General features: G+C 46.8%; 182 protein-coding genes and 1 pseudogene (1 of these 183 cut by a window edge). 107 read left to right on the forward strand and 76 right to left on the reverse strand.

Features of this window, described 5'->3' with window-relative positions:
• The 3 genes from ACO0KW_RS13300 to ACO0KW_RS13310 all read right to left on the reverse strand — a co-directional run.
• Positions 1–1,634 (reverse strand): cytochrome c3 family protein (locus ACO0KW_RS13300; protein ID WP_423053646.1); only part of this gene is annotated, 1,634 nt, incomplete at its 3' end.
• A 206-nt stretch (positions 1,635–1,840) separates the two neighbouring features.
• Positions 1,841–3,658: a cytochrome c3 family protein gene (locus ACO0KW_RS13305; protein ID WP_423053648.1), complete on the reverse strand. Its 1,818-nt coding sequence runs from the start codon at positions 3,656–3,658 to the stop codon at positions 1,841–1,843.
• On the reverse strand, positions 3,633–4,520 hold the full coding sequence (locus tag ACO0KW_RS13310) for a hypothetical protein (RefSeq protein ID WP_423053649.1): 888 nt from the start codon (positions 4,518–4,520) through the stop codon (positions 3,633–3,635). Before ACO0KW_RS13310 ends, ACO0KW_RS13305 begins: the two co-directional genes overlap by 26 nt.
• A gap of 168 nt (positions 4,521–4,688) precedes the next feature.
• Between ACO0KW_RS13310 and ACO0KW_RS13315 the strand changes: the two genes are divergently transcribed.
• The gene (locus tag ACO0KW_RS13315) at positions 4,689–6,032 is read left to right on the forward strand and encodes an NAD(P)-binding domain-containing protein (RefSeq protein WP_423053650.1); all 1,344 of its coding nucleotides are present in this window, start codon (positions 4,689–4,691) and stop codon (positions 6,030–6,032) included.
• Positions 6,033–6,072: 40 nt separating this feature from the next.
• Here ACO0KW_RS13315 and ccmI read toward each other — a convergent pair whose 3' ends face one another.
• The 9 genes from ccmI to ccmA all read right to left on the reverse strand — a co-directional run bounded on the left by ccmI (position 6,073) and on the right by ccmA (position 13,204).
• Entirely contained in the window at positions 6,073–7,362 is a 1,290-nt protein-coding gene (gene ccmI, locus ACO0KW_RS13320; protein ID WP_423053651.1) for a c-type cytochrome biogenesis protein CcmI, read from the reverse strand.
• A gap of 20 nt (positions 7,363–7,382) precedes the next feature.
• A complete protein-coding gene (locus ACO0KW_RS13325; RefSeq protein WP_423053652.1) occupies positions 7,383–7,847 on the reverse strand; it encodes a cytochrome c-type biogenesis protein in 465 nt (154 codons plus the stop codon).
• A complete protein-coding gene (locus tag ACO0KW_RS13330) occupies positions 7,840–8,367 on the reverse strand; it encodes a DsbE family thiol:disulfide interchange protein (protein WP_423053653.1) in 528 nt (175 codons plus the stop codon). Before ACO0KW_RS13330 ends, ACO0KW_RS13325 begins: the two co-directional genes overlap by 8 nt.
• A complete protein-coding gene (locus ACO0KW_RS13335; protein ID WP_423053655.1) occupies positions 8,364–10,370 on the reverse strand; it encodes a heme lyase CcmF/NrfE family subunit in 2,007 nt (668 codons plus the stop codon). The genes ACO0KW_RS13330 and ACO0KW_RS13335 overlap by 4 nt, the downstream gene beginning before the upstream one ends.
• On the reverse strand, positions 10,367–10,852 hold the full coding sequence (gene ccmE / locus ACO0KW_RS13340; RefSeq protein ID WP_423053657.1) for a cytochrome c maturation protein CcmE: 486 nt from the start codon (positions 10,850–10,852) through the stop codon (positions 10,367–10,369). The genes ACO0KW_RS13335 and ccmE overlap by 4 nt, the downstream gene beginning before the upstream one ends.
• Positions 10,849–11,046 carry a heme exporter protein CcmD gene (gene ccmD, locus ACO0KW_RS13345; protein ID WP_423053659.1) on the reverse strand — a complete coding sequence of 66 codons (198 nt, stop codon included), beginning with the start codon at positions 11,044–11,046 and terminating at the stop codon, positions 10,849–10,851. The genes ccmE and ccmD overlap by 4 nt, the downstream gene beginning before the upstream one ends.
• Complete coding sequence (locus ACO0KW_RS13350) at positions 11,043–11,828, reverse strand: heme ABC transporter permease (RefSeq protein ID WP_423053660.1); 786 nt, start codon at positions 11,826–11,828, stop codon at positions 11,043–11,045. Before ACO0KW_RS13350 ends, ccmD begins: the two co-directional genes overlap by 4 nt.
• Positions 11,829–11,906: 78 nt before the next feature.
• On the reverse strand, positions 11,907–12,575 hold the full coding sequence (gene ccmB / locus ACO0KW_RS13355) for a heme exporter protein CcmB (RefSeq protein WP_423053661.1): 669 nt from the start codon (positions 12,573–12,575) through the stop codon (positions 11,907–11,909).
• A complete protein-coding gene (gene ccmA, locus ACO0KW_RS13360) occupies positions 12,569–13,204 on the reverse strand; it encodes a cytochrome c biogenesis heme-transporting ATPase CcmA (protein ID WP_423053663.1) in 636 nt (211 codons plus the stop codon). Before ccmA ends, ccmB begins: the two co-directional genes overlap by 7 nt.
• A 392-nt stretch (positions 13,205–13,596) precedes the next feature.
• On the opposite strand from ccmA, the gene ACO0KW_RS13365 reads away from it, so the two are divergent.
• Both ACO0KW_RS13365 and ACO0KW_RS13370 read left to right on the forward strand, forming a co-directional pair.
• A complete protein-coding gene (locus tag ACO0KW_RS13365; RefSeq protein ID WP_423053665.1) occupies positions 13,597–14,286 on the forward strand; it encodes a response regulator in 690 nt (229 codons plus the stop codon).
• Positions 14,283–15,668, forward strand: coding sequence for an ATP-binding protein (locus ACO0KW_RS13370; protein WP_423053667.1), 1,386 nt, complete (start codon positions 14,283–14,285; stop codon positions 15,666–15,668). The genes ACO0KW_RS13365 and ACO0KW_RS13370 overlap by 4 nt, the downstream gene beginning before the upstream one ends.
• An 81-nt stretch (positions 15,669–15,749) precedes the next feature.
• On the opposite strand, the gene ACO0KW_RS13375 is transcribed toward ACO0KW_RS13370, so the two are convergent.
• Positions 15,750–16,127 (reverse strand): DUF779 domain-containing protein, encoded by a 378-nt coding sequence (locus ACO0KW_RS13375; RefSeq protein ID WP_423053668.1) that lies wholly within the window; start codon positions 16,125–16,127, stop codon positions 15,750–15,752.
• 103 nt (positions 16,128–16,230) lie between these two features.
• Positions 16,231–17,751 (reverse strand): aldehyde dehydrogenase family protein, encoded by a 1,521-nt coding sequence (locus tag ACO0KW_RS13380; RefSeq protein ID WP_423054667.1) that lies wholly within the window; start codon positions 17,749–17,751, stop codon positions 16,231–16,233.
• Between the two features lie 455 nt (positions 17,752–18,206).
• Here ACO0KW_RS13380 and ACO0KW_RS13385 point away from each other — a divergent pair, with 455 nt between their 5' ends.
• Positions 18,207–20,210, forward strand: a complete 2,004-nt coding sequence (locus ACO0KW_RS13385) for a sigma-54-dependent Fis family transcriptional regulator (RefSeq protein ID WP_423053670.1) — start codon at positions 18,207–18,209, stop codon at positions 20,208–20,210.
• 154 nt (positions 20,211–20,364) lie between these two features.
• Here ACO0KW_RS13385 and ACO0KW_RS13390 read toward each other — a convergent pair whose 3' ends face one another.
• The 5 genes from ACO0KW_RS13390 to ACO0KW_RS13410 all read right to left on the reverse strand — a co-directional run bounded on the left by ACO0KW_RS13390 (position 20,365) and on the right by ACO0KW_RS13410 (position 25,074).
• Complete coding sequence (locus tag ACO0KW_RS13390; protein ID WP_423053671.1) at positions 20,365–20,646, reverse strand: hypothetical protein; 282 nt, start codon at positions 20,644–20,646, stop codon at positions 20,365–20,367.
• A 496-nt stretch (positions 20,647–21,142) separates the two neighbouring features.
• On the reverse strand, positions 21,143–21,985 hold the full coding sequence (locus ACO0KW_RS13395) for an SDR family NAD(P)-dependent oxidoreductase (RefSeq protein WP_423053672.1): 843 nt from the start codon (positions 21,983–21,985) through the stop codon (positions 21,143–21,145).
• A gap of 37 nt (positions 21,986–22,022) precedes the next feature.
• Entirely contained in the window at positions 22,023–22,733 is a 711-nt protein-coding gene (locus tag ACO0KW_RS13400; RefSeq protein WP_423053673.1) for a histidine phosphatase family protein, read from the reverse strand.
• 11 nt (positions 22,734–22,744) lie between these two features.
• Positions 22,745–23,815, reverse strand: a complete 1,071-nt coding sequence (locus ACO0KW_RS13405; protein WP_423053674.1) for a phosphotransferase family protein — start codon at positions 23,813–23,815, stop codon at positions 22,745–22,747.
• A 32-nt stretch (positions 23,816–23,847) separates the two neighbouring features.
• Positions 23,848–25,074, reverse strand: a complete 1,227-nt coding sequence (locus ACO0KW_RS13410) for an acyl-CoA dehydrogenase family protein (RefSeq protein ID WP_423053675.1) — start codon at positions 25,072–25,074, stop codon at positions 23,848–23,850.
• A 108-nt stretch (positions 25,075–25,182) separates the two neighbouring features.
• Between ACO0KW_RS13410 and ACO0KW_RS13415 the strand changes: the two genes are divergently transcribed.
• The 4 genes from ACO0KW_RS13415 to fdhF all read left to right on the forward strand — a co-directional run bounded on the left by ACO0KW_RS13415 (position 25,183) and on the right by fdhF (position 32,643).
• Entirely contained in the window at positions 25,183–26,100 is a 918-nt protein-coding gene (locus ACO0KW_RS13415; protein WP_423053676.1) for a LysR substrate-binding domain-containing protein, read from the forward strand.
• 195 nt (positions 26,101–26,295) lie between these two features.
• The gene (locus ACO0KW_RS13420; RefSeq protein ID WP_423053677.1) at positions 26,296–27,933 is read left to right on the forward strand and encodes an OFA family MFS transporter; all 1,638 of its coding nucleotides are present in this window, start codon (positions 26,296–26,298) and stop codon (positions 27,931–27,933) included.
• A 114-nt stretch (positions 27,934–28,047) separates the two neighbouring features.
• Entirely contained in the window at positions 28,048–29,787 is a 1,740-nt protein-coding gene (locus tag ACO0KW_RS13425) for an NADH-ubiquinone oxidoreductase-F iron-sulfur binding region domain-containing protein (protein ID WP_423053679.1), read from the forward strand.
• Positions 29,788–29,808: 21 nt separating this feature from the next.
• Positions 29,809–32,643 (forward strand): formate dehydrogenase subunit alpha, encoded by a 2,835-nt coding sequence (gene fdhF / locus ACO0KW_RS13430; RefSeq protein WP_423053681.1) that lies wholly within the window; start codon positions 29,809–29,811, stop codon positions 32,641–32,643.
• A 208-nt stretch (positions 32,644–32,851) separates the two neighbouring features.
• On the opposite strand, the gene ACO0KW_RS13435 is transcribed toward fdhF, so the two are convergent.
• Positions 32,852–33,478 carry a hypothetical protein gene (locus ACO0KW_RS13435; protein ID WP_423053683.1) on the reverse strand — a complete coding sequence of 209 codons (627 nt, stop codon included), beginning with the start codon at positions 33,476–33,478 and terminating at the stop codon, positions 32,852–32,854.
• A gap of 195 nt (positions 33,479–33,673) precedes the next feature.
• Here ACO0KW_RS13435 and ACO0KW_RS13440 point away from each other — a divergent pair, with 195 nt between their 5' ends.
• From ACO0KW_RS13440 to katG, 4 genes are all read left to right on the forward strand, one after another.
• Positions 33,674–34,066, forward strand: coding sequence for a type II toxin-antitoxin system RelE/ParE family toxin (locus ACO0KW_RS13440; protein ID WP_423053684.1), 393 nt, complete (start codon positions 33,674–33,676; stop codon positions 34,064–34,066).
• Positions 34,050–34,361, forward strand: a complete 312-nt coding sequence (locus tag ACO0KW_RS13445) for a helix-turn-helix domain-containing protein (RefSeq protein WP_423053686.1) — start codon at positions 34,050–34,052, stop codon at positions 34,359–34,361. The genes ACO0KW_RS13440 and ACO0KW_RS13445 overlap by 17 nt, the downstream gene beginning before the upstream one ends.
• Before the next feature lie 17 nt (positions 34,362–34,378).
• The gene (locus tag ACO0KW_RS13450) at positions 34,379–35,230 is read left to right on the forward strand and encodes a formate dehydrogenase accessory sulfurtransferase FdhD (protein WP_423053688.1); all 852 of its coding nucleotides are present in this window, start codon (positions 34,379–34,381) and stop codon (positions 35,228–35,230) included.
• 233 nt (positions 35,231–35,463) lie between these two features.
• Positions 35,464–37,686, forward strand: coding sequence for a catalase/peroxidase HPI (gene katG, locus ACO0KW_RS13455; protein WP_423053689.1), 2,223 nt, complete (start codon positions 35,464–35,466; stop codon positions 37,684–37,686).
• Positions 37,687–37,874: 188 nt separating this feature from the next.
• Here katG and ACO0KW_RS13460 read toward each other — a convergent pair whose 3' ends face one another.
• On the reverse strand, positions 37,875–38,861 hold the full coding sequence (locus ACO0KW_RS13460; RefSeq protein WP_423053691.1) for a Stealth CR1 domain-containing protein: 987 nt from the start codon (positions 38,859–38,861) through the stop codon (positions 37,875–37,877).
• A 282-nt stretch (positions 38,862–39,143) separates the two neighbouring features.
• Here ACO0KW_RS13460 and ACO0KW_RS13465 point away from each other — a divergent pair, with 282 nt between their 5' ends.
• The 5 genes from ACO0KW_RS13465 to ACO0KW_RS13485 all read left to right on the forward strand — a co-directional run bounded on the left by ACO0KW_RS13465 (position 39,144) and on the right by ACO0KW_RS13485 (position 45,705).
• Positions 39,144–40,448 (forward strand): dipeptidase, encoded by a 1,305-nt coding sequence (locus tag ACO0KW_RS13465; RefSeq protein WP_423053693.1) that lies wholly within the window; start codon positions 39,144–39,146, stop codon positions 40,446–40,448.
• A gap of 247 nt (positions 40,449–40,695) precedes the next feature.
• Positions 40,696–43,620, forward strand: a complete 2,925-nt coding sequence (locus tag ACO0KW_RS13470) for a bifunctional diguanylate cyclase/phosphodiesterase (protein WP_423053695.1) — start codon at positions 40,696–40,698, stop codon at positions 43,618–43,620.
• Between the two features lie 80 nt (positions 43,621–43,700).
• Positions 43,701–44,213 (forward strand): hypothetical protein, encoded by a 513-nt coding sequence (locus ACO0KW_RS13475; RefSeq protein ID WP_423053697.1) that lies wholly within the window; start codon positions 43,701–43,703, stop codon positions 44,211–44,213.
• Positions 44,214–44,335: 122 nt separating this feature from the next.
• Positions 44,336–45,037, forward strand: coding sequence for a pirin family protein (locus ACO0KW_RS13480; protein WP_423053699.1), 702 nt, complete (start codon positions 44,336–44,338; stop codon positions 45,035–45,037).
• Between the two features lie 257 nt (positions 45,038–45,294).
• Positions 45,295–45,705, forward strand: coding sequence for a DoxX family protein (locus ACO0KW_RS13485; protein ID WP_423053701.1), 411 nt, complete (start codon positions 45,295–45,297; stop codon positions 45,703–45,705).
• 200 nt (positions 45,706–45,905) lie between these two features.
• On the opposite strand, the gene ACO0KW_RS13490 is transcribed toward ACO0KW_RS13485, so the two are convergent.
• The 5 genes from ACO0KW_RS13490 to ACO0KW_RS13510 all read right to left on the reverse strand — a co-directional run bounded on the left by ACO0KW_RS13490 (position 45,906) and on the right by ACO0KW_RS13510 (position 47,955).
• Positions 45,906–46,187, reverse strand: a complete 282-nt coding sequence (locus ACO0KW_RS13490) for a hypothetical protein (RefSeq protein WP_423053703.1) — start codon at positions 46,185–46,187, stop codon at positions 45,906–45,908.
• A gap of 124 nt (positions 46,188–46,311) precedes the next feature.
• Positions 46,312–46,734, reverse strand: a complete 423-nt coding sequence (locus ACO0KW_RS13495) for an SRPBCC family protein (protein ID WP_423053705.1) — start codon at positions 46,732–46,734, stop codon at positions 46,312–46,314.
• Between the two features lie 60 nt (positions 46,735–46,794).
• Entirely contained in the window at positions 46,795–47,094 is a 300-nt protein-coding gene (locus ACO0KW_RS13500; protein ID WP_423053707.1) for a hypothetical protein, read from the reverse strand.
• 134 nt (positions 47,095–47,228) lie between these two features.
• Positions 47,229–47,519, reverse strand: a complete 291-nt coding sequence (locus ACO0KW_RS13505) for a hypothetical protein (protein ID WP_423053709.1) — start codon at positions 47,517–47,519, stop codon at positions 47,229–47,231.
• Between the two features lie 46 nt (positions 47,520–47,565).
• Positions 47,566–47,955, reverse strand: a complete 390-nt coding sequence (locus tag ACO0KW_RS13510) for a hypothetical protein (protein ID WP_423053711.1) — start codon at positions 47,953–47,955, stop codon at positions 47,566–47,568.
• A gap of 429 nt (positions 47,956–48,384) precedes the next feature.
• Here ACO0KW_RS13510 and ACO0KW_RS13515 point away from each other — a divergent pair, with 429 nt between their 5' ends.
• A complete protein-coding gene (locus ACO0KW_RS13515; protein ID WP_423053713.1) occupies positions 48,385–49,341 on the forward strand; it encodes a LysR family transcriptional regulator in 957 nt (318 codons plus the stop codon).
• Here the strand turns inward: ACO0KW_RS13515 and ctlX are convergent.
• Positions 49,338–50,333, reverse strand: a complete 996-nt coding sequence (gene ctlX / locus ACO0KW_RS13520; protein ID WP_423053715.1) for a citrulline utilization hydrolase CtlX — start codon at positions 50,331–50,333, stop codon at positions 49,338–49,340. The two genes, ACO0KW_RS13515 and ctlX, sit on opposite strands and share 4 nt — an antisense overlap.
• Before the next feature lie 249 nt (positions 50,334–50,582).
• Here ctlX and ACO0KW_RS13525 point away from each other — a divergent pair, with 249 nt between their 5' ends.
• The 5 genes from ACO0KW_RS13525 (at position 50,583) to ACO0KW_RS13545 (ending at position 55,035) form a co-directional block, all read left to right on the forward strand.
• Positions 50,583–51,005 (forward strand): Lrp/AsnC family transcriptional regulator, encoded by a 423-nt coding sequence (locus ACO0KW_RS13525; protein ID WP_423053717.1) that lies wholly within the window; start codon positions 50,583–50,585, stop codon positions 51,003–51,005.
• A gap of 170 nt (positions 51,006–51,175) precedes the next feature.
• On the forward strand, positions 51,176–52,789 hold the full coding sequence (locus ACO0KW_RS13530) for a M20/M25/M40 family metallo-hydrolase (RefSeq protein WP_423053718.1): 1,614 nt from the start codon (positions 51,176–51,178) through the stop codon (positions 52,787–52,789).
• Positions 52,790–53,067: 278 nt separating this feature from the next.
• Positions 53,068–53,763: a substrate-binding periplasmic protein gene (locus ACO0KW_RS13535; protein WP_423053720.1), complete on the forward strand. Its 696-nt coding sequence runs from the start codon at positions 53,068–53,070 to the stop codon at positions 53,761–53,763.
• Between the two features lie 53 nt (positions 53,764–53,816).
• Entirely contained in the window at positions 53,817–54,290 is a 474-nt protein-coding gene (locus ACO0KW_RS13540; protein WP_423053722.1) for a CidA/LrgA family protein, read from the forward strand.
• A gap of 1 nt (position 54,291) precedes the next feature.
• A complete protein-coding gene (locus ACO0KW_RS13545) occupies positions 54,292–55,035 on the forward strand; it encodes an LrgB family protein (RefSeq protein ID WP_423053724.1) in 744 nt (247 codons plus the stop codon).
• 149 nt (positions 55,036–55,184) lie between these two features.
• Here ACO0KW_RS13545 and ACO0KW_RS13550 read toward each other — a convergent pair whose 3' ends face one another.
• Complete coding sequence (locus ACO0KW_RS13550) at positions 55,185–55,388, reverse strand: heavy-metal-associated domain-containing protein (RefSeq protein ID WP_423053726.1); 204 nt, start codon at positions 55,386–55,388, stop codon at positions 55,185–55,187.
• A gap of 195 nt (positions 55,389–55,583) precedes the next feature.
• On the opposite strand from ACO0KW_RS13550, the gene ACO0KW_RS13555 reads away from it, so the two are divergent.
• Positions 55,584–58,043: a heavy metal translocating P-type ATPase gene (locus ACO0KW_RS13555; protein WP_423053728.1), complete on the forward strand. Its 2,460-nt coding sequence runs from the start codon at positions 55,584–55,586 to the stop codon at positions 58,041–58,043.
• Between the two features lie 3 nt (positions 58,044–58,046).
• The gene (gene cueR / locus ACO0KW_RS13560; RefSeq protein ID WP_423053730.1) at positions 58,047–58,445 is read left to right on the forward strand and encodes a Cu(I)-responsive transcriptional regulator; all 399 of its coding nucleotides are present in this window, start codon (positions 58,047–58,049) and stop codon (positions 58,443–58,445) included.
• Positions 58,446–58,501: 56 nt separating this feature from the next.
• Here cueR and rocF read toward each other — a convergent pair whose 3' ends face one another.
• Positions 58,502–59,446 (reverse strand): arginase, encoded by a 945-nt coding sequence (rocF, locus tag ACO0KW_RS13565; RefSeq protein WP_423053732.1) that lies wholly within the window; start codon positions 59,444–59,446, stop codon positions 58,502–58,504.
• A gap of 324 nt (positions 59,447–59,770) precedes the next feature.
• Here rocF and ACO0KW_RS13570 point away from each other — a divergent pair, with 324 nt between their 5' ends.
• Positions 59,771–60,226 (forward strand): Lrp/AsnC family transcriptional regulator, encoded by a 456-nt coding sequence (locus tag ACO0KW_RS13570; protein ID WP_423053734.1) that lies wholly within the window; start codon positions 59,771–59,773, stop codon positions 60,224–60,226.
• Between the two features lie 198 nt (positions 60,227–60,424).
• On the forward strand, positions 60,425–60,997 hold the full coding sequence (locus ACO0KW_RS13575) for an outer membrane beta-barrel protein (RefSeq protein ID WP_423053736.1): 573 nt from the start codon (positions 60,425–60,427) through the stop codon (positions 60,995–60,997).
• 114 nt (positions 60,998–61,111) lie between these two features.
• Here the strand turns inward: ACO0KW_RS13575 and ACO0KW_RS13580 are convergent, their stop codons facing one another.
• Both ACO0KW_RS13580 and ACO0KW_RS13585 read right to left on the reverse strand, forming a co-directional pair.
• On the reverse strand, positions 61,112–61,882 hold the full coding sequence (locus tag ACO0KW_RS13580; protein ID WP_423053737.1) for a substrate-binding periplasmic protein: 771 nt from the start codon (positions 61,880–61,882) through the stop codon (positions 61,112–61,114).
• A 121-nt stretch (positions 61,883–62,003) separates the two neighbouring features.
• Positions 62,004–62,411, reverse strand: a complete 408-nt coding sequence (locus tag ACO0KW_RS13585; RefSeq protein WP_423053739.1) for an acyl-CoA thioesterase — start codon at positions 62,409–62,411, stop codon at positions 62,004–62,006.
• 230 nt (positions 62,412–62,641) lie between these two features.
• On the opposite strand from ACO0KW_RS13585, the gene ACO0KW_RS13590 reads away from it, so the two are divergent.
• From ACO0KW_RS13590 to ACO0KW_RS13625, 8 genes are all read left to right on the forward strand, one after another.
• Positions 62,642–64,492 (forward strand): ABCB family ABC transporter ATP-binding protein/permease, encoded by a 1,851-nt coding sequence (locus tag ACO0KW_RS13590; protein WP_423053741.1) that lies wholly within the window; start codon positions 62,642–62,644, stop codon positions 64,490–64,492.
• Positions 64,493–64,534: 42 nt separating this feature from the next.
• Complete coding sequence (locus ACO0KW_RS13595; protein ID WP_423053743.1) at positions 64,535–65,494, forward strand: LysR family transcriptional regulator; 960 nt, start codon at positions 64,535–64,537, stop codon at positions 65,492–65,494.
• A 164-nt stretch (positions 65,495–65,658) separates the two neighbouring features.
• Positions 65,659–66,366 (forward strand): ABC transporter permease, encoded by a 708-nt coding sequence (locus ACO0KW_RS13600; protein ID WP_423053746.1) that lies wholly within the window; start codon positions 65,659–65,661, stop codon positions 66,364–66,366.
• Complete coding sequence (locus ACO0KW_RS13605) at positions 66,363–67,070, forward strand: ATP-binding cassette domain-containing protein (RefSeq protein WP_423053748.1); 708 nt, start codon at positions 66,363–66,365, stop codon at positions 67,068–67,070. Before ACO0KW_RS13600 ends, ACO0KW_RS13605 begins: the two co-directional genes overlap by 4 nt.
• 22 nt (positions 67,071–67,092) lie before the next feature.
• The gene (locus ACO0KW_RS13610; RefSeq protein WP_423053750.1) at positions 67,093–67,911 is read left to right on the forward strand and encodes a substrate-binding domain-containing protein; all 819 of its coding nucleotides are present in this window, start codon (positions 67,093–67,095) and stop codon (positions 67,909–67,911) included.
• A 50-nt stretch (positions 67,912–67,961) separates the two neighbouring features.
• Entirely contained in the window at positions 67,962–68,594 is a 633-nt protein-coding gene (locus ACO0KW_RS13615; RefSeq protein WP_423053752.1) for a 3'-5' exonuclease, read from the forward strand.
• Between the two features lie 62 nt (positions 68,595–68,656).
• The gene (locus ACO0KW_RS13620) at positions 68,657–69,430 is read left to right on the forward strand and encodes a hypothetical protein (protein ID WP_423053754.1); all 774 of its coding nucleotides are present in this window, start codon (positions 68,657–68,659) and stop codon (positions 69,428–69,430) included.
• A gap of 83 nt (positions 69,431–69,513) precedes the next feature.
• Positions 69,514–72,657, forward strand: coding sequence for a prolyl oligopeptidase family serine peptidase (locus ACO0KW_RS13625; RefSeq protein ID WP_423053756.1), 3,144 nt, complete (start codon positions 69,514–69,516; stop codon positions 72,655–72,657).
• Positions 72,658–72,764: 107 nt separating this feature from the next.
• On the opposite strand, the gene ACO0KW_RS13630 is transcribed toward ACO0KW_RS13625, so the two are convergent.
• The 4 genes from ACO0KW_RS13630 to recG all read right to left on the reverse strand — a co-directional run bounded on the left by ACO0KW_RS13630 (position 72,765) and on the right by recG (position 78,143).
• A complete protein-coding gene (locus ACO0KW_RS13630) occupies positions 72,765–73,301 on the reverse strand; it encodes a DUF6265 family protein (RefSeq protein ID WP_423053758.1) in 537 nt (178 codons plus the stop codon).
• 60 nt (positions 73,302–73,361) lie between these two features.
• Positions 73,362–74,522: a site-2 protease family protein gene (locus ACO0KW_RS13635; RefSeq protein ID WP_423053760.1), complete on the reverse strand. Its 1,161-nt coding sequence runs from the start codon at positions 74,520–74,522 to the stop codon at positions 73,362–73,364.
• A gap of 367 nt (positions 74,523–74,889) precedes the next feature.
• Positions 74,890–75,801: an SDR family NAD(P)-dependent oxidoreductase gene (locus ACO0KW_RS13640; protein ID WP_423053762.1), complete on the reverse strand. Its 912-nt coding sequence runs from the start codon at positions 75,799–75,801 to the stop codon at positions 74,890–74,892.
• A gap of 263 nt (positions 75,802–76,064) precedes the next feature.
• Entirely contained in the window at positions 76,065–78,143 is a 2,079-nt protein-coding gene (recG, locus tag ACO0KW_RS13645) for an ATP-dependent DNA helicase RecG (protein WP_423053764.1), read from the reverse strand.
• A 127-nt stretch (positions 78,144–78,270) separates the two neighbouring features.
• Here recG and queA point away from each other — a divergent pair, with 127 nt between their 5' ends.
• The 15 genes and pseudogenes from queA to ACO0KW_RS13720 all read left to right on the forward strand — a co-directional run bounded on the left by queA (position 78,271) and on the right by ACO0KW_RS13720 (position 95,426).
• Positions 78,271–79,302, forward strand: a complete 1,032-nt coding sequence (gene queA / locus ACO0KW_RS13650; protein WP_423053766.1) for a tRNA preQ1(34) S-adenosylmethionine ribosyltransferase-isomerase QueA — start codon at positions 78,271–78,273, stop codon at positions 79,300–79,302.
• Positions 79,303–79,581: 279 nt separating this feature from the next.
• Complete coding sequence (gene tgt, locus ACO0KW_RS13655; protein ID WP_423053768.1) at positions 79,582–80,715, forward strand: tRNA guanosine(34) transglycosylase Tgt; 1,134 nt, start codon at positions 79,582–79,584, stop codon at positions 80,713–80,715.
• Positions 80,716–80,986: 271 nt separating this feature from the next.
• The gene (gene yajC / locus ACO0KW_RS13660; RefSeq protein WP_423054668.1) at positions 80,987–81,310 is read left to right on the forward strand and encodes a preprotein translocase subunit YajC; all 324 of its coding nucleotides are present in this window, start codon (positions 80,987–80,989) and stop codon (positions 81,308–81,310) included.
• 106 nt (positions 81,311–81,416) lie between these two features.
• The gene (gene secD, locus ACO0KW_RS13665) at positions 81,417–83,285 is read left to right on the forward strand and encodes a protein translocase subunit SecD (protein WP_423053770.1); all 1,869 of its coding nucleotides are present in this window, start codon (positions 81,417–81,419) and stop codon (positions 83,283–83,285) included.
• Between the two features lie 53 nt (positions 83,286–83,338).
• Positions 83,339–84,316, forward strand: a complete 978-nt coding sequence (secF, locus tag ACO0KW_RS13670; RefSeq protein ID WP_423053771.1) for a protein translocase subunit SecF — start codon at positions 83,339–83,341, stop codon at positions 84,314–84,316.
• A 249-nt stretch (positions 84,317–84,565) separates the two neighbouring features.
• A complete protein-coding gene (locus tag ACO0KW_RS13675; RefSeq protein WP_423053772.1) occupies positions 84,566–85,843 on the forward strand; it encodes an efflux RND transporter periplasmic adaptor subunit in 1,278 nt (425 codons plus the stop codon).
• The gene (locus tag ACO0KW_RS13680; RefSeq protein ID WP_423053773.1) at positions 85,840–88,926 is read left to right on the forward strand and encodes an efflux RND transporter permease subunit; all 3,087 of its coding nucleotides are present in this window, start codon (positions 85,840–85,842) and stop codon (positions 88,924–88,926) included. The genes ACO0KW_RS13675 and ACO0KW_RS13680 overlap by 4 nt, the downstream gene beginning before the upstream one ends.
• Positions 88,927–89,076: 150 nt before the next feature.
• Positions 89,077–89,448 (forward strand): annotated as a pseudogene (locus tag ACO0KW_RS13685) (IS91 family transposase); the annotation flags it as partial.
• Between the two features lie 722 nt (positions 89,449–90,170).
• A complete protein-coding gene (locus ACO0KW_RS13690) occupies positions 90,171–90,671 on the forward strand; it encodes a DUF2199 domain-containing protein (RefSeq protein ID WP_423053774.1) in 501 nt (166 codons plus the stop codon).
• A gap of 640 nt (positions 90,672–91,311) precedes the next feature.
• Complete coding sequence (locus ACO0KW_RS13695; protein WP_423053775.1) at positions 91,312–91,611, forward strand: hypothetical protein; 300 nt, start codon at positions 91,312–91,314, stop codon at positions 91,609–91,611.
• A gap of 174 nt (positions 91,612–91,785) precedes the next feature.
• Positions 91,786–92,283, forward strand: a complete 498-nt coding sequence (locus ACO0KW_RS13700; RefSeq protein ID WP_423053776.1) for a DUF4240 domain-containing protein — start codon at positions 91,786–91,788, stop codon at positions 92,281–92,283.
• A 170-nt stretch (positions 92,284–92,453) separates the two neighbouring features.
• A complete protein-coding gene (locus ACO0KW_RS13705) occupies positions 92,454–93,098 on the forward strand; it encodes a DUF6928 family protein (RefSeq protein WP_423053777.1) in 645 nt (214 codons plus the stop codon).
• Positions 93,099–93,135: 37 nt separating this feature from the next.
• Positions 93,136–93,681 (forward strand): hypothetical protein, encoded by a 546-nt coding sequence (locus tag ACO0KW_RS13710; protein WP_423053778.1) that lies wholly within the window; start codon positions 93,136–93,138, stop codon positions 93,679–93,681.
• A gap of 273 nt (positions 93,682–93,954) precedes the next feature.
• A complete protein-coding gene (locus ACO0KW_RS13715) occupies positions 93,955–94,674 on the forward strand; it encodes a sulfotransferase family 2 domain-containing protein (RefSeq protein WP_423053779.1) in 720 nt (239 codons plus the stop codon).
• 65 nt (positions 94,675–94,739) lie between these two features.
• Positions 94,740–95,426 carry a methyltransferase domain-containing protein gene (locus tag ACO0KW_RS13720; RefSeq protein WP_423053780.1) on the forward strand — a complete coding sequence of 229 codons (687 nt, stop codon included), beginning with the start codon at positions 94,740–94,742 and terminating at the stop codon, positions 95,424–95,426.
• A gap of 271 nt (positions 95,427–95,697) precedes the next feature.
• Here the strand turns inward: ACO0KW_RS13720 and ybaL are convergent, their stop codons facing one another.
• Entirely contained in the window at positions 95,698–97,416 is a 1,719-nt protein-coding gene (gene ybaL / locus ACO0KW_RS13725; RefSeq protein WP_423053781.1) for a YbaL family putative K(+) efflux transporter, read from the reverse strand.
• An 880-nt stretch (positions 97,417–98,296) separates the two neighbouring features.
• Between ybaL and ACO0KW_RS13730 the strand changes: the two genes are divergently transcribed.
• The 5 genes from ACO0KW_RS13730 (at position 98,297) to ACO0KW_RS13750 (ending at position 102,866) form a co-directional block, all read left to right on the forward strand.
• Positions 98,297–99,289 carry a CsgG/HfaB family protein gene (locus tag ACO0KW_RS13730; protein ID WP_423053782.1) on the forward strand — a complete coding sequence of 331 codons (993 nt, stop codon included), beginning with the start codon at positions 98,297–98,299 and terminating at the stop codon, positions 99,287–99,289.
• 152 nt (positions 99,290–99,441) lie between these two features.
• Complete coding sequence (locus tag ACO0KW_RS13735) at positions 99,442–99,771, forward strand: hypothetical protein (protein ID WP_423053783.1); 330 nt, start codon at positions 99,442–99,444, stop codon at positions 99,769–99,771.
• A gap of 441 nt (positions 99,772–100,212) precedes the next feature.
• Entirely contained in the window at positions 100,213–101,451 is a 1,239-nt protein-coding gene (gene argJ, locus ACO0KW_RS13740; RefSeq protein ID WP_423053784.1) for a bifunctional glutamate N-acetyltransferase/amino-acid acetyltransferase ArgJ, read from the forward strand.
• 71 nt (positions 101,452–101,522) lie between these two features.
• Positions 101,523–102,386: an ATP-binding protein gene (locus ACO0KW_RS13745; protein WP_423053785.1), complete on the forward strand. Its 864-nt coding sequence runs from the start codon at positions 101,523–101,525 to the stop codon at positions 102,384–102,386.
• Positions 102,387–102,464: 78 nt separating this feature from the next.
• Complete coding sequence (locus ACO0KW_RS13750) at positions 102,465–102,866, forward strand: NUDIX domain-containing protein (RefSeq protein WP_423053786.1); 402 nt, start codon at positions 102,465–102,467, stop codon at positions 102,864–102,866.
• 69 nt (positions 102,867–102,935) lie between these two features.
• On the opposite strand, the gene ACO0KW_RS13755 is transcribed toward ACO0KW_RS13750, so the two are convergent.
• The 3 genes from ACO0KW_RS13755 to ACO0KW_RS13765 form a co-directional block, all read right to left on the reverse strand.
• A complete protein-coding gene (locus tag ACO0KW_RS13755; protein ID WP_423053787.1) occupies positions 102,936–105,089 on the reverse strand; it encodes an AsmA family protein in 2,154 nt (717 codons plus the stop codon).
• A 242-nt stretch (positions 105,090–105,331) separates the two neighbouring features.
• Positions 105,332–106,183: an SPFH domain-containing protein gene (locus ACO0KW_RS13760; protein ID WP_423053788.1), complete on the reverse strand. Its 852-nt coding sequence runs from the start codon at positions 106,181–106,183 to the stop codon at positions 105,332–105,334.
• A 12-nt stretch (positions 106,184–106,195) separates the two neighbouring features.
• Positions 106,196–106,387: a hypothetical protein gene (locus tag ACO0KW_RS13765; RefSeq protein ID WP_423053789.1), complete on the reverse strand. Its 192-nt coding sequence runs from the start codon at positions 106,385–106,387 to the stop codon at positions 106,196–106,198.
• Between the two features lie 222 nt (positions 106,388–106,609).
• Between ACO0KW_RS13765 and ACO0KW_RS13770 the strand changes: the two genes are divergently transcribed.
• From ACO0KW_RS13770 to ACO0KW_RS13785, 4 genes are all read left to right on the forward strand, one after another.
• Entirely contained in the window at positions 106,610–107,548 is a 939-nt protein-coding gene (locus tag ACO0KW_RS13770) for an EamA family transporter (RefSeq protein WP_423053790.1), read from the forward strand.
• 253 nt (positions 107,549–107,801) lie between these two features.
• Positions 107,802–108,194: a BlaI/MecI/CopY family transcriptional regulator gene (locus ACO0KW_RS13775; RefSeq protein ID WP_423053791.1), complete on the forward strand. Its 393-nt coding sequence runs from the start codon at positions 107,802–107,804 to the stop codon at positions 108,192–108,194.
• Positions 108,187–110,253 carry a M56 family metallopeptidase gene (locus tag ACO0KW_RS13780; protein WP_423053793.1) on the forward strand — a complete coding sequence of 689 codons (2,067 nt, stop codon included), beginning with the start codon at positions 108,187–108,189 and terminating at the stop codon, positions 110,251–110,253. The genes ACO0KW_RS13775 and ACO0KW_RS13780 overlap by 8 nt, the downstream gene beginning before the upstream one ends.
• A gap of 25 nt (positions 110,254–110,278) precedes the next feature.
• Entirely contained in the window at positions 110,279–110,674 is a 396-nt protein-coding gene (locus tag ACO0KW_RS13785) for a hypothetical protein (protein WP_423053794.1), read from the forward strand.
• 90 nt (positions 110,675–110,764) lie between these two features.
• On the opposite strand, the gene ACO0KW_RS13790 is transcribed toward ACO0KW_RS13785, so the two are convergent.
• Both ACO0KW_RS13790 and ACO0KW_RS13795 read right to left on the reverse strand, forming a co-directional pair.
• Positions 110,765–113,470 carry a hypothetical protein gene (locus ACO0KW_RS13790; protein ID WP_423053795.1) on the reverse strand — a complete coding sequence of 902 codons (2,706 nt, stop codon included), beginning with the start codon at positions 113,468–113,470 and terminating at the stop codon, positions 110,765–110,767.
• A 221-nt stretch (positions 113,471–113,691) separates the two neighbouring features.
• On the reverse strand, positions 113,692–114,528 hold the full coding sequence (locus ACO0KW_RS13795) for a transporter (RefSeq protein ID WP_423053796.1): 837 nt from the start codon (positions 114,526–114,528) through the stop codon (positions 113,692–113,694).
• Between the two features lie 284 nt (positions 114,529–114,812).
• On the opposite strand from ACO0KW_RS13795, the gene ACO0KW_RS13800 reads away from it, so the two are divergent.
• From ACO0KW_RS13800 to ACO0KW_RS13810, 3 genes are all read left to right on the forward strand, one after another.
• Positions 114,813–117,296, forward strand: a complete 2,484-nt coding sequence (locus ACO0KW_RS13800; protein WP_423053797.1) for a M1 family metallopeptidase — start codon at positions 114,813–114,815, stop codon at positions 117,294–117,296.
• A 38-nt stretch (positions 117,297–117,334) separates the two neighbouring features.
• The gene (locus tag ACO0KW_RS13805) at positions 117,335–117,832 is read left to right on the forward strand and encodes a DUF6702 family protein (protein ID WP_423053798.1); all 498 of its coding nucleotides are present in this window, start codon (positions 117,335–117,337) and stop codon (positions 117,830–117,832) included.
• A gap of 108 nt (positions 117,833–117,940) precedes the next feature.
• On the forward strand, positions 117,941–119,977 hold the full coding sequence (locus tag ACO0KW_RS13810; RefSeq protein WP_423053799.1) for a TonB-dependent receptor: 2,037 nt from the start codon (positions 117,941–117,943) through the stop codon (positions 119,975–119,977).
• A gap of 135 nt (positions 119,978–120,112) precedes the next feature.
• Here ACO0KW_RS13810 and ACO0KW_RS13815 read toward each other — a convergent pair whose 3' ends face one another.
• A complete protein-coding gene (locus ACO0KW_RS13815) occupies positions 120,113–122,011 on the reverse strand; it encodes a M20/M25/M40 family metallo-hydrolase (protein ID WP_423053800.1) in 1,899 nt (632 codons plus the stop codon).
• 585 nt (positions 122,012–122,596) lie between these two features.
• Here ACO0KW_RS13815 and ACO0KW_RS13820 point away from each other — a divergent pair.
• On the forward strand, positions 122,597–123,481 hold the full coding sequence (locus ACO0KW_RS13820; protein WP_423053801.1) for an ATP-grasp domain-containing protein: 885 nt from the start codon (positions 122,597–122,599) through the stop codon (positions 123,479–123,481).
• A gap of 18 nt (positions 123,482–123,499) precedes the next feature.
• Here the strand turns inward: ACO0KW_RS13820 and ACO0KW_RS13825 are convergent, their stop codons facing one another.
• Both ACO0KW_RS13825 and ACO0KW_RS13830 read right to left on the reverse strand, forming a co-directional pair.
• Entirely contained in the window at positions 123,500–124,018 is a 519-nt protein-coding gene (locus ACO0KW_RS13825; RefSeq protein ID WP_423053802.1) for a DUF1697 domain-containing protein, read from the reverse strand.
• Positions 124,019–124,033: 15 nt separating this feature from the next.
• Entirely contained in the window at positions 124,034–125,560 is a 1,527-nt protein-coding gene (locus ACO0KW_RS13830; protein ID WP_423053803.1) for a DUF3667 domain-containing protein, read from the reverse strand.
• Positions 125,561–125,776: 216 nt separating this feature from the next.
• On the opposite strand from ACO0KW_RS13830, the gene ACO0KW_RS13835 reads away from it, so the two are divergent.
• Positions 125,777–127,846 carry a tetratricopeptide repeat-containing diguanylate cyclase gene (locus ACO0KW_RS13835; RefSeq protein WP_423053805.1) on the forward strand — a complete coding sequence of 690 codons (2,070 nt, stop codon included), beginning with the start codon at positions 125,777–125,779 and terminating at the stop codon, positions 127,844–127,846.
• A 250-nt stretch (positions 127,847–128,096) separates the two neighbouring features.
• Here the strand turns inward: ACO0KW_RS13835 and ACO0KW_RS13840 are convergent, their stop codons facing one another.
• The 3 genes from ACO0KW_RS13840 to ACO0KW_RS13850 all read right to left on the reverse strand — a co-directional run bounded on the left by ACO0KW_RS13840 (position 128,097) and on the right by ACO0KW_RS13850 (position 133,213).
• Complete coding sequence (locus tag ACO0KW_RS13840; protein WP_423053807.1) at positions 128,097–130,925, reverse strand: ATP-binding protein; 2,829 nt, start codon at positions 130,923–130,925, stop codon at positions 128,097–128,099.
• Between the two features lie 6 nt (positions 130,926–130,931).
• Positions 130,932–131,741, reverse strand: coding sequence for a hypothetical protein (locus ACO0KW_RS13845; RefSeq protein ID WP_423053808.1), 810 nt, complete (start codon positions 131,739–131,741; stop codon positions 130,932–130,934).
• Positions 131,742–131,857: 116 nt separating this feature from the next.
• Entirely contained in the window at positions 131,858–133,213 is a 1,356-nt protein-coding gene (locus ACO0KW_RS13850) for a hypothetical protein (RefSeq protein WP_423053810.1), read from the reverse strand.
• A 429-nt stretch (positions 133,214–133,642) separates the two neighbouring features.
• Here ACO0KW_RS13850 and ACO0KW_RS13855 point away from each other — a divergent pair, with 429 nt between their 5' ends.
• Positions 133,643–133,870, forward strand: coding sequence for a hypothetical protein (locus tag ACO0KW_RS13855; RefSeq protein ID WP_423053811.1), 228 nt, complete (start codon positions 133,643–133,645; stop codon positions 133,868–133,870).
• Between the two features lie 667 nt (positions 133,871–134,537).
• On the opposite strand, the gene ACO0KW_RS13860 is transcribed toward ACO0KW_RS13855, so the two are convergent.
• A complete protein-coding gene (locus ACO0KW_RS13860; protein WP_423053812.1) occupies positions 134,538–135,656 on the reverse strand; it encodes a plasmid recombination protein in 1,119 nt (372 codons plus the stop codon).
• 356 nt (positions 135,657–136,012) lie between these two features.
• On the reverse strand, positions 136,013–137,371 hold the full coding sequence (locus ACO0KW_RS13865) for a site-specific integrase (protein WP_423053813.1): 1,359 nt from the start codon (positions 137,369–137,371) through the stop codon (positions 136,013–136,015).
• Positions 137,372–137,466: 95 nt separating this feature from the next.
• On the opposite strand from ACO0KW_RS13865, the gene msrA reads away from it, so the two are divergent.
• The 10 genes from msrA (at position 137,467) to ACO0KW_RS13915 (ending at position 147,559) form a co-directional block, all read left to right on the forward strand.
• Positions 137,467–138,015, forward strand: coding sequence for a peptide-methionine (S)-S-oxide reductase MsrA (gene msrA / locus ACO0KW_RS13870; RefSeq protein WP_423053815.1), 549 nt, complete (start codon positions 137,467–137,469; stop codon positions 138,013–138,015).
• A gap of 294 nt (positions 138,016–138,309) precedes the next feature.
• Positions 138,310–139,458 (forward strand): galactonate dehydratase, encoded by a 1,149-nt coding sequence (dgoD, locus tag ACO0KW_RS13875; RefSeq protein WP_423053817.1) that lies wholly within the window; start codon positions 138,310–138,312, stop codon positions 139,456–139,458.
• Positions 139,452–140,471, forward strand: coding sequence for a 2-dehydro-3-deoxygalactonokinase (locus ACO0KW_RS13880; protein WP_423053819.1), 1,020 nt, complete (start codon positions 139,452–139,454; stop codon positions 140,469–140,471). The genes dgoD and ACO0KW_RS13880 overlap by 7 nt, the downstream gene beginning before the upstream one ends.
• Positions 140,468–141,181 carry a 2-dehydro-3-deoxy-6-phosphogalactonate aldolase gene (locus tag ACO0KW_RS13885; RefSeq protein ID WP_423053821.1) on the forward strand — a complete coding sequence of 238 codons (714 nt, stop codon included), beginning with the start codon at positions 140,468–140,470 and terminating at the stop codon, positions 141,179–141,181. Before ACO0KW_RS13880 ends, ACO0KW_RS13885 begins: the two co-directional genes overlap by 4 nt.
• Positions 141,181–142,077 (forward strand): SMP-30/gluconolactonase/LRE family protein, encoded by an 897-nt coding sequence (locus ACO0KW_RS13890; RefSeq protein ID WP_423053823.1) that lies wholly within the window; start codon positions 141,181–141,183, stop codon positions 142,075–142,077. The genes ACO0KW_RS13885 and ACO0KW_RS13890 overlap by 1 nt, the downstream gene beginning before the upstream one ends.
• Positions 142,078–142,147: 70 nt before the next feature.
• Entirely contained in the window at positions 142,148–143,197 is a 1,050-nt protein-coding gene (locus ACO0KW_RS13895) for an arabinose ABC transporter substrate-binding protein (RefSeq protein ID WP_423053824.1), read from the forward strand.
• A gap of 13 nt (positions 143,198–143,210) precedes the next feature.
• Positions 143,211–144,728 (forward strand): L-arabinose ABC transporter ATP-binding protein AraG, encoded by a 1,518-nt coding sequence (gene araG / locus ACO0KW_RS13900; RefSeq protein WP_423053826.1) that lies wholly within the window; start codon positions 143,211–143,213, stop codon positions 144,726–144,728.
• A 118-nt stretch (positions 144,729–144,846) separates the two neighbouring features.
• The gene (araH, locus tag ACO0KW_RS13905) at positions 144,847–145,776 is read left to right on the forward strand and encodes an L-arabinose ABC transporter permease AraH (RefSeq protein WP_423053827.1); all 930 of its coding nucleotides are present in this window, start codon (positions 144,847–144,849) and stop codon (positions 145,774–145,776) included.
• Positions 145,769–146,545 carry an SDR family oxidoreductase gene (locus ACO0KW_RS13910; protein ID WP_423053828.1) on the forward strand — a complete coding sequence of 259 codons (777 nt, stop codon included), beginning with the start codon at positions 145,769–145,771 and terminating at the stop codon, positions 146,543–146,545. The genes araH and ACO0KW_RS13910 overlap by 8 nt, the downstream gene beginning before the upstream one ends.
• A gap of 69 nt (positions 146,546–146,614) precedes the next feature.
• On the forward strand, positions 146,615–147,559 hold the full coding sequence (locus ACO0KW_RS13915; protein ID WP_423053829.1) for a LysR substrate-binding domain-containing protein: 945 nt from the start codon (positions 146,615–146,617) through the stop codon (positions 147,557–147,559).
• Positions 147,560–147,721: 162 nt separating this feature from the next.
• Here the strand turns inward: ACO0KW_RS13915 and ACO0KW_RS13920 are convergent, their stop codons facing one another.
• Entirely contained in the window at positions 147,722–147,862 is a 141-nt protein-coding gene (locus ACO0KW_RS13920) for a hypothetical protein (protein WP_423053830.1), read from the reverse strand.
• Positions 147,863–147,947: 85 nt separating this feature from the next.
• Here ACO0KW_RS13920 and ACO0KW_RS13925 point away from each other — a divergent pair, with 85 nt between their 5' ends.
• Positions 147,948–148,088 (forward strand): hypothetical protein, encoded by a 141-nt coding sequence (locus ACO0KW_RS13925; protein WP_423053831.1) that lies wholly within the window; start codon positions 147,948–147,950, stop codon positions 148,086–148,088.
• A gap of 554 nt (positions 148,089–148,642) precedes the next feature.
• Here ACO0KW_RS13925 and ACO0KW_RS13930 read toward each other — a convergent pair.
• Both ACO0KW_RS13930 and ACO0KW_RS13935 read right to left on the reverse strand, forming a co-directional pair.
• Entirely contained in the window at positions 148,643–149,398 is a 756-nt protein-coding gene (locus ACO0KW_RS13930) for a substrate-binding periplasmic protein (RefSeq protein WP_423053832.1), read from the reverse strand.
• 379 nt (positions 149,399–149,777) lie between these two features.
• Positions 149,778–152,072, reverse strand: a complete 2,295-nt coding sequence (locus tag ACO0KW_RS13935; RefSeq protein WP_423053834.1) for a collagenase — start codon at positions 152,070–152,072, stop codon at positions 149,778–149,780.
• Between the two features lie 856 nt (positions 152,073–152,928).
• Here ACO0KW_RS13935 and ACO0KW_RS13940 point away from each other — a divergent pair.
• The 6 genes from ACO0KW_RS13940 (at position 152,929) to ACO0KW_RS13965 (ending at position 161,919) form a co-directional block, all read left to right on the forward strand.
• On the forward strand, positions 152,929–155,970 hold the full coding sequence (locus ACO0KW_RS13940) for a TonB-dependent receptor (protein ID WP_423053835.1): 3,042 nt from the start codon (positions 152,929–152,931) through the stop codon (positions 155,968–155,970).
• Between the two features lie 296 nt (positions 155,971–156,266).
• Positions 156,267–157,469, forward strand: coding sequence for a glycoside hydrolase family 27 protein (locus ACO0KW_RS13945; RefSeq protein WP_423053837.1), 1,203 nt, complete (start codon positions 156,267–156,269; stop codon positions 157,467–157,469).
• A 92-nt stretch (positions 157,470–157,561) separates the two neighbouring features.
• The gene (locus ACO0KW_RS13950) at positions 157,562–158,485 is read left to right on the forward strand and encodes a hypothetical protein (RefSeq protein ID WP_423053838.1); all 924 of its coding nucleotides are present in this window, start codon (positions 157,562–157,564) and stop codon (positions 158,483–158,485) included.
• A gap of 56 nt (positions 158,486–158,541) precedes the next feature.
• Complete coding sequence (locus ACO0KW_RS13955; RefSeq protein WP_423053840.1) at positions 158,542–159,621, forward strand: hypothetical protein; 1,080 nt, start codon at positions 158,542–158,544, stop codon at positions 159,619–159,621.
• Between the two features lie 302 nt (positions 159,622–159,923).
• On the forward strand, positions 159,924–161,252 hold the full coding sequence (locus tag ACO0KW_RS13960; RefSeq protein WP_423053841.1) for an amino acid permease: 1,329 nt from the start codon (positions 159,924–159,926) through the stop codon (positions 161,250–161,252).
• Between the two features lie 94 nt (positions 161,253–161,346).
• A complete protein-coding gene (locus ACO0KW_RS13965; RefSeq protein WP_423053843.1) occupies positions 161,347–161,919 on the forward strand; it encodes a hypothetical protein in 573 nt (190 codons plus the stop codon).
• A gap of 43 nt (positions 161,920–161,962) precedes the next feature.
• On the opposite strand, the gene ACO0KW_RS13970 is transcribed toward ACO0KW_RS13965, so the two are convergent.
• Both ACO0KW_RS13970 and ACO0KW_RS13975 read right to left on the reverse strand, forming a co-directional pair.
• Complete coding sequence (locus tag ACO0KW_RS13970; RefSeq protein WP_423053844.1) at positions 161,963–162,892, reverse strand: helix-turn-helix domain-containing protein; 930 nt, start codon at positions 162,890–162,892, stop codon at positions 161,963–161,965.
• Positions 162,893–163,297: 405 nt separating this feature from the next.
• Entirely contained in the window at positions 163,298–163,693 is a 396-nt protein-coding gene (locus ACO0KW_RS13975) for a VOC family protein (protein ID WP_423053845.1), read from the reverse strand.
• A gap of 512 nt (positions 163,694–164,205) precedes the next feature.
• On the opposite strand from ACO0KW_RS13975, the gene ACO0KW_RS13980 reads away from it, so the two are divergent.
• Entirely contained in the window at positions 164,206–164,955 is a 750-nt protein-coding gene (locus ACO0KW_RS13980; RefSeq protein ID WP_423053846.1) for a hypothetical protein, read from the forward strand.
• An 88-nt stretch (positions 164,956–165,043) separates the two neighbouring features.
• Here the strand turns inward: ACO0KW_RS13980 and ACO0KW_RS13985 are convergent, their stop codons facing one another.
• A complete protein-coding gene (locus ACO0KW_RS13985; protein WP_423053847.1) occupies positions 165,044–166,708 on the reverse strand; it encodes a M64 family metallopeptidase in 1,665 nt (554 codons plus the stop codon).
• A gap of 320 nt (positions 166,709–167,028) precedes the next feature.
• On the opposite strand from ACO0KW_RS13985, the gene ampC reads away from it, so the two are divergent.
• Positions 167,029–168,237: a class C beta-lactamase gene (gene ampC / locus ACO0KW_RS13990; RefSeq protein WP_423054669.1), complete on the forward strand. Its 1,209-nt coding sequence runs from the start codon at positions 167,029–167,031 to the stop codon at positions 168,235–168,237.
• Positions 168,238–168,384: 147 nt separating this feature from the next.
• Here ampC and ACO0KW_RS13995 read toward each other — a convergent pair whose 3' ends face one another.
• A complete protein-coding gene (locus ACO0KW_RS13995) occupies positions 168,385–170,496 on the reverse strand; it encodes a sulfatase-like hydrolase/transferase (protein WP_423053848.1) in 2,112 nt (703 codons plus the stop codon).
• Positions 170,497–170,922: 426 nt separating this feature from the next.
• On the opposite strand from ACO0KW_RS13995, the gene ACO0KW_RS14000 reads away from it, so the two are divergent.
• Positions 170,923–171,396 carry an FKBP-type peptidyl-prolyl cis-trans isomerase gene (locus tag ACO0KW_RS14000; protein ID WP_423053849.1) on the forward strand — a complete coding sequence of 158 codons (474 nt, stop codon included), beginning with the start codon at positions 170,923–170,925 and terminating at the stop codon, positions 171,394–171,396.
• Positions 171,397–171,515: 119 nt separating this feature from the next.
• Here the strand turns inward: ACO0KW_RS14000 and ACO0KW_RS14005 are convergent, their stop codons facing one another.
• Positions 171,516–172,331, reverse strand: a complete 816-nt coding sequence (locus ACO0KW_RS14005; RefSeq protein ID WP_423053850.1) for a substrate-binding periplasmic protein — start codon at positions 172,329–172,331, stop codon at positions 171,516–171,518.
• Between the two features lie 509 nt (positions 172,332–172,840).
• Between ACO0KW_RS14005 and ACO0KW_RS14010 the strand changes: the two genes are divergently transcribed.
• The gene (locus ACO0KW_RS14010) at positions 172,841–173,125 is read left to right on the forward strand and encodes a hypothetical protein (RefSeq protein ID WP_423053851.1); all 285 of its coding nucleotides are present in this window, start codon (positions 172,841–172,843) and stop codon (positions 173,123–173,125) included.
• A gap of 56 nt (positions 173,126–173,181) precedes the next feature.
• Here ACO0KW_RS14010 and ACO0KW_RS14015 read toward each other — a convergent pair whose 3' ends face one another.
• Complete coding sequence (locus ACO0KW_RS14015) at positions 173,182–174,315, reverse strand: acyltransferase family protein (protein WP_423053852.1); 1,134 nt, start codon at positions 174,313–174,315, stop codon at positions 173,182–173,184.
• A 432-nt stretch (positions 174,316–174,747) separates the two neighbouring features.
• Between ACO0KW_RS14015 and ACO0KW_RS14020 the strand changes: the two genes are divergently transcribed.
• Positions 174,748–175,923 carry a serine hydrolase domain-containing protein gene (locus tag ACO0KW_RS14020; RefSeq protein WP_423053853.1) on the forward strand — a complete coding sequence of 392 codons (1,176 nt, stop codon included), beginning with the start codon at positions 174,748–174,750 and terminating at the stop codon, positions 175,921–175,923.
• A 592-nt stretch (positions 175,924–176,515) separates the two neighbouring features.
• Here ACO0KW_RS14020 and ACO0KW_RS14025 read toward each other — a convergent pair.
• The gene (locus ACO0KW_RS14025; protein ID WP_423053854.1) at positions 176,516–178,039 is read right to left on the reverse strand and encodes a diguanylate cyclase domain-containing protein; all 1,524 of its coding nucleotides are present in this window, start codon (positions 178,037–178,039) and stop codon (positions 176,516–176,518) included.
• 147 nt (positions 178,040–178,186) lie between these two features.
• Positions 178,187–179,062 (reverse strand): alpha/beta fold hydrolase, encoded by an 876-nt coding sequence (locus ACO0KW_RS14030; protein WP_423053855.1) that lies wholly within the window; start codon positions 179,060–179,062, stop codon positions 178,187–178,189.
• A 157-nt stretch (positions 179,063–179,219) separates the two neighbouring features.
• Here ACO0KW_RS14030 and ACO0KW_RS14035 point away from each other — a divergent pair, with 157 nt between their 5' ends.
• Positions 179,220–182,963 (forward strand): PAS domain-containing protein, encoded by a 3,744-nt coding sequence (locus ACO0KW_RS14035; RefSeq protein WP_423053856.1) that lies wholly within the window; start codon positions 179,220–179,222, stop codon positions 182,961–182,963.
• Positions 182,964–183,342: 379 nt separating this feature from the next.
• Here the strand turns inward: ACO0KW_RS14035 and ACO0KW_RS14040 are convergent, their stop codons facing one another.
• From ACO0KW_RS14040 to ACO0KW_RS14050, 3 genes are all read right to left on the reverse strand, one after another.
• Positions 183,343–184,320: an alpha/beta fold hydrolase gene (locus tag ACO0KW_RS14040; protein ID WP_423053858.1), complete on the reverse strand. Its 978-nt coding sequence runs from the start codon at positions 184,318–184,320 to the stop codon at positions 183,343–183,345.
• 396 nt (positions 184,321–184,716) lie between these two features.
• Positions 184,717–185,733, reverse strand: a complete 1,017-nt coding sequence (locus ACO0KW_RS14045; protein ID WP_423053859.1) for a hypothetical protein — start codon at positions 185,731–185,733, stop codon at positions 184,717–184,719.
• Positions 185,734–185,789: 56 nt separating this feature from the next.
• A complete protein-coding gene (locus tag ACO0KW_RS14050; protein ID WP_423053861.1) occupies positions 185,790–186,782 on the reverse strand; it encodes a ParA family protein in 993 nt (330 codons plus the stop codon).
• A 317-nt stretch (positions 186,783–187,099) separates the two neighbouring features.
• Between ACO0KW_RS14050 and ACO0KW_RS14055 the strand changes: the two genes are divergently transcribed.
• The 3 genes from ACO0KW_RS14055 to ACO0KW_RS14065 all read left to right on the forward strand — a co-directional run bounded on the left by ACO0KW_RS14055 (position 187,100) and on the right by ACO0KW_RS14065 (position 189,038).
• On the forward strand, positions 187,100–187,681 hold the full coding sequence (locus ACO0KW_RS14055; protein WP_423053862.1) for a hypothetical protein: 582 nt from the start codon (positions 187,100–187,102) through the stop codon (positions 187,679–187,681).
• A 533-nt stretch (positions 187,682–188,214) separates the two neighbouring features.
• Complete coding sequence (locus ACO0KW_RS14060; RefSeq protein WP_423053863.1) at positions 188,215–188,619, forward strand: TspO/MBR family protein; 405 nt, start codon at positions 188,215–188,217, stop codon at positions 188,617–188,619.
• A gap of 20 nt (positions 188,620–188,639) precedes the next feature.
• Complete coding sequence (locus ACO0KW_RS14065; RefSeq protein WP_423053864.1) at positions 188,640–189,038, forward strand: DUF2177 family protein; 399 nt, start codon at positions 188,640–188,642, stop codon at positions 189,036–189,038.
• Positions 189,039–189,342: 304 nt separating this feature from the next.
• On the opposite strand, the gene ACO0KW_RS14070 is transcribed toward ACO0KW_RS14065, so the two are convergent.
• Complete coding sequence (locus ACO0KW_RS14070) at positions 189,343–192,159, reverse strand: Ig-like domain-containing protein (protein ID WP_423053865.1); 2,817 nt, start codon at positions 192,157–192,159, stop codon at positions 189,343–189,345.
• 817 nt (positions 192,160–192,976) lie between these two features.
• Here ACO0KW_RS14070 and ACO0KW_RS14075 point away from each other — a divergent pair.
• On the forward strand, positions 192,977–194,077 hold the full coding sequence (locus tag ACO0KW_RS14075) for a hypothetical protein (protein WP_423053866.1): 1,101 nt from the start codon (positions 192,977–192,979) through the stop codon (positions 194,075–194,077).
• A gap of 24 nt (positions 194,078–194,101) precedes the next feature.
• Entirely contained in the window at positions 194,102–194,467 is a 366-nt protein-coding gene (locus ACO0KW_RS14080; RefSeq protein ID WP_423053867.1) for a hypothetical protein, read from the forward strand.
• 429 nt (positions 194,468–194,896) lie between these two features.
• Here the strand turns inward: ACO0KW_RS14080 and ACO0KW_RS14085 are convergent, their stop codons facing one another.
• The 4 genes from ACO0KW_RS14085 to ACO0KW_RS14100 all read right to left on the reverse strand — a co-directional run bounded on the left by ACO0KW_RS14085 (position 194,897) and on the right by ACO0KW_RS14100 (position 199,433).
• Positions 194,897–195,628, reverse strand: coding sequence for a substrate-binding periplasmic protein (locus ACO0KW_RS14085; RefSeq protein WP_423053868.1), 732 nt, complete (start codon positions 195,626–195,628; stop codon positions 194,897–194,899).
• 439 nt (positions 195,629–196,067) lie between these two features.
• Positions 196,068–197,402, reverse strand: coding sequence for an MFS transporter (locus ACO0KW_RS14090; protein ID WP_423053870.1), 1,335 nt, complete (start codon positions 197,400–197,402; stop codon positions 196,068–196,070).
• Positions 197,403–197,498: 96 nt separating this feature from the next.
• Positions 197,499–198,590: a MerR family transcriptional regulator gene (locus tag ACO0KW_RS14095; RefSeq protein WP_423053871.1), complete on the reverse strand. Its 1,092-nt coding sequence runs from the start codon at positions 198,588–198,590 to the stop codon at positions 197,499–197,501.
• 132 nt (positions 198,591–198,722) lie between these two features.
• The gene (locus ACO0KW_RS14100) at positions 198,723–199,433 is read right to left on the reverse strand and encodes a hypothetical protein (RefSeq protein ID WP_423053872.1); all 711 of its coding nucleotides are present in this window, start codon (positions 199,431–199,433) and stop codon (positions 198,723–198,725) included.
• Positions 199,434–199,551: 118 nt separating this feature from the next.
• On the opposite strand from ACO0KW_RS14100, the gene ACO0KW_RS14105 reads away from it, so the two are divergent.
• Positions 199,552–200,757 carry a sensor histidine kinase gene (locus ACO0KW_RS14105; protein ID WP_423053873.1) on the forward strand — a complete coding sequence of 402 codons (1,206 nt, stop codon included), beginning with the start codon at positions 199,552–199,554 and terminating at the stop codon, positions 200,755–200,757.
• 6 nt (positions 200,758–200,763) lie between these two features.
• A complete protein-coding gene (locus tag ACO0KW_RS14110; protein WP_423053874.1) occupies positions 200,764–201,573 on the forward strand; it encodes a LytR/AlgR family response regulator transcription factor in 810 nt (269 codons plus the stop codon).
• A gap of 78 nt (positions 201,574–201,651) precedes the next feature.
• Here ACO0KW_RS14110 and ACO0KW_RS14115 read toward each other — a convergent pair whose 3' ends face one another.
• Positions 201,652–202,215 carry a cytochrome b gene (locus tag ACO0KW_RS14115; protein WP_423053875.1) on the reverse strand — a complete coding sequence of 188 codons (564 nt, stop codon included), beginning with the start codon at positions 202,213–202,215 and terminating at the stop codon, positions 201,652–201,654.
• A gap of 98 nt (positions 202,216–202,313) precedes the next feature.
• Positions 202,314–202,748 (reverse strand): DoxX family protein, encoded by a 435-nt coding sequence (locus tag ACO0KW_RS14120; protein ID WP_423053876.1) that lies wholly within the window; start codon positions 202,746–202,748, stop codon positions 202,314–202,316.
• Between the two features lie 458 nt (positions 202,749–203,206).
• Between ACO0KW_RS14120 and ACO0KW_RS14125 the strand changes: the two genes are divergently transcribed.
• The 4 genes from ACO0KW_RS14125 (at position 203,207) to ACO0KW_RS14140 (ending at position 207,761) form a co-directional block, all read left to right on the forward strand.
• Complete coding sequence (locus tag ACO0KW_RS14125; protein ID WP_423053877.1) at positions 203,207–204,043, forward strand: helix-turn-helix domain-containing protein; 837 nt, start codon at positions 203,207–203,209, stop codon at positions 204,041–204,043.
• Positions 204,044–204,108: 65 nt separating this feature from the next.
• The gene (locus tag ACO0KW_RS14130) at positions 204,109–205,215 is read left to right on the forward strand and encodes a serine hydrolase domain-containing protein (protein WP_423053878.1); all 1,107 of its coding nucleotides are present in this window, start codon (positions 204,109–204,111) and stop codon (positions 205,213–205,215) included.
• Positions 205,216–205,683: 468 nt separating this feature from the next.
• Positions 205,684–206,100 (forward strand): BLUF domain-containing protein, encoded by a 417-nt coding sequence (locus ACO0KW_RS14135; RefSeq protein WP_423053879.1) that lies wholly within the window; start codon positions 205,684–205,686, stop codon positions 206,098–206,100.
• Positions 206,101–206,351: 251 nt separating this feature from the next.
• Positions 206,352–207,761, forward strand: a complete 1,410-nt coding sequence (locus ACO0KW_RS14140; protein ID WP_423053880.1) for a hypothetical protein — start codon at positions 206,352–206,354, stop codon at positions 207,759–207,761.
• A gap of 90 nt (positions 207,762–207,851) precedes the next feature.
• On the opposite strand, the gene ACO0KW_RS14145 is transcribed toward ACO0KW_RS14140, so the two are convergent.
• The 3 genes from ACO0KW_RS14145 to ACO0KW_RS14155 all read right to left on the reverse strand — a co-directional run bounded on the left by ACO0KW_RS14145 (position 207,852) and on the right by ACO0KW_RS14155 (position 212,416).
• Complete coding sequence (locus ACO0KW_RS14145; protein WP_423053881.1) at positions 207,852–210,218, reverse strand: M1 family metallopeptidase; 2,367 nt, start codon at positions 210,216–210,218, stop codon at positions 207,852–207,854.
• Between the two features lie 142 nt (positions 210,219–210,360).
• Positions 210,361–210,864 carry a DNA-deoxyinosine glycosylase gene (locus tag ACO0KW_RS14150; protein ID WP_423053882.1) on the reverse strand — a complete coding sequence of 168 codons (504 nt, stop codon included), beginning with the start codon at positions 210,862–210,864 and terminating at the stop codon, positions 210,361–210,363.
• Positions 210,865–210,985: 121 nt separating this feature from the next.
• Entirely contained in the window at positions 210,986–212,416 is a 1,431-nt protein-coding gene (locus ACO0KW_RS14155) for an MFS transporter (RefSeq protein WP_423053883.1), read from the reverse strand.
• 540 nt (positions 212,417–212,956) lie between these two features.
• Here ACO0KW_RS14155 and ACO0KW_RS14160 point away from each other — a divergent pair.
• From ACO0KW_RS14160 to ACO0KW_RS14175, 4 genes are all read left to right on the forward strand, one after another.
• A complete protein-coding gene (locus ACO0KW_RS14160) occupies positions 212,957–214,348 on the forward strand; it encodes a metallophosphoesterase family protein (protein ID WP_423053884.1) in 1,392 nt (463 codons plus the stop codon).
• Between the two features lie 130 nt (positions 214,349–214,478).
• Positions 214,479–216,755: a TonB-dependent receptor gene (locus ACO0KW_RS14165; protein WP_423053886.1), complete on the forward strand. Its 2,277-nt coding sequence runs from the start codon at positions 214,479–214,481 to the stop codon at positions 216,753–216,755.
• 949 nt (positions 216,756–217,704) lie between these two features.
• The gene (locus tag ACO0KW_RS14170) at positions 217,705–218,967 is read left to right on the forward strand and encodes a hypothetical protein (protein ID WP_423053887.1); all 1,263 of its coding nucleotides are present in this window, start codon (positions 217,705–217,707) and stop codon (positions 218,965–218,967) included.
• 12 nt (positions 218,968–218,979) lie between these two features.
• Entirely contained in the window at positions 218,980–219,402 is a 423-nt protein-coding gene (locus ACO0KW_RS14175) for a hypothetical protein (RefSeq protein ID WP_423053889.1), read from the forward strand.
• A 195-nt stretch (positions 219,403–219,597) separates the two neighbouring features.
• On the opposite strand, the gene ACO0KW_RS14180 is transcribed toward ACO0KW_RS14175, so the two are convergent.
• On the reverse strand, positions 219,598–220,629 hold the full coding sequence (locus ACO0KW_RS14180) for a Glu/Leu/Phe/Val family dehydrogenase (protein ID WP_423053890.1): 1,032 nt from the start codon (positions 220,627–220,629) through the stop codon (positions 219,598–219,600).
• 588 nt (positions 220,630–221,217) lie between these two features.
• On the opposite strand from ACO0KW_RS14180, the gene ACO0KW_RS14185 reads away from it, so the two are divergent.
• The 4 genes from ACO0KW_RS14185 to ACO0KW_RS14200 all read left to right on the forward strand — a co-directional run bounded on the left by ACO0KW_RS14185 (position 221,218) and on the right by ACO0KW_RS14200 (position 228,131).
• Positions 221,218–221,673 carry a fasciclin domain-containing protein gene (locus ACO0KW_RS14185; protein ID WP_423053892.1) on the forward strand — a complete coding sequence of 152 codons (456 nt, stop codon included), beginning with the start codon at positions 221,218–221,220 and terminating at the stop codon, positions 221,671–221,673.
• A gap of 321 nt (positions 221,674–221,994) precedes the next feature.
• On the forward strand, positions 221,995–223,218 hold the full coding sequence (locus ACO0KW_RS14190; RefSeq protein ID WP_423053894.1) for an efflux RND transporter periplasmic adaptor subunit: 1,224 nt from the start codon (positions 221,995–221,997) through the stop codon (positions 223,216–223,218).
• A gap of 1 nt (position 223,219) precedes the next feature.
• A complete protein-coding gene (locus tag ACO0KW_RS14195) occupies positions 223,220–226,432 on the forward strand; it encodes an efflux RND transporter permease subunit (RefSeq protein ID WP_423053895.1) in 3,213 nt (1,070 codons plus the stop codon).
• Between the two features lie 172 nt (positions 226,433–226,604).
• The gene (locus ACO0KW_RS14200) at positions 226,605–228,131 is read left to right on the forward strand and encodes an oligopeptide:H+ symporter (protein WP_423053896.1); all 1,527 of its coding nucleotides are present in this window, start codon (positions 226,605–226,607) and stop codon (positions 228,129–228,131) included.
• Positions 228,132–228,210: 79 nt separating this feature from the next.
• Here the strand turns inward: ACO0KW_RS14200 and ACO0KW_RS14205 are convergent, their stop codons facing one another.
• Together ACO0KW_RS14205 and ACO0KW_RS14210 are read right to left on the reverse strand one after the other, a co-directional pair.
• Positions 228,211–229,917, reverse strand: a complete 1,707-nt coding sequence (locus tag ACO0KW_RS14205; RefSeq protein ID WP_423053897.1) for an alkaline phosphatase family protein — start codon at positions 229,915–229,917, stop codon at positions 228,211–228,213.
• 235 nt (positions 229,918–230,152) lie between these two features.
• Positions 230,153–230,686 carry the 3' portion of an acetamidase/formamidase family protein gene (locus ACO0KW_RS14210; RefSeq protein WP_423053898.1) on the reverse strand. The gene runs 792 nt beyond the window's last position, so only the last 534 of its 1,326 coding nucleotides appear in the window; its start codon lies beyond the right edge, outside the window; its stop codon occupies positions 230,153–230,155.

The raw sequence follows: 230,686 nt of genomic DNA on the forward strand, positions 1-230,686 counted from the left end.
GCGACAGGTGGTGAAACATTGGCATGGTTAAAGTTGACGCCAGTCCAGGTAGTGGTCGAGGTATGACAGCTATCGCATTGTGCGGTAGTTGAAATATGGGTCGCTGGTTTGGTCAAGGCGTTCTGTGCGACGTAAGCGCCGCTATGACAAGTAGAACAAGTACCAGCCATTCCCGCATGATTCATCTTCGGACTGGTCCAGGTACTAAAACCGCTGGTGTGACAACTGTCGCATTGGGCAGTGGTTGGAATATGGGTAGCCGATTTCCCCGCTGCGGTACTGCCGTTATGACAGCTCGCACAGCGTCCTGCGACAGGTGGTGAGACATTGGCATGATTAAAATTGACGCCAGTCCAAGTCGTGGTGGACGTGTGACAGCTATCGCATTGGGCGGTGGTTGTAATATGTTTAGCAGGTTTTGCCTGAGCATTTTGCGCGATAAAACTACCGCTATGACAGGTGCTACATTTACCATTAGTGTTCGCATGATTCATCGTCGATGGCGACCATGTAACGAAGCCAGTAGTGTGGCAGCTGTCGCACTGTGCCGTCGTTGGAATATGGGTATTCGATTTTGCTTGGGCATTGGCAAAATTAAATGATCCGTTGTGACAACTAGAACATTGTGCTGTAGTGCCTTGGTGATTCATTTGTGCCGGTTTGAAGCCAGAGAAATTGCTATGACAACTATCGCATTGTTTATTTGTTGGAATGTGGTTGCCGGGTTTGCCCAGCGCAGCAACGCTATTGTGACAGTCTGCGCACCGACCAAAGACCGATGGCGTGATCGCTAGGTGATCAGGCTTCACCGAAGTCGCCCACGAACTCTTCGAACTATGACAGGCATCGCATTGTGCTGAAGTAGAAATATGTGTCGCGGGCTTCGCTTGTGCATTTTGCGATACGAATCCACCGCCGTGACAGCTCGCACAATTGCCCGCCGCTGGTGGTCCACTCATTGCCGCATGCATGGCGGTGACTGTCACTGAAATTGGGGCAAATGGAACACTAGAAGAATGGCAGGCGTCACAGGAAGCGGTCGTCGGGATGTGCGAGACCGATTTTCCGGCTGCTTTCACACCATTATGACAACTCGCACATGAGCCTGGTGTCACACCTGCATGACTATAGCTGGCAGGTTGCCACGCGTTTGTCTTATGACAGGAATCACACGACGCTGTGGTTGAAATATGTGTGAGCGGTTTGCCAGGAGAAAAACTACCGTTGTGGCAACTGGCACAGCTTCCTTGCACTACGCCTTGATCGGCACGGTGTCGAAAAATGCTCGGTGACCAACTCGAATTGGCATGGCAGGTATCGCAAGCGGCGGCTGTCGGGATGTGGTTGCTCGGTTTGCCACTTGCCCTATCGCCAGAGCGATGACATGACGCACAATCACGCGGTGTTCCTCGGAATAAACCTTGGACATGGCAAGATTCACAGGCAGTTTTTCCATGCGCGCCTTCCAGAAAGAAGCCCGATAGTTTGTGGTTAAATTCAACTTTGACTTGCTGTGTCGTTTGAGCGAACGAATTGGATATGCATAGAAAAAATAGAACAAAAGCCATGCCATACACTATGTTTTTCCATAATGTATCTCGTACAAAACCATGAATCGTCGATCGACATTTCATAAAATTTTCTCGATGCAAAGACTGTTCGTGAGCGATCAACTACGATCCCAAAATTCATTTTTATAGAAATAAAATGCCCTACTATTTAATTTGAGTGTTTCATACCAAACTTAAGCCAAACTTAACAAGCGGATGATTTGCAACGTTTCTGTTGAACATGGGTAGGTGAACATCCTTAGGGCTTTGTAGGTCCGTTCATGCAGCGCTCAACGCTTAGCTTTTTTCCAATTGGTGCTGGTATGGCAGCGATCACATTGGGCACCAAAGCCACCATCGTGTGCATCGTCTTTGGCATGGCAACTGACACAGAGTTTGCCTGGCTTGGCAGGATTGGGCAGGGTTTCGCTATGACAGCCATAGCAGCTGACCTTTTGATGACCACCATCTAATTTGAATTTAGTTGTGTCGTGATCAAAATCCCAGGAACTCCACGTTCCCGTGTAGTGGCAAGATTCGCATTTCTCACCAAAGCGACGTTGATGTGGATTGTCTTTTTGATGGCAAGCCAGACATGTTTTCGGCGCATCATGAAATGCAGGTGTCAAATGACAATTCTTGCAATTGGTACGTGCATGACTTCCAGTCAAAGCGAATATCGATTTATTGTGGTCATACGGTGCGTCCTGCCAACGTTTTTCGTTATGACAGGTTTCGCATTTCTCACCTAATTGGTTTTTGTGTTGATCGTCCTTTTTGTGGCAAGACACACATGCTGCGGATAATTTGCTTGCTTGATATAGTTGACCCCGTTCCACTACATGACAAGCATCACATTTTGTCGCGAGATGCTTATCCTTCAAGATAAATTTGGTTTCGCGATTGTGATTAAAAGTCGATGCTTTCCAAGCCTTCTCGGTGTGGCAGCTTTCGCATTTGGACCCGTATCGGCCTTTGTGTCCTTTACTTTGATCATCTTTTCGATGACAGCTCACACAATCCTTTTCTAATTTTAGTTTCGCATTTTTCCCGCTCACTCCCCCGATGTGACAACTATCGCATTTAGCATCTTGGTGTTTGTCGCGTAACGGGAAATGGGTCGTATCGTGATCAAAGCTAGTGGTTTTCCAACCGCGCTCATTGTGGCAACTGTCGCATTTTTCTCCCAGTACGCCTTTATGTCCTTTGTCCTGATCATCTTTTTTATGACAATCGACACATTTGCTGGATAATTTTTGACGAAATACATTCCCTCTTTCGGGAGTGTGGCAACTATCACATTTGCTGTTCAGATGTTTGCCTTTGAGCGGATACTGGGTATCGATGTTGTGGTTAAACTTAATCGTTTTCCAGCCTTTGTCGCTATGGCATGAATCACATTTTGTGGAAAATCGACCTTTATGTCCCTTATCCTGATCATCTTGTTTGTGGCAGGAGTAGCAGTCTTTGGGCGCCGTATTATAGATGCGGTCGATATGACAACTCTGGCATTTCACCTCTTTGTGTTTGCCTCCTAGTAGTGAGAACTTAGTTTTTTCGTGATCAAATTTAGTCTCCTTCCATGTGGTCTCATTATGGCAATTCTCACATTGTTTGCCCAAGCTTCCGCGATGACCTTTGTCATGATCGATTTTCTGATGACAATCGTTGCACAGCATCGATGCTTCACGAAATTTTGCTTTGCCGATATGGCAGCTTTCACATTTTTGTATTTCTTTATGCTTACCCAATAGAGGGAAATCGGTTTTTTTATGATCGAAATGGGGCTTATCCAAGATAGTAATTTTAGTACCGCGTCCCTTGTGCTCAGTATGGCAAGACTTGCACTGGTTATCAATGATGCGGCCATGCATTCCAGTCTTGTTTTGGACATCGACAGCGATTGGCTTATGACAATCAAGGCATAACTTGGTCTGCGCATTCTTATCGAATTTCGCATGGCATTGACTGCATTCATTTTCATATTTGGCATGGGCGCGACTCAACTCGCCAGGCATTAATGCTTTTTCGATGATGTCTGCTTGTGCAAGCTTGGTCGTGCAGCTTAGCAATAGCAATAGGCTAATAAAGATGTACCGCGATAACATGAACAATTCCACTGAACAGCAGCAAATAAATAAATGGAATGTGAACGACATGCCACAGTGAAAAGAGCTTTTCCCATTGAGTAAATTGTGCTGTTTGAATGATCGCATGCAGGTAGTGATCGATCAGCTCATAGGTGATAACCAGCTGTTGGCGCAATTGGGTCAAAGTCCAATGCTGTTGTTTCGCTTTTAAGACTAAGGAAGACTTCACAATTTTCCTTAATCGTCGTGCAAGGCTTCTAGCTTCGTGCTCCAACATCAAGAATCGCCATGCACGTTGGATTTGATTTCCCTCGGTCGAAAAGGCTCTTTGATGAAATGCGTTCATGGCGTCTTTTAATTCTGGCCGCATCAGGAATACAGACTCGATATCTTCTTCGCTGGCTTCCAAGATTTTTTGCGTTTCGGCCAAGCTTAAGGCCTTGCCGTACAGACCTTTGTGAATGCGGCGATAAACAAATCGTCCGATCACTCCGCTCAACGCGACTAGCAACATGGAGTACAAAGCAACGCGTCCATTCATCGAGCCAATTCGGAATGTCGAATGAAATAGGATCAGTAGCGGCCCACCAATTCCGAGGATCATGTGCACCTTGAACCACTTTTCCATCCTTCCCAATTTGGACAGGAATCGGACACGTTTTCGCATTGGGTACAGCAGCAGGCTAAGCATCATGATGCCGCCAGTAAGGCCTAGGTTGTATCCTAAGTCTGAGCCAGGTTTGACTAAGTCATGAAACGCGATGCCCCACGAGATTGCCAGAATTCCGGAAAAAAATAGCGCCCATAATCCGCCACGTAACCATGAGCTGAGTTTGCCAGTAGACATGATGCTTGAACGAGGAGCGGTGGGGTTTTTCATGTCAAAAGTGGCGAGGGTAGGCAACGAAAAATGCGATATTTTACAAGTCCATTAGAGCAAATGAAGATTAAGGCTTCCTTAAGAACGTTCCTGTATACCAACAAATAATTTAATTTTATTGCAGTCGGCACTGGCTCAACTATTCTGCCTACAATGAAAATAGTTGCGATGAAATTGACGCTCACTTATCAAATCATTTTGAATGTACGCATCCTTATGCAAGATCTACTTTTCTATCTCTTTCCCGGTTTGCTCATCGTCGCTGCGATTGCCAATCATTTACGTTTGCATCGGCGAAGTTCTGCAAGACATGCGGAGGTTTTGAAGGAGACTATCGCCTCTGGCATGACAGAGCCGCCCTCGCTTCATCCGGTCATCGATACCTCGATTTGCATGGGATCGGGGGCTTGTGCCAATGCTTGTCCAGAAAGTGCTTTAGGTGTGATTAGTGGAAAAGGCTTACTAGTAAGTCCGACGCATTGTATCGGTCATGGCGCTTGTGCACCCGCATGCCCGGTCGGCGCCATCAAACTGGTTTTTGGCACCGCAAAACGTGGTATGGAAATTCCTAGTGTGACGCCGGAATTCGAAACCAATGTTCCGGGCATCTTTATTGCAGGCGAATTGGGCGGTATGGGTTTAATTCGTAACGCCATCAAACAAGGCACTCAGGCCATAGGAACCATTGCTGGTCGCCCACGCGGACTCGCCGATCTCGATGTTGTGATTGTCGGCGCAGGACCTGCAGGGATTTCTTCTTCCTTGGCTGCCAAGCAAAGTCACTTGCGATTTGTCACGATAGAACAAGAAGACTCTTTAGGCGGGACGACCTATCATTATCCTCGCAATAAATTGGTGATGACCGCACCCATGAATTTGCCGATTATTGGCGAGATTAAAGTGCAGGAAGTCAGTAAAGAACAATTGATGGAAATATGGAAACGCGTGTTGGAACAGGCACAGCTGGGTATTCACTTCAGTGAACGAATGGAAGAATTAAGCAAAGACGGAGACCTGTTTGTGATCCGAACGAATAAGGCGACTTATCGCGCTGCCAATGTGTTATTGGCGATCGGTCGGCGTGGCACGCCAAGGAAACTAGGCGCACCGGGTGAAGAATTATCAAAAGTCGTCTATCGTTTGATTGAAGCTGAGCAGTATAAGGCCCAGCATGTACTAGTTGTGGGCGGCGGTGATAGTGCGCTGGAAGCCGCTTTGGATATCGCAGGACAGGATCAGACCACAGTGACACTCTCTTACCGCGGCGACGCTTTTGGTCGTGTCAAACCGAAGAACCGCACACGTCTTGATATTGCGGTGGCAGAGGGGCGCTTACAAGTGATGCTGGGTTCGACGGTCGATGAGATTACTGCAGACGAAGTAGCGCTCAATTTTGCGGGAGACAATGTGAGATTGAAAAATGATGCAGTGATCATTTGCGCTGGCGGTGAATTGCCAACGCCTATGCTTAAAAAATTGGGAATTGAGGTTGAGGCGCATTACGGAACGTAGTCCGCGATTTTTCTGCAACGCGGACTAGGATTGAACAGCGTTATGGCCGTTGACTATTGATCGTGATTTTTATCCCTCGTGTACCAGGTGGCGTTGGTTCAGTGACACCTTCTAAATCGCCTTGCACCGGCATTGCGCTACCGCTTTTTGACACTCTGGCGCCGACCAAAACCATGGGGAAATCCGAGAGTTTGACATTAGGCATCATACTCATACTGTCGTCCAAAGCGAAGTTGAAGGGCAAATCCTTGACCTGTTTTTTTAAAACAGCGAGCGGGAATTTGGGACCATCTAAGGCTTTCGCAAAGATGAATACGGTGTCTGAGTCCGCTACCAGTTTGCGTAGAGCAGGATCAAGCGAAACGATGCCTTCAATACTCGATGTGCCTGCGCCAACTGCATCGCTCACCGACGACTGCGCTTCCGTTTTTTTGTCGGAAGGAACAAGTCCGTTGCTTAAGGTTTCTGCTTCTTGAATGTTAGCGATAGTGGATTGTTTCGTTTCGGGATCGGCAGAAACTAGAGGTAAGATCTGTTTCCAGTATGCCGCGGCATCGGTATATTTTTTCTGTGAAAAAGCTGCTGTTCCTGCTAAAGCTAAGGCTTTAATATTGCGCGGATCAATTTTCAATGCCCGTTGAATCAGTTTTTCAGGCTCTCCCTGCAAGTTGCGATTTTGTGACATCGCTAGCGTATCTGCATAGTCGGCCAACACCGCGGCATCTGGGGGAATTAGTGTAATCAGATGCGCATACGCGTCGGCAGCCTCAGAGTATTGCTTTACCGCGTGATATTGCTGCGCCAATTGATTCCATTTTTCTGCGTTATTCGTATTGGAAGCTAAGTCGCGTTTGAGTGCTTCTATCGATGCTTGTGAGCTTGAATTGGTGAGCTGTGCGTTTGTTGTTCCCGCGTTCTTGGTGTCACCTTGCACTGCAGTAGTAAGTTCTTCCATCGATATTTCGTCGATTGATCTAGGTGAACCAAGTAAGGCATACATGCCAAGCGATAGCACGATTAACCCTATAGCGGCGCCGATGCTGGAAGTGAGGCGGTGAGGTGATTCTTGCGCGGCCATCGCATGCTCATGTACATCTTCAAGAGTACGTTTTTCTAGATCTGCTTTGGCCTTTTGATACGCCGCTACATCGATGCTTCCCTCGTGTAGGTCAATATCCAGTTCATGTAGCTGGTCGCGCAGAACCGCTAAGTTTAAATCGGCAACGGAACTTCCTTCGCTCGTTTTCCTTGGCTTTCCTAGCAAGGTGGGTAGTAGAAAATAGAGCGCTGACGCGATCATACCGGTCAGGATTACATAGAACAGAAACATAATGTATTTCCTCTAAAAGTTTAATTGCGCAGCATTTTTTCCGCGCGTTCTGATTCATCTGCGCTCAGTAGGTCGCTTGTGTTCTGTGTTAAGTTCGCATCTTTTTGTACCTTTGCCAGACGTAAGTACAAAAAAAGAAATCCAGCGAATAAAAGAAGAAAGGGACCGAACCACAGCAAATAGGTGGTGTGTTTAACGGGCGGGCGATACAAGACGAAATCACCGTATCTCTCTACCATGTAGTTCAAGACTTCTTGGTCGCTGGCTCCAGCACTAATTTTTTCACGAACCTGATTCTTGAGATCAATCGCTAAACCAGAATGTGAATCGGCGATAGTTTGGTTTTGGCAAACCAGGCAACGCAATTCCTCCGTCAAATGACTGACACGTTTTTCGACGGCAGCTTCTGTTGCCGCGCTATTGTCCTGTGCGCTTGCCGCTGCATGGACGAATAACAAAATGAGCATAAGTAAATGTTTATGCATGATTTAATCTCTCCACGAGTGGGCGTAATTTTTTCTCCAATACTTCAGGAGTTAATGGCCCAATATGCTTCCATTGGATGACGCCTTTTTTGTCGATCAAAAAAGACTCTGGAACACCATAGACGCCGAAATCAATACCGAGACGACCATCGTAGTCAAACAGTGAGAACTGGTAAGGGTTACCAAATTGGTTCAACCATACTAAGGCTTCATCGCGGCCATCCTTGTAGTCGAGGCCAATGATAGGGAGTAATTTTGTTTTGGAAAATTCCATCAAGACAGGGTGCTCTTGGCGGCAAGATACGCACCAAGATGCCCATACGTTGAGCAACCAAACTTGACCGAGCATATCTTGTGATTTGATCTGTCGCGAAGCTTCGTGTAAAGAGCTTAGCTCGAAGTTTGGCGCTGCTTTGCCGATTAAGGGTGACGGCACTTCACGTGGATCTAAGCGCAGACCGATGCCGAGAAAAATAACTAAAATGCAGAATAGTCCGAGTGGAAGAATAAATCGTTTCATAACTGCACCTGTGACAATTTAGCTTCCGATGCTGATTCGGAAACCAACAACGCTTCGGGGACGCGTTTCTTAGATCGCAGGCGATATCGTTTGTCCGATGCCGCTAATAGTCCTCCGAGTGCGATGATCAGGCAACCGCCCCAAATCCATGCGACAAACGGCTTGTGTTGGACGCGCACCATCCAAGTATCGTTATCGATGGGTTCGCCTAAAGAAACATACAGGTCGCGGGTGAATCCGCGATTGATTGCGGCTTCTGTCATTGGCATCTGTTGCACCGTGTAGACGCGTTTTTCCGGACGCATAATGGCAATAGGTTTACCTTTATAGCTGGCTAAAAACCTCGCCTGAGTGGCGACAAAATTAGGACCATTGACTTCTTTGAGGTCAATAAATTTGAAGTCGTAGTTCCCTGCACTAGTCACTTCACCAACGCGCATTTTAACGTCGTTGGAGATCTCCAGGCCCTTCACTAGAGTGACCCCGATGACAAAGACGGCGATGCCAAGATGGGCGATGATCATGCCCCAATAAGAATTAGGTTGGCTAAGTATTCTTTTTTCCCATGGCGTATTAGCAGGCGCATGGCGTAATCTCTCGACCAGATGCACGAAAGTGATTAAGAAAATCCAGATCGCTAAAGTGACGCCTAACATTACCATTGGTGAGAATCGCATTAACAGCCAGAGCAAGCTTGCGATGAGTAAGACGCCTAAGCCATACCAACGCAGTTTGTTCCAAAGATCCTGTAAAGATGAATCCTTCCAGCGCACAAAAGGGCCTAGCGCCATCAAAAACAGAATCGGAAGCATCAAAGGGACAAATACAGCATCAAAATAGGGTGGCCCGACCGAGATTTTTCCCATACCAAGCGCATCAAGGAAAAGTGGATAAAGCGTGCCAAGCAGAACTGTGCCTGCAGCGACCAGCAGGAGTACATTATTTACCAACAACATGGTCTCGCGTGAGAACAAACTAAAGCGGCCGCCTAAGCCGACTTTTGGCGCACGCCACGCATATAAAGTCAGCGATCCACCAATCACGAGCGCCAGGAATACCAAGATAAAGCTACCCCGTCTTGGGTCGGTGGCGAACGCATGTACTGAAGTGAGCACGCCAGAACGAACCAAAAAAGTTCCTAGCAGGGATAAGGAGAAAGCAATGATCGCGAGCAAAACAGTCCAGTTCTTGAAGCTGCCGCGTTTCTCTGTCACTGCCAGGGAATGGATCAACGCCGTGCCGACTAACCAAGGCATAAATGACGCATTTTCAACGGCATCCCAAAACCACCAACCACCCCAGCCAAGCTCATAGTAGGCCCAAAAACTTCCCATGAAAATTCCAAGCGTCAAAAACATCCATGCAACGATGGTCCAAGGGCGTGACCATCTTGCCCACGCTGAATCGAGCTGACCGCCCATTAAGGCGGCGATGGCAAACGCAAAGGCAACGGAAAAGCCTACATAGCCCATGTATAACATTGGCGGATGGATGATCATGCCAAAATCTTGCAACAAAGGGTTCAAGTCGCGTCCATCGAGTGCCGCTGGAAATAAACGGTCAAATGGGTTCGAGGTAAATAACATAAACGATAGAAAACCAACGCTAATTAAACCCATCACCGCGATGACTCTAGAGACTGTCGATTCTGGTAGTTGTCGGCTAAAGCGCGATACGGCGATCGTCCATAGAACCAGCATTTCGCTCCACAAGAGCAATGAACCTTCATGTCCACCCCAAGTGCCCGCTACGCGATAATAAACGGGCAGTGTAGAGTTGGAATTAGAGGCAACATAGGTGACGGAGAAATCATTGCTAATAAAGGAAAATAGCAAACAGACGAACGCGATACTAACAAAGACGGCCTGACCTGCCGCTGCAGGTTTTGCTAAGGCAATCCAGTTCGCGTTTTGACGATAGCTGCCGATAATAGGGATGATGCTCTGCGCCAGCGCCAAACAGAGCGCCAACATTAAGGAGAAATTACCAATTTCTGGAATCATTTTGTATCCTTTTTACCTGCAATCGCATCAGGTTCTTTAAGCGTGTATTTTTGATTTGCCTCGTCCCCACGTTTTAAGGCGTAGGCTGCTTCAGGAGGCATGTAATTTTCATCATGTTTAGCTAAAACTTCGTCAGCAATCATGACCTGATCGGTGCCGAGCTTGCCTTGAACAACGACGCCTTTTCCTTGCTTAAAAAGATCAGGCAGGATTCCCTTGTATCGCACAGAAATTTTCTTGGCATTGTCGGTGACGACAAAATTGATGGTTTGTCCATCCGCTAATCGTTGCAAGCTATTAGCTTCCACCATACCGCCCATGCGAAAATTTTTACCCCTGGGGGCTTCGCCGGCTAAGACTTGGCTCGGCGTATAAAAGAACACCATGTTTTTTTTAAACGCAGACAGAATTAACCAGGCACCAATACCAAGCAGGATGAATGCAATTGCAATTAACGTAAATCGACGATGTCGAGCTTTCATGAGTTCCTCACTGTGTTGACCGTATCGCGCTGGTGTTTGCAACGCGCTAGTGCATCTTTTTTCTGCTTAGCTTGTTGCATATTGAGCGCTACTATTTCGAGTAATAGTGTGGCGATAACAATGGCGCTCGCGCTCCATACATAAATGGCATATCCACCCATTGCAAAAAAAGCTTCCCAACTTGTCCAAATCATTGCATCGTCTCCCAATGGGCTTTTACCCAATTCGATTGGCGTTCACGTTCTAGAATGATGTAACGTACCCTGAGCAAGGCCATCGCAATGGAATATGCCCAAAAGGCGAGTGCCATAATCAACATCCCGACCAGCATGGTTGCCGCCATCGAAGATCCATTCTTCATATTGATCGAGGATCCCTGATGCAAGGTATTCCACCATTGCACCGAAAAATAGATGACAGGGATATTGATGACGCCAACAATGAGCAAGACGGCGCCCGCTTTATCTGCACGGCGCGGATCGTCTATCGCTGATTGCAAGCCGATAAACCCAAAGTAAAGAAAAAGCAGAATCAATTCGGAAGTTAGTCTTGCATCCCAAACCCACCAAGTTCCCCAAGTTGGTTTGCCCCAAATCGATCCGGTGGCTAATGCGAGAAAAGTTAATATCGCGCCAGTGGGGGCGAGGGCACTGGCCATCATTGATGACAAGCGCGTGTTAAAGATCAGTCCAATCACCGCCCAAAAAGCCATCGCCAGATAAATCACCATCGACATCCAGGCCGCAGGCACGTGGAGGAAAATGATTCGATAGGCATCACCTTGTTGGAAGTCGGTAGGTGCAACAAAGAAACCAATATATAGTCCGATGAGCATCAGGATTGCGGCACAGGCAGTAAACCAAGGGATCATCTTTCCCGCGATGGGAAAGAAGTTCTGAGGAGATGCCAAGTTGAACCATGAGTTGAACCATGTTTGGCGCCGGACTCGCAAACTTTCTGATGTTTTACTACGCATTTTCTATCCCCCCTCGGTGATACTTTGATTCGCATTGCTTAAAACGGCGTCCTGCATCACTGTTAGCTTATTTTTCTTCTATTCAAAAACGATTTTCAAACTGAACGCGACGATAAAAGGCACGACAGCTAGTGCACAAAGTAGCAGCCCTGCCATCAGGAAAAAATATCCGCTGATATCGATGCCGCTAGCATGCATACTGACTGCGCCCGCCCCAAAAATGAGAATAGGGATGTAAAGTGGCAATATCAGTAACGCGACTAAGACCCCACTGCTACGTACTCCCAAAGTCAAAGCTGCGCCGATTGCACCGATTAAGCTCATGACTGGCGTGCCAAGTAATAGACTCGTGAAGAGCACAAAATTTGCATCAAACGATAATCCAAATTGAAAACCGATCAGTGGTGCAATAAAAACTAGTGGTAAGCCTGATAGCAACCAATATGCGATAATTTTTCCAGTGACGATGATCGCGAATGGGTGTGGTGATAAAACATATTGTTCGAGAACACCATCATTAAAATCAGAAACAAACAAACGATGTAAACTGAGAATGGACGACAGCAAGGCTGAGATCCAAACCACGCCTGGACCAATCAGATTTAAGGTGCTGCTTTCTGGGCCTACACCTAGCGGAAATAGACTGCTAACAACAATGAAAAATAATAAATTGACGATCACGTCTGAGCGTCGTCGATACGCTATTTTTAAATCGCGCTTGATGACACTCAGCAAAAAACTCAACATGTTGCACCGCTTTCCAGACTCAGAAATTGTGCACGGACCGGATCTAACTTCACTTCTTGGTGGGTGGTGTAAATCACGATGCCACCGCTTGCTAGAAAACGATTGACTAAGTGGCATAGCAAATTGATCGCTGCCGTATCTAGCGCAGCAAATGGTTCATCAAGCAGCCAAATTTTCTTTGATAGACTTAAATAAAGTCGAGTTAATGCAACGCGGCGACGCTGACCTTGAGACAATACGCGAATTGGCAAATTTGCTATATGAAGTAATCCCGATGCTTGGAGCGCATCAATCGCTTGCTGACGGCTGATATCAAGGCCAGAGCATTCGCACAATGTTAATAAATTTTCCCATGTTTGCAGTTCTTCGCTTAAACCATTGGCATGTCCAAGAAAAACCAAATGGTCGGAATACGTCTGATTTTCTGCATGAATATTTGCGTTATTCCAAAGCACTTGACCAGTGGCAGGTAGCATTAGCCCACATAAAGTTTTAAGAAGACTAGTTTTTCCAATACCATTCGGACCGATAACACGTACAGCATCACCACATTCGATATCGAGATTAACTTCATGAAAGAGGCTAGTTTCACCACGGACGCAGCTTAAATTGGAAATACGTAAAGTCATGATCGCGCCAATTCAATTCGAGGATATCAATTCATCTGGTGAAGAATTCTGGATATTTGTATGCACTCAATTTAGCCTCGAAACCTTAAGGAATACTTAAATTGCGAGCGCTCGAAATCATGTGTGTAAGACGACTTCGATCAACAATGCAAAATTTTGCATTATTTAACCTTTACACCAGAGCTTGCAAAGAACGACGCGGTAGAGTTGAGCGGGGGGCCATATTCACAGCGAAATTAGAACTATTTTTGTCAGCAAGAGTAGCCATATATTCATTTTTAAAATCAACGCTGGCCTTGAGATTCAGGATGTCAGCGGGAGATTGATCCACATCCTTAAGGATCTCTTAATTTTTGCCTTTTACAATTGAGTCATCAAAATAGGAGAATCGATTGCGCCTACTACTCGTTGAAGATGATCCGCAAGTTGGACGGTCAACTCAGTTGGGCTTAATACAAGCGGGATATGCAGTAGATTGGGTTAGGTCGGCGGAGCTGGCTTTTACTTCAGTCAAAATGCATAGCTACGAAAGTATTTTGTTGGACTTGGGATTGCCGCATGAGGATGGGATCAGTTTCCTGATCAGACTGCGTCGTTCGGGCTATCACGGCACCGTATTAATCGTCACAGCACGTGATCGTTTGGTGGATAAAGTCAAAGGTCTTGATATGGGGGCCGATGACTTTATTGTGAAGCCATTCGATCTCGATGAATTGACTGCACGAATCAGGTCTGCAAACAGACGCGTTGCCGGACGCTTACAAGAAAAAATTTCGCATCGAAATATTGAACTGGATTTGCCTTCGAGGTTAGTTAAACTTGATGGCCAAGTCGTCATTGTGACATCCAGAGAGTTCAATATTCTTCATCTGCTATTTGAACGGATCGGACAGATTCTTACTAGAGATCAACTGGAAGAAGCGCTATATAGCTGGGGCGATGAAATCGAAAGTAATACCATTCAAGTGCACATTCATCACTTGCGGAAAAAGTTGGGAAGAAATTTAATTCGGACAGTGCGTTCTATTGGATATGTGGTGGATAATGAAGATCCTCAATCATTTATCTATGAGCAGAAATGATGGAACATCCGGATATGCAAAAAGTACATGCCTGGTCACTACGCAAGGCACTACTCACAACGGTTCTGATTATTACCGCTTCTATTTGGGTATGTAGCGGCATCATTGTTCACTTTGAAGCGCAAAACGAGAGTCAAGAATTATTTGATCAGTCGCTGGCAGAAACAGCGACTTTATTGTTAACCCTTGCCAATCATGAAGTGGAAGAACGGCTAGCGATGTTGCATGACGAATCTGTCGAATCAGATATAGCATCGACAAATCAATACTTGTTATTTCAGGTGTGGAGTGAAAATAATAAGTTGATTTACAAAAACAAAGGCGCGCCGGACCAGGCATTTAGTCGCGATGGTGCTGAAGGCTTTCATTGGATTAAATTAAATGGTCAGACCTGGCGTACTTATGTGCTGTCAAATAAGAACCGGCATCTGCAAATTCAAGTAGGTGAGTCGATTGATCATCGGCAGGAAATAAGTTCTCGATTTACGTATAAATTGGTGATTTTTGCGATGCTTATTTTGCCATTGATGGGTGGTGTTATTTGGTGGTCGATTAACCGACTTTTTACTTCGTTGCAGCGTTATGCTGACGAGATGTCCAGACGTACACCGAATGACTTGCGTATGGTGTCATTAGTTGATGCACCTGCTGAACTACAGTCTTTGCTGGTCGCGATCAATCAACTGTTCGCGCGGGTTGGAAATGCGATGGAGCAAGAGCGCAGATTTTCCGCAAATGCCTCACATGAGTTACGTACACCTTTGACGGCAATTAAGACAAATTTGCAGGTCATCCAGCGCGCACGTAATCAAGTCGAACAAGATGAAGCAGTGGCTGGCTTAATTATCAGTGTGGATCGAACTACCCACATGCTTGAACAACTCTTGGCGTTGTCTCGGGCAGATCCTGATGCGGCTGAAGATCCTCAGATGAATACTGTGGATTTGCAAGTATTTGTGCGTAAACAAACGCGGGAATTGTTTGAGTCAGCAGCGCAATATCAAATGAAACTCGACCTTCGTTTAGAAACTGCAGTTTGCAAAGTTAACTTGGGGAGCCTAAGAATCGCATTCCGAAATATCCTCGATAATGCATTCCGATATGCCAAGAGTGGCGGCGAGCTTGTAATTTGTACAGGTGTGTCGTCGCAGGGGGCGTATTTGTCCATTATGGATAAAGGCCCTGGTATTGCTTTGGAGTTGCGTGAGAAGGTGTTAGAACGATTTTTTAGACTATCAGATTCCATTACTTCTGGAAGTGGACTGGGTTTGTCTATTGTGCAAAGTGTGGTGGCAAGTCAACACGGTAGATTGTCATTGGGTGAGGGAATAGATGGGCGAGGCCTGTCGGTCACCATCTATTTTGATGCGATTACTGATTGATTCTAAGACTTTCATTTCGAGGTGGAAAAATGTTATCGCAACTATTCATCTTGAACCGAAAATTTTTTTTAGGACGGCGATTCATCCTAAGTCTGTATTAACTAGCGCTTCAATTTGCGCCCATTCTTCCTCGGTAAATAGACGCGAACGTGTATGAAAGGCTTTGCCACTCGCTCCTTCTAGAGAAAAGGTGCCGCCGTGGCCGTCGATGACGTCGAGGATTAATTGTGTGTGCTTCCAATAATCGTATTGCAGCTTGCCGATGTAAAACGGTACCCCATCTAAATCACCTAATTTGACATCGTAAGTGCCTATGGTCAGATCTGTCGGCAAGTAACAGTTGGCGGCGCTATTGTCGCAACAACCGCCGGATTGATGAAACAGGATTTCGCCATGTTCGGTTTTGAGCTGCGCTATGAGTGCATAGGCTGCCGGGGTGGCAATGACACGGTCTACCATAATTCCTCGCACAAAATGGACAGTTGGTTGGAACAAGAGTAGCGTAATTCCCAGATGCCGCAGTAGGCAAATACGAACAGCGCTACTCTTCCTTAAAATTACATCAGAAGAAACCTAATTTGTTTTCACTATAGCTGACCAACAGATTTTTGGTTTGCTGATAATGATTCAACATCATCTTGTGATTTTCACGACCAATGCCAGATTCTTTGTAACCACCGAAAGCAGCATGCGCTGGGTAGGCATGGTAGCAGTTGGTCCAGACACGTCCAGCTTTGATTGCACGTCCCATACGGTAGGCAACGTTGCCATTACGGCTCCACACGCCAGCACCTAAACCATACAGCGTGTCATTCGCAATCGCGAGTGCCTCCGCTTCATCCTTAAAGGTTGTGACTGCTAATACCGGTCCAAAAATTTCTTCTTGGAAGATGCGCATTTTATTGTGACCTTTGAAGAGAGTCGGTTGTACGTAGTAGCCTCCTTCCAGATCGCCACCCAGATGCGCTTGCGCACCACCAGCCAACAGTTCGGCACCTTCCTCTTTACCCAAATCGAGATACGATAGAATCTTTGTCAATTGCTCTTTTGAAGCTTGAGCGCCCATCATGCTATCGGTGTCTAATGGGTTCGCATGTTTAATTGCCGCTACCCGTTTTAAGACACGTTCCATGAATTTGTCGTAAATGCTTTCTTGAATCAAAGCACGTGATGGGCAAGTGCAGACTTCACCTTGATTGAAAGCGAATAAGACTAGACCTTCGATCGCTTTGTCCAAGAAGGCATCATCGGCATCCATCACATCTGCGAAGAAAATATTCGGCGATTTTCCACCCAGTTCGAGTGTAGCAGGGATCAGATTGTTCGCCGCTGCCTGCGCAATCACGCGACCGGTAGAAGTCGAGCCGGTGAAAGCAATTTTGGCGATGCGTTTGCTACTTGCAAGCGGCATACCCGCTTCGCGACCATAGCCGTTGACGATATTTAAGACACCTGGCGGCAATAAATCTGCAATCAGTTCAGTCAAAATCAATAAGGAAATCGGTGTTGATTCTGCTGGTTTTAGGACCACGCAATTACCCGCTCCTAAGGCAGGAGCCAACTTCCATGCGGCCATCAGAATCGGGAAATTCCATGGAATGATTTGACCCACGACGCCCAGAGGTTCATGGTAATGATAGGCGACTGTTGTCTCGTCGAGTTCTGATAAGGAACCTTCTTGCGCCCGTACACAGCCTGCAAAATAGCGGAAGTGATCGACTGTTAAGGGGATGTCGGCATTCAGGGTTTCGCGTATCGCCTTGCCATTGTCGACGGATTCCGCATAGGCTAAAAGTTCCAAATTGGCTTCTATCTTGTCCGCGATTTTATTGAGGATATTCGCGCGTTCTGTCGGTGATGTTTTGCCCCAGGCATCGGCCGCTGCATGGGCAGCATCAAGTGCGAGTTCGATATCTTCTGCACTAGAGCGCGCCGCTTGCGTGTAGACCTTGCCGCTGATAGGCGTGATCACGTCAAAGTAGTTGCCTTTGACCGGCGCTGTCCATTTGCCGCCAATGAAATTGTCGTAACGAGATTTGTATTGAATGATGGCGCCTGCGGCACCTGGTGCTTGGTAGATCAAGATCGTCTCCTGTTGTTGATTTAAGTTGAATCCCAACTGTGTCAAATCACAGGTATGAAACATGATTTGCTAGTTGTTGCATTCCTTGTTTGCAATTGCCGTGCCAAGTGAATAGGGTTGTCGGCTGCTGATTGTGTGACCTTGTATGTCTCTTTATATGTTGCGTTGTTTGCTGCAATGCAACCTCCTATGTGAATGGAAAAAGCGTGACAATATTTCACGCTTTTTTTATCGTAGCTTTGATCTAGCTTCGCGCTTCGTCACGCGTATTCCTGCTAAGATGCGTGGGAGTTGTTCACGTGTTCAAGTCTCAAAAAGTGACAGGTGTAACATTTTGAGACAGTGACAGTTTGTCGCCTATATGTTTTTTAAGATGTCGTATCAGACTCGATTTCGAAACACACATAGAGCAGATGTCAAAGAACTTCTGCCACATTGCCCCAGGAGATATTTTCATGCGTCCACACGCGATTCTCACAGCGCCTCATTTGAAGCAGGCACGTTTGCAATTTGTCGAGCGTGGCATTCGTCCAGATACCGGTATCGATTTGCGCGTCGCACAATCTTGGCAGCGCAGTATGTCCGCGGGTTTGTCGCCGCTTGGCGGTGTTGACTGTGCGGATAATCTGAGCGTACCCAATTTAGATTCTGCACGTGAATTCAATCACGAGCTGATCAGTCATTCTGAGCCCGTGATTGAATACCTGTTTGAGCAGTTGCGGCACAGTCATAGCATGGTGATACTCGCTGACGCGCAGGGTGTGTTGATGCATACGCTGGGGGATTTGGATTTTTTGAGCAAAGCTGATCGTGTGGCTCTGAAATGCGGCGCCAGTTGGGCTGAGAATCAACGCGGCACGAATGCGATTGGTACAGCGTTAGCGGAAGTGAGTGAAATTGAAATCAACGGTGCTGAACATTTTTTGGAGCCGAATGAATTTTTGACCTGTGCCGCTGCCCCTATTTTGTCGGCGCAAGGGCAATTGATGGGGATACTCGATATTTCGGGTGATCATCGCAGCCATCATCCGCATACACTGGGTCTGGTGACGACTGCGGCACAAATGATAGAGAACAGCATGGTCCTGAGTGCCTGCCAACATCAGATTCTGGTGCAGCTTCATCCGCGTGCAGAGGGAATAGGTTCAGTCGCCCAAGGCGTTTTAGCATTCTCGGAAGATGGTTGTCTGGTAGGTGCTAACCGGCGTGGGTTGGCCTTGCTGAAATTGCGTTTTACCGATGTTGCCAGCATTTCTTGGGCACATTTATTTGAACAGAATTTTGAAGCGCTATTGACCAATCAATTGCGTTTAGCGGGGCAGTCTGAACCCGTACTATGCCGCGATGGCTCTCGTTTATTCATACAAATGCACAGCCAGAGCCGGGTCCGGCATGGCATGACCTTGCGAGCGAGCAGCGTTCGAGCCGCGCATTCCGTTGACACGTCAATGCAGACGCGGACGCAAGATGTAGACAGTCGCTGGCAAACGGCGCTTGAGAAAGCGAACAAGGTGATCGATAAACGTATTCCTTTATTAGTCACCGGTGAATCTGGGGTTGGTAAAGAGGTGTTTGCGCAAACTGTACACAGAAACTCTGCACGTCGCGATCAGCGTTTTGTAGCAGTTAATTGTGCTGCGATCCCAGAGCACTTGATTGAGGCCGAATTGTTTGGCTATGTCGCCGGTGCATTTACCGGTGCCTCACGCCAGGGCGCAGCAGGACGTTTGCGCGAAGCCGATGGTGGTACTTTATTTCTGGATGAAATTGGTGATATGCCCTTGAGTTTGCAGACCAGATTGTTGCGTGTACTGCAGGAACGCCAAGTAACCCCACTGGGCAGTAGCCATGCGATTGCGGTGGACTTCAATTTGATTTGTGCGACTCATCAAAACCTCAAACACAACATTGAGCAGAGGCGTTTCCGCGAGGATTTATTTTATCGAATTAATGGTTTGAGTCTGAGTTTGCCCGCGCTGCGAGAGAGATCAGATTTTGCCGCGTTGTGTGCAAGTATTTTGCAAGATCTTGCTGCGCCAGAGGTCAGCATACAGTCCGACTTGTTGAAGGCATTGCAGAGCTATGCTTGGCCTGGTAACTTGCGTCAGCTCAGCCATGTATTGAGGACTGCAGTTGCCTTAATCGACAACGAGCGGATGAGTATCAACTGGGAGCATCTTGGGGACGAGTTGGTCTGTGACTTGCGGAACGATGGCGTTGTTGGGGATACCAAACAGGACGCAGCTGCACGACTACCGAAGTACTTTTCCGTGCCCGAATCGCAGAAACGAGAGTCACAAAATCTGGATCAAGCAAAAATGCCAGTACAGAATTTGCAGGAAAATACGCATCAACTAATACAGCAAGCTTTGGCGCAGGCGAATGGTAATGTATCAGCGGCAGCCCGTAGTCTGGGAATTAGCCGACAGACTTTGTATCGTAAATTGCAGGAGCAGTAGCGGTGGCCGTAAGTTGCGCTAGCAGCGAATTTGCTTCTTCATTCGGCTGCAAATGGGCTTGGAAATTCCATCGCTAATCTTTGCAACTAGCAGCAGCTCATCAACAAAGACGCCAGATGAACTTGCTGATCTGGCGTCACTTGTCTACGTTTCATTACATCTGATCCGGCATGCGGAATTTTTCTCTGCGGTCACCCATTAAATTGCGAATCTCACGAATGCTCAGTCCAGATTCTTCATGCATACGAATCAATAATGAAGGACCGACTGGCAAAATCTTATGACGGATTTTACTAATCACTGGTGGTGCGACTTCCAATGCACGTGACAGTGCAGCATCGTTTTTAATGCCCAGAGTTTTGATCAATGTATCGAGTAAATTGTTCGGATCGTATTGAAACTCTTCGGAATGAGGGATATCGAGGATGTTAGCCATGGAATATGATGAATCCTATTTAAATGGTTTAAACAAAAAACTTTGACTTCTGATTAGATTTTATTAGTTGAATTTATGCTTGTATATTGCACTTTAGGGCAATAAGCTTGGGCGCCCTGAAGAGCTGCTGGTGTGTCTGCGACTTGTTCTACGTCTCGTTGTATTGTTTGCTGTATTAGGTGCTGTATTAAGTACCGAACTGTTTGCTGAACTACTTGTTGAACAACGGGTGATTTTGCTTACTTCAATGTATTCAAGTAACGTCAATAATGCAAGGTAAATTATTATCTCATTTGTGTAAGTTGCCGAGCTCCTACGCAGCGTCTTCTTGTCGGCAATGAGCGGCTGTCGAGCGACTTCGATTTATGTGAGCTCTTACTGCATTGTAGGAGATTTCGGACTAAGCAAATGTGAAAAATTGTCTCATAATTTTGCTATGCGTTAAAATCAAGCCGCTTTTTCCATATTGCTTGCGCTGGGACAAATTGTTGCGCTTCTAAATCGGCAGCAGGCTAGGAGGGCGACCTTGCAAAATATCTTCTGTGCGTATGTGAACTGCTGCTTTCGATTCTGGATGCGTGAGGATGTAAAAATTATTAGCCTTAATTGCTGCAAATACAGCATCGGCAACTTGCTGGGGCGCGATGCCAGCTTCGACCGCTTTGGTAATCGCTGCACCAGTTTTCAGGCTGACTTTTTCTAATTGTTCAGGCTTACTGCGATCGTCAATATCGCGGTGACGTTCGGAATCGGTAATGCGCGTTTTGACCCAACTAGGGCAGAGCACCGAAACACCAATCTTTGATTTGCGTAAAGTCAGGTCGTGATACAAACCTTCGCTCAATGCCACCACGCCAAATTTACTCACGTTATAGGCGGCTAGTGCTGGTTCAGAAATCAGACCTGCTAACGAGGCAGTATTCACGATGTGACCCTCTTCGCCATTGGCCAGCATACGCGGGATGAAAGCACGCAATGCATGGGTCACACCATACAGGTTGATCCCCATAATCCATTCCCAATCTTTAGCAGTCGTTTCCCAAGCAGATTTGGTGAAAGCGACACCAGCGTTATTCACCAATAGATGTACGTTGCCAAATTGGGTAAACGCTTTTTCTGCCAAAGCTAGAATGGCGCTTTCTTGGGCAACATCGGTGACGACGCCAATTACTTCAGTGCCCGCATCACGAAGCTCTGCCACGGTTTTATTCAACATCTCGGTGCTGATGTCAGCCAATACCAATTTCATTCCTTCTGCGGCAGCGGCGAGCGCGATGGCTTTGCCTATTCCCTCTGCTGCGCCTGTGATGACGGCGACTTTGCCTTTCAGTTCTTGCATGCTGTTCTCCGGTTCTCTGATGGTGGTTTTTGTATAATTATCGAAAGCTGATTAATTCTGGGCGCTGATGTGTTTCTAAATGCGCTGTACTATTCAAGTACCCCAAGCCGATACGCTTGGTGCCGATTTGTAGTTTGCTGACGCCGCTGTTGAGTAAGCTGGCATTTAAATCAAAAATACGTTGATCACTGATGCCGAGCACGTCTTGCAGCAGAGCTGAGATGGTGCCGCCCGAGGTGAAAATCCACATGTTGTGCTGTTCACTTTTTGTTTCTGACAAGCGTTGTAGAGCAAGTCGGCAACGCTGTTGAAATTGCACCCAGCTTTCCTTGTAGTCGTTATATTCGCCATTGACCCAGCGATTCACCGCTGCCGCGAACATTTGCTGAAACGCGCGCCGTGGATGGGGATGATTGTTGAATGATTGTTTCAACGCACGAAAATCCGCAAATTCAGGATGGTTTCTGAGCAAAACATCTTGATGATCAAATTCATCAAAGCCAGCGTCGACGATCCACTCCGTTTCTGGAAAATCGTCTGGCGAATTTCTAAATTGCTGCAGGCATTGTTGTGCGGTTTGGCGATGGCGGCGGTTGCTGCCCATTACCACCTGGCTAAGTGTTTCCCCGTTTTGTTTAAACCAATCGCCCAAAAGACGTGACTGTTCTTCGCCAAGCGGCGACAGCTGATCATAATCGTCAGCATCAAAGCTGGCTTGACCGTGCCGGATTAAATAAATATGACTCATATTTCTTCGACTTACAAACGTGAGGCATTGATCAGGCGCAGGCAACGTTTTTCCAGATAGTTGCTGAGTTTGCCAAAGTCGGCAAAGGCAGGATTGGTGGTTTGCCTATGAAAAAAGCGGTAGTAAATTTGTTGCACAATCACCGCTAAACGGAACAGTCCGAAGATCGCATAAAAATCGAAATTGTCGACGTGATAGCCGGTTTTTTCGCCGTAATAAGCGATCACTTCTTGGCGAGTCAACATGCCGGGCAAATGGGTGGGTTGGCGGCGTACTGATTGAAATACCGCATCGTCATCGGCCTGTACCCAATACGCGAGCGTATTTCCTAAATCCATCAAAGGATCACCGAGCGTTGCCATTTCCCAATCGAGCACGCCGATGACTTCGGTCGGATGATCTGGATTTAACACCACATTATCAAAACGGAAGTCATTGTGGATTAGACAGGTAGTGAGGTCTTGCGCAGGCATTTTGTCCTGCAGCCATTGCATCACCCTTTCAAAGTCACCGACATCGTCGGTTTTTGCTTGACGATAACGTTCAGACCAACCTGAGACTTGGCGTGCCACATAACCCGCACCTTTGGCGATCGAAGCTAATCCTGCTTGCTGATAGTCGATCTGATGTAACTCTATCATTTTGTCGATGACGTTCAGGCACAAACGGCGCGTATCTTCCGCCGATAACACCAAATCCTTGGGTAGATTCTGGCGCGGAATAATGCCATGCAAGCGCTCCATGACGTAGAAGTCACAGTCCATGATCGCAGGATCATTACAAGTCGCGATCACTTCCGGTACGTAGCGATACACCGGTTTCAGTGCGCTCATGATCTTCGCTTCGCGCAGCATGTCATGCGCTGATTTGGCGCGATGTCCAAACGGTGGTCGGCGCAAGATCAAGTCGCGTTCTGGATAGCGCAATAAGTAAGTGAGATTCGATGCGCCACCGGGGAATTGTTCTATCTCTGGTTCGCCATGTAGGGCGGGTAAATGATCGCGTATAAAGGCGCTGACTTTTTCGCTGTCAAGCTCTTCTCCGGCGCGTACGGTTGATGCGGTATCTAGCAAGGTAGTCATAGTGATCGTATTCTTCGCATTCTTCGTATTTTTTATTCGGAAATGCCGAGGCGTTTAGCTTGTTTTTTTAGTTCAAGTTTCGCGATTAAGCCGCGATGTACTTCATCCGGTCCATCTGCGATGCGCAGCACGCGCGCGTAGGCGTACAAAGCGGTCAGTGGAAAATCATCGGATAAACCTGCACCGCCATGCATTTGCATAGCGGCATCGATGACCTGCGTTGCAACGTTGGGCGCGATCACTTTGATTTGCGAAATCTCGCTCATCGCCCCTTTGACGCCGACGGTATCCATCATCCACGCTGCTTTCAAAGTTAGTAGTCTTGCCTGTTCGATTGCCATGCGCGCGTTGGCAATGATGTCGCCATTACCGCCAAGCTTGGTCAAAGGTTTGCCGAAGGCGACCCGACTCATCGCACGTTCGCACAACAGTTCTAATGCAAATTCTGCAGCACCGATCGCACGCATGCAATGATGAATTCGACCTGGCCCTAAGCGTCCTTGCGCGATTTCAAATCCGCGTCCTAAGCCACCGATGATGGATGATAAAGGCAGACGCACATTGGTGAAGCTGACTTCGCCATGGCCATAGGGTTCGTCTAGTGTGTGGAATACTGGGAGCATGCGTTCTATCTTGACGCCCGGCGTGTCTAGTGGCACCAAGATCATGGAATGCTGTTGATGCTTATCCGCCAGCTCGTCGCTGAGACCCATAAAAATTAGCACTTTGCAGTTGGGATGACCAATGCCAGAACTCCACCATTTGCGACCATTTAACACGACTTCATCACCTTCCAAGATCGCTGTTGCTGCCATATTTGTTGCGTCGCTAGAAGCGACCTCAGGTTCTGTCATGCAGAAGGCGGAACGGATTTCACCCGCCATCAAAGGTTTGAGCCAGCGCTGCTTTTGTTCGTCCGAGCCGTATTTGACTAGCACTTCCATATTCCCAGTGTCGGGCGCATTGCAGTTGAAGACCTCTGGCGCGATCATGGAGCGACCCGTGATTTCCGCTAAAGGCGCATAGTCAATATTCGATAGGCGTGCACCGTCTTCAGGTAAAAACAGATTCCATAATCCTGCTGCTTTCGCCTTGGCTTTGAGTTCTTCCATGATGGACGGTTGCTGCCACTGCGTCCAGTCAGTACCACCTCGCAATTGAGCAGCGTAGATTTTTTCTGCGGGAACTACATGCTCCTGCATGAAAGACTGCATGCGAGCAATTAGATCGGCGGCAGTGTCGGAGTGGGCGAAGTTCATAGTGCGCTTTCAAATGGGTGAAGTGCTAATGCCAAGTTTGTTGTATCAGCATACGGTCTCGTACTTAATTATTCAAATGAATAATATGAATGTGACATAATTCATTTCATGCATATATCTCGTACCGATCTCAATTTATTTGTCGTCCTTGATGCCATTTATAGTCAAGGCAATATCACGCGTGCCAGCCAGACTTTACATCTTAGTCAGCCCGCGCTCAGTCATGCTCTCGCTCGTTTGCGCACCATGTTTGATGATCCCTTGTTTGTGCGGCAAGGGGCAGTCATGGTACCGACGCCATTTACTCGTAGCATCATCACGCAAGTGCGCCAGGGATTACAGTTGTTTGAAGCAAGTTTGCAAACTGAGCAAAATTTTAATCCTATGCAGACGCAACGCAATTTCAATTTGGGGTTACGTGATGTGTTTGAAGCGACAGTTTTGCCACCTTTATTACAAAGAATCATGCAACAAGCACCGGGCATTAGCATTGCCAGCGTGCGTGTGGATAGACGTGAGATCGAACCTGCACTGAGCAGCGGCAATCTTGATATGGTGCTGGAAGTGCCAATTCCACTGTCAGGCAATATCCGCCAACAGCGCGTATCGCGTGATCGCTTGATTGTGCTATCGCGTAAAGGGCACCCACAGATGCCGAAGAAAAAAAATTTGCCACTCGACCTCTCGACTTACTTGCAGCAAGGGCATGTATTGGTGTCATCGCGTCGTCAGGGTATGGGTTTAGAAGATTTCGAATTAAATCGCGAAGGTTTGCGACGCCAGATTAGTTTGCGCTGCCAACATTATTTTGCAGCCTGTCGCGTAGTAAGCGAAACCGATTTGTTGCTGACCATGCCAGAACAATACGGAAAAATTGCGAATGCACAGTTTATGAACCGAATTGACCCGTTTCCCTTAGCAACACAACCCATCGATGCACATTTATATTGGCATGTGAGTGCAGAAAACGATACTGCGAATGTTTGGTTACGCCAGCAATTGATTGTATTGATGAATGGAGAGTAAGCTCTTGTTGAATCAAGTAGTGATATTAAAAGCCTCGTAGGCTGGTTCGTCTGCGTGTCCCGCTTCATATTTTTTGATTTGTAGTTTTGAAGTATTTTCAAAAAACTTTCTTACGAACAAGTGATTTAAATTAAGAAAGTAGATAGTAAGCGTGCAAACAATAAATAAAAACATCACAAAAAAACTGGAGACATCATGGCTTTACTTGAACTGTTGGCAAAGGAAAGGACGATTGCGGGCAAAGGCTTTAATCGTTGGTTAGTACCACCCGCGGCATTGGCGATTCATCTGTGCATAGGCATGGCGTACGGATTTTCCGTATTTTGGTTACCCTTATCGAAAGCCATAGGCATCAAAGACCCAGTCGCCTGCGCCAAGGACATCGGTATTTTGGCCGAAATTTTTTCCAGCAATTGCGACTGGAAGATCTCCATGCTAGGTTGGATGTATACCTTATTCTTTGTCCTGCTTGGTTCGTCGGCGGCGATCTGGGGCGGATGGTTGGAACACGCGGGGCCGCGCAAAGCGGGCGTGGTATCTGCATTATGTTGGTGTGGTGGTTTGGTGATTTCAGCGTTCGGAATTCATACGCATCAAATCTGGCTGATGTGGATGGGTTCAGGCGTGATTGGCGGTATTGGACTTGGCCTTGGTTATATTTCTCCCGTATCGACCTTGATTAAATGGTTTCCTGACCGGCGCGGCATGGCGACTGGCATGGCGATCATGGGATTTGGTGGCGGTGCCATGATAGGTGCACCATTCGCGAATAAATTAATGACGTATTTTGCGACCCCTACATCAGTCGGCGTGATGGAAACTTTTTTGGTGATGGCAGCGATTTATTTTGTATTCATGATGGGCGGTGCTTTATCGTATCGCGTTCCGCCAACTGGCTGGAAACCAGCAGGCTGGACACCACCGCCAGCGAGCAATAACAGTATGATTACCCAAAAGCATGTGCACGTGAGCCGAGTCTGGGGTATCCCGCAATTCTGGTTGGTATGGGGCGTACTGTGCCTGAATGTGTCAGCCGGTATCGGCATTCTCGGCATGTCTTCGCCATTGTTGCAAGAAGTGTTTGCCGGACGCTTAATTGGTATCGATGTTGCGTTTAATGATTTGAATGCGGCGCAAAAAATGCAGATCGCTGCGATTGCGGCTGGATTTACCGGACTACTTTCTTTGTTCAATATTGGTGGACGTTTTGTGTGGGCGTCAATGTCCGATTACATAGGACGTAAAGCGACTTATTTTGTATTCTTCATCTTGGGATTTTGTTTGTACGCCGCCATTCCGAGTTTTGGGCAAGCAGGAAGTTTAGCCTTATTTGTTGGCGCTTTTTGTATTATTCTGTCTATGTATGGCGGCGGCTTTGCCACTGTACCCGCGTATCTGGCAGATTTGTTTGGTACCCAAATGGTTGGCGCGATTCATGGTCGCTTATTGACAGCTTGGGCAACAGCCGGTGTGCTCGGTCCGGTGCTCGTGAATTACATTCGTGAATATCAATTAGCGCACGGCGTGGCGAAGGCGGATTCTTATACCATCACCATGTATATTTTGGCCGGCATGTTGGTATTGGGATGTACTTGTAATGCCATGATACGTCCAGTCGCTGATAAATATTTTATGACGGAAGCCGAGTTGGCGGTCGAGCGTAAGCTGGCGAATGATCGTGCATTTGCGGCGGAAGTTGGTACTGTTGACATTGTTGGTGGCGATAAGTCTTCCAGCCTTGTGCTGGTGATAGTTGCATGGCTGGCGGTGGGTTTGCCCTTGGCGTGGGGTGTACTGACGACGCTAGAAAAAGCTGTGGTGTTGTTTAAATAGCGGTCGTGGCGGATCATGTGCATGATCCGCCCGCAGCAAAATTGGTGTTGAAAATAGCGATAAGAATAAAAAGTAAAATATAAAAATAGAAGCCGAGAAAAATAGGATCTGATAATGAGCAAAGTAGTGATACCCATTCATCCAACGAAGGATGCTGAAAAAGCAGGCGCTATGCAAGGTGCAAGTAAACAACGCAAACGCGAAGCGCCGAAAGGGCGCCGTGTCGATCCGCAAGCCTTAGCAGAAGTGCAGGCCTTGTTGGGAGATGCGCCGCGCACAGCAGATATGCTGATCGAACATTTACACAAAATTCAGGATCACTACAAGGCTTTATCGGCAGCCCACTTAGCGGCATTGGCGCAAGAATTACGTCTGGCGCAAACCGAAGTGTATGAAGTCGCTACCTTCTACCATCACTTCGATGTGGTGAAAGAAAATGAAGCCATGCCCGCTGGATTGACGGTGCGGGTTTGCAACGGCTTATCTTGCGAAATGGCGGGTGCTCAAAGCCTGTTAGACAGATTGCCCGCTCTACTCGGTGCAGAAGTTCGTGTTATCGCGGCACCTTGCATAGGTCGCTGCGAGCAAGCACCCGCAGTCGTAGTCGGGCAACATGGCATCGCACAGGCAGATCTTGTCAAAGTCGAAGCCGCGGTGCAAAGCGGGCAGCTGAGCGCAGAAGTTGGTCATTACATGGATTACGCCGCTTATCAGGCACAAGGTGGTTACGCACTGTTAAAGGAATGTGTCAGTGGCAATCGCGAATTAGAAAGCGTGTTACGGACCATGGAAGATTCCGGTTTGCGCGGACTCGGCGGCGCTGGTTTTCCAGCCGGACGTAAATGGCGCATCGTCGGAGCAGAAGCTGGGCCACGCTTGATGGCAGTGAATATTGATGAAGGTGAGCCCGGTACTTTTAAAGATAGATTTCATTTGGAGCGTGATCCGCATCGGTTTTTGGAAGGCATGCTGATTGCAGCTTGGGCGGTCGGCATTGCAGATATTTATATTTATCTCCGCGATGAATACCATGCTTGTCGCGCTATCTTAGAACAAGAGTTGGTGCGCTTACGTACCGAACCGCCCATCGCTAATATGCCGACGATACATTTGCGGCGCGGTGCTGGTGCCTACATTTGCGGTGAAGAATCCGCGATGATCGAATCGATAGAAGGCAAGCGCGGCATTCCCCGTTTGCGCCCACCGTATGTGGCGCAAGTCGGTTTGTTTGGACGCCCAACGCTACAACATAATTTTGAAACCTTGTTCTGGGTGCGCGATATTTTGGAAAAAGGTGGCGCTTGGTTTGGCGCGCAGGGACGCAATGGTCGTAAAGGATTGCGTTCATTCTCGGTCTCTGGACGAGTAAAAAATCCCGGTGTGAAACTGGCACCAGCGGGGATTACGATACAAGAATTGATCGATGAATACTGCGGTGGTATGGCCGACGGCGAAGTGCTTTATGCCTACCTGCCAGGCGGTGCGTCGGGTGGTATTTTGCCAGCCAGTATGAATACCATACCGCTTGATTTTGATACTCTGCAACCTCATGGATGCTTCATTGGTTCTGCCGCAGTGGTGGTTTTATCAGAACGCGACAGTGCGGTGAATGCAGCACGCAATTTGATGCATTTCTTCCAGCATGAGTCTTGTGGTCAATGTACACCGTGTCGGGCGGGCACCGCTAAAGCGTCAGCGCTGATTGCGCAAGTTCATTGGGATCTGCCTTTGTTGGCAGAGCTTTCCACGGTGATGCGCGATGCCTCAATTTGTGGTCTAGGCCAAGCCGCGCCCAATCCTGTCGATTGTGTGGTGAAGTATTTTCCGCACGAGCTCAATCCAGTGAATCAGTAATTTCGTAAGAGCGACAACACTATGAATGCAATTACCCGCAGCCAGATGGCAGAGATGAATGTTCCTACTGTAAATTTCAGCCTGAATGGTAAAGAAATCACAGCGCGCAGCAATGAATTACTGATAGAGATCGCTAAGCGTGAAGGTGTCGAGATTCCGCACCTATGTTATCGCTCCGGCATGGAAAGCGTCGGCAATTGTCGGGCTTGTATGGTCGAGATTAATGGTGAACGCGTGCTGGCACCGAGTTGCTGCCGTTATCCTTCCAATGGCATGCAAGTCGTGACTGACAGCACACGCGCAATCAACGCGCAAAAAATGGTGCTTGAATTATTGCAAGCGGATATGCCAGAAACCAGCTATACACGGCATAACGAAGTCGATCAATGGGCAGAGAAATTACAAGTCGGTAAACCCCGCTTCGCCGCATCGGCAAACCGTGTGCCAGTGCCACAAGATGCCTCGCACGCAGCGATCACCGTGAACTTGGATGCCTGCATACAATGCACGCGCTGTTTGCGCGCTTGTCGTGATGAGCAAGTGAATGATGTGATAGGTATGGCTTTCCGTGGTGATGCCTCGAAAATTGTGTTCGATATGGATGACGCGATGGGCGCATCGACCTGTGTCGCTTGCGGCGAATGTGTGCAAGCTTGCCCGACCGGTGCCTTGATGCCAGCGCGTGATGCTGCCTTGGCAGTGCCGGATAAACAAGTGGAATCGGTTTGTCCTTATTGTGGCGTCGGCTGCCAGCTCACCTATAACGTAAAAGACAATCATATTCTTTTTGTTGAAGGTCGTGATGGCCCGGCGAATCATGCACGTTTGTGCGTGAAAGGCCGTTATGGTTTCGATTACGCGCATCATCCGCATCGTTTAACGGTGCCTTTAATCCGTCGTCCAGAAGCAAAAAAAACTGGTGACTTCGTCATGGATCCTGCGCATGTGATGGAGGTATTTCGAGAAGCGAGCTGGGAAGAAGCATTGGCATTCGCGGGTGGAAAACTCAAACAAATCCGCGATACCAAAGGTAAAAAAGCACTGGCCGGATTTGGTTCTGCCAAAGGCAGTAATGAAGAAGCCTATCTGTTTCAAAAGCTGGTCAGAGTCGGCTTTGGCAGTAACAATGTTGATCACTGTACGCGCCTGTGTCACGCGTCATCGGTGACTGCTTTGTTAGAAGGTATAGGCTCCGGTGCGGTATCCAATCCGGTGATGGATGTGACGAAAGCGGAAGTCGTGATTGTGATCGGTGCGAATCCGACGGTGAATCATCCGGTCGCTGCGACTTGGATTAAGAACGCGATAGAAAATGGCACCAAGCTCGTAGTGATGGACCCACGCAAATCCGATCTGGCGCGCATGGCACATCGTTATTTACAGTTTAAGCCTGACACCGATGTCGCTTTGCTCAATGCCATGATGCACGTGATCGTGCACGAGAATTTGGTGGATAAAGAATTCATCACTAGCCGCACCATAGGCTACGCAGAATTAGAAAAAAACGTTGCTGGTTACAGTCCGGAATTGATGGCACCGATTTGCGGCATAGACGCTGACACGATCCGCGATGTCGCACGCCTATATGCGACTTCAAAAGGCTCGATGATCTTGTGGGGCATGGGTGTGTCGCAACACGTCCATGGTACTGACAATGCACGTTGCCTGATCGCGCTGGCCTTGATGACAGGGCAAATCGGAAAACCGGGCAGTGGTTTGCATCCTTTGCGCGGACAAAACAATGTGCAGGGCGCATCCGACGCCGGTTTGATTCCTATGATGTATCCCGATTATCAACGTGTCGATAATGCCGCCGCGCGTGCCCGTTTTGAGCAAGCTTGGCAGTTACCAGCAGATACTTTAGATCCGCAACCAGGTTTGACCGTCGTTGAAATCATGCATGCGATTAAGCGGGGTGAAATCAATGGCATGTACATCATGGGTGAGAATCCGGCCATGTCTGATCCTGATGCAAATCATGCGCGCGAGTCTCTAGCCGCGCTTGATCATTTGGTGGTGCAAGATATCTTTCTGACAGAGACTGCTTATTTAGCCGACGTGATTTTGCCCGCTTCCGCCTTCCCCGAAAAAACCGGCAGCTTCACGAATACGGATCGCTTGGTGCAAATGGGACGTCAAGCGATTGATCCACCCGGACAAGCGAAACAAGATTTGTGGATCATCCAGCAAATGGCGCAACAACTTGGCTTGGATTGGCAGTATCCGAATGTCGGTGCGGTGTTTGATGAAATGCGTCACACCATGCCGAATATTGCCGGCATTACTTGGGAGCGTTTAGAGCGCGAACATGCGGTTACTTATCCTTGTCGTCACGAAGGTGATGCCGGTGAATCGGTAGTGTTTACCAAAGAGTTTCCGCGTGAAACCGGACGTGCGCGTTTTGTTCCGGCTGACATTATTCCAGCCGACGAACGCCCCGATGCGGATTACCCTATGGTGCTGATCACTGGTCGTCAACTCGAACACTGGCACACTGGCAGCATGACTCGCCGCACCGCGGTACTCGATGCAATCGAACCCGATCCAGTCGCATTGGTCCATCCGCTTGATTTGGTAGACATGGGCGGACAACCCGGCGACATCGTCACGATCACGTCACGCCGTGGAGAAGTAAGCTTGTATGCCCGCGCCGACGACAGTTCACCACGCGGTGCGGTGTTTGTGCCGTTCTGCTATTACGAAGCAGCGATCAATAAACTCACCAATGCGGCGCTCGATCCTTATGGAAAAATTCCTGAATTTAAATACTGCGCAATTAAGATAGTGTTGGGTGGAACAGAACCCGTGCAGGGTAGTTATGGCGGCGGTCAGGTGTTGGCGAAGTTACAGCAATAATTTGAAACCAGTACCTCTTGAGATTAGAAGAATTTGGTATCTAGATTACTTTCTTCTGAGTATTGTCCAAAAAATCGTAATTAATATGCCAATAGGGATGAGGCAGAGCACGAAAAAAAGTTTGAATGTGCTTAAAAGCAATAAGTGTATAGACTCTTGTTGACTGATTTTTTGACGGCAGTTTAACTTTTTATACATTTTAGGCTTCTTAGGCGATAAGTTGACGTATAGCTGCGGCTTCTTCATTCAACTGAGTTTGAAATTTGCCGTAATTTGATAGGTGCAGATGCTGATATATTTTAGTTTCTTTTATTGCTGTTAGTTTGGGTAATACTTGTTTCTGTTGAGCTTTTGGGAGCCATTGAAAGAGCTCGGTTGAATGCATTAGCCGAATGACGCCAGCCGATAGGAATATATGCCTGGGTTCACCTCGTGTCACTAATGAGTTTATAAATTGGAGATGGTTGTAATCAAGATCGCTAACATCGAGTTTATTGCGACCAACAGTGGGAAGGTGAAGTAATTCTATAAATGAAACTTCGGCAGCATTTTTGGGAGAGAACCCAATTCGAGAAAAATTTATGTGGTATCGCCTACCATCGCCGCGGTAAGAGGGTAGAAGAAATGGATGGTGGACTAAATGTTTCTGCCAAAATGCAACACCGTCTAAGTGATAGTCCAGTACATCTTGAAAGCTCGAAGTATTTTCAAGATTCCCTGCGTAATTTGCGTCTAATCCAACGAAAATAAATTTTGCGTTTTCAGGAACTGCACCTTGAAATGGTCTATCTCTAAAGAGTCGCGTCAATTCATGATTCGGATGTGCTTGATACATAATCAGGTAGGCTAGTTAGTTTACGCTAGGTGAAATTAACACGCATATAACACAATGACAAGGATACTCAACAATAAAACACAAAATTCTTGCCTGGTTTTCGATAACATCAGATTTGATGGATAAAACGTTAGATGTGTTCATGTATGGCACTAAGTGCTACAATTTAAATCCTTCTAATAGGTCCATAAACGCATGCGAATTTTCAAGACAAGGTGGTTTGCTCGCTGGGCTTCGAAAGAGGGCATGTCAGATCAAGCCTTAATTGATGCGGTGGCTGAATTGGATCAGGGCTTGATTGATGCAAATCTGGGCGGTAATGTCGTTAAGAAACGTGTTGGTATTGCGGGGCGTGGGAAAAGTGCTGGCTTAAGAACTATTCTTGCTTTTAAGTTTAAAGATATGGCCTTCTTTTTATACGGTTTTGCGAAAAATCAACAAGACAATATTGACGATAAAGAATTGAAGGCCTTGAAACTCTTAGCAAGACATTTGTTAGCGTATGACGCTAATGCGCTAGAAGTCGCAAAGAGTGAGCAAGAATTGGTAGAAGTGGAAATTGGAGTGAATCATGGCAAAAAACGATAAGTTGTTGGATGTATTGCATGGGACCGCGCAGGGCTTACATGCTGCAGGTACGATGGATGCGATGACTATGCGTGAATTTGATGCGCTGTGTTTGACGCCAGTGCAAGAATACAGCGCCGAACAAATTAAGAAATTGCGTTTGCGTTTTAAAGCTAGCCAAACGGTGTTTGCGGCATATCTTAATACCAGTCCATCGACAGTGCAGAAATGGGAACAAGGTCAAAAGCACCCAAACGGTGCATCATTAAAATTATTAAATTTGATTGATCGAAAAGGTCTTGAATTGCTGGCATAGATTCATGAGATAGCCAGATGCAAAGTGTGCAACATCCCTTACTGTCTTCTGCTAGCATCCACCTCACGCAAGACGTCGAGGTGCTGGATGAACACGGGCGCAGCTCAGTGATTGCGATTCCGGCGGAAAGACCTTTAACGGTTTACATCGATAAGCGCGAATTGGTGACTTTGATGACATTAGGCGCAAATCCTGAAGCCTTAGTGCTCGGCTATTTGCGTAATCAACGCTTGGTGCGCAACTTGGATGAAATTGTCTCGGTGCAAGTAGATTGGTCGGTCGATGCCGCTGCTGTGATTACCCGTAATGGTATTGCTGATATTCAAGAGCGCACCGCTAAAAAAGTCGTGACCACAGGGTGCGGTCAAGGCTCGGTGTATGGCGGTTTGATGGATGAAGTTGATACCTTGGTATTGCCCGCAGACGCCCAATTAAAGCAATCGGTGCTGTACCGCATCGTCGATACCATACGCACTCAACAATCGGTCTACAAACGCGCTGGCTCGGTTCACGGCTGCGCTTTGTTTTCTGATAGCGGTGAGCTGCTGTACTTTATCGAAGATGTCGGTCGTCACAATGCCGTCGATGCGATTGCTGGTTTGATGTGGCTAGACGACCTTAAGGGTGGTGACAAAATTTTTTATACTACGGGGCGCCTGACCTCAGAAATGGTGATCAAAGGCGCGCAGATGGGTATTCCGTTTTTGCTCTCGCGTTCAGGCACCACGCAGATGGGGCACATGGTCGCGCAAAAGCTCGATATGGCCTTGTTGGCACGTTGCAGCGGCAAACATTTTCTGTTGTTAAGTGGCAAACATCGTTTAGTCTACGAACCTCATCTATTGGATGCGACGCTCAAGTTGGCTTGATAGGCAGCCTGCTAAGCAGAAAAATCTACCATTTAATTGATCTGTCATACCTATTGCATCTCGACTATGCAATATGCTGGCTGAATGAAGCCTAAATCGGTATTTAGTCAAAATTTATCGAAGTCATAAATTAAATTGAGTTGATCTATCGGTCTCTGCTCTCTAGAATCGAATCCATTGCAGTTCCAAACTTGTTGTTGAACTTACTTTAGAGCTTATTCCAGGAGATTGATATGACGAACGAAGCAAAATGCCCTTTCAACCATGGTGCAGCAAAACACGCAGTCGCCGCAGGCGCACCGACGAACGCGAGTTGGTGGCCGAATCAACTTAAATTAAATATTCTGCACCAGCACTCACCCAAGTCGAATCCTATGGGGGAAGATTTTGATTATGCGACAGAATTCAAGTCGCTTGATCTGAATGCGGTGGTGGACGATCTCAAGGTATTGATGACCGATTCACAAGACTGGTGGCCAGCCGATTGGGGTCACTACGGTGGTTTGATGATACGCATGGCGTGGCATGCAGCGGGTACCTATCGTGTGTCCGATGGTCGCGGCGGCGCAGGTACAGGCAACCAACGTTTCGCCCCTTTGAATAGCTGGCCAGATAACGGCAATCTCGATAAAGCACGCCGTTTGTTATGGCCTATCAAACAAAAATACGGTCGTAAAATTTCATGGGCAGATTTGTTCGTTTTAGCGGGCAACGTCGCGCTGGAATCCATGGGCTTTAAGACATTTGGTTTCGCTGGTGGACGCGAAGACATCTATCAACCAGAAGAAGATATCTACTGGGGTTCAGAAACCGAATGGCTCGCAACCAGTGATAAAGCAAATAGCCGTTATGCTGGCTCAGTCGCAGGCTCACGTGACTTAGAAAATCCTTTGGCTGCAGTACAAATGGGTTTGATTTATGTGAATCCAGAAGGCCCAGATGGTAATCCTGATCCAGTCGCTTCCGGTCGTGATGTACGTGAAACTTTTGCACGTATGGCGATGAATGATGAAGAAACAGTTGCCTTGGTGGCGGGTGGTCATACATTTGGCAAAGCGCACGGCGCTGGCGATCCGACGTTGGTTGGACCAGAACCAGAAGCGGCAGGCATAGCAGAGCAGGGCTTGGGTTGGATCAATCAATTGGGTTCGGGTAAAGGCGTACATACGACGACAAGCGGTATAGAAGGCGCATGGAAACCAAATCCTACGACTTGGGACAACGGCTATTTCGATATGCTGTTCGGTTATGAGTGGGAGCTGACCAAGAGCCCAGCTGGTGCCAAACAATGGGTGGCAAAAGACTGCAAACCTGAACACTTGATTCCTGACGCACATGACGCTAGTAAGAAACATCCTCCGATGATGACGACGGCTGACCTGTCCTTGCGACATGACCCTGCCTACGAAAAAATCGCTCGTCGTTTCCATCAAAATCCTGCGGAGTTTGCGGACGCCTTTGCACGTGCTTGGTTCAAATTGACACACCGTGATATGGGACCTGTAGCGCGATATTTAGGTGCCTTGGTACCAAGCGAAACGCTGATCTGGCAAGATCCGATTCCTGCTGTGAATCATGCTGTAGTAGATGCAAGCGATATCGCTGCATTGAAAGCGAAAGTGTTGGCATCAGGTTTAAGTATTTCTCAATTGGTTAACACGGCATGGTCATCCGCCTCGACCTTCCGTGGCAGTGATAAACGTGGCGGTGCCAATGGTGCGCGTATCCGTTTATCACCACAGCGTGATTGGGAAGCGAATCAGCCATTAGAGTTGAATAAAGTGTTGGCGAGCTTGGAAACGATACAGCAAGAATTCAATGCGGCGCAATCCAGTGGCAAGAAAATCTCTCTGGCAGATTTAATCGTATTGGCTGGTGCAGCAGCGATTGAAGCCGCGGCGAAGAAAGCGGGACAAGATGTGCAAGTTCCATTCGCACCAGGGCGTATGGATGCATCGCAAGAACAAACGGATGTTGAATCATTTGCCGTATTAGAGCCAGCTGCCGACGGTTTCCGTAACTATGTGCGTGCGGGTTTAGAAAAACATGCAGCAGAGCTACTGATTGATAGAGCGCAATTGCTGAACTTGAGTGCGCCGGAAATGACAGTGCTGATCGGAGGTTTGCGATCTTTAAATGCGAACACAAGCAAGACTCAGCACGGTGTCTTCACTCAGCGTCCAGAAACTCTGAGCAATGATTTCTTCGTCAACTTGCTGGATATGAGCACTAAGTGGCAGCCATCAAATACAGCAGGCGTGCTCGAAGGTTGCGATCGTCAAAGTGGCGCAGTGAAGTGGACAGGCACCACGGTTGATCTGGTGTTTGGTTCCAATTCACAATTACGTGCCTTGGCCGAAGTGTATGCGAGTGGTGATGCGCAGCAAAAGTTTGTGAATGATTTCATCGCGGCTTGGAATAAAGTGATGAACGCAGACCGTTTTGATTTGGTGTGAATGTATTTCGAAAACGTTTTTCTCTCTTCGGTGAGAGATGATTGAAAAGTAGGGCGGGTGCAACCCGCGCCGCCAGAACGTGGTGCAATGCTAGCCGACCTATTTGCGGCGCGGGTTGCACCCGCCCTACAAATGCCAAGCCCAACAATTTGAGACAGTTTTATCTCAAATTGTTGGCTTCGTTATGCTCAGTGCCAACCTACGGCATCTGTTTCAAACCGCGAGGGCAAAGGTAACAAACGTTCCAAGGTCTCTCGAATTCGCAACAACTGCGGATCATTCGACGCGGCATTATCGCTGGTGTCATTGATGCAGAAAAACACCAGTTCACCAAAGCGTGCGCTTAAGTCAGCAAACTGTTGTTCGGCGTCGCTATCACCACTGCAAATGTAGCGATACTCAATTTCTCGTAAATAAGCGAGGCCCCGATGCAGCATCCAGCGCGGTACCAGATCGGGCACGATAGGTGGCCGCTGCCAGTCGCGAAACACGGTTTGTCTGACTTGTTCAAATAAATCTGGTGCTTCTTTTTCTAACTCTAATAAAACGCTTTTCAGCATAGGGCGCGGTGCATGTGCAAAGATGCGATGCACGTGTTGGTAGAGCGGATAACGTTGCTGTAACCAGTGCTTGGATAAAATAGAGGCGTTGACCAAAGCGGTCTCATCTTTTTGTAGCGTGCCGTAATCGGGGACTTGTTCTTGCTCCTTAAATACGGCAACACCATGTTGTCCAAACCAACTTTCCACATTCACAGGCGCACCAAAAAAGACATCGTCGTTCAGATAAATAAATTTCTCGGACAAATGCGGAATATGATGCAAATACGATTCAATATGACCCGAATCGAAAACCGGTAACGCTGTCGCAGGAATAATACTGGTGTGATCGATCAGCGTCATCCCTGCGGTGTCTTGTAACCAATCTGGCTTCTGGCCGTCAGTGACGAGATAGACATGACCATGATTCGGGAAGAATTTTTCTAAGGCGCGCAGATTGAAACGTAGTTCTTGATTGTCGCGATAGCGTCCGGCGACATCGCCATGGCGCGCCAGTTTTTGGCGTTCGACATCGTCTGAATTCGTCAGCGCATACTGACGTTTTGCGCGCCAGATCGGATCAGCGCCATCTACCCATAAATAGACGATATCAATTTTGTCTTTGGAATGATTCACAGCAGGAAGAAGGTTAGTTGATAAAGAAACAAACAGCAGATCGTTTTTTTGCTCGATTCAGCTGTTCAGTCTGGAAGTTGTTGCTATTGCTTTGAGCCTTATTTAGGCGATGCCGTTCTACAGATCCCGCACTCTACCTGAAAAGCCCGATTAAGGTTGGAGACACGCCATCGCTGCAACAATTGAGATTGGTTACCAGCCAAAAAACTCTGCAACCATTGTGAATTTACATTAAGCGGACTATGCTTGACTCTTCTCGTCATTCAAATTTGAGAGTCCCGTATGAAACTTATTTCTTGTCAATGTCGGCTATCGATACTCTGTGCAATGTTGGTGTGCGGCGCTTTTACTTCGACAGCGTCAGCACAAACAATGCCCGTGGGTGCCGACGTTCAACTTTGGCAGAAGGCATTGAAAATTCATCGTTCTGCCATCATCGTCGATGGCCATAACGATATCCCCACGCCGCTGGTCGATGAAGATTTTAATCTCGCGGCCAATTCAGTTGGCGTCTGGCATAAAGATGGCGATCCGTTTCATACGGACTTAGCACGTATTAAAGCCAGTGGTGTTACCGCCGAATTTTTCTCTATCTATGTTTCAGGCGATACGCTTAAAACGGGTGGTGCAATGCACCGAGCGATGGATATGATCGATAGTCGTAATCGCGAAGTTGAACGTCACCCTCAGGCATTGTCAACATGCACGACGGTGGCTGAAATCCGACAAGCGAAAAAGCAGCACAAAACGTGTGCGATGATGGGAATAGAAGGTGGCTACGCTATAGAAAATTCACTTTATGCCTTGCGCAATTTTTATCGACTTGGCGTGCGCTACATGACGCTGACACACAATGTTTCGCACGCTTGGGCGGATGCACACAATGACGTTCCTAAAAATAATGGACTCAGCCCGTTTGGTAAAGATGTAGTGCGTGAAATGAACCGTTTGGGAATGCTGGTTGATATCTCGCATGTGTCTGAAAAAGTCATGAACGACGTGCTCGATATTTCGACCGCACCTTTGATCGCGTCGCACTCAGGTGCACGTGGTGTCAACGACCACACTCGTAATGTTCCCGATGCAATATTAAAGCGTCTCGTGAAAAATGGTGGCGTAGTCATGATTAATTTCTTCCCTGTTTTCTTAGATGCCAGAACCCAAGCTGAGAGCCAGCAAAGAGAGATAAAACTCAAAACAGAGTTAGATGCCTTACAAGCGCAGTACAAAGATAATCCAGAAGCCAAAGCAGTGGCTGAACGCCAATTATTGGCCGCGCATCCTATCTACATCGCTGATTACACCCGCATCGTTGATCACATCGATCACATCAAAAAAATAGCCGGGATTGAGCATATTGGTATCGGCGCCGATTACGACGGCATTCCTATGTTGCCAACGGGCATGAACGGGATGGAAGATTTGGCCTTAGTCACTTATGAAATGCTGCGTCGTGGCTACACCGAAGTTGAGATTAAACAGGTCTTGGGTGAAAACTTTTTACGTGCACTGGCAAAAGCTGAAAAGCTCGCGCATATTCAAACTCGAAAAATTAGTGGTGATGGGAGTCTAAGTAAAATGAAATAAGCTGAAATAAATCTAAGTAAGCCTGAAGTGCGAGCAATCAAATCAAACATCAGCAAATCTTTTTTAAGTCTGGATCGGTGTATGGGGCTCGCTACCGATTGGTATGCAGTAACAAATAGCTATTAGCACCAAAGTGCAATTGGAGTAGAACTGAAACTTATTTATAGTGAGCCAGATATTACCCGATCAGATTTGTTCATCTGACACTTGAGGTAAATCTGGCGCTAGGCAATTTATAGATCGAGACATGACTACAAATATTGATTTCATGCTAAAAAATTTTCTGGAGCTTAAGCTGGGGGTGCACCAATCGCATCTGCCAGGAGTAGTTAAGGCCTTGCGATGGATCGTCATATTAGGCGTCGTGCAAGTTGTTTCTTACTTTATTCCTACCCCAGAAAATTACTATGGTATGGAACACTATCTTGTGTTGCATACGACGATGGAAACCGTTTCCATTTTCATCTCGATGATGGTATTTATCGTCGCATGGAACTCACGAGCCAGTCGTTATCCACATAGCTTGATCGTGTTGTCCAGCTTGTTTTTTGTCGTTTCGTTTCTCGATTTTTCACACACACTTTCCTATCCAGGAATGTCAAATTTTTTCACTGAAAATGACACAAACAAATATTTGAATTTTTGGATGGCGGCTCGGTTTATTGCCAGTTTAGGTTTGCTTACTTTCGCTTTGCAATCATTCGAACGCATGACGAGTCGATTCAAAAAGTATGTCATGTTCCTCTCGGTGTTGACTGTTTCTTTTGTTTTCAGCTGGCTGGTAGTCGTACATGAGGACTATTTTCCAATTTGGTTTATTCCTGGATCAGGATTAACGCCAATCAAAAAAGATTTTGAATACCTGATTATTGCTCTCAATATCGTTACTGCCGTAATTCTCTGGAAAAGACTAAAGTCTTCTCAGGCTTTAGATATTAGCTTGATGTGGGGCGCGGTATGTATTATGGCCATGGGTGAATTATTTTTCACCCTATACACGACCAAGACGGGCGCTTATAACGTGCTCGGTCATCTGTATAAAGTCATCGCTTATATTTTGATTTATCGGGCGGTTGTCGTTGAGGCGATAGAGCGCCCTTACCGCGATCTCGAAGAGTCGCAGAAAAATCTTGAATTGACCGTGAATGCCTCGAATACCGGTTTGTGGGATTTAAACTGGCTTACGAAAGAAACCTCGTTTTCCTCAGTGTGGAAGCAGCAAGTTGGTTATGCCGCGCATGAATTGGCTAACCATTACGACACATGGTTGGCGCTCCTGCATCCAGAAGATCGACAACGCGCAATTGACGTGTTCCAGACTTTCTTAGATACACCATCAATGACGAAATATGAGAACGAATTTCGACTTTGTCATAAAGACGGTAGTTATCGGTGGATCTTTGCGCGTGGCGAAAAAATCAAGGCGGCAAATGGTTTGGTCGAGAGAGTGGTCGGATCGCATACCGACATTACTGTCAGAAAGGTCGAAGAAGATCGTTTCCGCAGTGCGGTGCAGGCGTCCCCGAATGCCATGATCATGGTGAACGCCAAAGGTATCATCGTCCTCACCAATTCGCAGACCGAGAGTATGTTTGAGTATCCCGATGGTGGACTGATCGGATTGCATCTGGATAATTTGATTCCTCGTTCAGTGGAATCAAGTCATCAGCGCAATGTTGAAAACTATCTGAAAAGCCCATCTGACCGACCAATGGGGCAAGGACGATTGCTATTTGCGCGACGTTGCAATGGTGAAGAGTTCCGCGTCGAGATCGGTTTGACGCCAATCACCGCGCAAGATGGAATTTATGTACTGGCATCAGTAGTTGATATCACGTCGAGAATTGAAGCGGAACGTCGTATTGAGAAATTGATTAACTATGATTTGTTGACCGAATTACCGAACCGGCAATTGATGATGGATCGCATGCAGCATGCGATGACCGCTGCCCAGCGTTCGGGTTCGCGCTTGGCGTTGTTGTACATGAATCTGGATCGTTTTAAACATATCAATGACACCTTAGGGCATAACGCAGGAGATGCTTTATTGATTGAAATTGCTAAGCGCTTATCATCAATCATTAAAAATACCGATACCGTAGCCAGAATCGCTGGTGACGAATTTGCACTCGTTTTGGAAGACGTGAACGAAGATGACGTTGCCCGTATGGCGGGTAAGGTACTGGAAGTCGTCGCAACAGGATTTCTGTTTGAAGGGCAGGAAGTGGTATTGACGCCCTCCATTGGCATCGCGATGTTTCCGCAAGATGGCCAAGATGGCGAGAGTTTGTTCCTCAGTGCTGACACAGCAATGAACAAAGTCAAAGAAGACGGGCGCAATGACTTCCGCTTTTTTGCTAAGGCCATGCAACAACGTACCGCACGCATGTTGCAGTTAGAAAGCGCCATGCACCACGCGCTGGAGCGCAATCAATTCCAACTATTGTATCAACCGCAACTGACGATGGATGGCAAAACGGTGATCGGGGTTGAAGCACTTTTACGTTGGACGCATCCTGAACTCGGTTTTATTTCGCCTGCTGAATTCATACCTTTGGCAGAAAGCAATGGTCTGATTATTCCGATTGGTACTTGGGTATTACGTACTGCGCTATTGCAGTTAAAGAGCTGGATTGATGCAGGAATGAAGCCAGTGATTATGGCGGTGAATTTATCTGCAATTCAATTTCGCCACCCTAACTTGCGAGGGATGGTGACAGGGATCTTAAATGAAGTGGCTTTGCCGCCCGAATATCTGGAACTTGAATTGACCGAGAGTGTCGCAACAGCGGATCCGGTGAATGCGATCGCGGTTATGAATGAACTCCACAATTTAGGCATACGCCTCGCGATTGATGATTTTGGCACGGGTTATTCTTCGTTGAGTTATTTGAAGAAATTCAAAGTCTATAAACTCAAAATTGACCAGTCATTTGTGCGCGATATTGCGACTGATTCAGACGATAGGGCGATTGTGACAGCGATTATTCAAATGTCAAAGGGTCTGGGGTTTAGAACCATCGCGGAGGGCGTCGAGACCCAAGCCCAATCTGATTTCTTGATGGCACAGGGATGCGATGAATTTCAAGGCTATATTTTCAGCAAGCCTCTACCGGCAGCGCAGGCGTTGGAATTAATTCATACACAGCAGCAAGCAAATTTAAAATTGTGACAAATCACAAAATAAATTTTACCATTGGCATTTCCTTTTTTCTGAAGGTAAGAGATTAATTCCGATCGCCAATAGAACCCATGAAACTCATCGCCAAAAAAAGCACGCCATCGGACAAATATGATCAGCTCAATTTTGTCAGAGACGATGGCAGTAGTAGTCAGTGCAGCATGCCACGTCAAGGTATTTTGCCGCACGATCTCATTCATTATGTCGTCGAATCTGCATTGCCCTTTGAATTCGGATTTCTGAGTTTAGTCGCACACGGTGCTGACCCGACATTTGTGATGGAAAGCGTGCATGATAAAAATAACGCGCAAGTCAGCGCCGAGGCAGTTCAGGTAGAAGCCATCGTCGAAGCCTTACAAACGCAATTGTGGGCAGGCCAGTTCGATACCGAGATGTTTATCTACGCTGCCGAGATGGCTTGCACTGCGCGTAATACGGCACCGTACTCATTTGCCGAGATCGAACCCCGCACAGCGTTGTTTGAGCCCGCACTGGCTTTGGCGCAGGAATGGGCAGCAGTTAATTTTTCTTCCACGCTAGAACGCCATTTTAAGTCAAAGACATCATTCAAAAAAATTGAATGATGTCTTCAAACTGGCTCAGCCTAGGCGGTTTTTGTTAGTCGCATAATTCTCCCATCGCATCAGTATTTGTTTGTCAGCATTGGCAAACCTAAGCAAGCTGATGCGCCTAACCGGAGAACAACATGCTTACTTTAAGAAAATCACAAGACCGCGGTCACGCAGATCATGGCTGGTTAAAAAGCCAGCACAGCTTTTCCTTTGCCAACTATTACGATCCTGAGCACACAGGCTGGGGTAACTTATTAGTCATCAACGAAGACCGTATTGCTCCCGGCACAGGTTTTGGCACGCACGGCCATCGCGATATGGAAATCATCAGCTATGTCTTGTCAGGCGAACTGGCGCACAAAGATAGCATGGGCAATGTGAAAGGTATTCCACCTGGCGACGTGCAACGCATGAGTGCAGGGACTGGCGTGCGCCACAGTGAATTTAATCATGCCGAAGGCCAGCAAACGCATTTCCTGCAAATTTGGATACGTCCAAAGTTGTTGGACATCGAACCAGGCTATGAACAAAAAACCATACCAGGCGCAAACAAACGCGGTGCTTTGTGCTTGGTCGCCTCGCCAGATGGTGCGGGACATTCGGTATCGATGAATGCCGATGCTGCGCTCTACGCAGGCTTATTTGATGGCGCGGAACAGGCAGAAATGCGTTTGAGCCCTGCTCGTAAAGCTTACGTGCATTTGATTCGCGGTGAGTTGACAGTGAATGGCCAGCAATTAAACAGCGGCGATGCTTTATTGGTCGCGGATGAAAGCAGCTTGCAGTTCAGTCAGGGTCAAGACGCCGAAGTATTAGTCTTTGATCTGGCCGCGTAGTTTTCACAATCTAGCAGGATCAAATTGCCTCTTGGCTCAAGGGTTTCGAATTGAGCTACAAACGCCGGGCCTTACTTTCCCTTTCCCGCAAGCTGGAGAGGGCTAGGGTGAAGGTGGTTTGAAATTTGCGACAATCTTAAAAAGCGCAATATAGCAAAGCGAATTCTTCCGAACAATATCCGAATTCCGTCCGGAAGAATACCCGCAAAATAGCAAACAACGTTGCATCAAAAGATAACATATTGAAAGGAAACATCATGTTTAATCAATTACAAAATCCCTTCGCCTTCGCGGCTCGTCTCTTAATCGCAGCCCTATTTTTACCGGCAGGTCTCGCCAAAATCACAGGCTTCGCTGGCACGGTAGGCTATATCGCGTCAGTCGGCTTACCTGCACCCACATTGGCCGCTGCGGCTGCAGTCATACTAGAAATCGGTGGTGGCATCGCTTTGCTCGTTGGTCTGGGCACACGCTACGCTGCGTTAGCACTTGCCTTCTTCACGCTAGTCGCTTCCTTCATTTTCCACGCCTACTGGGCTGTACCTGCGGATCAAGCTTACGTCACACAATTATTGTTTTTCAAAAACATCGCCGTCGCCGGCGGCCTGATGGCAATCGCTGCATTCGGTGCAGGTGGCTGGAGTTTGGATGCGCAGCGTGGGGATTGATTGATGTTTGCGATGTGCTTGATTAGGCACCATGGATCAAAAGCACAGAACGATTGGCTGCAAGACGTATAGACACTAAATGCCCGCCCATTTCAAGGGGCGGGTTAGGGGAATGATGGGTTTTATTTGAGCACGGCAAGTTCTATACTGTCGAATTAAATGGTGTCTGGTTTTGACAGTTGAAAGAGATCGTGTCCACACTACAGACTAGCAGCGGCCTTCTTCAATTCGTAACCAGGTAGAAATTGATCAGAAATCGTCAAAATAGAAAACAGATTTCTTTTCAAATTTTCCTCCGAGAGTTCGCCATCTCTTAATGCAGTCTGTAATAAATGAAGTGCCATATCGGCGAGAAGAATTCTCTGCTTTTCTGACCAGCCCGATTCGCCGCGTATCGATGGATCTTTTTGATATGACGATTCTGTCAAATCATGTGCCATTTTGCTTAGCGATAAAATTTCTTTTCTAGCGGCTGCGTCCATTTACTTTCTTCCTTTAAAAATCTATCGTCACCATTGAGAGTGCTTGTAATCAAAAAAACGGCTCCCGCTAAGAGGGCGATTAGGTGACGAAAGCACGTCGCACATCGCACTGTGCAATGCGCGATTATGACGCACTTGTTCCTTCTGCCAAAGCCTTCAGATTACGGAGTGTGACCGGCAGGCCTGCGTTCAACTGTTTAGACAACATCGGACCTAAAATAAAGGAAAGAAAACCTGAGAATGTCACTCTGTGAATGACTTCAGTTGCCTCTGAAATTGCTCTGAGCTCATGTTCGAATAGCATGCAAAAAAGAGGAATTTTCGATTCGACCGTGAAGCATTTTCCTGGTGCCACTTCAGTAAGAAGCATAGGAACGGCCATGCCCTTAGGTGGCGTGATTCGACCGCGGCTGCCCACGCGAAATGGCCCCTCGATAAAGGCCTGCTTGGTATCTGGATCCCAAGTGTGCCAGTTTTGGACATCCTCGTAAATCCGGAAGATCGTTTCGGCTGATGTGGCAATGGTAATTCGGTGTTCAACTTGCATTGAGAACTTTCAAAAAAGGTTATTGTATTGGCGCTTGAGTGTTCGTGGTCAGTCGGCCGTTCAATCATCTATATCTTCTACTCCATCATCCATATGTCCATCCAAGAGAGCTTCGGAAAAAACAATTGCATCGACTCTCTCAACGTCCCTCAGTTTTTTAGCGGCATGGAGACAAGCGATCGCTGCTAGTGAACCGACAACATAACAAACGCGGTTGTAGTTCCACGGCGAGTAGTAGAACGCAACCAGATAGCCTAATGCCGCCACGAGTACTAAGCCGTGTGCTGAAAAAATTCGACGCCATTTTTTTTCATAAGCGTTTAGTTCATCGATGGTGAGGATGAGAATTTTGTTGGTCATAGATGTCTGTCAGTAAGTTTAAGTTTCGCGCTATTGTTTTGGGGGAGCTTTGAAATCACACCTGCAGAATCTGGACGTGCAGAGGGAAGTACACGTTTGCACATGCCAATACTAACGAGTGCGCGCCGGGCTTGTCATGACCCTACGACATTCAGAATGAGAAACATACTAAATCCCAAATAGGTAGCAAGGGCAACAACTGCAGCCGCTATCGTTTTATCCCAACGTCGAACGGACTCAAGTGAACAATGATAGGTGCTCCAAGCAGCAAGTACGGCAGTCAGTAACGCCCCTGTAGCTAGCGGGAAGTAGCCAGTCGGTGTGTTTGATTGTGATGTCAGATAGGGGAAGATAGATCCCGTAAAGATCGCCATTGTTGCGATCACGGTGACTAATGGCATCCATGAAATGAGTCGTTGATTCATGAGTAGTAGTTGAAGTTAAATTTGACGATAGGTTTTTAAATTTTTTTCAATTACGTAGTTCGAGCCGAATATCTTTCGTGCCTGGATTACTAATTGATTCAACGACCCAATAAACTTTTTGTTCAACTGTGGTGTTTGCAGGAATAATGACATGTGTAAAATCGATGACAGCTGATGCTAATGAATCTTTATATGTTCTGGTATCTATCGTGGGCGAGACCAAGTAGAGCTCCTTATTGCTAAACGGCAGGTTATCATTCGTGGTATTTCTGATAATTAAACTGCCTTCGATCTTATATTCTTTTTCACTTACCGGTGAAAACGTGTTGTTAACCAATGCTGTGATAGTTAAGCCACCTTTTTGCGTTGCTAGACTAATTTTGTTGTCGCACGCAGCCAAAACAAAACAGATCAAAGCGATGAGGATATTTTTCATTCTCATTCCTTCAAAGTGAGTAAATTCGTAGTGTTGGTGTACAAGTTTGTGCGTTTTCCGGCGTGATCGTTTTCTTCCATTCTTCATTTTGAGTGAATGCGGGAATCGAGTAAATTAGGCAGAAAATCAAAATTAATTTGCGCATGTGGAGACTCTAGGTAAATGGCATTGTTAAATCGCGGCCTAAAGTTAGCATATTGGTAAATAATGGGCAATGGGAATTACTATCTGTCCAAACCGGAATCAATTTTGGTTTTCGTCCGTAAAATCGACAATCTTAAAAGGCTATGAAATTGACTAAAACCATGTGCACATAATTCCCCACGCTAATCATACATTCCTCGATTAACATACAATGCCACCATCCAAGCAAAATCCACGCAAAGTAAAATACCTCGACAACACACCAACCCAACCCGAAAGCCCACCATGAGTTCTGCACGTGATGTATTGACGCCTGCATCTTTAGCGATGTTAGAGGTGATCGCCGAAACCGGAAGTTTTGCGGCGGCTGCGCGGCGTTTGGATATCGTGCCGAGTGCGCTGACTTATCGCGTGCGGCAGATTGAAGATGCTTTGGATGTTTTGCTGTTTGATCGTACTTCCCGTCAGGCGAAGTTGACGGAGGCAGGGGCCGAGCTATTGCGTGAAGGGCAGAAGCTGTTAGTGGAGGTCGATGCGATAGCGAATCGGGTCAAACGGGTGGCGACAGGGTGGGAGCCGCAATTGACGATTGCTGTGGATAGCATGATCGATCGCAGTACAGTGATGGAGTTGTGTGAAAGTTTTTTTCAGTTAAATCCGCCGACACGTTTGAAGCTACGAGCGGAAACTTTGTCGGGTACGTTGGAGGCTGTGAGTTCGGGGCAGGCCGATCTCGCTTTGGGCGTGGTAATGGATGGCGTGCTCGTGAATAGTCAAAGCTCCAGCAGTTTGCAGCGTGAAAATCTGGGTACCGTATTTTTTGCCTTTGCGGTCGCACCGCATCATCCTTTGGCGCAGCATCAAGAGCCTGTGCCCGATCAGGTGATACGACAGTACAGAGCGGTGGCGATTGCCGATAGTGTGCAACGCGGCGCTTCTGTCTCTATCGGTTTGTTGAGTGGACAAGATGTATTTACAGTAGCGGATTTGCCAGCAAAGTTAGATGCGCAAGTGCGTGGTCTGGGTGTGGGATTTTTACCCACTTGTGTTGCGCAATCGTATATTGATACCGGACGTTTGGTCGAGAAAAAAGTCGAACGCGCGCAGCAGCAGGTGCAGAGTTATTACGTGTGGCGCCGTCAATCAGGGCATCATGGGCGTGCCTTGCAATGGTGGTTGGAACAATTGCAATCGACGGCGACCCGCGCTGCGTTGCTGGGAACCCGTCTTCGTTTGCCTTAGCTTGGTTGCCAAGCTGCACGGGGTTCTGTCATGGGTTGAGTATTCTGCTGTGCGGGTAAATGGATGCCCGCTAACATGCAGCGCACCGAGCCTCCGGCAGATTCTATAGTGGGCACATCTAATACCAATAAGTCGGCATATTTTTCTATCTGTGCGATTTGATTTGAATCGAGGCTGCCCAAGGCGCTGGACGAAAGCGCCAGTAATTTTCGGTTTGCCCCTTGTAACTCCAGCGTGTTGCCTGCGAATTGTCGAATTTGTGCTGGGCTCAGATTCACAATTTCTTTACCCGTACTTTGTAATTGCCGACACAGTTTCTCACGTTCATGATAATCCGGAATGCAGTCTAGACCGACCATCGCAAATCGATTTGCCACACTGAGCATGACATTGGTGTGATACACCGGTGCGCCTGCCATTTCTGCTTGAAATGGATGCGCTTGATAATCTAAGGCTGTGCACAAAGCCAGTAGTGGTTTCAATTGCGTGCGCTGTGACAAACAGGCATAAGCAAGGCGAGCCTGATGATCAAATATGACCGAGCCTGTACCTTCCAAAACATCCCCTGTATCGCCGTAATGTCGCAAGTCCGTGACGCTGTGTAGGTGATACTGCCGCGCCAGAAAGTCCAGAATATCCTGACGCACTTCGCGTTGACGATTGCGACAGCGCATAGGGTAGAGAAAAAGTCTGCCATCTTGGTGTGTGGTGAACCAATTGTTTGGAAAAACAGAATCGGGCGTATCGTGTTCTCCCGTATCTTCGAACAAATGCACCGTGACGCCAGCCGCGCCTAGTTGCATGACCATGTGGGTGACTTCCGCATAAGCACTGGATGCGATGTTCGCCGTCTGATCGTTTGCTGATTCAACTTGAAAACGATTGTCATGCATGGTTTCGCGATTTGAATAGAAGCGATGAGGGCGCACCATCACGACGGCGTTTGGCGTTTGACTAATTGCTTGCGGACGGGCTTGTAGAGTGTTTGACATAGACATTTCGTGCGGCTTGAACACACACGCTTGGATTGTTGATGCCGCCTATTGTGGCAACGAAGCGTGTCAGGCAGAAGTTGGCAATTTGCACATTCTTGTTGGATTACATGGCACTTTGCCTAGCGGTTTGTGCAGATTGTTGAAATGTGTTCGCGACGAGATTGTGACGACGAGATGTTTGCTTTAAGCTTGCTGTAGCTTCTGCTATCACTTCCACTTATAACTTCCGCTAACTGACTATAATTTATGGATGATATTGATCATCAATTGCTATCACTACTACGCAGCGATGCGCGCATTCCGGTCTTAACTCTGGCGCAAAAATTACGTCTGTCGCGTACGACGGTGCAAAAGCGCATCGATAAATTAGAAAGCAGCGGTGTAATTTTGGCCTATACCATCAAGGTGAAATCTGATGCCGAACCGCATCAGATTCGCGCGCAGATGAATATCGCGCTGGAAGGCAATAGTGCGCATGCCGTACATGCAGCGCTGCGTACTCTACCGCATGTACATAGCTTGCACACCACCAATGGCAAATGGGATGTGATCGCCGAAATTCGGGCGGATAATTTAGAAGTCTTGAATTTGGTCTTAGGAAAAATCCGTACGATTGCCGGGATTGCGACTTCCGAAACCAATATTTTGTTATCTGTGCTGAAGTTGTGAGCCGACGTTGTCGGGTAAACCTGCGCGCTGTGTTGAATACAAAACCATCCTTGCTAACTTTCTCCGTAGTGGTTTTTTTGACTGTTTCCGCAATCGCATAATGTTGTTCAACGCTTCAGAATAGTGCTACATTGTTCGCTTCCAAATGTGTACAGTGCTCAGGGATGACCATGAAAAAAATTGATCTATTGTGTGCCTTAGCAATCTCTTTAGGGTCCTCCAGTCCGGTGCTGGGGCAGGCTAAGTTAGCGCCTGTGGCGTTGCCTGCAGCAATTAACGAAGCGAGCATACGCGCAGCGGCAGTCGCTTCATTTCCTGAATATCTGGCTTTGCTGGCCTTGCCGAATGACTCGATTGTGAGTGCGCAGGATATTCAGGTGAATGCCAATCAGTTAGAAAAATTATTTCAGCAACGTGGCTTTACGACCCAGCAATTTGCGAATCAGGGTAAGCCGCTGGTACTGGCTGATTACGTCTCGAATTCTGTAAATCCTGGCAATCCTGCTAATCCACCAAAGAAGACAATTTTGTTCTATTTGCACTTTGACGGGCAACCAGTGATTCCATCTCAATGGGCGCAAGCGTCGCCGTGGCTCCCTGTGGTGAAGAAAAAAGATGCGAACGGCAAGTGGCAGATCGTCGGTGCTGACGAATTATTACGGCCCGATTTCGATCCTGAACTACGCGTGTTTGCACGCGCTGCCGCCGATGATAAAGGGCCAATCATGATGTTCTTGGCGGCACTCGATTTGATGCGTGCGCAGGGCATCACGCCCGCAATCAATATTAAAGTCATGCTAGATAGCGAAGAAGAAGTAAATTCGCCCGGTATCGTCGCGTTGGTGAAGCAAAAGAAAGATTTCTTTAAGGCTGATGCCTTAGTGATCCATGACATGGCAGCACATGCAAGTGGCCGTCCTACGGCGATCTTTGGTAATCGTGGCGTGCAGACTGTCAGTCTGACTGTGTATGGTCCAAAAGCGCCTCTGCATAGCGGGCATTACGGCAACTTTATCGCCAATCCTGCCTTTAGTTTGGCGCGCCTATTGGCGAGTATGAAAGATGAGCGTGGTCGTGTTCTGATCCCCGGTTACTATGCTACAACCAAGTTGAATAAGGAGGATTTACGAGCCCTCGACGCGGTCGCTGATGATGAGGCCGCTATGAAGAAACGGGTTGGCGTTGCGGCAACGGAGCAAGTTGCCAATAATTATCAACGTGCTTTGCAATATCCTTCGTTGAACATACGTGGTATGGCGGCGGCCAGTGTGGGCAATAGTGCGGCAAATATCATACCGAAAGAAGCGATCGCTGAAATTGATATACGTACGACGCAGGAGGCCGACGCACGATATTTAACGGATTTGCTCCAGAAGCACATCGTCCGTCAAGGTTTTCATGTCATCGACCATGCACCAGACGATGCTGAGCGCCAGCGCTACCCTAAATTATTACAGATGCAAACTGGCTTACCTGCCTCTGCCGCACGTCAGTCAATTAACGCACCTGTACGGCAGTGGGTAGAGCGGGCGCATCAATCGGCTTACGCGGACTTGACTGCTAGTGCGGGCAAGCAGGCTAATTATCAACCGATGTTGATTCGGGCATCTGGTGCAACCGTACCCACGCACGAAATTGTGAGCCCTTTAGGATTACCGTTCGTGATCGTACCGACTGTGAATGTCGATAATAATCAGCACACCTATGATGAGAATTTACGTATGGGGAATTATCTATCCGGCATGCGTATTATGTTAGGTTTGCTCAACACCTCTTATCCTTGAGGTCGGTATAGCATGTAGTAATCTTGTTGCAAACTCTGTGCTCTTCGTGGGCGGATTTGGCTTTGTGCCATAATGCAAGACAGACTAACGTTCAAGTCTTCATCTTTATTAAAACTACTGACACTCTTATCTGTATGGCTTCGTTGAAGTATATTTGTTGTACCGCATGGACACACACTTCCAAGCCCAAGCGCAGCATGCGTACGTCAACGCTAAGTTTACTATTATCAATAAAGCAGGCAATAGTATTACTAGTGGTATTCCTAGCAGTATTCTCAGTGGATACTGCCAACGCTAAGGTCATCAAAGCGTACACCGAAGAATGGCCGCCCTATAATTTTTTGCGTGATAAAGAAATTTCAGGTATCTCCACCGACATCTTGCGTGCTGCTTGTGCCATGGCGAGCATCGACTGTGATGTGCAATTAGTCCCCTGGAATCGCGCCTATAAAACAGTGCAGAATACACGCAATACTTTGATCTATACGATTGCCAGAATTCCCGCACGCGAACAACAGTTCATCTGGATAGGACCTATCTTGCCGCGCACTACTTGGATATATGCGCGGACACAAGTGGCCGATAGGATTCATACTTTTAAAGATCTTGAACAATTCAAAGTGGGTGTAATTCGTGCTGAAGCCTCACTCACCGAACTGACCGACGCTGGTGTAACGAATGTGCCGATTCGCATTTTCAATTCAAATAATGATGAAATGCGGATGTTAAAATCTGGGCAAATCGACGTTGTGGTGAACACTGAAATCGGCATGGCGATGAATCAGAAACAATACAACATACCCACTTCTGACTTAGTAAAACTGATGAAGTTGTATGACGGCGGCGATTTGTATTTTGGGATGAATTTGGAGTCGAACCCTGCCGTGGTGGAGAAGCTTCAAAGTAGTGTGGAAAAGCTGCGGCGCGATGGAAAGATTCAGGCTATCGTTCAGCAGTACACGAAGACGCGTTAAGCGAAATTCACAGCCATTTATATCATTCAGCGCGATTTGAGAAAGCCCACTGTATGTTTTATACCCTCGCAGTATTATTGCTATTCCAATGCTTAGGGGAGGCGCTGGCCTTTGTTTTGCAAGGCACGCTGCACTGGAGTATCTCAGGGCCAGTGCTCGGCATGCTTTTATTATTTTTTGCCTTACTCGCTTCACCACGATTAATGGAACGCATAGAAGAATCTAGCCATCATGTTCTGAAGCACATGTCTCTGTTTTTCATTCCTGCTGGAGCAGGAATTATGGTTTCTGCGAATGGCATTGCGCAACACTGGCTCGCACTCTCGGTGGCGATTGTGGTCAGCACGGTACTGACGCTGATCGTGACCGCGGCGAGTATGCGTTGGCTGATGCCGCCGCCTGTATCTATGTCCGAACATACGGTCGAAGAATCGACAAACGATGTAATAGGCGGTGCGACGATTCAGACAACTGAACAAAACATGGAACCTCCGCCCGACCAAATCTCCGCGAAGCCGGAGCATTAGGATGTCAGCACCAGTCGATCTCTCCACGCTTTGGAACTATCTAACGCACACGCCTTTGTTGGCGATTGCACTTACCTTATGCGCCTATTTGTGTGCGATGAAGATAGCCGAGAAACTGCATTTCTCTCCATTGGCAAATCCCGTCGTGATCGCGGTGGCGATGATTATTTTAGTATTGAGTGGTACTGGGATTTCGTATGCCGATTATTTTTCCGCAGCGCAGCCTATTCATTTGATGCTGGGGCCGGTCACCGTGGCACTGGCGATTCCCTTGGCGCGCCAATTGCCGCGTTTGCGAAAAATTGCCTTTCCTCTGGGGGTGGGTTTATTGTTGGGTTCATTGACCGCGATCATGTCGGCAGTGTTAATCATCATTTGGATGCAGGGTTCGTATCAACTCGCGCTGTCGATAGGGCCTAAGTCAGCAACCACGCCGATCGCGATGGGTATCGCAGAAAAGATCGGAGGCATTCCTTCAGTCGCGGCAGCGATCGTCATTGTGACTGGCGCGATCGGTGCTTTAGTTGCACGTTATTTGTTTAATTGGATGCGCATTAGCTCTCCAGAAATTCGTGGCTTTGCGCTAGGATTAGCGGCGCACGGTATCGGCACGGCGCGCGGATTTCAGGTCAGTAAAGAAATCGGTACTTTCGCTGGCTTAGGCATGGGTTTAAATGGCATATTGACCGCATTCTTAGCCCCAGCGTTGGTGCCAGTGATTGTCAATTATTTCTTTCGGCAATAGAATTTAGATCTCTTATGCTTAAGTGAAAGTGAAGTGACAGTTAAATGAAAGATGAAATGTGTCGTGGTGCAACATCGCCACCTATCGCTCATCCGCAAAAATCCCGCGTTTTGACTGCGCGGGTTGCATCCGCCCTACAAAGTTCTCTATCAATTTTCTATCGCCACCGGTGTAAACCCCGCATCACTGATGCTGCTTGCGAATAAGCTTACGGACTTATCTGACACGATCTCAACTTTGTGCATGTTCAGATCTATCGTGATTTTTGCCTGTGCATCGACCTCTTGTATCGCCTTGGTAATCGTCGCTTCGCAGTGCTTGCAGGTCATATCGTCGACGTGAAATTGTGGCATGAGTTTCTCCTGATTGAAGTCAATAGTGGGTCTAGAGCGTGATTGTAGACTGAGTAAGCGCGGCGGGTTTGCGTTGGCGCATGATTTGTTGGATTTCGCTTGACCTTACCACTGTGGGAAGCTATATCTTGTTGAAGACGACATCCGGTATTGACAACCGGTAAAGCTCCAAGACAGAAAATACAGGAAATGAAGATGCAAAAAATAGTGAATTTGCCGATCGTGGGAATGACTTGCGCTTCCTGTGTGCGACGGGTTGAAAAAGCCTTGCTGACAGTGCCGGGAGTGCTGCAGGCGAGTGTGAATCTGGCGACCGAAAAGGCGAATGTTAGCGTGGACGCAGATGCTGCGGTAAATGCCGCGCAAGCCTTGATCGTGGCAGTTGAAAAAGCTGGCTATGAAGTGCCAGTGCAAACGATTAACTTGACTATCCGTGATATGAGTTGTGCATCATGTGTAGGGCGCGTCGAGAAAGCATTAACAGCCGTCCCAGGTGTCATAACCGTTAGTGTGAACCTAGCGACTGAAAAGGCGCAGGTAAAAATATTGGCAGGCGTGGAATTAGCTAGTTTGTTAGCCGCTGCAAAAAAAGCTGGCTATGCGGCTAGTTTGGTACAAGAGCAAGTCGCAGCTGCGCCCGAATCTCATGGATTCCAGAGTTTACTTGATGCAGGAAGCGGTTGGCGCGTGGTGATTGCTGCTGCACTGAGTTTGCCTTTGATGTTGCCTATGTTGCTAAATTTGTTTGGACTCGATTGGAATCTGGCCGGATCTTGGCAAATAGTATTGGCTAGTCCGGTGCAGTTTTGGCTGGGTGCGCGCTTCTATCGCGCTGGTTGGAAGGCATTGCGGGCAGGTAGCGGCAATATGGATTTACTGGTTGCGATAGGTACTAGTTCGGCATATGGCTTGTCGGTGTATTTGCTGTGGGCGCATGGCTCCCATGGTATGGGTCATCTCTATTTTGAATCGGCAGCGGTGGTGATCACCTTAGTGTTGCTCGGAAAATGGTTAGAAACACGCGCCAAGCATCAGACCGTAGAAGCTTTGCGCGCCTTAGAATCCTTGCGTGCGACCACCGCATTGTTACGCCGTGATGGCGTCGATATCGAGGTGCCGGTTGCTGAAGTCAAAGTGGGCGACATACTGATTGTCCGTCCCGGTGATCGTGTGGCAGTCGATGGTGAGATTATCGAGGGTAGTAGCCATTTGGATGAATCCCTACTCACTGGTGAAAGTCTGCCCGTCAGCAAAGACTTAGGTGCTCATGTGATCGGTGGTTCTGTGAATGCGGACGGCATGTTGCTGGTGAAAGCCACTGGCGTTGGTGGTGCCACAATGTTGTCACAAATTATTCAGTTGGTGGAAGATGCGCAGGCGGTAAAAGCACCGATTCAAGCTTTAGTCGATAAAGTGAGTGCCGTTTTTGTGCCAGTGGTACTCGGAATTTCCGCGCTGACTTTTTTGGGTTGGGGCGTATTTAGTGGCGATTGGCAAATGGCCTTACTCAATGCAGTCGCCGTCCAAGTAATTGCCTGCCCATGTGCGCTTGGTTTGGCAACGCCCACGGCGATCATGGTTGGCACAGGCGTAGCAGCCAAGTATGGGATTTTGATTAAAGATGCGCAAGCCTTAGAAACTGCACATAGCCTGACCGCGATTGCTTTTGATAAAACCGGTACTTTAACGGTGGGCAAGCCCGCGCTGGTGGCGATCATTAGTCAGCAATTTGATGATGCACAAATCATAGAATGGGCGGCCGCGGTGCAGCAGTACAGCGACCATCCATTGGCGCATGCTGTCATGCAAAAGGCAGAAGCCTTAGGTCTATCTGTGCCCGCTGTCACTGAGGCTGGAGCGATGCCTGGACGTGGTGTACAGGCACGGCTGGGCGAGCAGTTCGTCTACTTAGGTAATCAACGCTGGATGCAAGAGTTAGGGGCAGATTTGAATGTCTCCGAGGGAAGCAATGTGCTGAGTTATCGTGACGCGATACATCAGCAGCAACAGGCTGGTCGTACCGTATCCTGTTTGGCAGTGCAGCGCGATGGACAAGTACAACTAGTCGGTATCGTTAGTTTTGGGGATAGTGTTAAAGCGACGGCGGCGACCGCGATAGCACGTCTGCAAGCGTTGGGAGTAAAGACCATCATGCTGAGTGGAGATAATGCGGGAAGCGCGAATGCTGTGGCAACCGCATTAGGGATTAACGAAGTTCGGGCCGAAGTCTTACCTGCTGATAAGGCGACTATTGTGCGCGAGTTTCAGCAAGCGGGCTACACGGTCGGGATGGTTGGCGATGGCATTAATGATGCCCCCGCATTGGCCGCCGCTGATGTAGGCATAGCGATGTCGACGGGTACCGACGTGGCGATGCATACGGCGGGTATTACTCTGATGCGCGGTGATCCGGTTCTGGTCGCTGATGCGATTTCGATTTCACAAAGGACTTATCGCAAAATTCGTCAAAACTTGGGCTGGGCATTTATTTACAATGTTGTTGGTATTCCGCTCGCAGCGTTTGGCTATTTGAATCCTATGATTGCTGGTGCAGCGATGGCATTCTCGAGCGTGAGTGTGGTTTCAAATGCTCTGTTGTTGCGTAGCTGGAAGCCTTGGCAAGCGCCGCTGTCAGCACTGGGCGGAAAGGAATAAGCGATGAATATAGGACAGCTCGCGCAAGCCTCGGGGGTTAGCGCAAAAATGATACGTTATTACGAAAGCCGCGGGCTCATTGATTTGGCTGGTCGAAACGTAGCAGGTTATCGGCAGTATCGAGAGAAAGATGTGCATAGCTTGCGTTTTATCCGGCGCGCGCGCGATTTGGGATTTTCTCTGGCCCGTATCCAGACTCTGTTGGAATTGTGGCAGGATCAATCCCGTCAAAGTGCCGAAGTCAAACATCTAGCGCAACAATATATCGACGAACTCGATATGCAAATGGAAAAGCTGCAGCTGATACGCCAACAGTTGCAGGCCTTGGCGCAAGCATGCCATGGTGATACCCGCCCAGATTGCCCCATCTTGCAAGAACTGGCAGAGACTGTGCCGGTATAAAAAAACTGAGTATGGTCTTGTGACGATACTCAGTTGAGATTGGGTAAGGCGAAAAATTATGCTTTGGGATTGATGCGCACTAGTGTCGATTTTCCGAATAAACTTTCAATCAAATCGACCGCTAAAATCGCCGTCTGATTACGCAAATCCAGCGCTGGATTGAGTTCAACGATGTCGACTGAACCGAGCAAGCCGGTGTCGGCGATCATTTCCATGCACAACTGCGCTTCACGATATGTTGGGCCACCCAGAACCGCAGTGCCTACACCAGGTGCGATGTCTGGATCTAAGCAATCAAGATCGAAGCTGACGTGAATGTGGGTGTTTTCATCGGCGCCTTCGAGTGCTTTCAACATGACAGCGCGCATGCCATGTTCATCGATATAACGCATATCAAATACCGGGATTCCCATGTCGTGGATGAATTGGCGTTCACCATCATCCACACTGCGGATACCGATTTGACGGATTTCGTCCGGCTGCATGGCTGGTGTGTAACCACCATAAGCAATCAATTGTTCTGGACCATGACCCATCAAGCAAGCCACTGGCATACCGTGGATATTGCCAGTCGGGCTGATGGTCGACAAATTGCTATCAGCATGTGCATCAAACCACAATACACGTAACTTTTTGCCGTTATCTTTGCAATGTTTAGCAACGGCACTGATAGAACCGATTGCCAAGCAATGATCGCCACCCAACATCATTGGCATCTGACCCGCTTTTAATGCGTTACTGACTTCATCGTATACCGCTTGGTTCCAATCTATCGCCTCATTCAAATGACGCAAACCATTCACTGGTGCTTGCCACGGATTGGCTGGTCCATGCAAGTTGCCATGATCGATTACGGCTAAATCTCTGGCTTCCAAAGCTTGAACGAGACCTGCAACGCGTAAGGCATCGGGACCCATGCCAGCACCTTTAACACTAGCTCCGACGTCGGTAGGCGCACCTATGAGTGAGATCGTTTTCATTCTTGTCTGTTCACTTTCCATAAACTGAAGATTGTTCTTTGAGACTGCTCAACGGAACTGCACTGAGACCACTCATTGAGATTGTTAAATCCAAGCACAAAATGGATTGTGCTAATGGCCGTAATGGTACTGGCTTGTTGCATGATTGTGTCGAGAAATTATAGAGTCTACAGCAAGATTTTGATTTCTTAATTATCAGCTATAATCTTATTTTAAGAAATTAAATTTCATTTAATTGGTTTAAATGGAATTTAAATGTTGATAATTTAGTTTGTGCGGAATTAGTGCAGGATTAGTGCGGGAAGTGGTACCCGCCTTGCATGAAACAAATAAGGGGACCAGAGTATGGATAACTACGATTTGAACATATTGCGCCATTTGCAGGAAGAAGGGCGCATCAGTAATTTGCAACTGGCAGAAAAGATACACTTGTCGCCACCGCAAACTCTACGACGTGTGCGGGCGCTGGAAGAGGCGAAAGTTATTCGTGGTTACACCGCGCAGGTCGCACCATCCGCGGTTGGTTTGGGAGTGATGGCGTTTGTTAGTCTGTCCTTGGATCGCGAGCAATATCGCAATGTGCGTGAGATCGAGAGGCACTTCATGGCTTTCCCTGACATCATCGAATGCCATACGATTTCAGGCGATTTTGATTATTTACTGAAGGTGGTGGCAAGTGATTTGAAAGGATTGTCCCAATTTTTGACGGATAAGCTGATGCAAGTCCCAGGCGTGGGTAATCTACGTTCTATGATCTGCATGGAAGAGATTAAGCCAGTCAGTGCCTTGCCTATACGATGAAAGAAGTCTCAAATTCGATTGACGCGACTGCTGTGTCTTCTACAACGAATTCAAAAGAAATTCTGACGATAGCGATGAGCTACGGGTAAAATGCCAATTTTGTACGATATTGCTGCTAATACCTGTGCTGCCCAGCGTGCACGATTGCGCTAAGTTGGTAGGCAGGCTTTTAAAAAACTCATCTAAAGGTGATTCTTCATGTTAAAAAACAAATTTTTGGCTGCGGCCTTACTGGTAGGCAGTGCTTTTTTGAGCGCGCATGCAGCAGCACAAGTTTCTTATTTCGGTGGCTCTGTTGGTCGTGCGAAATGGAATTTTGATTGTGCTGGTGCAACGAGTTGCCATACAGCAGCGGGCAGTTGGAAATTGTTTGGCGGTCATGATTTCTCGCCAAATTTCGGTGTCGAAGGTAGTTATATTTATCTGAATGAAGTTGGTCTGAGTGATCCTATGCTAAAAGCGACCTTCAATGGTCGTGGTGCAGATTTGGCGGGCATCGCCAAGACCACAGCAATGAATAACTTTGTTGGTTTCGCCAAATTAGGCGTGGCTTTTATGAAGGGTGAAGCGATTGTTCAAGGTAGCGGCGTATCGGGTTCAGAAACGCATTACTCTAGCCAGCCTCTGATTGGTTTGGGTGTCATGTATTACATCGATAAAAAAATGTCGATCCGTGCTGAAGTGGATCACCGCAATGTGAAGGTGACCGGTTTTAGAGACACAACTTCTGGTGTCACTAATTTCTCAATTGGTTTGCAATCTGAATTCTAAGAATTCGCAGGACTGACCATGTAGTACAAAATGACATTCATGTTTGAACATGAATGTCATTTTTTTTGAGCGCTTTGGAGCCTTTTTCATACAAGCCAATCGCTGCTGGCAGCGTTATTTATGCGTCTTTCGATTGGAATCCGGAGGCAGATATTTTTGCTGAATTCGGGCGAAAGTCTTATCACGTTTCATTTCCTCTAATGCTTGGTTCCACTTTTCTACCAGCGCGGGCGAAGTCGCCTTTGAGACTGCGATATATAATTCACTTTTAAATAATTCAAAAATTAGTTTTACGTCACTGGCCTTAAAACCCGATGCCAGTGCCAAGCTTTCAACCCCGAGTTGCGAATCGGTGTACACCGCTATTCTTCCCATCATCAATTTCTTGAAACTAGAAATATTTGAACTGGCGCGATCCAGATTGGTAAAGCCTAGTCGCGTTAAGGTTTGGTCGCGAATATCATCGCGATAAACACCAATTAGGCTGATATTTTTTGCCTGCTCAATATTGTGAACTTGCAGTGGCGAATCGGCTTTTGCGTACAGCCCATAAATATTCGCCATGATAGGGCCGATCCACTGATAGGAATTTTCACGCTCAGGAGTGCGTGCCATGCTAAATAAGAGGGTATTCGGATTGTTGTCAATTTTGTCCAGGCCGCGCGCCCACGGCACGACTTGGATAGCGTCTGTATTACCGGTTCTTTTTTGAATTTCCTGCACGATCTCTATGGTCATCCCTGTCAACTTGCCGTCACTACCATAGAATTGCAGGGGGCGGTCTTCTTCACAATAAATCGCTAAAGTCTGCGCATGACTTCCCCAACTCAGCGCGCAAAGCGCGAGACCAAACCAGACAGCGAGTGAACGAGGCAAATAGATCATGTGCAAAAGTGTACTGGCGAATCCAATGGTAAAGCCAGAAATTCTAAAAACAATAAGGACTTTAAAAAGCTAGTCTTTTTCCTTGGCTATGACGGGTCTTTTTAGTGTAAATATCAAGATATTAAATAGTTTCTAATGGCGGAATTTGTCTCGGTTTGCGTGAGCTATCGGTTGCCACATAAGTCAACGTTGCTTCAGTAACTTTCACCGTATCTGCTTGAAGTCGATTTCTTTCTGCATAGACTTCGACTGATACGGTAAGCGAAGTGTTGCCAACTTTTACCACTTCAGCATAGAAGGATAAAAGATCACCGACAAAAACTGGTTGTTTAAACAGAAAAGAATTCACCGCGATCGTCGCCACTCTACCATTTGCACGGCGTGCAGCAGGAACTGCGCCGGCAATATCGACCTGCGACATAATCCAGCCACCAAACACGTCGCCATGGATGTTGGCATCGGATGGCATCGGCATCACACGTAAAGTCGGCATACCGGCAGGGAGTGAAGTTTTTGGGCTATCTGACATGGTTTTCTCGCTTTAATCAATGGCGCGTTGTGTGAGCAACTCGACGATGCAGTGAAGAGTGACTGAACGCGCTACAATCGTGGTTTGACGTAGTACGACATCACGATCAATTTCTACACGGTGGTGTTTCTTTTTTGTATTGCCTGACGCGTATTTTCGCCTAATCGCAGAAATGCTGTAGCGCAATAAAGTTCAATCATATAGCAAATTTCTATTCTTGATCGTAAGCCATGCGCCGATATTCACAATCTTCTGCACCAGCAAGTCCTAGCGCCGTACGTGGTGATTGGTCCACCGTTAAAACTTTATTACCATATTTGTGGGCTTATAAATGGCGCGTGTTGCTGGCGCTTAGTTTTCTGGTTGGTGCTAAATTGGCCAACGTTGGTGTTCCGCTAGTTTTAAAAGAACTGGTTGATCGCTTGACAGTCAATCCTCTTAGCCCGACGAGCTTGATGGTATTGCCGCTGAGCGTCTTGATCGCCTATGGCGCGTTGCGTCTTTCCACGACTTTGTTTACTGAGCTGCGCGAATTCGTCTTTGCCAAAGTCACACAAAGAGCCGTGCGCACGATCGCCTTGAAAGTATTCCGACACTTGCATGCTTTGTCTTTGCGCTTTCATTTGAACCGACAAACCGGTGGCATGACCCGAGATATCGAACGCGGGACGCGGGCGATTTCGTCTTTGGTGTCGTTCGCGCTCTTTAGCATCGTACCAACGCTGTTAGAAATTAGCTTAGTGCTCACTTATTTATTCGTCAAATATGATCAGTGGTTTGCCATTATTACTATCGTTGCTTTGATCGCTTACATCATTTTTACGATTGCTGTGACAGAGTGGCGCACCAACTTTCGCCGCACCATGAATGAATTGGATTCGAAAGCGAGTACCAAAGCAATAGATTCTCTGCTCAATTACGAAACCGTGAAATATTTTGGGAACGAAGAATACGAAGCCCAACGTTACGATCAGGGTCTGCAAAGCTATGAAAAAGCAGCGGTCAAATCACAAACAACGCTATCTATGCTTAATGCTGGACAGTCCTTGATTATTGCTACGGCGGTCACGCTGATTTTGTGGCGCGCCGCGCAAGGCGTGATCGATCAAAGCATGACTTTGGGTGATCTGGTGCTGGTTAACGCTTTCATGATTCAGCTTTATATTCCTTTAAACTTCTTGGGCGTGTTGTACCGTGAAATCAAACAGAGCCTGGCGGATATGGAAAAACTGTTTAATTTGATGGATCAAAACAAAGAAATCGCTGATAAAGAACAAGCACCGCCACTGGCATTGGCCGAACATGCCTCGCCCGATGTGGTATTTCAGTGCGTGAATTTTAGCTATGAAGAAAAACGTCAGATTTTGTTCGACGTCGACTTCACAATTGCAGCAGGCACGACCACCGCAGTGGTCGGCCATAGTGGTTCGGGTAAATCCACTTTGTCTCGTTTGTTGTTCCGTTTCTACGATATTCAATCCGGTGCAATACAGATTGCAGGACAAAATATCATGGACATTACCCAACATTCCTTGCGTCAGGCGATCGGGATCGTGCCGCAAGACACTGTCTTGTTCAATGACACGATAGGCTACAACATAGCCTACGGCAAACCGGGTGCCACGCAAGAGGAAGTGATCGATGTTGCGAAGGCAGCTTACATACATGACTTTATACAAAGTCTGCCGGATGGTTATGACACCATGGTCGGTGAGCGCGGTTTAAAATTGTCAGGTGGTGAAAAACAACGTGTAGCGATTGCAAGAACCTTGCTAAAAAATCCTGTGATTATGATTTTCGACGAAGCGACTTCAGCACTCGATTCTAAATCCGAGCAAATGATACAAGCGCAATTGAAACAGATTGCTAAGAGCCGCACCAGTCTCGTGATAGCGCATCGACTGTCCACCATTGTCGATGCGCAGCAAATTCTGGTGATGGACAAAGGTCGTATTATTGAACGTGGTACGCATGTGGAATTGATGACCTTGGCAGGTGCTTACGCACAAATGTGGGAACGTCAACAACATAGTAGTACGGTGACGAACGAGCTTGATGTCGTTGATACTGTCGACGCTTAGGTTTGCATTCGCCCAAAATTTCGTTTTTTCTGGATAAGTAATATGGAAACAAAATGGCTGGAAGATTTTGTCTCGCTGGCAGAAACCAATAGCTTTAGTCGCTCGGCTGAATTGCGGCATGTGACGCAACCGGCGTTCTCACGTCGCATACAATCTTTAGAGGCGTGGTTGGGGACAGATTTGATTGATCGCACCTCTTACCCTACGCGTTTGACGACAGCGGGCGAGATATTTTTTGAGCAGGCAATCGCAATGCTCGGTCAGATTAATAACGCACGGGCTTTGTTACGCGGCAAACGTACTTCAATACAAACGGCCGTCGATTTTGCGGTTCCGCACACACTTTCACTGACTTTTGTACCGAAATGGCTGAGTGATTTGCAAACCAATTTTGGTGATATTAACAGCCGCTTGCTTGCGCTGAATGTACATGATGCGGTGATGAGTTTGGTCGAAGGTGGCTGCGATTTGATGCTCTGTTATCACCACCCGCAACAACCGCTTTTACTCGATCCTGCGCAATACGACATGATCAGCATGGGCAGCGAAACCTTGCGGGCGTATGCGCGCTGCGATAAAAGTGCCCAACCCGATTTTATTTTGCCTGGCACCATAGAACAACCAATACCATTTCTAGCCTACGCGAATAATGCCTATCTGGGGCGGATGGTGGACTTGATATTGACGCAAACCAAGCAAGCTCTGCACTTGGATAAATGCTACGAAACCGATATGGCAGAGGGCTTAAAGATGATGGCGTTAGAAGGTCGTGGGATCGCTTTTTTACCAGAATCAGCGGTGACGCGCGAACTCAAACAAAAACAATTGGCGCGTGCCGATGGCGGTTCGGATGCCTGGGAAGTCAGCATGGAAATCCGGCTGTATCGCGAGCGTCCATCAGAACAAAAACCTGGTAAACCAGTCGTTGCGAAGCTATGGGATTACCTGACGCAAAAATCGCAATCGGCGAATAAATCAAAAACGGTACGTTCACAGCGTTAATGCGCTAGTAGGTTTTTTTTGTTTGTACTGATCGACCAATTTATGTGTGCATTTCCGTTGCTCTCAGTAACTTCTGTCACTATGATGGCGTCTATGTATAGTAACCTATTCGCTCTCTCATTTCTTCGTCGTCCGCACAGGCCTCACTACGTAGTGGTGGTGGCATGAATTTCCTTGAACATTTGCAAGCTGCTTTGCATCTGCTATGGTCAGTTGATGCTGATTTGTGGAGAATCATTGCGGTCTCGTTGCACAGCGCCGTTTTTGCGCTCCTGCTTGCGACACCGCTAGCACTTGTGTTTGCTTATTGGCTCGCCAGTCGCCGCTTTTTTGGACGGCGTTTTTTGCTGTGGCTGATTCAAGCTAGTTTGTCATTTCCGACAGTATTGATCGGTTTGCTCTTGTATTTGCTCTTGTCGCGCCAAGGTTTTCTGGGGAGTTGGCATTGGCTGTTCACCAGCAAGGCTTTGGTATTCGGGCAGGCGTTGATTGCCTTGCCGATTTTAATTGCGTTTGCCTTTACGGCGTTGCAGGCACTTGATCCGCGCTTGGCCGAGACCGCGATTTGCCTCGGTGCTTCACGTTCGCGCGTGATGTTGACGATTTTCCGCGAAGCGCGTTTTTCCTTGATCGCCGCCATTATGCATGCGTTTGGGCGCGTGATTTCTGAAGTTGGATGTGCGATGATGGTCGGCGGCAATATCGCTGGTGAGACCCGTACCATGACCACGGCCATTGCGCTCGAAACTAGTAAAGGTGAGTTTGCGCAAGGGATTGCTTTAGGTATGGTATTGCTGTTAATCGCTTTGGTGATGAACGCTTTGCTGCTGATTTTTCAGGGCGACGCAGGACAATCAGGAGCGCGCCTATGAATTTGCGAACAGTTCCAGAAAAATCAGCTCAAGATTTGTTAGTCGTCCATCACCTAAGTAAATCTTTCGGTGGAAAAATCCTGTTGGATATTGAGAATCTGCATTTGCGCACTGCCAGTGCTTACGTTCTAACGGGTATGAATGGCGTTGGTAAAACAGTGTTGCTGAGAATCTTGGCTGGGCTGGAAAAAACGGATCATTGTAGTCTTAGTTTTTTAGGCCGAGTGCAACAGCTCTCTCCCTATCCTGCGCTCATGCGTGAGGCCATCGTCTATGTGCATCAACATCCAGTGATGTTTACGATGAGTGTGGCAGAGAATATTGCCTATGGTTTGCGGGCACGTGGCTGGGCAAAAAAGCGGATTCAAGAAACTACAGAACAAGCCTTAGAATGGGCTGGGCTCAGCGATTTGCGGGATCGACTGCCTGCTGGTTTATCGGGTGGTGAAAAACAAAAAATCGCCCTGGCAAGGGCTAAGATTTTACAGCCGCGACTATTGTTGTTGGATGAACCTACCGCCAATCTAGATGGTGCAGCTCGTGAACAAGTAATCGCGTTAATCCCGACTTTGGTGGCGCAAAATAGTTCTGTTGTGATGGTCTGCCACGACAAAGATTTAATTAATCTACCGCAGATATGTCATTACAAATTGCGTGATGGGCGGATCGAAGACCGTAATGATAGACATTGTGATGAATCTTGAAACGTGAGAGAGGAAAGTAAATATGAAGAAAACAAATACATGCATCAAGATCACACGCTACTTGCTGCTGGTGGTTTTGAGCAGTATCAGTATTTTTCCCGCGACGGCACAAGACATTCTGAAAATGTCGACGACGACGAGTACAGAAAATTCTGGCTTGTTGAAATTTATTTTGCCAGCTTTTGAGGCTGAAAGTAAAGTCAAAGTGCAAGTGATTGCGGTCGGTACGGGCAAGGCTTTGGAGTTGGCAAAAAATGGCGACGTTGACGTGGCACTTGTCCATGCGCGCGAAGCAGAAGACCAATTCATTGCTGCTGGGCATGGCGTTAACCGGCATGATGTGATGTATAACGATTTCGTCATCGTCGGCCCTGAGCAAGATCCGGCTGGCGTAAAAAAAGAAACGGACGTAATGGCGGCACTAAAACGTATCGTCACTGCGAAGGCGCGCTTCATCTCGCGTGGTGACAATTCTGGGACGGATGCGATGGAGCAAAAGTATTGGAGACTGCTTGGCGACAAACCGAAAGCTGGCGCTTATGTCTCAGCTGGATTGGGGATGGGCGAAGTGTTGACCATGGCAGCTGAGATGCAAGCTTATACCTTAAGTGATCGCGCTACTTATGCTGCCTACAAAGCAAAGACGGGTCTGCAAATCCTGTTGCAGGGCGATAAACGCATGTTGAATCCTTATGGCATTATCGCTGTTAATCCACAGAAGTACCCCGATATTCATTATGCTGCGGCGATGAAGTTTGTTAGTTGGGTCACGTCTGCGGAAGGCAAAAAGAAAATTGCCGAATTTAAAGCAAATGGCGAACAGGTTTTCTTTCCCTACTAATTTATCGTCAACACTCTTACTTCCCACATGTCATTCGATGGAGTCAATAATTGAGCAGCACTATTAAACAAGAACATTCTCATCATGCAGGAAGTGATACTGAATTGGCGGAGGATTTTCCCGCCTACCCGGGCATTGCAATGGACAGAATCGTATTGGTCAGCACACCGCAGCAATTAACGCTTGCACGTCAGCATTTGATGCAAGCCAAAACCTTAGGCTACGATACTGAATCGAAACCGGTATTTACGGTGGGACACAGTTCGGACGGCCCGCACTTAATTCAATTGGCGACCGAAACCTATGCCTTTCTTTTTCCCTTGGTGAAAGTTGAGCAAAGAGACATGTGCCACGCGGTTTTGAAAGAAGTTTTGGAATCACCTCAGATTCGCAAAGTCGGATTTGGTTTGTCGGATGACAATCAAATGCTGATGAGAAAATTGGCCATTAAAATTACGAATGTGCTCGATTTGTCACGTAGCTTGAGCGATAACCGTAAAAAACAAATGGGGGCAAAACGTGCAGTCGAAAAATATTTCTCTCAGGTGCTGCAAAAATCTAAACGGGTGTCGACATCAAATTGGGCCGCAGAGCATCTCAACGATAAACAATTGAAATATGCGGCAGATGACGCGCAATCCGCGTTGCTAGTCTACTTGACGGCCAGTCAATTAACTGAATAGACTGAACTCCCTGGTCTAATTCAGGTCAAAGTGTGCTTACGCTTTTGCAACGAAGGAGTTCCATGAATAGTTGTCATCATTTTTTATTAAGCCTCACTATCTGCGGCCTTAGCGCCGCTGTGAATTTCGCTCATGCTGATGGGCTCACTGATCTTAAAACCGCCTTGAGTCGCCTACAAGGGCAAACTCCCTTAAAAGCGATCGTTGAAGCGAAAACCTGGAATCGACAAGGTGAGGGCAAAGATCTGGAAGAAACTCATGGTCATGCCAGCGTGAGTGTGGAAGAAAATCCGCGCGGCTTGCAGGTCTTATACAGCAAAGACATGCTGGCAAAATTGGAGACTGAAGAACGTCAGCGCGAAAAAGATAGTAAAGCAAAAACGCCCACTTTATCCGCGCTGAATGAAGTCAACTCTTCGGCACTGCGGCCGATGATTTCTGCGGCTGCAAGTTTGAATCGTAGTTTGGAGAAAGCTAACTTTAAAGGCGAGAAAGTCGATGTCTTTAATGGCAAACCTGCACGCTTATTGAATTTTGAAATGTCGATGGACAAGCTCACCGAAAAAGAGCGCAAGTACATGAAAAAATTTGACGGACAGCTCGATATTTGGATCGCTGCCGATGGCACACCGCTCGCTAGCCGTAGTACACAAGCAGTTTCTGGGCGAGCCTTCATCGTCATTAGTTTTGAAATGAAAAATGAAGAAGAGTGGATTTACGGCACGGTCGGCGATCGTCTGGTGGCATTGAAGAAGGAAAGCAAAAATAGCGGCTCTGGTATGGGTGAAAAAGGCGAAGGGAAGATCAGCAAAACCTTACAAGTCCAAGCCTTGTAAACGCCCACATTTTTCCGTGGATAAACAATAGCATCAGCAATATCAGCAATATCAGCAATAACAGATCAGAAAAAGGATGAATAATGAAAAAAAACGCACATCAATCTGCTTTCGGACATACTGCCATCAATTTGATACGCCCCGTGACGGCCTTGGTCCTAGTACTCGGTTTGCATGCCGTCAGTGTGCCGCAGTCTGCCATGGCGCAAGTGAGTAATACGAAAGAAACTGCTAACTCGGAACAGACCGCAAAAAAATTAATCACCCACGATGTCTACGCCAATTGGCGAAGCATACAAAATGCGGTATTAAGCCGCGATGGTCTGTGGGCAGCCTATGCGCTGATCGGACAAGAATCGGATGGCGAAATTGTCGTTAAGAATTTACGCGATGGTCGCGAGTGGCGCGCGGCGCGTGGGAATATGCCCGTATTTAGTTTTGATGGAAAGTATTTGGCCTTCGCGATTGCACCGACACGTGCCGAATTAGAGAAAGCAAAGAAAGCGAAAGTCAAACCAGAAGACGCACCGAAGCCCGGCGTGGGTGTAATCGATCTGGCGACAGGCAAGCTGGAAAAAATCGACAGAGTAAAACGCTTTAGCTTTGCGGAAGAGGGCGGTAGCTTATTGGCGGTATTGTCTGAGCCTGTGAAAGAACTGAAAAAGGATGCTAAGAAAGATGAGCCTGCCAAAGCCGATGCAGATGCAGATGATCGGTCAGATGTAGAAGATCAACAAGCGGTTGTTGCAGGCGCTATGGGCGCAGCAGGTGCCGCCAAGAAAAAAGAGCCTGGTACGGAATTGATCATTTGGGAATTGACTAGCAATAAAAAAATCTCGATCAATGATGTGGCTGACATCCTTTGGAATAAATCTGGCAACCTGCTGGCTTATACAGTATCGGTGAAAGAAGCTAGCAAAGACGCAGCGAAAGAATCAGCGAAAGAGGCTGCAAAGGATGCACAAAAAGAAATTGTGCAAGAAGGCAAAGATGCTACCAAGGCCGAAGCGAAAGTCGCCTCGGCAGCGAGTGAAGGTGTGTATTTGTGGTCCGCGGCAAGCGCAGAATCCAAACCGGTCTTGCAAGGAGCAGGTAGTTACAAACATTTGAGTTTCGATGAGCAAGGTAATCAACTGGCGGTCTTGAGTAATCGCGATGATGTTGTGAAGAAAAAAGATAGCAAAGACGCTACCGACGCGACGATATACAGTTTGTTTTACTGGCGAGCTGGTGACGCAGCCGCACGCTTACTCGTCAATGCAGAATCAAATGGTATGACGAGAGAGTGGGCGCCAAGCGAGCATGCGGATTTAACTTTTAGTAAAGACGGTCAGCGTCTTTTTTTGAGCACTGCAGAAATTCCAAAAGCAACGCCTAAGAATGCGCCGGAACCGATGAAAGTTGATCTCTGGCATTGGAAAGACCCTGAATTGCAAGCTATGCAAAAGGTCAATGCCGAGCGTGATAAGCAAAAATCGTATCGTGCAGTCGTGCATCTAGCGGAAGGGAAATTTGTGCAGTTAGCAAATAAGCTCATACCGCAAGTGATGCTGAATGATAACGCCCAATATGCAATGGGTATCAGTAGCTTACCTTACCGTCAGGCGATGTCTTGGGATAACTTGCATTACGATGCGTATGTGATTGATCTGCAAAACGGTCAAGCGAAATTGCTGATCGAGAAAGCACGCTTTATGCCGCAGTTCTCACCCGCAGGTAAATACATCATCAATTTCGATGCTGATAAGAGCGCGTGGTCGTCTTACTCGACCGCTGATGGTAAGAAGAGTAATTTGACAGCGCAAATCAAAACCCATTTTGAAGATCAACAGCGTGATACGCCCGAACCTAAGAACGCCTTTGGTGTGGCAGGTTGGAGTGCCGATGATGCGAATGTTGTTTTGTATGATCAATTCGATTTATGGGAAATCAATCTGCAAAGTAAGGCATATCGCAATTTGACCGCTGGGTTTGGTCGTAAGAACTTATTAGAGCTGCGTTACGTGCATTTAGGAGATACGCGTCAATCACCGGTGACGAAGGCCTTGCCAGCAGACAAGCCATGGATTCTGGCTGCCACGCATGACGTGAATCAATCTACTGGCTATTACAGTCTTGACCCTCATGCACAAACGGTGAATGAGCCTAAACGTTTAATTCATGCAGACAAATTAATCTCTGGATTGATCAAAGCAAAAAATAGCGACACCACGCTATTTACGCAGCAGACTTTCACCGAATTCCCCGATTTGTGGAGCGCCGATCTGCGGCTTGCGAATGCCCAAAAAATCAGCTATGCCAATCCTCAGCAGGCGCAGTATAACTGGGGCACGCAAGAGATGATTGATTACACCAGTGCCGATGGTAAGAAGCTGAAAGCTTTGCTTGCAAAACCTGAGAATTTTGATCCAAAGAAGAAGTACCCGATGATGGTCTACATCTACGAAAAGATGACGGACAATATGCATCGTTTTGTGCCGCCGGCACCGGGGCAAAATATTAATGTGAGCCGCTATGTTAGTAATGGCTACATCGTCTTGCGCCCGGACATTGTGTACAAAACCGGCTATCCGGGACAAAGTGCATTAAATACCGTCGTCCCAGCGGTGCAGCAAGTGATCGCGAAAGGCTATGTCGATCCGCAACGAGTTGGTATTCAGGGACATAGTTGGGGTGCTTATCAGATCAGCTACATGATCACGCGTACCAATATTTTCCGTGCAGCGGAAGCGGGCGCGTCGATGGCGAATATGATCAGTGGGTACGGCGGTATTCGTTGGGGTACGGGGATGAGTCGTGCATTCCAATATGAAAAACAACAGAGTCGTATTGGTGGAACACCGTGGGATAGCACTGCAAAGTACGTAGAAAATTCACCGATATTTTCCGTCGACAAAGTCAAAACACCTTTCTTGACGGTGCATAACGACGATGATGACGCGGTGCCTTGGTATCAGGCGATTGAGTTTTTCTCGGCAATGCGTCGTTTGAATAAAGAAGCCTATTGGTTTAACTACAATGGCGAGAAGCATGGCTTACGCGATCGCGATAACATTAAGCACTTCACCGTACATATGGGTGAATTTTTCGATCACTATCTGTTGAATAAACCACGTCCAGAGTGGATGGATAAGCCTGTGCCTTATTTGGAGCGCGGTAAGCGCGATGTGATGGGGCAGTTTGTGCCAGCAAAAGCGACAGAAAAAGTAGCGGATGATAAGAAGTAAGTTAGAACACCGTCAGTGATGTAGACAAAAAAAGAGCACGGGATATTTTTATCCCGTGCTCTTTTTTGTTGATGCCTCTGTGTTTGCTTGTCTCACTTTATGGCAGGCTACTGCTGATTGATGTGTAGGAAGACATAGTCTTCCTGCCAAACGATATTCCCATCCCGCACTTTGCGTATCTGCGCTTGCATACGATCTCCACTGAGTTTGGTGTAGCTAAGTGTCGTACCGATTTCATTGCCTACTCCTTCGCAAATTAATTGCTGTGCGTCGGCGAGTATCACTTTCAGACGCAATGGTTCGTCTTTGCCACGAGTGGCTTTCTCGATGGCGGGGCCAAAAAAACGCAGGCGCACAATCAGATCTTCGCCTTGCGTTTCTATTAGTAAGAGTTCGAATGCTTTGCTGACATTGCCTTCCAGCGTACGTGAAATACCGAGCAGCGAGTTGCCTTGCAAAGACCAGTGCTCGTCGATGATTTGTTTGGCGTTAGTCGCTTGCCAGTCACCTGACATCCAACGCAGCAGTTGAAGATCAATTGTCGCCTTATTGCCATCTGTGATTGCTTGTGGAAAGCCCACAGTAGGCATCGCGCAACAGAGAAAAAACGTTAGCAGCGCACAGAGTTTTCTGAACTGATACATAGCGTTTTCCTCTGTTGACGGTTGCGAGCGGTTGCGAGTAAGGTGAAGCACAGGTGATGCTTAGCTGCGTAAAATATTCATTGGTGCCGACAAGATTGGATCCCCACTATGTGCGAAATACCACATGATGGCGACCAGCGCACCGACCGTGACTAGATACCAGATCGTTGAGAATATTTGTCCATAGCGATCGAGTGGCAATAGATGACTTTGATGCCGCATCTTCCATTCCATCACGATTTCTATACTGCCGATCAGCATAAAGAAAGCAAGAAAACTTAAGCCTAATGTCCAGCTGCCGACAATGCCAATGACGGAGCCGAGGATTAAAGCGACTAAACCAAACTTACCATTCACCGAAAAGCCGATGCTTTTCAGAATGTGCCCGCCATCTAAGGGCAAAATGGGGAGTAGGTTGATGAGATTAATTAAAGCATTAAAATTGGCTAGTGCGGCAAAAAAAACATTCCCGGTTATCCAATACGCCAACATCAGTAGTAGGGACAAGCATAGTCCGAAAATCGGCCCCATGATAGAAATCGCTTCGTCTTGCCAACGTGTGTTGATTTTATCGTCGGATAGTGCCAATCCCCCCATAAACGGAATGATGTAAATCCCTTTCGTTTTCATGCCGAAGTAGTGCATCGCACGGATATGGCCATATTCATGCACCATTAGGCAGGCAATTAAAGCGACCGCAAATTGAAATGAAAATAACCAAGAATAGGCAGCAAGGCTGGCGAGCCCGAATAGCACTTTGATGACTTTTGCACTCTTGAATAATTTGAATGCAAGTGAGCCTATCCCGATCAAATTAAATTTTTGTGGTGCTTCAGTTGGTGTGACGGGCACTTGTCGTTCTATATCCTTGGCATTTCTTTCACCTTCACTGACTAATTGATCATTCACCGTTAAGCGATAGGTCAGTGAAAAGGGTTGCCAGCGTAGATTGCTTTCGAGTCGGATCACAAAGATTTTCGCAAGTTCTTGTTCGCTGTGGATTTGTGCTGGCGTTGGTTTATCCGTATCAGTTGTAATTTGTTCAGAGGTGGGTGCCTGTTGTACTCGAATTTCAAACTCATGCGTATACATGCCTTCGTTTTCGGCACTCGCATTTTTTTGAGCAACTAAATTATTATCCCAAAATAATTGCTGCCAGCCGGCTAAAGAGCCTTCTAATCTGAGGGGTCTACCCAGACAATCGATGTTCAGTAGTTCCAATTTAATTCCATGAAAGAGCGTTCAATAAACGCGAATTCTATTAGAAAATGGATTGTTTGACGGATTTTTCTGTGGTTCCAATCCGTTTGAAAAATGCTTTTGCAATAATCTGTGAAGGCAAGAGTATGTAGGTACCGAAATTATGTCCTTGCTGTACATCCCAAATGTAGCGAATGATATTGAATAAGCATTTCACCAATCTAACCTACCACCACCTCCACCGTTTCTTGACAGCGCGAGAGCTTTTACCTCCCTCTCGATTTGTGTAGTGAGCTTAGATGTGAAAGCTAGGGGGGAGGTTAGTGAAATTTAATATCAAACAGGCATCGTCAAAGTAGACAATGCCTGCATTGCATCCATTGCAATTTTAGTCTCGATGCGCGCCCATCGCCGCCATAATTTCCTGATGACCTTGAGCCATGCCATTTTCAGGAATGCTTTGTGTCGTCGTATTTTTTACTTCCTGTAAGCGCGCCAGTAACTGCTCATCGACATCATCACCACGTCCCAAAAATAGTCCTTGCGTCAAACTGATGTGGGCGGCTTCGAAACTACCAGCGCCCGCACATAAGATAGTGCGGTTTGGTGCATCTTCTGCAGCTAACACCAACATCGCTGGAACTACATCACTGGCCTGAATAGCGTTGAGCATGGCTTCTGGATATAAACCATTCGTCATGCGCGTGGCCGCTGTCGGCGCTAAGGCATTCACGCGAATGTCGTGTTTGGCGCCTTCGATGGAAAGGGTTTGCATTAAGCCCACTAAACCAAGTTTCGCTGCACTGTAATTTGATTGTCCAAAATTGCCATACAAACCGGAAGACGAAGTCGTCATCATGATACGGCCGTAGTTTTGCGCGGTCATGATAGGCCACACCGCTTTACAGCAATTCACGCCTCCCATCAGATGTACTTCAAGCACCAAGCGAAAATCTTCAAGCTCCATTTTTCCGAAAGATTTGTCGCGCAAAATACCAGCGTTATTGATCAGAATATCGATACGACCCCATTTATCCATGGTCTCTTGCACCATCGACTGAACAGCGGCAAAGTCGGTAACCGACGCAGCGTTCGCGATTGCTTCACCACCAGCGGCGATAATTTCATCGACCACATTTTGTGCGGCTGTCGAAGATCCACCAGATCCATCGCGCGCGCCACCTAAATCATTGACGACTACTTTTGCGCCACGTTTAGCGAGTGCCAAGGCGTGTTCACGACCAAGGCCACCACCGGCACCGGTGACAATTGCAACGCGACCTGAAAAATCTAAGCTCATGCGGACTCCTGTTTAGCTAAATTAAAAATAAGGTGGAAATCAAAATTAAAGTTGAAATTCGGTTGGTACACTCGCTTCTCCCGCAAACGGCGAATTGCCGAAGTTGGGTTGGGGATGAAGGTCGCTGAGCAATCAAGAAATACTTTCAAGGTCATGACCCATCCTTAAGACGTAAACCATAAGATAACTGAAAATCCACTAAAAGCGAGTACAAATTTCCCGAGTAAATCGTCTAGCTGACTTAGATCAAGCCCTAATTCCCCTTACACACGCAAAAATTCTTCCCTATGCCCCATCCATCGCTGCAAATGTGCTTCGACCGTAGGCATATCATGATCCAGTAATTGCACTGCTAGATTGCGTGCTTTTTCAACCAGATATTGGTCTTTTTCTAAATTGGCAAATCGTAGCAAAGCTTCGCCTGATTGCCTCGCTCCTAAGAATTCACCGGGGCCGCGTAACTCTAAATCCTTCCGTGCAATTTCAAAACCGTCAGTGCTTTCGCGCATGGTCAGTAATCGTTGTTTAGCGGTGTGGCCGAGCGGGCCTTGGTACAACAGCAGGCAAACACTCGCTGCTGCGCCGCGACCCACGCGTCCGCGCAATTGATGTAGCTGCGAGAGGCCAAACCGTTCCGCATGTTCGATCACCATCAAACTCGCATTCGGTACATCGACACCGACTTCAATCACAGTTGTCGCCACCAAGACTTGCACTTCGTTGCGGGTGAAGGCATCCATCACGATTTGTTTTTCGGCGGGTTTGAGTTTGCCATGCACTAAACCTACGCGGCAGTCGGGCAAGGCTGCACTGAGCATTGCGTGGGTGTCGGTTGCGGTTTGCAGTTGTAGAGCTTCGGACTCTTCGATCAGCGGACAAACCCAATACACTTGTTTGCCTTCTTGCGCCGCGGCATGCACGCGTTCCATTACTTCATCGCGGCGATTTTGATCAACTACGCGCGTTACAATCGGTGTGCGCCCGGGAGGTAATTCATCAATCACTGATACTTCGAGATCGGCGTAGTAAGTCATCGCTAGCGTGCGTGGAATCGGGGTTGCAGACATCATCAGTTGATGCGGAATCTTGCCCGCTTCGGCTTTGTTGCGTAGCGTGAGTCTTTGCGCGACACCAAAGCGATGTTGCTCATCGACGATGACTAAACCGAGCTTGGAAAACTGCACTGCATCTTGAATTAAAGCGTGCGTCCCGATCACGAGTTGCGCTTCACCTGAGGCAATCAGGGCTTGTGCTTGTTCTTTTTCTTTCTTCTTTAAACTGCCTGTGAGCCACGCAGTTTTGATGCCTAAAGGTTCTAACCAACCCGCGACTTTACGAAAATGCTGTTCTGCCAAAATCTCCGTTGGTGCCATTAAGGCCGCTTGATAACCGCTATCGATGGCTTGGGTCGCGGCGAGCGCAGCCACGATGGTTTTTCCGCTACCGACATCACCTTGCAATAATCTTTGCATTGGGAATACTTGCTTGAGATCGGCACGGATTTCTTCTAATACGCGCTCTTGTGCTCCGGTGAGTTTGAATGGCAGTGTTGCGACAAATGCCTGCGTCAAGGCACCGACAGTCGGCAGTGCTGTAGCACCTTGCGAGCGACGTGATGCCTGCGCGCGCTTAAGTGAGAGTTGCTGCGCCAAAAGTTCATCAAACTTCATGCGCTCCCATGCCGGATGCTCGTGTTCTAACAATGCATATTGATCGACATCGGGTGGAGGGTTGTGCAGCAGCTTTACCGCCGATTCAAAGTCTTGTAGCCCAAGCTGTTGCAGTAGGCTAGGGGAGAGCGTGTCGTACCATTGCACTTTAGTGAGGGCACTAGTAATCGCTTTGCGCAGCATGGTTTGCGAGATACCATCGCCAGCGTGATACACGGGTGTCAGTGCTGTTGGCAAAGCCGCGCCTTCATTCACCATCTTATAAGTCGGGTGTACCATTTCAGCACCAAAGAAACCATGCCGAAGTTCACCGCGCGCTCTTACTCGCATGCCGACCGCCATCTGCTTGATTTGGCTGCCGTAGAAATTCAAAAAACGTAAGACCACTTGTCCGGAATTATCGCTAATCGTCACCACTAGCTGACGGCGTGGTCGATATTGAATATCACATTCCGTCACTTCTCCTTCGACTTGCACCGAACTACCACCGCGAAAACCCGCATCGCGCATGGAGACGATTTCGGTTTCGTCTTCGTAACGCATCGGTAAGTGCAGTACAAAATCCATGTCAGACCGTAGACCAAGCTTGGCAAACTTCTCTTCTAGCCGCACAGGCTTAGCAGGTGCTGCTTTCTTCTTGCTTTTGGCTGGAGTAGGAGAGCTTTCAGACATAGGGTAAAATGGCGGGTTGTTTTGAACAGCAATTCGGGCGATTCTACTGGTTTTTTGTACAGTGGTGTGATTTTTAATCGTAGAGCGGGTTCCTGCCGCAATGAAGTTTTAAATTTGGTGTAATTTTATGTACTCACTCAGTGATTTTGATTTTGAACTCCCACCCGAGCTGATCGCGCAAACCGCATTGCCTGATCGTACCGCATCACGTCTCTTGCACGTGAGCGACATAGGCATCGTTGACCGTCATTTTGCCGACATTGTAGATCAACTCGATGCAGGCGACTTATTGGTATTTAACGATACCCGCGTTTTGAAGGCACGTTTTTTTGGCGCGAAGGAAACTGGTGGTAAAGTCGAAATGCTAGTAGAGCGCGTGATCAAAAATACCCCGGACGAACACATCGTGCACGTGCAATTGCGTGCTTCCAAGTCGCCGCTTGCTGGTAGCAAAATCCGCTTGGCAGACGCGTTTGATGTGACTGTCGGCGAACGTGCGGGTGAATTTTTTACCCTGCATTTCCCCGGTGATGTGTTTGAGCTCATCGAGAAATATGGACGCCTACCATTGCCTCCTTATATCAATCATGAAGCTGATGATTTCGATGAGCACCGTTATCAAACCGTGTATTCGCGCGTGCCTGGTGCGGTCGCTGCACCCACCGCAGGTCTGCATTTTGACGAAGCACTTTTGGAAAAATGTAAAGCCAAAGGCATACAACTCGCGTTTGTTACCTTGCATGTTGGTGCTGGAACGTTTCAACCGGTACGTACCGAAGACTTAAGCAAACACGATATGCACAGCGAGTGGTACACCGTACCCGAAGAGACAGTTGCCGCAGTGCGTGCGACCAAAGCGACAGGCAACAACGTGATTTGTGTCGGCACCACAAGTATGCGGGCGATTGAGTCTGCCTCACAGACGGGTGAACTCTTAGCAGGAAGTGGCGATACCCGCTTATTTATTACGCCGGGTTATGTATTCAAAACGGTTGATCGCCTGGTAACGAATTTCCATTTGCCGAAATCAACATTAATGATGTTGGTTTCAGCGTTTGCAGGTTACGATGCGATACGAGAAGCGTATGCGCATGCAATCGCGCAGAAATATCGTTTCTTTAGTTATGGTGATGCGATGTTGCTGACTAATCGCTCATAAAAAACATTAAACGTAGAGGCGCGGAGTACGCAGAGACATTTTGTCAAGACTTCTGAAAATTCTGCAATGCCGTTCAACTAAGCTCTTGTTTAATTTGTCGTCATTCCCGCGAAGGCGGGAATCCAGCGGCGTAACAGCCGAAAGACACTGGATCCCTGCCTTCGCAGGGATGACACCAGATAGTGTTCAGCTTATCTGAATGGTGAATGTCTATCCTACGCCTCTACAGTTAAGCTTTTAATTTTCTAGTCACAACTTTTATTTAGGTCGGTAAATCCTATGCTGCAATTTCAATTACTCAAAAAAGACAAAACCACTGCCGCGCGTCGTGGTCGTATTACGGTTGATCATGGCGTGATCGAAACGCCCATTTTTATGCCGGTCGGCACTTACGGTTCGGTGAAAGCGATGTCGCCGCTCGAACTGAAAGAGATCGACGCCCACATTATTTTGGGTAATACCTTTCATTTGTGGTTGCGTCCAGGTTTGGACGTCATCAATAAATTTGGTGGCTTACATGATTTCATGGGTTGGGATAAACCTATCCTGACGGACTCCGGCGGTTTTCAAGTTTTCTCACTCGGTGCGATGCGCAAGATTACCGAAGAGGGCGTGAAATTTGCGTCACCGATTAGTGGCGAACGTTTGTTCTTGTCACCTGAAATTTCCATGCAAATTCAACGAGCCTTGAATTCCGACATCGTCATGCAATTCGATGAATGCACGCCATATGAAATCGATGGTCGTCCAGCCACCAGCGAAGAAGCCGGTAAATCCATGCGCATGTCTTTGCGCTGGGCACAACGTTCTATGAATGAATTCAAAGGCGGCGAAAATCCGAACGCCTTATTCGGCATCGTCCAAGGCGGCATGTTTGAAAATCTGCGCGATGAATCCCTGGCAGCCTTGAATGAAATGGGTTTCGACGGTATCGCTATCGGCGGCTTATCAGTTGGCGAACCAAAAGAAGACATGTTGCGTATCCTCTCGCACGTCGGTCCTAAGCTACCAGAAAATAAACCGCACTATTTGATGGGTGTGGGTACACCAGAAGACTTAGTCGCTGGTGTCGCCAACGGCATCGATATGTTCGACTGCGTGATGCCAACCCGCAATGCCCGTAACGGCTGGATTTTTACGCGCTTCGGTGATGTTAAAATCAAAAACGCCCGCTACAAAGAAGATAAAGCCCCGCTGGATGAAACCTGTACTTGCTATGCTTGCAAAAACTTCTCCCGCGCTTATCTGCACCATTTGCACCGCACTGGCGAAATCCTGGGTGCGCGTTTAAATACCATTCACAATTTGCATTACTACCTCGATCTGTTCCGTCAGATTCGATTGTCTTTGGATGAAGACCGCTTCCCTGAGTTTGTTGTGCAATTTAAGGCGGATCGGGCGCGTGGGGTGTAATTTCTACGTGGAATTGGTAATGAGTCGACAATATTTACGTCTTATCATCGCCAATTTGCTTGGAAGAATCGTTTGCACAACAAGTTTTCGGCTGTCTGGGCTGAATTGACAGAATCTGGTGATCCAGGTGCTAGAATGTTGCGCTTTGTTGCCTGGCATGAAAATGCTGATCATTTTGGCAAATGTGTTGTAGGACTTTAAATCTTCAACATCGCCCCAAGATGCGTGCAAGTGACTGATTTGTTTTAAAAAAATTATTAAATGGAGTTTTATCGTGTTTATTTCTAATGCTTATGCGCAAGCTGCTGGTGCAGCGAGTACTGAATCTTCTTTGATGAGCTTTTTGCCTATCATTTTGATGTTTGTGGTTTTGTACTTCGTCATGATCCGCCCGCAGATGAAACGTCAAAAAGAACAAAAAACGATGCTCGATGCATTGGCAAAAGGCGATGAAGTGATTACTGCCGGTGGTATCGCTGGTAAAGTCACCAAGGTCTCTGACACTTTCGTATCCGTCGAAGTGAGCAATGGCGTCGATATTCAAATCCAAAAAAGTGCAGTGACGACACTGCTACCAAAAGGCACACTGAAATAACATTCGCTTGTGCAGCAAAAGGGGCAAATTTAAAGTTTGCCCCTTCGTTATTTTAGTGTATTAGTTTTACGTCGTTTTACCATGCTGTTTAAATTAGACTCTCGCTATGAATCGTTATCCTCTCTGGAAGTACATCATCATATTGATCGCTCTGGTCTTTGGTGCTTTGTATACTGCACCGAATTTCTTCGGTGATTCGCCCGCTGTGCAAATTAATAGTGCCAAGGCCACTGTGAAAGTGGATAACAGCATGATTGCGCGGGTTGAACAAATATTAAAAGAAGCAGGCGTCAGCTCAACCGGATTTTCGTATGATTACAATGGCATACAAGGTTCTATCCGTGCGCGCTTTGTGAATACGGATGTGCAGTTCAAAGCGAAAGCCGCGTTGGAAAAAGGCTTGAACGTCGATGCTACCGATCCTGTGTATACCGTCGCGTTGAATTTATTGCCGAACACGCCTGAGTGGATGCAAAAGCTGCGCGCTTTTCCTATGTATTTAGGTTTGGACTTGCGCGGTGGTGTGCATTTCTTGATGAAGGTCGATACTTCAGCGGTATTGAATAATCGCTTGAATGCATTGCAATCGAGTATCCGCAGCACTTTAAAAGATAAAGAAGTCCGCCACGCCGGTATTTCGCGTGATGCCTCTTCGGTCACAATTAAATTCCGTGATGCAGAGACACGCAATAAAGCACGTGAAATTATCGCGCGCCAAATGAATGATGTGAGCTTGGTCGACAATGCGGTGACACCAGAGAACACTGAGTTGTCGATGAAAGTCACGATCAAGCCGGAAGCATTGACGAATCTGATGAACGAAGGCGTGAAGCAAAATATTTCTGCGTTGTCTAAACGTGTGAATGAAATTGGTGTGGCAGAGCCGATTATTCAGCAGCAAGGTGCGGATCGCATCGTGGTGCAATTGCCTGGAGTGCAGGATGTCGCGCGCGCAAAATCGATTATCGGTCGTACAGCGACGTTGGAAGTACGTCTGGTCGATGAAAGTGTGATCGGTCCAGTTGATGAAAATACCGCGGTGCCATTTGGTTCCGAAATGTTTAAAGTTGGCCGTGGTGGTCCTGCGATTTTGTATAAAGAACCTATCGTGACGGGTGACGCGATTACCGGTGCGCAGGCGAGTTTCGATCAAAATCAACAGCCTGCAGTTAGCATCGATTTGAATAGCGAAGGTGGTCGTCGCATGGGTGATGCGACCCGTTTGAATGTCGGTAAGCGCATGGCCTTCGTCTTGTTTGAAAAAGGCAAAGGCGAACTTTTGCAAGTGGCGACTATTCAAGGTCTGTTCAGTAATAAGTTTCAAACCACAGGCATGCGTTCTACTAATGATGCAAATGAACTCGCCTTGCTGTTACGCGCTGGTGCTTTAGCAGCACCGATGGAAGTGATCGAAGAACGCACGATCGGTGCGCAACTCGGTGCGGAAAATATCACTAAGGGTATTCATTCCACGATGTACGGTTTCGCCGCGATCGCTGTGTTTATGATTGTCTACTACATGATTTTCGGTTTCTTCAGCGTGTTTGCCTTGGCAGTCAATTTGTTATTGCTGGTCGGTATTTTATCGGTGATGCAAGCGACTTTGACTTTGCCGGGTATGGCTGCGATTGCTTTGGCACTCGGTATGGCGATTGACGCCAACGTCTTGATTAATGAACGTATTCGTGAGGAACTGCGAGCAGGTAATTCGCCGCAAAACGCGATCCTGCAGGGTTTCGACCGCGCCTGGGCGACGATTCTTGATTCCAACGTGACGACTTTGATCGTTGGTCTGGCCTTGTTGGTATTTGGCTCTGGGCCAATTAAAGCCTTCGCGATTGTGCATTGTCTGGGTATTTTGACCTCGATTTTCTCTGCGGTATTTGTATCTCGCGGTGTGGTCAATCTTTGGTACGGACGTAAGAAAAAATTGGCTTCTGTTTCAATTGGACAGATTTGGAAACCAGCTGAGTAATCATTCTCAATACCAGCACTTAGTCAATTACAGAAAAGATTTAGGGATTTATCATGGAATTATTCCGAATTAAACGCGACATACCTTTCATGCGCAATGCGCTGATTTTTAATGTCATCTCCGCTTTAACTTTCGTTGCGGCTGTCTATTTTCTTGTGACGAAAAGTTTGCATTTGTCCGTGGAATTTACGGGCGGTACCTCGATGGAAGTCAGCTACAGTCAAGCGGCTGATAACAACAAGATCCGCAGCACCATTCAAGCGCTCGGTTTGAATGAAGTCGTGGTGCAGGCATTTGGTAAAGCCCAAGATGTCGTGATTCGCTTGCCTTTGCCTAAAGTTGCAGAGGGCGCCGCGAAGCCAAGTGAAAAAGAACTCAATGCGATGATTACTGCGCAAAATGAGCGTGTCTTGAATGCTTTGAGAGCTGATCATCCGGACGTGAAGTTGCAACGCACAGCCTTGGTCGGCGCGCAGGTGGGTGACGAATTGGCGCATGACGGCCTGATGGCATTGTTATTCGTGATCGTTGGCGTGATGGCCTATCTGGCGATTCGTTTTGAATGGAAATATGCGGTTTCTGCGATTGTTGCGAACTTGCATGACGTTGTGATTATTCTCGGCTTCTTCGCCTTCTTTGAATGGGAATTTGATCTGGCGGTGTTAGCTGCGGTATTGGCGGTCTTGGGTTACTCAGTCAATGAATCTGTCGTTATTTTTGATCGTATTCGTGAAAATTTCTTGAAGTTACGTAAAGCGACTGTGACTGAAGTCATCGATAACGCAATCACCAGCACGATTTCCCGTACCGTGATTACCCACGGTTGTACTCAGATGATGGTGTTGTCGATGTTATTCTTCGGCGGTCCAACTTTGCACGGTTTTGCGATTGCCCTGACGATTGGTATCTTGTTCGGTATTTATTCTTCTGTATTCGTGGCGGCCGCAATCGCGATGTGGTTGGGCGTGAAACGTGAAGACTTGATCAAGCCAGTGAAAGAAAAAGATGATACAGACGGAGCTGTTGTCTAAAATAAAATATTTTGCAGCGGTTTCGTAACAAAAAGTATAAAAGAACCAAGCCAGCCTAAGTGCTGGCTTTTTCTTTGTTAAGATGCCATACGTCAATAAAACAAATAATGGCAGTTTCTAAGCGGCTAGCATGGTACTCAGCTGAATTGAACCACCATTTTCAACCGTAGAATACGAAATTTGTGTGTAGTAGCAGAACTTTCTGCCTATCAACTGTCTAAAGTGCTTCGCTCTGAAAATCAAAATAACATGAAAAACGCAAAAATACCGGTACTTGCTTTGTCTATCGCAGTCGCAGCTGGCGGCGCATATTGGATGTGGAAAAAGAGTGGTTCGGAAGGCACGGAGTTGGTGGCCGGACAAACCATTGGTGCCAAGGGTGATAAGAATCGCCCGGTCACAGTGAACACGGTCGTCGCGCAAAAGCGTAATTATGAGGTCCAATTAAAAGCGAATGGCGTAGTCTCTTCGCTCAATATTGTCGAAGTGCGTCCGCAAGTGAGTAGCGTGATTGAAAAAGTGCATATCAAAGAAGGCCAGTTTGTGAAAGCGGGCACCTTGTTGTTTACCTTAGATAATCGTGCTGACAGCGTGAATCTGGCGAAAGCCCAAGCACAGCTCGACAAAGAAGTCGCCAGTCTGGCAGAAAATAAGCGTCAGTTAGAACGTAGCAAAGAATTATTCGCCAAAAAATTTCAATCACAAAGCGTAGTGGATGCAGCACAAACCGCGGTGCAGGCGCAGCAATCAGTCGTAGATGGAGCAAAAGCTGCTGTCGCTGCGGTGAAGGTCAATTTAGCCTATAGCCGAATCGTCGCACCAGTTAGCGGACGCACTGGTCTGATCAATGTCTTCCCTGGATCTTTGGTGCAGCCAAGTACATCGGGCGCAGCCTTGGTCACGATCACGCAGATGGATCCGATCGCGATTACTTTCCCGCTTCCACAGCGCAATTTGTCCGATGCTTTAGACAGCATGAAACGGGGCGATAGCATCGCGCTCGCCAGCTTGCCAGATAACAAAGCTGTCTTCAAAGGCAAGCTACAATTTATCGATAATGTGATCGATGCCGTGTCTGGCACCGTCAAAGTGAAAGCCGTTTTCGACAACAAAGAAATGAAATTGTGGCCGGGCGCGTATGCGAATGTTGACTTGAGCGTCTTAACATTGAAAGACGTGATCGTGATTCCACGCGATGCCTTAGTCATGGGCGTGAATGCGGTGACGGTGTTTATCGCCGATAGCGAAGGCAAAGCCGAACAGAAGAAAGTGCAAGTGCTGTATAGCTTTGAAAATGATGCGATTGTCAGCGGATTGGACGCGGGCATGAAAGTCATCTTAGAAGGTAAACAAAATCTGCGTCCTGGTGTGCCTGTCAAAGAACGCGGTGAAGGCGATGCTAAGGGAGATAAATCTGGAGCTAAGAAAAATGCAGATGGATCTGCCTCCGCTTCTGCTGGTGCATCCGCCAGTTCAGCGGCATCGACGGCAACCAGCGCAGCAGCCTCAGCAGCGAGTGCATCATGAATTTATCGGAGTTATTTATTCGTCGTCCAGTGATGACGATCTTACTGAATCTTTCCGTCGTTGTTGCAGGTATTCTGGCGTATCGTATTATCCCAATTGCCGCACTGCCTAGCTATAACACGCCGGTGATTAGTGTTGGCGCGGGTTTGCCAGGTGCCAGCCCGGAAACCATGGCGACTTCGGTTGCGCTGCCACTGGAAAAACAATTTTCCACGATACCTGGCCTAGCGACGATCAGTTCGAGCAGCACCTTAGGTTCGACTTCGTTGACGCTAGAATTTGACGCTAGCCGCAATGTGGATGACGCCGCAGTCGACGTGCAGGCAGCTTTGTTGCGTGCGCAGCGTTCTTTGCCGATAGAAATGACTTCGTTGCCATCCTATCGCAAAGTCAATCCCGCAGACTCAGCCGTCTTGGTGTTGGCATTGACATCACCCTCTTTAAGTTTGGCAGAATTGACTAATTATGCTGAACATTTGATCTCGCCAAATTTGTCGACACTGGCCGGTGTGGCACAGGTGAATATTTTTGGTATCCGTCGTTATGCCGTGCGTATTCGTGTCGATCCGGGTGCATTGGCAAGTCGCAACATCGGCTTTGATGAAATCACGACCAGCATCCGTGCAGCAAATTCGATCGCCCCAGTGGGTACGCTGGACGGCGACAAACAAACGCTGACTATCGTCGCGAATAAGCAGTTACAGAATGCGGCGGAATTTGCGAATATTATCATCAGCAACAAAGGCGGGCAGGTCGTGCGTTTGCGCGATGTTGCCAGCGTAGAAGATAGTTATGAGAGCGTGAAGTCCGTTGGTAACTTCAATGGCGAGCCCGCGATCATGCTGGCAATTCAACGCCAGACAGATGCGAATACAGTAAAAGTGGTTGATGCGATTAAGGCGGCGATTCCAGGCTTTAAAGCGCAATTACCAGCTTCGGTCAATATCACCCTTGCCAATGACAGATCGGTGTCCGTGCGCGATGCTTTGCACGATGTGAACCTGACCTTGATGTTGACGATCTTCCTCGTGATCGTGGTGATCTTTTTATTTTTACGTCATCTGGTTGCAACGATTATTCCCGCTTTGTCTTTGCCTGTATCTTTGATTGGTGCGGTCAGTTTATTGTGGGGCTTTGGCTACACGCTCGACAATATTTCTCTGCTTGGGATCACGCTCGCGGTTGGCTTGGTCGTCGATGATGCGATTGTGATGTTAGAAAACATTATCCGTCACGTAGAAATGGGCGAGACACCGTTTGAAGCGGCGTTGAAAGGTTCACGCGAAGTTGGCTTTACGATTATTTCGATTTCTACGTCCTTGATCGCGGTGTTTATTCCTATTTTCTTCATGCCGGGCGTGATTGGTCAGTTATTCCACGAATTCGCGGTGGTCGTGAGCTTGGCGATTGTGGTATCGGCCTTCGTGTCCTTAACCTTGGTACCGATGCTTGCCAGCCGTTTCTTAAAAGCCGAGAGCGAACATCTGCCACCATCCAAATGGATAGGCGCACTCACGCATAGTTTTGAACGTGGCTTCACGGCTTCTTTGCATGCCTATACGCGCGGCTTAGATTTAGCACTCGCGCATCGTAAGTCAGTTCTGTTCGTCGCTTTGCTGACCTTCATTGCAACGGCATATATGTTCAATTCGATCCCTAAGGGTTTTTTCCCAGAAGAAGATATCGGGCAATTAAATGTCTCGACCGAAGCGGCTGAAGATACTTCGTTTCCTGCGATGGTGATCTTGCAGGAAAAAGTCGCCAAGATTTTGCGCGAAGATCCGAATGTGTTGACCGTTTCCTCCTTCCACGGTGGTGGCGGTTCGCAAAATACCGGACGCGGTTTTATCAATCTTAAACCACGCAATCAACGCAAACCGATGAAAGAAGTCGTTGACAGTTTGCGTAATAAATTGAAAGCCGTTCCAGGGATTACGGTGTTCTTGCGTCCTACGCAAAACTTGCAACTCGGTGGACGCCCTAGTAAGAGTCAGTATCAGTACATTATGCAGAGTGTGGATGCGAGTGAACTCAGTAGTTGGGCGTTTAAGATGCAAGATAAATTGCGCGCCGATCCTGGCTTCAAAGACGTGACAACCGATTCGCAGCTAAAGGGTTTGCAAGCATCCATAGAAATCGACCGAGATCGCGCCAACTCATTAGGTGTGGGGATTGATGCGATTCGCGCTGCCTTGTATAGCGCATTTGGTGAGCGCCAAATCGCCACCTTATTTACCAGTGTTGATAGCTACGCTGTGGTTTTAGAAGTGGGTCCGGAAGACAAAAAAGACGAAGCGGCAATCGGTGCAATTTATGTGCGGAGTAACACAGGCAGCCTAGTACCGATGTCGAGTTTTGCGACCGTCAAACGCACAGTCGGCCCAACGGCAATCAATCACGTAGGTCAATTGCAAGCGGTGACTGTGTCTTTTAATCTGGCACCAGACATGCCTTTGGGGGATGCCACCAACAAGATTGAAAAATACAAGGATGAGATCAAGCTACCTGCTTCCGTAATTACATCGTATGGCGGCGATGCAGCGGTGTTTAAAGATTCCCAATCGGGTCAGTTGATTTTGATTGTCTCAGCCTTATTGGTGATCTATGTCTTGCTCGGCGTTTTGTATGAAAGCTTCATCCATCCGATCACGATTTTGGCAGGCTTACCATCCGCCGCAGTCGGCGCACTGTTGATGTTGGAATTGTTCGGCAAAGACTTAACCCTGATCGCCACCATCGGTATTTTGCTTTTGATCGGTATCGTTAAAAAGAACGCGATCATGATGATCGACTTTGCGTTGGATGCACAACGTCATCGCGGCATGACGCCGCCAGAAGCCATTCGCGAAGCCTGTATCGAGCGTTTCCGTCCCATCATGATGACGACCTTGGCTGCGCTGGTTGGTGCATTACCGATTGCTTTAGGTTTAGGTGCCGGCGCGGAACTGCGTCAACCGTTGGGCCTGGCGGTAGTTGGTGGTCTGATTTTCTCGCAAGCGATTACGCTGTTCATCACGCCGGTAATTTATCTGGCTTTGGATAAATATAGTGGTAAGGGACCGATCGTGGGGAACGCGATTTAGCTTCTTAACGCATTTAAATAGACCGGAATTTTTCTTCAGTAGCGATGAACAATTCCGGTTTTTTTGTGTCAAAAATTCTGCTGTAACAGAAAACTTCTGATTTTTGTAAGAGCGGAATCGCCATTAATATGCTGGCGCAATCAGCAATAGGTCATTTTTACGTATATACCGCATCGTGACAGCGCTACTGCGTATCGCTCGGTGTGCGCGGCTCACACGCCAGCGGGTTTTCTGAAACTGGTTTTGCAGCACGTACCAAAACCCGGCAAACATATAGTGCATAGTGATGGTTTGTACGCACCACGTAAAACAGCGCGATTGAATTTGGCGCGCACTGTGTTCCGTCAAGCGCCCATCACCAAGATTGAACCACTGACTTGGCAAGCGTATTACGCACAACACGTCACACAACCCACTGCGCATTTTTTGTACTGTGTGTGGTGCGGCATCGGCCATGTTCGCCACATCGCTCCGCATCATGATCCACCACGACCGCGTGAATTAGGAGATCGCCATCTGTAGCACAATGTCGATTCGCACTTGTTTCAACTCATCTCGACTTCGACGTTTATTCTACTTCCATTGCCATTCGAGAATATTGTTTCAACACTGTCCAAATATGACTCACTTCGTTTTAACAATCCTTTCGATTTTGAAGATAAATCACATTGCTTCCTTTTCTGATAACTCTTAAAATCTCCATAACCAATTTATAACCATCAGTAGACGCACCGTGCAACTGAGCATTGGTAGCGGACACCGCTACGCGGTTACCCCTTCGGGCTGCCGCACAACTAAAACGTTAAACATCATGAACAAACGTCCTGCTTTAACACTGGGTATTATTCATGTTCTTGTATCGGCAATGGCAATTGCTTGGATCTATACGTCCCACAAATACGATTGTCTTAATGTTGGCCCTTGCAATGGCAACGTAAATCTTTGGATTTGGTTAGGGGATTTCGCGTGCTATTCGTTCCTTGGGACTTGGGTCGTTCTCTTGGTGCTTACATACTTAACGAATAGAAGGGGGAGCGCAATGTCCACCAAAATCATATCTTGGTTGGTAGCAGTTTTAATCCCAATTGCCAGCTTAGCTGTGGCATTCTATTTCTTTAACCATAATATTGTTGGCGCTCAGGTATGATGCCTAACTGGGCGATCGAGAAGGGCGCGCGAATTCGCGTCTTTTCAAATTTAATTTTCGAGGCGCCCGCCTCTCAACCCAATCGTTGGGCATCACCATGAGCAGTTACATCTGCAACACGTGCGGCAAACAGCACGACGAATTGCCAATGTGCTTTGGCCCGAGTGCTCCAGCCCTTTGGTATTCACTAACAGAGGCTGAGCGGGAAGAGCGAGGTGAGCTTTCATCTGATCAGTGCGTGATAGATGGAAAGCACTTCTTTGTGCTTGGTCGCATCCTAATCCCCGTAATCGACGGGCCAGGCCCATTCATTTGGTTGGCCTGGGTTTCGTTGAGTGAAACAAACTTCCTTCGTACGTGTGAGCTTTGGGAGAGTGACGGCAGGGAAATCGAACCACCATACTTTGGCTGGTTGCAAAGCGGGCTGCCGTATGAGCCGTCAACCCTCAGTCTCAAAACACAGCTTCACACTATGCCGTTGGGTGAGCGGCCAAGTATCGTGCTGGAGAGAACCAATCACCCTCTATCAGTGGAGCAACACGTAGGAATATCAATGGCTCGTGTACAGGAAATAGCTGAGGCCGCGCTACATGGCTAACGTGAAGCCCAACTGGACATTCGAGAGTGAAGCTGTGATTTTGTTTATTCTTTGTGTGAGCGGGGTTGCTCGGCTCACCTCAATTTAGCGTTAGGACGCTATATAATGAGTCTTCAGCCAGTCACACTCCGCCGATTGATCGCCGCCATCGTGGCTTCTGTAGCTGCAGCAGTTGTTTTCCTCGCTTTCTCAATTACTACTACGTTTGCTTATTGGCCTTGGACCGTTACAACGACGTATCAAACTGGAACGCCTTACGGATTTGTGGTGGGTGCGTCAATAGCCGATTCATTGGCCACAGCAATTGATCTTCAAAACGCTGGGATTTTGGGTAATTTGAGCATCTTCGAAACTGATAAAACGTACCATGAGCAGTATAATGGTGACCCTGCCACTGCAGCTGACTTACCTCGACTCTTGGGACATAATCGCTGGCACATCGGCCTCAAGAAATGCAACTGCTGGCTTCTGCTAGATTTTCACAATGGCCAGCTATACCAGGTAACTCGCAAGGTCTATCGAGGGCCCACGGAGTGAGTCACTCGCTGCCTAACAGGATGATCGATCGGATTGGCCGTGAAGCGGTTCAATATTTTATTAATTTGTGTGCGGCCATCCGCTTACCGTTACGTTAAACGTCATGAAACTACGTATTTGCTTTTGTATATTTGCGGCTATTTTTTCGCTGCAGGTTTCGGCGGCGGCGAATTTTCCTGCCGATGTGCGGAAATTTATTGACCGTCGTGAAGGCTGCGATCATTTTCGCGGTGAGGAGCCTTACGATGAAGAAAGGCGCCAATTCCTGAATAAGAATATGAAAAATCTATGTGCCGGAACCGATAAACATCTTGCACGGCTTAAAAGAAAATATAGACAGAACGTGTCGATAGCTAAAAAGCTCAACGAATATGACGAAGTGATCGAACACCATGGCAAGTAATTTATGTTTGATTTGTAGTGCGACCCCTACGCGCCAGCGCGCCGGTCAACGCTGTAGTTTGCTATCATGATTCTCACACGCCGCCGCTTCGTCAGCTTCACATCTCTTGCAATAGCTGCGATGTATTGTGACTGCAGGGTCGTTTTTGCTGCCCATCAAAGGAAGCCCCAACGAATGGATGAACAACACTTTTGGTCGATTATTCGAGCAGCCAAAGCGGGTGCGGGAAGTGATATTAATGCTCGCCCCGATTCTTTGAAACGTGCGCTTTTTTCGCTTGATCTGCTTACTATTCAGAGTTTCCAGGAACAATACGACAGTTTAATTTTTCGTGCGAACCGATGGGATCTGTGGGGTGCCGCGTATTTAATGAATGGGGGTTGTTCAGATGATGGCTTTCTTTATTTCCGTGCGTGGCTTATTTCAGAAGGGCGCGAAATATTCGAGGCTGCACTATTCAATCCAGATTCACTAGCGAGGTTGCAGCGTCAGGAGCAATTCGATCTTGAATCTTTTGGCTACGTGGCGCTCGAGGTGTTTGCTGCGAAGGGCGGCGGCGAGTTGGCTCGCGATTTTTCAAATGAATTGACGATGCCGTCAGGAAAAGAATGGTCTGAAAAGGAACTCCCAGCTCTTTTCCCTCAATTAGCTGTCAAGTATTTGGCGAAATGAGCGTTACGTTGCTCTCGGCGCTGGATTGATGATTAACATCATGCTCAACGCAGAAGCTGTGCAATGTGGCGCTTCGACGGTCGGGATTTTTTCAACAAATTGCACTTCGGTTTTTGTGCGCCGCGCGCAATTCCGGTCAGCTCAGCGTTGAACAACATAAGGAACCACTGATGGGCGCGAAAACATGGATGCTTGTATATTGCAATGAGAGTGTAAGCGAGGCACTTAGGACGAACCCTGAGTTAGATCGAGTCGCCACTGTTGAGTTTGTAAAAAAACTTTTCCCATCTGAAACGCTGAAACCTCTTTCGGATGTTGATCTATCCTATACGTGCCCACCTGATGACGAATTGATTGTTGGCTGCTTTTCTGGTTTGAATATAATCGCCGCCAAAGAATTTGCCATTGACTACCCATCCAAACTATCAGCACAATTTCTTGATCCTGCGCTAGGAAATACATTGTATTTACATGCGATGCACAGTACTGTCGATTGGTTCGCATATGCCATTTGGAGAGACGGTAAACTTCAAAGATCTCTGAGCCTATCACCAGACAGTGGCGTTCTCGAAGACATTGGTACGAAACTGACATTTGAAGAACCATATTGGAATGGACAGCATCCTGCGATTGATCCAGAAGAAGATGACTCTGCATATCCGTTTGTTTTTCATCCTTTGGAATTGGCTGAATCTGCGTTGCTTGAGTTTTTTGGCTATCAACTTGAGGGAGTGATTGATTCATCTCAGATAGAACCGGAGAGAATTCCTTTGATGCGCTTCAAACGATCAAGACCTTGGTGGAAACTATGGTAGCTTATTGTTTGACTGGTCAATCGACGTAGAATCGCCAATGAATATTTCACTCAAATTGATGACCACCATGGCGGTCTCGCCTTTTCAGCGTTGTGCGTCACATGCAAGCGCTATGGTTTTTTCTGCGAAAAAAATGAATTACCTCAATTTCCTCCTCGTACTTGGTGTACTTTTTATGTTGCCCTTCGAGGCACAAGCCCAAGAGATGCCAGCTGAGAAGAAAAACATAAGTCTATTTATTGCAATAACACCGGGAAAGTGCGAACTCTTGGAAGTTGGAATTCAAGGAAATGCGGACGCGTCAATTGATCAAACAAAGCTCCAAATAACAGGAAAAGGCACCGAGAGTGATCCGCAGGTGTATCGATGCGAAGTTGAAATCCCTGATACCAATAATTTCAATAGCACTTACAGTTATTGCGCTTTGACAGGATTCAATGCAGCGTCAACGTACTTCTTTCGTGGCGAGCCAAAAACCTTGAGCCGATCTTGCTCAACATATCGCCTAAAAAATGGAAATTTTTATTTTAGTGCGACAGGAATATCTGCTGATTTATGCTCATGGTCATGCATCGCCAAGTGAGGCTAGGCCATCTCTCCACTTGCATGCTCTCGGCTATGCTCAGCATGAGTCTGCAATAGTGCCCTAACTATTCAAAAAGTCGTTTCGATTCTTCGCCCTTTCTTTAGCCGTTAAGTTGGGTAAGCGGGATCCAATTTGATGATGGTCTCCTCATGTGCAATCGTGTGAGTGGCGATCAGCGATTTCGGCGATCAGCGTTGTTCTTACATCTTACAGTTCTATGCTTTCCTAAAAACTTCCTCAAATCCACTATTTTTAAGCTATGATTTCTAGATGATCATCAGCCACCAACACAAATTAGTCATACTCAGTCCCTGGAAAACTGCCAGTCAGACGATACGCGTGCGCCTCAAAGATATTGATCAATCACCTTATCCTAAGAGTTTTCACTTTAATCCTTATCTCAATCGCGTCGTTCATCAGCATCTTATTTTGAGCGACTTTATGTGTTTGCCAGAGGCTAGCTTGGGTTATCGCATTGCGGTGTTTGTGCGGAATCCGTATGACAGAGTCTTTTCTGGGTTTCAGCAAGTGATGCGTGATACGCAAATGCAGCCTCGGCAGAAGTTTCCTGCAGAGTGGATACACCAATTAGTGACGCAACAAATCGCCGACAATTTTGAAGACCTGTGTATGGCTGGCTATGATTTAAATCACTGGTTTGCGAAATTGCCTGCGCATAAAATCTTGGAGTGCGGCAGAAATACTAATTTGTTTTTGCACCCATGCCATTATTGGACCCATCGTCTCGATCAACAAGCCGCTGACTTTATCGGTAAAGTTGAAAATTTTGAAGAAGATTTTCAGCGGCTGTGCGACACATTTAATTTGACGCCGGTTTCCAATCAGTCTGTCAATCAGACGCATATTGAAAATTTGCCTGCCAGCCCAAATGCTTATCGTTATGCTTCCTTATTTCACAAAGATAATGTCGCAAAAATCAATGCAATCTTTCAACGTGATTTTGATTTGTTTGACTATGCAACGATGTAACTATTCAACTATGTAACAGCCTGAACAGGCCAATTACTCTTTTCCCTTTTTAGCCGATAAATTCTATGCATCCTAGCGCACGCCAAAACTGCCAACATTTTTTTAATACTTACCAGAGTGCGTTCCCCGCCGGAGGCAAAGTCGTTGAGATAGGTTCGCAGGATGTGAATGGTGGGCTGCGCGATATTTTTCCAGATAGTTTTGAGTATGTTGGAGTCGATTTCGTCGCAGGTAAAGGCGTCGATGTTGTGCTTGACGATCCTTATCAATTACCGTTCGCTACAGAATCGCTTGATGTCGTGATTTCAAGTTCCTGTTTTGAACATTCAGAAATGTTTTGGTTAACTTTTTTGGAAATATTAAGAGTTCTTAAGCCCCATGGATTGTTCTATTTGAACGTACCATCGAACGGTGTATTTCATCGTTATCCCGTTGACTGTTGGCGCTTTTATCCAGACAGTGGCAAGGCTTTGATTAGCTGGGCTAAGCGCAATAATATTCCTGCTGCATTGGTCGAATCCTATACCAGTGAACAAGCCGGTGATCAATGGAATGATTTTGTCGCTGTATTTATTAAGGATGAAGCGGCGATTGCACATTATCCCAACCGTATCGTCGATCAACTTGCGCATTACAGCAACGCGTATCGCTATGGAAGTTCGGATATTTTGAAGTACACGCAATTACCCGAAGATTTGCGGAAAGTCGTCTTAATTAATAAAGTGCTTAGCGGGAAAATCCGCAGCATCTAAGTTCGCCTTCAATTAAGACATGCGGAGTGCATCTGATAGGGGTTGTAGTTTTTTTGCTTCTTCTTTTTTGCTTGAAGACCAAACGTGATCAACGCACAGGTTTATGACGGTGGTAATTTTTCTGGGGCTAGATGAATGCAAGCGCATCACAGTCGCTACAGAAAATGAGATGTAAGACGTAAATTGGACATCCACGTAGCATAAAAAATACCTGATTTCTTAACGATAGAAATCAGGGATTCATTTTTTGCAGCACAGTGATCGAATGCGATTAGTGGGATTGAGTGGATGGCTCAGTATCCGGAGAAAAGCGCGCTAGGACATGATTTGCCATGCCTTTTGCTAGTTCATCTTCACCTAAGAACACGGGATCAGAAGTTTCCTGTTTGAGTAATTGCATTTCATCTTCGCTATCCGCACGCAAGATGATTTCTATGGTGGGATTGAGTGTGCGCGCGGTTTTGATCATTTGACGTACGTGCAGCGTGTCGGATATTGCAATCACTAACATCGCTGCATTGCGTATATGTGCTTGTACCAAGACGACGGGATCTGCTGCATTGCCGGACACGGCAACGATACCCTGTGTGCGGATTTTTTCAACCAACTCGCGATTCTGTTCCGCGACGACATAGGGAATATGCCGTGCATCAAGTGTCGCACCTATGCGCTTGCCGACGCGACCGTAGCCAACTAAGACGATTTGTCCTTGCAGGTATTTATTGTCAGTGGTGACCGGTAACTCGGCGTAGGGATCTTGTCTTTGTTCCAGCGTGCGTGCTAGTGGCGAGTGCGCTAAAGCCCAACGTCGTATTGGTTCAACAGCAGCGAAGAGTAGGGGGTTCAGCGCAATAGAGATTAAGGCGCTGGCCAGAATTAAGCTCATTCCTTCTGCTGGCATCAAGCCAAGTGCGACACCCAAACCCGCCAAAATAAATGAGAATTCACCAATCTGCGCCAGACTCGCCGCCACAGTCAGCGCGGTATTCAAGGGATAGCGGAAGGCGATCACCAACATGACGGCGGCGATCGATTTACCAAAGATAATAATCGCGACGACGCCCAAAACGTGCAGTGGCTGTTCCATCACGATCACTGGGTCAAACAACATCCCGACCGAAACAAAAAACAAAACTGAAAATGCATCACGCAAGGGCAAGGATTCTTCTGCGGCGCGATGGCTAAATTCTGATTCACGCATCACCGTGCCCGCGAAGAACGCGCCTAAGGCAAATGACACATTAAATAGAGCAGAGGCACCGTAAGCGATGCTGATCGCACAGGCAATCACTGCCAGTGTGAACAATTCGCGTGAGCCCGTACGCGACACTTGCCATAGCAGCCAAGGCAAAGCGCGCCGTCCGACTAGCAACATCAGGGCAATAAACGCCACCACTTGCAACAGCGTTTTACCCAATGCCATCCAGAGTGGCGTATCAGCGGAGCCTGGCACAGGAGTTCCGCCCAAGACGCCTGCAAATGCAGGCAACAGGACGAGAAATAAGACGGTAGCGAGATCCTCTACCACCAGCCAGCCAACGGCAATCCTGCCGTTCATAGAATCGAGTATGCCGCGCGCCTCTAATGCTTTGAGTAGCACCACCGTACTGGCACAAGAGAGTGATAAGCCAAAGACTAAGCCACTGCCTAAACTCCAGCCAAACCACCACGCCATTGCCATGCCAAGTCCGGTCGCTAGACTCATTTGCAAGATGGCACCAGGCAATGCGATGCGTTTAACCGCTAGTAAATCTTGTAATGAAAAGTGTAGACCAACGCCAAACATCAAGAGCATGACGCCAATTTCGGATAATTGCGAGGCGATATTGGCATCCGCAACAAAACCAGGGGTGGCGGGACCGATCAAGATCCCTGCGACCAGATAGCCCACTAAGGCAGGTAGTTTGATTTTTTCGGCAATGAAACCAAAGATTAAGGCGAACCCAAAACCAGCAGCCAACGTCGTGATCAAAGAAATGTTGTGGGTCATCGATGTTTTCCTTCAGTCGCTACGTGTTGCTGGAGAGGCATTTTACCATTGCATCGCGATAGCAACTCGAAGGTAGCAGTGATGGCGGTAGTGATGGTTTTTTTGGAAGACTTGACGTCGATAATCGTGCGCTGCTACGGGAATTTTTCGGCGAGAGGAAAATTTTCCTACACAAGTACGGTTTTCATGCCAGTGCACAAAAAAGAACGAATTTTTTTTGTGGCGCTTAACCAAAAATGCAATATGAAAGGCTTTTTTGAGATCTCCGATTCTTTTCTGTTGATCGTATTTTGTTGGTGGTTAGGGGGTGTTGAAAGCCAATAACTCATACAAACAGCATCAGCGTATCCACAAAAAGGTGCGCTATGGAAATTCCTAGAGTCTTGAGAACTTGAATTCTCTGAAGGCGTCCCAGCAGGAAACCTCGTCAGCTATTTGTGGAATTTGTTGATGTATTTTAGATATTTTTTCTTTCTGGAAGCCAGTGCCCACCGTTAGTCGGGAAGATCTTGCTTGCCACAATAAACGCGTATAAGATCCAAAAATCATTGGAAGCTAGGCTCAAGCGTACGCTTTAGTTTTCAAAAAGAGTGATCTTCAAAGTTTCAACCCCGTTCATCCTGATGATTTGTTGAATGGAACCTGTACATTATTTCAAATCAGCAAATAGGCAGGATTACTCATCTGCACAATACTTGGTAGTCGTTCTGTGGGAGCGAATCAAATGTGTGTCACGTTCTCAAATAAGCACTGCGTCGTCCAGCATCTGACGATTTTCCTTTTTTTTAATTTGGCTTGCGCGCCTCGATTTTGCGAACTTTGATGTTGCAATCGTTGACGAGCTGGCTGTTTCTTATGATTGGTAGTTCAGAGGCGCTCAATGAAAATACCTGCTAAGAGTGGAGCCGCAAATTTTGCATCATGTCTGATTTTTATTTGTGCAGTATCGTTTAATGCGTTGGCTATTGCAGCGACAAGTCCAGCAGAAAATCTGTCGCAAGACACTTATCTGGGCCCGAAAAAAACGGTGTTTGTGGATGTCGTTGGGGCGGTAGAAGCAATGTCCGGCAGTATGCGGGCTGTTGGTACGACGAATGAAGGGCTCAATGCCATGTTGGTTGATGCCTTAATGCGCAGCGGTGGATTTGTCGTCCTTGAACGCGTTGCTTTGGACGATATTCAGCTTGAACAAGACTTGGGCAAGAATGGTTCAACGACTGCGGCAACTGCAGCACAAACCGGACGCATGTTGGGCGCCAGTGCAGTCGTACGTGCAACAGTCACCAAATTTGAAGCTAACGCGGGTGGTAGCGATTTACAGATCGGCATTCCGTTTAGCCGCTTATTGGGAGGATCCGCTGGCCTTAGCGATCAGAAAGCCATCGTTGAATTTAATCTGCGAATTATTGATACCAGCACAGGGCAAATTATCGCCAGTTCCAAAGCCTCAGGTAGCGCCAATTCCACTAGTGCAAATGTGACTGCGACTAACAATCAAACGGGAGCGAATGTCGGCGCAAATACGTTTAAGAATACCCCCTTAGGGGCAGCGGCTGAAACAGCGATTGAAGCGGCTGTGAAGCAAATCATTGCCGGTATGGCGAAGGTAGCCTGGTCAAGTACTGTGTCTGAAGCGGATGAAGGTAAAGTGTACGTCAGTGCTGGTCGTGCGCAAAACTTGCAAGTTGGTACGGTTTTGCATGTTTATCGTAAAGGGAAAGTCCTTACTGACCCAGATACCGGTGTCGTGCTAGAAATCTTGATGGCGAATGTAGGCACGATCAAGTTAATGACGGTAAATGAAAAAATCTCTAGCGCAACGGTGTTAAGCGGCGAACTTCCAGCACGAGGCGATATAGTTAAATTTGAATAAAGAAGATCCATTGGTATGAAAATTTTTGTGCGATGGGTAATGTAGTAGTGAAGTCAGCAGCGAAGTTAGTAGCGAAGGCAGTAGCGGAAAGCGAAGTAAACAAAAAGTGCGTCGTAAAGTTTTTTAACTTTTACCAAAAGGGGTTTACCACCATGAAAAAGAATATTGCAGTAGTTTCTTGTCTCGTACTCTTACTCGGTTTTACTGGCCCTAGCTCGGCACAGGTTGGCAAATCAAGTATGGCTCCAGCGCAGGCACGCGCGGGCAACTCCGCCGTGGAAGTGAAGATTGTGGATGATAAAGGCCAGGCGATGCGTGCCGAATCGCTGCCTAAAGATGTGCAGATGAAAGTGGATCGCGCTCGCAAAGCTGCAGAGAGCATGTTAGTGCCTGTGGGCGGCGGTGCGGCGGCGGAGAGAGTAACCGTCACCGTGAGCTGCAGCTATCCACCGCTGAAGTGCACAATCACTATTGCGTGGTAAGAAAGTCGTCCATGACACACTGAAACGACTTTCAAGGATGTTAAGCCTGTGCGCGTTCGCAGCAATTGTTAGGGCGCACTGCTTCACCCTCTTGGTGATTCGACCCAGTGGTCTCAAGAAAACACCTGAATGCGCGATGTAAAGGCGTGCGTTCAGGTGATTAATATTTTGTTGTTTCAATTTTTTGATTCAATTTTTTGACTCAATACTCAGCGGTATTCTGGTCTGAATTTTAACTTCTGGATTAGCCAGTCACGGGTCATTTTTTTAAACAATCTCGCCATTCAGCGGAAAACCTTTTCTTATTGGTGGCGGAAGAGTGTCTCGTTTCTTCGTTTTTAGAGGGAAATATTGTTTCCCGAAGAAAATGACCGTCAAAATATCCTACAATATCGCCTTAGATTTCTTACCCCCCACTTTTACCTCACATGGATACGCACGATGGCCGTTAATTCCCCACTCCCTGTTGCAAGCGAATTGAAACCTGTTAAAGGTATAGAACTGGGCTTTGCTCAGGCGGGTATTCGTAAAGCAAACCGCAAAGATTTGCTGGTGATGAAGCTTGCGCCAACGGCTACCGTTGCCGGTGTGTTCACGACGAACCGTTTTTGCGCTGCGCCCGTGCAGGTTTGTAAGGCGCATTTGGAAAGCCCACACATGGCGGTTGGTCCTATCCGCGCCTTGGTCGTCAATACCGGTAATGCAAATGCGGGCACTGGCGATGCGGGTTTAGCGGCCGCAAATGCCACTTGTACGGCATTAGCAGAATACCTTGGCTGCGAACCATCACAGATCTTACCGTTTTCAACTGGTGTGATTTTGGAGCAGTTACCGGTTGATCGTTTGATTGCTGGGATGCCAGCGGCAATCGCCAGTTTAGACGAAGATAATTGGTATGCCGCTGCCGAAGCGATTATGACTACGGATACCCAACCAAAAGCAGCATCGAGTCTGGTTGTGATCAATGGCATCCCAGTGACGATGACGGGTATCAGTAAAGGCGCAGGCATGATTAAGCCCAACATGGCGACCATGCTTGGCTATTTGGCCTTAGACGCGAAAGTTTCTCAGCCAGTGCTCGATCATCTGGTGAAGCAAGCTGCGGATCAATCTTTTAATTGCATTACCATTGATGGCGATACCTCAACCAACGATTCATTTATGTTGATCGCAACCGGCACTTCTGCGCTGGAAATTAATGACATTGATACGCCAGAATTTACCGCCTTAGCGGCAGCGGTGAATGCCTTATCTCAAAAGCTAGCGCACATGATTATTCGTGATGGCGAAGGCGCAACGAAATTTATTAGCATCGCTGTAGAAGATGGCCGTGACGTCGAAGAGTGCCGCAAAATTGCGTATTCAATCGCCCATTCGCCTTTAGTCAAAACCGCGTTCTTCGCGTCAGATCCTAACCTTGGGCGCATTCTGGCGGCAATTGGTTATGCGGGCGTGAATGATTTGGAAGTGAATAAATTAAATCTGTATCTGGATGACGTCTTAGTCGCAAAAAATGGTGGACGTAATCCTGACTACCGCGAAGAAGATGGTCAACGCGTGATGAAGCAAAGTGAAATAACGATACGGGTGAAATTAGCACGAGGTAGTGCGCATACGACGGTCTGGACTTGCGATTTATCGCACGAGTATGTGTCGATCAATGCCGATTATCGTTCTTGATCTAGCGGTTCGCTGCCGTTTATTTAATCTTTTATTCAATCGTCAATTCAACATCTTCTGCAACCAACGCTATGTCTCAACTTGATCAGTTCTTAAGTCGCGCGGAATATTTACTAAACCGGTTAGAGGCGTTTTTGCCACCGGTTGTCCCCACGCCGGACTGGCGATTGGCAACGGCTTTACGTTGGCGCAAACGTGGCGGCGTGGGTTACTTACAAATCGTGAAGCACACGGCAAAACTTGGTTTTGATGATTTGCAACATATCGGCCCGCAAAAAGAATTGATTGCGCAAAATACCAAACAGTTCGTGCAAGGCAAGCCTGCTAACAATGTTTTATTGACCGGCGCGCGTGGGACGGGAAAATCTTCTCTGATCAAAGCTTGTTTGCATCACTTTGCAGATCAGGGTTTGCGTTTGATTGAAGTTGATAAAGCCGATATGGCGGACTTGCCAGACATTGTGGATTTATTGGCCGAACGTCCGGAAAAATTTATTGTGTTTTGCGATGACCTGTCATTTGAAGATGGTGAAGCTGGCTATAAGGCATTAAAGGTTGCGCTCGATGGTAGCATTTCGGCGCAGTCGGAAAATGTCTTAATTTATGCGACCTCAAACCGTCGTCATCTGATGCCCGAAAAAATGTCAGACAACGCCAGTTACACGCACGATGAAGATGGCGATTTACATCCAGGTGAAACGGTGGAAGAAAAAATTTCTTTGTCCGAGCGATTTGGATTGTGGGTGTCGTTCTACCCATTTAAACAAGACGATTATCTTGACATTGTTGCACATTGGTTGCGCAGTTTTTCATGTACGCCAGCACAAATCGAAGCGGCACGTGCAGATGCACTACGTTGGGCTCTGCAACGTGGGTCGCGCTCCGGGCGCGTGGCATGGCAATTTGCGCGAGATTATGCCGGTCGTCAAAACTAGTTAGCAATTTTCTAGTTCATTTCACACAATCGTACTTATTTCCCCACTTACTTTTCACTTATTTTTGAAGTTGACCTCATGAGCGTAAGCCCAGTAAATGTCGCAGTCGGCATACTAATGAAAGACAATGGCGACGTGTTGCTCGGGCAGCGCCCGGCCGGTAAGCCATATGCCGGTTATTGGGAATTTCCGGGCGGTAAAGTCGAGCAAGATGAAGACATACTCGACGCACTCAAGCGCGAATTTATGGAGGAATTAGGCATACAAATTATCGGTGCCGAGCCTTGGTGTGGTGTTGAGTACATTTATCCACACGCCCATGTGCGCCTACATTTTTATATTTCACGTGAATGGCGGGGCGAACCACAAAGTCTAGAAGGACAAGATTTTGCTTGGCAAGGCGCAGTCGCGGTTGAGCCTTTGTTACCGGCGACCATTCCCTTAATTGACGATTTGAATCAAGTACGCTATTCGGTTTAGCGCACGTCGTGGACCGATCGTGTGCGTCGATTTCCGGCAGTGGAAATCGACGCGGAGTCGCTGCCTAAGTCAACGTGAGAACAAGCCTTTCAACTTATCTTTGAGTTGTTCATTCACTTTCTCTTTTAATTCTTTCTTCTTCTCGTCCAAGACCGGTGCGGCTTTTGCTTTGAATGCGGACTTTAAGGCTTCACTCCCAATTTGTGCAAACTGTAATTGATAGCCAAGCTGCTCAAATGGGCCGCTGATCCTGACCGGTATCGTCAAGTCTTTGAGCTGCGACAAATCAGCGCCATCTTGCCCAACGGCGGTATTGACGATAGTGGCGCGCGCCGTGTAATCGAGAGTGCTATTCCGGAGGTTGACTTGCCCCTTTCCACCGACACGCAAGAACGGTGACTTCATATCGAGGTCATCACTATTGCCTATGCCATCGGCAAAATTAATTGAGGCCGACATCGCGGAGAAATCTGTTTTTTCGTTCTTGTTGGCGGCTTGTTGCTGGTCGCTGCGGTTTAAAATTTTTGCTTTAAATTCGCGCAATGATTTAGCGAGGTTGATACCTTTCACCGCACCATCGGTCAATTGCGTACGGATAGTGCCGTTGAGATTGTCTTTGAATTGAGATACACGTTTACCGTGAGTATTGATTTGCAAACTTAGTGTGCCGCGGCCTTCCACGATATCTTTTTTCATGAAATCGAGTAACAGCGGATTGATTTGGATATTGCTCAAGGTTTGCTGCATCTGAAAGCGATTGCCATCGACATCAAAATGCATATTCCCCGCGACACTGCCTTGATACAGTTGTGCAGCGATACCCGTCATGGCGAATTCACCTTGCGCCGCTTTAATCGGCAATCGAACTTGATTGATGTGCAGGTTCTTGACTTGGAGTGCCGCGATATTGATGGTGCCATCTAGGTTTAAGGATTTTAAACTGGCGAGGTCCAGATCTTCTTCTTTGGTCTCCGTTGTTTTCTCTGGCGTCGTTGCCTTCACATACCGATCTAGATTGAGTTTGTCGATATCGACCTTAAATCGGATCGAAGGCGCAGAAAAATTCTGCACCTGGACTGATGTGTGCAGTTGTGTTTCGTCGAATTTTGCTGCCAGTGTCGTATCGATGCTTTTCTCTTTCAAATTAATTGCGGCGCGCCCTGTGATTGGGATCGCTATATCGGTTTGCGCTAGTTTTGGATCTTTTAAGATGAGCTGAATTGCTAATTGTGGTAATTGGATAAGTTGTGTTTCCATCTCCATCGCCAAGCTCGATTTCAGATCGATGAGTTTCGATGCGCCACCCTGTTTTAATTCAGCATGTAGCTCGATTGCTCCCAAGCTTAATTTTTTGTCTGACATTGCGAACTTCTTGATAGCCAGTTTGGCATTCAAGGACTGTGCGCCGTCTGATGTTGCGGTAATGTTAATCTGATCGCTGGCACTTTGTTGCGAGCTCAAATTCATTCCCGTTGTCTCGATTTGCGCGCTGATGGTGTCAGCGCCAAGCTTGCCAGAAATCTGCGTTTTGAAATCTTGCAGGTCTAGGCTTTTTTGTACAAGGTCAAAACGTAAAGCAGTATTTAACTCTACGTGTGCCTCGGCTTTGGGTTGCTGGAAGTTGATGCTTGCGCTGAATTTGACCGGTGTTTTATTCTTGTCGCTGATTTTTCCGGTACTGAGATTCAGGTCTTTAATGCTGCCCTGTAGCTTTGCTTTTTGATCATCTATCTCAAATTGTGAACGTGCGATATCGATGCCTTCAATATCAAAACGCATCGTTTGTTTAGAGGTATTGTCGGTGCTGGGATCCGTGGCGGCATCCTTCGCGAGCAAATCATCGATATTTGATTTGCCAGCGACATCGCGTTGATAGCGTAGCTGCAATCCGTGCAATGACACTTTGTCGATCACGATTTGTTTTTGCAACAGTGGCATGAGCGCGAGTGAGACTTGTGCTTGTTCGAGTGCTGCAAATTGTGTCGGTGATTCAAATTCTGAGAGTTTGATTTTTTCTAAATTGACACCCAACTTAGGAAAGAACTTGAGTTGAATATTGCCATCGATACTGAGGGTGCGATGTTTTTTGTCTTTGACCAGTTCTACTAATTGGGATTTGAACTGATTCGGGTCAAAAATCAGGCTGAGGTAGGCGATCCCTAAACCGATGACGAGCAATACTGCCGAGACGACCAGTACTAATATTTTGAGAGGCTTATTCATAGCATTTTCCTGAAGTGAAGTTGACCGCATCAAGGTGATTACAAGAGGGTGTCATCATAGCATTGAAGGAAAAGATAATTGTTAAATTCTCCCCATTGAGAGCTGAGCCGGAAGCTGAACAAGGCACGGTATCGGTTGGTGAAACCGCCTATGTGCGACGAACCATTTAGCGCATGCTTTTATGTGCTGCCAAATGGTCCGATGTCGAATCAATTCATGTGAATTAGTGATGCTTGGTGGGTCTATTTATTCACATTGATAAGCGGTGTTGCACTTCCCAATAACACGGTATTCCCCGCTTTGGATGCAACCGCAATGGCAGCGTCACGGTGAATTTCCGCCAGACGTAACTCTTTCAGTGCGGGTGTCAAAGATTCGCTAATGATTTTATTCGCCTTTGCTTCACCTTCTGCCTGCACGATCAGACGTTCCGCCTCTGCGCGCGCCAGATCAACTTCCTTTAATTTCTTTTGGATGGCCTGATCCGTTTCCGCACGTTGGCGTATCGCCGCTTCAATCGCTGGATCGGTGAGTAGGTTGCGGACGTTCACTGCCGTGATCAGAAACGCGCCTTTATCGTTGGCATCGAGTTCCGCTTGCAGGCTGGCTCTTACCATCTCCGCTAACTCGGTACGTTTTGTATGCATCGTAGTAGCATCTAATTGGGCGATCGATTTATAGACGGATTCACGCGCTTCACGTGAGACACGGCTGTAGGCAATCACTAGATCGCTGGTGCCATCTTTCACAACTTGCTTGTGTTGCACCACATCACCTTGATACTTGGTGTAGAGACCGGGAATGGCGGCCGGCATGGTTTTGAAATAGATGTCGATGTCGACGTCTTTCATAGTTAGGTTGTCTCGACTTTTGGGAGTCATATCTTGTAATTGAAAACTCACTTCTTTGGCCGTAAATTCATCGACGGTCTTAAATACTGTGAAGTACACGCCAGGCGGTAAGGCATCTTTGCCTACTTTGCCTAATGTGCGTTCGACTCCGACATTGCCGGTATCAATTTGTGTGCAGCCAGACAAAATAGCAACGCAAGAAAATAGGGCGAGTGGCGCGAGTTTATTGAGCAATGATTTCATGACGTGTCCTGTTTAGAGTAAATGTAGTGCAGGTGTGTAATAAGCGGTAATCAAGAGGGCGAGTAAAATCAGGATGAATACGATTACACGTAGTCCATGTCTGGCGATCGTTTGCGTGGCGTTTTTTCGCAGTAGTGGTGTCGTCAGTTGCCAGATTCCATATAAAGCAAGACCGCAAATGAGCAACAACAAAAAATGTTTCATGCTGTGCCTTTCAAAAAATGACAAAAATAATTCAGCCGCCAGTGTAGATTTTTTAAAGATTAATGACTAGAAAAACAATATGGTAATTGAGCGAAAATAAAACCACTTCCATTTTTTTCTGTTTGTTAATACCAATCATGCGAGACTTTTTGAAGATGTTTGCTACACTCTGCACGCGTTTTGCTAGCACCCAATTTCAGTCTCACATTTTTCAGGGATTCTGTGGAAACCTCCGCCTTTCTTCTCGTTATTCTTGCTGGTCTGATTCACGCTCTTTGGAACATTGCGGCCAAAAAAGCAGGTGGTGATGTTCGGTTTGCTGGATTCAGCTCACTCATTATGGCGGTGATATGGGCGCCGGTAGGTCTGTATGTCGGTTGGGATGTGGTCCCGACTTGGGGCTGGCTGGAGTGGGGCTTCATTGCTGCCAGTGGCATTTTGCACGTCTTATATTTTATTACCTTGTTGCGCGGTTATCGTAAAGCGGATTTAACGGTCGTCTATCCACTCGCACGTGGCTCAGGGCCTTTGATATCTTCGACAATTGCGATACTGTTTTTGGGCGAGCATTTAACATTGATTGGTGGAGCCGGCGTGGTCGCCGTTGTGGCGGGTGTATTTTTGATCGCTGGTGGACCCAGGCTAATGCGCGTTTTGCGTCAAGCTCAGCAGTCAAATATGTCTATTGAAGTCCGAAGTGTTCCGCATGATACCGATCATCATGCGCAAGTGCAGAAGATACGTAAAGGGATTTTCTACGGCCTATCCACTGGGCTATTTATCGCTGCTTATACAGTGCTCGATGGTTATACGGTGAAAGTATTGATGTTGTCTCCTATTCTGGTGGACTATTTCGGCAATTTCATTCGGATTGGATTATTACTGCCCGCGCTGTTGCGCGACACCGCAGCGACGCGCCGCTCGTGGCAAAAAGAATGGAAGTATGCGTTCATCGTCGGTGCAATCAGTCCAATCTCTTATGTACTGGTGCTATACGCAATGCAGGCAGCGCCGCTCAGTCACGTCGCCCCAGCGCGCGAAGTGTCGATGTTGTTTGCTGCATTGATCGGTGGTCACCTGTTAGAAGAAGGAGATCGTTTGCAGCGTCTGCTTGGCGCATTGTGTATTGCTGCTGGAGTCATCGCTCTGGGTAAATTTTGACTTTGTTTTTATCAATGCGCGGACAGAATAGCCAGATTCATGACGAGCGCTAAAGTTCGAGATAGCCGATTGAAACACGTACCCACGCAGCAATCTATACAGTAATCGACGCAGTAGTTTAAGCGTCACCCAAGACAAAAAACCACAAAACCAATTCATTGAAAATTCTCATTGACATTCAAATATCCATAAACTACAGTAGTCGTACTACATGTGTAGAAATGTGAATTTCTTGTCGCCAAGGAGAAAAGCTGTGAATGAGGACAACGAAAAAATTTCACTCAGTGATTTGCAATTGAGCATAATGCGCATCCTGTGGGCGCAGCCAAATTCGAGTACGGCACAAGTGACGGAAGCCTTACGTTCCAGCCGAGATTTAGCCCACACGACGGTTGCCACACTCTTGACTCGCTTGGAAAAACGGGGCCTCTTGAGTAGTCAACGCGACAATCGGCAAATTTTCTATACTGCTTTGATGAGTGAAGCGCAGATCCAACGCTCTATGTTGTCCGATCTGTTGGCAACGGTATTCAAAGGGAATACCCGCATGCTGCTGAATCATTTGATACAAGATAATGAAATTCACGCCGCTGATTTGGATCGGGTACGCCAATTAATTGATGACCAGGGAGAAGAGAATGTTTGAACAATTTTCTTCCGACCTTATATTGTATTTTCTTACCTATGTTGTTCACAGCACGCTGTTGCTGGGAATCGCGTATGGATTAAAGCGATGTGGATGCCTCGATGTTGTGCATCGCCGACAGTTGGCTGAAAATGTGTGGCGCTTGGCTTTCTTTGCCGGATTTGTGACTGCGGCAATCCAATGTAGTTTTGTTCATCCGATGGCGCTTGAAAATGACGCGCTTGAGCCTGAAATCTCGTCAACACGAGACTTGACTGTGATTCCGCCGACTAGGGTTTTGGGCGCCAGTGAGATGCTGACAAGCTTGCCACTAACCTCTCAGTCCAATTCGCAAACGATTGCATCGCCGGACCAGGCAGACCGCAGACTTCATATCGCCTTACCGCCCGCATGGCATCGCTTCGCTCCTTATGTTGCCATCGCGTGGTTGGTTTTTGCGCTCTTTAACTGCGTACGCTTGTGGTGGCAAATCAGCGTATTAAATCGTATCAGTAATGTAAAGCAAGATGAGGTAGCTGGTCATCGACTGCATGACTTGCATCGCTTTGTCGCGCAACACTATCCGCGACTTCGCTACAAATTGGTGCTGATCATCGGTGGCGATAATCTAAGTCCTGTTGTCACGCCAAATAGTGTGATTTGTCTCCCCGATGCTATGCTGCGCCAGCTAGATGAAAAACAACAGCAAGCGGTGTTAGCCCATGAGTTATCACATGTATTACGTCGTGATCCTCTCTGGAAAATTGCCTACAACTTGGTATTACGGTTGTTTTTCTTTCAGCCATTAAATCGATTTGCCTATGCAGAGTTGGCGGTGTTAACTGAACTAGCTTGTGATGCGGCCGCGATCAAAACAACGGGGCATGTGCAAGCACTTGCGAAGGCCTTGTACCTCTGCGCAAAGCAGGTTCATGCGCATTCTTTGTTGATGGCGGCCAGCGATTCTCCGTCGATTTTGGAAATGCGCGTACGATCCTTATTCGATCCGTTACGGGTTGATGCCCAATCACGAAAGAGGGTATTGCGTTTTGTTATAGTGGGATATGGGTTCGCTACGCTTGTGATTTTAAGCGTGACCATTGTCGCTACACCGGCGTTTCAAATGTCGCCAATGCCTTTGAATCCAGTCAGTAAAAATTCGCAGTCAATTTCTGCTTTGCGAGAATTAACACTTGTGCAGGCTGGAGACGATTCTACGAATCACCAGGCTGTTATCGCGACCGAGAAAAGTGTGACCGCGGACGGTGAGAAATATTTGCGCGAGGAGCGACTCGATACGGCTCGCATCCCATCATCAATAAAAACGCTCGCGACGAATAGCCGCACGCTTCAAAATCAACAGGACGCTTCGCAGCAATCAATTCTAGTACCAGACATAGTAAAAACGGAGTCGCCAGCAAGTTTGATTCAGACACAGCTACGCCAACAACGGCTAGCGGACATTGACTATTATGTGAATGGGTTTCAAGCCAATGAATTGAAATTGAATAGGGAGAAATGTCCAGTCCCAGAAATTCCTCGCGCCAGTGTCATACGCTCCAAAAATTCAGAAACCTTGCAGCGGATTAATGCATGGGAAAATTGCTACAACCAATTCGTTGAACTGTTGCAGCAACGCTTTGAGCGCGAACCTTTGGTGCCGCTTGAACTAGCAAATTTGATGACGGACGATGAACTCAAACGAGCCAAGCAACGGCTGATCCAAACTTATCAAGCCTTGGCCGCGGACGCAAAAAGACAATTATTGCCAATACAAAGTGAGATCATTCAGTGGCAAGCCGCGCGCGAGCGCTTGGAGCAAATAGTCACAAATTCGCCAATGCCTGGCCGTCAAAATAGCATGAACGCAAAGGGAGTGATGCTGACTAGTTTGAATGATCCAAATGGAACGCTGAGCAGTGGCACAAGAAATGACAATACTCTCGGCACCTATGTTAATGGACGTCCGCTTGGTATGAGCGCTGAACCACAACGTGTGACGGATGAATTTGGCTGGCAACATCGTGGACAAACCCATGCCATTGATGAATCTACTCGTTCGAATTCTAAGGAAAAATAGAGGTTAATGTATGCACCAGCGATTGATGAAATTAATACTGATTCCTGGCTCTTTATGCTTGACAGCTTGTGCTATGGCACCGCTGTCGTATCTTGAGGCAAAGCCCCATTCTGCTTTATTGTCGACGACCCAATATCCAGTGAAAGTGGTCGCGATCGATGGTAGTTTGCAATTCTCTATGCCAGTGCAGATCGCTGCTGGCGAGCGCCATCTAGTTTTAGAGGCAATGCCATCAAGATCTGCTTATAAAACGAAGCAAAAAAATATTGTTCTACAAATTGCACCGTGTACACGTTATTTTCTATTGGCGCAACGCACTTCACCGATGCAAGCCGATTGGGATCTGGTGATCGCTTCCACTGAGCTTGTCAGCGCTTGTGATCCCGCCGAAGAACTACTGAAGGCCACGATAGAAAAATAAGACGTCAACCGCGACGAGCTGCGAGAGAGCGCAGCATCCATTTATGTTTCGCTGAACTTTGATGGCCTCTCAATAATTTTGCCGTGTACTTTAGCGCTTGATTTGCTCGTAATTCTTATCTAGTTTGGGCAGGAACAAAGGATTGTCGCTATGGTTCGCGCTGCTCACATCGCGGAGTTCAGATGTTGCGCTGGTTTTTTTATTGAGTTGTGAGTTGGTGATTTTCTTAGGCTTGAGCGCTTCTTGCGCAACTTGTTGTTGCCACCACCAATAGCCAACTGCCGCAATGATGGCGGTGAGAATGACGGCAACGGTAAATGAACTGATGCGCGGTTTGGATCGATTGACAGTTTCTAAATACAGTTCGAAATCGTCTTTGTTCTCCACGTGTGTATTGATGGGAACTAGGCTTGAACTGATTGTTGCGTCGGTATCGCTGACTTTATCTGTCGTGAGATCCGAAGCAAGACCTGAAATAAGATCGGGATCGTGAATTGATGCAGCTTGTTCTGGAGAGTCAATTTCTAATGATAGCTGTGGGTCTTGGGCTTGCTCTTGTATTTGCATTAATTGCGCAGTGCGCTCATCTGCCTCGTGGGCAATTTTTTGGCGTTGATCTGCTAACTTGTCGGCCTCTTCTTCTGCAGCTTGACGGGCCTGTTCGGCAGCAATTGCTTGGTCTTGTGCTGCGAGCCTAGCTTGTTCAGTCGCAACACTTAGCGTTTCGTGTTTGATACGTTCACGGGCTAAAGCTTCGGCTTCTTGCTCGCGTAAGATTCTTTGTTGGGCGATAACGATCGTTGCTTTTTCGGCTTGCAGTCGCGCTGTTGCTTTGGCGCTCAATTCTAATTCGTGCGCAATCTTTTGATGCGCTTGCCCCAGAAATAATCGCTCTTGGTTAATCTGTGCGTTTAATTCTTCTGCCTGTGAACTCAGTTGTGCGACTTGTGCTTCTAATTCTTGTCGCGTCAGCTGCAGCTTGTGCAGTTCTTGTTGTTGGCTATCATTTCGTAAGCTAGCATGTTGTTGTTCTGCTTGCGCTTGACGTTGCTGCATGTCGGTCTTGAGTGCTACCAGTTTTTCCAACTCCGTCGTTTGCTGTGTCAAAAGACTTTCTTGTACGAGGCGTGTTTGTAATAGCTGATCAGCATCTGCCTCTAAAGCTATCTGATCTTGAGTCGATTTAACTAATTCTGCTTCAGTCAAAATTCTCTGTTCGACCAAGCGTTGTGCATCGATTTCAGCTTGTTGACGTTGTTGCGCTTTTTGTTGTGCTTGGATAGAGATTGAGACTCGTTCTCTGGCCAGTGTTTCGGCTTCGAGCTCAGCGGCAGCCAATCGTTGCGCTGCTTCCAATAAGGATTGTTCGTGTGCCAGACGTTGTTGCTCTGCCGCTATCGCGAGTTGATCGTTGGTTTGCCTTTGGCGTGCCGCAGCCTCAGCATCACGCTCAGCTTGCAAGCGCTTTTCTGCTAATTGAGTTGCTTCCTGTGCTGCTGCTAATTGCAATGCAGAGACTTCTTGTGCGCTGCGTTCTGCGCGAGCACGCGCTTCAACTTGGGCTAATAAATCCGATTCGGCGGCTTGACGACGTTGGCTGTGTTGCAGGGCTTCATGTTCGGCAATCGCGTGTTCTTCTGCTTTTTGTGTCGCTAAAATTTCCAGTTCAAGTTTATATTTTGCTGCTTGCTCCACCTTGTCTTCATCAATCGACAGTGCGACGGAAGATTCCATTAATGCTGTTTCTGCGAGAATTTTTTCTTGAATTAAATGGGCTAATTCGGTTTCGCTGGCAATTCTTTCCTGTGCTTTTTGTTCGGCTAGACGACTGACCAACAATCGTTCTGTGCTCTTAAGTTTTGCCTCGCGCTCAACAGATATTTTGAGTTTGCTAGCTTTAAGTAATTCATTTTCTGCTTCAATTTTGGCATTGTTTGCCAGTATTTGTTGTTGTTCAAGTGCCTCGTTACGTTGCAAGGTTTCGATGGACATCTGCTCGGCAAGCAAACGTTCGCGCGCTAGACGTTCTGCTTCTTGATCAGTCTCGATACGTTGTTGGATGGTTGCCTGTAAAGCTAGTTCTTCGGCGATTCGCTGCGCGCTTAATTGAGCCAACTCTTGTTCGGCGCTAAAGCGCTGCTGGGCTTGCTCTAGTGTTGCCTGTTCTTTATTAGAATTAATTTGCAATGCCGATAATAGTTCGGCTTCAGTTTGTAATTTTTGCGCAGTAATGGCTTGTGTTTCTTGTTCGGTCGCAATGCGAACTTGTTCAGTCTCTGAAAATTGCTGCCGGGCACTTAGTTGATTGGCGGAAGCGGCCAGCGCCGCCGCTTCACTGTCACGTAGCTGTTGTGCCGTTTTGAGTGATTGTGCTTCGATTTCCAAGGTGGCCAAAGCAACTCTTTCTGCTTCTTGTTCTTTGGCGACTCTTTGTTGATGTAATTCAAGTGCCTCTTGGTCACTTTCTAAGCGTTGCTGCGCTAGTTTTTCCGCTTGCTTTTCGGCCTGCAGGCGCGTCCGGACCTTCAGTAATAATTCCTGCTCAAAATTGATACGACTATTCGCATCGATTAGCATGTCGCGTTCGACTTTGGAGCGGGCATAGGCAGCTTGCTGCAAATTCCACTCTTTGTCGATTTGATCCAAAATACTTTCGTTCGATTTTTCGCCATTGGCATTGATCACGGACTGATGATGTTGACTTAGCTCAGTATGGTCACCAGATTCAAGCTTGTCGGGGTTTCCTGTATCAGGGAATGCCCGACCTAAAAGTGAGTGCTTGAGTTGTTTAAACATGACAGAAAACCTAATTGAAAAGAAACAGCCAAAGTCTTGGCTGATAGATGTAATAAAAAGCTCCCCATTTTACCGAAAAACCCTGTGGTTTTAAGATGCTGTTGATAATCTGAGAGTGGAATTGAGGTTGATTGCGAGATAAAACCACAGATTAACCAGAGTCTGGCATAGACCATGTTTAAAAATCCGACAGGCGTATGTGTCGGGCGAGCCCAGCAATTTCAGAAGCGCAACGAAAAGCCTAACCCAGCTTGCAAGTTGGGCGCATTGCCTGACCACAATTTAGTGAGGGAGAAATCAAGTTGGACATCGCGTGTGACGATGCAACTGACGCCTGCACCATAGCTTATGATGGATCCGCCATTGTGTTTTGCCGCTAGTTGTTCGCCACTGAGTTCGAGATAGGCGTTCCAATTGTTGTTGATCGCATGGCCGATTGTGAAACCCAATATACCCTTACTATAACGATGACTGGCATCGTTTTTTTCCCAAGCGACGCCCGGCATCATCGCAAAATTGAAATCCTGCGGTAATTCCCACTCTGCTACGATACGTAGTGAAGGGCTGGGGGCTGATCCACGAAAGGCTGTTGAACCCGTGGTGAGATCGAGATGCGCTAACCAAGCGATCGCAGGTTTGCCAGTATTTTCGTCGCCGTCCTGCATATGCCATTTAATGCCAACAGCCAAATCGGAAAAACCTCGCTGGCGCAGAAGAGATTGGTTGTTTTGTCGTGTTTGAGTCTGCGTCCAGCCATCACTTTCTAAGCGTAATTCCCAGTTTTCTGCCACGCCGTAACGACTTAAATAGGGTAAGTTAGTGCTGAGTTCGCGCGCAGTGCTTTGTCGACTCCTGGTTAGACCTACACCCGATTCGAGCTGAAAACGGCCAGACTTCATCACGGTACTTGATTCGACAAAGCCAGGGCGATCGCTACTAATGATATCGTTAGACTCCGGTGCTTTTTCTGTTTGTGCAAACGCAGCACAGCTCACTAAGCATAGTGTGCCCAATGTTGTACCGAATATGTTGAAGCTTGCGAATTGACGTTGGTGCATAGGTCTTTAAAAAAAGCTAGTCTTGATTGTGTCATCAAACTAGGGGATTCGTCTTTCGTCAGATTCTCACACCAGAATTATGCTGCTTAATCTGTTTGCTAAACAGAAATCAATATAAGGCATCGTTATCTAGCATGCAAGCAAAGACGAGATTTGCTTGAAATCATCGTTTGTTTCTGGAACTTTTCTCTTTGAGTATGTTCTAAGCGTCGGGGATTTTTCTACAATCAATAAAAAATCAGCCTTTACCTCCCATTTTCTTCCACTTCACGGAGTAAAACATAATGCGTTTGCCAGTGTCATTAGTGCTCTTATGTTTGAGCATGCCCGCCTTTGCTGGCGGTCAATCTGACGATAAATTTCGTCAAATAGAAGATTTATTGCCAACGCCAACTTCGGTTCGTACGGCTTCCGGTGCCCCAGGACACGCTTATTGGCAGCAACGCGCTGATTATGTGATCCGCGCTAGCCTGGATGAATCGAAACGTGCCATTACTGGCGCGGAGACAATCACTTACCATAATAATTCACCTGATACTTTGAATTATCTGTGGGTGCAATTAGATCAAAATATTTTCCGTTCCGATTCTGATGCGAATAAAACACGCACCTTGCCGTCGCGCGATGCCTGGAAAAACCCAAATGCGGTGAGTTTCCAAGCAATGGCGATGATGAATGAGCGCGACAACTTTGATGGCGGTTTTAAAATCGGTAGCGTCAAAGGTGCAGATGGACAAGCCTTGAAATACGTGATCAATCGCACCATGATGCGGATTGATTTGCCATCAACATTGAAACCTGGCGCGAAGTTCGTGTTCAGCATCGATTGGAACTACAACATCGGTAACGGTAAGTTACTCGGTGGTCGTGATGGCTTTGAACACTTTAAAGACGATAAGAACGATATCTTCGAAATCGCGCAATGGTTCCCACGCATGGCTGCTTACTACGATGTGTACGGCTGGCAGCATAAACAGTTCTTGGGTTCTGGCGAATTTACGTTGGAATTCGGTGACTACGATGTGCAATTGACTGTGCCAAGCGATCACGTGGTTTCTGCCACGGGTGAGCTCAGCAATGCGGACAAAATTTTGACTGCAACGCAACTGGATCGTTTGAAACAAGCACGTACCGCGAAAACGCCAGTCGTGATTGTTACGCAGAAAGAAGCGGAAGAAGCTGAAAAAACTCGTGCTACTTCAAGCAAAACTTGGCACTTCAAAGCGAAAAACGTACGCGACTTCGCATGGGCATCTTCCCGTAAATACATCTGGGATGCGCAAGGCTACAAGGCTGGTACCAGCACGGGTCTAGCGATGTCTTTCTATCCGAAAGAAGCGAACCCTTTGTGGGGACAGTATTCCACACAAGCGATCATTCATACAATTGAGCAATACAATAAGTTCTCACTCGACTATCCATATCCAATTGCACAGTCTGTGAACGGTCCACAAGGCGGTATGGAATACCCTATGTTGTCTTTCAATGGCGGTCGTCCAACTAAAGACAAGAAGACGGGTGAATCTACGTATTCTAAACGCACTAAATACGGTTTGATCAGCGTGATTATTCATGAAGTTGGTCATAACTATTTCCCGATGATCGTCAACTCCGACGAACGTCAATGGACTTGGATGGATGAAGGTTTGAACTCCTTTGTACAAAGTTTGGCAGAACAAGCCTGGGAAGAAAACTATCCAGGTACACGCGGTGAGCCACGTGGCATCGTCGACTACATGAAGAGTCAAGGTCAAGTACCTATCATGACTAACTCGGAATCAATTTTGCAATTTGGACCAAATGCTTACGCCAAACCAGCGGCGGGCTTGCATATTTTGCGTGAAACGATTTTGGGTCGTGAATTGTTTGACTTTGCGTTCAAAGAGTACGCACAACGTTGGAAATTTAAACGCCCAACACCTGCAGACTTCTTCCGCACTATGGAAGATGCTTCGGGTACGGATTTAGATTGGTTCTGGCGCGGTTGGTTCTACACGACTGATCCAGTCGATATTAGTATTGACGGTATCGTTGAATACACGATGTCTACCAAAGATCCAGAGGTAGAAAAAGCATGGCGTCGTGCGCAGAAAAATGCAGAACCGATTTCTACTGCGAACCAAGCGGACAAAGGCAAATTGGAACGTCGCTTAGATTCTCATCCAGAACTCAAAGACTTCTACAATGAGCATGACGATTTTACGGTCACGAATAAAGACCGTAATAACTACAATGACATGATGAAGAGCTTGGACGAAGATGAAAAAGCCATGCTGAAATCTGGCAAGCATTTTTACTTGGTCGATTTCTCCAATGTCGGTGGTTTGGTGATGCCTTTGATTTTGGAAATTCAATTGCAAAGTGGCAAAAAAGTGGTGCAACGTATTCCAGCAGAAGTCTGGCGTTATAACTCCAAGAAATTTACTAAGCTGATCGTTACCGATGAGCCTATGGTCAGTTTGACGCAAGATCCTTATTTGGAAACAGCGGATATCGACACCAATAATAATTCTTGGCCACGTAAGATCACGCAGTCACGTTTGGAATTGTTCAAAATGAACTTCCCACCAAGCGACATGATGGCTGATTACAATACGCCTTTGAAAACAGATGCTAAGCCAGAAGCAAAAGATGCTGCAGCCGCGCCTGCCACATCCGCTGCATCAGCTACACCAGCACCAGCCGCCAAAGAAACAAAAGTGGAAACCAAAGCTCCAGCGAAGGCCGCGAAGCCTGCTGCTAAAGCGGTGGTCAAGGATGTGAAATAACGCAGTAAATTAATGTAGCAAATTAGATAGAGATGAGCATGTTGAATAGTATTAAGTTAGTTAAGGTTTCTTTGCTTGGCGCATTGATCGCGATCAGTGCGCTGGCACATGCTCATCGGTTTCATGCTGGTATTACAGATATCAGCATGAATCCTAATTCGGGAAATACTGAAATCGTACATACCTTCATGGCGCATGATGTAGAGGCGATTTTAGAAAATCTGTATCAACGTCAATTTGATTTAAGTGATCCTGAAGACATTCAGGTATTTAAAAAATATTTCGAGAAGCAATTTAAAATAACTGATCAGCAAGGGATCGTGCCGTTGAAATGGATAGGTCTTAAAGTCGATCCGACTAGTGTGATTATTTTTCAGGAATTAGAGCAGCGTGCTCTGCCTGAACAAGTGATGATACGTCAGGCAGTTCTTACCGATTTTATTAGTGATCAAGTAAATACCTTGAACATTAACAAGAATGGGGCAACGCAAACGCTCATGTTTACCCGCAGTCAGCGAGAAGTAAATTTGCCGTGAATAGACTTAGGTGACAACATTTGATTTGCTTAGCATTTCCATCGTATTACAGTTCTATAGATAGCGCCATCAGGCGCTTTTTTTTCAAGGTTTTGATTCCTCACGTTTATGAAGCCACGTTTACTTTTTTCTTTGATGCTCGCTCTGTTTCAGCAACAGGCTTATGCTGATGATTCTATTTTGCACCGGGTCGCAATTGATGGCTCGAAATCGAGTCAATTAGGACTGTTGGACGCTGCAAATGCGGGCATGGTCGGGCAAAAAAAACTCGAGGCGTTGACGACTTACCGACCTGGTGAATTATTAGAAGCGATACCAGGCCTGATTGTGAGTCAGCATAGTGGTGAAGGCAAAGCTAACCAATTTTACTTACGTGGATTTAATCTGGATCATGGTACCGATTTGCGTACGACGGTGGATGAAATGCCGGTTAATCAACGCAGTCACTCGCATGGACAGGGTTGGACTGACCTAAATTTTTTGATTCCAGAACTGACAGCGCGCATGGATTATAAGAAGGGTCCCTATTCATCGACGACTGGTGACTTTTCCGCGGCTGGTAATGCAGCATTGACTTATGCGAATCGACTTAGTCAATATATTACGAGTATGACCTTAGGGCAGAATGCTTTTCGGCGCGCCTTGATCGCAGGATCACCAGATTTTCTCGATGGCAGTTTTTTGTATGCAATGGAAGCGACAAGCAATGATGGCCCTTTTGTGCATCCCGATAATTTCAAGAAACTCAATGCAGTCTTTCGCTATAGCGAAGGCTTCGCGAATAATGGATTTAATTTGAGCGCGATGTTCTATCGTGGCAAATGGAATTCGACTGACCAGATTCCTTTGCGGGCAGTACAGCAGGGTAAGCTGGATCGCTTTGACACGATAGACAGCAGCGATGGTGGCGAGTCACATCGCTATAGCTTGTCGGGTGTCTGGCGCCGTACAACGAGCGAAGAGGCTAGTAAGTTGAGTGCTTATCTGATTCAGAATGGATTGGATTTGTATTCGAATTTTACGTATTTTATGGATGATCCTGTCAATGGTGATCAATTCAGTCAGCCCGACAAACGCGTCACTAGTGGCATGAACGCAAGTCATACCTGGCACTCACATATCAATGGCAAAAACACAGATATCACGATCGGTGCGCAGCTACAGAACGACAACATTTTTAATGGCCTGCACAGGACCAAAGTACGTCAGCAACTGTCCACAGTGCGCCAAGACCATATAGTGGAAACTAGTCTCGGTATGTATCTCGATATAAGTACCCGTTGGACTGAAAGCTTGCGTAGTAATGTCGGTGTGCGTCACGATCAATATCGCTTTCAAGTCAATAGTGATCGCCTCGAAAATTCCGGTACGGCGAATGATCAGATCACTAGCCCGGTTGCCAGTTTGGTTTTGGGCCCCTGGGCCAAGACAGAATTTTATATCAATGCGGGACGAGGATTTCATAGTAATGATGCGCGAGCGACCTTAACGACAGTAGACCCACAAAGTCTTGAGGCAACCCAAAAATCACCTGGCTTGGTAGCTGCTCGTGGATTGGAATTGGGCATGCGTTCTGAATGGATATCAGGTTTGCAATTGAGTCTCGCTGTATATCGCTTAGATTTTGATTCAGAACTAAGTTTTGTCGGCGACGCAGGTACAACGGACGCGGGGCGCCCAAGCCGACGCCATGGAGTAGAACTCTCGAACTCTTATCAAGCGACTGATTGGTTGTCGATAGACTTTGATGCCGCTTACGCCAAAGGTAGATCGCGGGGCGTTGACACTGCAAATAATCACATAGTCGGCGCAGTAGAAGGGGTGGCGCAGCTTGCCTTGAACTTTGACAAACTTGGTCCATGGTCGGGGGCACTACGCATGCGTTACTTTGGTCCACGCGCTTTAACGGACGACAATTCTATCCGTTCAAAAGGCAGTGCGACTTTGAATGGGCGTATTAGTTATAAATTTAACCCAGGCTTGAAGCTAGAATTGGAAGGCTTCAATGTAAGTAATCGACGTGATTCTGCGATTGATTATTATTATGCCTCGCAGCTTAAGGGGGAGTCTGCGTCGCGTGAGGGCGTGCATTTTCATCCGTTGGAATCGCGTTCATTCCGACTCATGTTGGTGAAGACGTTTTAGTCCCATTTGATTCGTACCTATTCGGTCTTTCCCCTTCAAATAAAAAGCCTACTAGACAATTGTCTAGCAGGCTTTTTATTTGGCATACCAATCAGGTAATGATTGGTTGCCACTTAGTAGATTGATGAAATAGTCCTATTGAACAGTCGCGAGGATGCTCGCTCCGCTCATCGCGGCATACGCCTTTACTAATAAATAGTAAGTGCCTGCTGCTGGTGCTGTGAAGGTAATAGTTTCGGTGTTGGTAGCACCGTCCGATTTCTTATCATAGACTGTCGTCGTCGGTGCCGCGCCTAACTTCGCGTAGATATCGCCATCACCAGTTCCACCTGTCACTTTAAATGTCAGAGTAGATTTGCCACTAGGTACGACAATGGTGTAAGTTTTGGTTGCATTCACTGCGAGGTTACCGATGCTGACTGATACGCCACTGGTCAATACGTTGCCAGGCACCGAAGTTTGGTAGCTCGCAACCAAAGATGCACCACTAACGGCAGATGTGGCGTTAGTCAACAGATAATATGTACCTGCTGTTGGTGCGGCAATGGTTATCGTCTCGGTGTTTGATGCGCCATCCGATTTTTGCAGGTAAGTTGTGGTGGTAGGCAAGCTACCGAGCTTGGTGTAAATGTCCAAATCACCACTGCCGCCTGAGGTTTTGAACGTCAAATTGCTAGCGCCGCTTGGTACCACGAAACTGTAATTAGCCTGTGCGTTAGCAGCGCCACTGACCGCGACCGCAACATCTTTTGTCAATGCGATCGTAGCAGGAGGTAAGGCTGGGCCATCGCTGCCCAATTCGACCGCGAAGGAAGCACCTAAGCGAGCAAATTTGAGCGCATGAGTTGCTTGACTACCCATGCTGGCATACGTATCGCCTGCGCCGTGAATTTTAGGGTTGTCTTCATTCATCGCCGTTTCAAACGGCATAGAAGTCGGATAACCTTGGGCATTCCATGAAGCATGATCAGAACAGGCGTAACCACAGCTGTCAGAGCCGATTGTTAAACTTGGCTGATAGGTTGTGATCAGATTCGAGACGAAAGTGTTTTGTGCTGCATTGGTGTAGTCTGTGAACAAGTAAATGTCTTTAGCTGAGCCTTTGTAGTTGGTCATATCCAACTGCATCACGCCGACCACATTCACGCCATCCGTTTTAAATTTTTTGGCGATTTCTGCAGAGCCTTTCAGGCCAACTTCTTCAGCTGCGTACGCAATAAATTTAATCGTACGACGTGGCTGGTAATTATTCGCAAACATCACGCGGATTGCCTCAGTCAGACTGGCGATGCCGGAAGCATCATCATCAGCGCCTGGTGCGCTCGTGGTTTCGCTGGTACCAGCAGTATTGATCGAGTCTAGATGGCCGCCGAGCACCACCACTTCAGAGGCATTGTCACTTCCACGAATGGTCATAATCACTGATTTTTGTGGCCAGCCAGCGTGCGTAAATTGTTCGACGGTGACATTCGTTTTGCCTGATGCCATTTGCGTCCATTTGTCTTTGATCCAGTTCGAGCCATTTACACCGCCCGTGGTGGTGTAGTAACGATTCACGAACGAGGACAAATCGACGATCGTTTGACCGATATTTGATGCCTGCATTTGTGACAGCATAGGTGTCACGATAGATTGATTATCGATGGTGTAGGACGGTGCCAAACTGGCTAATCCCGCACGGCTAGTTCCTGCGCTAACGCTGGTAATTGCATTGCGACCAGCCGATTCGCTATCGTGCATTGCAAAACCAGCACAGCGCTTCAGATTGTTATGGATAGCCCCGGATAAGGAATGAATCACGGATTCATCAATTTGTACTAGGTGAACTGTTTCGCTCTTCGCAAAACCAACTGTCCCAGAATTGATGAGCCGGCTTTCTTTGAGGGTATATTTTGACGATATTTGTTTCAATTGGTTGAAGGCGGAATCACCGATGGTGATCCATACTTTTTTTTCGGCGGCATTGCTCGTGACACTGCCGGAGGCGCTCAAGGCCAATCCAATGAGCAAACTCGATAGAAGTTTCTTTTGCATCTGTCTCTCCCAGACTTTATGGTTAGTTTATTTTGTTTTATATCAACTACGTTATTTCTTACAGTACCACCGATTGTTGCCGACTTTAAAGTACCTATCGGTATTCATCCATGACAATCGTGAAGCAGTAGAACAGAGAAATAGCTTGACGGAAAGTTAATAGTTGTTTTTTTAGATGCTAGAAAAATACTTACTAATACGAAAACCGAAGAAAATTTTGCTGAAATGTTTTAATCCTTTTAATTTGCCTAAACGTTTAGGTTAGCGTCGGAAAATATGCCATTTGCATATTAAAAGTTTACTCTGTTTATACTATTTGTGCTGATATAGCACTGTGCATTGATCTAGGTAATGGATTGGCTGGTAGTAATCTATATTTTTTAAATATATTTATTTGCAAGTGGTTTATTGAAAGGATTTGTGAACTGGTATGTATCTGAGCTAGGTAAATAATTTGGTTTTCACTTAAAGTAATAGTGAGTAATATGTGACCATTGCTTTGCAGTAAGTTGTAATGAGATTCGAAAAAAACTTTATAACTAGCAGAAAACCACAAACATCAGTGACGTATTCTTAAAATATCTTATGCCGAAAACACCACACCTTGCGATCGTCACCAGCGCCGATTTACCAGAGCTCTTTGGCGGTGAAAAATTGCTATTGCCAGCCTTGTTAGAGCTAGGTATCAAAACCACGATTTGTATCTGGGATGATCCCGCCGTGGTGTGGCAAGAATTTGATGCAATAATTATCCGTTGTCCGTGGGATTATCATGAAAAACTACCAGCCTTTTTGCATTGGCTAGAGCAGCTGCGTGGATTGCATGTGCGTGTGATCAATGATCTGGAAACTTTACAATGGAATTTGAATAAGAAATATCTGTTTGAACTTAGTCAACAAGATTTGCCCGTGATTCCTAGTTTTTGTCTCGCCCCTTCGGATCAACATACGTTGACCGAATTGATGCACCTACTGAAAAGTGATGAATTGGTGGTCAAACCAGTGCAATCGGCGGGAGCCTGGCGCACCCTGCGAGTTACGTCAGAAAATTTGGCGCAAGTGAATCGTGAATTTGCAGTGTGGCGACTTGAGCAGGAATTTCTGGTGCAGCCTTTTATGCCAGAGATTATGCGCGAAGGTGAATGGTCTTTTATTTTCTTTGATGGCGAATACAGTCATGCTTTGATCAAACGTGCGAAGCCTGGTGATTTTCGCGTGCAATCGGATCATGGTGGAAGTGTGGAAGTGATCGATGCTCCACCAGTGATGCGCGCTCAGGCACTGCAAATTTTGCAGGCGGTTAAGCCCATGCCCTGTTATGCGAGGGTAGATGGCGTCTTACGTGATGGCCAGTTCATGTTGATGGAGCTTGAGTTGCTAGAGCCAGAATTATTTTTGGAATTAGACCCTCGAGCGCCGCAACGATTCGCACATGCGATAGCACAACGCTTGTCATCTCCTGAAGGCTGACGCTTTCGATTTGCCAGCTCATTCTTGCATTTGAAGACCGAGCTGGCACAATTTCTGTACTGTGTTCAGATTGCGTGCAGTACCAGATTTAGCGGCAGGAATCGCTAATTTCGAATCGGCCATACCCTCTCCATAGTAGATATAAAAAGCACGATCACCACAAGCAATCAATTCCTCGCGTCTACCTTTTGCTAAATCTAACATTGCAGGTAAAGGCGTTTCATCTAGGAACAGGCAAATACTGCGGTTGCCCTCTTTTTCTGCATAGGGGTTATGCTCGATCAAATTTTGCAATTCAAGTGGTGTACGGATAAATACGCCAACTGCCTTGCCGGCATAGTCGTGTAAGGCAGCTTCTAATTTATCGCGACATTGTTGCGCAGTGTACTTACTGCTAAATAACACATTGCCACTGGCGATATAGGTTTTTACTTGTTGAAATCCTATAGCCTCACAGATATTGACCAACTCTTTCATGGGCAATTTCCCGGTTCCGCCAACATTCACGGCGCGCAGTAAGGCAATAAAAATGGTCATTGTGCTCTTCTCAGATTAGGTACTTAGCATGGTTACTACTGTTGCATAAATCAGCAAGGACAGAAAAGCAATCAGCAACAAAGCGATGGTGCGCCAGAGCGTGCCGAGTATGCCTAAGTCGTAGGCATGGCGCAATTGCATGAACATGTGCACCGGCGGCACTATCAAAAATAAGAATCCTGCTGTGCCGGTAAAATTAAACCGTGCCAAAATCGATATCAACATTAACAGCAGGCACATGAAAGATAGCGAGTACAGCGAGAATACGGCGTGATCAAACATCACATACTTGCGTTTGAAGGCGAATAGCAACCATAAGAAGGGCAGAGAAATCGGCATCAATAGGAAGGCTGAGCTGGCGGCATTTTTCTTCATCTTATACAGCGTCAGTTCGCGATTCTTGTCCGCATGCGCTAAGGCTTTTCCAACGTAAGGAATGTCCGATAAATTGTTGGACTCATCTTCGCCATCTACTTTTTCCTTAGGCGGAGTACCGGCGTCACTAGCCTCATCTGATGCTGCCGATGTGCTGTTGGCCTGCTTTTGGGACTCTATCGATTTTGTGGAATCAGATGAAACTGAAACCCCAATTTTCCCGTTATTCTCTGCCGACTTCGATTTTTCACTTCGTTTATTTGCTTTTCCTATTCGTCTCCTGTGGTGCTTGATTTCTTGCTTAGCGAAACGAATTTCTTCACGAAGTTCCGACGACTTCATTGTTGCTATTTCATTGCTGGCAGATGCATTAGTCGATGCGTTCAATTCACTGGATGCGCTGGATGCACTGGATTCAGCGGAGGAGCTGGCCACATTAGTTGCATTTTCCGATCGATGCTCCAGCTGCGCTTCTCTAGCCCGTAATTGAGCAAGATTTTTCTCTGCATCCGTTAATAGTTGTTGAGCCGCTGCGTTATCAAACTCTTTACCATCTATTGCGTCCAGGCTGTCTTGCAATTGGCGGATTTCCATTTGCGTTTCACGTATGCTCGAACGCAATTCGCGTACATCAGGGTTGTAGGCCGGCAAGGCATCCAGTTTTGCCTGCTCTTCAGCGAGGTGGGCTTTGCTATTGGCTAATTCCTTGACCACGGTGTCGCGTGACTCTGGAATGTTCAGGATCTCATTACTTGGGTCTTTCATCGTCAATGAAAAAACGAAAAACATCAAAAAGATCAAGAATAAAAATAGGGCGAGTGGCGAAACGAACGACGTGCGTTTTCCTTGGATGTAGTCTTTAGTCAATAGACCAGGGCGCTTGATTAAGGCGGGGATTGTACGCCAGGCTTTCGTATCAAAATGAAAGATACCATGCAAGACTTCCTCAAACATGTGTAGCAATGAGCGGTGTATATGCGAAGACTGTCCGCATGCATAGCAATAAGCGCCGGCTAAACTTGTGCCGCAATTGGCGCAAGTTGCTCTAGAAGCTTGATTGGCATTGGATGGCGAGTTGCCATCCCCGCCGTTTGCGTGTTTGCTGAGTTCGTTACTTACTACAATCGCGGCTAAAGTTTCGCCTGCATTTGCCAATTCAATTCCCATGAGCTACCTCGTTAACAGTTGTGCCGATTGTGCCCGATTAGCATCATAGTCTCAAGCGCTTCTGGGCGAATTTCGTAAATATTCGACATGCCACTTCATTCACAAACAACAGGCTTAGATCATTTCAAGTTGTACAGGTGAAATCGTAGCTATTTGGTATTGCCTTGCAGAAATGCTGCGCATAAACTCGGCGAAGCAAATCAAATTGATCACTACATGAAATTCATCAACGACAGACGTCAATGCGGAACAAGGCTGGTCATCATGCACAAGTTGTGTGATGTTGCCTTAGCTTGCTGTTTGTTCGCGTCTCTGTCTGTGTTGTTGATAGCGCACGCAAGGGCGGCGGAACCAACAGCCAATGCGGTGAAAGAGCAATTTTCGATTTTTGAAGTGGCAATGGAAAAAGTTGCCAACCAATATGGAAGTGATAATCGTCAAGTGCTTACGCAATTACAGACGATCGAAGCACAAGTGGGAAGTCTAAAAGATTTCGCTGCTTTAAGTGCTTACCGCTGCTATCTGACGAAGCAGTTGAAAGACATGTCTGCAACTCAGGCAGTGTTAGCTAACTTAAAAAATAAGGTGCCCGAGATCAGTGCGAAACCTGCGATTCAAGCGGCAATTGAATTGTGTCAAATGTATGCTGAAGAAGATCCGCAAAAGCGTGATCAACATCTGGCACGTGCTTTTCATTTGATTAAGACTACGCAAGCGGCAACCCTGCGTTACTGGATCAGCACCATGTACATAGAGTTGACCACAAGACAGGGGCGCGCGCGGGATGCCATTGATGCGGCAAAAATCGCTTTAGGTGTTGCGCGTGCCAATAATGACCGTTTTCGCCAAGCCGGTTCTTTACGTAGTCTGGCATTGGTGGAAGTTGATTTTGGCGATAAAGAAGATGCGTTGATCCATATCGACGAAGCGGTTGCGCTTTATCGCCAAATTAATCCCGATTCGTTCAACACGACTGGTTTGCTCAACCGTGCATATATTCTGATGTCCTTGAAAAGATATGATGATTCGCTAAAAGCCTATCGCGAAGTGGAGCAAATCGCTATTAAGCAAAAGGAAGACACCGTGCCGCCGATAGTCTGGAGTAATTACGCCGACATCGCTTATGCGCAAGGGAATTTTCAGCAAGCGCACAAAGAAATAAAGCGCTTATTAGAGTGGTCGCAGCAGCATCAGGATGTTTTTTTAAACAGCTACGCCAAAATGACCGCAGCTTTGTTAGCCGTTGAAAGTAAGAATCTTGAGCAAGCGCAGAGCTTATTTGCTGACGCGCTGCAGATTTTTCAGAAAGAAGACCATCAAGTAGAAATACGCGATTTTTACGGCAATATAGCAACAGCCTATTTCAAAAACGGATATTACAAGCAGGCCTATGCGGCGCTCGAAAAAAAGCTGGAATTAAATTCCTCGATTGAGCAACAGAGCCGCGGCCATGCCGCCAATGAATTACGTGAATTACTCAAGACTGAAGAGCGCATTAAAGAAAATCTAACACTGCAAGCCGAGGTAGAAAAGAGCCGCTTGAATATTCAACGATGGGTATTTTTGGCATTGTTATTGATGCTGGCCTTAGCCTGGTCAGCGCGTCTGTTTATGCAAACCAGAAAACGCAACACTGCCCTGTTGGTGGAGAATAAAGAACTCGACTATCAACGCTTCCAAGATCCTTTAACGCAATTATTTAATCGTCGTTATGTGATGGAAAATAGCGCAGCGATTTGGGACAAAATTCAACAACAGTCTGCAGCGATATTGATTATTGATGCTGATCACTTCAAGAAGATTAATGATAACTTCGGTCATCCAGCAGGAGATGCCGCGCTGATTGAGATTGCCCGACGGATTAAATTGACGATGCGAGATAGCGATATTGTTGTGCGATGGGGCGGTGAAGAGTTCTTGGTTTGTAGTTTTGCTTGTAATGCAGAACAAGCCCGCATCATGGTCAGTAGAGTCTTGGAAGAGTTGCGCCGATCAACTTTGGAATTCGCAGGCAAAACAATCGCTTTGAGTGCGTCTATAGGATATGTACTGGCGCCGCTGCAAGGCCAAACAAAAGGATTCATCGAGTTCGACGATAGTGTTAAGTTAGCTGATGCAGCGCTTTATCTAGCAAAAACAACAGGACGAAACCGCGCGGTCGGTGTAGAGAAGATTTTACAGCCCCAGCGCACACCTACAGAGTTATGTGAACAATTAGCGCAAGCGGCACGCGCGGGGGAAGTTCAAATGAAGGAAACACTGGGGCCAGTGGCGGACGCCAGTTAACATATCTGATAGTCGTTCGCCAGCTGAGAATCCCTGCCTTGAATCGATCAACTAACTTGAAGTGTCTGCATTCTAGTTAGGTTTTTGGAGAACTCGTCCTACATAGCCCTACATAGCTCTACATAGCGCTGCTGGTAGCTTGCTCTTTCTCCTTCATAGGGAAGGTCGGAATGGGGCAGGGTTTCAATCGAAACATGAGCAATGCTTCGACTCAAACCAAATTCATCCCCAATCTATCCGCATCGAAGATTCAAGCCCGAACGTCTTTGACTTTTTCCACCCGACGTTGCAAGACAAAAATCGGCTGCGCCCATTCGGTGTCTTTCTTCTTCTTGCTGGTAATCAGCGTTAATTCTGAAGGATCGTACACGTCAGTGTTATGCGTCAATGGTGTCGTCATCAGATACTGTGCATCGGTATTTTTCAAAAATTCACCGACTAATTGAATATTTCGAATATCTAAATGCGCAAAGGGTTCATCGATAAATACAAATCCGCCAGAGCCGTCTTCCGATTTCAATAAACCGATTAACAGAATCAAAGATTTCATCACCTGCTGACCGCCGGATGCTTCACCGTCGTTCATGCCGATAGGGCCTTTGCCGTCAAACTTAAAGCGCACATGCAATCCGGCTTGCGACAACATGACGTCATCATTTTCTAGTTTGACTGGATCTGTGTGAACTTCAATACCTGCCAGTTCACCCAGTTGTTTGATGTTCTTGCTATAGGTTTTGATGGTGTAACGCAATCTATCCATGTAAGCGGCACGCGCATTCACGGTCGCTTCCATTGCACGATTGTTCTGATAGCGACGTTCGTCAGTTTCAGCCTGACGGTTTTGCAGTAAGTTATTTAAACGCGTGTATTGATCGACGACCGTGGAATCTGTTTCCCAATCATCGCGCGCTAAGTTGTTGCCGAGGCTGCGCAAACGTAATTCGATTTGATGTACGTTCTCATGTTCTGCCACCAGCTCTTTGCGATGCGAACTACGTTTCCAATTGAGTGGTAACGTATGCCATGTATTACGCATGTTGCGTAGGGTTTCGAATTGCGCTTTGCGCTCTTCTGCGTGACGCTTTTCTGAAACACGTTGTTGGGATTCCGCATCTGATATTGCCGCTTTGGCTTGTTCCCATTTCAGGTGCGCGACGGTACGCTGTTCGGTTGCTGCTTTGAGCAAAGGTGCGATCTCACCGAGACGGGTGCCGACTTCGATACGCTGTTGTTTCAGTGGCTGCGTGTTGCGAGACGCTTCTTCAAACTCTGCATGACGCGCACTCAATTCTTTGGCCGCATCGACACCGGCTAGGCGTGCTTTGTATGAAGAAATTTCACCAGCCAGTTTGCTAATCTTGATCGTGAGTTGATCTTCTTGCGATTGCAAACGGGGCAGGGCTTTTTGTAAAGCTTCTAAACGCTGGGTACGACCTGCATTACCAAACCGGTAGCGTGATACTTCAACAAAGAGAGAGCGACCACCACGGCGTTCGAAGTGATACGCGTCCGGCGTAATCCATTCTTGCGACTTGTGCAGCTTCATACCGATATCGATACTGTCGACGGTTTCTATGCGTTCTAACTGTTCGATCAGCCATGCTGGTGCTTTGGCATTGAAACTGACAACGGACAATAAACTATCATCTTTCACCACCGGTGCATTAACGCGATCCGGCACGATAAAGTGACTATAGCGTTGCTTCTCACCGATGCGATAGGCCGCACTAGCGTCGCTGGCATTGTCGAGCAAAATCACCGAGGTGTAGCCACGCATCACGCCTTCGACCGCACCTTGCCATTTGGCGTCGGTAACTTCGACGATCTCAGGCAACATGCTGTGTGGAATATTCGCCTCATTCAAAGCACGGCGCATCTGACGTACGTTTTCAGGATCGGGCAAACTGGCTTTGCCCTGCAGTGCCGAGATCGTTTCCATATCGCCGGCAATACGTTGAGTCAAAGCGTCGCGTTCATGTTTTTGCTGCGCGAGCTCTTCTTCTTTTTTCTCTAATTCATCAGCGATGTTGGCGATGTCGGCATCGGCTTCGGCAGCGAGTTTTTGTAAGCGCGCTTTTTGTTCGAGTAAGCTTTCTTGCGGTTTTAGCTTGGCATTCACTTGCGCGAGTTTTTCACGCAAATTGGATTCTTCAGCTTCTAAGGCCGCTTCACTTTGCTGCGCTTCGCTGTGATTTTGTGCTTGTTGTGCGAGTGCTTGACGACGTTCTGATAGTGCTTCGTCTTGCGTCTTCAAATAGCGTTTGCTGGCGCGTAATGCTTGGCTGGTTGCTGAGGCACGCTCCAAGTCTTCGTGATATTGCAGAGTCGGTAAAATCTCTTCCTGCAAATCTCGCTTTTCTTTGTTCAGACTTTCCCACTGATGGAAGTTTGCGACTTTTAAACGCAGGCCTTCCAGATTGGTCTTGGCACCTTCAAGTTCGGTTTCAAAGCGCTGCAGTTCGGATTCGGTATCGCGCTGATGACGTTTCGCATCGTCGTAGGCATCCAAAACTTCTTTATCGCCGAACACTTGAAACACTAAGTCGAGTAATTGACGCGGCGCGTATTCGCACAGCTTATCGGTTTCGCCTTGTTCTAGTGCCAGCACTTTGCCCATCGCAGTGGATAGACCAGCGTGCGACAAGCGTTTGCGATAGGTTTCGACGCCCAACCAGTCGTTGGCTTCTTGTATTTCTTCAATCTCGATTTTGCCACTGCGCATCAAGTATTGACGTTTCCAGTCACCACCGTTTTTTTCGATTTTGCAGAACAGCGTGACTTCATCTTCATACAAGCCCGACATGCGGAAAGGACGGTTCGAGATCTGTGGTCCTACAGCGCTATTGTCGACTACCGCACGTATCCACGCAGTTTGTTGACCGGAGTGGCGTGCATAATGTTTGTACGAACGTCCCATAGAACATTCCAAACCAAACAGTGTGCGTAAAGCATCGAGCAACGTCGTTTTGCCTGAACCATTTTGTCCAGCAATCGTGATGATCTTGGCGTCGAGTGGGATGTTTTTAATCCGTTGCCAGTAATCCCAATGAACCAGTTCTAGTGATTTGATGTGAAACATGATGGCTTATTCTTTTTCTGTGTTGTTATCGGTGGCACTGGTGGAGTCAGCATTGGAATCAACATCGGAAACGGATTCCGCTGCGGTAACTGGATCGCTTTGATTGTTTGATTCGGTTTGTTTGTCCAACTCGATCTCTGCAGCCTCGGCTGCCGCAATTCGTTCCGCTTCGATCACCGCTGGTGTACGCGGCATAGGAATATGGAAAATATCCGAAAGTGCACCGTTGATGATGCGGTCTTTTAATGCATCCGTATCCATCAATAAATCGAGCAATGGACCTTCCATAATCAGATCCATTTTGCGTTCGATAAATCCCAGACGCGAGAGTTGGCCGAGATTCATATCCATTCGCGTTTTCTTGCCCAGCTTTTCGCCAAAATCGGCGAGCAGAGTGCGATAAGAAATGCCGATCGAAGTATCTTCCGCGCGTGGCAGTGGTTTCTCTTTGCCGAACATATCGTTCTGGTCTTCCTGTGCCATTTGATGCGCTTCTTGGCGTTCGCGCTTCGGCAAAATAATCAGTGACCACAACACTACCAATAAAGCGACGCCATCACGTGCCAGGCCAAAATTATTGTTCTGCCAGGTGTCTTTGGTACCGAATACTTTGGATTCACTGTCGCGCGTTAGTGCCAAGGTCACATGGTCGGCATATACGTTATCAACAAACTTCATGCCGCAAGCTTTTAGGCGGGTGTCGATGTCGCTACGGAAAATTTCGTCCGATAAAGCGCGTTTTACTAACTTGTCTTCACGACGTAAAGTCTGATGCGCCAACAAACGGGCGATAAGGATTTGTGCGTCTTCAGTCATGGGAAATCTCTTTTTTAAAACCATTAGCCACAGCGACACTGAGGTACAGAGAACGCACAGAGCTTGCTCTTGTCTTTCTCCCTTTCTCTGTGTCTCTGTGTTGAGAGGTTTGGAACTTATTCATGGGTATCATCCTGCGGCATATTCAAAGGTAGCAAGCTAGCCACCGAGATTGCCGCGATGTGTGGATCTGATAGTTTGCGCATTTTATCTTTGGAGTTAAAGCTCAAAGGCAAACGCGCCAAAATGGCGGTCGCACCTTGTAATGAGGCTTCATTCGCATCACCAATCAAAGGCAGCAGCGAAGCGCGGTAGGAGGCAATCGCAAAACTGGCGGGTAATAAATAATCTTGTAATGGTTTGTGTTTTTTGGTCTCTGGATCATAGGACTTGCCATCAATTTTGCCGAGCAAATCTAACCAATGATCGAGTTCTAACAAAGCTTCGCTATTATCATTCGCAATCGATGGCGCATTTTCACCGGTCGGCAATACACCCAAGACCGCTGAATTGCGATGGCTGAGCAATTCGCTTTCCGCCACGTCGATCATTTCAGATGGCGTAATGAAGTGCGGTGTCACTGGATGCGATAGTGCGCCATCGGCGAGCGAAGCTAAATCTTCACGCTGCAATAACCACATCTTGATATCGGTCGTTGATAAACCCGATTGACCCAGATGTACGCGTTGACGTTCAATTTGATTTAAAGCGCGTGAAAACATGCCTTGCATATTCAGTAGCGCACTTTGCGCTCTGCCAATTGCCTGAGCTGCTCGGTGCGTTGCAGAGTCAGCGCGACTATCATTGGTGATCGCGTGGATAATCTGCGAACCTTTTTCTACCCAATCACAGGCTGTATGCCATTTTTGTTGGGCAGTCCGGAGTTGGAACTCTGAGCCTGAGGCAATCGCATCAGAAAATTCTTCGGTCAATTCAATTAAGCGGCCGAGTAAATGATGTAATTGTTCGACCGAAACGCCACCGACGGCTTGTGCACCCGCAACTTGGGTCAACATATAGCTGACTTCGGACGGATCGTCTTGCTGTTCGACTTGGATCAGGGATTCAATCGCTGCTAAGACATTGCGCGCCATGGGCGCAATGCGATACACGGATTGGCTAGGATCCCACACCAAGAGTCCGGTGCTGCGCAAGCGCGTTAAAACGGTTTCGAGCGCTTCGGGTTCCAGATAACCGAGTTTGGCGTTAATGTCGGCGCGACTGAGCGAAGGCGAGTCGACATCCGCCGTCAATTCGCGCAAGACCAGCAGGCGCATTAAGACGCTATTGATGCCGCCGTGGAATAATGCTGTAAACGCTTGCAGCATAGGCTGCGCGCGCCGCAAAGGGGCGAGGGCAACAACATCGTCGGGAGTTAAACTGGATTTGAAGTAAGACTTGAGACTTAAATCGTTCTGATCGGATAAATCGTCTTCTATTCTTACTATGGATTCGTCGTCAAAATTTTGCATGCCGCATTTTACCTGCTTGAGCGCGGGTTTAGTATTGTTAAAAAATTACTTTTAGGTGCTTATCAGCTAGTTCTTTTGGGCTTTAAAAATGAAAAAAACGGTGCAATATTTCTTTTAAGGCAAATAGTGTAAGAATGTGCGTTAAAAATAGACTAAAAGTAGGTAAATCCCTGATTTTGAATCGTTTGGAGAGAATTAATGAATACGCAAATTGAACAAACCGCAAGCTTAGGCGGTGGATGTTTTTGGTGCCTCGAATCATCTTTGTTTAAAAACCATATATAAATCAAGTAGATAGATTTTTGTCAGAAATGTTCTGCCACATTTTTGACAAATTTCGACGACAACATTCCACTGTTGTACGTTTGGTTGTAAAATTCGGAAGTCATTTACAACTTTTCACTTCTATCAAAGGGAGCAACACCAAAAATGAAAACAAGACTTTTACTTGCCGTGGTGGCTGTTTTAATCTCGGCTTGTGCTGCACCTCCCCGTTATGACTACGTAAAGGAAGGCGCCTCAGAGTTCCAGCGGACGGACGCCCTTTCCGAATGCCGTTATCAAATACGGCTCAATAAAACTCCGGCTACTGAAGAGGCCGAACTGCTCAAGCTCTGCATGCAAGGCAAAGGATTTCGGTTAAAGAAGGTCAATTAATAAAAAGCCAGTCATTTGACTGGCTTTTTTATTGCACCCTTGACATTCAAGATAATTTGAATATAAGTACAATAACAATCCCCCGATTGGTAATTTAATAATATTAAATTCAGATTAATTGTCAAGACCAAATAAATATTAAATTGCCTTAGTGAGAGATTGCTAGGGCAATTTTTTTATGCGTCGATTAAGTTCCTCGGTCGAAAAATTGCTAACGCGAATGGTTTGTATGAAGGCAGGTTAGAAATATTCAAGGGTAAATCCCTGATAACTGTAAATCCCCCCAAACAGGTAGCGACACCATTAATATGGTGAAAGTATGCTAGAACTTAAAAGGCGAATTTGGAAAGCAACAGGGAAGACAAGGCAAGACCCCCCAAATGTTCTATTAACAGAACGAACTTGCTAAACGGAAATGGTTAATTATTTTCCGTCCGTGCTATGTGGTCGCTATCACACGGTTACGGTGAAGTCCCAACTCGAATTTTCGGGTAGGGTAAGACTTTGCCGTAACCGTGTGATAGCACGGTGAAGGCAAAGTATTATTAATCATCATTTGTATAGTAAATATTAATAGTACACAAGTGAAAAAGAATAATAGTACCCAAGCAAAGAAGTACTCGTTAGAGATTTACGATAGTAAATAAAAATGGAAACGGCGAAAAATTCACTTTAATTTTGGCAAGTTATCAGGAGCTTTGCCGAATTTTTTCTCATACCAATTTATTATATTAAACATATCTTTGGTTTTTTCTTCGGTCTTGGTCAATTCTTTTTCTAACTCTAAATTTCTGGATTTTTCCGCTGTAATTTGATTTCCCACAGAAGCAACTCTTTTATCTGCCCATTCTTTGGCTTGCTTCGCATAAGCATCAGCTTTTTTCTTTTTCTTCTCAGCTTCTTGTTGGACTTTTTCCACCTGTTCCAATGCTTGGGCGGTTGGCTTATGAAAACCACCCAAGGCACCAGCAAACCAATTTCCGACCTTGGAACCTAGTTCCTTGGTTTTCTCTTCTGCTTGCTTTAAACCCACTTTATAGCCATTTTTTCTGGCTACCTTGTGTTGGGCCTTGGCATCAGCAAAAAAAGCAGCCTGGGCCTTTTCTGCCTTCCATTGGGAACGGGTCAATCTTCTACGACCTGGGCCGATTCGGGTTAGGCCATGGCACATAGCGACCTTTTTACTGAATTCGTCCTGCATGCCTCTCATCGCTTCAATATAAGCAAGATTTTGTTCACCTGCTTTTTTATTATTTCTCTTCGCTTCATTTTTGGCCTTCAAACCTTCGTGAATGCCATCAAATCTTTCACCAATGCGAGGCACCACAGTAAAATGTAAATGCGGGTGGGCTTCGTCATTGTGATATACAACACTCTTTAATCTATCGCCGTATTTTTCTTTCAACCACAGCAAAGTGTCTTCGGCAAATTCTGGGAAGTTGTCTTCCATTTCACGAGGAAGAGAAGCTACACCAATCAAAGCACAATGAGCATCCTTTCGCAATTTTCTACCTTGGGCATCTTTGGAATTTTCTGCCCATTCATTAATAATAGGTAAAACTTCGGCAGGAGCTACACCGTATAAAAGACCCGGCTTGCACGGATTTTTAATATGGGGGCAGGCTCCTACTTCTCTCCACTGTTCAGCCAAAATCTCTTTTGCACTACGTGATTTTGTTGTGGTAGTCACTTTCGCGCCGTGCTTATTTGTGCTCGTTTTTGTTTGGCTACTGCCTTCACGACCATAGGCATCCACGTGTATGAATTGATAGCTCCCTTCCTTCATTTTGAACCTCGCTTTATTATTATTCTTGTATTTTTATATTAGCGTTTTCTTTCCGAAGGTCAACCTTATTCCACGGTTTAGTGACCGACTATACTTATTACGCTTCGCTTCATAAGTGTCGGTCCTACCGGAGGTCCTGGCTGGGCCTATAACCCGGAAGCAAGGCGAGCTTGCTTTGACTTCGCTCCGCTTTTATCTGCGATATTTTCCCGGCTGGGAGCACCTACTTCATTTTTGTGAATGTTCCATTCACAAAAATAAAGCAGGCATAAAAAAGCACCTATCTTTGCAGAAAGGTGCCGTAGGCAAAATGGACCAGCTCGTCTGGGTCCTTCCGGTAAATTCAAGAAGACGGGTTAATTCTTCGTTGGTATTTTGATAGGACTGTACCTTTTTGTCGTCTGTTTATTGTTGTGCCCAACCGACTTCATAATATCAATTTGACTGTTTAATGTGTTGGTGGGTAGTTCAGCCAAATGATTTTTTTCCAAATGACGGACATTTTCAATGCCCAGAAGTTCACTAATAAGAATGGAGAAATTAGAACCATCCATTCCAGTGGCTTGTCCGATATTAAATACTAGATTTGAAATGGCTTCACGACGGAAAAAATGGAAATGAAACCCTTTGTCTTTCATTCCAATTCGTTCGTTGAATTTATCAAACGAGCCAGAAAATCCATACAAGGTATATGTAAATAATCTGGGTTGATTTTCTTTTCTTGGAATGCTTTCCAAAATTTCACGAGCTTGTTTTGTAATAATTACTTTTCTGGGTCTGCCTGATTTTGTTTGATAGAGTTGAATGTAATTTTCGTTCAAGCGAACTTGCTCCCAAGTCAGCGGAACAATTTCACTGCGACGAAAACCGCAATAATAGGAAAGCAAACAAATTTGCTTCATCTCTGGATTAGGGTGCTTGTCCAGAGCATTGAAAAGAATTTCTTTGTCTTCGTCACTCAGTCGGTAATCATTTTTAGGGTCACGATTTTTTAATAAATCTTTATCATATTCAGTAACAGGGTTGGGAATTCCCTTGAACCTGTTTTCTTGGTGCCGTAGGTTATCAAACAATTTTTTGATAAATGATAATTCACGGGAAACGGAAATCTTGGAAACATTGCGACCCAAATTTGTGCCATATCTTGAAACTGCAGGAGTGGACAAGCGAGCCTTAATATAGTCATTGATTTCCATATAGGTAATCTGTTCAGGCTTGAAATCTGCAAATCTCTTTTTTCCACTGTTGGAAATGGTATTTTGTGCCATTTGAGCCAACAAGCCTCCGGCATTCAACAGGGGTTGTGCTATCTCGTTATGACGGTCAGGAATTGCGGTGTTTCCAATCGTCTTAAAGAATGATAATTTACTGGCTCTATTTCTCTTCTTTAAATCGTCTTGCATCTCCGGAATATTTTCGGCAATATATTTCTTAATATAAAATGAAATCGGTGGGCTGGTCAAAATGTCAGCAATTTTTTTTGCTTTCTCATTTTGTTCTAATTCAATTTTATTGAGTGTTTGCCTACCAATATTTGATTGACAGGTTGCAAGTAAGTCCTTCGCCTCTTCCAAGGTATCGCACAACTGGTCTATCTTGAACGGTATACCATTGACTTTCTTGTTGACACGAACACGGAACTTGACCTGCTTTTCTTTGGTCTTGGTCTTGTTTTTCCACAGAACTTGTGTCACTCCACGCGGTAGGGCAGACATCGGTAGGCTCCAATCTTTGGCAAATTTCTGCCAAATTTTAGAGCACTTTTGACCGTTTTGTCAAATGAGACGAAGCATCCTAAAAGGTAAATATTATGGAAAATCAACAAGTTATGAAGATTGAAACCATCACTTTAGGTGGTGGTTGTTTCTGGTGTACCGAGGCAGTTTTCCAACAGATTCGTGGTGTCACTAGCGTTGAATCTGGCTATTGTGGTGGTCAAATCCACAACCCGACGTATGAGCAAATTTGCACGGGAACGACTGGACACGCCGAAGTCGTGCGTTTGCGCTTTGATCCGACCTTGATTAGCTATGCCGAAATCTTAGAAATTTTTTTCACGATTCACGATCCGACTACGCTCAATCGTCAAGGTGCTGACCAAGGCACACAATACCGCTCGGTGATTTACTTTCATGACGAAGAGCAGAAAAAAATCGCGCTAGAAGTCATGCAAAAAATGGCTGGCGTCTGGGACGATCCCATCGTGACTGAGCTGAGCATGGCACCACAGTTCTACCTGGCCGAGGCTTACCATCAAAACTATTTCCGTCAACATCCACAACAAGGTTATTGCTCATTTGTGGTGGCACCAAAAGTCGCAAAGGCACGTAAGGCGTTTGCGGGTAAGTTGATAGCATAATTAGCTTGAAATGCGCCGTCATCTGCGGATCTACATAGTCGCTTTCCACAAGCTGGAGAGCGAACTTGCAGCCTTGCTTGTCTAGTACCATCTCTTCCTGCTCGCTACAGCCATCATTTCAAACAAAGAATTTTATTTTAGAAATTCTGTTGCATTCCCCATGATTAATTTCTTCATTCTGATCACTACTCAAGCGATGTATTCCAAATTAATATAGCTTGAGTAATATAATTCATATTTGTGATCTAGCTCGAGGTTCTACACTGCGGTTTGTTCCTTCTTTGATTCCGCCCTATGCAGATTACAAAACTGACGACTTATCGCATCCCACCACGTTGGATGCTGTTGAAAATTGAAACCGATGCCGGTATTACGGGCTGGGGTGAACCAGTGATTGAAGGTCGCGCACGCACTGTCGAAACCGCGGTGCAGGAATTTGCCCCGAATCTGATCGGCAAGGATCCAGCGCGTATTAATGATCTCTGGCAGGAAATGTATCGCGGGGGTTTTTATCGCGGTGGGGCGATTTTGATGAGTGCGATTGCTGGCATTGATCAGGCATTGTGGGATATTAAAGGTAAGGCTTTGGGTGTGCCAGTGTATGAATTACTTGGTGGCTTAGTGCGCGAAAAGATGAAAACTTACAGCTGGGTTGGCGGAGATCGCCCAGCCGACGTGATTGCCAGTATCCGCAAATTACGTGAGCTCGGTTTCGATACGTTTAAGATGAACGGCACCGAAGAAATGGCATTGATCGATAGCTCGATTGCGGTCGATGCAGCGGTGGCGCGGGTTGCAGAAATTCGTTCTGCTTTCGGGAACGAGATCGAGTTTGGGCTTGATTTTCATGGGCGTGTCAGCGCACCGATGGCGAAAGTTTTATTGCGTGAACTTGAGCCATATCGTCCCTTATTTGTTGAAGAGCCAGTACTCGCCGAAAACGCGGAATACTACCCACGCCTTGCCAATAGCACGTGCATTCCTCTGGCCGCAGGTGAGCGTATGTATTCACGTTATGAATTTAAGCGCGTGTTTGAACAAGGCGGTTTATCTATAGTGCAACCGGATTTGTCGCATGCCGGTGGCATTACTGAATGCGTCAAAATCGCTGCGATGGCAGAAGCTTACGATATCGCTTTGGCACCGCACTGTCCGTTGGGGCCGGTGGCCTTGGCGTCATGCTTGCAGGTCGATTTTGTATCGCATAATGCGGTGCTGCAGGAGCAGAGCATGGGTATCCATTACAACAAGGGTGCGGAGTTACTCGACTATGTACTCAATCGCGAAGATTTCTCTTTAGAAAATGGCTATATTAAGCCGTTTACCAAACCAGGTTTAGGCGTGGAAATTGATGAGCGACGTGTGATCGAGGCGAGTGAAAATGCACCTGACTGGCGCAATCCGGTCTGGCGTCATGCGGATGGGAGTATCGCAGAATGGTAGACGTCTATAAAAAAGCTTCTAAACTCGATCCACACATGATTGGGGTCGATTGGGGGAGCACCTGTCTCCGTGTGTTTTTGATCGGCACGCATGGTGAAGTTTTAGCTACCCGCACCAGCGCACAGGGGAGTTCAAGTATGAATGGTTCCGCCTGGGCTTATGAGCAAAGTCTTGAGCAACTGGCGGGTGATTGGCTGCAAGAATATCCCGATATTAAAGTATTAGCATGCGGTATGGTCGGTAGTAAACATGGCTGGTTAGAAGTGCCGTATATCGCGTGCCCATCCGACGTGAATGCAATCGCAGCGCGGGTGATGTCGGTAAAGGGAGTAGATCATCGGCGCTTTTATATTGTGCCTGGTATGGCCTATCGCCCGGCGAATGGTGTGCCCGATGTGATGCGTGGTGAAGAAACGCAAATTGCCGGTGTGTTGAGTTTGCGCCAAGAGGCAAGTCGGCGCTCTTGCATTATATTGCCAGGAACGCACTCGAAATGGGTGCAAATCGAACAGGGCAAAGTCACTGCGCTGGCAACCCACATGACCGGCGAACTATTTGCGATTTTGCGCCAACATTCTGTGTTAGGTCGATTGATGCCTAGCCAACAAAATGAACTCGATCCGATTGCTTTTTTGCGCGGTGTCGAAGATGCACGGCAAGGTATGTATCTAGGATTTTCTCATCAGATGTTCGCAGTACGTACCTTAGGCTTAATGGAAATGATGCAGCCTTCTTCATTGACAGATTACTTATCTGGTTTGCTGATAGGGCATGAAATTCAAGCGGGCCTGGGATGGCGATTAGCCGCTGGTCTGGAGCAAGAGCCACTAATATTGGTCGGCGATCCAGGTCTGTGTTCGCATTATGCGCAGGCGCTATCCCATTGTGGAGTGCACAATGCCAGCATTTTGTCGAATACCGCACCGACGGGATTGTGGTCAATCGCTAGAGCAATTGATTCGGTAAATGCAGGTAGCACAAGTACAAGAATTGAACAAAAGGTGGGCACATGACACCGAGTTCCTTCTACTTGAAAACAGCAATCAGCCAGCTACCATTGATCGCGATATTGCGCGGCATACGTCCAGCAGAAGTTGAGAGTGTGGCGCTCAGTTTGTATCGCCAGGGATTTCGCTTGATTGAAGTCCCTTTGGCTTCACCCGAAGCTTTGCGATCGATTGCCATTTTGCGTGATTGCTTACCTGCTGATGCTTTGTTTGGCGCTGGCACCGTCACGCAATTGAGCGATGTGTTTCATCTGCGGGATTTGCAAGCGAATCTGGTAGTAATGCCGCATGCTGATGTGAGGCTAGTGCGTGCCATCAAAGCTGCAGACATGATTTGTATTCCAGGCGTAAGTTCGGTGACAGAGGCGTTTGCCGCGTTGCAAGCGGGCGCCGATGCCTTGAAACTGTATCCTGCAGAACTGATCAGTGCCTCCGTGTTAAAAGCAATGCGCACAGTATTATCGGCTAGGCCATATCTGTTCCCAGTGGGCGGCATAGCGCCAGATAATATGTGTGCCTATTGGCGGGCTGGTGCCAGTGGTTTTGGATTGGGCGGTAGTTTGTATAGCGCTGGGATGACGGTTACTGAGGTCGAACGTCGGGCGGAAGGCCTGATACAGGCTTGGCATAGTGCTTGTGATGCTGTCGGGGAAAGAGTAGAGGTCGCCAGCAATGATATGCCAGAATCCGCACATTATTACGGAGTTGAAATTTGATGAGTTCGACGGTGTTCATGCCATGTCTGTTAGCACAACAAGCAACATTGGGGGAATGTTTGCTGTGGGACAGCCAACGCCAGTGCTGGTGGTGGACCGATATTGAAGCCCGAGCTATTTATCGCTGGCGTGAGAGCTATGTTGCCCCGACCTTGTATAGCACGCCAGATCGCGTTGGATCCTTTGTGCTTTGCCAGTCTGGAAAAATTTTATTGGGCATGACGAAGAGTCTGGCACTTTTTGATATTAGTACGCGTCGAATTGAGTCATTAGTCCATGTCGAAACTGATTTGCCAAGTACTCGGGTCAATGACGGACGTACAGATCGCGCTGGAAATTATGTATTTGGTAGTATCGATCAGACCTCATCCCGCGCTGCGATAGCGCATTTTTACCAGTATTCGATACGGCATGGTTTACGTCAGTTAGACCTGCCAGCGGTGGCGATTGCGAATAGTATTTGCTTCAGCAACGATGGCAAGATCATGTATTTTTGCGATACGTTGAGCCAACGTATTCAACAATGTGATTATGATGCAGCGAGCGCGACTGTCAGTCATATTCGCTTGTTTGTTGAAACAGAAAAACATGCTTATCCCGATGGTTCTGTGATCGATGATCAAGGCTGCCTGTGGAATGCGCAATGGGGCGCTGGGCGTGTAGTGCAATATGCGCCAGATGGATGTGTACTGCAAATTTTGAATCTGCCGGCTAAAAATCCCACTTGTCCAGCCTTTGGTTCTGCGGAATTGAATTACTTAGTGTTGACCAGTTCGCGTAAAGAGATGAACGCAGCTGAGTTACAAGCAATGCCCGATGCAGGCGGCTTGTTTGGTGTCCGTGTGTCGGATGTGCAGGGTGTGATAGATACTTTGTTCAATGATTTGGATGATTGAGTATCGACAAATAGAAAAATTGAAAACAATACAAAGCAATCAAAAAAAATAGAAAAATACGGAGATGAAAATGAAAACCAAGTTAAAGACGGCGTTAAACATACAATCAATAAGTACTTCAACTCAAAAGCGTCGCCGCATTTTCCAGCTAGCTGGGTTAAGTCTCGCAGCCTTGTTCTGTGGCATATCGGCATTTTCATCTGCCGCAGACCCTGTAAAAATTGGTTTCTTGGTGAAGCAGGCGGAAGAACCCTGGTTTCAAGATGAATGGAAATATGCGGAACAAGCAGCACGTGAAAAAGGATTTACGCTGGTGAAAATTGGCGTACCGAATGGCGAAAAATTAATGTCTGCGATCGATAATCTTGGTGCACAAAAAGCCCAAGGATTCATCGTCTGCGCCCCCGATGTCAAGCTTGGTAGTGCCATTGAACGCGCAGCGAAACGCCATCAACTCAAAGTATTCTCGGTTGATGATCAACTACAAGATGGCAAAGGGCAAGCCATAACCAGCATTCCGCACATGGGGATTTCTGCCTACGAAATTGGTAAGCAAGTCGGTGCCAGTCTATTGGCCGAAATCAAAACCCGCGGTTGGAAGCTGCAAGAAGTTGGCGCGATGCGCATAGCCTTCGATCAATTACCTACTGCACGCGAACGCACCATGGGCGCAGTCGATGCCTTGAAAGCCAGTGGTTTCCCTGTCGCGAATTTGATTGATGCGAATCTGGTCAAGAGCGATACCGAAAGCGCCTACAACGCCGCGAACATTGTACTCACCAAGCAAAGTAGTTTTAAGCATTGGATTATTTTTGGCATGAATGACGAAGCTGTGCTCGGTGCTGTGCGTGCCGCAGAAGCGCGGAAATTCACGCAAGACACTATGCTGGCTATCGGCATAGGCGGCAGTAAGAGCGCCTTAAATGAATTTGCCAAACCAAAACAAACGGGTTTTTTCGGCAGCGTCTTGATCAGCCCTAAGCGCCACGGCTATGAAACCAGCATGATGATGTATGAATGGATCAGCAGCAACCGTCAGCCACCTGCATTAACCTTGACCAGCGGCACCTTAATGACGCGCAGCAATCAACATGATGTGCGCAAACAGTTTGGCTTATAAGGTGTGATGGTCGATGTCTGCGTATTTAACATTCGAGCAAGTCTCCAAATTTTTCCCCGGCGTGACAGCACTTAGTCAAGTCAGCTTTAGCGCACAGGCTGGGCAGGTGCACGGCTTGTTAGGTGAAAATGGTGCGGGTAAATCCACGCTACTCAAAATCCTTGGCGGCCAATATAAACCGGATCATGGCTGTTTGCGAATCGCCGGTCAGGCGCAGGCATTTCACAGTGCTGGTGATGCGATTGCCGCAGGTGTGGCGGTGATTCACCAAGAGTTGCAATATGTGCCGGAATTAACTGTCACAGAAAATATTTTGCTAGGCCGCTTGCCGCGTCGCTTTGGCTTTGTTGACAAAGCTGCCGCGCGCAAATTGGTGAACGAACGCTTGCAAATGCTGGGCGTAGAACTTGATCCTGATCAGCTACTAGTCAATCTGTCGATTGCCCAAAGGCAGATGGTTGAGATCTGCAAGGCGCTGATGCAAGATGCACTGATCATCGCCTTTGATGAGCCGACTAGTAGTCTATCGCACCGCGAAACGGAAATTTTGTTTCGTATCATTCGTGACTTGCGTGAGCAAGGCCGTACCATTATTTACATCTCGCACTGCCTAGAAGAGTTATATGCCATATGCGATGCCTGCACGATTTTTCGTGATGGCAAAAAAGTCGCTACACATGCGCAGATGGCCGCAGTTGCGCAAGACATTTTGATCAGCGATATGGTAGGGCGTGAGCTGAGTGATATCTATGATTATCAAACACGTCAGATCGGAGCAACACGTTTGCAGGTGACGAACTTAGCTGCAAAATCTCGTGTAAAGCGGGACGTAAATTCACCAGTAGCACCCCAGAGTTTTTTTGTGCGTTCTGGTGAAATATTGGGCTTCTTCGGCCTGGTTGGTGCGGGGCGTACTGAGTTACTGCGCATACTGTATGGCATAGATAAAGCGAAAAATGGCGCCAGTATATACCTCGATGGTAACGAGCTTGCTCCAATGACAGTGAGTAAGGCAATCACTTCTGGGATCGTGTTATGTCCAGAAGATAGAAAAGAACAAGGCATCTTGCCGCAAGCATCGGTGGCAGAAAATATCAATATCGCCAACCGCCGCGGCAACTTAATTGCCGGACTATTTTTGCGTCACGCAGAAGAAGCACAATTAGCTGACCAGCTCATACAAAAACTCAATATCAAAACACCCTCACGCGAACAGACGATAGCGAATTTATCCGGCGGTAATCAGCAAAAAGTTATCCTGGCACGCTGGCTGGCGCAAGATAATTTGAATGTGTTGATCTTGGATGAACCCACCCGCGGTATTGATGTCGGCGCAAAAAATGAAATCTATCGCATTATTTACGAAGTAGCAAAAACGGGTTGTTGCGTGATGGTGATTTCTAGTGAGTTACCAGAAATCTTAGGCATTTCAGATCGCATCATAGTCATGCGCGATGGTCAGATCAGCGGTGAATTGCGACGCGAAGAGGCGAACGAAGCGGCGGTACTGAAATTGGCATTGCCTGATTAATGAAAAAATAAGATAAAACAATACAAAGTAGAAAAAATTTTTGGAGTAAAAAATGTCATCCCAGAACCAAGCCAGCACCTTACAAACGAGCACAATAGTAAGGCGACAAAATTCCCTTATGAGCATTCTCGCGAAGCAAGGCATGCCGCTCGCTTATTTGATGTTGTTCGCGATATTATCCCTCACCGTAGAGAATTTTTTCTCTGGTACCAATCTGATCGGCTTGATGTTGTCGGTTTCGCAAATCGGTATGGTCGCATGCACCATGATGATGTGTCTGGCATCACGTGATTTTGATTTGTCGGTGGGGTCAACCATTGCTTTTGCCGGTGTCCTTGGTGCACTCGTTTTAGAGCACGCTGATAGCGTGGCGCTAGCGATCGGCGCTGCGGTATTGGCAGGCGCTTTGATCGGTGCTGGCAATGGCATATTGATTGCCTACCTGCGGGTGAATGCACTCATCGCGACTTTGGCGACCATGCTCATGGTGCGCGGTTTGGCGTTTATCGTATCGAATGGTCAGGCAGTCGGAATTGCGAATGAAAGCTTCATGAGCTTCGGCGATGCGCGCGTTGTGGGTTTGCCTATGCCAGTCATCGTTTTGGGAATTTGTTTTTTGATTTTTGGTGTATTGCTGAACCACACCGTGTTCGGGCGCAATACATTGGCAATAGGTGGCAACCCCGAAGCAGCTGAGTTAGCTGGTGTCAAAGTACGAGCATTAAGGGTGTGGATCTTCTTGATACAAGGGGTGGTGACTGCGATCGCAGGTTTGATTTTAGCCTCTCGGATTACTAGTGGGCAGCCCAATGCAGCTCAGGGCTTTGAATTAGATGTGATCTCTGCTTGTGTATTGGGTGGTGTTTCTCTGCAAGGCGGTAAGGCAAAAATATTCGGTGTACTGATCGGGGTTCTAATTATGGGGACAGTCGAGAACGTCATGAACTTAAAAGATGTCGACACCTTTTACCAATATCTCATGCGCGGCCTTATTTTGTTGGCAGCTGTGATGTTTGATCAATTCAGAACGCGGGGGCGTCATGGCTAATTTAAGATTAGAAGGCAAGGTCGCCATCGTCACAGGATCGACCTTAGGCATAGGCGCAGCAACCGCCAGAGCTTTTGCGCGCGAGGGCGCGAAGGTGGTTTTAAATAGCCATGTGAACGATGCTGCCGCGCAGGCTATCAGTGCAGAACTGGGCAGTGAACATAGCTTGTTTGTGAAAGCCGATGTGGCTGATAGTAAGGCGATGGAAAGCTTGGCAGAACAAGCTTGTGCGCGCTTTGGCAAGATCGATATTTTGATCAATAACGCCGGTATGAATGTGTTTTCCGATCCCTTGGAAATGACGCAAGAGCAATGGCAACGCTGTTTTGCTGTGGATCTGGATGGCGTCTGGAATGCCAGTCGTGCCGTGTTACCTCAGATGCTGGCGCAAGCGGCGGGATCCATTGTGAATATCGCCTCTGTGCATGGACATAAAATTATTCCTGGTTGTTTTCCGTATCCAGTGGCGAAGCACGCTTTGATCGGCTTGACGCGTTCGCTGGGGATTGAATATGCGAGACGCGGCATCCGTGTGAATTCCATTTCGCCGGGATTGATATTGACTGAGGCCATACAAAACTGGCTAGCATCTTGTCCCAATCCAGAAGCCGAGCAGCAACGTCAGGCCGATTTATTACCTTGTGGCCGTATAGGCTTACCAGAAGAAGTGGCGCAGACTGCACTGTTTTTGGCGAGTGACGAAGCACGCTATATCAATGCCACCGATATCTTGATCGATGGCGGACGTAGTCAGCTGTATCACGAGTAAGCGCATAGGCGTGCATAGACGTGTATCAACGTGCAGAACAATCAGTAAGTTCAATGACCAGGTGAAACCATGAGAGACCCGATTGCTGACCGTTTTGTCCGCACCCATTTAAAAACCCGCCATCTGGTATTGCTGGTCGAATTAGGTCGTCATGGATCAATTTTGCGCGCCGCCGAAGCGGCACACATGACGCAACCTGCGGCTTCCAAATTATTAGCAGAACTTGAATACGCTTTAGGCGTGCAATTATTTGAACGATTAGCACGGGGCATTTCTCCGACCTGGTATGGTGAAATTATGGTACGCCGTGCCGGCACGGCATTGGCAGAAATGAATACCGCGCATCAAGAAGTGATGGAATTATTTTCTGGTTTGCGCGGACAGGTAGCGATCGGTACGGTGATTACACCATCGACTAGTCTGGTGCCGCGCGCAGTGAAAAAATTCAAAGAGAACCATCCCAAAGTGAATGTCTCCATCGCGGTTGATACCAGTACGCTGTTATTGCAGCAACTGCGTTCAGGCGAACTCGATATGATGATAGGTCGTTTGATTTCGGGAAACGATAGTTACGCCGAATTGAAATTTGAAGCACTACAAGATGAACCGCATAAACTCATCGTGCGGCCCGATCATCCGTTTGCGAAACGCGATAACTTGCAATTAGCTGACTTGGCAGAAGCCGCCTGGATCTTGCCGCCATCGGGCAGTATTTTACGTGAACGTTTAACGGCCCTGTTCCTCGCGCAGGGGGTCGATTTGCCTTCAGATGCGATAGAAACTTCAGCAATACCCGTGATCACCAGCTTATTACTAGCTAGCGATTTAGTGATCGCGTTGCCGCCAGAATCGGTCCAGCATTATTTGGATTCTGGCCTCTTGGTTGAGCTGCAATTTGATCTGGGTTTGCGCATGGATGCCTACGGCATCATCACGCGCAAACAACATCGTCTGTCGCCAGGTGCGCAGGCTATGCTCGACGTTTTGCGTCAGGTCGCCGATCAGCGCAATTAGGATCGTTGCCGATAACATTTATCTTCGTTTTCAGTAAAAACGATACGAGAGAAAAGGCGCTTTTTCTTTTACTTCTGTCCTGCACTCGCACTCGCAATCAGTTTCGCTTTCGCGATTCGATGTTTTCTTTCGACGACCAATTGATTCGTCTCATCGCCAATCCTACTTCCATGGATGCAATTCATGGCCTAATCTGGCAAGTTCCGCGACAAGTTTGGTGACGTGTAGTCGCGACCACAGCGGATACCAACGTGTTGGTACAATAATTTGGTCAGTCAGCACATCGCCAGCGAATTGGTTCATCGACGCTGACGTACTTTCCCTCTATCTGCAGACGACACCTTTACTAAAGCCACAGGCGCGAGGTGTCAGTGTCGATCAACCTCGCATGAACATTAATTTCACGGGCTGGAATCGCGACGTACGGATTTATTTTGATGCACCACGCCCGCCGATACTCTTGCATGTCGACGCAGGTTTGGGATTTCTAGGCCTACATTCGCCCCAGAAGAAAATGACTTATGTGTAGAGCCAGTCGCGGTATGTGTACCGATGTTTTCAACCTCACACAGTCTTACCCCAGCGAGCAATGCGGCGCGTAATCATTGTCGGCTGGTACCAGTATTTGAAATACAGTGGGTATTATTTCTATAAATTTACGGCGGTCTGCCGCTGCAATTCTTTGCCAGCCATATCTTTGCCATGATGCCAAATCTACTGCCTTATAATCCTAAGTTTTCTAAAATCAAGTGAAACAATAGGAACAGAAAAACTCATTATTCTCGAAGGAGATAAATTTGACGATGTTGAAATACATACGAAGTCAATTTGGCAAATTGATTTTTAATGAAGGCACCTAACTGACTAACTGAGAAGCCATTGTCGTCTATGTGACCATATCTAGAATAATCGTAACGCAGAGTTATGCGGCACGCTTCAACACTGATGCAGTCCAATCGATGACTTCATCTTTTGATGCCCTATGCGCATTAGAGATTTTTTCGTGAATTTTAGTGACCTTGACAACAATCGCCCTTTGGGTGGCCCCATATGTGCAGTTGCTTCCATCTAATCTGGAGGTGTTTACTGTTCGTTATATTTCTTTAGAATTTTAAGAAAGCTCTTGTCTCTCTTCATTTCATCTAAGGTGTTATTCCATTGAGCAACAATCGCTGCATCCGTGTTTTTCGAAACAGCGATGTACAAGGAATTTTTAAATAGATCGTAGGCAAGTTTGACGTCGGATGCCTGGTAGCCTGCTAAATTTGCCGTGATGGCGACACCTTTTTTTGCGTCGGCGTAGGCGGCGATGCGGCCTATCATTAATTTTTTAAAGCTTGAGGTGACCGAGCTGGCGCGATCGAGATTGGTGAAGCCTAATTTGCTGAGAGTTTGGTCACGGATATCATCACGATACACGCCAATTAGACCGATTTTTTTGGCATCCTCAAGCTTCTGAATATGAATGGTGGAATCCGCTTTGACGTAAAGACCATATTCAATCATTAGGATGGGGCCTATCCATTGGTAAAGATCTTCTCTATCAGGGGTACGTGCCATCGTGAACAGAAGACTATTGGGCTCCTTGTTCAGCTTGTCGATCCCTCGTGACCAAGGTACGACCTGAATGCGATCTTTATTGCCGATACGTTTTTGGATTTCTTGTACGACTTCAACTGTTAGTCCAGTGAGGTTTTTATTTTCGTCAAAAAATTGAAGTGGCTTATCGTCTTCGCAATACAGAGACAATATGGGTTTGGCAGGAGTCTGCGCAAGTACTTGTGTATTTAAACAGAGTAAGCTGGCCGTTATCAGGAGAATTTTTAGTAAGACCATCATTTAGCAACTACCCAGATTCTTAATCCTTATGAGAGTTAGGGTTATTAGTTCTCTTTTTCGAAACATTGAGATATCGATTATAGCTAAATTTATTCCGACAAGAAGAATTTCTGATGGGCTTCTCATATCCTCTGTACTTTTCAATACTTCATTTGATTTTCAATCCACTGAACATACTTAATCGATTGTTGTTTTAAGATTGGGAATAAGTTTAGATCAAGGAATATTTGTCCGCAGTTCGTGCACAGAAATTTCATACGATGGTCGTACTTTGATGTTTGCGTACGATAGAAAAAAACTGACACCGCATTGCTTGCCGATGTCAGTTTATTGTTGGTTAAAAAAAATACTGCCAACTTACTTCTAATTTATTCTGAAGTTACTCCCAACTAGCCCCAACACTAACATTACTAAATGGCGTTTTCGCTTTCAACATAATGTAGTACCAAGAATTCGCGGTTGGTGTAGCGAATGTGATGCTTTCGCTATTGCCTGCTTTGGCGGATGCGCCATCGTAAGCTGTGGTGCTTGGGTAGGCATCTTTTTTGACATACAGATCGACATCGCCGCTACCACCGCCAGTGAAGATTTTCAGATTTTTAGCACCTGCAGGAACCATTACGTAGACGTAGCTTTGTGTATCGGAAGTTACGTTTTTTAAGGAACAGTTATTTCCCAGATAGTAAGGATAAGGCGTGCTGCAATTTGGCAAAGCAGTCACAGGATCGATAGGCAATGGTGGGGTGCCAGCAGTCGTTGCAGCTTGTACCCAAGTCGCAAATTCAATGTCATAGCGCGTGCCGATATTGTTCATATAGGTTTGATAGCCATCGTAATCGCCAGCACGGAACTTGGCCAACACAGCGTCTACGTCAGCACGATGTCTTTCGTTCATAAAGCGTACCGCCATATAGCCCCATGGATAAGCGCGATTCGCATAGTCGCTCATGTAGTAGGTATTACCCAAGATGGTGCTGAGTGGGTAAGTGGCTGTTTTTGCGAGGTCGATGGCACGTTGGTTATTGTTTTTGTAGGACAGGTATTCAGCGACACCTTCTATCCACCATACGGTAGGTTTAGTCGTTGCCGCGCCAAAATCGCCATACATATTGAAACGGCCGTCGAGGAAATGGATGTATTCATGTTCCAGATTCCAAACCGAGAAGCTAGGACGTAACCAGGATGCTTCGTGCGCAATGAAACGCGCTTGATTATTCACATCGGCTGGATTGCCTTCTAAGTACATACCGCCATTATTTGTGCTGATTCCAAAAATAACGCCCGCATATTTGTTGTAGTTGGTGTAGTCGTCAAATACCACTAATTCCAAAGATTTGTTGTTGTCATTCGCAACCGGTGTGCGGTTGGTTGGTAGCATGGTATGGAAGTAGGTTTCTTCTGCTGCCAGCAAATCGCAAGAATTTTGTAGTTCTGCTGCACTCATATCTTGCGCACGAATTTTGATGGTTGGGCTGCAGGTATAGTTATTTTTCAATACTACATTAGCCAGTGTGGTTTCAAAATTACAGGTGCCATATTCGCTGCAATTGGCATTGTCATAGTATTTCACCGCAGAGGCTGCACCTAGCCATAAATCGCTGTCGGCTCCAGTCATGGTGCTATTCGCCAATTGGTATTGCACCATAGGCTTGACCGCTGGTTTTAAATTGCTGTACTGCATAAAGCGGAAGGCTTCGTTCTCAGCATCTTTTAATTGATAGCTATAGTAAGTATTGAGCAAGGCTGCTTTGTTATTCACAATAAAGCCGTTCAATGCGTTGGCATAACTAATGTCTTGCAAAGTGCTTGCGGCATCAGTCCTAAAATGCGCGTAGTACATCACAATCAAAGCGCCGGTAAAGCCGTCTGTGGCGGTGTAATTGAATAGGCCATTGACTGCATTTGGATTGCTCGCCGTGTTGGTAAAACGCGTGAATACATTCTTGATACTAGGCAGATAGTAAGCTTCGTCACGAATGTTGGTGATTAACTTCATCACCTCGATTGCCGTGGAAGATGCGACTGGATTATATTGGTACAGGATGTTGCCATTCACCAGCGCCGCAATTGCTGGGCGTATGCTAGTTTTGGTACTTGTTGGCGCCTGTGCTGCACTCATTGTGTCACTGAGAAAATAACCTGCACGCAGATACAAAGTCAGATTGACGAGTGCCATGTTGCTGGCATTGTAGTTGCTCGCTTCTTGAATTAAACGGTTTGCGACTGCTGTGTAGTTGGCAGCGCTGTAGATCGTTGTTGCCTGCGTGCTGTTGAGTTGAAACAGTGGATAGGTACATTCAAAATCAGGCAGGTTCACCAAGTAGTCAGCTAGCGCAGTGCCGCTGTAGCTGCTGAGCTTTGACATGTCTGTACATTCCGCAGCTTGTGCTGGGGTAAGACTGTTGAGACCAGCGTTCCCGCCGCTTGTCAGCAACTTGTTGTTTAAGCGGGCATCTTTTTTTCTTGGCGACAAATTAAACTTCACCTGCTCAGTGGTCGGCGGCAGGACTGAGCGTTGTTGTGGCATCGGTGCCTGCTTTAACTTTTTGTGTTCCGACCCGTGATCCGCGATGTGGGTAATTTTCGGATCTGCGGCAAAACTGGTATTGCTCATACTGCTTAGGCTAGCCCCGACTAGGCCTACCATCAACAGTGATTTCAACTGGTAATTCATTGTTATCTCCAAGATTGATATTTTTATGGTCTTTGCTCAACAAAGTTGGCGTTGATCAAAGCCCGCTTCTTTAAAACGACCGTCAAATTGCGAAGACTGGCATGCCATTTCTTTAGATTAGGTAGGTTGCAATTGAGCGGTCCGTTCATCTTATTAATATATCTGAGAAATATCTAATGATGAAATCGAATAGCTTGCTGAGAAGGAATTTATTGCAGATGCCTATCAATTTAATTTCAAAAAAATAAAATAAAAGAAAATTAAATATCTTAGATATTTAATTTGTAGAAATTAAATTTCATTGTTGGTGTTTTTTTTAGCCAATTCTAGAGCTATCTGGCCAAATTACCTATCTAAAAAAATGCACAATATTTCATCAAAGAAAATATTTGTGGTGGATCGTCATTATTTCAATTTGCATTTTTAGTAATTTATTGCGAAATTTGAACCGACATTGATCAAAGTGTTTTATTTTCACCACGTTCACTTTTGGGTACCGAAAACATGCCTTCAGAGTGTCAATGAATAGCTATTCCAAAACGAAATAGCTCACAACATTTTATTCATAAATATATTTAGCTCGGCTCATTTAAAGTTTTTTCGTGGGGTGTCATTGCATGGAGGTCTGTGCAAATTTAGCTCGAAAAATCTGATTTCATGTAAGTGGTATTAGTTCTTAGCCAGATTTTGACGGATGAATATCAGCGTGCCTGATCGATACATCACGCCATAATAATTTTGAAAATCTTAGAAGAATTCAAGCTGGCTAAGTTTATTGGCCTGCATGACAAAGTTGCAGCATATGACTGCACTGAATGAATTCATATCACCCTCAACTTTTTGGTAAGGTAATTTTATGACGCAGAGTAAATTTTTCACACAAGGCCTGCAGCGAAAGGCGATTAGTGTCGCCATTGGCTTGTGCTTCGCGGGATTCGCGCATGCACAAAATGCGGATGGCACAATTTTTGGACATGCCAAGGCAAAAGCACAGATTCAAATTATCAATCTGGAAAACGGCACAAGCCGCACCATTGAGGCTGGCAAAGATGGTGACTTCACCGTGCCGCGTTTGCCGACCGGTTTCTATAAAGTGATTTCCGGTGGCGTTACTCGAGAGGTGCAGGTTGTGATTGGTACTGGTACAGAAGTTCGACTAGATGATGTACAGACAGTAACCGTGACTAGTTCACGTATCCGTAGCGCGATTGACGTCTCTAGCGCTGAATCCAACGTTGTGTATACCAATAAACAAGTGATCGCACTGCCAGTTGGGCAAGACGCGACCTCCATCGCTTTGTTAGCACCTGGCACGGTGAAAGGTGTCGGCGGATTTGGTGGTTTGGCATCATTCGGTGGTTCTTCGGTCGCTGAAAACGGTTACTACATCAATGGTTTTGATGTGACGAATATCCGTAAAATGATGACCTTCTTTAGCTTGCCATTTGAGGCGCTCAACGAGCAACAAGTCAAGACGGGTGGCTATGGTGTTGAATTTGGTCGTTCCATGGGGGGTATCATCAACTCCACGACAAAACGCGGTACCAATGAATGGAAGTTTGGTGTTACCGCATCCTATACCTCTTCAAGCCTAAACACGAAAGACGACAAGGTCGTTATTAGTCGAGAGCCAGAGGATATCAAGAACGGTAATAAATATGTTTATTACACAAACCCAGCAAATCGAGGTTCTGGCTTGAATACTTCCGTCACAGCTGGCGGGCCAATTATTAAAGACAAACTGTTCATGTTCGGTATGTTGCAGGCGAATCGGACTAATTCTGATGGCTACGGCAATACAGGGAGTAGTCATTTCCAAAATAATTCTCCTCAAGGTTTGTTGAAACTTGACTGGCAAATCTCTGACGATCATCGCCTTGAATTTACCGGGATTGATGCGGGCGGGAAAAGTAATAGCATCGGCTACAACGCTTATTTAGATGCGAATGGCAATCAAGTCGATCCGGTCCATTACAGCCAGACGCATATTGGTAAAGCGACGCCGACTTCGCTTGAATATAAGAATCATTTCGAGGTTCTAAAATACACGGGCTATTTGACTGATAATTTGACCTTGTCCGCGCAAATTGGACGCACTCAAAATAGTTCACGTTTTATTGACCCGCAAGCTTTCGGTTCCGAATGTCCTGCTATTTTCTTTAATAATGCATGGCAGGGCGGTTGTTTTGATCCCAATCATCCGACGGTGCGCGATCTGAAAGCGCCTGATGATGGCGATAGTCGCAAAGGCAAGCGTTTAGATCTTGAATACAATATTGGCGGTCATACGCTCCGCGCTGGCTATGATAGCCAAAAATTTGTGTCAACCAATGCAGGCTATACCTATAGTGGCGGTGTTTATTATCGTTACTACGATCAAACAAATCGAGACGGTTCAGTTAATGGCGTCCCAAATGCTGTGCCCTATGGTTCAGAATACGTTCGCGTACGCCACTACCAAACCACCACAGGTGCGTATGAAGTCATCAACAATGCCTGGTACCTAGAAGACAATTGGAAGGTCGCTAAAAATGTGGTTTTGATCGGTGGTTTGCGTTCTGAAGCCTTCAACAATAAAAATGCCGATGGCGTTAGTTTCTTGAAGAAAGACAATCTAATTGCGCCACGTTTGGGCGCAGTTTGGGACGTCAATGGCGATGCGTCCATGAAGGTATATGGGAATGTGGGACGTTACTACATTCCAGTGCCATCCAATATCAGCGTTCGCGCAAGTAACTCTGAATACATGATCGGTCAATTCCATAGTTTTACTGGAAAAGATCCTAAGACACTTGCTCCAATTACTTTAGGCCCACAAATTGGTTCATCGATTATTACCGGTAGTTTGCAGGCACCAAATCCAGCAACACTGGCCGATACTGACTTGAAACCCATGTCACAAGATGAACTGATTTTGGGTTTCCAAAAAGCGTTGACTAAAGATTGGACTATTGGCGTGAAGGCTGTGTATCGCAAGGTTCAAAATGGTATGGATGACTATTGCTCTTCCGGTGGTATCGCACAATGGGCAACAGATAATGGCTATACCAAGTTTAATCCTGGCACGATTCCAACCTGCATGATGGTCAATCCAGGCAATGACTTGAATTTGGCACTTGATCTGAATAACGATGGAAAAATGCAGACTGTCAGAATTCCAAATAATTATTTAGGTTTGGCGAAATATACCCGTAACCATAAAGCATTGGAAATCGGTCTCGAACATCCATTTGATGGTAAGTGGGGAGTACAAGGCGCATACACATGGTCACGTACGGAAGGTACAGCAGAAGGCTTTGTGCAATCTGATTTGCAGCAAGATGATGCAGCCGGATCGCAAGACTTTGACTTTGGTTCCTTCACGCATGGTGCCTATGGCCGGACAGCCAATGATCGTACCCACCACATCAAACTCAATGGTAACTATGCGATTAACGATAATTTCCGTCTCGGTGGTGTTTTTGATGCAGCGTCTGGTCGTCCAACTAGTTGCTTAGGTTATGTTCCTCCAACTGTTAAAGATTTTTATGGACCTAATGGCTCAACAGCGGGTGGATCTGGCGGTTACACATCGGGTTCTAGTTACTACTGCTTGAATGAACAAGGTGTGACTACTTTAGGCCATCGTGGTAGTGGTAAGTTATTGCCATGGACGACGTTTTTCAATCTTGATCTTTCTTATATCAAGAAGTTAGCGAATAACAGCACCTTGACTTTGCAATGGAAGATCTACAACCTGTTTAATACGCGCACGGTAACCGAGATCGCTCAGAATCGTGACTATAGTCGCCAGGACACGCTCCAAGCTAGTGGCAATCGTCTTAATTTGAATTATCAAATACCAACGGGATTCGCGCCGCCACGCACCATGAGTTTGCATGCTCGCTATGAATTCTAATTTTTAGTTTTTGGTTTTCCGTACTACTCCTCAAGTAGCTTTGGGGCTGGCGTTCGCGTCAGCCCCTTTTTTCGTTTTAGATGACGGCCGCGCGATTTTGCGAATGGCTAGTGTGTAGAGACATTAAGATCGCCTTAGACTGTGCTATTCCAGTTTCGTATATCAACGCAGAATTAATTCATAAATGCGATCTAACTTGCTCCTATAAGCTAGTCACTGGCAGCCTGTATAGAACCTGAACACACTGTAACTTTCACCAACCAACCTGATAACCAGAGACAATAAGAGACTACAAGATGAAGCGTTTAATTTATTCCTTACTACTCAGCATCGTGAGTAGTGTTTTGCCGCTGCAGCATGCGCAAGCTGAAGCAGCGCCACCACGCCCGCCACGCCAAGGTAACGGACTCGCGTTGACACCACCCATGGGCTGGAATACCTGGAATAAATTTGGCTGCAATGTGAGCGAAACTTTGATCAAACAAGCAGCCGATTCTATGGTCAGTAATGGTATGCGTGATGCAGGTTACGAGTACATTGTGATCGACGATTGCTGGCAAGTCGGACGGGATAAAGAGGGTAATATTTTGCCTGACCCAGTACGCTTCCCATCCGGTATGAAAGCGCTAGGCGAATATATTCATTCCAAAGGATTGAAGTTTGGTATCTACTCTGATGGTGGCAGCCTGACCTGCGGCAAACGTCCGGGTAGTCTCGGACATGAATACCAAGATGCCAGAAAATATGCCGAGTGGGGTGTCGATTACCTGAAGTATGACTGGTGTTCGACTTACGATCAAAATGCGAAAGCGACTTACGAAAATATTAGCGATGCTTTGCGCGCAACGGGCAGACCTATCGTGCTGAGTATTTGTGAATGGGGCTTACATAAGCCGTGGGAGTGGGGCAAAAATGTCGGCAATCTGTGGCGCACCACGGATGACATTTATGATCACTGGCAAGGCATACGCACTTTCGAGCACGGTGTAATGGATATTCTCGATCTGCAAGTCGGCTTAGAAATCTACGCCGGCCCCGGACATTGGAATGATCCCGATATGCTGGAAGTGGGCAATGGCAAAATGAGTTTTGAAGAATATAAGTCGCATTTTAGTTTGTGGGCGATACTGGCTGCACCTTTGATGGCAGGTAATGATCTTGCTAACATGTCAGAAGAAACAAAATTTATTCTAACTAACAAAGAAGTGATCGCTATCGATCAGGATGTGCTTGGCATTCAAGGCAAACGCGTATTCAAAAATGGCGATCTCGAAGTCTGGGCTCGCCCGCTCAAAGGTGGCGGCAGAGCGATCGTCTTACTCAATCGTAGCTTAACCACACAAGCGATTACCGTCGATTGGGAGATGCTAAATCTGCCGGAGCAATTAAGTATGAAGGTGCGCGATTTGTGGCAAAAGAAAAACCTAGCGAAGGCCAAAGGCAGTTTTACTGCCGACGTGCTGTCACATGGTGTCGTGATGCTACGCTTGGATCTATAATCTTTTTTGTTCTGTTGAGTATTAGAAGAGATTCTTGCCTTAGCGTAGGGATCTCTATTTCCATATATTTTGTCGTATACGAGATACAACTCATGCGCCTATCTTCTCAAAACTCATTCGCAGCTAGTTTGCTTCTTGCAAGTTGTTTTGTCTGGTCGACACCTGCTAGTGCACAAGCGAATATTCCCGCCTTTACGCCACGGTGGTCATTGCAAAATGGGGGGCTCGCCTGGCAGGTCAAAGATGCTCACACCGATCAATTAGAGATGAGCGGTCGTCAAGTCTCTGCAGTCATTGATTACGGCAGCGACGCGCAAGCTAATTTGGTATTGAAACGCACCGTCGTGTGGCCTATGTTGCGTACCATTCCCGACGATACTCATGCCAGTTTGATACGCCAATTTTCATTGCCGGATTCACCGCGCTTAAGCATTAATGGTAGGGAAGTTCAGCAAGAAAAACTGATACGCGTGCATTTCGATGGTCAATTGCGTTTGGTGTCCGAGCTAGCCAATGGCATACAGTTAACCCGTTTATTATCCCCCGCGCCCGACGAACCTGCCTTAATCGAACGTTTGATTTTAGAGAATCATAGTGGCAAGCGCTTGCAATTTAATTTTGCTGCACTACAAAAAATCGAAACCACGGCTGCCAATGCTGGTACGCACGGATCGTATGTGATTCAAGCTACTTCAGCCGCCCGTCAGGGGGACTTAAAAGACGGTGGAACGACCGTAGTGGATGTGGTTTACAGCGCGCGGCTGGCGAATGAAATGGTGTATGTGGATGTGGCCGAGCAGTTAACAAAACGTCAGTCTAAATTACAAGAGTGGCGAAGTAAGTTGGTCTTAGAAACGCCAGAGCCTGCTTTAAATGCGATGTTTGATTTCGCTAAAATCCGTGCGGCTGAAAGTATCTTTGCGACCCGTGGTGGTCTGTTGCATGGACACGTTATTACGCAGCGATTTGGGCGAATGATCAGGCGGAATATGCGAATCCCTTCTTCCCATATCTAGGCGATGCCAGTGGTGTCGAATCTGCAATCAATAGCTTCCGTTTATTTGCGCAATTCATGAACCCAGACTACCGTCCTATTCCTTCATCGATTATTGCCGAAGGGCGTGGCTATTGGGATGGTGCGGGCGACCGTGGTGATTGCGCCATGATTTCGTATGGTGCCAGTCAATTCGCCTTAGCGCAGGGCGATGCGATCATCGCTAAGCAATTGAGCCCATTGATAGATTGGTGTTTAGAATTCACTCGCAGAAAACGTGATGCAGCGGGTATCATTCATTCTGATAGCGATGAATTGGAGGGACGTTTCCCCGCCGGCAAAGCTAATCTCAGCACCAATGTATTAGCCTACGGCGGTTTAATCGGCGCGATGCATTTAGCCGACAGCACCGCACGTCTGCAAGCATTGCAACAAGAAGCTGAGCAACAAAGAAGCGCGATTGATCAATACTTTGCGGCGAAGGTGGGCGGTTTTGATACCTATCGTTATTACGAAGGGAATGACAAATTACGTGCCTGGATTGCTTTGCCCTTGGTGTTCGGCATGGCAGAACGCCAAGCTGCGACGGTCGATGCGCTGCTCTCGCCACAGCTCTGGTCAGCGAATGGTTTGTTGAGCGAAGCAGGTTCTAAAACTTATTGGGACCGCTCCACCTTGTACGCCTTCCGTGGCTTGATGAAGATGGGCGAGCTGGAAAAGATTCTGCCCTACTTCCGCTATTACTCGAATTTGCGTTTGCTTGGTGAACACATACCTTATGCAATAGAGGCTTGGCCTGAAGGTAATCAAAGACATTTGTCTGCCGAAAGCGCCCTGTATGCCCGCACCATCACCGAAGGCCTATTTGGGATAGAACCAACTGGTTTACGTAGCTTTAAGATGACGCCACGATTGCCAAAAGCGTGGCCAGCGATGGCTTTAAAGAATATTCGCGCTTTCGGCGTTGGTGCAACTATGGGCGTGAATAAGGACGTAGCTATTGGCGGCGACACGCAACAAGGTTTGGATATCATTACCACGCGCAATAAAGTTGGCAAAGCCAGTGGGCAAAGAGTGCAGGTGCGTTTGTATGGGAAGACCCTGTTTGATCAACGGTGGGATGGCAAGCAGGCAATCACAATACAACTTCCTGAATAGTGCGCACTAGTTCGAAATTGCAGGGCAGGCGATGTGGTTAGGTTGAACCACATCGACCTGCCTTTTTTATTTGGTGTGTTTTGCCGAATAGAGCTCAGATATCAGTCCCTGCAAGCGATACCTGATGCGAATCGTCAACAAATCGCGACGATATGCGACAGTATCGACAGTGAGAAGCACGCAGATGCAGTATTTACTAGCGATGCTGGGTTGAACCACGTAGCATGATCCGCATTGCCATCGATCCGTACACTCATTCATTCGTCGATGGTGCACAGCAGGGATCAATTACGATGGCCACAATGAATAAGAAACCAATAGGATTCTGGACCAGCACGGCGCTGATTATTGGCAATGTGATTGGTATGGGCATTTTCATGTTACCTGCTTCGCTCGCGCCTTACGGTTTTAATGCCTTCATCGGTTGGGGAATTACTTTAGTTGGCTGTATCTTTATCGCTCAGGTATTTGCCCGTTTTGCGCGTGCCTTGCCGCAAGCTGACGGGCCCTATGCCTACACCCGAGCCGCTTTCGGAAATGTGTTTGCTTTCTTCATTTTGTGGTGTTACTGGGTTTCGGTGTGCATCACCAATTCGACTCTGGCAATCGGTATCGTCGGCTATTTAAGTAGCTTGTTTCCACCATTAGCGAATACGACCTGGTTGGCGCCGCTGACGGCGATTGCGCTGATCTGGTTTTTTGTACTGGTGAATTTACGTGGCCTGCAAACATCCGGGCGCGTGCAATTGATTTCCACTTTGTTGAAGTTGTTGCCGATGTTGGCTGTGTTGATGCTCGGCTTCTATATGCTGCTGGCTGACGCTTCACTGTACGTTGCTCATTTGCCGACCACACCGCTGTCGCTTGAAGCCAGCGCCGCTGCGGGCACCATTGCCCTGTTTGCGATGTTAGGCGTGGAGAGTGCGACCATACCAGCCGGTAAAGTGGACCACCCCGAAACCACGATACCTCGCGCCACGATGGTGGGCACGATAGTCACGGCAGTGATTTATATTGGTGTTTCGGCGATTCCATTATTGCTCCTGCCACAAGCGGAGTTGGCGAATTCAAATGCGCCTTTCGTCGATTTATTCCAGCGCTATCTGACACCAGACTCCGGCCGCTGGATCGCTCTGTTTGTTATCATCAGCGGCCTAGGCGCACTTAATGGCTGGACGATGATCGCGGGTGAAATGACAGTCTCGATGGCGAATCATGAAGTATTTCCCGCCGCCTTAAAAAAACACAATGCTCGCGGTGCTCCTGCTGCCGCATTAATTCTGACAGGCATCATCGCCAGCTTGATGATCGCGATGAATTACAGTCGCAGCCTAGCGCAAGGCTTTACCTTCTTGAGTGTGATGGTGACAGCGTCGAATATGCCGCTCTACCTATTTGCAGCAATTGGTTTGATCAAGCTATGGCATCAAGGAAAATTAGCAGGTGAAAGCAAACGCTCGTGGGGTTTGCCAATCGGTGCAGCATTGGCGATAGCGTATTGTATTTGGGCGTGGTTTGGTGTCGGCACAGAATCGATGTTGTGGGTGACGGTTTTAGGTGTCGTTGGCTTGCCGCTGTATTTTGGATTGCAGTATTGGCGACGAGTATCTCGTCGAACAGGTTCTACATAAGGTTTTCACATCAGGTTTTCACATCAAAAATCTCGTTTTAAAAGAAAAATAGTCGTGAGACATTTGCTCTTGCGTCCAACCCAAGGAACCATCGATGAACCCGAAAAAAATTGCCGCATTAATGGATACACTGATACTCACCTGCACTCGTCAATTCCGTTTCAATCCGCGGCGAGTTGCATCCGATATGCGTTACAAAGGTACGCAGGGCGAAGGTAAAAATCTGGTGCATGTGTTTAAAGACATCCACACTCATTCGCAAATTGATCTTGATTCCCGTTCTATGGCAATGCTGCGCGAACAGCATGGCGACACCCCCCATTGGGATGATGCGGAGAAAAAACGCTATTGCCAGACTGATGCGGAAATTGATGCTGAAATCGCAGCCAAGCAAGCCAGACTTGAAGCGACCAAAGCTAGTGCTTTGTACCAGGATCATCGTGAACATTTACTCTCGCATTACAAAGGTAGCCCTCAATATCAGGAAGGTCGTCCTACTGCACGTGAAGTGGCGCGTGATCTAATTATGCAATTGAGCGTAGCACAAGACGCACGCTTAATGGAATTTGCGGCACAAATGCAAACCAATGATCCAGAGCAGTTATCGCATCTTTTATTGGCCCCATGCCATATAGAACGTGCAGCATGGGCCGACAAAAATACGTAGAGAATGCATCGTTGGCCGCTGTGCTAGTATTGGCGCCGACGACTTAATTTGCGCATCGCTTTTGCATGCGATACTGCGCTGGCGGCATGCCAAATTGTGCGGCAAAACTACGCGTGAAATGGCTGGCATTATTGAACCCGCAGTCGTAAGCGATATCCACAATACGGGCATCTTCCTGCAACAAAGCTAGACAAGCATGTTCTAAACGCAGTTTCATCATGTACTGATGCGGTGGCAATCCCATGGCACGACGAAATTCGCGCGAGAAATGCGCTTCACTCATATTGCAGATCGCGGCCAATTGCGCATTGCTGGTCATGGCATCGAGATGCTCAGCCATGAATGCCAAAATTTTACGTAGTCTGGCACCCGATAAACCTGCAACGCCAGTTGACTCGTCCTGTACCTGCGGTCTGCTGTAATGCTCCAATAAATAGCTGACCAAAATTGTCATCGCACTATCGCATACTTGTGTTGCTAAAGGGCCTGCGATCACGCGGGCGTCCAGCATCTGATGCACGAGTTCTAAGACCTGTTTATCGTGGGTGAACGAGGTTGCGCTTAATGCGCTGTTATTGAATTTGTCGTCGCCGCGCAAGGCTGCAAACTGATCAACGAAAGTGATAGGAATAAAGATATTCACGATGTCGCACGCGCTCATCCTGCGCCAGCTTCCGGACTCGCCCGGCGGACAAATCCGAAAACGATTTGCCGCAATCATTCCACCCCAGATTGGGCTACCTGCATCCCAAATTCGTGCTTCCAAAGGTGCCAGCATGACAGCAATCCGATAGCAATCAGGGTGGGGAAAATTTGAATGAATACGTTCGTCGGGCCGATTGCAAGACCAGCGACCTAGCGATGCCTTGGATAAGGGGAGCGGCCCGATGCAAGTGTGTAGCGGATCACTGACGCCACTTTGGTGAAACCAGTTTTGCAGTTCTTCCGTCGTATTGATCAGTGCCGATGCCATGTTTAGGTCCTCAAACAGCGATTATCCAAAAGATAGATGAGTTTTGCGTGGTCCAAACGAATCTCAGTGTGCCCGAATAGTGGTGATGATTTGCGATGGAATTCAGGACGTATTGAGAGATCTATCATACCGTGAGGCCACTAAAATTTAATTTTGAATTATTAATATATTAGCGAATAATGCGCGATAAGAAATCGTAAAGGTCTCCTAAAAGCGTGCTTTCTTGGCGTGAGGAAATGAAAGATCTGGGATGATCGGAATGCTTATACTTTTCTGCATGCTGACTGGCTCTAGGAGGCTGCTGTGCGAGAGATAGTGATGTTGATACGGCTCCTAGACAATATTCGCGCACGACTTCATTTTGTGCGGCGTAACACCGAAGGTGCCGCAACCAACGGCGTTTGATTAGCGACGTCCAATCAAGTCCCACTTATTTCCATACAAATCCAAAAACACCACCACAGTTCCATAGACTTCTTCACGGGGATTCTCTGTGAAAGTGACGCCGTGAGATTCGAGATGCGTATAGGTTTCCCAAAAGTCCTCGGTTTCTAAAAACAGAAAGACACGCCCGCCAGTTTGATCACCGACATGCGACATTTGTTCTGCTGTTGAGGCCTTTGCCAGCAGTAGTTTTGCACCCGTGGAGCTAGCTGGTGCGACGACAAGCCAACGTTTATCAGGACTAAGTTGGCGATCCTCAATCAGTTCAAAGCGTAGTACCTGAGTGAAGTAGCGCAAGGCTTCATCATAGTCGCGTACCAAGAAGGCGATGTTGGCGATGGTCATTTTGCTGGTCATAATTTTTGCTTGGTTATCTGTTCCCGCTCACCTTAATGTTGCTGCATGAGACGAGTAAAGACGAACCAGAGATAAGTGAAGACGGTCAATTATGCATCAAAACCGGCTCAACGCCGAGTGTGGTGACGCGGAGAATACTTGCATAGGCGCTTATCAATACTGAAAATTCGCCTTAGGCGCCATGTCCATCCCGACCTTCTCCACGCTTCGTATTGAGTGAGACTGCGCATAGCCAAGGGTTTCGATGATGTGTTAAGTTGCGTTACGGGAGATGAGTTGACATCATGCATGAGACTGCGCGGTGACAGACTCGTGCTGATGCGAGGTTGCCTCCACCAAACCGATTGATGTCGGCGACCATGCGTGCCTATGAAGATTTCGTAGAATTTGTAGAATTCGTGGATATTTTGTTGCAGGAAATTGCATCTGTAAAAACCCTGCCAGCACCGACTTGAAAAATTAGACGATGTCCCCACTCTGCATTAAGCGGTACCTTTATGAAAGAATTGACGATGGCAATTTGGAAAGCAGATCTCAGCAATGAACTCGGTCAAATCGAAAATGCTATGGTGCGTGTCTCGGAAGATACGCTCAAGCCCATGCTCAGTGAATCGATTGCAATGGCGAGCACCCATTTAGAACAGGTGGTCGACAGAGCTAGTAATAGTTTGAATGAAGTGGTTGAGAATGCAGGTAAGCAGCTCAATGAAAGTATTGATCGCCTATCGTCTGAAGTGCATAGTCACCGTTCCATTACCAAAGACGACATCAAAGAATTAATTGAATTTGCTGCAGATCAGATGGGCAACATGTTAGATCAGCGCATCTCCGCCTTAAAAGAAGAAACTTCCAGTCTGATCAATGATAAAACACAGATGCTGCGACAAGAACTTGAGGACGCTGCGATTCGTAGTCGCAAGACCATGTACACGAATGCCGCGATTTCCATCGGTGCCGCTATATGTATGGCAGTGGTTGGCTTCTTCTACAAACAAGTGTCACTCGATCAAATCGATTTGCTGTCGATTTTTCGTATTGCCTTATTGTCGCTATCGGTCGGTTCTGGTATCGCCAGCATATTGAAGATCGTCCAACATTGGCGCAGTATGAGTGAGTCGAAGAAAAATACCACGACCGTCGTCATCAGCTACTTGGGCGTATTGCGCCCGAATGGTGCGATGGGTCTATTTGTATTGAGTGTGGTGCTGCTGATGGGCTGGGGTGGCTTACTGCATTTGCCGAAGTTTTTGCACTTGGGCTAAGAATCACTTCATATGACAAATGCCCAGCTAGTCGCAGCGCCTCAGACAGCAGGTCTGCAAGACTAAGCTGGAGCATTCGAGCCTAGCCTTATTTAGGTGGGAAGGTGTACTTCACGGTATAAGCGCCACTGCCGCTATACGCCTTCACACTCGCATAGTAATAGCCAGCGGTTCCGTTGTAGCTGATCGCTTCCGTTGCGGTGTTGCCATCGCTTTTCGCAACCTGATCCCACTTACTGGTCGTACCATTCCATTTGTATAAAAAGAGGTCAAAGTCGGTACCCGTTGGGCCGCTTAATTTCACGACATACGTGCCATTTCCGGCTTGCACATAATTTGGTGAGATATTGGGTACAGATACTGTGGCACCTAAAGCAATGGAACCCGTTTGGGTCACTTCGGCGCTGGTGCTGCCCCCGTTATATTTCGCAAACACCGCATTCGCTAAGCGTGTGTTCACTGCATGCCAAGGATTGCCCAGCGTGCGCATGCGTGAATTTTCGGTAGGACGATAGATACCACTCGTACAGTAATTACCACCCTGAAATGCACCGACTGTACCGTTTGCATACATGCCCACTTGTGTTGGCACTGGCGTGCTGGCACCGATTAGATCGCCCCACTTGGTATTGCTGCGGGTTCCATAACGTGACACATTGCCCGGCCCGGGTTCGACGCTGGTATCGCAAGTTCCGTAATCATACTCATCTGCCAGACCAAATGCAGAATGGCCGATTTCATGCAATGCGACTTCTTTGGAAGACGGGTCCATCGAGACCGTCGCTACTTCGCCACCTGACCCACCATAACGTGTGGAATTGGCGATCACGACGATTTGTTCGTAGCCGTCCGCTGGCAACACCTGGCTGACAATATTTTTCACCTTAGTCGCGTTCACACACAATAATCGGGCAATGTTATAACAGCCAAATTCGCCGTCCATCGCGGTATCGCGATAAACACCCATATCGATTTCATCGACACCCGATTGATTGCTTGCGATATCGACTCTATGTATGTTGATCTTGCCTAGGTTCGCGGCTAATAAAGGGTCAACTTTGAAAGCATCAATAATTTTCTGCGCGTCGGCCTGCCATTTTGACATTTCTGCAGCAGTATAGCCTTCACCAATAAACACAAAATCGAGCTTCGATGCAGTCGATCCGTTATTTAAAATCGTCGTCAGTTTAGGTGTCGCGATCAGGCTACTCGGCGCCGCCGCCATCGCTTTCTGTAAGCGCGTGCTGCTGATTAAGTTTTGAATTTGAACACGATCAATGCGTACTACGGGTGATGCATAACTTTGTTGCGTGGCCGGTATACTCGTCGACTGTGGTACGACTTGTATGCTCGCAATATCGACGCCGAAAGGTAAAGTCAGATCCATGGTCGTGTGTGCCTGTGTGACAGTCTGTGCGTGTTTAATGCCACCTGTTTTTGGATCAAAGGTTTCTAGCAAGCGATACAATCGATTTGGCACCACAACTTCATGCACGATCTCTCCTTGCAGATTACGCGCTATCACACGCAATTGATTGCCTGTTGCATGATCTGGTAATGACTTTGTCAGGGAAAAATTGCCGGTTTCGGCTTGCAAAGGCGTAACAGCCATTGCAGTTGTTGCTGTTCGCCCTGGTTTGAGTTCTAGCCGTAAATTGACATTTTGCGCATACGCTAGATTTGCGCTAGCTGCCAATCCAGCTGCACTGAGCAAGCTTACTATTCGCACTAAGTTTGATCGAATTATTTTCATACTGCCTCCGAGTTTTGTTATAGGTGTTGTAATGACTAAAATCCACCACACCGCACTAAACAAAGCTGATACCGGCATTGATGGCAAATTCAGTGTCTGAGAATTGCTGAATTGTTGCGTGACAAATCCTGCGCAAATTGCATAAAACTGCTGTCACCGCATGCCAGTGTGGCGAAGACGTTGCGAAATTGCCCCATCGCCTGCACGATAGCGGCACTAGAATAGTTTGTCTCAAGCTGCGGCGTAAGGATTACAATCGCTTCCGTTTAAAACGATCATAGAATCAAGAAAAGGAAAACACCGTGCGACACCTGCCTGCTATAACTCGCCAAAAATTCGTTGCAATCATTGCGCTTCTCGCAGCCAGTGCTCTGCCTATACGCGGTCAAGCCGCCGACAACTCTGCTAAAGAAGCTACCAAAGCTCGCCATATCGTCGATAAAGCAATCAAAAAACTGATGCGCACACACGATATTCCAGGGATGGCGATCGCTTTAAGCATTAATGGGCAGGCAATGTACTTTAACTATGGCGTCGCTTCAAAAGAAAAAGATATGCCAGTGAGTGAGCAGACGCTCTTTGAAATCGGCTCTATCAGCAAAACTTTCACCGCCACGCTGGGAAGTTATGCGCAAGAATTGGGCAAGTTGTCGTTAGAGGATCATCCAGGTAAATTCATACCGCGACTGCGAGGCACGGCCATCGATAAAGTCAGTCTAAAAAACTTAGCCACTTACACCGCTGGCGGCTTACCTTTGCAAGTGCCTGACGAGGTCACCAATGAATCTACCAACGAATCTACCAACGAAAGCATGCTCCACTATTTTCAACAGTGGACGCCTACCGCAGCACCCGGTACCGCGCGGGAATATTCGAATCCCAGTATCGGTCTGTTTGGCCACATCACTGCAGTGGCGTTGAAAAGTGATTTTGCGGCTGCGATGGAGACGCAGTTATTCCCAAAACTAGGTCTACATCACAGCTATATCCGCATCCCACAGTCGGCGCTGCCTGACTACGCATGGGGCTATAAGCTAGACAAAAAAGAACTTAAGCCAATCCGTGTCAATCCAGGTGTGTTCGCCGACGAAGCCTACGGCGTTAAATCGACCAGCGCGGATATGCTGCGCTTTGTACAGCTAAATATCGACAGCAAGTCGCTCGATGCGCTGACTTCACGCGCCATCGCTGGCACGCATATTCCCTATTTCAACATCGGCGATATGGGACAAGGTTTAGGGTGGGAGCAGTATCCTTACCCGATTTCCTTACCGCGCCTCTTGGCCGGCAATGCCGAACAGATGATTTGGGAGCCCAATCCAGCACAAGAAGTGATGCGCTCCAAGCTGCACTATGCAGCGCGACTCTTTAACAAAACCGGATCAACTAATGGCTTTGGTGCCTATGTTGTTTTTGTTCCTGAGCTGAGAATTGGCATCGTCATGCTAGCGAATAAAAATTATCCCATCCCCGCCCGCATCAAAGCAGCATATGCGATGTTGAAACAGCTGACCGTCATGGTGAAGTAAACGTACTGCTATAAACATACTTGTCAGTGAGCTGGCTGCGACGACTTGGCCATGAAAAAATAAGATAGGTGTAAACCGCGCATTAATTTGAAGCAAAAAACCGCGCGGCTAACACTCCTCCGATTTTTTTAATTTAATTAAATCGAACTAAATTGAACCAGCACTAGGATACTCACTAGGATAAGGCGACAACAAACGCGCTTCCTGCTTCGCTAATTCTGCCCGCATATACTTTGCAATGATGGTGACCAGTTCAGCGTTTAAGCCATCCGGTAAGACAGGTCCGGGTGTTGGAAATGCACCGTCGTACACCAACAGATTGACCGCTTCAATCGGATCATGATGTAGATTGTAAAGTTCCCATTGATCTGGCACTGGCTGCTTACTCCATGGGTCGCAATAACGCACCAGCTTCCATTCTGCTGAACGTAAAGCGCGCACATGTGCTGGTTGTACTACTGGCCCCGCGCTCAGTTCGGGTACGTAAGCGCGAGATGCATGATCGGTTGGTGCAGTACGCAATACATTGACTGTTGCTGCAAACACCGCGTATTGCTGCCACGATGTTTGATTGTGCGGATCATCATCTTTTGGCAAAGGCTCTGTGATCATGTCATCTGTCGCAAATAGCACACCGATGCGTTCGCTGCCATCAGGATTGCGTACAGGGCCTTGACCCGTCGTTATCACTGGCAAAAGATTTGCGCCAGGTAATGGCGCGGCTTTATGTGTCTTGGACAAATTACGTCGTGCTAATTCGATCTGCTCTGCTTGTGCACCAGTCATGGCCAACAAGGTCGGCAGCAAATCGATATGGCTGGTCTGTGCATCAAGCGCGACTGGTGCATCAGTGGCCGCATTGTAAATCGGTGAACTAATCAAAAAAGGTACATGCACGACTTCTTGATAAGCCCCGTGCCATTTCTCAATTTGCATACCATGTGCTGCGCCAAATTCACCATGATCTGAGGCGAACACAACGATGGTATTTTCACGCAGGCCAGCCTCTTCCAGCGTCGTTAAGACATTCAAAATATGCCTGTCGACCATAGAAATCATATAGGCGTAATACTGCAAAAATCCCACCGACGCAGCGTCTGCTTGTTTTTGTAATTGAAACGGAATTGTCGATGCGAGTGTCGCTTTGACTGCATTCGCCAACACATCTTGTGGTGTACCGCCTACGCCTTGCGCCACAGCCAAACCAGTCTTTGCTGCCAAGCCCAGCGCCACTTTATACGAGGCATCAAATTGTGCCCGCGGTTTATTATTCAGCAGATTTTCATTCTGCGTTGCTGTCGCGCTCGCGCAGTTTTGCGGCAAGCCAGTCGGATTCAACGGTATGCGGAAAGTTCCATCTTGAGGCACCGCACTCACAGTTCCGTGGGTTGGAATTGGCACAGACCCACCGGGGCCGAATAATTCTTGCACATTCACTGAAGCGCCAGGATCAGCGGGCATCAATGCTCGGGGTAGAGTCGGGTAGGTCGCAATATCATGCGGATTTGTGAACGAACATACGGCAAAAAATGGCGCAGGCGTCGGCACAAAATTGTGATTCGGATGTCGGTCACCGGCTGCGCTGCTGGCGCGAGAATAGGGCACTCCGAGACCACGACGGCGCAAGAAAGAGCAAGCCAAATCCGCAAATTGATAATCGCGATACACACCCATATTATTTGTCAGAGAACCGTGCGGCTCGGGCCAGGACATTTCCCAATCACCAAAGCCATAGCTTTCGAGAGAATGATCCGCCGGATCACTCACATGCCATTTGCCGAAATAATGCGTGGTGTAACCCAGCTCGCGGAAATAATCTCCAGCGGTCGGTGCGCCGTTCGGTGGCAGCCACGGAAAGTTAGACGCATCCCCATTTTTAAATAAACCGTCGGTTTGTGTGACGCCCGTGCGCGGTCCATACTGCCCGGTCATCATGCTGGCGCGACTGGGAATACAAGCCGATTCCGCAATCGTGTGATCGGTGAACACGGTCGCGTATTCACGCAACTTACAAAAGCCCGGATAGTGCTGCACAAACTGATTGCCTTCCAGGCTACCGACAAAGGACAGAATGTTCTTAATGTCTTGAGCGAAACCGCCTTGGTCCGCCTGCGTATTTGGGTAGTACAACTGATCCACCATGATCAACAACATATTCGGACGTGCATCACGCTGGGTTGTGAACTCTGTTATGGATTCTTGAAGCTGATTCAAAATAGTTTGATCACTTCCATGACCATTTTGTCGTTTGTCTTGCATGATTGCCTCCTTGTGCGGGTCAGCGGGTTTGCTGGATTTGTAGATACGCCTGATATCGAGGAATGCGTAGCCATATTATGAAAGGCTTGGCTTTTCCGAATGTTTAGACAAGTTAGCAAGTAGCATGCCTAAGCGATGCCAAATCAGGTGCCAACAGTGGCACAAAAAGCCGTACAAAATTTTGGCAGAACGAGTAGGTCGGGGAAGGACAACGTAGAAACGGAGTGGCAATTTCACAATGCAGCAGAAATGCAAAAAGCCTCGGTGATCGAAATAATATGGTTCAAACAACAGAAACGTGCCAAAAGAAGTAAAAAATCCTAACAGACTTACACGTAATTCACATGCCAAGTCAGTTTGATGTCCCAAAATTCCACCATAGGTTAAACTACCGCTTTTTCCCATTTTTACACTGAGACCAGTATCATGATCATCGATAAAGACAGCGCCGTTACCATTCGCCTTAGCGTTATTGACGGCACAGGCCGCGTATTAGAAAGCGGCAAAACCCCAGTTGCCTACTTGCACGGTTACGACAACCTCTTACCAAAAATCGAAGAATCCCTGCAAGGTCAGGAAGTCGGTTTCAAACTCAACCTGAACTTGACGCCAGAAGACGCATTCGGTGTGCGTGACGAAAGCTTGCTAAGAACGATTTCCAAAAAAGATTTCCCACCAGGCGTCAAAGTCGGTGCTTCTATGCAAGGCTATAACGAGGCGGGCGAAGAGACTGTGTATACCGTCCTTAAAATTAAAGGTGATCAAGTGATGTTAGATGGTAATCATCCACTGGCTGGAACATCGTTGAAAGTCAGTGTAGACGTGTTGGAAGTGCGCGCAGCAACGGCAGAAGAAGTCGCGCACGGTCATGTACATGGCGCACATGGCCATCATCATTGATTGGGCTGGCGGAGTCTAGATCGTCAAGCCATTAATTGATGCGCCCACATAAATTCAATGAAGCCGCTACTACTTCATTGAATTTTTTCGGCATGCAAAGAGGCTAATTTTCGTATCGATTATTGACAAGCAAGTGTGCGTAAAGATAGTTTGCATGGAATATGCTTTGCATGAATCTTAGCAAAATCACCGTTGCTGATCATCGATTGTAGATGTCGATTGAAATCTTCGACAAAATTGATATCGATGGTTTTCTTGCTAAATGCAATCAGGCCAGGGCTTGAAGAGACGACCAGACTGGTTTTACCGATCGTTTTTTCTAAATCAAGTTCTTTTAGTTCAAGTAATCCTGTCACCTCATCCGCTATCAAACCATCGATACGGTCAATGTCCACCATTTTCCAACCACTATGTCTTTTGTAGACTATCGTCAATTGCTTGAGGAATGCGGGGTTTTTCATTAAATCATCAAATTCTGAACCGTAGGCAACATTCATTTGCACACCAAGGCGAAAATCGAGTCTTGTAATGTCATCGAGGCTTTTCAAATTGAATTTTGCGACCGCCGTTTTTTTCATGAACAAAACATTCGGTGACGTATTCACCGGATCAGAAAACAGCATAAAACGCTGGCGTTCGGCCGTCTTGAATGCCCCCGGCAAAATATCCAAGCGGCCAGCTTCCAGTTCTGAAAGTGCGCGTGCCCATGGCATTTCCACTAAATTCATCGAACAATCCATCTTCGCCAGAATGTCCTGGATCAGATCAATATAAAACCCAGTCACTTTGCCTTGCGCGTCGCGCAGTGAATATGGCGGATCATTATTCCATCGAACGGTTTTTTCACACACAGGCGCTGCGGCATGCGCAATACCGGTTAACAACACAGAAAGCGTAAGGAAGAAAATTGCACAAACAGCGCGTGAAAATGGCATAAAAACGCTTGTGTGACTTGTCGGGTGATGTGTCATCGCTAGCATGTGAAGTTTGATTCTGGGGGTATCGTTATTTTGTATAGAGTCGGTTTCAGAACAAATCAGGATCAGCAGACCTTCAGTATGCCTAAAAAAAGTAACAAATCAAGCAATTCAGTACAAGAACCAGAAAGTAAATTCTCGCCTGCGACCAGTTCATCAGGGAGACAGGTTTAAAGAAAAAGAGGGAACTGCAAGATTTGCATCGTCCCCGAAGCTGGTCTCTCGACCAGAGCGCCACTCAAGCAACTCTGTTCATTGTAGGTCCTTGTCGTATTCGTTCACTCAATGTGGAGCCAGCATTCATCAAATATCAACAGCCTCGAACTAATCGGAAAAGTGTCGGAATTTTTTTCTTGCTTAAGCAAAATAGTTTTCTGTTTTAGGCTGCGAATTATCAACGCGACATTTGAAGTAGGATAAATAGCTGCTAGCCTAGTCGTACTAGCTATAAAGAAAGGATGTGTGTAATGGCGATTGGAATAGGGTCGCCATGTAACTATGGAGGTGTTGAGGCCTTGCGCGCCTATCAGCAGCAGTCTTTACGCGCTGATCAGGAGAAAATGCTGCTTGAACAACGCAGAGAAGTTCAGCATCAGTTAGATAAAAAATCAACTCAAGAGGCTGCGCTGTCGGGTCTTCCACCAACCAGTGATCTACCTGCATTTCAACAGGTTAATCAAGTGTCCGCAGTGGATGTGTCTTTAGGACTGGCCAATGCAGCGATTGGCACCACGGTAAATACGTTTGCGTGACCTTGAGCTTGCCTTTCCTTATAAGACTCAAAAAATGAAATACCCTGTAAATTGCGTTATAAAATTTTTCGCGCACCAGGTAGCTTGACCAAGAACGATGCAAGGACAAAACTCGCTGTCACGCTGCTCGCACCAACTAGGACAAACATCGCAAGTGAATACTGCTGCCATGATGTCATCCATGTACCCAAACCCACTACGATAGGGGCATGCACGATAAACGCAGCGTACGTTAGCGGGGCAAGTCGATTCCACATTTTCCATGGCGCGGTCGATACACGACTACGCCATAGCAAGCTCAGGATAATGCCACACGCTACAAACGGCTCCCAAAAGGCATAGAACACGACGGGCCAACTCCAGCCGCCATGCAGCTCAAACGGTACACCTTTAAATGCGCCGGACATGGCAGCGTAGATAAACAAACTTGGAATCGTCAGTAGGCTAATCCATGCCCAAGGTAGTGCCAACTTCTTCTCAATTTGTTCAAGTAAGCGCGTCTTAGCCGCTGCACAACCAATTGAAAACAAGAGAATATAGGAGGAAAAATAGCCAATTTGTAGCAAGCCACGTTCTTGCCCTGTCGGTACCCATAAACGCAATAAGAAGCTACCCAGACCCCACATCAACAACATGAGCATGATGTTCGAATGACGCAAAGAAGTCAGTGGGATTTGCCATGTGAATGGGCGCAGGACTTGGCGCAGAACGACATAGACGGCAGAAAAAATTAATAATGCATACGCAAACCAGAGCGGTCCAATATTAAACGTCGGCTTGCTCAACAGATACCACCAGAATGACGGAACGTTGAAAGCGGCAGGCGTTTCAGCCAATGCGATGGACAAAGGCCCGAGCAAAAATCCGAATACTAGTATCGGCAGCCCCAATCGTAAGACGCGATCGAATACAAATTTTTGGGTACCTTTCGTGTCAAAGGAGCGAGGTGTGAAATAACCCGCAAGCAAGAAAAACATGCCCATAAAAAAGGACTGATTCACTGCACAAAATAAGGTCAGTAAGGCACCTGACAAAGTACTGTCCGCTTTGTATCGCAAATACCAACCACCCTCTGCGCCGTACATAATCGCGGTATGGTGCAGTATCACGAGTATCGTTAAGACGACCCGAATACGATCCAAAAAATCACTACGGGATTGTGGTGTAAGTTTACTGACCATTGGCTGCATAAGTGCTCCGATAATGCCGAATATGTTTTGATGTTTTGTGGTTCATCCCTACGAATTGCATCGAGCTTGAACCATGGTGTTTCAGTCCTCGCTATGCTAAAGCGTACTCAAAAAAAGAAAAGCAAAAAGGGGCGAATCGGTACTGTACTGGGGCGAAATGGCTGAGTACCAAAGGCAAGACACACTTAAGGTTTAAAAAAACCGTCGTTGTCGCTAGACTGAAGGCGGCAAATGACACACGATGCCATGCTAAGCTATTGGCGGAAGCGAGGAGTCTTTGCACTCATATTTTTGGCCGCATTGAATGCTTGGGCAAAATAGGCACGATGAGAATAATACCGATGAACGTGTCGATGATTTCGCTTATTCTTGCGAAATGTCGTAACTGCATTTCTAAAGATCAAATGCTTGATTAAACCAGGAACGAATCCCATGAATATTTCGATTAAGCATCGCATCACAGTGAGTTTCACTTTCTATGTGCTCATGAGTAGTTTCAACACGGTTGCACAAGACAAACCAAGCACGCCACTCGACGACTATATCGTACAAGGCATGCAGCGCACGAAGGCGCAAGGCTTGGCAATTGCCATCATCGACAACGGCAAAGTCACGCGTATCAGCACCTGGGGACAACGCAACGCCCAAGGTGATCCACTCACTGCCGATACGGTGATGTATGGCGCATCTCTGACCAAAGCTGTATTCGCCTACACCGTGATGCAATTGGTGGATGAAGGCAAGATAGACCTTGACACGTCAATCGCCAACTACCTGCCAAAAGCCCTACCAGAGTATTTCGATGAAGCAAAAAAATACGCCGCGTGGCAACACTTGGCGGGTGACGAACGCTGGCGCACCATCACACCGCGCATCTTGCTGACGCATAGCGCTGGGTTTGCGAATTTTGGATTTTTAGAACCAGACGGCAAGCTGCGCATGCATTTTGCGCCCGGCACACGTTACGCCTATTCCGGTGATGGCATGATCCTGTTGCAATTTGTGATCGAACGCGGCTTAGGCTTAGATCTTGGTAAAGAAATGCAGAGCCGTGTCTTCAGTCGCTTCGATATGAAAACCACCAGCATGACTTGGCGCCCCGACTTCGCTACCAACCTGGCCGACGGTTGGAAAATTGACGGCAAATCAGAGCCCCATGACCAGCGCAGCAAAACTCGCGCCGCTGGTTCTATGGATACGACGATCACCGACTTCGCTAATTTCGCCGCAGCCTATGTGCGCGGCGATGGGATCACGCCACATTCGCGTCATGAGCTAAGTCGGCCACAACTCACCATCGACACAGCGACTCAGTTCCCCTCGCTGCAAGCCCAAGCAATACCCGCCAAACGCCATCCTGCGTTAGCCGCAGGACTCGGCGTAATCAGTTTCAATGGACCCCAAGGCGCGGGTTTTCAAAAAGGCGGACACAACGACTCCACCGGCAACACTTGGGTTTGCCTGGAACAGCGCAAACGCTGCGTCGTGATATTGTCCAACGATGTGCGTGCAGAGCCTTTGTTTCCTGAGATCGTTCGGCTGGTGTTGGGAGAAACGGGGATGGCGTGGAGCTGGGAGTATGGCGCACACGATTGGGCGAAGCCTTAATCCTGACCCATTGAGCTTTTTTAGGGTGCCTCAAAAATAACAAAATCTTCCCACATACCAAGCAAAAAAGTAGACCATGCAAGGATCCGATTTTCTCCTTCCCCCTTCAAAGGTAAGGCCGGGATGGGTCTAAGTGGAATCGTAGAGCTTGATCACTCCGTACTGACCAAGCTTGCACAAATAACCAATAAAAGAAGTAAGGCGGTGCAAGCCGCGCCGCCAACACGTCGAGCAACCCAGCTCAAGCTATGAACAGCGCGGGTCGTACCTGCCCTACAAATTCACATACCATTGCGACCAGATATCGTAAGTACTTCTTACTGCCCAAACTACATCACAGGCAGCGTATTGATAACCACATGCTGAAACCGCTCAGTCTCATCCTGATGAATCTGATGTCCCGAGTTTTCAAACGTAATTATTGCCTTCTTCGGTGCTGTCAATGCTTTGAAATAATCCACCGTGATCTTTATCGAAGTTTGAATATCGTTCTTAAAACAGCTAGTAAGATTTATTGATATAGATGGAAATTCTTTAGGAGATGTCTTCGGAATTTCAACGAACAAGACTGGAAGGATGTGTCAGACTTTTGCTATGAATTTTGGCCTATTGTCGCGCTAAAATGAAATCTGTTTTTACCATATTTTTTTGCCTGGTACATTGCAGTGTCTGCTTGTTTCAGTAATTGTTCTGCTTGGATATCGCCATGCTGAAAAATAGCAATACCAATTGAAGCACCGACTGTAGTTGGATTGCCTTGCCATTCGATTGGTTTATTGATTTCGTCAATCAGGCGTGCGGCAATCATGGCGATGTCATCGATGCTGTCTGGTTGATCTAATAAAATGACGAACTCGTCACCACCCAATCGAGCTGCTGTATCGGAGCTGCGAATTTGTTGTAAGAGGCGTGACGCGACTGTCTTCAATACATGGTCACCCATATCATGCCCCCAGCTATCATTCACTTCCTTAAATCCATCGAGATCGAGAAATAGAATGGCGATTCTTCGCTCCTGACGTTGTGCCATGATGAGCAATTGTTGTAATCGTTCCATCAACAGCAGTCGGTTAGGTAGTTTAGTTAAACTATCATGCAAGGCTAAATGCGCGATTTCCTCCTGCCGTTCCCACTCTATTGTCACATCGTGAAAAACACCGACGTAGTGGCTCACCGCACCCGCATGATTTTTGATACTTGATAGCGTGAGTTTCGCCAAAAAATGTTGTCCATCTTTGCGTTTATTCCATACTTGTCCAACCCATTCTCCACTAGAGCGCAACTGCTGATACATGTGTTGGAAAAAACTTGAATCATGACGTCCAGAATTGAGAATACTGGCCGGTTTTCCTAGGACCTCCTCATCGCTATAACCAGTGAGTGTGCTAAAAGCCGGGTTGATCGATCGGATGTTGGAATTGGCATCGGTCACCATGATTCCTTCGGAAGTCGCATTGAAGACACTTGCTAGCAGGCGTACTTGGCCGTCTGCTTTTCTCAATTCTGTAATGTTCGTAATAAGTACAAAAAAACCTTGCACTTCACCGTTACTGGCCCGATCAGGGAAGTAATTGGACAAAACATTGGTCGTACTGCCATCGTCTTTTGATATTTCGCGCTCAAATTCCTGTGCTTCTCCTGAGAGAACAGCGCTTATTTGGGGCTGGCTCTGCGCATAAAGTTTTTCCCCAAGAAGCTCTTGCAAAGTAATGCCGATCATTTCGCTAGCTGGGCGAGCAAAACCCTGCAAATAGGCAAGATTTGCAAATCGACAGATTAAATTCTTATCCCAATACGCAATCATGTTGGGAAAGTTGTCGGTGAGTGTGCGAATGAATCGGGTGTTTTTGACAGTCTCGTCCAATAAACTTTCAGTTCTTTTTCTCGTCTCTAATAATTCTTGTTCGTAACGTCCTCGTTCGGTTGTGACAAAAAAGAGCCAGGCATAAGCCTCGACCCCATCGATCGTGGTGCGTTGGCAGTTCATGAGTACTGGGATTTTGTCGCCGAGGTGATGAGTGATTGTCAGACGAATCTCACTGACCTTCCCTTCGCGCAGCAAGATTGGCCACACATGCGTTTGTAGAAAAATGCGACTCGCAAGAGGAAAAAACATTTCCATTGAGCATGATTCAACATCCTTTGAGCACTTGCCGACAATGTTGAGCAAGTCGCGATTGGCAAGCCGAATATTGCCCCGTGTGTCGGTGAGCAGCATGGGACAAGGGATGAGATCAAAATTAGTCATAGCGATAGCATATCGCTAGTCGATAAATTGGCGAATGGCATCAATCACTAAATCAGGTGCGCTCATGTGAGCGCAATGTCCCTGTACCTCTAATACCGTCAATTGATTCTCGGGGATTTTGGCATGCATATATTCGCCAATCGACACGGGTGCCAAGCTATCGGTACGATGTTGAAGAATTAAACATGGCACAGTGACTTTAGGCAGGTCATTTCGGTTGTCGGCGAAAAAGGTCGCTTTGGCAAACACTTTCATCGCAATGGGGTCGGTCGAACAAAAACTATCTGAGAGCGCGAGCGTGGTGCTATGGGATGCTTGTTCCGCCGAGACGACAGGGGCGAGGTAATTTGCCCATCCAATGTAGTTTTGATCCATCAGTTCGAGCAGATCTTCCAAATCACTTTTCTCAAAACCGCCTAGGTAATCGGGTGGATGATTGATGAAACAAGGGTTAGGGCCAACTAAAATGAGTTTGCCAAAGAGTCCTGGGCGCAGGATGGACGCGATGATGCCAATGCTGCAACTGACCGAATGCCCAACAAAGGTGACATTACTCGTGAGCTCAAGCGCATCGCATATTTCCAAGATATCTTGCGCATAACCTGCTAACTCAGCGTATCGCTGCGGATCAAAAGCCGACAGATCGGAACTGCCAGAGCCAACATAGTCAAACACCACTTGCTGATGACTGGAGGCAAAGGCGGGATTGATCGCGTCCCACATGCCTTGATGGCACCCAAAACCGTGGGCATATAGGATGGTCTTGTCTTGCGAACCTAATACTTTGACGTTATTTCTTGAAATGATATTTGGTGCTTTTTGGTCGATCAGCATAGAGTTCTCCATTGGCAAAGTGTGATCTTGTAGGTCAGCTGCGATTTTATTCATCATACAGACTTGTATCTCGTCGCCATTGTAAATTATGTTGAAATAAGGCTTAAAAGTATTGTTTTTTGGAAATAAGCTACGCGAAATTTGGTAAAACACTTTATCCTTTCAAAGAGAACTAATGAAATGCCTTTTTTGTATGGCACTTGGAGAGAATTTTATGCAAATCGCCGCGATACCAATCAATGAGTCTGATCGTCTGCGATCCCTACGCGAGTTAAAGTTGCTCGACACAGCGGCGGAGCCGCAGTTTGACGCCATTGTCAATGCCGCAGCCTTGATCTGCGGCACGCCTATTTCGCTGATCAGCTTGGTCGATATGAATCGACAATGGTTTAAAGCCAATCATGGTCTGGAAGCCGCGACAGAGACGCCGCGCGAACTTGCTTTCTGCGCACATGCGATCTTGGGTGATGAGTTATTGGAAGTGACAGATGCGACGCAGGATGCCCGTTTTTTTGATAATCCTTTAGTGACAGGTAGTCCAGATATTCGTTTTTATGCTGGTGTGCCGTTGACACTAAAAGACGGGAGTCATATTGGTACACTGTGTGTCATCGATAGTGTGAGCAAACAATTGACGTTGAACCAACGCGTAACATTGATCGAACTAGCCAAGATCGCTGTGCACGCGATGGAGGCGCGTAGATTGGTCATTGAACAGGCGAATAATGGTGCACAGTTCCGTGCTCTATGTGAGTCCTCTCCGCTCGGCATTTATGCGACAGATACCGACGGGGCCTGCACCTATACCAACGCACGATGGCAAAGTATTTACTCTATGAATTTTGAGGAAAGCCTTGGGACTGGATGGGCTAAATCATTGCACCCAGAAGACAGGGCAAGTGTGTTCCAAACGTGGCAGCGTTGCGCCGAAAATAATCTTGATTTTGATATGCAATTTCGAACCCAATTGCCGGGTGGTGAGTTGCGCGTAGTACATAGCACAGCACGTAAAGCGATTGACGACAGTGGTCAATGCACAGGCTTTGTGGGTACCGTGCAAGATGTTACGGAACAAATTGCGGCAGAACAAATCAATGATTCGCTGTTGTCCATGATCCGCAAACAACGCATTATGTCAATCACAGATCTTAGTGGTGACATGATTGAAGTGAATGATGCATTTTGTGAGATAAGCGGTTTTAGCCGCGATGAGTTATTGGGCCAGAATCATCGAATCGTCAATTCTGCCATTCATCCGCCCTCATTTTTTCAAGATATCTGGCGCACGATTTCTTCGGGTAACTCATGGCGCGGAGAAATTTGTAATCGGAGCAAGACTGGCGAATTGTATTGGGTCGATAGCATCATCGCTCCTTTGCGTGGCGTTGACGGCGCAATTGATAAGTATGTATCGATACGTACCGATGTGACCAAACGAAAAATCGAACAAGATCAGTTGCGCCAAAATAAGAATTTTCTGGATAAGATAGGACGGATCGCTGGTGTCGGTGGATGGGAAGTAGATTTGGTCGAAAACACGATTTTTTGGTCGGATGAAACCTGTCGGATTCATGGTGTCGAGCTAGGGTATAAGCCAACACTCAGCGAAGCGATTAATTTTTATGCAGAGGAAGCACGGCCAATTGTCACCAAAGCCGTTGAAGAAAGCATGAAGGGCGGTAAACCTTGGGATCTCATCCTTCCTCTAATCACGCAACAAGGCAAGCGTATTTATGTCCGTGCGTTCGGTAGTACGGAGTTTGAGAACGGTGTTCCAAAGCGATTGGCTGGGGCTTTTCAAGATGTGACAGCTAACATCGAACAGCAAAAAAATCTGGAAGACGCAAAACGACGTATTGAATTAGCCACCGAAGCAGGACAAATCGGCATTTGGGAGTTAAATCTGATTAATCAGTGCCTGATCTGGGATGCCCATATGTTTCATCTCTACGGTGTTGACCAGATACATGAAAATAACACCTATGAACTATGGGCACAGCACGTGCATCCAGAGGATAAGGCGGATGCAGAACGCGTATTGAATGAAGCGATCAGTGGTATTCGTGAATTTGATACCGAGTTTCGTATTTGTAGGAAAGATGGCGCCGTGCGGTATATTCGAGGTGCCGCGGTCGTGATACGAGACGATCGTGGCCAAGCAATTCGTATGATTGGTGTAAATTGGGATATTACCGATCAACGCGAAGCAGAAGCGAATTTGGCACAACAACATGAGCTATTGCGTGTCACCTTAAATTCGATCGGTGACTCGGTGATCACCACCGATCATCGTGGTGATATTACGTGGCTCAATCCCGTAGCTGAAAGAATGACTGGATGGAGTAACGAAGAGGCCTTCGGTCGACCGTTAACGCAAGTTTTCCACATTGTGAATGAACAGACTCGAGCCCCGACCGAAAATCCAGTAGAGACTTGTCTGGAGCAGGGCAAGATCGTGGGTTTAGCCAACCATACTTTGCTCATTTCCCGCCATGGTGAAGAATATGGCATCGAAGATTCCGCCGCGCCGATTCGTGACGAGCGAGGCAATTTACTCGGTGTCGTGTTGGTCTTCCATGATGTAACTGAACAACGCCGGATGTCGGGTGAAATGAGTTATCGCGCGACGCATGATGGGCTCACAGGTTTGGTCAATCGGGTGGAATTCGAAAATCGACTACGTAGACTACTGCAAAAGACCCATGAAGAAGGCAGCATTCATGCGTTGCTGTACATTGATCTCGATCAGTTCAAGTTAGTCAACGACGCTTGTGGGCATACCGCCGGTGATCAATTGCTCCAACAAGTGAGTAAGTTGATGGCAGAACGGGTACGGACTGGCGATACGCTAGCCCGACTGGGCGGCGATGAGTTCGGCATTATTTTGGACCATTGCAACGCCGACCAAGCACAGCGAGTAGCACAGCAAATTTGCGATCGCATGGAGGAATTTAGATTCCTACATGATGGACGTCGGTTCCGTATCGGCACTAGTATCGGGCTGGTACAGATTAGCAATGCGTTTGCCAATATGGCGGCCATTTTACAAGCGGCTGACACCTCCTGCTATGCAGCGAAAGAAGCAGGAAGAAATCGTGTCCACACCTGGTTTGATACCGATCAAGCCATGCGTGAACGACATGGTGAAATGCAGTGGACAGAACGTATTGAACATGCCCTAGATGAGGATCGCTTTGTCTTATTCGCGCAGAGAATAGAAAGCTTGCATGGGAATGCTAGCGGGATTCATGCTGAGGTTTTGATCCGTATGCGTGATGTCGATGGTGGTCTTATCGCGCCAGGTGCTTTTTTACCAGCCGCTGAACGCTTTTACCTGGCATCCCGTATCGACAAATGGGTAGTCAAACAGGCGATAGCATGGCTACAAACTGGTGAAAATTACGTGGCGATTGAGACTCTGTGCATCAACCTTTCTGGACAGTCAATTGGTGATCGTGCTTTTCATCGGCACATGATGGAAAAGCTGTCGGTACTCGATCAGAAAATTTGTCAAAGACTGTGTATCGAAATTACCGAAACCGCCGCTGTCACTAACCTCGCGGATGCAGCGCTGTTTATCGAAGGCGTGAGATCCTTGGGCATACAAGTCGCACTCGATGATTTTGGCGCGGGTGCATCTTCTTTTGGTTACCTTAAGAATTTGAAAGTTGACGTAATCAAGATCGACGGACAATTTATTAAGGATATCGTCGATGATCCGCTAGATGATGCAGCGGTCAGATGTTTTGTCGATGTCGCGAAGGTGTTGGGCGTTAAAACGATCGCCGAATATGTTGATAAAGAGACGGTATTAGAGCGCGTCGCTGAGTTAGGCATTGACTATGCACAAGGGTTTTATTTGCACAAACCAGAAACGATTGAAAAACTAGTGTGCGAGCTGTCAACACCGGGGCTCAACAAGATGATCACTACGGACATAAAAATTTTGGCACATTGAGGCTCATTTTAATTCCTTGTAGTGGCAGCGTTCATCTCGCAAGCGGACGAAGGCAAGGGTGAGGGCGGTTCAAAAAGAACCGCGCCTCACAAACGACAAACAAAAAAGTAGGGCGGGTGCAACCCGCGCCGCCAACAAGTCAAGCAATCCAGCTCAGCATATGAAGAGCGCGGCTTGCACCCTCGGTGCAGCGCTTTTAATTCCTCCTCCTTCAAAGCATAGCTATTCACACAAGTTCAGTGAACAGCAAAATCCATTCACCGTCACTTCTGCGAAGGCAGGAGCCCAGCGTCTTTTTGTCGATCAACGAACACCGCTAGATTCCTGCCTACGCAGGAATGAAGCGTCTCGTCTATTGATCAAGCCATGTTGAGGACAACTACATCACAGGCAGCGTACTAATAATCACATTCTGAAACCGCTCAGCCTCATCCTGATGAATCTGATGCCCCGAGTTTTCAAACATAAACAAAGCCTTCTTCGGCGCTTTCAATGCCTTGAAATAATCGACCGTGATCTTTGTCGAAGTTTGAATATCATTCTTCCCCACGAAAAAATAAATCGGGCAATCAACTGACTTCAAAGTCGTAGGCAAATCAATCCGCGTCACTTCATTCCAAACGGGTGACCAAGTTTTTGACCATTGCAGAAAACCCGCCTTAAAACCCTCGCTCGTTGCAAAGGATTTGCCCTCTTTAAAAAACAGCCACTTCCTCAAATAAAACATATCTTCATCCACGACAGACGGCATACTCACCGTCGCTAATTCCTTAGTCGCGACCTCGTTGTCTTTGAAGTGATTCTTCAAAATCACCAACAATTCTTGTTCACTAGCGAGCTGGCTCACCACAGGATTCGAAGCGAAGTAGCCATACAATAACTCAGGATGATTCTTCACGATATAAAAGCCTAAAACATTCCCCCAAGAGCTACCCAACAAATAGATCTTTTCTTGCTTCAATTCTTTTCGAATAAATTGGATGACCTCCAGCGTGTCCTTCTCCATCAACGCAACGGAAGGCTGAACAGGCGAAGGATTTAATTTCAAAGTCTTACCAGCATCACGCTGATCCCACTGCACGATGGTGAATCGGCTTTTCAAAACAGAAGTAAAAGCAGGCGCACCATTGATCATGGAGCTACCAGGGCCGCCAGATAAAAACAGCAAAACAGGTTTGCTAGCATCATCCGTTTTGATCTCGACAACCTGCTTGATGCCACCGATTTCTGGTGTCAGTGTTTTGTCGATTTGTATTGATGCGTTTTGAGATTGTGATGCTTTTGAATCTTGGGCTTTGGATACTGAGAATGGGATGGAGATTGTGAATAAAACGGTTAGTAGTATTTTGTTGATCATGGGGTTTTGAGTTTGGTTGATTGTTGATTCACAAGAATAGCCCACCTTGGTGAAATAAGGTTCTTCGTTTTAGTTTCTTTGGAACGGGCAGATTATTGGTAGCTCTTCAAAGTTAAAACTACGTTCGCATCACTTATTTATTGTTTTTTTGTTGAACTCGACGCTATGGAATTCGTATTTATGTATTAACTTGATGCGAAGAAGAATGTTTGCTTAAGGTTTATGGGAGTTGTTTGTAAAAACAAAGTGATGCCGACACCTCTTTGTTGGATGATTGAATATTTGATTGTGTTTAGCTCTGATTTAGCACAAAGAAAAAAATAGAATTGATTTTGGAGTAGGTCAGCATCATTGTTGAAATGAACTGACTCTGACTCCTTGGATGCTTCTAACAGTTTACTCTGTTGATTTAGTCCCTCCTTTCGTTAGAAGTTCCAAAACTGATTTTGATCCTGAAGATGAATCATTTTTCCCGTGGCCGAATCCGGTTTCTTGCGGTGAAAATATGCAAGATGCAGCGTGGGCAAGAATTATGTCTTCAGTTCCTTTTTGGCCAGCTGCTTCAACCAATGCACGATAGGTAAGGAGTGCATTTTGCCGATGTTTGTTTACAACAGCATTATGTTTGTGGGTTGAATAATTCTTTGCTGACATCAACAATAAGTAACCCAGTACCGCAAATATAAGAAATTTGCTACTTATGAGCTGAAACATTTCCGCATTGCTTTCTGGCTTGATCCAAGGTAGTTTATGTAACATCAAACTTAACACTGCAAATAAAATAACGCCAAAAGCAAAACGGTATGTGTATGTTAGCCAAGTATTAGCCAAAATCTCCTGCTCACTGGCTTCTTCTTTGAAATATGCAGCTTGTTGAGAGACTCCCTGTTCTGAAGCGACGGCTCTAATTGCAGCGAGCGCAACCTCCGCAGCATCTTTCGATTGAAGCAGTTCTTGAGTAAGTTTCGTAGATTGGTCTTTTATTGTTTGGATTGCTGCCCTTGCTTGAGATTCCAGTAAAGATGTGTCGGTACTCCTTGCCACGCCGTAAGAGATGTACAACCAGAGAGCACTAAACACTTGGTCTCGTCGAGATTTAATAAGATTTAATATGTTAGTTCTTTGGTCTGCCGCATTCGAATTTGTTGCGTCAAATTCTAGAATTTGTGTGAATAAATTAAAGTCACTTTGGGCAAGCGACCCTATCGAAAGTAATTGTTCATCAGAAAAATCTTCGAGTGACGTAATCGGTATTCGTTTGTAAATTTCGATTAATTTTTCTGCAGGTTTAACTGCTTCCAGAAAGCTCAACTGTGTTCCTAACGCGTTTTCACGGCTGAGCGTACTTGCTTCAAATTGTTGAACCCTTACTAGCGACTCTAGTGTCTCTTGGTATCTTTCTGTGGAATTCATTAAATTTTCTCTTATAAATTGTGGGATGAGACTAATTTGAATTAGATCGTGGATCGCTAAAGTATGCTCAATAGACGAGTAATAATTGGTTCAAAATGTTGTATTGAGTCACGTGCTGTAGTAATGTGCGCTCCATTTAGACCATCTCTTGCTCCGCAATAAAATACTGGCTTTCGTGCCGCCAACGAGTATGGAATTAGACTATGTAGATTCGGAATTCTTCCGATGTTCCAATTCGCGTCAGTCCAATTGTGAACTTGACCTAACGGTTGAAGTTTTTCGACAATATTTTTTTGAACCGCGTTCACAACCTGCTCTCCAAAAATGGACCACCCTCTCGTCATGCCCGCTGAATTATTCCTAATATTATGCTGTTGCATTACATATCCAAGGAATACTGGTCTCCCTTCTGGAAGTTCAATATTTGATTCGACATATGCGGCTCTGCACTGTTCCCATTCTTTTCGCCAAGTAACCAATTTTGTACCTAGATTTTGTGTACCTCGAATTGAAAAGAGATCAGGCGACATTGGTACAATAAAATAGTCACTTGCGGCTAACACCGACCTATTTAATGCTCCGAGGTTTGGCCCTAAATCTAACATTACAACATCAGCTTCGATTTTTTCAGCGGCCCATTTGATATAACGATAAATCGCAGATTGAATTCGAAGATCTCCTGGATTGCCGCCTTTGGCGCCACTCCAAGAATCGCCGAGAGAGTCTTCAAAATTACTAAGTAGTATGTCGCCAGGTACGATAAAAAGGTTTGGATATTCTGGATTCACAATTGAAGGTTGGCGCTTCCTTATGTCGCCGAGTCGTTCATATAACGGTTCTATCGCATTCCAAATACTATTGCCTCGGTCGGTTTTCCAGCTTCTTTCGAGCTCAGCTTCGTCCATCGAGTAAGCTGATAAATTGCATTGGCTATCCAAATCGACAATTAAGACTTTTTTTCCTCTTTGTGCCAAGAGGTGGGCGATATGATACATATATGTTGTTTTGCCAACGCCACCTTTGTTATTAAATATTGAGACAATCTTCATGCATGTACCTTAAGTTTTAATCGTCGCAAAATGCAACAGAATAGTTTAGAAATTAGTTAATTATTTGGGGAAAGTGGCAAACGACTACTTGTTTTCAATTTAATTTTATCTTGGAACTCGCACATTCAGAATTAATATGCAAAGTATTCCCAGTAAAGACTGACATAAAATTTATTGTTCTCATTAAGGAAGCAATTTAGATGCCACGTGAAATGACTAGTAGTTCGATTAGATTATTTGTATTTTCATGTTGTTAGTGCCATTAACCATGTAAATTTACACGTAAAATTTAGTCCGAATTGCATCCAAAGAATAAAATGCCCCAAACCCGCCCAGCCAAACCCTCAGACATCCCCGGCATCCTAGCCCTGCAAAGCCGCAATCTATTAAGCAACCTGAGCGAAGCAGAACAAAAGAATGGCTTTGTCACCACCGCCTTTACTGTCGCGCAGCTTGAAGCATTATTGGCGGATGGTGGTGTGTTCGTCGCAGTTGAAACTTCTGTAAATGATCAAACAGAAACCGTGATCGGCTATGCTTTTGCGGGGAGTTGGGCTTACTTTGCGCAGTGGCCGATTTTTCCGTTTATGTTGGCGCGTTTGCTTGCTTTGGATTTTGAAGGGCGGGCGATGACGGAGGCGAATTCTTTTCAGTACGGCCCTGTGTGTGTCGATGCGGCGTATCGTGGGCTGGGGGTGTTCCCGCGTTTGTTTGAGGCTATGCGTTTGGGGATGTGTGAGCGTTATCCTATTGGTGTGACTTTCATCAATCGTCTCAATCCGCATTCCTATCATGCGCATACTAAGAAGCTGGGGATGACGGTGATTGATGAGTTTGAATTTAACGGGCGGCCATATTATGGTTTGGCGTTTGATATGGCGCGGTCTGTGTTGGGGTAGGTTATTTGTTCCCTCTCCCGCAGACGGGAGAGGGCTAGGGTGAGGGTGGTTCAGTATTTGTGAAGTATTTGAAAGGCATAAATCGATAAGGGTTTTGCAGAATTTGTGTTTCTATTGACTTTATCCGAACTTGAACATCCCTCATCCCCGACCCTTCTCCCGCTTGCGGGAGAAGGGAGTTAAGAAACTTACTTGCTATCGATTCGAATTCCGATGTCGCATTTTAAGATCCCTGTCTTCTGCGCTTTTCATTGATATGTTGTGTAGCACACGGATACTGTCGCGGCGTTTATATATGCTCGGTACTGTGCCAAACTAAGGTATCAAGCTTTCTGTATTTTTTAACGAAGGAACTTGGTAACGGATACGAACGAAGGCATTCAACATTTGTACGATATAGTGAACGCCTTTGATGCGCTAATGTTGGTAATGCCTACAGTGAATGCGATTTGTGTGTAGTTGCTGGCAAGCCGCACAGAGGTCGTGCATCTGGCGCGTCGGCATTATTTTATTGGAGATAAAAATTGAATTCGATGAACACAGCTAACTGGTATTCGCAATTAATCAAGCCCACATGGTCGCCGCCAAGCTGGGTTTTTGGACCGGTGTGGTCGGTTTTGTATCTGATTATTGCGGTGACTTATGGCACTGTTTTTTATAGAGCGTTTACGGGGAAAGTTTCGTGGTTGGTGGCCTTGCCCTTTGCCCTGAATCTTGTTTTCAATATCGCCTTTACGCCGATACAATTCGGGCTCAAAAACAATCTGCTCGCAACTGTGGATATTTTGCTTGTGGTGGCGACGCTCGTTTGGGCATTGGTCGCTGTGTGGCAGGCATCCCCTGATTTACGCTGGGTGGTCTATGCCAATATTCCCTACCTTTTGTGGGGATTGTTTGCGACAGTATTGCAAATATCGATAACCTACCTCAATAGTTAAACATGCGATCACCCTTCAATATGTTCATCAAACTATATGCGATTGCGCTTCCTGTTTTTTTTGTCATCGATATGCTATGGCTGGGGCTAGTGGCCACAAATTTTTATCGCAATCAAATTGGTTATTTGATGCGAGATGAGCTTAATTGGGTCGCCGCAGTTATTTTCTATCTCTTGTTTATTGTAGGGCTCGTGCTGTTCGTTATTGCACCTGCCTTCGAGAAAAAATCTTGGATGGATGCGCTTTTATTTGGCGCACTGTTCGGGCTTATTACCTATGCCACCTATGACCTCAGCAATCTCGCGACGATCAAAGACTGGCCGCTGCTAGTGACGATAGTTGATCTAGCATGGGGCGCGACGGTGGCCGCGTCAGTCTCAACCGCCACCTTTTTCATCGCACGTAAGCTCAGCCTTTAACTTAAGCGAAACCAGTCAAATTCAAAGTCAAAGAAAATAAGGATTTTCTTTAATCTGGAAACCTTAGTAGGGCGAGTTTGAGTTTGAGTTGAAGTTTAAGTTTGATGGACGCCCTTACTATGGTTTGGCGTTTGATATGGCGCGGTCTGTGTTGGCTAAGTAGGGAGCGAGGCGAATGCTTTAGACAAAACTCGATGCTAGCGTGTGGCTACGACGCTCATCAGAAAAAAACGGCGACGAGTGTCAATACACTAGTCGCCGTTTTTGTTAGAGTCGTATAGGCTTGAAAGGCCTTGACACCGATTTATTGTGCGATGACGCTCACATCATCAATGAGAAAAGATGTCGCGACCGTGGAGCCTTCTACGCCCAAGAAATAGATGCGAATAGTTTGACCTTTGTAAGCGCTCAGGTCGAAAGTTTTTTTGACGTAGCTGCTACCCTTATTCAGATTGGAGTAGGTCGCTAAGGTGCCAAGTACCGTATTGCTGCTGTTACGGATTTGCAGTTTTAAGGTGTCGTAAGCTTGTGTTGTAGTCGTTTCGCTGGAAACCACCTTGAGCCAAAAACTGAGACTCACTGTGGTGCTGTTGGCAGGCACGGTGATTTGTTGATACAGCGTGTCTGTATGTGCAGCGCCATAGCCATTGAGCCATGCCTTGTAGCTGCCGGTACGCGCCGCCTGTGTCGCATCGTTGCTGATGACACCTGAGCTAGCAGTCCAATTGGCTGTGACACTCTCGAAGCTCGCGTTGCTGATGAGCTCGCTAGCGATGACATTGTTGATGCTGAAATTCACTAACGCAGAAGTGCTGCTGTTGTTCGCCGCGTCAAAGGCTTTCGCACTCAAGGTGTGGGTGCCGTTGCTCAGGCTGGTGGAATCGAGACTGAGCGAGTAGGGAGCTGTGAGGTCGCTACCCTTCAAAGCATTATCGATATAAAACTCAACCTTGCTGACGCCGACATTGTCAGACGCATTGGCATTCAAACTGATCGTGCCGCTACTACCTGATTCAGTGGCGCTGATCGTTGGGGGCGTGGTGTCGGTAACGACGTTGTTGATATTGAAGCTGACGACGGTCGAGCTACCGATATTATTTGCTGCATCGTAAGCCTTCGCCTGTAAGTTGTGAGTGCCATTGCTTAACGTGCTTGAGTTAACTACGGCGGTGTATGGTGCCGCTGTGCTGGTCGCCTTTAAACTACCGTCGATATAAAACTCCACCTTGCTAACGCCGACATTGTCACTTGCGGTGGCAGATAGGTTGATGTTGCCGCTGCTGCCACTGACGCTGGCGTTAACAGTGGGAGCAGTGGTATCGGCACTGCCAGTTGTTTGCGTGACCCAGATCGGTGCTGACCACAACATTTTGCCGTCGTCTTGGGTGATTTTGGCATAGTAGAAATGCTCGCCGACACTTGGCGTAATGGTGGTGATAGCAGTGCTCGACAATAGGGTCACGGTGCCATTACGACCCGGCACGCCTTCATAGATCTGAACCGTTGTCGCGCCGCGTCCTGCGGTATTGGCAAAATTGGCGGTGAGGGTCAGGCTGCCTGTATTAGAAAAACGTTCTCCCATGATGTGGCTATTCGCCGTCAATATGAGTTGAGAGTTTTTGTCCATGCTCGCAAACACGCGACGCGCACGCAGGGCATCAATGAAAGTTTGATTGGTCAACGTTGTTCCGTTGGCTAATAAGACGCCAGTGCGATTGGTGTACGAAGCACCCCAGTTCGCGCAATGGTTGTCTTGATTGGTGCTAAATGCGATGTGAAAACCCGCTTCCAGCGCTTTATTGCAGGCGGCTTCATACAGGCTTCTGCCGGTTTCGCTTTCTGTCGTGTTGGTGGAGAATGCCGATGTATTGAGCACTTCGCACAGTACCATTGCCTGATCACCATCCGCAGAGTAGGCAAGTGGAACGCTGTTAATCATGAATTGCCCGGTAGTTGCCGGATGATTGAATTGACCGATCCAACCACGTTGACGCATCAATGTGTAAAGCGCGGCGTAATCGCCTTTGGTCGTTTGAGTATCGCCAATTAACTGACCAGAACTGTTGGATTCCCACGATAACAATTCAGTTGAATTGAAGATGTTTAAATGCCCGCCATTGTTAATGACACCCCATTCCATACCGTAGACGCCTAAAAAGCCAGAATGCAAGGAATTGAAACTACTAGCGGCGGATAAGCCAGATTGATAGAGATTTTTTGCAGTCGCAGGATTCGCGGCAGCGTTAGTCGCGTCTGAGCCGTCGTACATGTGGTTGTGTTCTGACGTCATCAAAAAATCTAAGCCACGGTTGTACGCGTATTGATAAGCGTCACTTGGGCCAAACGCAGCGGACTGTGGATTTTGAGCACCGGTACATGCTGCCAAATCACCGCCGCCGTCACTGTGATTGGTTTGGCTATGCAAATTGCCGTAGTAGATCGTGTATGGCAAACCGTTAGCTGGTGCCAACGTCGCGACCGCCGCCTTATTGGTGAGTGGATTTTTTTGCGCGACATTACTATTCAGAGTGAGCTGACGGCTTCCGCGCGCTAAGGCGGAAAAATTCGGCATCTGCGCGGCTACTTGCTTACCGACCTGAATCTGCCATGTTTGTGTGATGACTTCGTGTTGGTTTGCGCTGAGCATTTGTTCGACGAATTTTTCTGTCGCGTTGCTATTGCTTGTTAAGCCTGTTGAAATCGGTGTCGTTGTTTCGGTTGCACTCAAGCGCACCTGATAAATACCATCGCTTAATGGTTTTTTATCGGCACTCGTGCCTGACCAAAGAATTCTCGTCCGTATCGCTTTGGTCGTGAGTTTTTCATTGCCATACCAGCGCTCTACGACTGTATTATTCGGGCGCAGTAGCTCTAGTTTCCAGCTGACAGTCAGTGGTTTCGTATTGAGTGGATAACTAAACTCCATCGTGAAATAGCGCGCTTCGCCTTTTGTGCCGAGGCTAGAATCAGCTTTGAAAGGCGCATGCAACGTCGCTTCAAATTCGTGGTGGTCTGTCACTGAGGCGATGGCTGATGGGTGCGCGCTCAAAGCGATGGCGCATACCATTCCAAGGTGAATTGCTAACTTTTTTAGCTTTTGACTGCATGTTAGATACTGCATATTTTTTCTCCCTGACATTGAGACGCTGGATAAGCGCATCGATGTCGTTTTGTTTTTTTAAGATCTTGTTGCGATTATTTTGTGGTTCTTTGAAATGAAACCTATCGTCAACACGAAGCGCTTGTTTGTTCACAAGACGACGCAGAGCGCAGTCATCACCTGCGTTGTTAATGCAGGTGTCTACTCAACTTTTGAAAGGAAATTTGAATGGAATAGCGCAAGGCCGGCGAACATGTGCAGACTCACAGGAAATTATGACTAGTGTGTTACATCGAATTTTTATGGTCTAAAAAACCACAACGCGAACGACGGCAAATGCCCGCGAGTACTTGAATTCACAGGTGTTTGCGGTGGTTTAGAGTCGCTTCTCTAAAAATTGGCGGAGAATTTGATTGCTAAATTAAATTGTCTAAGTTGGTGTCGAATTTACTTATAAGTGTGGGCGTCGTGGTGATAGATGAGATTAAATTTCTAACTCAATTTGTGGGCGAGCTAGTTGGGCTTTGCGTTTTTTCTTGGGGGTTTAATCGCTTGGTGGAAATCGCTTTAGCTGAGTTTGCTGATTTTGCTAAGTTTACTGATTTTGCTTGATCGTGATTTGAATGAGGCTCCATCACACCCAGCCTTTCAGCACGCAACTGGCAAGTCGCTTAGCAATTTCTGGCGCAAGGTGTGCTTTGGCCGCCTCAATCAAGAAAACAGTCTCCTTGGCGAAATGAAATAACGTAAGATATTGTCTTTTATGAAGCAGTTGATTTTAGATCTCGACATTGATAGCTCTAAATTTACATCGCCAAACTCAGACTGATCACTATCCATGAGCCAACTTAATTCTGATAATCCTGAACAAGATTCAGTTTCGACTACTGCCGATGCTGGCATCTCCATGACTGTCAATCCTGTTTATTCTGCTGTGCCTGATGCTGAGCAAGCCAGACCTATGCATGAGTCTTTGTTGAGGGGCGCTGGCTATTTGTTTTGGTGTGCATTGATTGCGAGTTCGGGGGCGGTCTATGGCGTGACGGCTTACACATTTTTTGTGAAATTTTTATCCGTTGGCAGTGGTGTGATGTTGACGTCTTTTTTGGTCGGCATTCCTTTGGCAATGGGTATGATCGTGGCGTATCTTTCTGAGAAAAAGAAGATGCGTGGCGTGGCGGTGGCGAGCGGTGTGTCCATGTTGGCTTTGAGCCTGTTTGCGTTTGCGGTGGGCGCTTTGTTTCGGGAAGGGACGATCTGCCTGGTGATGGCGATGGGTTTGTTTATTCCTTTGATGTTACTGGGCGCTTTGATTTCTGTGATCATTACTTGGCTGAGCCCTAATCAGTCCGGCAAGCTTTCAGCGATCGTGCTGCTGATACCGTTTGCGTTTGGGGGCATTGAACAAAAAATCGAAGCTCCTACGATCAGGCAGCAGACGCAGCGTTCTGTTTACATCGAAGCCAGCCCTGAAAAGATCTGGCAGCTGATTAATTTCCCTTTGAATATACGCCCCGATGAATTGAAGCATGGTTTTGCTTATAAAATTGGTGTGCCTTATCCGCTCGAAGCATGGACCCTAGAGGCGCGGGTTGGTGGTAAGCGGCAGTTGTTGTGGCAGCGTGGTGTCCGCTTTGAAGAAGAAATCACCGAGTGGCAAGAGAATCGTCGCATTGCTTGGAAATATTTGTTCACACCGGAGTCTTTTCCAAGTGGTTCTTTGGATGATCACGTGGTGATAGGTGGTCAATATTTCGATATCGAAGATACTTCGTACACGCTTAGTCCAGAAGGTAGTGGTACGCGTTTGACAGTGCAGGTCGGAACCCGAGTGAGTACGCATTTTAATTGGTATGCAGATTTTTGTGCGCGCTATTTGGTGGGCGATACGGCGGAAACGATTCTGAATTTTTATAAGCAACGTGCACAGGCGAGTTAACTAGGCACTTGTCGTTGGCGGTGAGTGTACAAAGTATTTTTCAGAAAAATTTCCCTTTGCATAAATGAACGAAACCCGCTCTCAACCCAAACTGCAGACCTTCCCGGCATCCTTGCGCTGCAAAGCCGCAATCCATTAATCAACCTGAACGAAGCAGAACAAAAGAACGGTTTCGTCACCACCGCATTGACTGTCGCGCAGATCGAAGCATTATTGGGCAATGGTGGTGTGTTCGTCTCGGTTGAGATGTCTGCACATGAGCAATCAGAAACCGTGATCGGCTATGCCTTTGCGGGGAGTTGGGCATTCTCTGCGCAGTGGCCGATTTTCCGTTTATGGTGGCGCGTTTGTCTGCTTTATATTTTGAAGGGCGGGCGATTATGGAAGTGAATTCTTTTCAGTATGGTACTGTGTGTGTCGATGCGGCTTATCGCTGCCGAGATGTTTTTCCGCGTTTTCGTCCCTTCGACGCACCTACGAAGAAGCTGGGGATGACGTGATTGATGAGTTTGAATTTAACGGGCGGCCTTCATGGTTTGGCGTTTGATATGGCGCGGTCTGTGTTGGGTGGTGTGGTGATTTATTGTTGGGTTTTGGAATTGGTTCTTGTCGTGCGATAGACATTGTTGATAGCGTTACTTTAGCGCACCCCCAACCCAGCTCTCCCCTTGAAGGCTGAGAATTATCCACAAATATTCATTAAAACGTTGATTCATTTTTTTGAAATAGAAGAGACATTTAAAAAGTAGGGTGGTTTGCCGCAGATCTACTAGACCTACACGGAAAAAAGAAGCATATTCCATCGCTAAGGGCGTCAGGCTAGTATTTGGCTTCGATATTCTTGAAGCTCCCATCTTCCTTCATTTCTCGCAGTTTTTTGTTTAATTTTGCGATCGCCTCCGCCTGTGTTTTCGGATGGCAAGCCAAGTAATAGTCTGCATGGAAATAATTAAACAACCAAACAACTTTGCCCTCGAGATTATTCTCCGCAATCAGCTTTTTTCCATGGGTATCACTCGCTGTTGCAAAATCAATCCGACCAATAGCAACATTCTTAAATGTCGTAGAAGACTCACTTGAGGTGACCGTTTTGAAGCCCTTCGCCGACAAATAGGAGAGAACCACTTGTCCTTCCTCAGTACCGATACTCGATTGTTTGATATCGTCGAGCGTCTTAAACTTGTTTAATTTATCCGGACTTCCAAAGAGAGCCCAATTCCCTGTTGCAATCGGCCCAATCCAATGAAAGGACGGCTCTCTTTCCTTTGTTTTGGCTGTCGAAAACACGCAGGTATTCGGTGTCTTACGCGCCATTTCAAACGCGCGGTTCCAGCTCATGATGTTCATTTGATACGCGAGCCGGCTTCTCTTGAATAATTCGTGAACTTTGTCTGCAGTTGCACCGGTGATCTTTCCATCCCTGTCAGCAAAGCTAAATGGATGGTAATGCTCAGTGGTGATGTTGATTCTGACTGGCGAGGTTTGCGCTGTGCTTAATCCACACAATGTTGTGGAAAATAGAAAATAGAAGAAGAGAAATAAGGTTTTCAAGTGCTTAGTCACTTTCCGGATGGCAATACTAATAACGGCTTGAATCGGCAATTGATAATGAGCCAAAGTAAGTGTGACGTTTGAAGGAAATACCGCAATGAATCTAAGAGTAGTTCAAGCGGCGATATGGGTCAACTAATCTTCAGAGTTTTGTCATTTTGTCTTGCGTTGAAAGTATCTTCAATCGTCTCAATTCGCATTTTTTGTCACGAGCATGTTAAGAAGCAGGGGTGACGGTGATTGATGAGTTTGAATTGAACGGGCGGCCTTCATGGTTTAGCCTTTGATATGGCGCGGTCTGTGCTGGGTGGTGTGGTGGACATTGTTGGTTGCTTCACTCTAACTCATTCCCCACCCTAGCCCTCCCCTTGAAAGGGAGGGGACTTTTAGTGGTGCTCTGACTTGTGTTGGTAGCTATGTCATGAAGGGGGGAGTTAAATCAAATCGTCCTACCAGCATCACGCATCTGTCGTATCGGTGACATCAGCAAAGCGATGATCACGATCACGATCAGTAGTGCGCCGCTGCCTGCGAATAACTGGCTGAGGCTGAGGCTATGCATTAGCCATCCTGTCAGTGCCGCAGAGACGGGACTGATGCCCATAAAGATGAACATGAAAATACTCATCGCGCGTCCCAGCATGGCGGGTGGTACTTGGCGTTGTATCCAGGTGAAGACTGCGACGTGCAGATAACCGCCGAGTGCGCCTATCGCTAATAAAGTTACAGCACCTTGCCATGCGACGTGGATCATTCCCATAGGCATAAACAGCAGCGCGACTAAGGTATCGATGAGTAAGATCGTGCTCCCCAAACTACCAAGGCGCAGCTTGGGAAAGATGGATGACATCGCCATGCCAAGAAGCGTTCCAGCACCATGCGCACCGGCTAGTAGGCCGAGCACACCTGCGTTATTTCCTAATTGTTGCGCCAATAAAGGCATGGCAATTTGCATCGGTCCCATGATTAAAAAAGCGATGGCAGACCAATACAAAAAGCAGGTGCGCATCATGGTGTCGTTCCAGCAATGACGTAGGCCGCTCATGGTCGCGCTAAGTAAGGATTGCTTTGATGTCGATCCCTGTTGATCTGCTTTGATTGGCAGCATGTTCACATGCGATAAGGTCCAGGCAGAAAATCCATAACTAAAACAATCGACAAAAAATGCCATTGCTAGTCCTTTTTTATCGGCGATATCCATCATGTCCGCAGCATGTAAAGTCGTTGCCAATCCAGCTTGCGATCCAGCGGCGTGATCACCCAACAGCGCGATTAAACCGCCCGCCATCAAAGGACCTAAAAAGAAAGTGATCTGGCGTAAGCCTAGCATCATGCCATTGGCCGCTTGTAAGTGTTCTGCAGCGACGACGCGTGGCAACATTGAGGTTCCGGCTGGAATACTAAACGCAGTTGATAATCCCAACAGTAGGGCGATCAGATAGATCATCCATAAGCTCAGACTGGAAGTCATTAGCAGCACGACCAGAACCGCCAGTAAAACAGTATTGATGTACTTGGTAATCATCATCACCGACTTGGGATCATATCGATCAACGACGGCACCACCAATGAGCATGAATAGGGCGCGCGGGATGCCGAGTAGTGCCAGCACGATGCCCAGAGTGAGCGTGTCATGGCTCATTTGCAGTACTAGCCAAGGTAGGGCGATGAGCGTAAATTGATCGCCTAGCATCGAGGTAATACCACCCGTTAGCATCCACAGAAAATTGCGGTCACGCATAAAGCCGCGTGCTGGCTTTGAGTTGTTGTTCATAAAACTCCAGATAAAGGGATAGCCTTGTCCGCCGGACTTGGCTGCTTAGTACGATCGATAGTGTGTTGTGGGATTGGCTGGTATTTGCTTAGGCGCTTATTTCGTCATCGATTTTTTGGGAATCGTTTTTGCTGCTTCGGACGATGGCGCTGCGGCCAAATTCTGCGTTTCTAAATAGCGTATGCCTTTGACGGCATAATCTAGTACTTCTTGCGACAAGCCACCGCCTATAGTTAATCTGGGTTCTTTTTCATGAATTTGCCGGATTTTTTGTACTGTCTCGATGCGGTTTCCCCAGGCATCTAAAAACATACTGCGCCAATCTTGAATACGTTTTAAGACGATCGGATCAGTGACATCCATTCCCGCATCGATGAATTTTTTGAGGTCGATAAATAGCTCAGTCCAGTTATCCATATTTCGCATAAATGAGGGACGGAAATATTGGCATTCCTCTTCGCTCAAATAGCGCCGATAGATTTGATAACGAATTTCTATCGCAGCGACGTTGATGTAATCCATCATCGCAGTATCGACCCCGCTCATGGCTTGTATAGACGGCTCATCTCTATGCATGTCAGCGAATTTCTTGAGCAATCGCGGATTCGGAACCGATTGATGTACAGTATCCAACCATTTTTGTACCTGGACCAAAACCTGTGGCGCACTCGCTGCGATCTTGGCATCCATGAATTCGCGGATCTGCGCCACGATGGGTTGCATTGTCATGTCCATTTTTCCGCTACTGACATCCTTATGTTGACGCCACAGAGCGATGTCTTCTGGGCTGAAATATTTGGACCGCAGGCTCATCATTTCTAAGGTGGACAACCAATAATCCATATTCGGCTGGTCATGCTGTTGCAGTTGCTCGTCTAATTCCAACAGACGATCGCGTAGCTCTTGGCTTTGTTTGATCTGCTGTTCTAGGCTCAGAAGTTGTTGGCTAATGACGCTACGCAGATCCGCAGTATCGCCTTGAATTAGCTCACCGATTTCTTGCAAGGACAAATCCAAACGGCGCAAAGCCTGAATCTTATGCAAGCGGGCGATGTCATGGCGGTTGTAAAGGCGATAGCCAGCCTCGGAACGAACTGAGGGCGTGAGTAGTCCCAGCTTGTCATAGTGATGCAAGGTGCGCACCGTAATCCCAGTGCGTTGCGCTAATTCGCCAATCTTTAACAACATAGTGTGCCTCTTTGATCGAACATGAAAAGAACATGAATCTGATATGCAGCACACTATAAAGCCTGACGTAGTGTCAGGGTCAAGGGGAATTATGAAGTTTTTTGTTCTTTTTTCGATAGAGGATGAATCTTGCTAGTTAACCAGCCACCTAGCGATGTCGATCCAAATAGGCAAGGCTCCAACTAGTCGCGTTATCGGATAAGTTACGATAATGAGTAGCGATGCCCAAGCAGTTACAGGATGGAGCCGGCGCGTATTTGCCAAGTCATATAACACATAAGCGAATACGCAAGCGCCTTTGAGGATGAAGACTAAGCTTAGGCCGCCACGTTCTATCACATCGAGGGGAAGGCGTGCGATGGCTGGCGCGATAATCGAAAGGTTGGCGAGTAGCATGAAACGGCTATGAAAATCGCGTTGGCGTCTGTAAATTAGGCCAAGAGCAACGAGCGCAACAAACACGAGTAGCTCACCCAAGGACGTGGCAAGGAATGAGAGCCCGCCAGGTTCGGCCTGCGCCCGTCTCGCACTGTCGATCGCTGTCGCAATGCCGATCACCATGACCAATAAACCCAAGCCCATTCCCCACATGCCGACACGTCGGTGTAAGGCATGCTTGCGGATGACGATCAAGAGCACTTGCAACATGAACAGTAAAATCCACAGCGTCATTACCAGTCCATGAACATGTAGTAGGATCGAGAGCGCGTCACCTCCGAATAGATTCTTAAGGTAATAATTTTTTGCAAATCCTGCAAAAGTGAGCAGCAGTACCAGACCTGCGATAATGCTGTGCACATATCGTTTGATTGCGTCGTTGGTTTTGAGTGCAATTGCATTCATGTTTGGTGTTCCATTTCATTAGTTGGCGATTCGCTTACTGTCCCCGAATTATCCCTGCGCCAACCTTATTCGCACATATCAGAGGGATGAATCCCCGCAGCTCAGTGATCAAACTTTGATGAGTTTTGAATTGACCGGATTGGCTGCTGCTATACTGATCTTCATGGACAACCAAAAAGACATCTCGGCCACTTTGCCACGCTTGCACTTGAGAGCATGGCAAAAGCTGCTGCGCGTTCTTGCGCTGAATGTCTTCGCTTGGCTGGTCTTTACCACGATTGCTTCATTGACGTCATTTAACGATGATTTACGGTCTGGGCTCTACCCTGATTATTGGGAAGTGTTTAAAGATTGGGGCGAAAGCGCCATCGCACTTGCGCTGCTTAGCTTATTTCTCTACGCTGGTTTTTCACGTTGGACACAAGCGTTAGCGAGTGCGCGAAATATTGTTTTAAGCTACGGTGTTTTGTTGCTGTTTCTTTTGCCAATGCAATTGATCTTTGTGGTTAAACTTTTTCTCACAGAGACCAATCAAAGCGTTACCTGGGATGCGATCCAAACACAGATATTAGTGATAGACCGGTATTCGTGCTTATTGCGTTTATCGACGGTCACCGCCGTATTTTTTGCGGTAGTGATTGTCAAAATTTGGCAGCGTAGCCAAGCCCGCGACAAAGCCTGGGAGCAAGAGCGCGCAGACACTCTTAGCCTGCGCTTCGAGCTAGAAGAACAACGCCTCTTAGCCTTACGCGCCCAGCTGGAGCCGCATTTTATGTTTAATGCACTCAATGCCATTAGTGCTTTGGTTCTGACAGACAATAAAGACAATGCGCTAAATGGCATCCACGGATTGAGTGAATTACTACGTTATGCCTTGACGGCCAGTGAAAAAAATAGTGTCAAGTTGGCAGAAGAACTGGCCTTCTTGCAAGACTATCTAGCCTTACAAAAATTGCGCTATGGAGCGCGATTGCAGATAGCAATTGAAGGCGTAGATGACGCGGTCAAGGAGGTCGACTGCCCACCATTATTGTTGCAGCCATTGGTCGAGAATGCGCTGCGTCATGATTTGGATTGTCATCAAAATGAAAGCGATATACTGCTCAGTTTCAGTCAGCAAGAGAGTGACTTATTAATCAGTATTAGTAATCCGATACACAATGCTGAAGACGAAGGAAGCAGCAATCCAGGAGCTGGCTTGGGCTTACGCAATACGCGGGCACGCTTGCATTTAGCGTATGGCGCGCAGGCTTCTTTGCACACTAGCGTCGTCAATGGACGCTTTCTGGTTGATCTGCGCTTACCCTTAGAATTCCATCGTTGAACCAAGATGAGTAGCAAGCACATACCAATGGATATCACCAGCAATCGTGCCATCATTGTCGATGATGAAGAGCCAGGTCGCGTGATGTTACGTTACGCGTTGTCCGCGCAAAAAAACTGGTCCATCCTCGGCGAGTTTAACAATGTGGCGAGTGCCCGTGAGTTCTTAAATGCGAATGAAGTCGATGTCGTTTTTCTGGATATACAAATGCCAAAGGAAAATGGAATCGGTTTGGCGCGCAGCCTCAGCAATTTAGATAAACCGCCATTAATCATCTTTGTCACGGCTTTTAATACACATGCGATAGAAGCCTTTGAGGTACACGCATTGGATTACTTGCTAAAGCCTTTTAATACCTTACGTTTTACTCAGGCACTCGCGCGTGCCGATGAAATTCTCACAGAAAGGCGTGGCTATGCCGAGGCACTGCGTAGCTATGTTGATCGTGAAGAGAAGGTAGGCAAGCCAGCCATAGGTAGTAATCAATACTTGGAACAAATCATTGCGCGCTCGGTGGGTGAAATGGAATGCATACCCATCAATGAGGTCTTGTGGATGTCTAGTGCGAGTAATTATGTAGAACTGCACTTGGAGAAGCGCGTGGTGTTACATAGAATGACATTAAGCGCGATAGAAAAACTCATCAATCCACAAGACTTTATTCGAGTACACCGCACCACACTTGTGCGGATCGACCAATTCCAACAAATCAAAGTGGTCGGTGATGGCTCGTATAGCCTAACACTCGTCTGCGGCGCACAAGTTGCCGTCAGCGAACGCCATATTCAACGAGTACGTGGTTTTTTCAAGGTGTAACAGAGATTTGAAATCGCTACACCTATCAACTACGCGTATCACTGACTTGTATGATTTACTCAATAGGGCCTGCATGCGCTATTGGTCTGAAGTGTGTTGTCCTAACATTCTGCGAAGTGTGGCATCACGATCAATGATGTGATGTTTCAACGCTCCAGCTATGTGCAGGGCAATTGCCGCAATCAGAACATAGGCAATTATTGTATGCCCTGATTCACCCACTCCTGCCCAAAATTCGCTATAGGGCAGAGCTTGATCAGGCTGGGTAAGCGAGTGATGTTCCGCTACCAACTCCCACCCAAATAGCGCAATTCCATGACCGCCGACAGCGGACATCAACATGCCGCTAATGGGCATTAGCACAGTGCCGGTAATGAGAATCCAGTGCACGGTTTTCGAGAGAACTTGCTCATATTGTGCGTATGGTCGAATGGGCTTTGGCCAACCTTGGCGCATGCGCCAAACGACACGTATGAGGATCAGCGCAAAGATCAATGTGCCTATTGATTTGTGTATAGGGTATAAAAACCAAATTTCTTTCTCACTCATTACTAAACCCACGACACTTAAAATGATCATGACGAGGGCGATTAACCAGTGCAAAACGACACTGGTTTTACTAAGTTGATGTTGCTGATCCATATAAATTCCGCGAGTGGTAAATAATCTGAAAATTACTTTGTTTGACGTCAAAAGGTAGCCGCAAATCTGTACCGTCTGGACGGACAGATATTCGGACTTTAGCGTTCTTGTAGTGCCTTCGCTTTTTGCTTTTCTCGATCAACCGCTGCCATCAATAGACACATGACGCACAATGCGACGCTATACTCGCAGCCGCCTTCGCCCCATTCGCCAACAAACCAACCCAAAGTTGCGTGAATGATGATGATGCCTCCCGCACTAATGCCGAAAAAACCTAGCGCCACCCAGCGGGAAAATTTATTAAAAATGAGGAAAGTGCCGCCGATCATTTCGATCGCTGTAGCGATATACGGCAATGCATGCGCAAAAGGCACGCTGCGCCGCGCGAGAAAAACGCCAAAATCGTGGAAATAATTAGGTTCAAAAAAACGCATCGCAGCATGTGCCATAAATAGGCCAGCGAGTGTGAGGCGGAAGACAACTAAGCTTTGCTCAACACTCAGGTAAGGAAATTCTGTAAAGATTTTTTTCATCAAGGACTCCAAAAGTAGAGTGGCGATTATGAGATCAAACTTTCGTTACGGGTCTGCGTTGGGATGAATATCCGTCTATAAGTGACGAATAAGTCCCAAGCATGATGCCAGCGGCTTCAGTGTGCATATAGCGGAGAAAGCAATTGCACGAACTTTCACGAAAAGGCATTGAGATTGGGCGCCGCAATAATAAAGAACCACCTAGCTTTTTCTTAGGTTCAGTTTGAGTCGTTTGCGTCATTTGCGTGCCATAGTGACCGATGGTGACCGATGGTTACTCTAGTTGCCTTAAGCCTGATTTACGCGGTTTATGCATCCGATTTGTCATTTGATCTGATACCGATTGAAGCTGTTCTTTCTTGAATCTAGACTCTTGCCTTTCGTTTGTGCAACAAACGGATTCAGTTGAAAAACCATAGACGAAGTTGTGAATTAGGAATTAAGAGATGGAGCTGCGGATGATAGACAAATTCCCTTCAGGACAGTATTACGGCACAAATGCATTTGAACGGCGTTTTTCGCGCCTCGGTTTGAGTCATTTGCGTGCGACTGTGCCGGAATATGAGGTGAAAGAGCATAGCCATGCTGGCGCGCATATGGTCTTGTCGACGCATGGTCGTTACCTTACTTCGGCGGCCGGAGCGCAGCGTGAAGGGCCTGTGCTGGTCTACAACCCGCCGGATGTAGTGCATAGAGATCGTTTTGCGGGGGAGGGGGGCTGGTTTTTTGCGATCAGTTTTGATGCGGTTGACTCGTGCGAGTTGGTTGAACAGCTTAATTTGCCTAATTTTGCCTTGCGCCATCATGATCCATTGGTCATTAAGCAGGCGTTTGAATTACTTAAAGCAGCGGCTTCGCGTGACGCAGTTAAGCTTGACTTGGAAGTGCTTACCTTGAATGTTTTAAGCAGCTTGAATGTACAAAACCCCTTGTCGCCGAATCCTCCACCTTGGCTGCAGCGCGCGCAGGAGATGATCGCCGATTTGTCAGAAGAAGATTTGGGTATTGCCGATATCGCGGAGGTGATCGGTGTACACCGCGTTTACTTGGCGCGCCAATATTTGCGGCATCTCGGTTGTACACCAGGTGATGATTTGCGTCGGCGTCGGGTTGAACGTGCAACGCAGCTGATGATGACGAGCGATCAAACATTGACTGACATCGCCTTGAGTTGCGGGTTCTGCGATCAAAGTCATCTGAACCGGGCGTTCTTACAGCAATGGGGTTTGACACCAACTGGTTTCACGAATCTGAGTGGTGTGAAAACTGGTTTCAAATATCCAAGACTCAATTGAACACACTGGTTAAGATTGGCAGTATTCAACTGAATGACTTAATAAATAGCGAATGGAGTTTTGATATGAATCGTAAATCTACCCTAGGATTGTTGATCTGCACGATGCTGCTAAACGGGTATGCACATGCCCATCCACAAAATGATAAGCATGATTGGGTGAAAGAATCACCCACTACGCAAAAGATGGATGCCGCAAAGCTGGCAGCCATGGACGAAGCGATTAAGAAGGGGACATTTCAGCAGATTACGAGTGTATTGATCGCCCGACATGGTCAGCTCGTTTATGAATCTTATTATGACGCCGATGGTGTAGAGGGACTGCGTAATACCCGATCTGCCACTAAGACCCTCACGGGTATGTTGACAGGGGCGGCGATAGATCGTGGTCATCTGACACTTACGACACCTATCCTCAGCCAACTTAAACCTAAGACGCCACTTGAGAATCCTGATCCACGCAAGGCCAAAATCACGGTCGAGGATTTATTGACGATGAGTTCCATGATGGAATGCGATGATCAAAATCAATTTTCTCGCGGGAATGAAGAGCGCATGTATTTGATCGAAGATTGGGTGAAGTTCTATCTCGATTTGCCGATCAAAGGCTTTCCTGCTTGGATTCCAAAACCTTCTGCATCCCCTTATGGCCGCTCGTTTAGTTATTGCACTGCTGGCTCAACCACTTTAGGTGCGGTGGTGCAAAGCGCGACCAAAATGCCGCTGCCAGATTTTGCCCAAAAAACTTTGTTTGCTCCTTTAGGCATCACGAAAGCGGAATGGCAATTTTCACCTTTGGGATTGGCGCAAGGTGGCGGTGGATTAGGTTTGCGTAGCCGCGATCTTTTGAAACTTGGGCAGTTATTGGCGAACGGCGGCACGTGGCATGGACAACAGGTGTTGCCAGCCGCATGGGTGAAGGCGTCTGTTGCACCGCATGCTGAAGTGGACGAGCAACGCAAGTATGGTTATCTGTTGTGGTTGTATCCGTACAGCGCCAAAGGTGTGACGCACCAGTCTTATCAAATGGCGGGAACAGGTGGCAATAAGGTCGTGGTCTTTCCTGCTCTAGACATCGTGGCATTGGTGACGACGACCAACTATGGCGTGCGCAGTCCGCATCAGATTACGGATAAATTAATTGCCGATTTTATTTTGTCGGCAGTTGAATAGTTGGCTAATCATAGTTAATGCTATACGTTTACAATCGATTTCCATTTTCATCTTCATCTTCATCTCCATCAACAACCCAGCCTTCCCCTTGCAAGGGAAGGCGAAATTGATTGCGTCCGGTAGCCGTGCCTTGCTGTCGCCCAAATTCAGCGATGAATTGCTACCATCCATCTAGAAAATAACGAACCCCATCACCATCCAAGTGATCACGCTACACAGGTATTTCCAAAGCGGGGCGTGATGAAAAATACTATCGCTAGCCAAGATTTTGTATCGGTTCAACTTTTAATTCTTGTCCCGACTTCAGTTTGTTGCGATCGATAAAAAAATCGTAGGCTATCAGCCGTGCGACATTAGTGGCTCAGCACAGTACACAAATGAATTACATACCAAATCTATGGTGATTTCCACTACCTAAAGTTGCAGCAATTTAAATCGATTTTTCACTCTTGAAAGCACTTAGTTATTATGATGATCCGTCTAATTTATGCCAGTCGTGCTGTGAATTTGGGACCTGTCGATGTGAAGGACATTTTGCAGAGTTCTCGCAAGAATAATCAACAACTCGCCGTTACTGGCGCACTTAGTTTGTCGAATGGCATTTTCCTCCAATGTCTGGAAGGTGAGCGCTCCGCAGTCAATGCACTTTATCATCATATTTTGAATGATAAGCGCCATGTCAAACCTGAGATATTGGCTCTGGAGGAGATCACGCAGCGCCAGTTCACGGGTTGGAATATGGGGTTGATTGCAGCAACCGCCGACAATACCGCGTTGTTTTTGAAGTATTCGTCGACGGCTGAATTTGATCCCTTCCGCATGTCTGCCCCTGCCCTGAAAGAATTTTTTGCCGAGGTGATGAGTAGTGCCAGATGGTTGAGTTAAGGTCGTCGCTTAGTTGTTTTCCTAGTTATCGTGCTTTTGCGTGCCTCGTCGGCGGTAGTGCCGATAACCCCCGTTTTTGTGCGCTTGTTCTGGCTTCAATGCCGATCCAGATTGTGTAATTCCCGCACTTACTATATTGTCTCGCATCATAGAAAAATTGGTAATTTAATTCCCGCAAAACATACATGTAATGTGGGGCCAATTTAATCAGGGTACAAATTGCCCTAGACTTACTTCGACGCGAGACGTATATGTTCAAAAAATTTTTCTGGCGTGGCTTACTTACTCTGTTATTGCTAGTGCTATGTGGATTGATTTTGTTTATCACCGCAAATTTACGTGATCAAGAGTTGCGACCAGAAGTGCAGGCGGCACTGCAATGGCAAGGACCTAAAACAGTAGACGATGAAAACGGTTTTTTGATTTTATTGGGGATGAATGCAAATGCATCAGTTGATCCGCTGATGTTAGGAAAGCAGCGGCTGGCTGCTGAAATACAGCGCTATCAAAAAGATAGATTCCTACCCTATTTGGAAAATCAGTTGGAATTCAGCGCCAGTCATGAGGCGGCATTTGACTATCAAAAGTCAGATCTCTGTGATTTCGTTGTAACCCCCAATTGCGTCGCTTTTTATCTGTCACGCCCGGTTCGGCAAGAGCAGGAAATTTTGCGCTCGCAGCAAATCATGTTGCAGCAATTTGAACGAATCTTAGCGAAGCAAATCTATGTGGAAATTATTCCCCCGCATATTACGGCAAATCTTCCCACCTATGGTGTGCTGATGCACGCAGCCGAATTGAAGCGGATGCAGGCACTGCGTCTGCTGGCAGATGGTCAAACTGCGCAGGGTCTATCGGTATTGCTAACGGTTGCAAGGTTTTCGCAGCGCTGGTTGGCTGGTTCCAGTCATATCATTTCACACATGGTGGCTTTGGCGAGTCTGCAACGTGATCTTCGTATTTTGGATGAGGCTTTGCAGCGTTTCCCGCAGTTGTTAGAGCACGAGGCACAATTTCAAGATTACTTAGGTCACTTTTCAGAAGAGCGAATGTATCTGGATCGCGCTCTACAATTCGAAAGCCAGGTCGGTTTGCAATTGATGCAAAGCATGGTGTCGACCCAAGCGGAGCCGCAATCGGATTGGAAGCAAGGTTTGATAATGAAGCTCTTGCACCGCCCGAATGCTGCCCTGAACTTGACTTATGATTGGCATGCGCTGTGGCGTAGCATTGCGCTGCGCGGCAGTCGTCAATATGATCTGGCGCACGCTGCATTGGGCGCGCAACAGCGTGCGCTATTGGGATTCGGGATGGGCAATGTTTATTTGCGTGATCCTATTAGCAAGATTTTGTTAACACTATCGACACCGGGATTTGAAACTTTTTTTGAAAAAAATATCGATATTCTCGCGCACTTGAAATTATTTTCTTTGAAGCTGGCAATCTTGAATCAAGTGACATCGAATCACGGCATCGCGAATGTCGATGTGGCGCAATTTATTCAAGCACATTCTGCGCTGTATGCAAATCCGTATGATGGCAAGCCGATCGCTTGGGATCCTGTGCAGCAGCTGCTATTTATCGATGTGCGCCAGAGCTCGAATCAGGTGTACCAGAAATCTACTCGCTTAACCTTGAGTTTGTCATCAACCAGGCATTAAGAGATAAAGAAACGCCCTGCCAATTTCTCGGTAGGGCGTCTTAGATCGCAACAGACAGCTTAATTCGTCATAGAGACGGATTACTTATATTTATTTCTTCTCGTCTTTCTTCTCATCCTTTTTTTCATCTTTGTTCAAAGGCGTATTGAAGTCGATCATCATATTGCCTGTAGGCTGATTCATCTTGAACAATTCGAGACGCGATTTGGTGATCTTACGTGGCCAGGAATTATTGTTAAGTTCAATGTCGGCAGTTTCTAGGTAAGGATCTTGCGTTAGGCTCACCATAGGTTCATCGGTGACGATCAGCTTAGTTAACTTTTTAGAGTTATAACGCCACACTTCAGCGGGAATGCGCTGTATAACTTTTTTCCCGCTTTGCAATTGGATCTCCAAAATCAAAGGCATGACCATCCCGCCGACGTTAGAGAAATCGGCGAGATAATAATATTTACCTGATTTCAGCATCGCTTTTTCGTCGTCGTCCAAGGATTTCATCAGATCGTTATAGTTGTTGCGATCTTTGTTGGTCACCGTGAAATCATCATGCTCGTTATAGAAATCCTTTAAGCCAGCCTGATTGTCAATGCGTCGTGGCAACACACCTTTGTCACGTTGGACTGCGAGTGACACAGGCTCTTCATTTTTCTGCGCACGTCTCCAGGCTTTCTCTATTTCTGGGTCTTTGCTAGAAACTTGATATTGTGTGACGCCATCGATACTGACATCAACTGCATCGGTGGTGAAAAACCAACCGCGCCAGAACCAGTCCAGATCGGTGCCTGAGGCATCTTCCATCGTGCGGAAAAAATCTGCTGGCGTCGGGCGTTTAAATTTCCAACGACGCGCATATTCTTTGAACGCGAAATCAAATAATTCACGGCCTAAAATTGTTTCACGCAAGATGTGTAAACCAGCAGTTGGTTTGGCATAGGCATTGTTACTAAACTGCAGAACTGACTCTGAGTTAGTCATGATCGGCGATTGGTTTTTACTCCGCATGTAGTCCACAATACCGCGTGGCTCGCTTGGAAATAAATCAAGGTAATTTTCTTCCCAAGCGCGTTCGGCTAGAGTTTGCATGAAAGAGTTCAAGCCTTCATCCATCCACGACCATTGACGTTCATCTGAGTTCACAATCATCGGGAAGTAATTGTGACCGACTTCATGAATGATGACGCTGATCATGGCGTATTTGGTTTGTTTGGAATACGTCAATGCGCCGGTCTTTTTGTCTTTGGTTGGACGACCACCGTTAAAAGCGATCATAGGATATTCCATCCCGCCTTGTGGACCATTCACTGATTGTGCGACGGGATATGGGTATTCTAGGCTGTACTTATTGTATTGCTCGATCGTGTGAATAACCGCTTGTGTGGAATATTGCCCCCACAAAGGATTGGCTTCTTTTGGATAGAAGGACATCGCTAAACCGGTGCTGCTGCCAGCTTTGTAGCCTTGCGCATCCCAGATAAATTTACGCGATGATGCCCAAGCAAAATCACGCACATTCTTCGCTTTGAAGTGCCAGGTTTTAGTGGAAGTCGCGCGAGATTTTTCCGCTTTCTCTGCTTCTTCTTGGGTTACGATAACCACCGGTTTGCTGGCTGTGCGCGCTTGCTTGAGACGCTCACGTTGCGTTGCGGTTAATACAGTGTCAGCATTGCTGAGTTCACCCGTGGCTGAGATCACGTGATCACTAGGCAAAGTAATTTGTACATCGTAGTCGCCGAACTCTAAAGTGAACTCACCTGAGCCTAAAAATTGCTTATGCTGCCAGCCATACACATCGTAGTAAGCGGCCATGCGTGGATACCATTGGGCGATTTCAAAGATATCGTTTTTATCTTCTTTAAAATGCTCGTAGCCGGTTCGTGCCCATAAGACCATACCGTCGTTGATGTTGTAATTCCAATCCATGCTGAACACAAACTTTTCGCCCGGCTTTAAGCTTTGCGGTAAATCGATCCGCATCATGGTGCGGTTGATTACATATTTCAGCGCTTGACCATCGGCGCTTTTAACGGAACCGATTTTGAAACCACCGTCGAACTTCGCGTGTTCGTTCAAGCTGTTTAAACCAGCAAAACTCATTGCATTCGGATTTTTCCATGCATCGCGGGATGGGTATGTTCCGGTCAAATTCGCATCGGAATCTGGTTTGAAAATATTCTGATCTAATTGCACCCACAGATAGCTCAGCGTATCAGGTGAGTTATTGTGGTAAGTGATGGTCTCTGCACCCTTGATTGCACGCTTTTCTTCGTCTAAGGTGGCACGGATCACGTAATCGGCGCGTTGCTGCCAATAGGCATGACCAGGCGCACCTGAAGCGGCACGGGTTGCAGTCGGGGTCGGTAATAGATCTTCTAGCTGTCGAAACTTATCGTCCGACTGTGCATTTGCAAACGTCGACAGACTGACGCTCGCAAATAGCAATAAAGTTGATAAACGCATTCTTTGCTCTCCTTGAAAATTGGATATTGGAAATGGTTATTTTTTTGCCATACTCTCCATTCCTACCAGTTAGAGAGAGCCCTGGTGTTTAAGTTCTATGTTTGTTGAAAAATAATTTGCGATGCAGCTAAGCGCAGTTGCGTTAGAGAAAATCTCGCAAATGCATCCAATCGTTGAGTTTCAAGGGATAGGCCAAGGTATAAGCGGGACTGCTAGATGGCAAGGACAGTATCTGAAACTTGTTCGCGTGTGTGTCCAAACTGGCTGCTAGTAGCTTGTGCCCGATTTTTGCAGCGGTAGCGCCGTTGAAGGCTATTGCTTGCAAGTGCGGGAGCGTGTTGATGAGAGCAAGTAAATCATTGTCGGTACGGTTGCGGATCTGACTATCGAGACTGCCGCGGCGCTGAGCTTGCGCGATAACATCCCATAATCCTACGCGATGCGCTAACAAGTTATGAAGTCGGCTGGCGTAGTCAAGTTTTACGAGCTCAACTTGTAGCACATCGGATAGTAAATGCCAGAACCGATTTTGTGGATGGGCATAATACTGCTGCTGCGCGAGTGAAGCATCCCCTGGCAAACTCCCCAAAATTAAAAGGCGTGTAGCGCGATCAACTACCGGCGCGAAACTTTGCTTGCTTGGCATAAATGATGGGCTCTATAAAAAATGCGCGATGGAAGCGTTCCATCGCGCATTGTATCGTGCCAGATCGAAGCCACCAATTATCTACAGCCTGCTGTGCGTTGTTTGCAGGCAAAGTGTCGGTTCAATGTGGCGCTTGTATTTTCTTACCTAAATGAATACCTTGCTTGGCTAAGATGCTCGGTACCATCCAAGCATAAAGCGCCAAGTAGGCAAAGCATACAACACCAACGAGATAACTCATTTGTATTCCGATTTTTTCCGAGACCATGCCTTGTATCCAACTCACAATGCCCCCTCCCATAATCATCATAATCAGGTAGTTACTACCTTGCCCAGTATGCTTACCCAAACCACTGATCGCCAGCGTAAAAATGCAAGGCCAAAGCGTACTGCAAAATAATCCTATACTAGTGAAAGCATAAATGCTCAGCATGCCGTCGCTAGACATACCCAACACTAGGCCGCCTATCCCTAACAAGGAAAAAATTAACAGCATCTTGGCCGGATTTCCCTGACTAGCAATGTCGGCAGCGATCAACACTAAAACTACCAGGCCATATACATAGAAATGGCTGAGATCATGTTGGGCAATCGCGTTCACCATGAGGAACACGCTGAAAGCAGCGTAGGGCATCAAAAATTTCGCAATTTTGGCACTGCCCGCAGCAAAGTTGAAAGCCTCTACACCACCGGTCCAACGGCCTATCATCAGGCTTGCCCAATACAAAGAAATGAAGGGCGCGATATCTTTGGTCTTGTAGCCTTGTGTCATTTCCATATAGCCTGGCAGATTGCTCGCGGTCGACACCTCGACACCTACGTAAACAAAAATCGCCATCATACCCATCAGCAATTGCGGGAACTGCAAAGCGGAGGTTTGTGTCGATTCTTGTTCGAGATTGATAACCTCACTATTGGGGTGATTCGGTATCGATGAGAGTTTCAAAAATACGGCGGCTATCAAAAATGCCGCACCCAATACCAAATACGGAATTTTCACGCTTTCTATACTCATTTCGCTACTCGCCGACGGTGTACCAAAAATCGCATAGGCCACGATCACAGGTCCTATTGTCGTGCCGAAATTATTTACACCACCGGCCAACGTTAATCGCTGCGAGCCAGTTTCGCGTGTGCCCAAAGCAATCGCCAAAGGGTTTGCAGCCGTTTGCTGCAGTGAAAAACCCAGGCCAACTACAAACAAGCCAGATAACATTAATTCGAACGAACCGCTGTTTGCAGCCAGATAAAACAAGAGTGTACCAAGCGCAGAGATACTGAGACCTAACGCTAAACCGTTTTTATAGCCGATACGATTGATCAAATCTTCTTTTAGTAATGAGGATGCACCTAAGTACAGCAAAGATCCCACGGTATAAGCGACATAAAAAGCCAACGATACAAATTGACTCTGAGTTTGGGTTAAATGGAAAGCTTGTTTAAAAACGGGGATGAGGATGTCGTTGCTGGCGGCAACAAAGCCCCAGAAGAAAAACACGGTGACCAGTGGCGCAAATTGTGTCCAATGGGTGCTAGCAGGTTTTGTCGTCATAGTTGTCTTTTGTATGATGACGGAGTCACGTGGCGCTTCGATTGACTTTAACAATCAGCGTACGCCTTGTTCCTTTGCCGGTCTCCGTCGTTTGTTCATTATTATTGATAAGTGATTGATGATTAGCTGCTTGTACCGCGCGTTTCCTAGTTGGCAAACTCGAACAATATCTTGTCTCAATCAAAAACGGCAACATGATGTTATAACGTTCTGGTGGGATTTGTACATGTGATCAATAAAAAATGTTAGCTGTTTATTGTGTTTGCTAAACGAGCGAGTTTGCGTGCCACTGACTTTCTGTGTAATACATGTTCAAAAATGGTGTAGAAAATTCACGATTTCTGTTATTTGCCTAGACAAGAGAACTTCTTATTTGGCACCTTGTTCATCAAACGGACATATTTATATATTAGATTGATTCTCTTTTGATTTTTTCTCTGGAAATACTATATGGTGCGGGCAAATTTTTTGGTTGGAAAACACAAATCAAAAACCGGATTAGAGTTCTTGCTTTCGCTCGCATCACGTGCAGTAGTGCTCATGACTGTTAGCGGGTTTTGCACACTGAGCACGTATGCTGCGGAAAAATCGCATACTTCACATGCATCGACCACGGTATCAACATGGGTGGTGATGGGTGAGAATGGGCAATCGGTCGTACGTAGTTTGAGCACGGCGGCGCAATGCCCTATGTTGAAACAAGATGGTAAGTCGAAAAGAATGCTATTACGTGCCCCTGCAGAAACCATGGCGCAAAGAAAAACCGCGAGTAGCGAGGTTGATTCTAAACCTTCCGCATTTCCTCTGATTACTTGCGAAGCAAACTTACTCCCCTCAGTAAAAAAAGCAAAAGTCGATGGCGTGTCGGTTCCATTAGCCAAGTCGGTATTTCAACGTATTGTGGTGATTGGCGATACTGGTTGTCGCATGAAAAAGGCGGATGATGCCTTTCAGGCTTGCAACGATAACGCGCAGTGGGTATTTAATGAAGTTGCCAAAAAAGCCGCCAGCATGAAGCCTGATCTGGTGATTCATCTGGGGGACTATCATTATCGCGAGAACGTTTGTCCAGATGGAAATCAGGGCTGTAGCGATAGCCCTTGGGGTTATGGGTACGATGTTTGGAAAGCGGATTTTTTTGAACCTGCCAAGCCTTTATTGCAAGCGGCACCTTGGGTTATGGTGCGCGGTAACCACGAATCTTGTTCTCGTGCTGGCCAAGGCTACTGGCGTTTTCTTGATCCACGTCCCTATGTCGCAGGACGTGATTGCGATCTTGAGCAAAACGATATGATCGGTGATTACAGCGAACCTTACGCGGTGAAACTGGGGCGTAGTGGTGGACAGACTGCACAGTTGATTGTGTTTGATTCTTCCAAAGTACCTGGAAAAAAATTGAAGAAAGAGGATGCTGCGTTTGCCATTTTTAGCGAACAGTTCGCCAAGGTCGATGACATCGCCGAAGCCGCTGACTTCAATATTTTTATGAATCATCACCCAAGTTTGGGCTTTGCCGCTTCTCATAAAGCCGACGGTAGTGTGGAATTTAAGCCGGGTAATCAAACTCTACAAGCAGTGATGCAAGGGCGTCATCCGAAGCGACTATTCCCCGCAAAAGTGCAAGCCGTTTTATCCGGTCACGTGCATCTGTTTCAGGCGGTCAGTTTTTCATCCGATCATCCGACACAGTTTGGTTCAGGGAATGGTGGTACCGCGATGGACAAGCCTTTACCAAATCAACTTCCTGAGAATGTCACACCATTTGAATCTGCCGTAGTCGACCATTTTAGCAATAGTAATCAAGTTGGTTTCATGCTGATAGAACGTAAGCGAGATAGGTGGATCATGAGCGCCTTTGATAAAGAGGGTAATCGTATGACGCAATGCAAATTGCAGAACGCAAAAACAAATTGCACAACCAATCTAAAATGATTTGTAACAAAGAGCCAATCCTTATCTCATTTGTTGTTATGTCATCGAGCTGTAACACGCCTTTCATCTTTAGGTCATAAGGGATTCTTAGACTTCACGCTTTTCTCTCTCGCGATTGTTTGGAATCCTTATGACTAACACTACATCCCAATTTTCCCGTTCATTTCTCGCGGCGCAAGTTTTGCTGGCATTAGCTTGTATGGCGGGCACGCAAACTGTCTTTGCACAACAAGCGGTGATTGGCACCGATCCTGTTGTGCTTGCAAATAATGCGGCGAAAGCGACTGTTGTGAATTCGGACGGAACAAAAGCGGATGCTGATTCTGCACTCGATGCCAAAGCGATTACCAATCGCGTGGTCATTTCAGGTACAACGGTAGCGACACGTGCTCCTGTACAGGCTTCCTTGAATGCCACCCAACCACAATCTATTATTACTGCGACTTTCATTGAACAAACCGTCACGCCTTTGGCTGACTTCAACGCAGTGGCGCGGATTGCGCCTAGCGTAGGTGGCGGCATCTCCGCGAACGGTGCTGGCTTGGCTGAGACTAAGGTTTCGCTGCGCGGTTTTCAAGATGGTGAATACAATATGACTTACGATGGGATTCCTTTCGGTGATACGAATAATCCTACTCACCATTCCACCTCGTATTTTCCAGCGCGCATTATCGGCGGTATGGTTGTAGAACGTGGTCCTGGCAATGCCAGCAATTTAGGTCAAGCGACTTTCGGTGGCTCCTTTAACTTGTTTTCAAAAGAGTTGTCGGCGGATGCGAACTTTAGTCCTTATGCGACTTTCGGTTCTTGGAATACGAAGATGTATGGTTTTCAAGTCGACACAGGCATTTTGGATAACATTGGTGGCTTGAACATGATGTTTAATGCCTCTCGTTTGAGCACAGATGGTTATCTAACACAAAGCGCGGTACGTGAAGACAACTATCAATTCAAAGCGCAAAAATCTGTGGGTGACGATACGCTCATTACCTTCTTCGCGACCTATAACAAAATTCACAGCAATGTGGCAGATAAAGGCGGCGTGACACTGGCGCAGGCAGAGAAATTCGGCAAGAACTATGCGTTGAACTTAGATCCAACGAGTCAAAATTATGTGGGTTATAACTACAATAATAAAAAGACTGATTTCGAATACCTGAATGTGCAATCAAAAATCGCCAGCTGGGTTGTTGACAATACTTTGTATACCTATGCCTACAATAACGATACCTATTCAGGTCAAGATGCTAGTGGTGCGACTGCCAATGGTACCAAGGCTGGCCCGACTGGGAATAAGAATGTTCCTGGCTACAATAAGCTTAATTCCTATCGCGTGAAGGGCGATATTCTTAAGTTGACGAACAAATTTGATGCGGGCTTGTTGCGTGCTGGTGTGTGGTTCGAAACATCGGAGACAGATCGTCATACCTACAATTTGGATATGACATTGGGAGTACGAAACCCTAAAGAAGCGACAGCACCTAAAGACATTTCGTATGAACAAAAATCTTCTTGGAAACAATACCAACCATTCGTCGAGTTTGAATGGGCAGCCACAGCAGATTTGACGATCACACCAGGATTGAAGTCGATCAATTTCAAACGTTCTTTGGATGCACAAGTCAACCAAGGTACGCGCATTCCAACCAAGGCGGATCAAACTTACACAGCGACGCTGCCATTCCTGACGGCAAACTACAGCATCGACAAAGAAACTTCTGCCTATGCGCAAATTGCTAAAGGCTTCTTGGTACCAGATCTCTCCATGTTTTATGTGAATAATCCAAACTTGAGTAAGCCAGAACCACAAACTTCGACTAATTATCAAATAGGTGTGGTGCGTCAGTCTACAGATTTGGTTCTCGATGCCGATGTTTATTACATTGATTTCAATAACAAAATTGCGTCAACTGGAACAGGAAATGATCTGATTTATTTCAACCAAGGTGGCGTGGTCTACAAAGGTGTTGAAGCCTCTGCTACCTACTATTTAGGTTCTGGTTTTTCTGTGCACGCGAATGGATCGATCAACAATGCCAAAACCAAAGGTAACAATTTACAAGTAGCGAAAGCACCAAAGTCCACGAGTGCGTTTGGTTTTTTGTATAAAGATGGCGCGATCTACGGTTCTTTATTGGCGAAAACAGTTGGTGAGCAATTCGCGAAAGACGGCGAGCCAGCCGCATACAAAATTGACGCCTATACATCGACCGATTTCACGATCGGCTATCGCTGGAAAAACACTGGACGTTTCTTGAAAAATTTAAAAGTGCAAGTGGGCATTGATAATGTATTCAATAAAGAATCTACGATATCTATTTCTCCCAATAGCAAAGGTGCCCAATTTGATCAATATGCATTCCAACCTAAACGTAGCTGGTCTACTTCTGTGAGCGCCGACTTCTAATTCGCTTCAAACTCAGTCTATCAAAGATAGCTCGAGAGATCATGTTGATTTAAAGGCCTAGTGATGTGATTCGCTAGGCTTTTTTATTGTGCGATTCATCTAGCGAGCTTGCAGTCAAAACACTACAACGACTATTTTTGAACCATATCTTTTTAGATTGGTTCAAGATGAAAGGTATCACTGCTTGCAGAAAAGTTGACACGCTGCCGCTTCTGTCTCATATGAGAATGGGGGCATGTCATGGTATGCCGACTGTTACTTGTTTGTATATTTAAGCGCTCTTTAATTCGTGCTGTTTATTCGATTTACTAAACGAACCGTCGGCGAAATAGCAAAGCTTTGGCTTCACGACTGGTCAATTTTATTGAGTAAGGAAAAACGAATTTGATGGGTTTTTACGATATATAAATTACTCGAAGCCTGAGATCGAGTACGTTTTAAACCTGGTAGGGCGACCGGTTTTGCCGTTGTTTTTCTGGATGCCGATTGTTAGATATTGTGTCTTGCCGTATGGCAATTCCAATCTAACTTAAAATATAGGCAGTATTTAGTGATGCGTTTGCAATTGGGAAGTAACAGTTTTTATCACGGCAAGCACGATATTTGTATCTCTTTAGATTGAGACGAAAGGTGTTTTTTCTTATCTAAGAATAAACAGTCTGTTGTAAAAAAAGTGCAAAATAGTTTTTGTCTGGAAATATCTTTGACGAATTTTATAAAGTTGCTAGTATGAATTTGAGCTTTCATAGATTTGTGGCATCACGCTCTGTGCTCAATGTTCTATAAGCAGTCTTGACCCGCTATTTATTCCGTCTTATTGATTTTTTGGCTGATTGATTCCTGCAGAGTTAGTAGCAAATTTTGCTCTGGCTTTAATGTTCGTTCTCAATTTTGTTTTTACTTCCCCTGAGACTATTCACATCTGTTTTTAATAATAAAGGAAAGCAATATGAAAGCGCATTACATATATCCCTTGGTTTTAGCGAGCATTGCACTAGCACCCGCAGCGCAAGCCGATGATTTGAGTGATTGGTTGAAAATTGACGGATTTGGAACGGTGGGCACCTACAAAGGTAATAGTGATGTCGCTGGTGTCCGCACTGATCAGAGACAACGTGTGGTTTCTTACAACGACTGGCGTTTTGACGGTGATAGTCAAGCCTCGATCCAAGCCACATTCAATCCGAATGGAAAGCTTAAGGGCGTCATTCAGCTGATTTCTAAAAAAGATGTAAATGGCAGTAACAAGCCAACGGTTGAATGGGCGTATGTAGCATATCCCCTGACGAGTGAGATTGATCTTAAAATTGGACGTACGGTTGCGCCGATTTTCTTGATGTCCGATTACCGTAACCTTAATTATGCCCAGACCACAGCGCGCCCACAATCTGAAATTTATCAAGTCAACCCGATTACCTTTCAAGATGGTGCAACCGCACGCTGGGATAAAAAGCTCGGTGCCGGTGATTTGCAGTTGGAAGGTTTTTTTGGAAAAACTAAAGTCAGTGTTGCTGGTGGTGATGTTGATTTAAGTCGGGTTAAGGGATTAGCATTGAAATATGGCCAAGATTCTTGGGCCGTACGAGGTGGATATTCTTGGTATAACGCGTCGATCAAAGCCCCAACGGTTGAAGCAAACTTGAAAAATTTGATGTCCTTGCCTGCTGCCGCTTGTTCTAACTGCGCTGCGCAGATTGCAGCATTGGCACCTACTACTGGAATTACGGCCACGATAAAAACTCTGGGCGCGAGCTATGATAATGGTGAGTGGATTGCACAAGCCGAATGGGCGAAACGCGAAACAAATTCAGTTGTCATCAATGGCGCATCGGGCTGGAACGTGCTTGGTGCGCGACGCATCGGTGACTTTACGCCATTCATTGGCTTTGGTAGCTTTGATGCTGACGCAGAAAAGCCGCAATTAGCACCCGGACCATTTGCACCTGCCGCTCTGAAAGCACAATTGAATTATTTGAATCAATCGTTCATCGGCACAGGCGATTCCAGTCGTGATGTGATGTCCGTTGGTGTTCGTTGGGATTTCGCTAAAAACCTTGCACTAAAAGCGCAGTTGGAAAGTGCAAAAATGAAGTATCCAAATGTGGGTGCATCGAATGGTTTCTATAGCTACGAAACTTCCATGTTGGGCAAACCAAGCGGGTTTAATGGACGTGTTTCCATGTTCACGCTCAATCTTGATTTCGTATTTTAAGCGAGGCCTAACATGAAACTACTTACTAAAACATTTTTAAGCGTGGCCTTGTTGACGTCGATGCAGTTAGCGCAAGCGGAACATGTAATTGTCGTATCGGCAAAAAGTGCTGTTGGCAATTTAACGAAAGATCAGGTTGCCGATATTTATTTGGGAAATGCCAAAGAATTTCCGGGCGGCGGTCAAGCTTTGCCATTGCTATTAGCGAACGGTGCGGTACGCACAGAATTTTTTGACAAAATTCTCGGAAAGAATGAAGCACAGGCAAAAGCCATTTGGTCACGTCTGGTATTTAGTGGTAAAGGCAGCGCACCACGCGAAGTTGCTGATTCTGCTGAAATCGTCAAATTGATCGCGGCAAATCCCAACTGTATCGGCATCATAGAAAAAAGTGCGGTCAATGCGAGCGTCAAAGTTGTGCTGACTAGTCATTAAGTAGCATGCGATAGCAGTAAAGCCGTGTGTCTGCTTTGACTTAGTAGATACCAAGAGTTTGTGAAGTAATGCAGCGACTTACAAACTAATGGTCAAATGAAAAAACCGAAACGCCTAAGACGTTTCGGTTTTTTTATTTGCGCCAGATTAATTTCTTGGCGAAGACTTGTCCCCAGTCGAATCCATACAGATGGATTACTTCGTAAAACGCTCTTCCGCCAAACGATCAGCAATCACGCTAGTTGGAACGCCTTCTGCATTAGCACGAGCGAATACTTCAGATAAAGTCTCACCGATACGACGTACATGCGCATCCATGCCATCTTCTGGCGTGTTCATGTATTCGTAGCACACCTTGATAATGCCACCTGCATTGATGACGAAATCTGGCGCGTACAAAATACCTTTTTGACGGCAAACTTCACCGATTTCAGGTGTTGCCAATTGATTGTTGGCACCACCTGCAACGATTTTTACTTTCAGGCGGTTCATGGTATCTGGATTCAATGTGGCACCGAGTGCGCATGGTGCGTAGATATCCGCTTCTACATCGTAGATCGCATTGACATCAACTACAGTTGCGCCGAATTCTTCTTGTGCGCGTTTTAATGAATTTTGGTCGATATCGGCAACCACTAATTTTGCGCCAGCTTCATGCAAGCGACGAGCATAGTCATAACCAACGTGACCCAAGCCTTGTAATGCCACGGTTAAACCATCAAAGCTATCGCGTTTGAAATGGTGTTTTACCGCAGCTTGTGCACCAACGAAGCAGCCTAATGCTGTGAATGGAGATGGATCACCGCGATCGCCTAAGCCTGCAACGTATTTTGTTTTATTGGCGACATTTGCCATATCTGCCGGGCTGGTGCCGACGTCTTCTGCAGTGATGTAACGACCACCGAGACGTTCTAAGGCTTCACCCAGTGCTTCAAATAAAGCAGGCGTTTTATCTGTTTTTGGATTGGCGATGATGACGCTTTTACCGCCGCCGATTGGCAGGCCAGCTACGGCGTTTTTGTAGGTCATACCGCGTGACAGGCGCAGAACGTCGCGCACTGCTTCTGCTTCGGTGGCGTAATTCCACATACGGCAACCGCCCATGGCAGGACCTAAATTCGTGTTGTGAACCGCGATGATGGCGCGTAAGCCAGATTTAGGTTCGGAGGCGAAAACTACTTGTTCGTGATTGTCGAAATTAACTTCGTTGAATACAAAGGCGGTCATGCTTATGGCTCCGCGCGGATAAGGTGCTGTTTGGCAGATGCGCCAAGTTGCTCCAATACCGCAGAAAATGAGTGGATGAAAGAGAAAAACGGTCGGTAATTTACTGCTACTAAGGGTTTTACCAGGCGGGTAGCCGATAAAAGAACGGTGATTGTGTCACGCGCGCAGAAGTATACGGCGTAGCCCTTATAAACTCAAGTTCGATCATCACCTTCATCACCTTCATCACCTTCATCGCCTTCATTGGCTTGGTCGCATTAGTAGCATTTGATTAATAGTGCATGAGCCGCAACACAATTTCAACATCAGCTGTTCCTATCTGGAGGGAAGTAGCGATTTCGTGGACAAGTGCGACCAGCTCGGGCATGCCTTGGAAATTGAACCGATACTTCTCGGTATTTATAGCTACTCATCAGTATTAATTTTTACGTATAAGTATATACTGCGTCGGCACTGACTAATTTGTCAGTGCTTATGAGGCGAATGTTACGGACTTTAGTGGAATTTTCGCATCTGCCGTCAATAAAATTTTTTAAGTCTCTCTAATTTGCTCCTAATTTCACTACCAACTTATTTAAGAGGTACTCCATGAAACGCATTATTCTTGCTTCAATTTTGACTTTTGCTGCGACTTTCTCTGTGCATGCAGCTGACATCGTCGATACCGCTGTGGGCGCGGGTAAATTTACTACTTTAGCAACCGCATTAAAAGCGGCTGGATTGGTAGAAACCTTGAAAGGCAAAGGTCCGTTCACTGTGTTTGCACCAACCGATGCGGCTTTTGCAAAGATTCCAAAAGCAGACCTCGAGGCTTTACTGAAAGATAAAGCTAAGTTAACTGCCGTTTTGACGTATCACGTGGTGGCAGGCAAAGTAATGGCGGCCGATGTGAAAGCTGGCAAAGTGAAAACAGTGCAAGGTGCGTCATTTACAGTGACGACGGCTGGCGGAGTCAAAGTTGATGGTGCAAATGTGACGGCGACGGATATCATTGCCGACAATGGTGTGATCCACGTGATTGATACTGTCATCATTCCTAAATAACACTGCCGTCCCTGACTGCTGTGATTCAGCATTAATTCAGACAATTTGAGTGGACTTTCTACTCGTTTGCCATTGAGCGATCGTCGAAATATTGACGGTCGCTTTTGTGTTTTTAGGCATTCTTTAATGGCTTTATCAAACTAAAATCCCTTTTCTTTGCGCGAGGAAGGTGGCGTTACTCACTAGCCCAACTGTGAATCCCTATTTTGACCTAGACATGGTCGCTTTTTTTACTTACTTTGCTATGTTTTAGTGACAAAGTATTGAACTTTACGTATGGTAACGAGTTCAAAGATCGATTCTATTCTCGGAGGTTTTACTATGTTGCGACCAAGTCTACTCATTCTTGCTTTATGCCTGATCTTAACGGCATGTAGTCAGGGTGGTAAGGATGGCAAATCACCTGATAAAAATGCTAGTGCGTCTGCGGATCGTGCATTGCAGGTGACAAATGAAGATTATGTCGTCATTCAAAATAGTGCTCTTGCATCGGGACCGGTCATTACCGGATCGATACAGCCGGAACGTAAAGCCGATTTGCGCGCTGAAGTATCTGCAATTGTCATGCAAGTCTTGAAAGAAAATGGTGAGACTGTTAAACGTGGTGACTTGCTGGTGCGCTTAGATGACACCTCTTTCCGTGACCAACTGGCCTCTGCAGATCAGGGAGCGCGTGCTGCGCAGCAATCGCTGGATCAGGCTGAACGTCAATTAGAGCGTCTGAAGACCTTGCGCGCTTCCGGCATGACATCAATGCAGGCTTTAGAAGATGCGGAAATTCGCCGAAATAATTCACAAAGCGAATTAGTGGCAGCCAAGGCACGCAGCGTTGCTGCGCGTCAGCAATTGCAACGCACAGAGATTCGTGCGCCATTTGACGGCATTGTTAGTGAACGCAAAGTATCGAATGGTGACACAGCGCAAATCGGTAAAGAAATCATGAAAGTGATCGATCCTACCAGCCTGCGTTTTCAAGGTTTGATTTCTACCGATATGGTCACTGCAGTGAAAGCCGGTCAAGCAGTGAGTTTCCGTATCAATGGCTACGATCAACAATTCGTAGGTAAGGTGCGCCGCGTTGATCCTGCAGCGAATGCGACGACACGTCAGGTGGAAGTCTTAGTCGACTTTATTGGCAAAGATCAGCCACGCGTTTCTGGTTTATATGCCGAAGGTCGGATCGAAGCAGCAACTACCCAAGTCTTAATGATTATTAATTCAGCGATTGCGCGCGATGGCGACAAAGCTTATGTCTGGGCGATTCAAGATGGTGTTTTGAAAAAACAAGTAATTGCTTTGGGTGAGCGTGACGTACGTCGTGGCGACTATGCAATTTTGTCTGGCTTAAAAAATGGTGACAAAGTGATCCGTCAACCACTGTCAACTTTTAAGGATGGCTTGAAAGTAGAGATGGCAGCTTCAGCTGGCGCGAATAAAGCGACTGGAAGTGCTGCACCAGCACCAGCATCAGCGTCAGGAACTACTGCACCTGCATCCGCAACGACCAGTTCTGCATCCGCCTCCGCAACCGTAGCAGGAAAATAATATGTTCCTATCTGACTTTAGTATTAAGAGACCGATCGCAACGATCGTCATTATTATTGCGCTGATGTGTCTAGGTCTACTCGCCTTGAAGAAGTTACGCGTCAATGAAATTCCGAATGTGCAAGAACCGGTATTGGGCGTGTATGTGCCTTACCCGGGTGCATCACCGGAAAGCGTAGAACGCGAGATCGTCAATCGTATTGAGAAATCGCTACAAAGTATTTCTGGCGTCACGCAATTACGTTCTTCTGCTAGTGAAGGCAGTGCCTATTTCACGCTGGTCTTTAACTTCGATCGGAATATGATCGAAGCATCTGATGATGTGCGTAACGCAATTGCCTCGGTGCGCTATAAATTGCCGACCGAAATGCGCGAACCGATTATCGAACGACGAGACCCTAACGATCAGCCGATTATGCAGATGGCATTGTCGTCGAAAACGAAGACGCATGCCGAGATTTCACGTTTAGCGGAAGATGATTTATCTGATCGTTTCCGTGGAGTGGATGGCGTTGCTGTTGTGACTGTTAACGGTTCTTTGAAACGTGAGCTGAGTGTCTTATTGCGCGCGCAAAAATTGCGTGAATTTAATGTCTCCGTATCCGAAGTAGTTTCGGCATTACGAACACAAAACTCCACAGCGCCAGTCGGTAAGGTACGCGGCACGATGGAAGAAAAAAGCATACGTCTGGTCGGTCGTTTAGAGTCGCCTGCAGAGTTTGAACAGATCGTGGTCAAGCGTCGCGGCAATGAAGTGGTGCGCCTGGCGCAGGTAGCAACGATACAAGATGGTTTTGCCGAAATTGGTGGTTTCAGTGTGCGTAACGGCAATCCTAACGTCGGTATCATGGTGATGAAATCGCGAGACGCCAGTACCGTATCGGTCGCAAATAGAATTCGTCAAATGGTCGACGAGGTCAATAAAACCTTGCCAGATGGTACCAAGTTAGAGATCACACAAGATGGCGGCAAGAATGCTCAGAAGAATCTGAATAATGTCATCGAATCCTTGCTGTTCGGTGCGGTATTAACGATTTTTGTGGTGTATGTCTTTTTGAATTCTTGGCGCTCGACTTTGATTACCGCTTTGAGTTTACCAACTTCCGTAATCGCGGCATTTATCGCGGTGTGGTTGTGCGGCTTTACCTTGAATTTCATGACCCTACTTGGATTGTCACTGGCGATTGGTGTCTTGATTGATGATGCGATTGTTGTGCGGGAAAATATCGTAAGACACATGGAAAACGGCTCAGATCGTCGAACGGCGGCCTTGAACGGCACAGCTGAAATTGGTCTGGCAGTAGCGGCGACTACTTTCTCGATTATGGCGGTGTTTATTCCGGTCGCGTTTATGCCGGGTGTATCTGGTGAATGGTTTCGCCCATTTGCATTGACAGTGACAGCATCGGTCATGGTGAGTTTGTTTATTTCGTTCACGCTCGATCCTATGTTGTCCGCATTCTGGGGTGATCCGATTGGACACCACTTGCAGCCTAAGACAGGTATTAGTCTGATCTTAGAACGTTTCAATAAATGGTTCGACCACAAGGCAGAAGGCTATGGCAATGTGATCGCTTGGGCTTTGCATCATCGACGTTGGATGGCGATTATCGCTTTATTGAGTTTTGTGTCGGCCATTGCATTGCATGCCATGTTTGGTGGTACAAGTTTCTTACCCGCTTCCGATAGTGGTAATTTGATGATTAATATCCGAACCCCATCGAGTTCTAGCTTGGAATATTCACGTTTGAAAGTGGAAAAAGCGGCTGAGTTGGCGCGCACACTACCCGAAACCGTTGCGACCAATAGCAGTGTGAGTATCACGGGTGGACGTGTCTACGTGGACATCGGCAAGAGTACGGAGCGTAAGCGTTCAGCGGCGCAGGTCGCTATCAGTTTGCGCGAGAAAGTTTCAACATTAGTTGGCGCTGAATACGTAGTGCAAGATGATTTGAATAACGGCGGTGGTAAGCCCGTACAGATCAAATTCTCCGGCGAGGATTCACGTAAGTTGATGGAAATCACGACCGACTTTATGGCGAAATTGCGTAAGGTTCCAGGTGCTGTCGATGTTGGTTTGTCTGAACAAGATCCTAAAGATGAATTACAGATTGAATTGAATCGTGGTTTGGCTAACTCTTTGGGTATTTCTTCGAATGATGCTGCACAGGCTCTACGGGTGGCATTTGCTGGCGTGGAAGTGGGCGACTGGGTTGATCCTACAGGCGAGACACGCGACGTTTCTGTGCGCCTGCATCCAGAAGATCGTGTTAGTGCGGACAATATCGAAACCCTTCCTATCGCAGTGACTGGTACCGATAAAATGGTTCCTTTAGAACAAATCGCGACGATTACGATGGGTAAAGGTCCGGCAAGGATCGAACACTCCGATGGCAAACGTATGATTTCTGTATCTGCCAATGTCCAAGGGCGTTCGCCTGGTGAAGTCACAACGGAGGCATTGAAGATTGCTAAAGCGATTAATTTCCCCGCTGGTTTCGGAATTCAATTGGATGGTTCAGCGAAAAATCAAAATGAATTATTTACAGAAATGACGATTGCCTTGTTCATGGGTATTGGTCTGATGTATTTGATTTTGGTAATGCAGTTCGGTTCTTTCACTGCGCCGCTTCCTGTGATGATGTCCTTACCATTGAGCTTGATCGGTGTGGTCTTGGCATTACTATTGACCAAGGGAACACTGAATTTGATGAGCTTCATCGGCATTATCATGTTGATGGGTCTGGTTGCGAAGAATGCGATTCTCTTGCTCGACTGCGCGCGCAAGCGTGAGGCGGAAGGTTATGATCGGGAGGAAGCATTGATGTATGCAGGTCGCATGCGTTTGCGCCCGATTTTGATGACGACTTTTGCTTTGATCGCTGGTATGTTGCCTGTGGCTATTGGTATGGGTGAGGGCGGTGAATTCTATCGTCCATTAGCGATCGCGATTATTGGCGGTACGATTACTTCGACTTTGCTGACTTTGCTGGTCGTTCCAACTTTCTACGACAGCATAGAAATTGCACGTGATCGCATGTTCGCTAAATTTGGTCGTCGCGCGGATCGTTGGAATGCCTTTATTGCGTTTATATTGACCTTTATTGAAGCGATCTTGACCTTGATATTTGTGCGTTTAATTTATCGCGGTCTGAAAACTTTGGTGTTTTGGATCATGGGTAAGCCCCAGCCAAAAGCACAAAAAATTTCATGAGTTGAAGCAGAAAAGAAGTAAGCAGTATATTTGTAAAAAACGCGTACGAAAATAAACAACGGCCTCGTAAGAGGCCGTTGTTTTGTGTCCTTGAATCATTTAACAAGTTAGTGAGGATATTGTGAGTATTAACAACTCAGCTACCGCCGATTTGGGAACAAACGCTCCCAAAATGCCAAAACAAATACCCTTCATCATTGCGAATGAAGGCTGTGAGCGATTTAGTTTCTACGGAATGCGCAACATTCTGACTGTGTTTTTAATGACCAGTCTATTGTTGTCCATTCCTGAAGAATTGCGCAAAGGCGAAGCTAAAAACGTGTTTCATACCTTCGTGATTGGCGTGTATTTTTTTCCTTTACTCGGCGGATGGCTGGCCGATCGCGTTTTCGGTAAATACAATACGATCTTGTGGTTGAGCTTAGTCTATTGCGCAGGACATGCATGTCTTGCGATGTTTGAACATAGCATGGGCGGTTTTTATACCGGCTTATTTTTAATCGCATTGGGTTCAGGTGGGATCAAGCCTCTGGTCGCTTCATTTATTGGCGACCAATTCGATCAGACGAATCGCTCCTTAGCGCAAAAAGTATTTGACGCGTTTTACTGGATTATTAACTTCGGTTCTTTCTTCGCGTCTTTGTTGATGCCGATATTTTTGAAACATTTTGGTGCCAGTGTAGCGTTTGGTATTCCTGGTATTTTGATGTTTATCGCCACCTTTGTATTTTGGTTGGGACGTAAAAAATACGTACGGGTAGAACCCGTCAGTAATGATCCACATGCGTTTTTGGTGGTGATTCGTAGCGCGATTTTATCGCAAGGCGCAAGTGGTACAGAAACTCGCCCGGGCTTGTGGTTGACCTTACTGGGGTTTGCTTTGGCGATTACCGGTTTGTTTTTTATTCCGCAAATTGGCGTGGTCGCTGCCTTGTGTTCCGCCTTGGTTTTGGTAATGGGTTTCGGTGGAGCGGGAGCATGGATACAATTGGAACGCGTGCGTGGAATTCATCCTGATGCCGCGATTGACGGTGTCCGTAATGTGTTGCGTTTGCTTGTCTTGTTCGCCTTAATTACGCCGTTTTGGTCCCTGTTTGATCAAAAAGCCTCGACCTGGGTTTTACAGGCAGATCATATGACTAAGCCAGAATGGTTTCAATCTTCCATGATGCAGGCTTTGAATCCGGCTTTGGTGATGGTACTTATTCCCTTCAATAACTTTGTGCTTTATCCCTTGCTGGCACGTAGCGGCGTCAAGGTGACAGCATTACGTCGTATGGGAACTGGGATCGCAGCGACAGGCTTGGCATGGATAGTGGTTGGTGGTTTGCAATTAGAAATTGATGGTGGCGACCCGATTACAATCGTCTGGCAAATTATTCCTTATGCGCTGATGACTTTTGGTGAAGTTCTAGTATCGGCGACAGGGTTGGAATTCGCTTATAGTCAGGCACCGATTTCTATGAAGGGCGTGATTACGAGTTTTTGGTACTTGTCTGTAACGGTCGGTAATTTATGGGTCTTGCTGGCGAACTCTAGTGTGAAAGGAGAGGCCGTTACCGCCTATATACAATCTTTGGGGCTGAGTGTCACTGCATTTCAGATGTTCTTTTTCGCTGGATTCTGTTTGTGCGCAGCAGGACTATTTGCGTTGTATGCACGCAATTACCGGATGCTGGATAATTATCGGCAGGCATAAGTTTTCGCCTTAGATTATAGGAATAAAAAAGCCGCAAATCCAAATCGATTCGCGGCTTTTTTTGTATATGGCGTTTAGCTTACTTAAGTGTCTCGGTTAGCACGCGACCTTCAGCCCCTGACGGCATTCTAATCCGTAACAGATGTGACAGCGTTGATGCAATATCGACCACTTCTGCATATTGGCTATATGCGCCGGCTTTTATCCATGGTTTACCCATAAAAATCAAAGGCACATTGGTATCGTAGGTGTAAGGCGTACCATGCGAAGTACCAGAATTGGCCGTACCGAAGTACCAGTATGGTTTCGCTACGACAACGAGATCGCCAGACAATTGTTTGTTCCAGCCACGTTGCATCAAGCGACTGATGCGGTCATTTGGCAGTGTGCCCGTTTCAAATTGAGTGCGGGTATAGGCGTTTGCAACACCTTTATAGTTGAGTAAGAAACGTGTGGCCGCATTTTCTAAATCGCTCCGTGAAATGCCTTTGTTTTCGGCTGCGGAATAATTCAAGAAAAAGTAGGGTGAGGACCATTTACGTACCAATTTTTCGACACCAAATTTTTCCTGCAATTGTTGATTTAGCGCCAGCAACATCTTGCCGCCTTCCAGACGGCTGGCATCACGTTTCATACTTTGTGAAAATTCAGGCACATTGGGAAAACCATGATCAGCAGTCAGTACGACGAGGGTATTATCGAGACCTACTTTTTTGTCCACATCGTTTAAGAAAGCCGCCAATAAACGATCTAAACGTTGTAAGTGATCATGTGACATTTTACTTTCTGGTCCCCAGCTATGATTGACATAATCGTGACTGGATAAACTAACACCCAAGACATCAGTGACGCCAGCGGGATTATTTCCTAGCTTTTCGCCATCGATTGCCGCGCGCGCAAAATCTAAAGTAAGTTCATCAACATACGGGCCCGTGAATAATTTTTCATAATACTCGGCGTCGGGTTTGCCAGATTTGCTATCGTAGATATAAGGGAAACGTTTGCTGCTGCTGGTGTCAGCGGGTGCAACGATATCGTCAGAGGCATCATCTGCATAGGCTTGTTCTGGCAGCAGGGTGTTCCATTGTTTGCCATAAAAACGATCCTGGGGTTTTTTTGCGACAAATTGTTGACGCCACTCGGGATAGTTTTGCATGTAATAGGTACTGCTGGCGAAGTTGCCAGATTTTTTCATCAGCATATAGGCTGTGCCAGTTTTGCCTGCTAATAAAATCGCACCGCGATCTTTGCCGGATACGGTAATCACCTTGGATTGATTGCCAGTCGCATAGCGCAATTCATCACCGACCGTACTGACTCTTAAATTCGCTGGTGAAGTACCGTCACTGGCCTTGGTATCTTCATTCAAATATGTGTGCTGAGCATCTTCTGTGCAATAAATCGAAGTCAGGGTCTGCGGATCTAGCCAATTATTTCCGATGATGCCATGTTGATAGGGATAGGCGCCGCTTAATACTGCCGCATGACCAACGGCTGTCACGGTGACGCCGTGAGCCTGATGCGCATTGCCGAACCAAGCACCTTGTTCTAGTAAGCGTTTAAACCCACCTTCACCGAATTGATGACGGTAGCGTTGTACTTGTTCGTTGGGGAGGCCATCGACAACCAATACTAAGACTAGTTTTGGTGCCTTGGCGATTTTGGGACCTTGCTCGTTAGCGGCGACTGTATAAGAAAATGAACTGGACAATGCGATTGTGGCCAAGGCTGCCAGTAGCGTACGGCGCAACTTCGAAGGGGAATTTTGAGAAATAGATTTCAGCATTATGGGCGGTGACTGATTTTAAAAGGCGTTGAAAATAGGAAAAATCAAAACAGCCCATAGGATACCGTAAGTGCGAATTTAGTTCGAATTCTTATGTAACTAAGAAATTGGAGCAGACGTCGTATGCTCCAATTTTCTTGTGCTTTTTGCTATCAATGACTGCGCAAGCTACCGGTTACGGCAATAATTAGCGCAGTTTTATTCCAAACGTAGATGACCAAATCTTGGGTCAGATCTAGTGCACTTTGGAGGGAAGATTTTTGAGTAACTGCTTGTCAAGTTTTGCCGCGAGTCCGACGCTGCGACCTGCCAGATTGACTACGCGATATTCTACCGATGTTCCCAGAATTTGTGCGCTCTCGGACAGGTTTAAACCATAGTCTTCAGCCAGCCATTGCGTCATTCCACTGGTGGCAAGTTTGAGTGCTTCATCCAAAGAGCCCGCTTGTCCCAGCGTCATGATGTGAGTGGGTGATACCACACGTGGCATGGCAATTTGTTTGTGCTTAATCACTTCGACACTAAACTCCACATCCATTGACGTCTCTAAAGCGTATTGAGAAGTTTCGCCATCTCCTTGTAGTGCATGTGCATCGCCGAGGTACAGTAAAGCACCAGGTTGATTGACTGCTAAATAAACTGTATTGCCTTCTATGACTTCATTGAAATCCATATTGCCGCCGAAATTGCCAGCATCTCCGGTCGATATGGCTGGCATACCGTTTCCTGGCGCAACTGCCAATCCGCCCAGCATAGGTTTAACCGGAAC

The organism is Undibacterium sp. Ji22W, from assembly GCF_049340305.1.
Lineage (GTDB): Bacteria > Pseudomonadota > Gammaproteobacteria > Burkholderiales > Burkholderiaceae_D > Undibacterium.

What these genes read in the sequence shown, in the direction of transcription:
- ACO0KW_RS13435 (WP_423053683.1), bottom strand. Translation starts at nt 33,478, where the DNA reads ATGTATCAAGCACATCCGAATCATGAATTGACGCGACTCTTTAGAGAT.
- ACO0KW_RS13310 (WP_423053649.1), bottom strand. Translation starts at nt 4,520, where the DNA reads ATGAAAAACCCCACCGCTCCTCGTTCAAGCATCATGTCTACTGGCAAA.
- ACO0KW_RS14030 (WP_423053855.1), bottom strand. Translation starts at nt 179,062, where the DNA reads ATGATGAATAAAATCGCAGCTGACCTACAAGATCACACTTTGCCAATG.
- ACO0KW_RS13985 (WP_423053847.1), bottom strand. Translation starts at nt 166,708, where the DNA reads ATGAAAATAATTCGATCAAACTTAGTGCGAATAGTAAGCTTGCTCAGT.
- ACO0KW_RS13475 (WP_423053697.1), top strand. Translation starts at nt 43,701, where the DNA reads ATGAAACTCATCGCCAAAAAAAGCACGCCATCGGACAAATATGATCAG.
- ACO0KW_RS14120 (WP_423053876.1), bottom strand. Translation starts at nt 202,748, where the DNA reads ATGAAAAAAATCTTTACAGAATTTCCTTACCTGAGTGTTGAGCAAAGC.
- ACO0KW_RS14105 (WP_423053873.1), top strand. Translation starts at nt 199,552, where the DNA reads ATGAGTTTTGAATTGACCGGATTGGCTGCTGCTATACTGATCTTCATG.
- ACO0KW_RS13995 (WP_423053848.1), bottom strand. Translation starts at nt 170,496, where the DNA reads ATGCAAGACAAACGACAAAATGGTCATGGAAGTGATCAAACTATTTTG.
- ACO0KW_RS13400 (WP_423053673.1), bottom strand. Translation starts at nt 22,733, where the DNA reads ATGAGTCATATTTATTTAATCCGGCACGGTCAAGCCAGCTTTGATGCT.
- ACO0KW_RS14195 (WP_423053895.1), top strand. Translation starts at nt 223,220, where the DNA reads ATGTTCCTATCTGACTTTAGTATTAAGAGACCGATCGCAACGATCGTC.
- ACO0KW_RS13610 (WP_423053750.1), top strand. Translation starts at nt 67,093, where the DNA reads ATGAAGAAAACAAATACATGCATCAAGATCACACGCTACTTGCTGCTG.
- ACO0KW_RS13605 (WP_423053748.1), top strand. Translation starts at nt 66,363, where the DNA reads ATGAATTTGCGAACAGTTCCAGAAAAATCAGCTCAAGATTTGTTAGTC.
- ACO0KW_RS13550 (WP_423053726.1), bottom strand. Translation starts at nt 55,388, where the DNA reads ATGCCACAATTTCACGTCGACGATATGACCTGCAAGCACTGCGAAGCG.
- ACO0KW_RS13785 (WP_423053794.1), top strand. Translation starts at nt 110,279, where the DNA reads ATGAAATTAATACTGATTCCTGGCTCTTTATGCTTGACAGCTTGTGCT.
- ACO0KW_RS13935 (WP_423053834.1), bottom strand. Translation starts at nt 152,072, where the DNA reads ATGAATTACCAGTTGAAATCACTGTTGATGGTAGGCCTAGTCGGGGCT.
- ACO0KW_RS13485 (WP_423053701.1), top strand. Translation starts at nt 45,295, where the DNA reads ATGTTTAATCAATTACAAAATCCCTTCGCCTTCGCGGCTCGTCTCTTA.
- ACO0KW_RS14125 (WP_423053877.1), top strand. Translation starts at nt 203,207, where the DNA reads ATGATAGACAAATTCCCTTCAGGACAGTATTACGGCACAAATGCATTT.
- ACO0KW_RS13350 (WP_423053660.1), bottom strand. Translation starts at nt 11,828, where the DNA reads ATGCGTAGTAAAACATCAGAAAGTTTGCGAGTCCGGCGCCAAACATGG.
- ACO0KW_RS13715 (WP_423053779.1), top strand. Translation starts at nt 93,955, where the DNA reads ATGATCATCAGCCACCAACACAAATTAGTCATACTCAGTCCCTGGAAA.
- ACO0KW_RS13835 (WP_423053805.1), top strand. Translation starts at nt 125,777, where the DNA reads ATGAAATTCATCAACGACAGACGTCAATGCGGAACAAGGCTGGTCATC.
- ACO0KW_RS14165 (WP_423053886.1), top strand. Translation starts at nt 214,479, where the DNA reads ATGACTAACACTACATCCCAATTTTCCCGTTCATTTCTCGCGGCGCAA.
- ACO0KW_RS14175 (WP_423053889.1), top strand. Translation starts at nt 218,980, where the DNA reads ATGAAACTACTTACTAAAACATTTTTAAGCGTGGCCTTGTTGACGTCG.
- ACO0KW_RS14070 (WP_423053865.1), bottom strand. Translation starts at nt 192,159, where the DNA reads ATGCAGTATCTAACATGCAGTCAAAAGCTAAAAAAGTTAGCAATTCAC.
- ACO0KW_RS13895 (WP_423053824.1), top strand. Translation starts at nt 142,148, where the DNA reads ATGAAAACCAAGTTAAAGACGGCGTTAAACATACAATCAATAAGTACT.
- ACO0KW_RS13945 (WP_423053837.1), top strand. Translation starts at nt 156,267, where the DNA reads ATGAAGCGTTTAATTTATTCCTTACTACTCAGCATCGTGAGTAGTGTT.
- msrA (WP_423053815.1), top strand. Translation starts at nt 137,467, where the DNA reads ATGGAAAATCAACAAGTTATGAAGATTGAAACCATCACTTTAGGTGGT.
- ACO0KW_RS13820 (WP_423053801.1), top strand. Translation starts at nt 122,597, where the DNA reads ATGCCGAAAACACCACACCTTGCGATCGTCACCAGCGCCGATTTACCA.
- ACO0KW_RS13865 (WP_423053813.1), bottom strand. Translation starts at nt 137,371, where the DNA reads ATGTCTGCCCTACCGCGTGGAGTGACACAAGTTCTGTGGAAAAACAAG.
- ACO0KW_RS13955 (WP_423053840.1), top strand. Translation starts at nt 158,542, where the DNA reads ATGAACCCAGACTACCGTCCTATTCCTTCATCGATTATTGCCGAAGGG.
- ACO0KW_RS13880 (WP_423053819.1), top strand. Translation starts at nt 139,452, where the DNA reads ATGGTAGACGTCTATAAAAAAGCTTCTAAACTCGATCCACACATGATT.
- ybaL (WP_423053781.1), bottom strand. Translation starts at nt 97,416, where the DNA reads ATGACCCACAACATTTCTTTGATCACGACGTTGGCTGCTGGTTTTGGG.
- rocF (WP_423053732.1), bottom strand. Translation starts at nt 59,446, where the DNA reads ATGGAAAGTGAACAGACAAGAATGAAAACGATCTCACTCATAGGTGCG.
- ACO0KW_RS13680 (WP_423053773.1), top strand. Translation starts at nt 85,840, where the DNA reads ATGAATTTATCGGAGTTATTTATTCGTCGTCCAGTGATGACGATCTTA.
- recG (WP_423053764.1), bottom strand. Translation starts at nt 78,143, where the DNA reads ATGTCTGAAAGCTCTCCTACTCCAGCCAAAAGCAAGAAGAAAGCAGCA.
- katG (WP_423053689.1), top strand. Translation starts at nt 35,464, where the DNA reads ATGACGAACGAAGCAAAATGCCCTTTCAACCATGGTGCAGCAAAACAC.
- ACO0KW_RS13385 (WP_423053670.1), top strand. Translation starts at nt 18,207, where the DNA reads ATGCGTCCACACGCGATTCTCACAGCGCCTCATTTGAAGCAGGCACGT.
- ACO0KW_RS13490 (WP_423053703.1), bottom strand. Translation starts at nt 46,187, where the DNA reads ATGGACGCAGCCGCTAGAAAAGAAATTTTATCGCTAAGCAAAATGGCA.
- ACO0KW_RS13595 (WP_423053743.1), top strand. Translation starts at nt 64,535, where the DNA reads ATGGAAACAAAATGGCTGGAAGATTTTGTCTCGCTGGCAGAAACCAAT.
- ACO0KW_RS13525 (WP_423053717.1), top strand. Translation starts at nt 50,583, where the DNA reads ATGGATGATATTGATCATCAATTGCTATCACTACTACGCAGCGATGCG.
- araG (WP_423053826.1), top strand. Translation starts at nt 143,211, where the DNA reads ATGTCTGCGTATTTAACATTCGAGCAAGTCTCCAAATTTTTCCCCGGC.
- ACO0KW_RS13810 (WP_423053799.1), top strand. Translation starts at nt 117,941, where the DNA reads ATGAAGCCACGTTTACTTTTTTCTTTGATGCTCGCTCTGTTTCAGCAA.
- ACO0KW_RS13375 (WP_423053668.1), bottom strand. Translation starts at nt 16,127, where the DNA reads ATGGTAGACCGTGTCATTGCCACCCCGGCAGCCTATGCACTCATAGCG.
- ccmA (WP_423053663.1), bottom strand. Translation starts at nt 13,204, where the DNA reads ATGACTTTACGTATTTCCAATTTAAGCTGCGTCCGTGGTGAAACTAGC.
- queA (WP_423053766.1), top strand. Translation starts at nt 78,271, where the DNA reads ATGTACTCACTCAGTGATTTTGATTTTGAACTCCCACCCGAGCTGATC.
- ACO0KW_RS13855 (WP_423053811.1), top strand. Translation starts at nt 133,643, where the DNA reads ATGAAAACAAGACTTTTACTTGCCGTGGTGGCTGTTTTAATCTCGGCT.
- ACO0KW_RS13445 (WP_423053686.1), top strand. Translation starts at nt 34,050, where the DNA reads ATGGCAAAAAACGATAAGTTGTTGGATGTATTGCATGGGACCGCGCAG.
- araH (WP_423053827.1), top strand. Translation starts at nt 144,847, where the DNA reads ATGAGCATTCTCGCGAAGCAAGGCATGCCGCTCGCTTATTTGATGTTG.
- ACO0KW_RS13585 (WP_423053739.1), bottom strand. Translation starts at nt 62,411, where the DNA reads ATGTCAGATAGCCCAAAAACTTCACTCCCTGCCGGTATGCCGACTTTA.
- ACO0KW_RS13960 (WP_423053841.1), top strand. Translation starts at nt 159,924, where the DNA reads ATGAATAAGAAACCAATAGGATTCTGGACCAGCACGGCGCTGATTATT.
- ccmI (WP_423053651.1), bottom strand. Translation starts at nt 7,362, where the DNA reads ATGTTTCTGTTCTATGTAATCCTGACCGGTATGATCGCGTCAGCGCTC.
- ACO0KW_RS13515 (WP_423053713.1), top strand. Translation starts at nt 48,385, where the DNA reads ATGAGTTCTGCACGTGATGTATTGACGCCTGCATCTTTAGCGATGTTA.
- ACO0KW_RS14205 (WP_423053897.1), bottom strand. Translation starts at nt 229,917, where the DNA reads ATGCTGAAATCTATTTCTCAAAATTCCCCTTCGAAGTTGCGCCGTACG.
- ACO0KW_RS13575 (WP_423053736.1), top strand. Translation starts at nt 60,425, where the DNA reads ATGTTAAAAAACAAATTTTTGGCTGCGGCCTTACTGGTAGGCAGTGCT.
- ACO0KW_RS14100 (WP_423053872.1), bottom strand. Translation starts at nt 199,433, where the DNA reads ATGAATGCAATTGCACTCAAAACCAACGACGCAATCAAACGATATGTG.
- ACO0KW_RS13930 (WP_423053832.1), bottom strand. Translation starts at nt 149,398, where the DNA reads ATGATGGTCTTACTAAAAATTCTCCTGATAACGGCCAGCTTACTCTGT.
- ACO0KW_RS13690 (WP_423053774.1), top strand. Translation starts at nt 90,171, where the DNA reads ATGAGCAGTTACATCTGCAACACGTGCGGCAAACAGCACGACGAATTG.
- ACO0KW_RS13415 (WP_423053676.1), top strand. Translation starts at nt 25,183, where the DNA reads ATGCATATATCTCGTACCGATCTCAATTTATTTGTCGTCCTTGATGCC.
- ACO0KW_RS13330 (WP_423053653.1), bottom strand. Translation starts at nt 8,367, where the DNA reads ATGAAACGATTTATTCTTCCACTCGGACTATTCTGCATTTTAGTTATT.
- ACO0KW_RS13630 (WP_423053758.1), bottom strand. Translation starts at nt 73,301, where the DNA reads ATGTATCAGTTCAGAAAACTCTGTGCGCTGCTAACGTTTTTTCTCTGT.
- ACO0KW_RS14130 (WP_423053878.1), top strand. Translation starts at nt 204,109, where the DNA reads ATGAATCGTAAATCTACCCTAGGATTGTTGATCTGCACGATGCTGCTA.
- ACO0KW_RS13750 (WP_423053786.1), top strand. Translation starts at nt 102,465, where the DNA reads ATGAGCGTAAGCCCAGTAAATGTCGCAGTCGGCATACTAATGAAAGAC.
- ACO0KW_RS14015 (WP_423053852.1), bottom strand. Translation starts at nt 174,315, where the DNA reads ATGCAGCCAATGGTCAGTAAACTTACACCACAATCCCGTAGTGATTTT.
- ACO0KW_RS14180 (WP_423053890.1), bottom strand. Translation starts at nt 220,629, where the DNA reads ATGACCGCCTTTGTATTCAACGAAGTTAATTTCGACAATCACGAACAA.
- ACO0KW_RS13495 (WP_423053705.1), bottom strand. Translation starts at nt 46,734, where the DNA reads ATGCAAGTTGAACACCGAATTACCATTGCCACATCAGCCGAAACGATC.
- ACO0KW_RS13965 (WP_423053843.1), top strand. Translation starts at nt 161,347, where the DNA reads ATGAACCCGAAAAAAATTGCCGCATTAATGGATACACTGATACTCACC.
- ACO0KW_RS14035 (WP_423053856.1), top strand. Translation starts at nt 179,220, where the DNA reads ATGCAAATCGCCGCGATACCAATCAATGAGTCTGATCGTCTGCGATCC.
- ctlX (WP_423053715.1), bottom strand. Translation starts at nt 50,333, where the DNA reads ATGTCAAACACTCTACAAGCCCGTCCGCAAGCAATTAGTCAAACGCCA.
- ACO0KW_RS14095 (WP_423053871.1), bottom strand. Translation starts at nt 198,590, where the DNA reads ATGTTGTTAAAGATTGGCGAATTAGCGCAACGCACTGGGATTACGGTG.
- ACO0KW_RS13640 (WP_423053762.1), bottom strand. Translation starts at nt 75,801, where the DNA reads ATGAGCTTAGATTTTTCAGGTCGCGTTGCAATTGTCACCGGTGCCGGT.
- ACO0KW_RS13480 (WP_423053699.1), top strand. Translation starts at nt 44,336, where the DNA reads ATGCTTACTTTAAGAAAATCACAAGACCGCGGTCACGCAGATCATGGC.
- ACO0KW_RS14025 (WP_423053854.1), bottom strand. Translation starts at nt 178,039, where the DNA reads ATGTTTTTTCCTCTTGCGAGTCGCATTTTTCTACAAACGCATGTGTGG.
- ACO0KW_RS13395 (WP_423053672.1), bottom strand. Translation starts at nt 21,985, where the DNA reads ATGCAAGAACTGAAAGGCAAAGTCGCCGTCATCACAGGCGCAGCAGAG.
- ACO0KW_RS13705 (WP_423053777.1), top strand. Translation starts at nt 92,454, where the DNA reads ATGGGCGCGAAAACATGGATGCTTGTATATTGCAATGAGAGTGTAAGC.
- ACO0KW_RS13440 (WP_423053684.1), top strand. Translation starts at nt 33,674, where the DNA reads ATGCGAATTTTCAAGACAAGGTGGTTTGCTCGCTGGGCTTCGAAAGAG.
- ACO0KW_RS13890 (WP_423053823.1), top strand. Translation starts at nt 141,181, where the DNA reads ATGAGTTCGACGGTGTTCATGCCATGTCTGTTAGCACAACAAGCAACA.
- ACO0KW_RS13760 (WP_423053788.1), bottom strand. Translation starts at nt 106,183, where the DNA reads ATGAAATCATTGCTCAATAAACTCGCGCCACTCGCCCTATTTTCTTGC.
- ACO0KW_RS14140 (WP_423053880.1), top strand. Translation starts at nt 206,352, where the DNA reads ATGTTCAAAAAATTTTTCTGGCGTGGCTTACTTACTCTGTTATTGCTA.
- ACO0KW_RS13780 (WP_423053793.1), top strand. Translation starts at nt 108,187, where the DNA reads ATGTTTGAACAATTTTCTTCCGACCTTATATTGTATTTTCTTACCTAT.
- ACO0KW_RS14160 (WP_423053884.1), top strand. Translation starts at nt 212,957, where the DNA reads ATGACTGTTAGCGGGTTTTGCACACTGAGCACGTATGCTGCGGAAAAA.
- ACO0KW_RS13675 (WP_423053772.1), top strand. Translation starts at nt 84,566, where the DNA reads ATGAAAAACGCAAAAATACCGGTACTTGCTTTGTCTATCGCAGTCGCA.
- secD (WP_423053770.1), top strand. Translation starts at nt 81,417, where the DNA reads ATGAATCGTTATCCTCTCTGGAAGTACATCATCATATTGATCGCTCTG.
- ACO0KW_RS13530 (WP_423053718.1), top strand. Translation starts at nt 51,176, where the DNA reads ATGAAAAAAATTGATCTATTGTGTGCCTTAGCAATCTCTTTAGGGTCC.
- ccmE (WP_423053657.1), bottom strand. Translation starts at nt 10,852, where the DNA reads ATGAAAGCTCGACATCGTCGATTTACGTTAATTGCAATTGCATTCATC.
- ACO0KW_RS14150 (WP_423053882.1), bottom strand. Translation starts at nt 210,864, where the DNA reads ATGCCAAGCAAGCAAAGTTTCGCGCCGGTAGTTGATCGCGCTACACGC.
- ACO0KW_RS13920 (WP_423053830.1), bottom strand. Translation starts at nt 147,862, where the DNA reads ATGAACCAATTCGCTGGCGATGTGCTGACTGACCAAATTATTGTACCA.
- ACO0KW_RS13850 (WP_423053810.1), bottom strand. Translation starts at nt 133,213, where the DNA reads ATGCAAAATTTTGACGACGAATCCATAGTAAGAATAGAAGACGATTTA.
- ACO0KW_RS14200 (WP_423053896.1), top strand. Translation starts at nt 226,605, where the DNA reads ATGCCAAAACAAATACCCTTCATCATTGCGAATGAAGGCTGTGAGCGA.
- ACO0KW_RS13510 (WP_423053711.1), bottom strand. Translation starts at nt 47,955, where the DNA reads ATGAAAAATATCCTCATCGCTTTGATCTGTTTTGTTTTGGCTGCGTGC.
- ACO0KW_RS13695 (WP_423053775.1), top strand. Translation starts at nt 91,312, where the DNA reads ATGAAACTACGTATTTGCTTTTGTATATTTGCGGCTATTTTTTCGCTG.
- ACO0KW_RS14060 (WP_423053863.1), top strand. Translation starts at nt 188,215, where the DNA reads ATGAACACAGCTAACTGGTATTCGCAATTAATCAAGCCCACATGGTCG.
- ACO0KW_RS13540 (WP_423053722.1), top strand. Translation starts at nt 53,817, where the DNA reads ATGTTTTATACCCTCGCAGTATTATTGCTATTCCAATGCTTAGGGGAG.
- ACO0KW_RS14075 (WP_423053866.1), top strand. Translation starts at nt 192,977, where the DNA reads ATGAGCCAACTTAATTCTGATAATCCTGAACAAGATTCAGTTTCGACT.
- ACO0KW_RS14000 (WP_423053849.1), top strand. Translation starts at nt 170,923, where the DNA reads ATGATCATCGATAAAGACAGCGCCGTTACCATTCGCCTTAGCGTTATT.
- ACO0KW_RS13600 (WP_423053746.1), top strand. Translation starts at nt 65,659, where the DNA reads ATGAATTTCCTTGAACATTTGCAAGCTGCTTTGCATCTGCTATGGTCA.
- ACO0KW_RS13305 (WP_423053648.1), bottom strand. Translation starts at nt 3,658, where the DNA reads ATGTTATCGCGGTACATCTTTATTAGCCTATTGCTATTGCTAAGCTGC.
- ACO0KW_RS13450 (WP_423053688.1), top strand. Translation starts at nt 34,379, where the DNA reads ATGCAAAGTGTGCAACATCCCTTACTGTCTTCTGCTAGCATCCACCTC.
- ACO0KW_RS13915 (WP_423053829.1), top strand. Translation starts at nt 146,615, where the DNA reads ATGAGAGACCCGATTGCTGACCGTTTTGTCCGCACCCATTTAAAAACC.
- ACO0KW_RS14185 (WP_423053892.1), top strand. Translation starts at nt 221,218, where the DNA reads ATGAAACGCATTATTCTTGCTTCAATTTTGACTTTTGCTGCGACTTTC.
- ACO0KW_RS14135 (WP_423053879.1), top strand. Translation starts at nt 205,684, where the DNA reads ATGATGATCCGTCTAATTTATGCCAGTCGTGCTGTGAATTTGGGACCT.
- ACO0KW_RS13315 (WP_423053650.1), top strand. Translation starts at nt 4,689, where the DNA reads ATGAAATTGACGCTCACTTATCAAATCATTTTGAATGTACGCATCCTT.
- ACO0KW_RS13590 (WP_423053741.1), top strand. Translation starts at nt 62,642, where the DNA reads ATGCGCCGATATTCACAATCTTCTGCACCAGCAAGTCCTAGCGCCGTA.
- ACO0KW_RS13505 (WP_423053709.1), bottom strand. Translation starts at nt 47,519, where the DNA reads ATGAATCAACGACTCATTTCATGGATGCCATTAGTCACCGTGATCGCA.
- ACO0KW_RS14145 (WP_423053881.1), bottom strand. Translation starts at nt 210,218, where the DNA reads ATGCGTTTATCAACTTTATTGCTATTTGCGAGCGTCAGTCTGTCGACG.
- ACO0KW_RS14050 (WP_423053861.1), bottom strand. Translation starts at nt 186,782, where the DNA reads ATGAAGATTGTCTCAATATTTAATAACAAAGGTGGCGTTGGCAAAACA.
- ACO0KW_RS13975 (WP_423053845.1), bottom strand. Translation starts at nt 163,693, where the DNA reads ATGACCAGCAAAATGACCATCGCCAACATCGCCTTCTTGGTACGCGAC.
- cueR (WP_423053730.1), top strand. Translation starts at nt 58,047, where the DNA reads ATGAATATAGGACAGCTCGCGCAAGCCTCGGGGGTTAGCGCAAAAATG.
- ACO0KW_RS13580 (WP_423053737.1), bottom strand. Translation starts at nt 61,882, where the DNA reads ATGATCTATTTGCCTCGTTCACTCGCTGTCTGGTTTGGTCTCGCGCTT.
- ACO0KW_RS13370 (WP_423053667.1), top strand. Translation starts at nt 14,283, where the DNA reads ATGATGGAACATCCGGATATGCAAAAAGTACATGCCTGGTCACTACGC.
- ACO0KW_RS13910 (WP_423053828.1), top strand. Translation starts at nt 145,769, where the DNA reads ATGGCTAATTTAAGATTAGAAGGCAAGGTCGCCATCGTCACAGGATCG.
- ACO0KW_RS13325 (WP_423053652.1), bottom strand. Translation starts at nt 7,847, where the DNA reads ATGCATAAACATTTACTTATGCTCATTTTGTTATTCGTCCATGCAGCG.
- ACO0KW_RS13815 (WP_423053800.1), bottom strand. Translation starts at nt 122,011, where the DNA reads ATGCAAAAGAAACTTCTATCGAGTTTGCTCATTGGATTGGCCTTGAGC.
- fdhF (WP_423053681.1), top strand. Translation starts at nt 29,809, where the DNA reads ATGAATGCAATTACCCGCAGCCAGATGGCAGAGATGAATGTTCCTACT.
- dgoD (WP_423053817.1), top strand. Translation starts at nt 138,310, where the DNA reads ATGCAGATTACAAAACTGACGACTTATCGCATCCCACCACGTTGGATG.
- ACO0KW_RS13755 (WP_423053787.1), bottom strand. Translation starts at nt 105,089, where the DNA reads ATGAATAAGCCTCTCAAAATATTAGTACTGGTCGTCTCGGCAGTATTG.
- ACO0KW_RS13925 (WP_423053831.1), top strand. Translation starts at nt 147,948, where the DNA reads ATGAACATTAATTTCACGGGCTGGAATCGCGACGTACGGATTTATTTT.
- ACO0KW_RS13420 (WP_423053677.1), top strand. Translation starts at nt 26,296, where the DNA reads ATGGCTTTACTTGAACTGTTGGCAAAGGAAAGGACGATTGCGGGCAAA.
- ACO0KW_RS13940 (WP_423053835.1), top strand. Translation starts at nt 152,929, where the DNA reads ATGACGCAGAGTAAATTTTTCACACAAGGCCTGCAGCGAAAGGCGATT.
- ACO0KW_RS13620 (WP_423053754.1), top strand. Translation starts at nt 68,657, where the DNA reads ATGAATAGTTGTCATCATTTTTTATTAAGCCTCACTATCTGCGGCCTT.
- ACO0KW_RS14045 (WP_423053859.1), bottom strand. Translation starts at nt 185,733, where the DNA reads ATGAATTCCACAGAAAGATACCAAGAGACACTAGAGTCGCTAGTAAGG.
- ACO0KW_RS13545 (WP_423053724.1), top strand. Translation starts at nt 54,292, where the DNA reads ATGTCAGCACCAGTCGATCTCTCCACGCTTTGGAACTATCTAACGCAC.
- ACO0KW_RS13795 (WP_423053796.1), bottom strand. Translation starts at nt 114,528, where the DNA reads ATGCACCAACGTCAATTCGCAAGCTTCAACATATTCGGTACAACATTG.
- ACO0KW_RS13625 (WP_423053756.1), top strand. Translation starts at nt 69,514, where the DNA reads ATGAAAAAAAACGCACATCAATCTGCTTTCGGACATACTGCCATCAAT.
- ACO0KW_RS13805 (WP_423053798.1), top strand. Translation starts at nt 117,335, where the DNA reads ATGTTGAATAGTATTAAGTTAGTTAAGGTTTCTTTGCTTGGCGCATTG.
- ACO0KW_RS14170 (WP_423053887.1), top strand. Translation starts at nt 217,705, where the DNA reads ATGAAAGCGCATTACATATATCCCTTGGTTTTAGCGAGCATTGCACTA.
- ACO0KW_RS13950 (WP_423053838.1), top strand. Translation starts at nt 157,562, where the DNA reads ATGCGCCTATCTTCTCAAAACTCATTCGCAGCTAGTTTGCTTCTTGCA.
- ACO0KW_RS13555 (WP_423053728.1), top strand. Translation starts at nt 55,584, where the DNA reads ATGCAAAAAATAGTGAATTTGCCGATCGTGGGAATGACTTGCGCTTCC.
- ACO0KW_RS13410 (WP_423053675.1), bottom strand. Translation starts at nt 25,074, where the DNA reads ATGAACTTCGCCCACTCCGACACTGCCGCCGATCTAATTGCTCGCATG.
- ACO0KW_RS13745 (WP_423053785.1), top strand. Translation starts at nt 101,523, where the DNA reads ATGTCTCAACTTGATCAGTTCTTAAGTCGCGCGGAATATTTACTAAAC.
- ACO0KW_RS14155 (WP_423053883.1), bottom strand. Translation starts at nt 212,416, where the DNA reads ATGACGACAAAACCTGCTAGCACCCATTGGACACAATTTGCGCCACTG.
- ACO0KW_RS14010 (WP_423053851.1), top strand. Translation starts at nt 172,841, where the DNA reads ATGGCGATTGGAATAGGGTCGCCATGTAACTATGGAGGTGTTGAGGCC.
- ACO0KW_RS13830 (WP_423053803.1), bottom strand. Translation starts at nt 125,560, where the DNA reads ATGGGAATTGAATTGGCAAATGCAGGCGAAACTTTAGCCGCGATTGTA.
- ACO0KW_RS13970 (WP_423053844.1), bottom strand. Translation starts at nt 162,892, where the DNA reads ATGGCATCGGCACTGATCAATACGACGGAAGAACTGCAAAACTGGTTT.
- ACO0KW_RS13390 (WP_423053671.1), bottom strand. Translation starts at nt 20,646, where the DNA reads ATGGCTAACATCCTCGATATCCCTCATTCCGAAGAGTTTCAATACGAT.
- ACO0KW_RS14190 (WP_423053894.1), top strand. Translation starts at nt 221,995, where the DNA reads ATGTTGCGACCAAGTCTACTCATTCTTGCTTTATGCCTGATCTTAACG.
- ACO0KW_RS13465 (WP_423053693.1), top strand. Translation starts at nt 39,144, where the DNA reads ATGAAACTTATTTCTTGTCAATGTCGGCTATCGATACTCTGTGCAATG.
- ACO0KW_RS14110 (WP_423053874.1), top strand. Translation starts at nt 200,764, where the DNA reads ATGAGTAGCAAGCACATACCAATGGATATCACCAGCAATCGTGCCATC.
- ACO0KW_RS13470 (WP_423053695.1), top strand. Translation starts at nt 40,696, where the DNA reads ATGACTACAAATATTGATTTCATGCTAAAAAATTTTCTGGAGCTTAAG.
- ACO0KW_RS13405 (WP_423053674.1), bottom strand. Translation starts at nt 23,815, where the DNA reads ATGACTACCTTGCTAGATACCGCATCAACCGTACGCGCCGGAGAAGAG.
- ACO0KW_RS14005 (WP_423053850.1), bottom strand. Translation starts at nt 172,331, where the DNA reads ATGCCATTTTCACGCGCTGTTTGTGCAATTTTCTTCCTTACGCTTTCT.
- ACO0KW_RS13825 (WP_423053802.1), bottom strand. Translation starts at nt 124,018, where the DNA reads ATGACCATTTTTATTGCCTTACTGCGCGCCGTGAATGTTGGCGGAACC.
- ACO0KW_RS14115 (WP_423053875.1), bottom strand. Translation starts at nt 202,215, where the DNA reads ATGGATCAGCAACATCAACTTAGTAAAACCAGTGTCGTTTTGCACTGG.
- ACO0KW_RS13840 (WP_423053807.1), bottom strand. Translation starts at nt 130,925, where the DNA reads ATGTTTCACATCAAATCACTAGAACTGGTTCATTGGGATTACTGGCAA.
- ACO0KW_RS14020 (WP_423053853.1), top strand. Translation starts at nt 174,748, where the DNA reads ATGAATATTTCGATTAAGCATCGCATCACAGTGAGTTTCACTTTCTAT.
- ACO0KW_RS13720 (WP_423053780.1), top strand. Translation starts at nt 94,740, where the DNA reads ATGCATCCTAGCGCACGCCAAAACTGCCAACATTTTTTTAATACTTAC.
- ACO0KW_RS13735 (WP_423053783.1), top strand. Translation starts at nt 99,442, where the DNA reads ATGAAAAAGAATATTGCAGTAGTTTCTTGTCTCGTACTCTTACTCGGT.
- ACO0KW_RS14065 (WP_423053864.1), top strand. Translation starts at nt 188,640, where the DNA reads ATGTTCATCAAACTATATGCGATTGCGCTTCCTGTTTTTTTTGTCATC.
- ACO0KW_RS13765 (WP_423053789.1), bottom strand. Translation starts at nt 106,387, where the DNA reads ATGAAACATTTTTTGTTGTTGCTCATTTGCGGTCTTGCTTTATATGGA.
- tgt (WP_423053768.1), top strand. Translation starts at nt 79,582, where the DNA reads ATGCTGCAATTTCAATTACTCAAAAAAGACAAAACCACTGCCGCGCGT.
- secF (WP_423053771.1), top strand. Translation starts at nt 83,339, where the DNA reads ATGGAATTATTCCGAATTAAACGCGACATACCTTTCATGCGCAATGCG.
- ccmB (WP_423053661.1), bottom strand. Translation starts at nt 12,575, where the DNA reads ATGTTGAGTTTTTTGCTGAGTGTCATCAAGCGCGATTTAAAAATAGCG.
- ACO0KW_RS14055 (WP_423053862.1), top strand. Translation starts at nt 187,100, where the DNA reads ATGCCCCAAACCCGCCCAGCCAAACCCTCAGACATCCCCGGCATCCTA.
- ACO0KW_RS13425 (WP_423053679.1), top strand. Translation starts at nt 28,048, where the DNA reads ATGAGCAAAGTAGTGATACCCATTCATCCAACGAAGGATGCTGAAAAA.
- ACO0KW_RS13700 (WP_423053776.1), top strand. Translation starts at nt 91,786, where the DNA reads ATGGATGAACAACACTTTTGGTCGATTATTCGAGCAGCCAAAGCGGGT.
- ACO0KW_RS13730 (WP_423053782.1), top strand. Translation starts at nt 98,297, where the DNA reads ATGAAAATACCTGCTAAGAGTGGAGCCGCAAATTTTGCATCATGTCTG.
- ACO0KW_RS14040 (WP_423053858.1), bottom strand. Translation starts at nt 184,320, where the DNA reads ATGATCAACAAAATACTACTAACCGTTTTATTCACAATCTCCATCCCA.
- ACO0KW_RS13860 (WP_423053812.1), bottom strand. Translation starts at nt 135,656, where the DNA reads ATGAAGGAAGGGAGCTATCAATTCATACACGTGGATGCCTATGGTCGT.
- argJ (WP_423053784.1), top strand. Translation starts at nt 100,213, where the DNA reads ATGGCCGTTAATTCCCCACTCCCTGTTGCAAGCGAATTGAAACCTGTT.
- ACO0KW_RS13500 (WP_423053707.1), bottom strand. Translation starts at nt 47,094, where the DNA reads ATGACCAACAAAATTCTCATCCTCACCATCGATGAACTAAACGCTTAT.
- ACO0KW_RS13790 (WP_423053795.1), bottom strand. Translation starts at nt 113,470, where the DNA reads ATGTTTAAACAACTCAAGCACTCACTTTTAGGTCGGGCATTCCCTGAT.
- ACO0KW_RS14090 (WP_423053870.1), bottom strand. Translation starts at nt 197,402, where the DNA reads ATGAACAACAACTCAAAGCCAGCACGCGGCTTTATGCGTGACCGCAAT.
- ACO0KW_RS13570 (WP_423053734.1), top strand. Translation starts at nt 59,771, where the DNA reads ATGGATAACTACGATTTGAACATATTGCGCCATTTGCAGGAAGAAGGG.
- ACO0KW_RS13980 (WP_423053846.1), top strand. Translation starts at nt 164,206, where the DNA reads ATGGCAATTTGGAAAGCAGATCTCAGCAATGAACTCGGTCAAATCGAA.
- ACO0KW_RS13800 (WP_423053797.1), top strand. Translation starts at nt 114,813, where the DNA reads ATGCGTTTGCCAGTGTCATTAGTGCTCTTATGTTTGAGCATGCCCGCC.
- ccmD (WP_423053659.1), bottom strand. Translation starts at nt 11,046, where the DNA reads ATGATTTGGACAAGTTGGGAAGCTTTTTTTGCAATGGGTGGATATGCC.
- ACO0KW_RS13710 (WP_423053778.1), top strand. Translation starts at nt 93,136, where the DNA reads ATGAATATTTCACTCAAATTGATGACCACCATGGCGGTCTCGCCTTTT.
- ACO0KW_RS13845 (WP_423053808.1), bottom strand. Translation starts at nt 131,741, where the DNA reads ATGACTGAAGACGCACAAATCCTTATCGCCCGTTTGTTGGCGCATCAG.
- ACO0KW_RS13885 (WP_423053821.1), top strand. Translation starts at nt 140,468, where the DNA reads ATGACACCGAGTTCCTTCTACTTGAAAACAGCAATCAGCCAGCTACCA.
- ACO0KW_RS13335 (WP_423053655.1), bottom strand. Translation starts at nt 10,370, where the DNA reads ATGATTCCAGAAATTGGTAATTTCTCCTTAATGTTGGCGCTCTGTTTG.